173 protein-coding genes and 2 tRNA genes (2 of these 175 only partly in view) are annotated in these 230686 nt (G+C 72.5%); 82 read left to right on the top strand and 93 right to left on the bottom strand.

Annotated features, from left to right (window positions below; all coding sequences use genetic code 11):
- The 4 genes from WME75_RS03755 to WME75_RS03740 all read right to left on the bottom strand — a co-directional run.
- Positions 1-871 carry the 5' portion of a PEGA domain-containing protein gene (locus WME75_RS03755; RefSeq protein WP_437486496.1) on the bottom strand. It extends 194 nt beyond the left edge of the window, so 871 of the gene's 1065 nt are visible here — the first part of the coding sequence; the start codon lies at positions 869-871; the stop codon falls past the left edge of the window.
- Positions 872-933: 62 nt separating this feature from the next.
- A complete protein-coding gene (locus WME75_RS03750; protein WP_437486494.1) occupies positions 934-2094 on the bottom strand; it encodes a hypothetical protein in 1161 nt (386 codons plus the stop codon).
- Positions 2095-2113: 19 nt separating this feature from the next.
- A complete protein-coding gene (locus WME75_RS03745; protein ID WP_437486492.1) occupies positions 2114-4645 on the bottom strand; it encodes a protein kinase domain-containing protein in 2532 nt (843 codons plus the stop codon).
- Complete coding sequence (locus tag WME75_RS03740; protein WP_437486490.1) at positions 4645-5931, bottom strand: serine/threonine-protein kinase; 1287 nt, start codon at positions 5929-5931, stop codon at positions 4645-4647. The genes WME75_RS03745 and WME75_RS03740 overlap by 1 nt, the downstream gene beginning before the upstream one ends.
- A 284-nt stretch (positions 5932-6215) precedes the next feature.
- On the opposite strand from WME75_RS03740, the gene WME75_RS03735 reads away from it, so the two are divergent.
- From WME75_RS03735 to WME75_RS03710, 6 genes are all read left to right on the top strand, one after another.
- Entirely contained in the window at positions 6216-6521 is a 306-nt protein-coding gene (locus WME75_RS03735; RefSeq protein ID WP_437486488.1) for a hypothetical protein, read from the top strand.
- 62 nt (positions 6522-6583) lie between these two features.
- A complete protein-coding gene (locus WME75_RS03730) occupies positions 6584-7207 on the top strand; it encodes a sigma-70 family RNA polymerase sigma factor (RefSeq protein ID WP_437486486.1) in 624 nt (207 codons plus the stop codon).
- Positions 7208-7486: 279 nt separating this feature from the next.
- The gene (locus WME75_RS03725) at positions 7487-8308 is read left to right on the top strand and encodes a hypothetical protein (RefSeq protein WP_437486484.1); all 822 of its coding nucleotides are present in this window, start codon (positions 7487-7489) and stop codon (positions 8306-8308) included.
- A 638-nt stretch (positions 8309-8946) separates the two neighbouring features.
- Entirely contained in the window at positions 8947-9774 is an 828-nt protein-coding gene (locus WME75_RS03720) for an electron transfer flavoprotein subunit beta/FixA family protein (RefSeq protein ID WP_437486482.1), read from the top strand.
- A gap of 78 nt (positions 9775-9852) precedes the next feature.
- Complete coding sequence (locus WME75_RS03715) at positions 9853-10824, top strand: electron transfer flavoprotein subunit alpha/FixB family protein (protein ID WP_437486480.1); 972 nt, start codon at positions 9853-9855, stop codon at positions 10822-10824.
- Positions 10825-11114: 290 nt separating this feature from the next.
- Positions 11115-13862 (top strand): ATP-binding protein, encoded by a 2748-nt coding sequence (locus WME75_RS03710; protein ID WP_437486478.1) that lies wholly within the window; start codon positions 11115-11117, stop codon positions 13860-13862.
- 231 nt (positions 13863-14093) lie between these two features.
- Here the strand turns inward: WME75_RS03710 and WME75_RS03705 are convergent.
- A tRNA-Pro gene (locus WME75_RS03705) sits at positions 14094-14167 on the bottom strand.
- Between the two features lie 476 nt (positions 14168-14643).
- Between WME75_RS03705 and WME75_RS03700 the strand changes: the two genes are divergently transcribed.
- Positions 14644-15252, top strand: a complete 609-nt coding sequence (locus WME75_RS03700; RefSeq protein WP_436625099.1) for a response regulator — start codon at positions 14644-14646, stop codon at positions 15250-15252.
- Between the two features lie 93 nt (positions 15253-15345).
- Here WME75_RS03700 and WME75_RS03695 read toward each other — a convergent pair whose 3' ends face one another.
- Positions 15346-16020: a TlpA family protein disulfide reductase gene (locus WME75_RS03695; RefSeq protein ID WP_437486476.1), complete on the bottom strand. Its 675-nt coding sequence runs from the start codon at positions 16018-16020 to the stop codon at positions 15346-15348.
- A gap of 65 nt (positions 16021-16085) precedes the next feature.
- Between WME75_RS03695 and WME75_RS03690 the strand changes: the two genes are divergently transcribed.
- Positions 16086-17318: a chorismate-binding protein gene (locus tag WME75_RS03690; RefSeq protein ID WP_437486474.1), complete on the top strand. Its 1233-nt coding sequence runs from the start codon at positions 16086-16088 to the stop codon at positions 17316-17318.
- Here WME75_RS03690 and WME75_RS03685 read toward each other — a convergent pair.
- The 3 genes from WME75_RS03685 to WME75_RS03675 form a co-directional block, all read right to left on the bottom strand.
- Entirely contained in the window at positions 17315-18712 is a 1398-nt protein-coding gene (locus WME75_RS03685) for a serine/threonine-protein kinase (protein ID WP_437486472.1), read from the bottom strand. The two genes, WME75_RS03690 and WME75_RS03685, sit on opposite strands and share 4 nt — an antisense overlap.
- A 134-nt stretch (positions 18713-18846) precedes the next feature.
- Complete coding sequence (locus WME75_RS03680; protein WP_437486470.1) at positions 18847-19953, bottom strand: AgmX/PglI C-terminal domain-containing protein; 1107 nt, start codon at positions 19951-19953, stop codon at positions 18847-18849.
- Between the two features lie 66 nt (positions 19954-20019).
- Positions 20020-20985, bottom strand: coding sequence for a DnaJ C-terminal domain-containing protein (locus WME75_RS03675; RefSeq protein ID WP_437486468.1), 966 nt, complete (start codon positions 20983-20985; stop codon positions 20020-20022).
- Between the two features lie 302 nt (positions 20986-21287).
- Here WME75_RS03675 and WME75_RS03670 point away from each other — a divergent pair, with 302 nt between their 5' ends.
- The 5 genes from WME75_RS03670 (at position 21288) to WME75_RS03650 (ending at position 25824) form a co-directional block, all read left to right on the top strand.
- On the top strand, positions 21288-22070 hold the full coding sequence (locus WME75_RS03670; RefSeq protein ID WP_437486466.1) for a rhomboid family intramembrane serine protease: 783 nt from the start codon (positions 21288-21290) through the stop codon (positions 22068-22070).
- An 80-nt stretch (positions 22071-22150) separates the two neighbouring features.
- The gene (locus WME75_RS03665; RefSeq protein WP_437486465.1) at positions 22151-22711 is read left to right on the top strand and encodes a hypothetical protein; all 561 of its coding nucleotides are present in this window, start codon (positions 22151-22153) and stop codon (positions 22709-22711) included.
- Positions 22701-23633: an MlaE family ABC transporter permease gene (locus WME75_RS03660; RefSeq protein WP_437486463.1), complete on the top strand. Its 933-nt coding sequence runs from the start codon at positions 22701-22703 to the stop codon at positions 23631-23633. The genes WME75_RS03665 and WME75_RS03660 overlap by 11 nt, the downstream gene beginning before the upstream one ends.
- A complete protein-coding gene (locus WME75_RS03655) occupies positions 23630-24106 on the top strand; it encodes a hypothetical protein (protein WP_437486461.1) in 477 nt (158 codons plus the stop codon). The genes WME75_RS03660 and WME75_RS03655 overlap by 4 nt, the downstream gene beginning before the upstream one ends.
- 62 nt (positions 24107-24168) lie before the next feature.
- Positions 24169-25824, top strand: coding sequence for a phytoene desaturase family protein (locus WME75_RS03650; protein WP_437486459.1), 1656 nt, complete (start codon positions 24169-24171; stop codon positions 25822-25824).
- A 69-nt stretch (positions 25825-25893) separates the two neighbouring features.
- Here WME75_RS03650 and WME75_RS03645 read toward each other — a convergent pair whose 3' ends face one another.
- From WME75_RS03645 to WME75_RS03625, 5 genes are all read right to left on the bottom strand, one after another.
- Positions 25894-26310 carry a YkgJ family cysteine cluster protein gene (locus WME75_RS03645; protein ID WP_437486457.1) on the bottom strand — a complete coding sequence of 139 codons (417 nt, stop codon included), beginning with the start codon at positions 26308-26310 and terminating at the stop codon, positions 25894-25896.
- Positions 26311-26484: 174 nt separating this feature from the next.
- On the bottom strand, positions 26485-32244 hold the full coding sequence (locus WME75_RS03640; RefSeq protein ID WP_437486455.1) for a hypothetical protein: 5760 nt from the start codon (positions 32242-32244) through the stop codon (positions 26485-26487).
- Positions 32241-37016, bottom strand: a complete 4776-nt coding sequence (locus WME75_RS03635) for a hypothetical protein (RefSeq protein WP_437486453.1) — start codon at positions 37014-37016, stop codon at positions 32241-32243. The genes WME75_RS03640 and WME75_RS03635 overlap by 4 nt, the downstream gene beginning before the upstream one ends.
- Before the next feature lie 217 nt (positions 37017-37233).
- Entirely contained in the window at positions 37234-37530 is a 297-nt protein-coding gene (locus WME75_RS03630; protein WP_437486451.1) for a polyhydroxyalkanoic acid system family protein, read from the bottom strand.
- Positions 37531-37584: 54 nt separating this feature from the next.
- Entirely contained in the window at positions 37585-38187 is a 603-nt protein-coding gene (locus tag WME75_RS03625) for a peptidyl-prolyl cis-trans isomerase (RefSeq protein ID WP_437486449.1), read from the bottom strand.
- A 351-nt stretch (positions 38188-38538) separates the two neighbouring features.
- On the opposite strand from WME75_RS03625, the gene WME75_RS03620 reads away from it, so the two are divergent.
- Together WME75_RS03620 and WME75_RS03615 are read left to right on the top strand one after the other, a co-directional pair.
- Positions 38539-42735, top strand: coding sequence for a tetratricopeptide repeat protein (locus WME75_RS03620; RefSeq protein WP_437486447.1), 4197 nt, complete (start codon positions 38539-38541; stop codon positions 42733-42735).
- A gap of 45 nt (positions 42736-42780) precedes the next feature.
- Positions 42781-43269 (top strand): N-acetyltransferase family protein, encoded by a 489-nt coding sequence (locus WME75_RS03615; protein WP_437486445.1) that lies wholly within the window; start codon positions 42781-42783, stop codon positions 43267-43269.
- A gap of 191 nt (positions 43270-43460) precedes the next feature.
- Here the strand turns inward: WME75_RS03615 and WME75_RS03610 are convergent, their stop codons facing one another.
- Entirely contained in the window at positions 43461-44039 is a 579-nt protein-coding gene (locus WME75_RS03610; RefSeq protein WP_437486443.1) for a GNAT family N-acetyltransferase, read from the bottom strand.
- Positions 44040-44825: 786 nt separating this feature from the next.
- Between WME75_RS03610 and WME75_RS03605 the strand changes: the two genes are divergently transcribed.
- On the top strand, positions 44826-45500 hold the full coding sequence (locus tag WME75_RS03605) for a glutathione S-transferase family protein (RefSeq protein WP_437486441.1): 675 nt from the start codon (positions 44826-44828) through the stop codon (positions 45498-45500).
- Positions 45501-45525: 25 nt separating this feature from the next.
- Positions 45526-46146: a glutathione S-transferase family protein gene (locus WME75_RS03600; RefSeq protein WP_437486439.1), complete on the top strand. Its 621-nt coding sequence runs from the start codon at positions 45526-45528 to the stop codon at positions 46144-46146.
- Between the two features lie 79 nt (positions 46147-46225).
- Here the strand turns inward: WME75_RS03600 and WME75_RS03595 are convergent, their stop codons facing one another.
- From WME75_RS03595 to WME75_RS03575, 5 genes are all read right to left on the bottom strand, one after another.
- Positions 46226-47401: an acyl-CoA dehydrogenase family protein gene (locus WME75_RS03595; protein WP_437486437.1), complete on the bottom strand. Its 1176-nt coding sequence runs from the start codon at positions 47399-47401 to the stop codon at positions 46226-46228.
- Positions 47402-47411: 10 nt separating this feature from the next.
- Entirely contained in the window at positions 47412-48281 is an 870-nt protein-coding gene (locus WME75_RS03590; RefSeq protein ID WP_437486435.1) for an isocitrate lyase/PEP mutase family protein, read from the bottom strand.
- 127 nt (positions 48282-48408) lie between these two features.
- On the bottom strand, positions 48409-49761 hold the full coding sequence (locus tag WME75_RS03585) for an erythromycin esterase family protein (RefSeq protein WP_437486433.1): 1353 nt from the start codon (positions 49759-49761) through the stop codon (positions 48409-48411).
- Positions 49762-50043: 282 nt separating this feature from the next.
- A complete protein-coding gene (locus WME75_RS03580) occupies positions 50044-50283 on the bottom strand; it encodes a DUF378 domain-containing protein (protein WP_437486431.1) in 240 nt (79 codons plus the stop codon).
- 244 nt (positions 50284-50527) lie between these two features.
- Complete coding sequence (locus WME75_RS03575) at positions 50528-51346, bottom strand: SIR2 family NAD-dependent protein deacylase (protein ID WP_437486430.1); 819 nt, start codon at positions 51344-51346, stop codon at positions 50528-50530.
- A 467-nt stretch (positions 51347-51813) separates the two neighbouring features.
- Here WME75_RS03575 and WME75_RS03570 point away from each other — a divergent pair, with 467 nt between their 5' ends.
- The 3 genes from WME75_RS03570 (at position 51814) to WME75_RS03560 (ending at position 56932) form a co-directional block, all read left to right on the top strand.
- A complete protein-coding gene (locus WME75_RS03570; RefSeq protein ID WP_437486428.1) occupies positions 51814-53643 on the top strand; it encodes a vWA domain-containing protein in 1830 nt (609 codons plus the stop codon).
- A gap of 740 nt (positions 53644-54383) precedes the next feature.
- Positions 54384-56015, top strand: coding sequence for a hypothetical protein (locus tag WME75_RS03565; protein WP_437486426.1), 1632 nt, complete (start codon positions 54384-54386; stop codon positions 56013-56015).
- 71 nt (positions 56016-56086) lie between these two features.
- Complete coding sequence (locus WME75_RS03560) at positions 56087-56932, top strand: ribokinase (RefSeq protein WP_437486424.1); 846 nt, start codon at positions 56087-56089, stop codon at positions 56930-56932.
- Positions 56933-56972: 40 nt separating this feature from the next.
- Here WME75_RS03560 and WME75_RS03555 read toward each other — a convergent pair whose 3' ends face one another.
- Positions 56973-57506, bottom strand: a complete 534-nt coding sequence (locus tag WME75_RS03555) for a DUF2505 family protein (protein WP_437486422.1) — start codon at positions 57504-57506, stop codon at positions 56973-56975.
- 218 nt (positions 57507-57724) lie between these two features.
- Here WME75_RS03555 and WME75_RS03550 point away from each other — a divergent pair, with 218 nt between their 5' ends.
- The gene (locus WME75_RS03550) at positions 57725-58780 is read left to right on the top strand and encodes a retropepsin-like aspartic protease (RefSeq protein ID WP_437486420.1); all 1056 of its coding nucleotides are present in this window, start codon (positions 57725-57727) and stop codon (positions 58778-58780) included.
- A 192-nt stretch (positions 58781-58972) separates the two neighbouring features.
- Positions 58973-60430, top strand: coding sequence for a cyclic nucleotide-binding domain-containing protein (locus tag WME75_RS03545; RefSeq protein ID WP_437486419.1), 1458 nt, complete (start codon positions 58973-58975; stop codon positions 60428-60430).
- A 21-nt stretch (positions 60431-60451) separates the two neighbouring features.
- On the opposite strand, the gene WME75_RS03540 is transcribed toward WME75_RS03545, so the two are convergent.
- From WME75_RS03540 to WME75_RS03520, 5 genes are all read right to left on the bottom strand, one after another.
- Positions 60452-60952: a hypothetical protein gene (locus WME75_RS03540; RefSeq protein WP_437486417.1), complete on the bottom strand. Its 501-nt coding sequence runs from the start codon at positions 60950-60952 to the stop codon at positions 60452-60454.
- 259 nt (positions 60953-61211) lie between these two features.
- Positions 61212-63323, bottom strand: a complete 2112-nt coding sequence (locus WME75_RS03535) for an ATP-binding protein (RefSeq protein WP_437486415.1) — start codon at positions 63321-63323, stop codon at positions 61212-61214.
- 108 nt (positions 63324-63431) lie between these two features.
- On the bottom strand, positions 63432-64520 hold the full coding sequence (locus WME75_RS03530; protein ID WP_437486413.1) for a MaoC family dehydratase: 1089 nt from the start codon (positions 64518-64520) through the stop codon (positions 63432-63434).
- A gap of 165 nt (positions 64521-64685) precedes the next feature.
- The gene (locus WME75_RS03525) at positions 64686-66386 is read right to left on the bottom strand and encodes an acyl-CoA dehydrogenase family protein (protein WP_437486411.1); all 1701 of its coding nucleotides are present in this window, start codon (positions 66384-66386) and stop codon (positions 64686-64688) included.
- A 412-nt stretch (positions 66387-66798) separates the two neighbouring features.
- Positions 66799-67710 (bottom strand): polyprenyl synthetase family protein, encoded by a 912-nt coding sequence (locus tag WME75_RS03520; RefSeq protein WP_437486409.1) that lies wholly within the window; start codon positions 67708-67710, stop codon positions 66799-66801.
- Positions 67711-67810: 100 nt separating this feature from the next.
- Between WME75_RS03520 and crtD the strand changes: the two genes are divergently transcribed.
- The 3 genes from crtD to WME75_RS03505 are packed head-to-tail and all read left to right on the top strand — an operon-like array spanning position 67811 to position 70817.
- Positions 67811-69385: a 1-hydroxycarotenoid 3,4-desaturase CrtD gene (gene crtD, locus WME75_RS03515; RefSeq protein ID WP_437486407.1), complete on the top strand. Its 1575-nt coding sequence runs from the start codon at positions 67811-67813 to the stop codon at positions 69383-69385.
- Positions 69382-70275 carry a carotenoid 1,2-hydratase gene (locus WME75_RS03510; RefSeq protein WP_437486405.1) on the top strand — a complete coding sequence of 298 codons (894 nt, stop codon included), beginning with the start codon at positions 69382-69384 and terminating at the stop codon, positions 70273-70275. Before crtD ends, WME75_RS03510 begins: the two co-directional genes overlap by 4 nt.
- Positions 70272-70817, top strand: a complete 546-nt coding sequence (locus WME75_RS03505) for a beta-carotene hydroxylase (protein WP_437486403.1) — start codon at positions 70272-70274, stop codon at positions 70815-70817. Before WME75_RS03510 ends, WME75_RS03505 begins: the two co-directional genes overlap by 4 nt.
- A gap of 168 nt (positions 70818-70985) precedes the next feature.
- Here the strand turns inward: WME75_RS03505 and WME75_RS03500 are convergent, their stop codons facing one another.
- From WME75_RS03500 to crtI, 3 genes are read right to left on the bottom strand one after another with little or no spacing between them, the layout of a single operon-like run.
- Positions 70986-72467, bottom strand: coding sequence for a lycopene cyclase (locus tag WME75_RS03500; protein WP_437486402.1), 1482 nt, complete (start codon positions 72465-72467; stop codon positions 70986-70988).
- The gene (locus tag WME75_RS03495) at positions 72464-73420 is read right to left on the bottom strand and encodes a phytoene/squalene synthase family protein (protein WP_437486400.1); all 957 of its coding nucleotides are present in this window, start codon (positions 73418-73420) and stop codon (positions 72464-72466) included. The genes WME75_RS03500 and WME75_RS03495 overlap by 4 nt, the downstream gene beginning before the upstream one ends.
- Positions 73401-75008, bottom strand: a complete 1608-nt coding sequence (gene crtI / locus WME75_RS03490) for a phytoene desaturase family protein (protein WP_437486398.1) — start codon at positions 75006-75008, stop codon at positions 73401-73403. Before crtI ends, WME75_RS03495 begins: the two co-directional genes overlap by 20 nt.
- Before the next feature lie 13 nt (positions 75009-75021).
- On the opposite strand from crtI, the gene WME75_RS03485 reads away from it, so the two are divergent.
- Complete coding sequence (locus WME75_RS03485; protein ID WP_437494737.1) at positions 75022-76071, top strand: MerR family transcriptional regulator; 1050 nt, start codon at positions 75022-75024, stop codon at positions 76069-76071.
- A gap of 34 nt (positions 76072-76105) precedes the next feature.
- On the opposite strand, the gene WME75_RS03480 is transcribed toward WME75_RS03485, so the two are convergent.
- The gene (locus WME75_RS03480; protein WP_437486396.1) at positions 76106-76687 is read right to left on the bottom strand and encodes a YtfJ family protein; all 582 of its coding nucleotides are present in this window, start codon (positions 76685-76687) and stop codon (positions 76106-76108) included.
- Positions 76688-77032: 345 nt separating this feature from the next.
- Between WME75_RS03480 and WME75_RS03475 the strand changes: the two genes are divergently transcribed.
- From WME75_RS03475 to WME75_RS03465, 3 genes are all read left to right on the top strand, one after another.
- Positions 77033-77497 (top strand): Hsp20/alpha crystallin family protein, encoded by a 465-nt coding sequence (locus WME75_RS03475; protein ID WP_437486394.1) that lies wholly within the window; start codon positions 77033-77035, stop codon positions 77495-77497.
- A gap of 77 nt (positions 77498-77574) precedes the next feature.
- On the top strand, positions 77575-77961 hold the full coding sequence (locus tag WME75_RS03470; protein ID WP_437486392.1) for an Hsp20/alpha crystallin family protein: 387 nt from the start codon (positions 77575-77577) through the stop codon (positions 77959-77961).
- Between the two features lie 189 nt (positions 77962-78150).
- Positions 78151-79809 carry a hypothetical protein gene (locus tag WME75_RS03465; protein WP_437486390.1) on the top strand — a complete coding sequence of 553 codons (1659 nt, stop codon included), beginning with the start codon at positions 78151-78153 and terminating at the stop codon, positions 79807-79809.
- 140 nt (positions 79810-79949) lie between these two features.
- On the opposite strand, the gene WME75_RS03460 is transcribed toward WME75_RS03465, so the two are convergent.
- On the bottom strand, positions 79950-80687 hold the full coding sequence (locus WME75_RS03460) for a hypothetical protein (protein ID WP_437486388.1): 738 nt from the start codon (positions 80685-80687) through the stop codon (positions 79950-79952).
- Between the two features lie 211 nt (positions 80688-80898).
- Here WME75_RS03460 and WME75_RS03455 point away from each other — a divergent pair, with 211 nt between their 5' ends.
- The 3 genes from WME75_RS03455 (at position 80899) to WME75_RS03445 (ending at position 85878) form a co-directional block, all read left to right on the top strand.
- The gene (locus WME75_RS03455) at positions 80899-82875 is read left to right on the top strand and encodes an adenylate/guanylate cyclase domain-containing protein (protein ID WP_437486386.1); all 1977 of its coding nucleotides are present in this window, start codon (positions 80899-80901) and stop codon (positions 82873-82875) included.
- Between the two features lie 140 nt (positions 82876-83015).
- Complete coding sequence (locus WME75_RS03450) at positions 83016-84875, top strand: glutamate--tRNA ligase (protein ID WP_437486384.1); 1860 nt, start codon at positions 83016-83018, stop codon at positions 84873-84875.
- A 76-nt stretch (positions 84876-84951) separates the two neighbouring features.
- Entirely contained in the window at positions 84952-85878 is a 927-nt protein-coding gene (locus WME75_RS03445) for a glutamate--tRNA ligase family protein (protein ID WP_437486383.1), read from the top strand.
- Positions 85879-85890: 12 nt separating this feature from the next.
- Here WME75_RS03445 and WME75_RS03440 read toward each other — a convergent pair whose 3' ends face one another.
- Entirely contained in the window at positions 85891-86106 is a 216-nt protein-coding gene (locus WME75_RS03440) for a hypothetical protein (protein ID WP_437486381.1), read from the bottom strand.
- 87 nt (positions 86107-86193) lie between these two features.
- Here WME75_RS03440 and WME75_RS03435 point away from each other — a divergent pair, with 87 nt between their 5' ends.
- On the top strand, positions 86194-87525 hold the full coding sequence (locus WME75_RS03435; protein WP_437486379.1) for an MFS transporter: 1332 nt from the start codon (positions 86194-86196) through the stop codon (positions 87523-87525).
- Positions 87526-87882: 357 nt separating this feature from the next.
- The gene (locus WME75_RS03430) at positions 87883-88515 is read left to right on the top strand and encodes a hypothetical protein (RefSeq protein ID WP_437486377.1); all 633 of its coding nucleotides are present in this window, start codon (positions 87883-87885) and stop codon (positions 88513-88515) included.
- 139 nt (positions 88516-88654) lie between these two features.
- On the opposite strand, the gene WME75_RS03425 is transcribed toward WME75_RS03430, so the two are convergent.
- From WME75_RS03425 to WME75_RS03410, 4 genes are all read right to left on the bottom strand, one after another.
- Entirely contained in the window at positions 88655-90538 is a 1884-nt protein-coding gene (locus WME75_RS03425; RefSeq protein WP_437486375.1) for a protein kinase domain-containing protein, read from the bottom strand.
- An 85-nt stretch (positions 90539-90623) separates the two neighbouring features.
- Positions 90624-92606 carry a globin family protein gene (locus WME75_RS03420; protein ID WP_437486373.1) on the bottom strand — a complete coding sequence of 661 codons (1983 nt, stop codon included), beginning with the start codon at positions 92604-92606 and terminating at the stop codon, positions 90624-90626.
- A gap of 747 nt (positions 92607-93353) precedes the next feature.
- Positions 93354-93430 (bottom strand) — tRNA-Met (locus tag WME75_RS03415).
- A gap of 382 nt (positions 93431-93812) precedes the next feature.
- Complete coding sequence (locus WME75_RS03410; RefSeq protein WP_437486371.1) at positions 93813-96134, bottom strand: ATP-binding domain-containing protein; 2322 nt, start codon at positions 96132-96134, stop codon at positions 93813-93815.
- Between the two features lie 289 nt (positions 96135-96423).
- Here WME75_RS03410 and WME75_RS03405 point away from each other — a divergent pair, with 289 nt between their 5' ends.
- The gene (locus WME75_RS03405) at positions 96424-96927 is read left to right on the top strand and encodes a hypothetical protein (protein WP_437486369.1); all 504 of its coding nucleotides are present in this window, start codon (positions 96424-96426) and stop codon (positions 96925-96927) included.
- 278 nt (positions 96928-97205) lie between these two features.
- Positions 97206-98303: a GHMP family kinase ATP-binding protein gene (locus WME75_RS03400; protein WP_437486367.1), complete on the top strand. Its 1098-nt coding sequence runs from the start codon at positions 97206-97208 to the stop codon at positions 98301-98303.
- 25 nt (positions 98304-98328) lie between these two features.
- Here WME75_RS03400 and WME75_RS03395 read toward each other — a convergent pair whose 3' ends face one another.
- A complete protein-coding gene (locus WME75_RS03395) occupies positions 98329-99471 on the bottom strand; it encodes a D-alanine--D-alanine ligase family protein (protein ID WP_437486365.1) in 1143 nt (380 codons plus the stop codon).
- A gap of 110 nt (positions 99472-99581) precedes the next feature.
- On the bottom strand, positions 99582-99914 hold the full coding sequence (locus tag WME75_RS03390) for a hypothetical protein (protein WP_437486364.1): 333 nt from the start codon (positions 99912-99914) through the stop codon (positions 99582-99584).
- A 277-nt stretch (positions 99915-100191) separates the two neighbouring features.
- On the opposite strand from WME75_RS03390, the gene WME75_RS03385 reads away from it, so the two are divergent.
- Positions 100192-100455 carry a hypothetical protein gene (locus tag WME75_RS03385; protein WP_437486362.1) on the top strand — a complete coding sequence of 88 codons (264 nt, stop codon included), beginning with the start codon at positions 100192-100194 and terminating at the stop codon, positions 100453-100455.
- Positions 100456-100507: 52 nt separating this feature from the next.
- Here WME75_RS03385 and WME75_RS03380 read toward each other — a convergent pair whose 3' ends face one another.
- Entirely contained in the window at positions 100508-101548 is a 1041-nt protein-coding gene (locus tag WME75_RS03380; protein ID WP_437486360.1) for an MBL fold metallo-hydrolase, read from the bottom strand.
- 222 nt (positions 101549-101770) lie between these two features.
- Positions 101771-102706 carry a hypothetical protein gene (locus WME75_RS03375; RefSeq protein WP_437486358.1) on the bottom strand — a complete coding sequence of 312 codons (936 nt, stop codon included), beginning with the start codon at positions 102704-102706 and terminating at the stop codon, positions 101771-101773.
- Between the two features lie 260 nt (positions 102707-102966).
- Here WME75_RS03375 and WME75_RS03370 point away from each other — a divergent pair, with 260 nt between their 5' ends.
- From WME75_RS03370 to WME75_RS03335, 8 genes are all read left to right on the top strand, one after another.
- On the top strand, positions 102967-103512 hold the full coding sequence (locus tag WME75_RS03370) for an RNA polymerase sigma factor (RefSeq protein WP_437486356.1): 546 nt from the start codon (positions 102967-102969) through the stop codon (positions 103510-103512).
- Positions 103509-104273, top strand: a complete 765-nt coding sequence (locus tag WME75_RS03365; RefSeq protein WP_437486354.1) for a tetratricopeptide repeat protein — start codon at positions 103509-103511, stop codon at positions 104271-104273. The genes WME75_RS03370 and WME75_RS03365 overlap by 4 nt, the downstream gene beginning before the upstream one ends.
- Positions 104270-104977, top strand: coding sequence for a hypothetical protein (locus WME75_RS03360; protein ID WP_437486353.1), 708 nt, complete (start codon positions 104270-104272; stop codon positions 104975-104977). Before WME75_RS03365 ends, WME75_RS03360 begins: the two co-directional genes overlap by 4 nt.
- Before the next feature lie 174 nt (positions 104978-105151).
- Positions 105152-106876: a DUF1592 domain-containing protein gene (locus tag WME75_RS03355; protein WP_437486351.1), complete on the top strand. Its 1725-nt coding sequence runs from the start codon at positions 105152-105154 to the stop codon at positions 106874-106876.
- The gene (locus WME75_RS03350; RefSeq protein WP_437486349.1) at positions 106873-108264 is read left to right on the top strand and encodes a DUF1552 domain-containing protein; all 1392 of its coding nucleotides are present in this window, start codon (positions 106873-106875) and stop codon (positions 108262-108264) included. The genes WME75_RS03355 and WME75_RS03350 overlap by 4 nt, the downstream gene beginning before the upstream one ends.
- A 152-nt stretch (positions 108265-108416) precedes the next feature.
- Entirely contained in the window at positions 108417-110204 is a 1788-nt protein-coding gene (locus WME75_RS03345) for a thiamine pyrophosphate-requiring protein (protein ID WP_437486347.1), read from the top strand.
- A 2-nt stretch (positions 110205-110206) separates the two neighbouring features.
- Positions 110207-111313, top strand: a complete 1107-nt coding sequence (locus WME75_RS03340; protein ID WP_437486345.1) for an enolase C-terminal domain-like protein — start codon at positions 110207-110209, stop codon at positions 111311-111313.
- 9 nt (positions 111314-111322) lie between these two features.
- The gene (locus WME75_RS03335; protein WP_437486343.1) at positions 111323-114652 is read left to right on the top strand and encodes an FAD-binding and (Fe-S)-binding domain-containing protein; all 3330 of its coding nucleotides are present in this window, start codon (positions 111323-111325) and stop codon (positions 114650-114652) included.
- Between the two features lie 193 nt (positions 114653-114845).
- Here the strand turns inward: WME75_RS03335 and WME75_RS03330 are convergent, their stop codons facing one another.
- Together WME75_RS03330 and WME75_RS03325 are read right to left on the bottom strand one after the other, a co-directional pair.
- A complete protein-coding gene (locus WME75_RS03330) occupies positions 114846-115763 on the bottom strand; it encodes a cation diffusion facilitator family transporter (RefSeq protein ID WP_437486341.1) in 918 nt (305 codons plus the stop codon).
- 138 nt (positions 115764-115901) lie between these two features.
- The gene (locus WME75_RS03325; RefSeq protein WP_437486339.1) at positions 115902-116282 is read right to left on the bottom strand and encodes a hypothetical protein; all 381 of its coding nucleotides are present in this window, start codon (positions 116280-116282) and stop codon (positions 115902-115904) included.
- A 453-nt stretch (positions 116283-116735) separates the two neighbouring features.
- On the opposite strand from WME75_RS03325, the gene WME75_RS03320 reads away from it, so the two are divergent.
- Positions 116736-117461: a hypothetical protein gene (locus tag WME75_RS03320; RefSeq protein ID WP_437486337.1), complete on the top strand. Its 726-nt coding sequence runs from the start codon at positions 116736-116738 to the stop codon at positions 117459-117461.
- 64 nt (positions 117462-117525) lie between these two features.
- On the opposite strand, the gene WME75_RS03315 is transcribed toward WME75_RS03320, so the two are convergent.
- A complete protein-coding gene (locus tag WME75_RS03315; protein WP_437486335.1) occupies positions 117526-118155 on the bottom strand; it encodes a LysE family translocator in 630 nt (209 codons plus the stop codon).
- A gap of 188 nt (positions 118156-118343) precedes the next feature.
- Here WME75_RS03315 and WME75_RS03310 point away from each other — a divergent pair, with 188 nt between their 5' ends.
- The gene (locus tag WME75_RS03310) at positions 118344-118649 is read left to right on the top strand and encodes a hypothetical protein (protein ID WP_437486333.1); all 306 of its coding nucleotides are present in this window, start codon (positions 118344-118346) and stop codon (positions 118647-118649) included.
- Between the two features lie 75 nt (positions 118650-118724).
- Here WME75_RS03310 and WME75_RS03305 read toward each other — a convergent pair whose 3' ends face one another.
- Both WME75_RS03305 and WME75_RS03300 read right to left on the bottom strand, forming a co-directional pair.
- Positions 118725-119138, bottom strand: a complete 414-nt coding sequence (locus WME75_RS03305) for a hypothetical protein (RefSeq protein WP_437486331.1) — start codon at positions 119136-119138, stop codon at positions 118725-118727.
- Positions 119139-119325: 187 nt separating this feature from the next.
- Positions 119326-119922, bottom strand: a complete 597-nt coding sequence (locus WME75_RS03300; protein ID WP_437486330.1) for a hypothetical protein — start codon at positions 119920-119922, stop codon at positions 119326-119328.
- Positions 119923-120558: 636 nt separating this feature from the next.
- Here WME75_RS03300 and WME75_RS03295 point away from each other — a divergent pair.
- The 7 genes from WME75_RS03295 (at position 120559) to WME75_RS03265 (ending at position 126235) form a co-directional block, all read left to right on the top strand.
- A complete protein-coding gene (locus WME75_RS03295) occupies positions 120559-120795 on the top strand; it encodes a hypothetical protein (protein ID WP_437486328.1) in 237 nt (78 codons plus the stop codon).
- Positions 120796-121055: 260 nt separating this feature from the next.
- Complete coding sequence (locus WME75_RS03290) at positions 121056-121760, top strand: DUF6968 family protein (protein WP_437486326.1); 705 nt, start codon at positions 121056-121058, stop codon at positions 121758-121760.
- 540 nt (positions 121761-122300) lie between these two features.
- Positions 122301-122678, top strand: a complete 378-nt coding sequence (locus WME75_RS03285) for a hypothetical protein (protein ID WP_437486324.1) — start codon at positions 122301-122303, stop codon at positions 122676-122678.
- A gap of 297 nt (positions 122679-122975) precedes the next feature.
- Positions 122976-123809, top strand: a complete 834-nt coding sequence (locus WME75_RS03280; RefSeq protein ID WP_437486322.1) for a hypothetical protein — start codon at positions 122976-122978, stop codon at positions 123807-123809.
- 192 nt (positions 123810-124001) lie between these two features.
- Positions 124002-124331 carry a hypothetical protein gene (locus WME75_RS03275; protein ID WP_437486320.1) on the top strand — a complete coding sequence of 110 codons (330 nt, stop codon included), beginning with the start codon at positions 124002-124004 and terminating at the stop codon, positions 124329-124331.
- Positions 124328-124867 (top strand): hypothetical protein, encoded by a 540-nt coding sequence (locus WME75_RS03270; RefSeq protein WP_437486318.1) that lies wholly within the window; start codon positions 124328-124330, stop codon positions 124865-124867. The genes WME75_RS03275 and WME75_RS03270 overlap by 4 nt, the downstream gene beginning before the upstream one ends.
- Positions 124868-125218: 351 nt before the next feature.
- Positions 125219-126235: a hypothetical protein gene (locus WME75_RS03265; RefSeq protein WP_437486316.1), complete on the top strand. Its 1017-nt coding sequence runs from the start codon at positions 125219-125221 to the stop codon at positions 126233-126235.
- A 79-nt stretch (positions 126236-126314) separates the two neighbouring features.
- On the opposite strand, the gene WME75_RS03260 is transcribed toward WME75_RS03265, so the two are convergent.
- Genes WME75_RS03260 through WME75_RS03250 form a run of 3 tightly spaced genes read right to left on the bottom strand, consistent with a single transcriptional unit; the run spans position 126315 to position 129450 of the window.
- Entirely contained in the window at positions 126315-127376 is a 1062-nt protein-coding gene (locus WME75_RS03260) for a hypothetical protein (protein ID WP_437486314.1), read from the bottom strand.
- Positions 127373-128464 carry a hypothetical protein gene (locus WME75_RS03255; RefSeq protein ID WP_437486313.1) on the bottom strand — a complete coding sequence of 364 codons (1092 nt, stop codon included), beginning with the start codon at positions 128462-128464 and terminating at the stop codon, positions 127373-127375. The genes WME75_RS03260 and WME75_RS03255 overlap by 4 nt, the downstream gene beginning before the upstream one ends.
- A 26-nt stretch (positions 128465-128490) precedes the next feature.
- On the bottom strand, positions 128491-129450 hold the full coding sequence (locus WME75_RS03250) for a hypothetical protein (protein ID WP_437486311.1): 960 nt from the start codon (positions 129448-129450) through the stop codon (positions 128491-128493).
- 462 nt (positions 129451-129912) lie between these two features.
- Between WME75_RS03250 and WME75_RS03245 the strand changes: the two genes are divergently transcribed.
- The 4 genes from WME75_RS03245 (at position 129913) to WME75_RS03230 (ending at position 135532) form a co-directional block, all read left to right on the top strand.
- Positions 129913-131094: a sigma-70 family RNA polymerase sigma factor gene (locus WME75_RS03245; protein ID WP_437486309.1), complete on the top strand. Its 1182-nt coding sequence runs from the start codon at positions 129913-129915 to the stop codon at positions 131092-131094.
- A 189-nt stretch (positions 131095-131283) separates the two neighbouring features.
- Positions 131284-131883 (top strand): RNA polymerase sigma factor, encoded by a 600-nt coding sequence (locus WME75_RS03240; protein WP_437486307.1) that lies wholly within the window; start codon positions 131284-131286, stop codon positions 131881-131883.
- Between the two features lie 284 nt (positions 131884-132167).
- Positions 132168-134441, top strand: coding sequence for a DEAD/DEAH box helicase (locus WME75_RS03235; protein WP_437486305.1), 2274 nt, complete (start codon positions 132168-132170; stop codon positions 134439-134441).
- Entirely contained in the window at positions 134438-135532 is a 1095-nt protein-coding gene (locus WME75_RS03230; RefSeq protein WP_437486303.1) for a hypothetical protein, read from the top strand. The genes WME75_RS03235 and WME75_RS03230 overlap by 4 nt, the downstream gene beginning before the upstream one ends.
- A 157-nt stretch (positions 135533-135689) precedes the next feature.
- Here WME75_RS03230 and WME75_RS03225 read toward each other — a convergent pair whose 3' ends face one another.
- Positions 135690-137258, bottom strand: coding sequence for a PLP-dependent aminotransferase family protein (locus WME75_RS03225; protein ID WP_437486301.1), 1569 nt, complete (start codon positions 137256-137258; stop codon positions 135690-135692).
- Between the two features lie 64 nt (positions 137259-137322).
- Between WME75_RS03225 and WME75_RS03220 the strand changes: the two genes are divergently transcribed.
- From WME75_RS03220 to WME75_RS03205, 4 genes are all read left to right on the top strand, one after another.
- On the top strand, positions 137323-137820 hold the full coding sequence (locus WME75_RS03220; RefSeq protein WP_437486299.1) for a cupin domain-containing protein: 498 nt from the start codon (positions 137323-137325) through the stop codon (positions 137818-137820).
- A complete protein-coding gene (locus WME75_RS03215; protein WP_437486297.1) occupies positions 137817-138710 on the top strand; it encodes a dihydrodipicolinate synthase family protein in 894 nt (297 codons plus the stop codon). Before WME75_RS03220 ends, WME75_RS03215 begins: the two co-directional genes overlap by 4 nt.
- 296 nt (positions 138711-139006) lie before the next feature.
- Positions 139007-140017: a hypothetical protein gene (locus tag WME75_RS03210; protein ID WP_437486296.1), complete on the top strand. Its 1011-nt coding sequence runs from the start codon at positions 139007-139009 to the stop codon at positions 140015-140017.
- The gene (locus tag WME75_RS03205; protein ID WP_437486294.1) at positions 140004-141470 is read left to right on the top strand and encodes a hypothetical protein; all 1467 of its coding nucleotides are present in this window, start codon (positions 140004-140006) and stop codon (positions 141468-141470) included. Before WME75_RS03210 ends, WME75_RS03205 begins: the two co-directional genes overlap by 14 nt.
- 22 nt (positions 141471-141492) lie before the next feature.
- Here the strand turns inward: WME75_RS03205 and WME75_RS03200 are convergent, their stop codons facing one another.
- From WME75_RS03200 to WME75_RS03095, 22 genes are all read right to left on the bottom strand, one after another.
- Positions 141493-143019, bottom strand: a complete 1527-nt coding sequence (locus WME75_RS03200) for a hypothetical protein (protein WP_437486292.1) — start codon at positions 143017-143019, stop codon at positions 141493-141495.
- A 31-nt stretch (positions 143020-143050) separates the two neighbouring features.
- On the bottom strand, positions 143051-144124 hold the full coding sequence (locus WME75_RS03195) for a hypothetical protein (protein ID WP_437486290.1): 1074 nt from the start codon (positions 144122-144124) through the stop codon (positions 143051-143053).
- Positions 144125-144295: 171 nt separating this feature from the next.
- On the bottom strand, positions 144296-145858 hold the full coding sequence (locus WME75_RS03190) for a serine/threonine protein kinase (protein ID WP_437486288.1): 1563 nt from the start codon (positions 145856-145858) through the stop codon (positions 144296-144298).
- 453 nt (positions 145859-146311) lie between these two features.
- A complete protein-coding gene (locus WME75_RS03185) occupies positions 146312-149701 on the bottom strand; it encodes a GAF domain-containing protein (protein ID WP_437486286.1) in 3390 nt (1129 codons plus the stop codon).
- A 121-nt stretch (positions 149702-149822) separates the two neighbouring features.
- Positions 149823-150674, bottom strand: a complete 852-nt coding sequence (locus tag WME75_RS03180) for a lysophospholipid acyltransferase family protein (RefSeq protein ID WP_437486283.1) — start codon at positions 150672-150674, stop codon at positions 149823-149825.
- A gap of 28 nt (positions 150675-150702) precedes the next feature.
- Positions 150703-152160, bottom strand: a complete 1458-nt coding sequence (gene gatB, locus WME75_RS03175) for an Asp-tRNA(Asn)/Glu-tRNA(Gln) amidotransferase subunit GatB (RefSeq protein WP_437486281.1) — start codon at positions 152158-152160, stop codon at positions 150703-150705.
- A gap of 58 nt (positions 152161-152218) precedes the next feature.
- Positions 152219-152893, bottom strand: coding sequence for a NuoI/complex I 23 kDa subunit family protein (locus tag WME75_RS03170; protein WP_437486279.1), 675 nt, complete (start codon positions 152891-152893; stop codon positions 152219-152221).
- Between the two features lie 11 nt (positions 152894-152904).
- Positions 152905-154671: a complex I subunit 1/NuoH family protein gene (locus tag WME75_RS03165; RefSeq protein ID WP_437486277.1), complete on the bottom strand. Its 1767-nt coding sequence runs from the start codon at positions 154669-154671 to the stop codon at positions 152905-152907.
- Positions 154668-156362: a 2Fe-2S iron-sulfur cluster-binding protein gene (locus WME75_RS03160; RefSeq protein ID WP_437486275.1), complete on the bottom strand. Its 1695-nt coding sequence runs from the start codon at positions 156360-156362 to the stop codon at positions 154668-154670. Before WME75_RS03160 ends, WME75_RS03165 begins: the two co-directional genes overlap by 4 nt.
- A gap of 69 nt (positions 156363-156431) precedes the next feature.
- Entirely contained in the window at positions 156432-157646 is a 1215-nt protein-coding gene (locus WME75_RS03155; RefSeq protein WP_437486273.1) for an NADH-quinone oxidoreductase subunit D, read from the bottom strand.
- A gap of 3 nt (positions 157647-157649) precedes the next feature.
- On the bottom strand, positions 157650-158330 hold the full coding sequence (locus tag WME75_RS03150; RefSeq protein ID WP_437486271.1) for an NADH-quinone oxidoreductase subunit C: 681 nt from the start codon (positions 158328-158330) through the stop codon (positions 157650-157652).
- The gene (locus WME75_RS03145) at positions 158327-158872 is read right to left on the bottom strand and encodes an NADH-quinone oxidoreductase subunit B (protein ID WP_437494735.1); all 546 of its coding nucleotides are present in this window, start codon (positions 158870-158872) and stop codon (positions 158327-158329) included. Before WME75_RS03145 ends, WME75_RS03150 begins: the two co-directional genes overlap by 4 nt.
- A gap of 26 nt (positions 158873-158898) precedes the next feature.
- Entirely contained in the window at positions 158899-159255 is a 357-nt protein-coding gene (locus WME75_RS03140) for an NADH-quinone oxidoreductase subunit A (protein WP_437486269.1), read from the bottom strand.
- A gap of 257 nt (positions 159256-159512) precedes the next feature.
- On the bottom strand, positions 159513-160634 hold the full coding sequence (locus tag WME75_RS03135) for a hypothetical protein (RefSeq protein ID WP_437486267.1): 1122 nt from the start codon (positions 160632-160634) through the stop codon (positions 159513-159515).
- 360 nt (positions 160635-160994) lie between these two features.
- Positions 160995-163526: an MXAN_6577-like cysteine-rich protein gene (locus tag WME75_RS03130; protein ID WP_437486266.1), complete on the bottom strand. Its 2532-nt coding sequence runs from the start codon at positions 163524-163526 to the stop codon at positions 160995-160997.
- A 247-nt stretch (positions 163527-163773) separates the two neighbouring features.
- Positions 163774-166206, bottom strand: a complete 2433-nt coding sequence (locus tag WME75_RS03125; protein ID WP_437486264.1) for an MXAN_6577-like cysteine-rich protein — start codon at positions 166204-166206, stop codon at positions 163774-163776.
- 338 nt (positions 166207-166544) lie between these two features.
- Entirely contained in the window at positions 166545-167744 is a 1200-nt protein-coding gene (locus tag WME75_RS03120) for an alpha/beta fold hydrolase (RefSeq protein WP_437486262.1), read from the bottom strand.
- Positions 167745-168579: 835 nt separating this feature from the next.
- On the bottom strand, positions 168580-169521 hold the full coding sequence (locus WME75_RS03115) for a TIGR02757 family protein (protein ID WP_437486260.1): 942 nt from the start codon (positions 169519-169521) through the stop codon (positions 168580-168582).
- Positions 169518-171200 carry a sensor histidine kinase gene (locus WME75_RS03110; protein ID WP_437486258.1) on the bottom strand — a complete coding sequence of 561 codons (1683 nt, stop codon included), beginning with the start codon at positions 171198-171200 and terminating at the stop codon, positions 169518-169520. The genes WME75_RS03115 and WME75_RS03110 overlap by 4 nt, the downstream gene beginning before the upstream one ends.
- Before the next feature lie 12 nt (positions 171201-171212).
- Positions 171213-172874 carry a GAF domain-containing protein gene (locus WME75_RS03105; RefSeq protein ID WP_437486256.1) on the bottom strand — a complete coding sequence of 554 codons (1662 nt, stop codon included), beginning with the start codon at positions 172872-172874 and terminating at the stop codon, positions 171213-171215.
- A gap of 530 nt (positions 172875-173404) precedes the next feature.
- Positions 173405-176368, bottom strand: coding sequence for a hypothetical protein (locus WME75_RS03100; RefSeq protein ID WP_437486254.1), 2964 nt, complete (start codon positions 176366-176368; stop codon positions 173405-173407).
- A gap of 165 nt (positions 176369-176533) precedes the next feature.
- Positions 176534-177925, bottom strand: a complete 1392-nt coding sequence (locus WME75_RS03095) for an SBBP repeat-containing protein (RefSeq protein ID WP_437486252.1) — start codon at positions 177923-177925, stop codon at positions 176534-176536.
- A 783-nt stretch (positions 177926-178708) separates the two neighbouring features.
- On the opposite strand from WME75_RS03095, the gene WME75_RS03090 reads away from it, so the two are divergent.
- The 8 genes from WME75_RS03090 (at position 178709) to WME75_RS03055 (ending at position 190503) form a co-directional block, all read left to right on the top strand.
- Positions 178709-181057 (top strand): hypothetical protein, encoded by a 2349-nt coding sequence (locus WME75_RS03090; RefSeq protein WP_437486251.1) that lies wholly within the window; start codon positions 178709-178711, stop codon positions 181055-181057.
- A gap of 1 nt (position 181058) precedes the next feature.
- Positions 181059-183449 carry a hypothetical protein gene (locus tag WME75_RS03085; protein ID WP_437486249.1) on the top strand — a complete coding sequence of 797 codons (2391 nt, stop codon included), beginning with the start codon at positions 181059-181061 and terminating at the stop codon, positions 183447-183449.
- A 134-nt stretch (positions 183450-183583) separates the two neighbouring features.
- Complete coding sequence (locus WME75_RS03080; RefSeq protein ID WP_434045391.1) at positions 183584-183928, top strand: HU family DNA-binding protein; 345 nt, start codon at positions 183584-183586, stop codon at positions 183926-183928.
- A 120-nt stretch (positions 183929-184048) separates the two neighbouring features.
- On the top strand, positions 184049-185278 hold the full coding sequence (gene tyrS / locus WME75_RS03075; protein ID WP_437486247.1) for a tyrosine--tRNA ligase: 1230 nt from the start codon (positions 184049-184051) through the stop codon (positions 185276-185278).
- Positions 185271-186311, top strand: a complete 1041-nt coding sequence (locus WME75_RS03070; protein WP_437486245.1) for a hypothetical protein — start codon at positions 185271-185273, stop codon at positions 186309-186311. Before tyrS ends, WME75_RS03070 begins: the two co-directional genes overlap by 8 nt.
- Positions 186312-186349: 38 nt before the next feature.
- Positions 186350-188431, top strand: a complete 2082-nt coding sequence (locus WME75_RS03065) for an alpha/beta hydrolase (RefSeq protein WP_437486243.1) — start codon at positions 186350-186352, stop codon at positions 188429-188431.
- A gap of 86 nt (positions 188432-188517) precedes the next feature.
- Positions 188518-189855, top strand: coding sequence for a metallophosphoesterase (locus WME75_RS03060; RefSeq protein ID WP_437486241.1), 1338 nt, complete (start codon positions 188518-188520; stop codon positions 189853-189855).
- Between the two features lie 42 nt (positions 189856-189897).
- Entirely contained in the window at positions 189898-190503 is a 606-nt protein-coding gene (locus WME75_RS03055) for a Uma2 family endonuclease (RefSeq protein ID WP_437486239.1), read from the top strand.
- A gap of 30 nt (positions 190504-190533) precedes the next feature.
- Here the strand turns inward: WME75_RS03055 and WME75_RS03050 are convergent, their stop codons facing one another.
- The 5 genes from WME75_RS03050 to WME75_RS03030 form a co-directional block, all read right to left on the bottom strand.
- A complete protein-coding gene (locus WME75_RS03050) occupies positions 190534-191130 on the bottom strand; it encodes a DUF2914 domain-containing protein (RefSeq protein ID WP_437486237.1) in 597 nt (198 codons plus the stop codon).
- Between the two features lie 175 nt (positions 191131-191305).
- Entirely contained in the window at positions 191306-192649 is a 1344-nt protein-coding gene (locus WME75_RS03045) for a multicopper oxidase family protein (RefSeq protein ID WP_437486236.1), read from the bottom strand.
- A 1-nt stretch (position 192650) separates the two neighbouring features.
- Positions 192651-194126: a TolC family protein gene (locus WME75_RS03040; protein WP_437486234.1), complete on the bottom strand. Its 1476-nt coding sequence runs from the start codon at positions 194124-194126 to the stop codon at positions 192651-192653.
- On the bottom strand, positions 194116-194520 hold the full coding sequence (locus WME75_RS03035; protein WP_437486232.1) for a hypothetical protein: 405 nt from the start codon (positions 194518-194520) through the stop codon (positions 194116-194118). Before WME75_RS03035 ends, WME75_RS03040 begins: the two co-directional genes overlap by 11 nt.
- A gap of 362 nt (positions 194521-194882) precedes the next feature.
- Entirely contained in the window at positions 194883-196460 is a 1578-nt protein-coding gene (locus tag WME75_RS03030; RefSeq protein ID WP_437486230.1) for a L,D-transpeptidase, read from the bottom strand.
- A 374-nt stretch (positions 196461-196834) separates the two neighbouring features.
- On the opposite strand from WME75_RS03030, the gene WME75_RS03025 reads away from it, so the two are divergent.
- The 3 genes from WME75_RS03025 to WME75_RS03015 are packed head-to-tail and all read left to right on the top strand — an operon-like array spanning position 196835 to position 197474.
- The gene (locus WME75_RS03025; RefSeq protein ID WP_437486228.1) at positions 196835-197083 is read left to right on the top strand and encodes a hypothetical protein; all 249 of its coding nucleotides are present in this window, start codon (positions 196835-196837) and stop codon (positions 197081-197083) included.
- A complete protein-coding gene (locus WME75_RS03020) occupies positions 197080-197286 on the top strand; it encodes a hypothetical protein (protein ID WP_437486227.1) in 207 nt (68 codons plus the stop codon). Before WME75_RS03025 ends, WME75_RS03020 begins: the two co-directional genes overlap by 4 nt.
- Positions 197283-197474: a type II toxin-antitoxin system VapC family toxin gene (locus WME75_RS03015; RefSeq protein ID WP_437486225.1), complete on the top strand. Its 192-nt coding sequence runs from the start codon at positions 197283-197285 to the stop codon at positions 197472-197474. Before WME75_RS03020 ends, WME75_RS03015 begins: the two co-directional genes overlap by 4 nt.
- Positions 197475-197966: 492 nt before the next feature.
- On the opposite strand, the gene WME75_RS03010 is transcribed toward WME75_RS03015, so the two are convergent.
- The 3 genes from WME75_RS03010 to WME75_RS03000 all read right to left on the bottom strand — a co-directional run bounded on the left by WME75_RS03010 (position 197967) and on the right by WME75_RS03000 (position 201262).
- Positions 197967-198911 (bottom strand): hypothetical protein, encoded by a 945-nt coding sequence (locus WME75_RS03010; protein ID WP_437486223.1) that lies wholly within the window; start codon positions 198909-198911, stop codon positions 197967-197969.
- A gap of 80 nt (positions 198912-198991) precedes the next feature.
- A complete protein-coding gene (locus WME75_RS03005; RefSeq protein ID WP_437486221.1) occupies positions 198992-200527 on the bottom strand; it encodes a S53 family peptidase in 1536 nt (511 codons plus the stop codon).
- A 117-nt stretch (positions 200528-200644) separates the two neighbouring features.
- Positions 200645-201262, bottom strand: a complete 618-nt coding sequence (locus WME75_RS03000) for a hypothetical protein (protein WP_437486219.1) — start codon at positions 201260-201262, stop codon at positions 200645-200647.
- A 410-nt stretch (positions 201263-201672) separates the two neighbouring features.
- Here WME75_RS03000 and WME75_RS02995 point away from each other — a divergent pair, with 410 nt between their 5' ends.
- From WME75_RS02995 to WME75_RS02985, 3 genes are all read left to right on the top strand, one after another.
- Positions 201673-202530, top strand: a complete 858-nt coding sequence (locus WME75_RS02995; RefSeq protein ID WP_437486217.1) for a homocysteine S-methyltransferase family protein — start codon at positions 201673-201675, stop codon at positions 202528-202530.
- A 159-nt stretch (positions 202531-202689) separates the two neighbouring features.
- Positions 202690-203382 carry a glutathione S-transferase N-terminal domain-containing protein gene (locus tag WME75_RS02990; RefSeq protein ID WP_437486215.1) on the top strand — a complete coding sequence of 231 codons (693 nt, stop codon included), beginning with the start codon at positions 202690-202692 and terminating at the stop codon, positions 203380-203382.
- Positions 203383-203808: 426 nt separating this feature from the next.
- Entirely contained in the window at positions 203809-204378 is a 570-nt protein-coding gene (locus tag WME75_RS02985) for a hypothetical protein (RefSeq protein ID WP_437486213.1), read from the top strand.
- A 59-nt stretch (positions 204379-204437) separates the two neighbouring features.
- Here the strand turns inward: WME75_RS02985 and purU are convergent, their stop codons facing one another.
- The 3 genes from purU to WME75_RS02970 form a co-directional block, all read right to left on the bottom strand.
- On the bottom strand, positions 204438-205331 hold the full coding sequence (gene purU / locus WME75_RS02980) for a formyltetrahydrofolate deformylase (protein ID WP_437494733.1): 894 nt from the start codon (positions 205329-205331) through the stop codon (positions 204438-204440).
- A gap of 92 nt (positions 205332-205423) precedes the next feature.
- On the bottom strand, positions 205424-206161 hold the full coding sequence (locus WME75_RS02975; protein WP_437486211.1) for a histidine phosphatase family protein: 738 nt from the start codon (positions 206159-206161) through the stop codon (positions 205424-205426).
- A 122-nt stretch (positions 206162-206283) separates the two neighbouring features.
- Complete coding sequence (locus WME75_RS02970) at positions 206284-206580, bottom strand: hypothetical protein (RefSeq protein WP_437486209.1); 297 nt, start codon at positions 206578-206580, stop codon at positions 206284-206286.
- A gap of 275 nt (positions 206581-206855) precedes the next feature.
- Here WME75_RS02970 and WME75_RS02965 point away from each other — a divergent pair, with 275 nt between their 5' ends.
- Positions 206856-207461, top strand: coding sequence for a hypothetical protein (locus WME75_RS02965; protein WP_437486207.1), 606 nt, complete (start codon positions 206856-206858; stop codon positions 207459-207461).
- A 125-nt stretch (positions 207462-207586) separates the two neighbouring features.
- On the opposite strand, the gene mgtE is transcribed toward WME75_RS02965, so the two are convergent.
- The gene (gene mgtE / locus WME75_RS02960; protein ID WP_437486205.1) at positions 207587-208921 is read right to left on the bottom strand and encodes a magnesium transporter; all 1335 of its coding nucleotides are present in this window, start codon (positions 208919-208921) and stop codon (positions 207587-207589) included.
- A gap of 372 nt (positions 208922-209293) precedes the next feature.
- Between mgtE and WME75_RS02955 the strand changes: the two genes are divergently transcribed.
- The gene (locus WME75_RS02955) at positions 209294-210301 is read left to right on the top strand and encodes a LacI family DNA-binding transcriptional regulator (RefSeq protein ID WP_437486203.1); all 1008 of its coding nucleotides are present in this window, start codon (positions 209294-209296) and stop codon (positions 210299-210301) included.
- Positions 210302-210311: 10 nt separating this feature from the next.
- Here WME75_RS02955 and WME75_RS02950 read toward each other — a convergent pair whose 3' ends face one another.
- A complete protein-coding gene (locus WME75_RS02950) occupies positions 210312-210929 on the bottom strand; it encodes a Maf family protein (protein WP_437486201.1) in 618 nt (205 codons plus the stop codon).
- A 489-nt stretch (positions 210930-211418) separates the two neighbouring features.
- Here WME75_RS02950 and WME75_RS02945 point away from each other — a divergent pair, with 489 nt between their 5' ends.
- On the top strand, positions 211419-213098 hold the full coding sequence (locus WME75_RS02945) for a right-handed parallel beta-helix repeat-containing protein (RefSeq protein ID WP_437486199.1): 1680 nt from the start codon (positions 211419-211421) through the stop codon (positions 213096-213098).
- A 16-nt stretch (positions 213099-213114) separates the two neighbouring features.
- On the opposite strand, the gene WME75_RS02940 is transcribed toward WME75_RS02945, so the two are convergent.
- Both WME75_RS02940 and WME75_RS02935 read right to left on the bottom strand, forming a co-directional pair.
- A complete protein-coding gene (locus tag WME75_RS02940; protein WP_437486197.1) occupies positions 213115-215304 on the bottom strand; it encodes a bifunctional alpha,alpha-trehalose-phosphate synthase (UDP-forming)/trehalose-phosphatase in 2190 nt (729 codons plus the stop codon).
- A gap of 98 nt (positions 215305-215402) precedes the next feature.
- Positions 215403-217088, bottom strand: a complete 1686-nt coding sequence (locus WME75_RS02935) for a protein kinase domain-containing protein (protein ID WP_437486195.1) — start codon at positions 217086-217088, stop codon at positions 215403-215405.
- Positions 217089-217555: 467 nt separating this feature from the next.
- On the opposite strand from WME75_RS02935, the gene WME75_RS02930 reads away from it, so the two are divergent.
- Positions 217556-218545 (top strand): tetratricopeptide repeat protein, encoded by a 990-nt coding sequence (locus WME75_RS02930; RefSeq protein ID WP_437486193.1) that lies wholly within the window; start codon positions 217556-217558, stop codon positions 218543-218545.
- 51 nt (positions 218546-218596) lie between these two features.
- Here the strand turns inward: WME75_RS02930 and WME75_RS02925 are convergent, their stop codons facing one another.
- Positions 218597-220066 (bottom strand): hypothetical protein, encoded by a 1470-nt coding sequence (locus WME75_RS02925; RefSeq protein WP_437486191.1) that lies wholly within the window; start codon positions 220064-220066, stop codon positions 218597-218599.
- A 302-nt stretch (positions 220067-220368) separates the two neighbouring features.
- Between WME75_RS02925 and WME75_RS02920 the strand changes: the two genes are divergently transcribed.
- Positions 220369-221322, top strand: a complete 954-nt coding sequence (locus WME75_RS02920) for a hypothetical protein (RefSeq protein ID WP_437486189.1) — start codon at positions 220369-220371, stop codon at positions 221320-221322.
- Positions 221323-221359: 37 nt separating this feature from the next.
- On the opposite strand, the gene WME75_RS02915 is transcribed toward WME75_RS02920, so the two are convergent.
- Positions 221360-222133, bottom strand: coding sequence for a hypothetical protein (locus WME75_RS02915; RefSeq protein ID WP_437486187.1), 774 nt, complete (start codon positions 222131-222133; stop codon positions 221360-221362).
- A gap of 47 nt (positions 222134-222180) precedes the next feature.
- Positions 222181-224889, bottom strand: a complete 2709-nt coding sequence (locus WME75_RS02910; RefSeq protein ID WP_437486185.1) for a hypothetical protein — start codon at positions 224887-224889, stop codon at positions 222181-222183.
- Between the two features lie 107 nt (positions 224890-224996).
- On the opposite strand from WME75_RS02910, the gene WME75_RS02905 reads away from it, so the two are divergent.
- Positions 224997-226448, top strand: a complete 1452-nt coding sequence (locus WME75_RS02905) for a WD40/YVTN/BNR-like repeat-containing protein (RefSeq protein WP_437486183.1) — start codon at positions 224997-224999, stop codon at positions 226446-226448.
- 4 nt (positions 226449-226452) lie between these two features.
- Here WME75_RS02905 and WME75_RS02900 read toward each other — a convergent pair whose 3' ends face one another.
- The 4 genes from WME75_RS02900 to WME75_RS02885 form a co-directional block, all read right to left on the bottom strand.
- Positions 226453-227160 (bottom strand): YsnF/AvaK domain-containing protein, encoded by a 708-nt coding sequence (locus WME75_RS02900; protein WP_437486181.1) that lies wholly within the window; start codon positions 227158-227160, stop codon positions 226453-226455.
- Positions 227161-227634: 474 nt separating this feature from the next.
- Positions 227635-228534: a hypothetical protein gene (locus tag WME75_RS02895; protein WP_437486179.1), complete on the bottom strand. Its 900-nt coding sequence runs from the start codon at positions 228532-228534 to the stop codon at positions 227635-227637.
- Between the two features lie 12 nt (positions 228535-228546).
- Entirely contained in the window at positions 228547-229410 is an 864-nt protein-coding gene (locus WME75_RS02890) for a hypothetical protein (protein ID WP_437486178.1), read from the bottom strand.
- Between the two features lie 263 nt (positions 229411-229673).
- On the bottom strand, positions 229674-230686 hold the 3' portion of the coding sequence (locus tag WME75_RS02885) for a vWA domain-containing protein (protein ID WP_437486176.1). It continues 553 nt past the right edge of the window; 1013 of the gene's 1566 nt are visible here — the last part of the coding sequence; its start codon lies beyond the right edge, outside the window; its stop codon occupies positions 229674-229676.

The following is a 230686-nucleotide window of genomic DNA, read 5'->3' as shown; positions in this document are numbered from 1 at the left end:
GCTCGCATGGCCCAACCCACGCTGACGCCGGCTTCACGCACTGTCCGCGGCCCTGAATGATCGCAGCGCTCTGCTTGTGGGCGTCATCGCTCGCAGCGTTCGACGCAACCGTCGTCCCGATACCCACGCCGAGCCCGACCACGCTCGCGGCCCCCAGCGCGATCACCGGTACCCAGCTCCGCTTTTGCGGCTCTGGCCCCGGATACGCAGGCTCCGCCGGCGGCATCCCCGCCACGGGCGCCCCCGCAGCAGCGCCCGGCGCGCTCCCCTCCTCCGCCGCCCTCGCCCCCGGCGCCGCCTCCTGCGCCTCGCTCTTCACCGGCACCAGCGCCAGCGCCGCTGCCGCCGTCCCTCCCTTGGCGACCTTCACCGTCTCGCTTGCCGGCGCATACCCCTCCAAGCGCGCCTCCACCCGGTGCTCGCCCGGCTCGACAAACACCTCTCCTTCCAGCGGCGCCTTCCCCACGGCCTTGCCGTCCACCACCACCTCCGCCCCCACCACACCCGCTGTCACCACGAGCGCTCCCACCTGCGCTCGCGACTCCGCCAGCCGCTTCTCCGCCGTCGGCTTCAGCTTCGCCGCCGCTTTCATCAGCGGCCAGTGCCTCAACGCATGCGACAGGTACTGCGCGGCTTCCCTGTGCTTCTTCAGCTGGTACTTCGTGTTCCCGAGGTTGTACGCCACGTCGAACGTCGGGCTCAGCTCCCACGCCGACTGAAGCTCCGCCTCCGCCTCCATGTATTTTCCGTCCGAGTACAGGCGCAGGCCGCGCCGATACGATGCATCGGCGCGCGCCGCCGCATCGGCGCTGGCAGCGGCTTCCCGCGGCGCCGCAGGCTGCGCGGCGGCGATGTCAGGGGCGGCGATCACGGTCGCCGCAGTGAGCAACAGAGCAAGGGGTCGGCAGTTCATCGTCATGGCTCCACGCGGTTTCACTCCATCACGTCATCAGCGAGCGGGTTCTCGGCCGGCACCGGCGCGACCGGCGCCTGCGGCGGACGCGGCGCCGCTGGCGCAGGCCGCGCAGGCGCGTGCGGCGCAGGCGGGTCGCTCTCGGGCGCGACATCGTCAAGGCTTGGCTCGACCGCCTCCGGCGGCGCCGGCGGCTCGCCGTCGGCCACCTCCGGCGCTGCCGCCGGCGGCCGCTCCGAGGCCACCGGCGGCGCCACCGCGCTCCGCGCCGGCGCCCCGCTCGACCGCGACGCTGGCTCCTTCTCTTCCGGCGGCGTCTGTCGTCGCGCGATCGCCAGCGTCACGAACGGCATGCTCAGCGCCAGCAACGCGAGCGCCACGACCCACCACCGCCTCCGCCACCGGCCCCCCGCACTCGCCGGCGCGCCGGCCGGCGGCTTCGGTGTCGCGACCGGCAGCGGCGTCACTGGCAGCAACGACGACGGCAGCAGCGCCCTGTCGATCGGCGGCAGCCCCCGGTCCGCCCACTGGCTCGGCGCCATCGCTCCGTGCGACGCCGGCGCGCCCTGCTGCACCGCTGCGCTCGGCCCAACCACGGCACCACGCGGCACCGCCGCTCCATGCACCGCCGCCGCACCGCCGTACACCGGCGCCGCCGCACCGCCGTACAGCGGCACCGGCGCACCGGACGGCGCCGACGCGCGCTGCTGCGGCGCTCCGCCCGGCGGCATCACCCCGACGTGCTGCGGCATCACCCCGCCCTGCTGCGTCACCGCTCCCTGCGGCATCATCGGTCCGTGCTGAGGCGCTGCGCCCTGCCGCGTCACCGAGCGCTGCGTCTCCATCACCGGCAGCGGCGGCATCACCGAGCGCTGCGTCTCCATCACCGGCAGCGGCGGCGGCACCGCTCGCTGCGGCGGCCCTGCCCCTTGCGGCTGCCCTGCCCCCTGCGGCGCCGCCTGCCCCTTGGGAAGTGCCGGCACCACCGGGAACTGGAACAGCGGCTGCCCTGCCGCCTTCTGGTGCTGCATCTCGGACAGCGCTCGGTCCAGCTCCGGGTTATCGAGGGCCTGCTGCAGCTTCCGCTCTGCCACCGCCGGATCCGCCTCGCGCTGGATGCTCTCCAGGTCCGGCAGGTACTGCCGGATGTCGTCGCTGTCCTTGTTGCTGCCCATATCCAAGACCTCTCTCCCTCAGCGACTAGAACGGCCTGCACCCGACGGACGGGCACGGGCGCGCTGGCTTCGCGCCCCCCTGGTTCGCCGGCGCCGCCTTCGGTGCCGGCGCCTTCTTCTTCTCTTCCGCCAGCACCCGCAGAAACGACGGCTTCTGCCGCTTCGGCATCTCGTAGATGTCCTCGTCGTCCTCTGTCTCCGCCGGCGCGGTCCTCACCGGCAACGGCCTCGCCGGCTGCTCCTTCGGAGATGCCTCCGCTTCCGCGGCCGCCTCGGCCTTCGCAGGGGCGGCTTCCGCAGCCGCCTCGGCCGGGCTCACCGCCGCCGCGCTCGCCGTCGCCTCCGGCGCGGGCGCCGCGGATACAGCCGTGGCCGGCGCCGCGGGCGCGACCTTCGCCGACGCCGTGCTCGCCGTCGCGCTCTCGGCCGGCGCCGCGGTGGCCGCCGGCTCTCCTGTCGCCGGCTCCGACGCCGCGCCGCTCATCGCTCGGAGCCCCAGCGCAGCCCCCACGCCCACCACCGTGATCCCCAGCGCCACAAGCGGCGCCAGCACGTACGCGTGCATCACCCGCCGCGGCGGTGCGATCATCACCGTCGGCAAGCTCGGCGTCTCGCTCTGCAACGGCTTCGGCCGTCGAGCGTTCGATGCCGTCAACGAACTCGGCGCCGTCGGCGGCCCGGCGACCGGCAGCGGCGCCGATGCCGCTCGCTGCGCCTCCGTCACCGACAATGGGAACGGCGGCGGTACGTACTGCGCCGCAACCTCGCGCTGCTGCGGCGCCACGTACGGCGACGCAACCTCCGGCGGCGGCGCCCCTCGCTGCGTCACCGGCAACGGCGGCGTCACGTACTGCGCTGCAACCTCCCGCAGCGGCGGCGTCACGTACTGCGCCGCAACCTCGCGCTGCTGCGGCGCCACGTACGGCGACGCAACCTCCGGCGGCGGCGCCCCTCGCTGCGTCACCGGCAACGGCGGCGTCACGTACTGCGCCGCAACCTCGCGCTGCTGCGGCGCCACGTACTGCGCCGCAACCTCCGGCGGCGGCGCCCCTCGCCAGGGCGACTGCGGCGGCGCTGCGTGCTGCGTCTCCATCACGGGCGGCGGCGACCCCGCGTACGCCTGCGCCCTCACCTCCGGCGGCGGCAGCGGCGGCGGCCCCGCGTACGACTGCGCCCTCACCTCCGGCGGCGGCAGCCCTCCTCGCTGTGCCGTCCCCTCCGCCCACGCCCCCCCCAGCACCGCGGTCCGCTCCCGCGTCGTCCTCGCCGGCCCCGCGCCCTCCCGCAGCCTCAACCCCGGCAGCGTCGACGGCAGCGGCTCCGTGTACCCCACCCCGCGCCCGCGCTGCGCCTTCGCCAGCCCGCGCGACGCCGGCCCGAACGGCAGCGGGCTCGCCGGCGCCATGAAATGCGCCAGCGGCACCGTCTCCCCGTGCGCCACCCGCCGCCCCCGCTTCGCTCCCTCTTCTTCCTCGCTCACCTGCGCCATCCCGCCCCCCTCGCTCTCGCCGCGCGCCCGCGCCTCCTCCGTCTCCTCCTCCCCCGCCTCTCCGCTCCCGCTCACCGGCGCGCTGTCCTCCAGCTCCACCCCCGCGAACGCCGCCTCCCGCTCCGCCTTGATCCGCTCCTGCGCCAGCCGTCGCGCCAGCACATGTCCTGCCGGCACCGTGTCTCTCAGCAGCGACCGCAGATCTCGCGCCACCTCGTCGAACTTCGCGTACCGCTCCTCCACGTCGATCGCTATGCACCGCGACACCACGGGCCACACGAACTCCGGGCAATCCGGCACGATCTCGTGCACCGGCTCCGGCGCAGCCACAAGGTGCCCCGTCAGCGTCTCCTCGGCCGTCGCCGGCTCGCTGTCGTCCAGGAACAGGTGCTTGCCCGTCAGCACCTCGTAGAAGATCGCTCCGAACGCGTAGATGTCCGTGCGCCCGTCCGGCTTCGCCCGCTCCGCCTTCTTCGACGCCCCGTACAGCAGCTTCACCTGCTCGGGCGAGATGTACCTCACCGTCCCCACGTCCGGCAGGTCGTCCGTGTTCATCCCCCCGTCCGCGAACTTCGCTATCCCGAAGTCCAAGAGCCACACGTGACCTTTCGCGTCCGCCTTCGTCCCCACCATGATGTTCTCGGGCTTCAGATCACGGTGCCATATCCCCTTCGAGTGCACGAACGTCATCGCGTCCGCCACCTGCAGCATCACGTGCATCGCGCTCAAAAAATCGAGCCGGTACGCCTTGGTCAGCAGCTTCCTCAGCGTCCTCCCCTCGAGGTAATCCATCACGATGTACGCCACGTGCTCCGGCGACACCCCGGCCTTCCTCATCCGCACGATGTTCGGGTGCTTCAGCTTCGGGTAGAACTTGCACTCCTGCCGGAACCGCCTCGCGAAATCCTCTCTCCTCACGTGCCGTGGCGACATGCACTTGATCGCCACGACATCCTCCGAGTAGTCCTCCACCGCTCGGTACACCTCCCCCATCCCCCCCGCGTCGATCAGCTCCGTGATCCGGTAGTCCAGGAACACGTCCCCGGCCTGCAGCGGTCCCCGCCCCATCACCACGCCCCCAGCCCGCGCAGCGCCAGCGCCGCCAGCGCCGAGAACACCACCGTGCTCGCCAGCGTCAGCGCCGCGAACAGCCGCGCGTCCACCGGCGCCGCTCCCTCCCCCGCGCCCGCCGCCACCCGCCCCCCAGCTCCCGCCCCGCTGCTGCCCGACGGCATCGCTTCGAACCACGCCCTGATCTCCGGCTCCCACGCGGCCTCCCCTCCCCCGCCCGTCGCTCCCGCCATTCGCCCGGCCCCCCCGGTTCCCGCCGCCCCCGCCCCCGTCCACGGCCCTGCCGCCCTCCGTGCTGCATCCGACAGCTCGCCCCCGATCCGCCCGAGCTCCTCCGCGAACGCCTCGGCGCTCTGGAAGCGCTCCTCCGGCAGCTTCGCCAGCGCCTTCAGCACCGCACCGTCCACCGCCGCCGGGATCACCTGCGCCGCATGCCGCGACGGCGGCGACGGCGCTTCCCTCACGTGCGCCCGCAGCACCTCCAGCGCGTCCTCGACATGAGCGAACGGACCGTGCCCCACAAGGAGCGTATACATCAGCAACCCGACGGCATACACGTCGGTCCGCGCGTCGACCGGCTGACATCGCGCCTGCTCCGGCGAGGCCGTCCTGGGGGTCCCGACGAGCAATCCCGCCTCGGTCGGATACGCCGGCCCGACCAGGAACCGCGGCGGCGCTGCCCCCGGCCCCGTCCGGGCAACGCCGGCGTCGAGCACCTTCGCGACCCCGAAGTCGAGCACCTTCACGACGCGCGCCGCCCCAGGCACCGCCGCCCCAGGCGCCACCGCCCCCGGCGCCGCCGCCCCCGGCGCGCACAGGAACACGTTGTCGAGCTTCACGTCGCGGTGCACGATCCCGACCCGGTGCGCCGCCGACAGCCCGGCCAGCACCTGCCGCGTGACCTCGATCGCCTCGGCCACCGGCAGCGGGCCGCGCCGCTCGAGCTCCTCCCGCAGCGTCCCCCCTTCGAGCCGCTCCATCACGAGATACGCGCGGCCTCCCGGCGTCGTTCCGAGATCCATCACCGCCACCACGTGCGGCGACACGATCACCGCGAGCGCCTGCGCCTCGACCCGCAGCCGGTCCGCGAACCGTGGATCCCCCGCGAGCGCGCGGCGGACCAGCTTCACCACCACCCGCTTCCCGAGGGCGCGGTGCTCCGCCTCGATGACCTCCCCCATGCCCCCGCGCCCGAGCACCCGGAGCGCCCGGTACGGTGTCCCCTCCAGCGCATCCACGGTGTCGCCGGCGGGCCCGGAGCTGTCTGACGTGAGGCGTGCCACCAGCAGGGTCTCCTGAGAAGGAAATCACGAGCACCGGGGCGGCTCGGACAAAGAAAGCGCACCGGCGCTGTCGATTGTCGAAATGCATTGTCGCTTCAAGGAGTTGCCAGCCGCCGAGCGCGCGGGCGCAAGGCCCCGGCCCGCGCCCGACGCCGGAGCGCCTCCGGGTGGCGCGACAAACCATCCTGTCACGTCGCTTTCCTTGTCCGAACCGGCCCGCCGGGGGTGATTTCGAGATAGAAGGGGCGCCGCACCGCACCCGGGCTCCCCTGCGCGAGGTCACCATGACGCACGACGCTGCCGACCACGACGACCTGGACCTGACAGGCGACGCGGATCCCCTCCTGGAGGTCGTCCTCGCCGACGCGCTCGGCCCGTACCTCCGGGCGCTCTCCCCCGAGGAGATCGAGGACTATCGCAGGTTCCTCACGGTCTTCATCACGACGCACCCGGCGGCGGCGGCGCTCGACGATCGCTTGCGGGCGAGGCACCCCGTCCTGTCCGAGAGCGGCACGGTGGCCCGTGAGGGAGCGGGCGAGGGCGAGGCGGCGCCGGAGCCCGCCGACGGGACCTTCGGTGGGCGGCGGTGACAGGCAGCCAGCGTCCGTCTCCATCGCCTCCGGATCATGAGCGCGTGCTGGAGGCGCTGCCCATGGCCCGCCACGTCGCGCGAACGACCGCGCGGGTCTATGGCGTGCGGACGCGACAGGGCCTGGAGGACTGCGAGCAGACGGCCTATCAGGCGCTCCTCGAAGCGAGCCCCGGATACGACGCCGCGCGCGGCGTCCCGTTCGGCGTCTACGCATGGAAGAGGGTCGCCGGCGCCGTCCTCCGGCTGCTCACCCGCGAGGCGTCTTTCCGGCGCGCCGGCCTCGACGCCGCGCTCGCCGCGGCCGAGTCGATGCGCGACGCGGGCGATCCGTTCGGTGACGACGACACCGACGTATTGAACCAGCTCAAGGACCAGTGTCGCGCGCTCGTCTTCGCGCGCTTCGTCGCGGATGCCGGCGAGCGGCTCAGGGCGCACCCCGAGGACGCGATGGCGCGCACCCAGGCCCTCGAGGCGCTCAGGACGGCGCTCCGCGGCCTCGACGAGCGCGAGGCGCGCCTCATCGAGCTCCGGTACTGGCAGGACCTCTCCTGGGCCAAGGTCGCCGCGGCGCTCGGCGTGCACGAGAAGTACGCGCTGCGCATGGACGAGCAGCTGCGAAGGCGGCTCCGGGGCGATCTGCGGGCGAGCGACGTCGATGCGCCGCCGCCCAGCGAACCGCCGTAGAGCGGCCACCGCGTTCAACCGTCACCGAGCTCACCAGCTCCAGGGTCGAAAAGCTGCTTGTCGTGTCCTCGCCTTCGAGGCGGCCCGCGAGGTGGGACGACGGCTGGAGGGCGGCGCCGGGCGGCCGCGGTTCAGGCCGGCCGAAAACCTGCCGCAGAGCTGGTGGCGAGGGCACGTTTGCGTCGCGCGAACGGCCTTCACGGACAGCGCCCGATCTGAAAGCCTCACCGAGGGTGCGTTCCCCGGCGATCGTCGCCGGAGGAAGACCAAGGAGGCACCATGGCGCTCAAAGACCTCTCTCCTCGTCAGATGGTCCAGATCACGGCGGCTTGGCTCGACCCGGAGCGCGAAAGGCCGCGCCTCGTGTCGCTGAAGCGGTGCGCTCCGCTCATCGACGATATCGAGGCCGCGCACGACGGTATCTTGAAGTCGCACCGCCGGCAGAAGAAGGCGAATGACGAGCTCACCGGCATCCAGCAAAAGCAGGTCACGTTCGATCAGATCCATGATCGCAAGGCCCGCGGCGCCCACGCGGTGCTCACCGGCTTCGCCGATCTGGCCGACGATCCCGAGGACGCCGCGATCTACCTCGATCTCCGCGATCAGCTCTTCGCCGATGGGCTCAAGTTCATCTCGGCGAGCTACAGCGATGAGGCGGGCGAGGTGAAGCTCGCGCGCGACCGGCTGACGCCGGAGTCGAAGGCGGCGCTCAAGGCGCTGCCGACGCCGGGGGGCCACCTGCTCAAGGCGGTGCAGGCATGGTTCGCCGCGGGCGACGAGCTCGGCAAGCTGGACGCGCAGCGCATCCACCTGGAGGCGCAGGATCAGCCGGGAGCGACCGAGTCGCGCGGCGGTCAGCTCAGGGCACGCAACCGCTGGATCAAGGTGGTGCGCACCGTGCTTCAGATGCTGGAGCTCGAGGAGGCCGACACGGAGACGACGCGCCGGCTGCTCGCGCCGCTGCAGCGGGAGGCGGGCAAGGCCGAGCGCCGGCGCTCGGGCGGCAAGGAGACCGACGCGGCCGACGGCGCCCCGCCGGCAGACGGCGGCGCGGGCGAGCCCGCGATCGACGAGGAAGCGCCCGTGGCCGGGGTGGATTGACCTGACAGCCCCCGCCGCCAGCCCCTCCTGACGGACTCGATCCGTCACGACCCCCCGCCGCCAGCCCCTCCTGACGGACTCGATCCGTCGCGACCCCCCGCCGCCAGCCCCTCCTGACGGACTCGATCCGTCGCGATCCCCCGCCACCAGCCCCCTCTCAACGGTTCGCATCCGTCGCGCCCCCCGCCGCCAGCCCCCTCTCAACGGTTCGCATCCGTCACGACCCCCCGCCGCCAGCCCCCTCTCAACGGTTCGCATCCGTCACGACCCCCCGCCGCCAGCCCCCTCTCAACGGTTCGCATCCGTCACGCCCCCCGCCGCCAGCCCCCTCTCAACGGTTCGCATCCGTCACGACCCCCTGCCGCCAGCCCCCTCTCAACGGTTCGCATCCGTCACGCCCCTCGCCGCCGCGAGGCGCCTCACAACGGCTCGCCTCCAGGCCCACAGAACCACCACGCCTGCTTGACGCACCACGGCGGCGCTGCCATGACCGGTTTCCTCCGCCTCGGGCGCGTTTTTTCAGTCGGGCTCGCCGGATCCACGCTCGGGTCCGCCGGCCCGTCTGTCGTGTGTGGCGCGCCCCTGCCCGGGCGGACTACGCTCTGCGTTACCCCACAGCAACAGGAGCCAATCGAGCCGTGAAGATCCTCGTTCCGCTCAAGCGCGTCGCCGATCCGGATAACGCGAACAAGGTGAAAATCCCTGCTTCAGGGGACAAAATCGAGACGACCGGGCTCGAGTGGAAACCGAACCCGTTCGACGAGTACGCCCTGGAAGCGGCGCTGCGCCTGACCGAGGACGGCAAGGCGCCGAAGGTGCGCGCGGGCGAGGTCGTCGTCGTCACCTTCGGGCCCAAGGAGACCGAGCAGACCCTCCGCGCCGCCCTCGCGACCGGCGCCGATAAGGCCTTCCGCGTCGACGTCACCGACGACAAGCTCGACGGCGACCTCGTGGCCCGCGCCCTCAAGACGCTCGTCGAGCGCGAGAAGCCGGACGTCGTGGTCATGGGCAAGCAGGCCGTCGACGGCGACTCGAACCAGGTCGGCCAGATCCTCGCCGAGCTGCTCGGCTGGCCGCTCGCCACCTTCGCCGCGACCCTCAAGGAAGAAAAGGGCGCGCTGCTCGTCGGCCGCGAGGTCGACGGCGGCGTCGCCACGCTCCGCGTGCGCCTGCCGGCCGTGGTCACGGTCGACCTCCGCATCGTCGCGCCGACAAGCGTCTACTCGATGAAGACCGCGCCCACGTTCAAGTACAACGACGGCGTGCGCTTCGCGGCGCTCCCCGCGATCATGGCCGCCAAGAAGAAGCCCCTCGTCGAGGTGAAGCTCGCCGACCTCGCCGCCGACCCGACGCTCAAGGTCCAGTACCAGGCGTTCCAGGCGCCCCCGGCGCGCAAGGCAGGCATCAAGGTGAAAGACGTCGGTGAGCTCGTCACGCGCCTCAAGGACGAGGCGAAGGTCCTCTGACGGACGGCGAAAACAGGTCGCGGCCCCCGCGCGCGCGGGGATGAACCGACACAGGTCGACGAGGTGCAGGAGGGATTCATGGCTGACGTTCTCGTGGTGGCCGAGGCCGCCGATGGAAAGCTGAAGAAGACGACGCACTCCGCGGTCACGTTCGCCAGGCAAGCGGCCGCGGCGCTCGGCGGGACGTACGCGATCCTCGTGATCGGCGACGCCCTCGGCGAGGCGGCCGCGGAAGCGGCGACGCTCGGCGCGGCCAAGGTGCTCGTCGCCGAGTCGAGCGCGCTCAAGGACCACGTCGCGGAGCGCTACGTGCCGACCATCGCGGCGGCCGCCAAGGGATACGCGGTCGTCGTGGGCACCGCGAGCGCCTACGGCAAGGACCTGCTCCCGCGCGTGGCAGCGCGGCTCTCGGCAGGCTTCGCGAGCGACATCTCCGAGCTCCTCGCCGAGGGCTCGACGCTCAAGTACAAGCGCCCCATGTACGCCGGCAACGCGTACGGGATCTGCACCGTCACGACCCAGGTCCAGGTCGTGAGCGTCCGGCAGAGCGCGTTCGCCGCCGCGGAGCCCGCCGGGTCGAGATCGCCGATCGAGCAGGTCGCGGTCGTCCCGCCGAGCGCCGCCGCGGAGCGCGTGGAGTTCGTCTCCTTCGACCAGGTGAAGAGCGAGCGCCCCGAGCTCGCCGAGGCCAAGGTCGTCGTCTCCGGCGGCCGCGCCCTGAAGGAGCGCTTCAACGAGATCCTCGACCCGCTCGCCGACGTCCTCGGCGCCGCCGTCGGCGCGAGCCGCGCCGCATGCGACGCCGGCTACGCCGCCAGCGACCTGCAGGTCGGACAGACGGGCAAGGTCGTCGCGCCGTCGCTCTACTTCGCCATCGGCATCTCGGGCGCCATCCAGCACCTCGCCGGAATGAAGGGGTCGAAGGTCATCGTGGCGATCAACAAGGACGCCGACGCGCCGATCTTCCAGGTGGCCGACTACGGCCTGGTCGCCGACCTCTTCGCGACCGTGCCCGAGCTCGTGAAGCAGATCCAGGCGGCGCGCAGCTGACCGACCCCGCCGGGGTGCGCCCGCGCCGCCCTCCAGGGCCGCAGCCGTACCCCGGCACCCCCAAGAGCCCGCAGCCGTACCCCGGCCTCCCCAAGAGCCCGCAGCCGTACCCCCGGCCTCCCCAAGAGCCCGCAGCCGTACCCCGGCCCCCCAAGAAGCCCGCGACCGTACCCCGGCACACCGGAAGAGTCCGTCCAGCAAGAAGTCCGCGTCCGGCAACGTAGTTTCCGTGTCAGGTCGCCCGCCTAGCATCTTGTTCGCGACCGGCGGCCGTGGGATCCCTTGACGCTATGCCCGAACGTTCGGACATCCCGATCGTCACGGCGCTCGCTCAGGCCAGGGCATTGCTTTACGAAGCGGCCTCGACCGCCGAGCAGCGACGGCTCCTCGGCCCGGCGGTCGTCGAGATCGATCGCGCGATCGCGAGCCTCGACCCGACCGCGAGCGCCTCGTTCGAGCTCACGCCCCTCGCCGCGTCGGTGCCGCCGATCGACACCGAGCTCGAGGCGCTGCGCCGCGAGGTCGAGCGGCTCCGCGCGATCACGCAGCACGAGCGCGGGCTGCTCGACGCGCTCCTCAGCGAGAGCCCGCACGGCATCATCGTCTCCGACAACCAGGGCAAGCTGACCCTCCAGAACCGCGCCTCGGAGCGGATCTGGGCCGGCAGCGCCACCGCCGAGAACGTCGAGGGCTGGGGGCGCTACCGCGCGTTCCACCCCGACGGCCGGCCGTTCGCCGCCGAGGACTGGTCGATGGCGCGGTGCCTCACGCTCAGGGAGACCGTCCCCGCCGAGGAGGTCCACTTCCAGCGCTTCGACGGCACGCACGGGATGCTGCTCGGCAGCTGCGCGCCGCTCTTCTCGCCGGACGGCGACATGCTCGGCGCGGTCTCCATCTTCGCCGACATCACCCAGTTCAAGCAGCTCGAGGCGGACCTGCGCGTCAGCAGGACCAAGTTCTCGACGACGCTGAAGAGCATCGGCGACGCGGTGATCTCGACCGACGGCTCGGGCCGGATCGACTTCATGAACGCCGTGGCCGAGACGCTGACGGGTTGGACGCTCGACGAGGCGAGGGATCGCCGGCTGTCCGAGGTCTTCCGGGTCATCTCCGAGCAGACGCGCGACGATCTCGACAACCCGGTCACCGAGGTGCTGCGGCACGGCGGCATCATCGGGCTCGACGACACGACGCTGCTCCTGCGCAGGGACGGCTCGGAGCTCGCGATCGACTCGAACGGCGCGCCGATCCGGAGCGACGAGGGCGAGCTCGTCGGGCTGGTGCTGGTCTTCCGCGACGTGACCGAGAAGCGGCTCGCCGACAAGCGGCGCTACTTCATCGGCGAGGCGAGCCGGCAGCTCGCGCTGTCGGGCCTCGAGTACGACACGACCCTGTCCAACGTCGCGCGCCTCGCGGTGCCGCACATCGCCGAGGCCACGGTGGTGGACATCGTCGAGCCGGACGGCTCGCTGAGCCGGCTCGCGGCCGTGCACGCGAGCAGCGCGAAGCTCTCGCTGGGGAAGGACCTGTCGGCCCGCTACCCGACCGATCACGAGGTGCCGCGCGCGGTGCACGCGGTGCTCCGGTGCGGCGAGTCGATGCTGCTCCCGGACGTCGACGGCGCGGCGTGGCAGCGGGCCTCGTCGCTCCAGCCCGACAACGAGGCCTGGTCCGGCGCGCACGATCCGGTCTACCTCGCGCTGCTCCGGGAGCTCGGCGTCCGCTCGGCGATGATCGTCCCGCTGCGCGCCCGCGGCCGGACGCGCGGCGCGATCACGCTGCTCTCGACCGAGTCGAGCCGGCGCTACGGCGTCGACGATCTCGCGCTCGCCGAGGAGCTCTGCAACTTCGCGGCGCTCGCGCTCGACAACGCCCAGCTCTACCGCGAGTCGCAGCAGGTCAACCGCGCCAAGGACGAGTTCCTCGCCACGCTCTCCCACGAGCTCAGGACCCCGCTCACCGCGATCCTCGGCTGGGCGCGCATGCTCCGGCAGGGCTCGCTGAAGCCGGACACGCACGTCCGCGCGCTCGAGGCGATCGAGCGCAACGGCACGCTCCAGGCGCAGCTCGTCGAGGACCTCCTCGACGCCTCCCGCATCATCACGGGCAAGCTGCGGCTCGACGTGATGCTCGTGGATCTGCCGCCGATCATCAACGCGGCCATGGACGCGGTCCGCCACGGCGCGGACGCCAAGGGGATCGAGCTCGTCGTGCAGCTCGACCCGAACGCGGGGCCGATCTCGGGCGACCAGACCCGGCTGCAGCAGGTGGTGTGGAACCTCCTGTCGAACGCGATCAAGTTCACCCCGCGCGGCGGCAAGGTCTCGATCCAGCTCGGCAAGGCCGAGGGTCTGGCGCGCATCCAGGTGAGCGACACAGGCCAGGGCATCGTGCCGGAGTTCCTGCCGTACGTGTTCGATCGCTTCCGGCAGGCCGACAGCACGAGCACGCGGCCGCACAGCGGGCTCGGGCTCGGCCTGGCGATCGCCCGGCACCTGATCGAGCTCCACGGCGGCACCGTGAAGGCGGAGAGCGGGGGCGAGGGCAAGGGCGCGACGTTCGTGGTGGACATCCCGCTGGCGCCGCGGGGCGCCATCGCGGCGCTCCGGAGGGCCGACGGGCTGAGCCACCTGGCCGCCGATACGGAGCCGACGCTCCAGGGCGTCCGCGTGCTGATGGTCGACGACGAGCCGGACGCGCGGGAGCTCGTGACGACGGTGCTGGAGCGCAAGGGAGCGACCATCACGGCGGTGGCGACGGTCGAGGAGGCGCTGTCGGCGATCGCGCGCGAGAAGCCGGACGTGATCCTGAGCGATCTCGGGATGCCCGGCGAGGACGGCTACAGCCTGATCCGGCGGCTGCGCGCGCAGAGCCCCGAGCAGGGCGGCCGCATCCCGGCCGCGGCGCTGACCGCGTACGCGAGCGCCCAGGACCGGACGCGGGCGCTCCTGGCCGGATTCCAGTCGCATGTTCCCAAGCCGATCGAGGCGTCGGAGCTCGCGGCGGTGATCGCCAACCTGGCCGGGCGCACGGGATAGCGGCGGGGCTCCAGGTCGTCCGAGGCGGAGGGCCTCCTCGGGCCTACCGCCTACCGAACGAGCGCCTCGGACCGGCGTTCTCGCGGCGAGCAGGGACCTCCGTGGTCCTTGCGCACTCCGAGCGAACGCCCCGGCGAGGGGCTCCTGTCGGGCATCCACGACAGGGACGCCAGCGAGGACGGCAAGGGCCGTCCCGCGGCGATTCTACCTGTCAACATCCGAAGAAATGAGTCGGGGCGAGAGGATTTGAACCTCCGACTCCTCGGTCCCGAACCGAGTGCGCTACCAGGCTGCGCTACGCCCCGTACGCTGCCGCGAAGCAACGCCCGCTGAACAGCGGGCGCGCAACATCGCCAAGAGCGAGCCTCCTGTCAAGACGAATTAAATCAGGACCCCACCGGCGCAGCCCCCGCTCCCCCGAACGACGGCACACCACAGCCCGGACAAATGGCGGGAAATGGCCGGAAACACGGCCCTTTGGCGCCTATCCGGCGCCCCGGACGTTTCACGAAGCCAAGAATCGGTGGAGCGCAAGAAAAAACTCCCGTCTCCACCTTGCTCAGGTCGTGTTAAAGTGTCACTGGAATCCCGATGTTGCCGATAGGAAGCAGAGAGCGAGGTGCCTGGGGCGCCGGTCAGGGCCTCGCCCCTGCTCGGGCAACGTGGAGTCAGGGACCGCCTGTGCGGCCCCTTCCAGAACGGACAAGAGCGACCGGCTTCCGCGGTCGCACGTGAGACAAGAGCGACCGACTTCGGCGGTCGTACGTGAGAGGAGGAACAGGTGGCAATTGAGCTTCCCGCTGTACGCATTCTGATCGTCGACGACGACCGGGCGATCTGTGACTACATGCAGACGCTGCTCGAGCGCGACGGCTATCAGGTCAAGACGCTGGGCGATCCGACGACCGTGGAAGACGAGGTCCGCGCGGGCGGCTACCACCTCATCATCCTCGACCTGATGATGCCGAAGCTCGATGGCATCGAGGTGCTCAAGCGCATCCGCAAGGTCGACAACGACATCGCCGTCGTCATCTTCACCGGCTTCCCCAACCTCGAGAGCGCCGTCGCGTCCATGAAGCTCGACGCGGTCGACTACATCAAGAAGCCGTTCAACGTGGACGAGTTCCGCGAGGTGCTCGCCCGCGTCATGCGCAAGAAGGGCCTCGCGCGGACGCCCGAAGAGCAGCTCCACCGCGTCATCGGCGACACGATCAGGAACCTCCGCAAGGACAAGGACCTGACGCTCAAGCAGATGGCGCGCCGCACAGGGCTCAGCGTGTCGCTGCTCTCGCAGATCGAGCGCGCCGAGTCGTCGGCGTCCATCTCGTCGCTCTACAAGATCGCCGTCGCGCTCGAGTCGCGAATCCAGGACCTCTTCGGCCACTACTGATCTGCGAGGGGCGATGCCGGAGCCGCCACGCGCGGCTCTCCGCCCTCCGCCGACCCGCCGCACGCCCGGGCAGGCGCCGAGATCCACGCCGCGTCAACGCCGCGCGCCGCGCTCGATCGCCGCGTCGAGCCTGTCGATCTCGAGGCCCACGAACGCGTCCACCTGCGCGCCGGTCGGGTCGTAGACGATCACGTAAGGCAGCTTCGAGACCTGCTTCAGGTAGCGCCGGGCGAGCGGGGTGTCCCAGTCGACGATGTCGAGCTTGCGGTAGGCGACGTCCCGGCGAGCCTCGAGCACCTCGGCCATGTGCGCGTCCAGCTTGCGGCAGGGCAGGCACCAGCTCGCCGCGAAGTCGATGACCGTGACCTTGCCCGGAGCGATGTGGACGCCGAGATCGGGGACGTCCGCGCCACCGTCGGCGATCGTCCGGGCGTCCGCCCCCTCGGGGAACGTCGCCCAGCCGAGGTACTGCCCCTTGCCGCCGCCGATCACCGCCTCGAACCCCTCGTCGGCGGCGAGCCGCTTCACGGCGCCGGCGACGTCGAACGAGCTCGACGCCGTCACGGCGATCTCGGCGCGGCGCTTGTCGAAGGTGGCCGTGTACACGCCGGGGCGCTCGCGGAGATCCGCGACGAGCTCGGCGCCGCACGCCTCACAGTCGATCTTCCGCAGCGAGACGACGGTGGTGCGCGCGTCCGCCGCGGCGGGCTGAGCGCCGCCGCAAGCGGCCAGGCAGAGGACAGAGGAGAGGGCGATCGCGCTTCGCACCGTGTTCCTCCGGGTACCTTGCCCTCCTTCGCCGGGCGGCGCAACGTCGTGTAGGCTCGGCCGCGATGAGCTCCGTCGTGACCCGCACCCTCCCGGCCGATCACATCACACCGGTCCGCGCCTACGCCGCGCTCCGCGCCCAGTCGCCGGGCCGATCATCGTTCCTGCTCGAGTCCGCCGTCTCCGGTGAACGCTGGGGCCGCTACGCGATCCTCGGATACCGGGCGCGCACCGAGAGCCTCCTCCCGAGCGGGTTCGACCCGTTCGCGACGCTGGCCGAGGGGCTCGGCCAGCCGGCAGCGTCGGGCCCGCCGAGCGATCTGGCAGCCCGCGTCTGCCAGGCATGGGTCGGCTTCCTCTCGTACGACACCGTGCACCAGCTCATGGGCATCGAGCCGTGGCCCGAGGAGATGTACCTCGGACGGGTGCTGAAGGACGCGACCGTTGTCGTGTTCGACAGCGTGACGCAGACGATGACCCTCGCCGGCCAATCGCAGGGCGCGGTGAACCGCTGCGCGTGGGAGATGGCGCACGGGCCCGAGCAGCAGAGCCTGCCCGCGCTCGATCCGGAGGCCCTGCCGGAGCACCTCGAGACGCCGGTGAGCGACGAGCGCTACGCGGCGCAGGTGACCGCCGCGCGCCAGCGCATCACGGCCGGCGAGGCGACGGAGGTCGTGCTCGCCCGCAGGTTCCGGGCGCCGCTCCGGGGCGCAGATCCCTTCGACGTGTACCGCGCGCTGCGGGTGCTCGCGCCGTCGACGCACCTCTACTTCGTCGACTTCGCCGAGTCGCCGTTCGCGCCGGGGCTCACCATCGCGGGGACCTCGGGGGAGACGCTCGTCCGCGTCGAGCGCGATCCGTCGGCCGGGCCGCGCCCCGGCGAGGCGTCGCCCGTCGAGGCGCTGCGCGCCGCCCTCGCGGGCGGCAGCGCTGTCGGCCAGCCGGCAGCGCGCGCGAGCGCCATCAGCCGCAGCCTCGAGGCCGGGCCACGGTGGGTCTACGGCGGCGCGATCGGGTACTTCGGGCCGGAGGGCGCGGAGGTCGCGCACACGCTCGGCGCCGTCTGGAGCGAGTCCGGGTACTTCGAGGTGATGACCGGCGCGCGCATCGCGAACGGGAGCGAGCCCCGAGCGGAAGCCGAACGGACGCACCACGACGCGCGCGGCCCGCTGTCGGCCATCCGCGCGGCGCAGGAGGCGCGCAAGGCGCGCGACCTCGCCGAGGAAAAGAAGGCCGCCGCCGAGAAGGCCGCCGCCGAGAAGGCCGCAGCCGAGGACGACGCGTCCCGGAGCGCCTAGCGCGGCCCGCCGGGGGCGGCCGCCGCAGAGGAGCGCGGCCGCGCAGGACGCGGCGGCGCGGCGCTCGGCGGGACGTGGGCGCTGCGCTGGGGAGCGGCGAGCGGCGCGCGACGGAAGAGCGCGGAGGAGGCCACCTCGGGGGCGGCGGGCAGCGCCTCGACGCGGCGGGCGAGGGAGGCCGAGAGCACAGCCGTCGCGGCGCCGGTCGCAGCCGTCGTCAGCCTGGGCGGATCCAGCCGAGCGGTCGTCGCGAACACCGCCACGCCGAGCAGCGCGATGAGGCCGGCCGGGATGACCCACCCCGCGCGCGCAGACAGCCCGTCGAGCCCGCGCACGACCTCGGCGGCCTCCGCGCTGAGCTGGGTGACCGGGGCCGCCCTCCGGCCCGCGCTCGGTGGCTCGGAACCAGGCTCCGCCCGCGCTGCAGCGCCGGACGCCGCCACCTCCGCGGACAGCGCGGCCAGCGGCCGCGCCGAGGGGACCCAGGGGACGCGCACCGGCGGGGGCGGGCGCAGCACGCCGGACGAGGGAGGCGGCGCGAGATCGGCGATCCGGACGAGCGACTCCACCATCTCCTCGATCGACCGGAAGCGCCGCGCGAGGTCGCGCGCGAACGCCTTCTCGAAGAAGCCGTCCAGCGCAGCAGGCAGGCTCGGCACGAGCTGCGTCGCCGCGGGCGGCGGCGCGAGCAGGATCTTCGAGGCCACAACGCTGGCGAGGTCGCCGGGGAACGGGAGCTGGCCGGTCACCGCGCGGAACAGGACAGCCGCCAGCGACCAGAGATCGGTCTGCGCATCGAGGGAACGTTCCGACCGGATCTGCTCGGGGCTGAGGTAGTGCAGCGCGCTCGCGCTCACGTCGGCCGCGACCTCGCCGACGAGCCGCGGCGCAGCCCTCGGGAGCCCGAGATCGAGCACCTTCACGACCTCCTCGCCGCCGTCCAGCGCGAAGAAGAGGCTCTCCGGCCGGAGGCCCTGGTGAAGGAAATCCGCCGCGTGCGCGCGCTGGAGGGCCTCGCCGGCCTGCGCGGCGAGGCGCGCAGCCTCCTGGAGCGAGAGCCGGCTGCGCCGGAGCAGGCGGGTCGCGAGATCCTCGCCGGTGAGCAGGTCCATGGCCAGGTAGACCACCGCGCCCTCGACGCCATGGTCGTGCACGCGCACCACGTGCCGCGACGAGAGCCCGGCGGCTGCGCGGACCCAGCGATCGATCCGGAGGAGATCTCCCGTCGCGCCGGCCTCGGGGTGGAAGAGCTTCAGGGCGACGCGCGCGCCCAGCTGCAGCTCGCGCGCGACCCAGACCGAACCTCGGTCGCGCGCGACCCGCGCGCCCGGACGCACGAGCTGCCGCTCCAGCAGATACTTCCCCCCAACGATGGTGCCCGGTGAGCTGTGCATGTACCTGAGCCTCCTCCCCCACGGTAAAGTTGCACATCGACCCCGGGGCGCAATTTGTTGCGGCGCGTTTCGCTTGCGAGACCGCCTTGGCCGTGCATGCGCTGTGAGCGTTCGCACCGCGGGGAGCGCGGGAGCTATCGCGGCGGGCTTTGCGGGTCGGGCGAAAGACGAAGCGGCACCACAAAGCGCAGGTCGCCGCCCTCCGGCGCCGGGAACGTGAGGGCGCGCGCGCGCCGGAGCACGCAGCGGGTGAGCCGTTCGTCCGGGAAGCGCGACTCGGCCTCGAAGGCCTCGTCGACGGCGCCGCTGTCGGTCACATGAAAGCGGATCGCGAGGCGGCCCCAGAGCGCCGGCGCGCCGGCAAGGGCCGCTTCGTAGCAGCTCCGCCACGCGGGCAAGGCGTCGGCCACGGCGGCCGAGATCGCGTCGGGCCGGAGCTCGCCGGGACCGGGAGCGAGGACGGACGGCGGAGGCTCGACCGGCTCGTCGCCCGGATAGACCTCCATCGTGGCGACGACGGTCGAGCCCGCCCTGGCCCTGGGCAGCGAGAGCGACCTCGCGCGCTGCGCGAGGCACGAGACGACGTCCGGCGCGGAGAGCGTGGACGAGGTCGCGCGCGCGCCCGTCACCTTGCCGGCGCGGCTCACCGTGAGCCGCACGGTGGTCTTGCCGTGGAGCGACGGGTCCCTGTACGCGCGCAGCCGGTAGCACGAGTACACGTGGATCCAGAGGTGCCGCCGGGCGATGCGCTCGACCTCGCGCGCCTTGAGCGGGCCATTCACCTTGCCGATGTCCACGATGATCCGCGGCAGCGGGTGCCCCTCGGCCGGAGGCGGCGGCGCGGGAGGATCCCCCCTGCCCCCGGCGTTCCAGCGATCCCGCTCCGCCGCCTCGGCCTGACCGCGAGGCACAAGGTGCTGACCGAGCTTGTAGGGCGGATCGATCGTGATCGAGGGCGCCTGGAGCGCGCCGGCCTCACCGGCCGCGTCCCCGGAGGCGGCGCTCGGCGCCGCCGGCGGGACCGCCGAGGAGGCGGGCGGCGAGGGCGACGCGGCGGGGGGAGCGACGGCAGGCGCCGGCGTGGCCGCCCGCCGCAGCGGAGGCGCAGGCCGGACGGCGGCGGGCGCAGGCACGCCGGCAGCGCGCGGCGCCGGGCGCGGCGGCGCCGGCGCGGCGCACGCGGCGAGCGCGATGGCGGCCGCGAGGAGGGGCCGGGGATCGATCGCGAGAGGCCGCTTCATGCCAGGTCTACCCGAGCGCTGCGCTCGCCCGAGCCGACGCGCGGCCGCGCCGACCCGCGACCGCGCTCAGAACCGGAGCTCGCCGCGAGGCGCCTCCACCGTGCCGTCGAGCAGATCGATCGCCTTCGCCACCTCGGGGTCGTCGACGGTCGGGACGTGCACGACGAACTTCACGTAGAGATCCCCCGGCTCCTTCGCCTTGCGGGCGATGCCCTTGCCGCGCAGCCGGATCATCTGGCCGGTCTGGGTGCGCGCCGGGATCTTGAGCGTGACCTCGCCGTCGGGCGTGGGGACGCGGATCTTCTCGCCGCGGTAGGCCTCGCCCAGGGTGACGGGGACATCGAGGTGGAGATCGTCGCCCTCGCGCTTGAAGAACGGGTGCGGCGTGACGTGGATGTTCAGCAGCAGATCGCCCGGCTCGCCGCCGCCCACGCCGGGGGAGCCCTGGCCGCGGATGCGCAGGCGGCTCCCCTCGGCTGCCCCGGGCGGGACGCGCACGGTCACCGGCTGCGGGTCGTCGGCGCGCTGGATCTGGAGCGTCGTGCCCCGCACCGCCGAGACGAAATCGATGGTGAGGTCCTGCTCGACATCGCCGCCGCGGCTGCGCGCGGGCTGCGCGCGCCGGCCCGCGCCGCCGCGGCCTCCTCGGCCGAAGAGGTCGCCGAGGATGTCGCTGAGATCGCCCTGGCCGCCGCCGGCGTTGCCGAAGATCTCCTGCACGTCGAAGTTGCCGGGGCCGCCGCGGCCCCCACCCGCAGCCCGGGCGTTCGCGTAGCGACGGTAGACGCGGGCGCGCTCGGGATCGAAGTTCTGCGAGAGGCTCTCCTCGCCGAACTCGTCGTAGAGCGCGCGCCTCGTCTTGTCGCTCAGCACCTCGTGCGCCTGGTTGATCTCCTTGAACTTCTGCTCGTTGGCCTTCCCCGGGCTCTTGTCCGGGTGGTACTTCATCGCGAGCTTGCGGAACGCCTTCTTGATGGTGTCCTCGTCCGCATCGCGCGAGACGCCGAGCACGGAGTAGAGATCACGAGCCATGGTCGTCCGTCATCATTCTGGGCTGCAGGAGAGGCAGGCGACGCGGGCCGCCGGGGGCCCTCATCGGGCGGAAACCTAGATCTGCCAGGAGTTCTCGTCCACTGGTGCAGAGGACGGCGGCGGCCGGTCGTGCCGAGGAGCCGCTCCTGGGCAGCAGGACATGCGGACCTCGCCGGGTCGCCACAGGACGAGCAGGGCAGGCCCCTGGGCCAGCGTGTCGCGGAGCCGCACCTCGAGCATGGGCCCCGGGTCTATCAAGCCCGACGGATGCTGTCACGGGCCCACGTGCTTAAGTAAATCCGATGCTGCCCCTCCGAGACCAACTGCCCACCCGCAAGGTGCCGATCGTCAACTACCTGCTGATCGCGCTCAACCTCGCCGGCTTCTTCTGGATGCGGTCGATGATCTCGGCCGGGTTCCCGCCCGACCGGCTGCTCTCCGTGTGGGGCCTCGTCCCGGTGCAGCTGCTGGAGGAGCCAACCGACGCCTGGTGGACCGTCTTCAGCAGCATGTTCATGCACGACCCGACCGGGTGGGCCCACCTCGGGGGGAACATGCTGTTCCTCTGGATCTTCGGCGACAACGTCGAGGATGCGCTGGGCAGCCTCCGCTACGCGGCGTTCTATGCGCTGTCCGGGATCGCCGCCGCGGGCGCCCAGATCGTGATCGATCCAGGATCGATGATCCCCATGGTGGGCGCCTCGGGCGCCATCTCGGGCGTGCTGGCCGCGTACGCGTCGCTCTACCCGCGCTCGCCGATCACGGTGCTGAACCCGATCTTTCTCCTGTGGTTCATCTTCGGCCTGTTCCTGGAGCTGCCGGCGTGGCTCGTCATCCTCCAGTACTTCGTTGTGAACCTGCTGAACGGGCTCGGCTCGATCGGCATGCGCAGCGGCGGCGTCGCGTTCTTCGCGCACCTCGGGGGGTTCGTCGCCGGGCTCTTCCTCGTCCGCCTCTTCATGGTGGGGCGCTCCCCGCGCGAGCACGAGCGCTGGCAGCACTGGCACGCGTCGCCCCGGCGCCCGGCAGCCCGCCGATCCGCGCCGTGGGACGCGCCGCGGCGGCGCGACCGCTGGGACTGGTAACGGGTAAACGGCTAGGAGAGATCGCGCGACCGCCGGCGTTCGCCCAGGATGCAAAAGCGTGATAGCGTCGGCCCGCAGCGATGCGACGACCCCTTCGAAGGCGCCCCACCGCCGCCGGTTCTGCGGCCAAGGCAGCGAACCCCCGGGCCAGGCTCCTCGCGATCGCGATCGCGCTCGCCGGCTGCGGAGGCGCGTCGTTCGATGGAACGGTCTACCGCGGCTCGGAGGTCGCCTTCCGCGTGCCCCCGGCGCCGGCGAGCTGGAAGCCGATCTCGGTGTCGGACGCGGCGGTGGCATACCGCGACGAGACGAACGGGGCCACCATCGCCCTGAACGGACGCTGCCGGAACGAAGAGGACGTCCCGCTCGTCTCGCTGACCCACCACCTCTTCTTGCACTTCACCGAGCGCGAGGTGCTGAAGCAGGAGGTCGTCCCGTTCGACGGCCGCGAGGCGATGCACACGGTCGTCTCGGCCAAGCTCGACGGGGTGCCGAAGGTGTTCGATATCTGGGTGCTCAAGAAGAACGGCTGCGTGTACGACATGCTCCTCATCGCAGATCCCGCCCGCTACGCCGCCAGCGAGCCGGCGTTCACACAGATGGTCCGCGGCTTCTCGACCCTGCCGGCCCATGACGACTGAGCGCAAACGGCCCCCGGAGGCGCCGCCGTCCTCCTCGAACAGCCCGGCTTCCACAGGCCCGGGCCCGAGCAGCTTGCCCCCGAACAGCGTGGCGCCCGCCAGCCGGGGCCCGAACAGCCTGCCGCCGCCGCCGCTCCCCCCGCTGCTCGCCAGGATCAACGAGTCGGCGGTCGGGTTCGTCGAGCACCTCGGGCAGTTCGGGCGGATGACCTGGGGGGCGATGAGGGCCATCTTCGATCGGCCGCTCGAGCTGCGCTCGACCATCTACCAGATGGAGTCGCTCGGCGTGCGCTCGGCCGCCATCGCGTCCGTGACGGCGCTGTTCGTCGGGATGGTCATGGCGGTGCAGTTCGCCATCGGCCTGCAGAAGTTCGGCGGCATGGAGTACACGGGCCGCATCATCGGCCTGTCGTTCTCGCGCGAGCTCGCGCCGACGCTGACGGCGGTCATCGTGGGCGGCCGCATCGGCGCCGGCATCGCGGCGGAGGTCGGGTCGATGGCCGTCACCGAGCAGATCGACGCGATCCGCGCCCTCGGCGCCAACCCGGTGAAGAAGCTCGTCCTGCCGCGGCTGCTCGCGAGCATCGTGGTGATGCCGGTGCTCGGCGCGTTCGCGCTCGTGCTGGGCTTCGGGGGGGCGATGCTGATCTGCGCGACCGAGTTCGGCATCCCGGCCGGCTTCTTTCTGAGGACGGCGCTCAGCTCGGTCACGTTCATGGATTACTTCAGCGGGATGTACAAGACGCCCTTCTTCGGGGCGATCATCGCGCTCGTCGGGTGCCACTTCGGGCTGATCACGCGCGGCGGAACCGAGGGCGTCGGTCACGCGACCACGCGCACCGTGGTGGTGACGTCGATCACGATCCTCATCGCCGACTTCTTCCTGACGAAGATGTCCATCATGTTCTTCCCGAGCCGGTGATCGCGGCCGGTCCGGAGAGGGCCCAGAGGCCGCCGCCGACGTCGCAGCGCCGACTGGCCAGGCTCCTCGTCCGGGTCCTGCCCGCGCTCCTCCCCGGGATCGCGGCGTGCCAGGGCGACGCCGGGAAGGAGGGCGCGGGGGCGCCGGCGCTCGACGGCGGCGCGGCGCTGGCGGCCGAGGGCACGCCGGCGCCGCGGCGCCCGACGCGGCACTACCATCTGCGGCGGACGGACGATGGCTGCGAGCTCTTCTGGATCGACGGGGACCTCGTCTCCGCATCCCAGCCGCTCGTGTGCCCACCCGACCTCCAGGTGGGCGAGCGCCTACGCCTGACCGGCAAGACCTGCATGCGCGAGTCGGCGCAGACACCGAGCCGGGCCGTGCCGGTCGTCTGTCCGCTGCCGCTCACGAACATGGAGAAGGCAGACAGGGCGCCGCCCGACGCCGGGGCGCCGCCCGACGGCGGCAGGTGACCGAAAGGTAGAATCGCGCAGCCAGGCTCCTCCTCGGAGCATCGGAGTCCGAGGGGGGACGTATGAAGCACGCGGATACCGTCGTGATCGGATCAGGCTCCGGCGGGCTCACGGCCGCGCTCGCGCTCGCGCGCTCGGGACAGAAGGTGATCGTCGTCGAGCAACACTACCTCCCCGGCGGGTGGACCCACAGCTTCTCGCTGGATGGCTATCTGTTCAGCCCGGGAGTCCACTACATCGGCGGGCTCGGCCCCGGAGGCCCCGTGAGGCGGCTCTACGAGGGGCTCGGCCTCGCGGGAGATCTCGAGTTCTGCGAGCTCAACCCGGACGGGCTCGATCACCTGATCGTGGGCGACGATCGGCTCGACGTGCCCAAGGGCCTCGAGCGGCTCATCGCCCGGCTCACGGCGCGGTTCCCGCACGAGGCCGCGGGCATAGCGCGGTACTTCCGCGTCCTGCGCGGGCTCAACGACGACCTCGTCCGCCTCGACACGATGCTCGAGTTCCCGAAGGTGCTGCTCGTGCCGTTCAAGGCGCCGGACCTCGTGCGCTGGGGGTTTCGCACCCAGGAAGACCTGCTGGACGCGACGATCCGCGACCCCCTGCTGCGCGCGTTCCTGGCCGCGCAGGGGGGCGATCACGGCCTCTCGCCGTCGCGCGTGGCGCTGCCGATCCACGCGAGCATCGTCTGCCATTATCTCGACGGCGGGTATTACCCGCGCGGCGGCGCCAGGCGCATCCCGCTCGCGATGATCCGGGCGCTGCGGCGGCTCGGAGGGCAGGTCCGGATGCGCGCGCGGGTGAGGCGCATCCTCGTCGAGCGCGGGCGCGCGGCCGGCGTCGAGCTGGAAGGGGGAGAGATCCTGCGCGCGGCGAGCGTGGTCTCGAACGCGGACCCGGCGATCACCTATGGCGAGCTGCTGCCGCCCGAGCTGACCGCCCGCGAGCGCCGGAAAGTCCAGCGGATGGAGTATTCGGTCAGCCTGCTCAGCGTGTTCTGCGCCGTGGACATGGACCTGCGGTCGATGGGATATGATTCAGGCAATTACTGGTGGTATCGCGGGAGGGACGTGGGGCGCATCTACGAGCGCGCGGAGCGCCAGCTGCCGCGCGGCGCGGTGGACGGGCTGTTCCTGACCATCACGACGCTGAAGGATCCGGGCCACCCGACCCGGGGCGATCACCACACGATCGAGATGTTCACGTTCGTGCCCCACGGGCCCTTCGCGCGCTGGGACAAGACCCGCACGGGCGAGCGAGGGGCAGAGTACGAGAAGCTCAAGGAGTCGCTCGGGGATCAGATGATCGCCGCGGCGGAGCACGTCATTCCCGGCATCTCCCGCGCGCTCGCGTTTCGCTCGGTGGCGACGCCGCTGACCAACGACTTCTACTGCGCCTCGCACCGGGGCGCCGCCTACGGCACCGCCAAGACACCCTGGCAGCTCGGACCGCTGTCGTTCTCCATCGGGACGAGGATCCCGGGGCTGTACCAGTGCGGCGCGAGCACGCTGAGCCACGGGGTGGCCGGCGCCGCGATGTCGGGCCTCATGGCGGCGCAGCGCATCACCGGCGTGGCGCGCGTCGAGGATCTGCTCGGACCGGCAGACGGCTCGCTGCGGGTCTACCCCGCCGACCGGCCGGAGGAGTGGCTGCACGAGAAGACCAAGGCCAGCGCCGGGGCGCAGGCCGACGCGGACGAGCGCAACGAGACGGCGTGAGCGCGGCGGAACCGGCGGAACCGGCGGAACCGGAGCAACAGAGCGACCGGAGCGCCCCCCGCGGCGGAGCTACCCCGCGGGCGTCCTCGACCGGAACGTGATCTGCACGAGCGGCATCACGTTGGGATCGTCCTGCGTCTCCCGCTCGAACTGGAGCACGTCGTAGTAGCCGCACCGCGGCTTGCCAGGATAGTCGCGGCAGACCTCGGGCCGCGCGTCGTAGATGGTGCAGCCGCGCGTCGTGAGATCGAGGAAGCGGCAGACCCGGCCGAGCACCGGATCCGACTGCCGCCGGAGGATGCGCTCGCCGCTGTAGCGCTTCGTGAAACGCTCCTCGGCGGCCTCGAGCGTGAGACCGAAATGGCGGGCGAGCCGGCGCATGTCGCGCGGCGTCACCTCGACCCGCTCGTAGATGGAGCAGCAGTAGGCCGGGCACTTCGAGCAGTCGTAAGAGACGCGGCGCTTGGCCTTGAGGGTCGTCGTCATGGGTCGTGAGGGACGTGCAGCCGATGCGGTAGGAAGAGGCGGAACGCTCGCTGGCAGGCAGGCAGCGGAGCATACGCGGCCGCGCAAGCCTCCGCGACGGCGAAGTACCCGCGACGGCGCGCGCTCAACATAGCGCGACGGCGCGCCGCGACGAGCGCGCGAGCGCGCGCACCCTCACTCGTTGAACCCGAGCTGCTCCCGGGCCTCGGCCAGGCCGTCGCTCACGGCGAAGACGATGAGGTCGCGCGCCTCCGCGTTGCGTCCGATCCAGGTGACGCGGTCCTTGCCCGCAGCGGGCGGCGCGTTCGTGTGGCCGCCCGACCAGGCGATGCCCGTGAGGGCAATGTTGAGGTCGCCGACCGCGAGGAACGCAGCCCGGTTCCCCCAGCCGTTGATCGCCGTGTTGAGCGTCGACGCCCGGTTGCCGATCGAGCCGATGACGTCGGCGGCGAGCACGCTGAGCTTCGGATCCACGCCGCCCGTCATCACCCGATCGATGCGGCCCTGGTACTCGCGAAGACGACCGGCCTCGGCGCCCTGCGGCGCCCACGAGGGGGTGAACGCCTTCAGGTAGGCCGCGAGCAGCGGCCAGAGGTCGATCGGCGCCGTCCGCGAGAAGGCCGAGCCGTTGGTCTGGAGGATCTTGACGGCGCGGTGGATAAGGAAGAGCCGGACGTCCTCGCGCGGCGAGGCGACAAGGGACTGCCCGAGGACGATCTTGGGCGGGCTCGAGGAGGCGGGGACGCAGACGGTGCCGAGCGCGCCCGTCACGTAGACCTGCAGGTTGGGGAGGCCGTACGCCGCCCCGATGCCGCGGGCCAGGTCCGTGATGTCGGCGTGCTGCGGCGGCAGCGGGGTCGCGCGGATCGAGTCGAGATCGAACGGCACCGCGGCGTCGAGCAGCGGGCCCGTCTTGAGCAGGAGCTCGCGGAACGCCGCGGTCATGAGGTCCGGGGCGAGGTGGACGTCGAGGCGGGCCGCGCCGGCGGCGTTGCCGGCGCCGCCCATCGCCGCCTCGCGGCCGTCGAGCGCGGCGACCGTCGCGCGCGCGATCCTCGAGGCGCCGGCGCGGCCGCGGAGCTCCGCGACCGTGGCGACCGTCGCGAACAGGTACGGCTCGAAGCGGCCGGTGGTGAGCGCGCGGCGGGCGTCGGCGAGGGCGCGATCGAGCAGGACGTTGGCCGCAGAGACCTGCTCGGTGCGCTGGTAGTAGCCCGCCAGCGCGCCGAGCGCGAAGTCGTCCTTGGGCCACGTCTTGCGGGCCGTGAGCAGCGTGGCCTCGGCCTTCTTCAGGTCCCCGATCGACTCGTAGATCTCGGCGAGCTCCGCGGTGCGGCGGCACTTCTGCTCGGGCGCCTCCGCGGCGTTGATGAGGAGGTTCTGCTGCTCCAGCGCATGGACGCCGTCGCCCTCGCGCTTGTAGAGCGCGACGAGCCGCTCGCGCGCGCTCACGTCGCCCGGCGCGCGCTTCAGGATCTCCTGGTAGGCGAGCTCGGCGCGCTCCGCGTTCGGGAGGTGCTCGTCGTAGAGCTCGCCGAGGCGGAGGTAGATCGCGACCTGCTTCGCGGGATCGGGCACGAGGCGCGCGAGGCGGATCCAGGCCTGCTCGGCGCCGGTCCAGTCGCCCTCGCCGGCGCAGACGTCCGCGAACGCGGACAGGGCCTCGACGTGGTCGGGGTTCGCGTCGAGCGCGGCGGCGAGCGCCCGCTTCGCCGCCGCGGCGTCGCCGACGTCGGCGAGCGCGCGGCCGCGGAGGACCTCCATCTCGACCCGCTCCGCCGGATCCGTCACCGCGTCGAGGCGGCGCTCGAGGAGGGCGGCCAGCTCGGCGCGCGCGCCCTCGGCGACGTAGATCGCCTTGAGCCGCGAGAAGACGTCGGCGTACGACGGGTCGACCGTGGCGACCGCCTCGAGGACGTCGCGGGCCCGCGCGGCGTTCTGGACCTTGTCCTGCCAGAGCACCGCCGCGGCATAGAGCGAGTGCGCGCGCCCCTCGGAGCCGACGCTGGCGCCCGCCGCGGACTCGAGCGCCGCCGCGGCGGTGGCCACCTCGCCGCCGCGCTCGAGCGCGTCGGCGAGGTCGAGGTGCGCGACGAGGTAGTGCGGGACGAGCGTGATCGCGTGCCGGAAGAAGGCGACCGCGTCCTCGATCGAGCCGGCGAGGAGGGCGTCCTTGGCGGCGCGCACCGAGAGGGCAGCGGCCTCGGACGGGCGATCGGTGCGCTCGATGAGCTGACGATCCGCCTCGATCGCGAGGGCGTGCTCCGCCTTCGCGCGGGCGTGGGCGGCCATCTGGCGCAGCGACCAGATGCCCCGGGGCTCGTTCCTGTACGCGATCTGGACCGGCTCGAACGTCTCCTCCCACGGGAGCAGGCGCAGGCGCAGGCGCGCCGACAGGAGCGCGTGCGCGATCGCCTCGGGGCCGTCGAGGACGCGCGCGATCTCGAGGGCGATCGGCTCGAGCTCCTCGTCGCGCCCCTCACCGATGAGGAAGGAGGCGACGCGGCGGAGCGTGGGCAGGTGGTGCGGCGTCTCCTCCAGGACGGAGCGGCGCCAGAGCAGGGCGCTGCCGGCGTCGCTGCGCCCGAGCTCGTCGAGCTCCGCGAGGCGCTCGTAGATCTCGAGGCGCTCGGTCGCGTCCGCCGCCTCGCGGGCGCGCGGGATCAGGGCGTCGACGAGCTCGCCGGCGCCGTGGCCGGCGACGGCGGCGCGGTAGAGGGCGATCGGCGCGAGCGCCTCGTCGCCCGCGGCGATGGCCTGGCCGGCGCACGCGGCGGCCTGCGCGAGATCGCCGGTGCGCTCGTACTCGAGGGCGGCCTCGAGCGCGAGGCGCGCGGCCTCGATGCCCGTCGCGGCGCGGTCGTCGGCGTCACCCGCGGCGCCGCCGTCGCCGCCCGGGTGGAGGACGCGCATCAGCTCGGTGGCGCGCTCGGCGCGCCAGGCGGCGCGGTCGGCCGGAGGCTCCGGCGCGAGCCGCTCGAAGAGCTCGCGCAGGCCGATGTCCTGCGGGCGCGAGCGGTGCGCCGTCTCGAGGAGCGACGCGGCCGACGCGGGATCGGCCTCGGCGACGAGGAGCGCCTCGCGGACGAGGTCGTGGGCCCGCTCCAGCGGGTCGGTCGCGCTCTCGCGGCGGGTCCTGAGCCACTCGAGGAGGCCGTCGCGATCCACGCGGGCGCGCGCGCTGCGCTCGCCGAGGTGGAGCGCGACGGGGAGCTTCGGATCGATCTGCGCGGCGCGCGAGAGCAGGCGCTCGCCCTCGTCGTTGTCGCCGCCGTCGAGCAGGCGGATCGCCGCCTCGGTGACGAGCACCGCGGCGCGCGGCCCCTCCTCGAGCGTGAGCGCGTGCTCCGCGAGGATGCGGGCCGCGCCGACGCCGCTCTCCTGCGCGGCGCGGGCGCGCGCGGCGCCCTCGTGCTGCGGATCCGCGGCGCGGGCGCGATCGAGGTCGCTCATGGCCGCCCGCTGATCCCCCGCGACCTCCGCGATCACGGCGGCGGCGAGCGCGCTGTCGCGCTCGGACGCGACCTCGCGGAGCGCCCCGATGGCCCTGGCGACGCGGGCGCCGCGATCGCCGTCGAGATCGAGCTCGAGCGAGAGGGCCCGGAAGAGCGGGCTCTCGGGCGCGCCGTCGCCGTAGGCGAGCACCGCGCGGGAGAAGGCGTCGCTCGCGTCGATGCCGCCCTCGGCCGGGACAGCCTCGCGGGAGAGCGCGCGGCCGAGGACCGCTGCGGCGCGGGCGCCGGGGCCGCCGAGGGCGCGAACGCCCCGCGGCGCGGACGCCCCGTCGGCCGCCGCGCCGTCGCCCGCGCCGCCGGCGTCGCTGAGGGCGGCGCTCGTCGCGGCGCAGAGCGGCGCGAACTCCGGATCGTCGGCGAGGGCGGTGAGCCACGGCTCGATCTCGCCCGCGGAGCCGCCGGCGAGCGCGGAGAGGACGATGCGATCGGCCGGCGAGAACGCGTCGCCGTCGTCGAGCGTCGCCTCGCGCGCGGCGGCGGCGTCGCCGAGCTCGATCGCCTGCGCCGCGAGGGCGCGGCGCGCCTGGCCGCCGTGCGAGCCGGAGGCGACGGTGCGGAGCGCGCCGAGCGCCGCCGGGCGGGTCTCCTTGCGCGCGGCGCTCAGGGCGGCGGTGAGCCACGCGACCCCGGGCGCGAGCGAGGTGCTGCGCAGGGGATCGAGGCTCGCGAGGCCCTCGGCCAGGTCGCCGGCGCGGAGCAGGGCGCGGGCGCGGAGCAGCGCCTCGTACGGCGTGGCCGGCGCGGAGCGGCCGCGCCGCGAGGCGCCGCGGTGCGCGGCGACCTGCGCGCACGCCGCGGCGAGCGGCGCGAGCTCGGGCGCGTCGGGGAGGCGGAGCTTCGCGATCGTGGCGGAGGCCGCCGCGTCGGTGTCGGGCGCGGCGAGCGCGTCGCAGAAGCGCTGGACGTGCGCGCGCGGATCGGCGGGGTGCATCCGGGACGCGAGCTCCAGGCGCTTGTGCGCGCCCTCGGGGTCCGCGAGCGAGATGCGCGAGAGCTCGGCGCCGAGCGCCAGGTTGTGGCAGCGCGCGGCGGGCGTCCCGAGGATGCGGGTCTCGCTCTCCAGCGCCTCGAGCACGGCGGGCAGATCCCCCTCGCGCATCAGGAGCCCGCGGAGCTGCCGGTGCGCGAAGATCAGGCCCGGCGAGAGCTCGCGCGCCTCGGCCGCGATGGCGCTGGCGGTGGCGTCCTCTCCGGCCATCACGAAGAGCTCGGCGACGGGGAGCAGCGCGCGCGCCCGGGCCGCCGGGTCCTCGATGAGCTCCGCCTCGGCGCGGAGCCAGGCGGCGCGCGCCGCCCAGACGTCGCGCTGCTGCGACTGGACGAGGATCGCGCTCGCGTCCTGCTCGCCGTCGAACACGGACGCGGGCGGCGGGATCGACGGCAGCGGCGGGAGGCTCTCGGGCGCGCGGGCAGGCCCGGACGAGCGCGGCGGAGCGAACGTCGGGCCGACCTCCGGCCTCCGGCTCGCGACGCGCGTCTGGGCGAGATCGTCCTCCATGTCGGCCGACCCGTCGAGCAGGCTGGACTCGTCCACGAGCTCGCCGGGATCGCTCTCGATCGTGGGGTGATCCCAGTGGCTCGGGGGGGCGGACGGCACGCCGGCGTACGGTCGGGTCGTGGGCCCGGGCTCGTCGAGGGCGTTCGTCTCCTCGTCGTCGAAGCCCGTCGTGTCCTCGTCGTCGAAGCCCGGCGCCTTCGCGAGCCGGCTGCTCTTGACGACGCTGGGCGGCGCAAACTCGAACGGGGAGTCGCCGCCGTCGGGGATGGGCGTCGCGCGGTCACCCGGCTCGGCGGTGTCCTCGTCCTGCACCTCGCCCGGGCGCCCGGTCTGCGGCAGCGGGGGCGGGGCGGCGGCCGGCGGCGGGCGCGGCACCGGAGACCTCGCGGACGCGGCCCGCGCCGGGATCTTCGGCGTCCGATCGCTGTGCGCGAGCTCGGCGCCGAGCGAGGCCTTCGCGTCGCCCGGCCTGCCCGAGCGGGGCGTGGCCGCGGGGCGGGGCAGCGACGGAGGCCGCGGCGGCGGCGGCACGGGGGGCGTCGCCCGGCGCGGCCCGGTCAGCGCGGGCGCCGAGGTCACGACCCCGTCGTCGGGGTCGTCGCCGCGCGGGTCCTCGAAGAGCATGTCGAGCAGCGCGTCGCTCTCTCCGGCGCTCTGCGCCGGCCTCGCGGGCACGGGGACCGGCTCGCGCGAGAACAGCTGCTTCAGGCCGCCCTCGCCGGCGCGCTCCCCCTCCTCGGCGCGGATCGACTGGATGAGCTCGTCGGGGATCTTGGCGAGGAGCGTGGCCTCCTCGACGTCGTCGTCCGAGACCGCCGCGCCGTACATCGCCGGCGGCGGGACCGTGATCTTCTCCTGCGACGGGGTGCCCTCGTCGCCGCCGCCAGAGGAGCTCTTGGACTGCGGATTCTTGCTGCTCACCGGACCCCCATCCCGAGCTTCTTCCGAAGCTCGAGGTAGCTCTGCGAAAGGACGAACGCGACCAGCTGGCGCGCCCGCTCGCTCTCGGCGACGACACCGCCGAGCTGCTCGCGCGGGGTACTGAGGATATCCGAGAGGACCAGCGAGACGTCGCCGGCGGCGACGACGGCCATGCGGTCGATGCTCCTGCGCGCGGCCTGCGCCCAGTGGTGCGGGTCCTGCTGGCTCGAGACGATGCGCTGGCACACCTCGGCGATGGACTTCCGGGTGGCGCGCGACATCTCCTTGTGGATGGCGCGCGAGACCTCGCCGAAGACGGCGTAGGGCGGCTGCGGCACCGCGAAGCCCGCCTCGATGCACGCCGCCGCGACGAGCGAGGCGACGGTGTTGTCGTCCCGGGTCCGGAGCGACGTGATGCCCCGGCGCAGGGCGAACGCCTCGCGCGCGATCGCCGAGCGGGAGGCGGCGTCGAGCGGCGTCGTGACCTCGGGGCCGAGCACGAGCGCCGGCAGCTGGCCGTAGACGCCCGTGGCGCCGTGCGGGCTGGGGCCGCCGACGTAGAGCTCGAAGTCCGTCTCGAAGCTGAGCGCGCCCATCCACTCGGCGACCGCGACGCGCAGCGGGTGGCCGCCGCGCGAGTCGATGCGGTCCTTCTTGCCGACGCCGAGCGACACGAGCGAGGGGCCGAGCGTCACGGAGAGGGTCTCGGCCATCTTCGCGAAGAGCTCGCCGACCGGCCCGCTGTCGAGCGGATCGGCGATCTCGGCCATGGCCTTGGCGTCGAGGGCGATCTGCGGCCGCGCGGGGACGCGGGCGTCGATCTTCCTGAGCTCCGCGGAGATGCCGTCGTCGCTCCGGCCGAGCGCGACGAGCGCGCCGAGCGTGGCCTGCCGGAGCGCCGCGTCCTGCCCGGCGCCGGCGATCTTCGCGAGGAGCGCGACGCGGTCCGCGTCGATCGGGTCCGACGCGAGCGCCTGGATCAGCGTCGCCTTGGCGCGGCCGAGCACGCGGGTGCGGAACGCCGGGTCATAGTCCGTCGTGAGGACGAGGTCGATCGCCTCCCCGTCGTCCGGGGCCTCGTCGAGGAGCTTCGCCGCCGCCCGCTCGGCGCGGCGAGGCGCGCCGAGCTGGTCCCGGTAGATGGCCATCGCGAGCCGCGCCGCCTCGATCCGCCCCGCGGGGGTGTCGCGCTCGACCATGAGCTCCTCGAGCAGGCGCGTGGCCTCGTCCCAGGAGCCGACCCGCGCGGCGACCCGGACGAGGCGCTCGCGGACGGGGAGCGTCGACAGCCCGGCCCGGTGCAGGCTGACCAGCACCTCGAGCGCCTTGTCGTGCTCGCCCAGCTTCTCGTACGCGTCGACCGCGGTGATCCCGGACATGAGGCGCTGCTCCCCGGGCGCCTTCGCGACGCGCGAGAGCTCGGCGTAGAAGGCCGCCGCCTGGCCGAGGTCGCCCTGCGCCTTCGAGATGTCGGCCGAGAGCGCCAGCGCGCCGATGTGGTCCGGCTCGAGCAGCGTCACGTTCTCGAGCGCGGCGAGCGCCTCGTCCAGCTTGCCCTTCTTGCGGAGCACGCGCGCGCGCTCCCAGAACAGCTTGCAGATCTCGAGGTCGTTGTCGGCCACGCCGAGCCGCCGCTCGACGATGTCGAGCAGCCGCTCGTCCTCGTTGCGCGCGCGCACCCGGCGGAACAGCCGGTCGAAGGCGACGCCACGCCGCGGGTCGCGCGAGAAGGCGCGGTCGAAGGCGATCTCCGCGTCGTCGTGGGCCTCGGTGTGCTGGAGGAGCAGGAGCCCCGCGCTCTCCCAGAACCCCGCGCCGCGCGCGTCGTCCTTGCAGAGCGACCCGAGCTGCGCCGAGGCGAGCGCCGTCGACACCGGGTCGCGCAGCGCCTCGGACGTCGCGCGGACGCCCTCCCAGGCGGCGACGTCGTCGGGCCTCCGCTCGACGACCGTGCGGAACGCGGCGAGCGCCCGCTCGTGATCGCCGGCCGCGAAGTCCGACCAGCCGGCGAGGCCGAGCGCGGTGAGCTGCGCGTCCTCGCCGAGCGCGTCGCCGAGCCCGTGCAGCGCCGCGGCGCGGCGCCGCGGATCGCAGCCGGGGAGCGCGAGCTCCAGGTTGGCGAGCTGCGCGGGCGCGTGCTCGCCCGTCAGGAACGGGCGCGGGAGGTTCGGCTGGTCGAGCGCGCCGACGATCGCGGCCGAGGCCTCCATCGCCGCGCGGGCCTCGCCGGCCATGTGCCGCGCGAGGGCGCTCCGGGCGGCGACCTCGGCGTCGCGGTCCTCGGCGCCGAGCGCCGCGCCGAGCCACTCGAGCTCGGCGTGCGGGCTCGGGTCGGCCTCGGCCCACGCCGCGGCGCGCGCCGCCGTGCGCGCGCGATCGTGATCCAGGGTGCGCGCGAGGCGGAAGCGCTCGGCGTGCGCGATGGACGCGGCGCCGTCGCCCCGCTCCTCGACATAGTCGAGCGCGCGCTCGACGGCGCTCCGCTGCTCGAGCGCCGGCTGCCAGAGGAGCCGCCCGAGCGCGGCGGCCAGGGCGAGATCGTCGCTCGCCTGCGACTCCAGCGCCTCGAGCGTCGCGAGCGCCTCGTCGGCGTCGCCTCCCTCGGCCGCGCCGATCTCGAGGCCGAACCGCGCCAGCGCGAGCGCCGCCGGGTCCTCGCCCGCCTCGCCGGCCACCTCGAGGGCGCGGCGCCGGCTGTCGAGGTCGCTGGCCTCGTGGCCGCGGAGCGCCCAGGTGAGGACCGTCGCGCCCGCCCGCGGCGCCTTGCCGCGCGCCGCCTCGAGCTCCTCGACGGCGCGCCCGCGCTCGCCGGCGCGCCAGAGCAGGATGGCCGCCTCGATGTGCAGCGCCGCCGAGAGATCGGCGTCGTCGATCGCCGCGGCGCAGGTCGAGAGCGTGGCGGCCGCGGAGGTGGGGCTCCCGGCGCGCCGCTCCAGCTCGGCCAGGAACACCGCGATGACCTCGTCGTCCGCGGATTGCTCGAAGAGCGCGCGGAGCCGGCTCCGCGCGCGATCGAGCTCGCCGCTGCGCGCGCTGCGCAGGGCGGCGACGAGCCACAGCCCGCGCGCGGTCTCCGGGCCCTCGACCTCCGCGAGCGCCTCGATCACCATCGGCGAGCGCCGCGGGCCGGGGGCGCCGGGCTCGTCGCCGCGCTCGCGCCGGCTGCGGACGAGATCGACCGCGAAGGCGCCGAGCGCCCTCCCGAGCCACGCGTTCGGCGCGGGGCCACCGTCGTCGGCGCCGGCGGCGGCGAGCTCGACGAAGGCCCCCTCGGCGCCGCCCGCGTCGCCCCGGAGCAGGCGGCTCCTGCCGATCTCGAACCAGAGGCTCGCCTTCTCGGCGGGGTCGACGCCGGTCGAGAGCAGCCGCTTCGTCGACTCCTCGTACCAGGCCGCGTCGCCGCGGAGCGCCGCGAACGACCGCCCGAAGCGCGCGAGCACGCCCGGATGCACGCCGGCCATGCCGGCCTGCGACAGGGCCGCCTTCGCCGCGCCGACGTCGTCCGTCCGCACCGCCCAGACGTAGGCCGCGAGGAGCAGCGCGCGTCCCCTCGCCTCGTCGCTGCCGTACGACGCCGCCGTCGTCTCGAGCGAGGCCGCGAACGCGGACGGGTCCTGGCCGTCGCCGAGCAGATCGATCTCGAGCGCGCGCGCCGGGATGCACTGCGGGTCGGCCGTGAGCGCGCTCCGGAGCGCCGCGAGCGCGGCCTCGCGGTCGCTCGCCAGCGCCGCCGCCTCGGCGATGCGGAGCCACAGCGCCGCGGCGCCGGGCCCGCTCGCGCCGCGCGCGATCTCCTGCTTGGCCAGGCCGGCGGCGGCCTCGGCCTCGCCGGCGGCCTCGAGGGCGGCGATGCGCGCCCGCCCGAGCAGCGCCGACTGGGGCAGCCGCTCCGCGGCCCGCTCCAGGAGCGACGCGAAGCCGCCCGTCCCCGTGCGCTGCGTCAGCTCGGCGGCGCGGAGCCACGCGTCGGCCGCGTACTCCGGCTTGCGCATGTACCGCGGGACGCCGTTGGCCTCGCCGCTCGCCTCGTCATCGAGCGCGTCGGCGATGAGCTCGGCCTGCCCCTCGAGGGCGCGCGCGAGCGCGCCGAGGTCCTCCTCGCGCCGCGCGATGGCCTCGAGCGCGAGCTGCGACCGGAAGCGGGCCCGCCCCTCCAGCGCGGCGGCCGCGTCGAGCAGCTCGTAGGCGCGCTCCACGTTTTCGGCCCCCGACGCGAGGTCGGCGAGCTCGATGAAGAGCAGCCCCTTCCACGTCGCGTCGGTCGCGAGCTCGGCGCGGGCCTCGATCGCGCGCATGCGGCCGGCGATGTCCCCTTCCTTGGCCGCGATGAGCTCGAGCTCGAGCCACGGGGTCGCGTCCTCCGGGTTGCTGAGCGCCGCCTCCTCGAGCGCCTCCTTGGCCGCCGAGAGGTTCTGCTCGTGGTCCTGGAGGTACGCCGCGCGCTCCCAGAACGCGCGCGCTCGCTCCTCGGGCGTGGCCGCGGCGCGCGTGAGCGCGTCGAGCAGCTTGCCGAGGTTCTTGATCGACTTGCGTCGGGTGAGGATGCGGACCAGCGCCTCGAGCGGCTCGCGGAACTGGGGATCGGCGTTGAACGCGGCGAGGTAGTCGCGCGCGGCCGTGGGCTCCTCGCCGAGCGCCTCCTCGAGCGCGCCGAGCTCGTGCAACAGCAGCGCCTGGAGCTGTCGCTCCGGTTGGTCGCCTTGCTCCGCGCGAAGCCGCGCGATCAGGGCCGTCATGCTCTCCACCTGCCCTTCGGGTGCCTGAACCGTCATCTCGCTTGCGACGCCTCCGAAGGGGGTCTCATCTCTGCGCAACGCATGACGATGGCGGAGAGTAGCGAACCGAACGTCGCGGAGTAAAGCGCGCTGGGCGGGGGGCGGGCTCGATCTGCGCCGCGCGCGTGGAGGCGCGCGGCCCTGGAAAGCGCGGAGCTGCGGGCGCTGTCGCGCGCAGGTCTGCGCGGCGCTTCCTTGAGCCCGGCCGCCGCGGCTAGGCCTTGGAGAGCACGGCCTCGAGCTTCTCGTTGACCTTCGACTCGATCGTGCCCTTCATCGCCTTCAGCAGGAACGGGAGATCGATCTCCACCTGGACGGCGGACGCCTCGACGCGCACGAGGCCCTTCGTCCCCTTCGCTGCGCCGCCCGGGGCCTCGAACCGGATGAGATCGCCTTCCCACCGCCAGCGGATACCGAGCTTGTCCTCCATGCCCCGCGCGAGGTCCTCCGCGCGTTGCCTGGCATCCTCCTTGGTGAGCGCGTGCTGCCGGCGGATGTCGATCGTCGCCATACGGTATCTCCACTCGTTCGAGCGCGCGGCGACGCGCCGCGCGGTAGGCCATCCTTACTCGATCCGGCGCGCGATCCAAAAGCCGCGCGGCGTGTCGACCGGGCCGCTCACGCCCCCCTTGGGGAGGCTGAAGAGCTCATACTCCGGCGCGGGCTCGAGCACGCCGCGCGGGAGGTAGCCGAGATCGTCGGTCGATCCCTTGTCCCCCTTGCCGATGGCGGCCTTGAAGTCCGTCTTGGCGACCTCGGCGAGCTCCCTGGCGAGCGCCAGCGCGGCGTCCTTGGAGCGCGCGTTCTGCGTCGCGCCCTGCGCTCCACGGTACTGGATGAGCACCACGCCGAAGCGCACCTTCTTCGGCGCCTCGGCCGGCAGCCCGGGCGGCGCCTCGCCCGAGAGGAGCGTGATGCCCGCGTCGGATCGCGCCGCTTGCTCCGGGCCGCTCTCCTGGAGGAGGCCGTCACCGCCGGCGTCGCTCCCGGCGTCGCCGTCGCTCGCCGCTGACGCCGCCGCAGGCGAGCCGGCGTCGGCGTCGGCGTCGGCGCCCGCGTCGGCGGGCGCGCTGGCCACGCCGCTCCCCTTCGGGCCGCCGTTCGCGATGACGAACGCCAGCGCGCCCGCAAAGAAGAGCGTGTAGATGACCGCCGTCGATCGCTGCATGGGCGGCAGCGCGTTAGCACAGGTGGAGGACGCTTGGCGAGGCCGCGATGGCGGCGCGCTCCGCCGGCCGGACGTCGCCAACCCGCGCCCGCCGCGCCTCGCTCGGCCGCCGGCCGCGTTTGCTCCGGCTTCACCCCGGCGCGGCTCCGGCGCCACGCCGGAGACAAGCACGCGACATGCCCGGGGAAATCGCCGATTTGAGGACGGCCCGTAGAAGAGGCGATCCAAGGACCACAAGCCCTGCTAGTAAGGAGAGCGGATGTCGGGGCATCCCGGCCTTTCACAGGCCGAACGAGCGTGTAGGCGCGCGCCTGCAGAGGCACTCGCAGCGCCGGCATCGGGTCGGGGAGCATGATCAAGGTCGAGTGCGACGGATGCAAATCGCCGTACCAGGTCGACGAGAAGCGCATTCCCCCTGCGGGGCTCAGGATGCGCTGTCCGAAGTGCGGTACGAGCCTGCTTGTGACCAAGGGGGGCGCGGGTGCAGCACCTGCGCCGACGCCCGTGCCCACGCCCACGCCCGCGCCGCGGGCTGGAGCGGGAGGCTTGCAGCTCTCGGAGCGGAGCGCGCCGGCGACGCACGACGACGCCGATCTGCCCGTGGCGGCCCCGGAGGACGTCGCGTTCCCCGCGGTCGCGCCTCCTCGTCGTCCGGGGCCGGCGCCCGTGGCGACGCCGCCGCGCCGCGCGGCGCCCACGGCCCCCGCAGCGCCCGCGCCGCTCCCTGAGCCGTCGGGCCCCGAGGTCTTCGGCGAGATCGGCCTGCCCGACGTCCCCGATCGCCCGGCCCCGTCCGATCGGCGCAACGCCAAGACCGTGCCGCAGCGCCGCGGCTTCGGCGAGATCGATCTCATGGTCGAGCTCCCGAGCCCGACGGACGCCGAGGTGCAGGGGCTCGATCCCGACGACCTGCCGGTCGTCTACGGCAATATGCCCGCCGCGTCGGCCCCGTTCGGGGCGCGCTCGCGCGCGGAGTCCCGCACCGCTCCGGCGACGCCCACCGCGTTCGCCGAGTCCGACCTGCCGGCGCCGTCCGATCCGCTTCCTCCCAGCAGCCGGCGCACCCTCGGGTTCGGCATACGGGACTCGCGGCCGAGCGCCCCCTCGGGGTTCGGCGCGCGCGATTCCGGGGCCGCCTCGCAGCCGCTCAGCCGCGGGCGCACCCGCGGGATGGGGGACGTCGCTCCGCCCCGCGTGGCCCCGGAATACGACTTCGGAGACCTGGACGACGACGCGCCCCCGGCTCCGCCGGCGCGTTCCAGCAGCGGGTCCATGTCGTTCGGCTTCGGCGAGCTCGAGTTGCCGCTCGAGGGCGACGGTGAGGCCGAGCTGCCCTCGCCCTCGGGCGACCTGCCCATCATCGCCAGCGATCTGCCGAGCTCGGTCCCGGGCGTGATCGGCATGCCCTCCCCGTTCTCGAACGCGGGCCTTCCCGCGCCGGCCTCCGCACCGCTCCCCTCGCCGGTGCGCGCCGGGCTCCCGACCTCGGCGTCCGCTGGCTACCCTGCCGCGGCGTCCGCCGGCTACCCTGCCGCGGCGTCCGCGGGCTACCCTGCCGCGGCGTCCGCGGGCTTTCCCACGAAGGCCACCGGCACCGCCCTTCCCACGAAGGCCACCGGCACCGCCCTTCCCACGCGGGCCACCGGCACCGGCTTGCCCGCCGGACCGGGCACCATCGTCGGCGCCGAGCTGTTCGACGAGGCCCCGCCGGACTACGACGACTCGCGCGTCGGCGCCGCGTTCCAGGCGCCCGGGCCGCGCCCGATCCCGCAGGCGGCGCCCGAGCCCCCCCCGAGCAGCGGCGCGATGCCGCCGGCCGACTTCGGCGGCGCGATGCCGCCGGCCGACTTCGGCGATGAGATCGCGCTCGGCGAGAGCGTGACGCACCTCGCCGCCAGCGCCGGGCCCACCGCCTACGATCCGTCCGATCGCTCCGGGAACTTCACGCAGACGCCGCCGGACGACGACGATCGGGGCATCGAGCTCAGCGTGCCGAACCCCAGCGTCGGCGACGAGGTCGATCTCACCGGCGCGGGCACCGAGATCGGCGACCTGAGCGCCGGGCCGGAGGCGCAGGTCGCGAAGCCCGCGCCTGCCCAGGAAGCCCCGGCGCAGAAGTCGAAGATCAAGCGCTACGTCGTCGCGGTGCTCGCCGTCGCCGCCGTCGGCGGCGGCGCGCTCGCGCTCGTTCCGGACGTCGGCGCCTTCGGCGTGAACCTCATCAGCGACCGGCTCAACGTCTTCGCGTACGAGGCGGCGCTCGCCGATCTCCGGCAGCGGACCCAGACGGCCCTCGCCCAGGACACCGCCTCGGCCGCGAACGGCGCGCTGAACGACGCGAAGGCCACACGCACGAGCGCGCCCCGCCACCGGCCGACGATGGCTTACGCCGCGTACGTCGCCTTCGCGCGCAGCGTCCGCTTCGGGCACCGGACCATCGACGACGCCTTCGGGAGGGAGATGGTCACGCTCGCGAGCTCCCATCCGGGCGACCTGCTCACCCTGGCCGTCGCGGCGCAGGACGCGACCACGGGCCAGCTCCCGCGCGCGCGCCAGGCCGCGCAGGCGCTCGGCGCCCAGCTCAAGGACGACATCGACGTCGCCGTCCTCGCCGCCGAGATCGAGCTCCTCGCCAGGGACGCTCCCAAGGCGACCGCGGCGTGGCAGCGCGCGACCGAGCTCCAGAAGAGCGCGCGCACGCTGTTCGGTCTGGCCCGGGCGCAGCGGCTCGCCGGCGATGCGCCCGGCGCCGAGGCGAGCGCCAGGAGCGCGCTCGAGGCCTCGCCGGACCACGTCGGGGCCCGCACCCTGATCGCGTCGCTGCTCTGGCAGACGCAGGGCCGCGAGCAGGAGGCGCTCGACCTGCTCGGCAAGGTCACCGGCGACGGTCCGGTCCGCGCCGCCGCGAGCGACCCCGAGATCGTCGAGGCGTACACGCTGCTCGGCACCATCCACCTCACCAAGTCCCGCATGAGCGCGGCCGAGCAGGCCTTCGCCGCCGCGGCGAAGATCGATCCGCAGGCGGTGCGCGCGCTGATCGGCAACGGCGAGGTCCTGTACCGGTCCGGCCGCTACTCCGAGGCGCAGGCGCGCTTCGAGGCCGCGGCCCGCGCCGACGCGCAGAACCTGGCCGCGCACATCGGCAAGGCGAAGACCTGGCTCGCGCAGGAGCGCATGAAGGAGGCGAAGGACCTCCTGAAGGGCCTGCAGAAGACCCACGCGGCGGATCCGCAGGTCGCCTACTGGATCGGGCGCACCGAGCTCGCGCTCGGCAACAAGAAGGAGGCGGAGCAGGCGTACCTCGACGCGGCGAAGTCGAGCGAGAACCGCCCGGAGGTCGTCGACGCCTACGTGGCGCTCGCCTCGCTGCTGTCGAGCCTGGGCCGCAACGAGGCGGCGGCGGCGAAGCTGTCGGAGGCGACGGCGAAGTTCCCGGAGCTGCCGGCCCTCCACAAGGCCAAGGCCGAGGTCGCGCTCCAGACCGGGAAGTACGAGGAGGCCCGGCTGGAGCTCGAGCTCGCGCTCGCCAAGGAGGAGGACCTCGGCAGCGAGTTCAAGCTGGGGGAGGCTTACCGCCGCCTGCGCCGGTTCGAGGACGCGGCGCGGGTCTTCGACAAGGTCATGGCGGCGGACAAGGACTACCCGGGCCTGGCGCTGGAGCGAGGGCTCCTGTTCGAGGAGACCGGGCAGAGCGAGCGCGCGCTGGAGATGTACGCCGACGCGCTCCGCAAGGCGCCGAACGACGTCGATCTGAAGCTGCGCGTCGGCTCGACCCAGGTGATGGCGGGGCACGCGAGCCAGGCCGAGCCCATCCTGCGCGAGGTGCTCAAGGACAAGGCGAACTCCGCCGAGGCGAACCATTTCCTCGGCCGCGCGCTCCTGGTGCGTGGCACGAACATGGCCGAGGCGCTGCGCTTCCTGGAGCGCGCCTCGGAGATCGACCCGAACCGCGCCGAGTACCACCTCTACGTCGGCTGGGGCGCCAACGAGACGGGCCAGACCGCGCGCGCCGAGATGGCGCTGAGGCGGGCGCTGGAGCTCGACGCGGAGCTCGGCGACGCGTACTGGCAGCGCGGCGTCCTGCTGCAGAAGCAGGGGGCGAGCCGCGACGCGCTGGCGGATCTGCAGATCGCGCTCGAGAAGCGGCCGTCTCGCTACGAGGCGTACGCCACGATGGCGCTCTGCTACCAGGATCAGGGCAACTGGCCGGCGGCGGAGGAGGCCTGGCGCAAGGCGATCGCGTCCAACGACAAGGTCCCCGAGTGGCACTACCGCCTCGGCAAGATCTACGCGTCGCGCGGCAACCGGGCCGGGGCCGCGACCGAGATGGCGCAGGCGGTCGCCCTGGGCGAGTCGCCGGAGCGCTCGACCCCGCCGTGGCTGTTCGACGCGCACTTCCTCCTCGCCGAGGCGCTCCGCTCGACGAACGACCGCGAGAAGGCCATCCGCCACTACCAGCGCTTCCTGGAGACGGCGCCGACCGACAACGCCTACCGGCGCGACGCGGAGCAGGCGCTGGCGAGCCTGGGGGCGGGCAAAGCACGCTGAGCGGTGAGCGCCGGGCGAGCGGTCGTCGCTCGGCTATCCTGGTAGATGACCTCCTCCATCACGGTCCGCGGGGCGGTGCGCGCGGACATGCCCGAGGTGGCGCGCTTCGCGGCGCAGCTCGTCCGCCTCCACCATACCCTGGATCCGCACCGCTTCCTGTGCCTGGAGCCGATCGAGCCGGGCTACGAGCGATGGCTCACCAGCGAGCTCGAAAGCCCTGACGCCTCGATCGTCGTCGCCGAGCGAGGTGGCGCCGAGCCGGTGCTGGTCGGCTACGCCTACGGCCGCCGGGAGCCGCGCGACTGGAACAGCCTCCTCGACGCCTGCGGCGTGGTCCACGACCTTTATGTCGCCGAACCCGTGCGCCGGCTCGGCGCGGGCGCCATCCTGCTGGAGGCCATGCTCGCACGGCTCCGCGCCCTGGGTGCGCCACGCGTCGTGCTCCACACCGCGACGCAGAACGCCGCTGCGCAGCGCCTGTTCGAGCGGTTCGGCTTCCGTCGCACGATGATCGAGATGACGCTCGATCTCTGATCGCTGCCAGCGCGCACCGAGCACCTCTCTCCGAATTCGATGGTGCTCGCGGGGCGCCGGCCGAGCGCGGTGGTCTCACGAACGTCGCCTTCTCGGCGCAACGGTGCTGTCACTCGCCCGGAGAGAGCTCACATGGAGGTGGCAAGATCATTCGATATTCTTCCTGACTCACGACTTCATGTGCAGGTGACTTACTCCCGCCTTGGCCCCGCGAGCTCCGCGGCCGTCTGCGCCCACACCATGGTGTCGCGCGGCTCGCCCGCGGGCGTCAGGGCATTGGCCTCGAGCGTGGTCACGTGTCGATACCCGAGCCGTCGAGGCACGGCGGCGCTCGCCGTGTTCCGCGGGTCGCAACGGATCTCGACGCGGCTCACCCCGAGCTCCTCGAGCGCGACCCGGGTCAAGCGCGCCACGGCCTCGCTCGCGTAACCGCGGCGCGTCGCGGTCTCCCGGAGCCAGTACCCGATCTCGATCGCGTCCGGACCGATCCGCGGGTGCAGCCCCGTCCCCCCGAGCACCTCGCGCTCGTCGCGCGTGAAGATGCCGTAATGGAAGTCGCGTCCTGCCGCGAAGTCGTCCCGGAACCTCTCCAGGAGCACAGTGGTGGCGTCCATGGAGGAAGGCTCGTGCACGGCCCACGGCATCCAGGGCCGCAGGTGCGCAAGGCTTCCGTCGATCGCCTCCCTGATCAAAGGAGCATCCTCGGGCCGCCACGCTCGCAGCGCCAGCCGAGCGGTCAGGATACGAGACGGCGGGCGCTCACCCGCCATCGCCCCGCTCCACGCCCGCCGCGATCGTGCACCTGACGACGAGGACGCTGCCCCGTCGAGCGCCGCGGCCCGCGCGAGGGCCATGTCCCGAGCCGCAGAGCGCTCCAGCGTGGAGACGAACCGTCGTCATGCCGCGGAGCTTACAACGAAGACCTCCCTGGCACATCCCCGCCAACGCCTCCCGGTGCGGCTTGACACTTCCGCTATAACGGATTAACATCCGCCACGAAAGAGTAACGCGAACAACAGCAGCTCTCCCTCCCGGTGCGTTGAGAGGAGCTCCGCGTCCACGCCCGCGCGTGGATGACCTGCTCGACCAGAGGCGCCACGCGATGACGTGGCGCCGACTGCGCCGCTCTCTGTCGCATCCGCGACCAACAAGCCACGAGGAGGAAGGATGAAGATCTGAACATGCGCCCGCCCGAGAGGCGCGACGCCTCCCCGGCGTTTGACGTCGTTCGACCCTCCCACCGGCAGCGGCCCACCCCAGCGCCCCGCGCGGCATCACAGGACGCCGGCCGACCGGGGCACCGCCTCACGACGTCCTCACGACGGATTGCTGCCGCAGCAACACATCACCAGCAATCCTTGCTCCTGTCGCAGCAAGTCCATGTCCACCATGACGGATTGCGATCCGTTCCTGCGACAACGATCTGGCACGCTACCTGCTCTATCGATATAGCCATCGATATCGATAGTTCGTGAGATGGCAGCTCGGGAGATGACGCGAACGCGATCGACTGCAGGAGAGCTTTTCGCGTGGCGGACGCCACGAAGGAGAACAGGATGACGACGCTGCGACTTTTCAGCGCGAAGGCGTGCCCCTTCGCCCACCGTACCCGGCTCGTGCTTCAGGAGAAGGCGATCGACGCCGAGCTGATCGAGGTCGATCTGCAGAACAAGCCGCGGGCGTTCGTCGACGCCTCGCTCTACGGCAAGGTCCCGGCGATCGAGCACGAGGGCAACCGCATCTGGGAGTCGGCGATCATCAACGAGTACCTCGAGGAGGCCTTCCCCGATCCGGCGCTCCTGCCGAGGGAGCCGGGCAAGCGCGCCCTGGCGCGGATCTGGATAGACTACGCGAACACGCGCCTCGTGCCGGCGTTCGCCCAGCTGCTCAGGGCCGAGACGCCGGAGCGCGAAGCGGAGGGGCGCAAGGCGCTCGGCGAGGTGCTCGCGTTCATCGAGCGAGAGGCGCTGGCGGGGTCGTCGGGCCGCGGGCCCTACTGGCTCGGCGCCGACGTCAGCCTCGTCGATCTCTCGTTCTATCCGTGGTTCGAGCGGCTGCCCGCGGTCGATCGCCTCCGCGGGTTCTCCATCCCGGCAGAGCTCACGCGGCTCCGGGCGTGGATCGAGGCGGTGCAGGCGCGCGACGCGGTCCGCGCCACCTCGAATCCGGTCGATTTCTACGTGGAGCGTTACGCGAAGTTCGTGAAACCGGCGGCGGCGACGGCCGCCTGAGCGGCACCGAGGGACAGGAGACATCATGCTGAGACTCTGGGGTCACAAGAACTCTTCGAACGTGCAGAAGGTCCTCTGGGCGCTCGACGAGCTCAGGCTCGATTTCGAGCGCGTCGACGCCGGCGGGCCGTTCGGCCGCGTGAAGGACGCCGACTATCTCACCCTCAACCCCAACGGCCTGGTCCCGACGCTCGAGGACGGGTCCCTGGCGCTCTGGGAGTCGCACGCGATCGTGCGGTATCTGTTCGCGCGCTACGGCTCGCCGCCGCTCCAGCCGGGCGATCTCGCGGAAAGGGCGCGCGCCGACGCCTGGACGGACTGGCAGCTCGGGACCCTGTGGCCCCCGGTCCGGACGCTCCTGGTCCAGCTCCTGCGCACGCCGGAGGAGCGCCGCGATCGGGGCGCGATCGACGGTGCGCGCAAGGCGGCCCTCGCCGCCCTGGGGATCCTCGACAGGCAGCTGTCACGGCACCCGTGGGTCGCAGGAGAGTACTTCACCTTCGCCGATATCCCCCTCGGGGTGGCGGCGCAGCGGTGGTACAACCTGCCGGTCGACCGGCCGGCGCTCCAGCACGTCGACGCGTGGTACGAACGCATCAAGCGCCGGCCGGGCTTCGAGCGCTGGGTGGACCTCCCGCTCACGTGAGGCGCGCGCCCCCCGCGGGCGCAGGACGCCTCGCCTGCTTCGCCCGCTCGTCTCCGTCTCTCCTCTCGCGGACGGCCCTTCAAAACATCGGCAGCTCGGTGTCCAGCCCGAGGAGCACGCGACCCTGGACCTCGCGCGTGTGCGGGGCGACGAGGGCGTGCTGCGTGACGGCGTGGACGTCGCGGAAGCAGCGCTGAAGAGGGCTGTCCGCGTAGAGCGCCGTGGCGCCGCCCGCCGTGAAGGCGAGATCGACGACGCGGGCCGCGCCGAGAGCGGCATTCGTCGCGGCGAGCCGGACGCGAGCTCGCTCCCGTAGCGTGATCGACCCGCCAGAGGCCGCGGCATCCCAGACCGCGCCGACCGAATCGAAGAGGTACGCCCTGGCCGCGCCCAGCGTGGCCTCGGCCTCGGCCACGACGAGCGCCGTCGACGGCCGCGCCGCGAGCGACGCCATCATGCCAGACGGCCTCTTGACCGCCGCGAGCCGGACCAGCTCATCGAGGGCTTCGCGCGCCACCCCGAGCGCGGTCGACGCGACCGCGCTCGCGAGGAAGCCGAAGAGGGGGAACAAGGAGAGCGGCCCCGGATGGATCGGCGCCGCCATCGGGAGACGGATGCACCGGCCGCTCGGCACGAAGACGTCCACGACCTCGAAATCGTGGCTCCCGGTGCCGGCGAGGCCGGAGACGGTCCACGTATCCAGGATCTTGCACTCGGAGGCGCGGAACATCGGCACGATGGCCTCGGGCATGCCCGCCGGCAGCATGCGCGGGGCCGCCCCGTCGAAGACCACCGCGGTGCCGCCCAGCCAGTCGCAATGCTGACAGGCGCTCGCCATCGCCCACCTCCCGGTGACGCGAACGCCTCCCTCGACCTCGACGGCGCGCCCGCTCGGCGCGAAGACCCCGGCGGTCACGACATCCGGGTTCGCGTACATCTCTCTGCCCCCCTCCACCGGGAGGTGCGCTTCGAACGCGCCGGTCGTGCCGCAGATCATCGCGCACCATCCCGCCGCGCCGTCGGCCCGCGAGAGCTCCTCGATGACCTGCATCGCCGTGATGGGGTCGGTCCCGAGACCACCGAGCGCTCGCGGACGACACATGCGGAAGATCCCCGACTCCCTGAGCGCCCTCGCGACAGGATCGGGCAGACGGCGCTCGCGCTCGCCCTGCTGCGCGTGCTCCTTGATGAGCGGAACGAGGCTGCGCGCCGCGTCGAGGAGCGCCGCGGGCTCGGCGGAGGACCTGGTGGACATGGTTCCCGACTCAACCCTTCCTGGGAGGCAGCGCATAGCGCTCCTCTTCAGCATAGTACTCAGGGAAGCCGACGATTTCCTGGAGCGCACCGAAGCTCGTCCGGGGGTCCGGGTGCCGGCCGGCGCGCAGGGCCGCGAGGGCCTCGCGCATGGCGGCGGCGGCGACCGAGAGCAGGGTGAGCGGATAGGCCGCGATCTTGTAGCCGATCGCCGCGAGCTCGGCCGGCGGCAGCACCGGAGTCCTGCCGTGATCCACCATGTTCGCCATGGCCGGCGCGCGCACTTCCCGGCAGAACGTGCGCATCTCCTCCACGCTCTCGGGCGCCTCCAGGAACACGATGTCGGCCCCGAGATCGGCGAACGCCCTGGCCCGGGCCAGCGCCTCGTCGAAGCCGTGCGTCTGCCGTGCGTCGGTGCGCGCCATGATGAGCACGCCGGCGCCCTCGTCGCGCGCGTCCACGGCGGCCTGGACGCGCGTGAACGCCTCGTCGCGCGGCACGACCTGCTTGCCGCGCGTGTGGCCGCAGCGCTTCGGCGCCACCTGGTCCTCGATCATGACGCACGCGAGCCCGGCCTGCGCATAGCCGCGCACCGTGCGCTTCACGTTCATCGCATTGCCGTAGCCCGTGTCGCCGTCGCCGAGCACCGGGATCGACACCGCAGCGCAGATCGCCCGCGCCTGGTCGACCATCTCGCCATACGAGATGAGCCCCGTGTCCGGAGCGCCGAGGCGCGCGGCGGAGACCGCGAAGCCGCTCATGAAGGTCAGCGAGAAGCCGGCCTGCTCGATCAGGCGCGCCGACAGCGCATCGAAGCAGCACGGCATGACGAGGAGGCCGGGCGTCGCGAGGAGCTCGCGGAGCTTGTGAGCGGAGGACACGACCGGGACGATACCTCGACCGGCCGCCCTCCGGGCAAGCGCGAAAGCCCGAGACGCGCCGCGCGGCGGCGGCGCGCGGGCGGGGGCGGCGCGACCCTCCCCTCGCCAGAGCGCCTGTTCCCGGCGCTCACATCCCTGTCGGGTACGTCTCCGCCTCCGGCTCGCGCCGCTCGGCCGTCCATTCCAGCGGCCGCACCGCGCTCGTCTCGTCGACGTGGAGGACCGCGTCGAACTGCTCGCTGAGCCTCGCGTGGAAGTAGTGGCTCGCCCGCTCGGTCTCCGGGAGATAGAGCACGCCGATCGCGCGCTCGAGGCAGCGCTCGCGCAGCGCCTCGACCAGCTCCCGGCGCGCGCCCGCCTCGGGCCGCAGGTCGAGCCAGAAGCGCGGCAGATCCGTGTCGTGGAAGAGCCGCTCGTAGCTGCCCGGCAGCGACGGCCGGACGCGCTTGATCTCCGCGGGATCGCCCCACGCGGAGGCGGCCATCACGGTGCCGGTGTGCGTCGAGAAGCCGACGAGGAACGTGTCGTCGCCGAAGCGCTCGCGCAGGAGCTGGCCGACGTTCCACTCGCCTGCTTCGCCCATCTGCGTCGCGCGCGCGTCGCCCAGGTGCGAGTTGTGCGCCCAGAGGACGGCCCGGGTGGGCGCGTGGAACCGGTCGAGGTGCGCGACAAGCGCCTCGACGGTACCGGCCATGTACCTGTCGCGGAGGTTCCACGACGACACGGGGCCACGAAACATGGTGCGGTAATACTCCTCGGCGCTCTGCACGAGCCGCGCGTTCTGCTCGACCTGGAAGTACTCGTCCTCGGCGACGCGCCCATCGAGCTTGGCATACTCGGCCTGCTTCTTCGTCAGCTCCATCAGCTGCTCGACGACCTCGCGCTCGCACGACCCGCTCAGCTCGAAGCCGGCCGCGTACCCGTAGACCTGCGGGTCCTCGCTGAACCGGTCGAAACACCCGTAGCGGCGCCGCGCCCGCCTGGCGGCCTCCGGATCGACGCGGTCGAGGTAGTCGAGGACAGCCTCCATGGAGGCGTGCAAGCTGTAGAGGTCCATGCCGTAGAAGCCCGCCTTCGGCTGCCCGCGCGGGACGCCGGCGTTGTGGTCGCGGAGCCAGCGGACGAGCCCGAGGACCTCCTGGTTGCGCCACATCCACCGAGGAAACCGCTCGAAGCCGCCGAGCGCCTCCTCGGCGCTGCCGTCGTCGTCCGTCCCGCGGACATAGCGGTTCACGCGGTAGGCGTCCGGCCAGTCGGCCTCGACGATGACGGCGGTGAAGCCCCTCTCGGCGATCAGCCGCCGCGTGATCTGCGCGCGCGCCTGGTAGAACTCGTGTGTGCCGTGCGTCGCCTCGCCGAGCAGGACGAAGCGGCGATCGCCGATCGCGTCGAGCAGGGCATCGTGGTCCCGCGCGCGGCCGCTCATCGGCCGGGCGGCGTCGCGGACGAGGGCGGTCACGGGTTCTCGAGAGCTGGGCATGGTGTCACTCCTGGGTCCGTCGCGGCTGCGGCCTCGTCGGGACACGACTGCACCTCTCCAGTCCGCCTGATCGACCCTTCTGACGAACGACAAGGGCCCCTGGGAGTTGCCGCCGAGCTCGCTGTTCCATGGTTCCGGACCGGTGTCTGGACAGGCGTCATGAGTTGCAAGACCCGCGCCGACACAGACCACGACTTCGGGAGCCACCCGACTCCCAGGTACTCCGGATCGAGCCCACGGCGCGCCTGCTTCGCGCCGGTGCGCCCGGTCGAGCGATGCCGCTCACGGCGTCGTTGTGACGCGCGTGCGCTTACCGAGCTGGGTTGCGGCGTAGAGGAGGTAGAGGCCAGCGAGCCCGACGAGCACGTAGACGATGCGGCTGATCGCGCTGAGCCTGCCGAAGAGGGCGGCGACCAGGTCGAACTCGAACAGCCCAACAAGCCCCCAGTTGACGGCGCCGATCACGACGAGCGCGATCGCAGCCCACGTTAGCCCTGAAATCCCACGGTTGACCTGTTCCATACCCCGGGAGAAGCACGAGCCGCGCCGCGCGCGACGTGCACCGCGCGCGCGCTGCGACGTGCTGCGCAACCCGCTGGTATCGCCCGCTCGTCGTCGTCACGCTTCGCCGCTGTCGCGCTGACGCCGCCGGCCTGCCGTCGAGGAGGCCGCCCGCCGGGTTCGGCGCGGGCGCCCGGGGGCGATCGCATCGCCGGAGAGAAGTCGAGATCATCGCGTCGGCTGCGCGCCGGTCAGACCGCGATCGTCACGGCGCGAGCGCCGGTGCGAGGTCGAGCAGCGAGGGCAGGATCTCTCCCGCGCCGCCGGTAAACACGAAATCGCAGAGGCTGGTGACCGCGCTGGGCTCCACGTTGATTTCGGCGATGAGGGCGCCATGGCGCTTGGCCAGGGGGACGAAGCCTGCCGCCGGATAGACAACGGCCGAGGTGCCGACCACGAGCAGGAGATCGCAGCCGTCGACCCCGGCGGCCGCCGCGGCGAGATCGCTCTCCTTCAGGGCCTCGCCGAACCAGACGACGTGCGGACGCTGCACGCCGCCGCAGCTGCAATGAGGCAGCTCCGCGGCGGTGAAGCGGCGGGCGCGGGTCTCCGGATCGGGGGAGCCGCTGCCCGCGAAGGCGGGTGTGATGGGCACGCCGCGGTTCTCGGTCACGCTCCCGCACGAGAGACAGCGCACCTGCCACAGCGAGCCGTGGAGCCGCACCAGGTCCCGCGCGCCCGCCTGCTCGTGCAGGCCGTCGATGTTCTGGGTGATCAGGGTGAAGACGCCGCCGGCCTCCCGAAAGCGCGCCTCCAGCCGCGCCAGCGCGTGGTGGCCCGGGTTCGGGCGGCAGCCGAGCGCGCGCTCGCGGCGGTGGTTGTAGAACTCCCACACGAGCCCCGGATCGCGCTGCCACGCCTCGGGCGAGGCGAGGCTCGTCGCCTGGTAGCGCCGCCACAGCCCGCCGGCGCCGCGGAACGTGGGGATGCCCGACTCCGCCGAGACGCCGGCGCCGGTCAGGACGGCGATCTTCCTGGCGCGGCGCAGGCTGGACTGGAAGCGCTCGCGGCTCGTTGCGCTCATCGCGGAACCTCCTGAGGAGAATCAAGCAGGGAGATGGGGAGACAGGAGAACGGTTGTCGCTGCCCCCGGCTTCCCGCGTTCCAGCGCAATCTAGCGCGCGGCGGCGCCTGTCGCACCGTCGCCGCGCCACCCGGTCCCGGGCACGGAGCACGCGCGGCCGGCGCGCCCTCGATTTTCGGTGTAAGCCGGCGGAGGCGACCGCGTTTCCCTGACACCCGGACGCGCCGGGGGCCCGCCGCCGCGAGCCCCGGCCGCGAGGGTCCCTCCGTCGGCTCGCCGGACAACCGGCGACACGCGGCTTTCGCCCAGCGAGAGCGGCGGGGGGATCCGTCTCGCCCCTGGACGATGCCAAAGGGGGGTCGCGCGTGCGGCCCTCGCAAGGACCTGTGTCGGGGTCGGCGATGACCGCCCCACGAGAACGTACTGCGGGGATCCGCGCTCGCGATCCCCTTCAAGGAGGACACCTCATGCGCACCCGACCCCTCGATCTCGTCGCCCCTTCTCTCCTCGCCGCGCTCCTCGTGGGCTGCGGCGCTGCGCCTGCCCTGGAGCCGGCGGCGGCGGCATCGGCGGCCGTGCCGACGGGCACCGCCGCCGGGCAGTCGATGCAGCCGGAGTACGACGCTCCGCAAGAAGAGGACCGCGCGTCCGCCGCTCGGGACGAGAAGGCCGAGGTGGCCGCCCCCGGGGCCCCGCCCGCGGTGGCCGCCCCGCCCGTGGCGGCTGCTCCTGCCTCGCCTTCGCCGGTGCGGGTGGCCCAGTCGGCCACCGCGACGTCGGCCGCCAAGCCGGAGGCGCGCGGCCGCGCGACCGGCGCCGCGCCCGCGCCCAAGAAGGTCTCCGCCCCGGCGCAGGCTGCCCCGCCCGCGGCGGTCGCCATCACGGCGCCCGAGCCCCAGGGCAGCGAGTCGTACCGCGACTATGGCGTCAACCCGGTCGAGGACCCCGCGAAGGACCGGCTCTCGACGTTCGCGATCGACGTGGACACGGCCTCTTACGCGATCGCGCGCCGCAAGATCCTGGACGGAGCGCTGCCCCCTTATCAGGCCGTGCGCGCCGAGGAGTTCCTCAACTACTTCGATTACGGCTATGCGGCGCCCACGACGGGCCCGTTCGCGGTGCACCTCGCGGCCGCGCCCTCGCCGTTCACGGTGGGCCACCACCTCGTGCGCGTGGCGGTCCAGGGCAAGCGCGTGCCGGTCAAGGATCGGACGCCGGTGCACCTCGTGTACCTCGTCGACACAAGCGGATCGATGCACGCGCCGGACCGGATCGAGCTCGCGAAGAAGAGCCTGAAGATGCTCACGGAGTCGCTCAAGCCGGGGGATACGGTCGCGCTCTGCACCTATGCGGGCAGCGTGCGGGAGGTGCTGGCGCCGACAGGCATCGAGAGCAAGGGGAAGATCCTCGCTGCCATCGCGGACCTCAGCGCGGGCGGCTCCACCGCCATGGCGAGCGGGATCGACCTCGCCTACAGGCTGGCGGAGCGGACGCTCGTGAAGGGGCACATCCACCGCGTCGTCGTGCTCTCCGACGGCGACGCGAACGTCGGCCCGACCTCCCACGACGAGATCCTGAAGACGATCAAGCGCGCGCGGGACAAGGGGATCACGCTGTCCACCATCGGCTTCGGCCAGGGCAACTACAAGGATCTCATGATGGAGCAGCTCGCCAACCAGGGCGACGGCAATTACTCCTATATCGACAGCGAGGCACAGGCGCGGCGGGTCTTCTCCGAGCAGGTCGGCGGGATGCTCCAGGTCATCGCGCGCGACGTGAAGATCCAGGTCGACTTCGATCCGAGCTTCGTCAAGAGCTACCGGCTCATCGGCTACGAGAACCGCGACGTGGCCGACCGGGATTTCCGGAACGACAAGGTGGATGCGGGCGAGATCGGCGCCGGGCACAGCGTGACGGCCATCTACGACGTCGAGCTCAAGGCCTCGGCGCAGCGGGGCGAGGGCGCGGCGCCGGTCGTCGTGCGCCTCCGCCACAAGGCGCCTCTCGGTTCGGACGTGGCCGCGGAGACGCTGGTCAAGATGGCTCCTGGCGCCATCGCCCCCAGCTTCGACGCGGCGCCGGCCGATCTCCGCTTCGCGTCCGCGGTGGCCGGCTTCTCCGAGATCCTGCGCCACAGCCCGCATGCGCGCTCCTGGAGGCTCTCCGACATCGAGAAGATCGCGAGGGCAGCGGCGTCCAGCAAGGGCGATCAGCAGGAGTTCCTCGGCGTCGTCCGCCGCGCCGGCGCGCTCGCGGCCGGCAAGACGGACGCCGTGGCCGCGAGGCTCGCCGACTGACCGGCGAGCCGGGGGGCGAGGGATGCTGCGGCGCTCGCGGGGGGGGTCGGCATCGCTGAAGCGGGGATCGCTCGAAGAGCAGGCCACCTGGACGCAAAGAGAGAAGGAGAGAAGAATTCAACGCCAAGGCGCAAAGACGCTAAGGCGCAAGAAAAAGAGAGATATAGATAGAGAGAAGAGCCTACCCACTCTTCTCTTTCTCTTTTTTGCGTCTTTGCGTCTTTGCGCCTTGGCGTTGAATCCTCTCTTTATCCACCCACCTCCAGAGCGCCCAGGCACGCCGTGAGAGCCCGGCGGCGCCCCGTCGACCCGCTCCAGCGCATCGCAGAGCGAGCGTCACGCCGCCTTCGAGCCGGCCCGGACATGCACGCCGGCACATCGAGCAGGGGCAGGAAACGACACGCCGGAGCCCGGCCGCACCTCCGAAACGCACTCTGTTGTACAGATGCTTACCACGGATCACCGCGCCGGCTCCCCTCAACGGCCACCCTCGCGGTCCCGCAACCGCAGTATCGCGCACCTGCTCCGTGTGGATGCGCAAGGGCGCCATCGACGACGATAACCCACCGACGAGAGCAACCGGCAGACTGGATTCCAGCGCGGCGCAGCTTCCATTGCAGTTCCGCCCAACTCAGGTTCGCGGAACTGTGACTTGACATCTCGTCTCCGATGTCGCTTTTATCATTCACCGTCCTCGGGCGTGGCGCGCGGGACGAAGGCCGAGAAGCGAGGACGCTGCCGTGGATGCGCTGTGCGTAACGATGCGGGGGCGATGCCAGTATTGCCAGGCGACGCTGCCCATCAACCGGGTCGACACGAAGATCTTCTGCTCCGTGTGCGGCACGTTCACCGAGATCGCAAACCGCGTGTGGCATCGCATGCTACGCGAACCGCTCTACCGCGCTGCGCGCCTGCTGCCGGGCGAGGTGCAGCGCGTGCAGGAGATGTCACTGTCACTCGAATTTTCTCGGTCGAAGCCCGCGTGTCGCGCTTGCCGGGCGCCGCTCTCGCTGGATTCGGGCGCGCTCACACCCCTCTCGTGCTCGAGCTGCGGGACGCAGCACGCGCGACGCCGCTGGCCGGCGGCCATCCCGATCGCCGGCCTCGATCCCGAGGCGCTCCTCCTTGGAGAGGAGGCCGAGATCAGCGCCGCGGCCGAGCGCCCCGACACCGCGGCCCCGCACGTCCCCGAAACCTCCTCGCAACGCGTCCGTGACCGCGCTCCGATACCATGGCTCATCGCGTCGGAGCGGTTCGCCCCCGTCAGCGGGCGCGCCGCCCCGGTGCAAGAGGGGCTCTTCGACTGGAGAGAGGCGCCCAGGGTCGCACCGCTCGACGACGGAGGGTTCGTCCTGCTCTCGCTCTCCAGCGGAGAGTGGACCGAGCCGCGGCGGAGCCACGACGAGGCGCATGAGCGCGTCGTCGTGGCGCTCGGCCCGGATCTCCGGGTGCGGTGGCTCCGGCGCGAGCGCATGCCCGGGAAGATCGGGAAGCAGGCGCTCGGCCTCGCGTCGGACGGCGAGCGCATCCTCCTCTACTCCCGAGACGGACACGAGGTGCTCCACAGCGCCACCGGCGCCTCCCTCGGGAAACAGGCGACCAGCGATTCTTCGATGCTCGCGTCGCTCCACGGGCGGGAGGCGCGCGCGCTCGGCCTTCATCTGCGGGTCGACAGGGGACGCATCGCCGTGGTGCAAGGCGACGCCGCCGTGCTCCCCGGAGCGGTCCTCGGCCGACGCGGCGTGAAGGTCGTCCGGCGCCTGCCCGGCGGCGGGCTCGGCGTCCTCTCCCGCCACCGCGGGGTGAGGCTCGATGTCGTCGATCCGCGCGGCGCGCTCAGGACGTTCCTTGTCAATCCGAAGGACGGCTCGCTCGACAGGCTCGCGTTCTCGGTCAGCCCGAGCGGGCTTGTCGGGGTGCTCAACCATCGTCGCCTCTGGGTGGCCCGACCGGAGGACCAGGAGCTCCGCCCCTGCCTCGAAGGCCCGGCCGGCCGCGTGTGGCGCGACTCCGTGCTCCTCGCCGTCGACGACGGCGTCTGGCTCTTCGAGAACAGCTCGGGAGCGCGGCGCTACGCCCCAGACGGCGCATTGCTCTTCGACGCCGAGATCTGCCCGCGGCCGGCGACGCGCTCGCCGGCCCAGGTCGCCAGCGAGTCGGCGCAGAAGAGGAGGGACAGGGCGCGGAGACACAGGCCCTCGCGGGCCGGCAAAGGGGAGCACGAGCTGGCCGAGGGGACGCGGAGCGAGGCGGCGCGCCAGGAGAAATGGCCGCTGCGCGCGCTCGCATGGCTGTTCGGTCGCACGACGCTGCTCGTCCTCCTCTTCTTCACGCTGGGGTCCCGCCCCATGGACGGCGCGCTCGGCGGCTGAGCCTGGAGCAGGCCGACGCATTGGCGCCGTCCAGCGGCTCGGCGCCGCCGCGTTCGTGGTATGCGGCGGACATGGGGTTGCTCGCGATCTGCGGCTCGATCACCGCCGATCTCTTCGGTTACGGCCCGCGGCTGCCGCGCCCGGGCGAGTCGGTGCTGGGCCGCCGCTTCCTCGTGGCGCCGGGCGGCAAGGGAGCGAACCAGGCGGTCGCGGCGGCGCGCTCCGGCGCCCGCGTGCGGCTCGCGGGCGCGCGCGGCGACGACGCCCACGGCGAGCTCTGCGCCGCCGCGCTCGCCGAATGCGGCGTGGACCAGTCCACCGTGGCAGTCCACCGCGGCGCGACGACGGGCGTGGCCCTGATCTGCGTCGACGACGCCGGAGAGAACCAGATCCTCGCGATCCCCGGCGCCAACGCGCTCGTCGCGCCGCCCTCGCCGTGCGGGGCCTCGGTCTGGCTCTGTCAAGGCGAGATCCCGGCCGAGGCGATCGACGGCGTGCTGTCGGCCGCGCGGGCCGACGGCGCGCTGTCGATCTGCAATCCATCGCCCGTCAACGCCATCGACCCTGCGCTCGTCCGCCGGTTCGATCTCGCCGTGGTCAACGAGCTCGAGCACGAGGCGCTGCGCGGTCACCTGCCGGAGCGCGTGGTGCTCACGCGCGGCGCCCGCGGCGCGGTGCTGCTGCCCTCGGGCGAGGAGCTCCCGGCCCTGCCCGCCCGCGCCGTCGACACGACCGGCGCGGGGGACGCGCTCGCGGGCGTGCTCGCCGGCGGGCTCGCCTCCGGGATGGCGATCGAGGCCGCGCTGCGGCTCGCGATCGCGGCAGCGGGCCTCTCGGTCGAGCGCGAGGGGTGCCAGCCCTCCTATCCGACCCGCGCCGAGGTGGAGCGCCGCCTCGGCGCCGCCCTGGCTCCGTGATGGCCTCTCGGCCTGGTCGGCCGCGCACAACGCGCCCCCTTCACGCCGGCTGAACGCTCGCCGCCGCCCGGGCGGGGTGCTCCGCGATCCATCGATTCAGGAACGCCGCGCTGTCGTCCCAGCCGGCGCGCATCTCCTTTTCCATGATGCCCTCGAGCACCCTGCCCAGGCCGAAGATCTTCGCCTCGATGGTCGCGCTCGCCACGCGCGTCACCTGGCCGGGGCCCGACGGCTCGACCCGCAGGGTGCCCGAATTGCGCAGCCGATCGGGGAGCAGGCTCGGCGCCATCGTCCAGCTCCAGGTCCGCGCGGTCTTGTCGAAGACGCTCTCCTCGATGTAACGAAAGTTCGGCCCGAGCATCGATTGAAGGGCGGCCGGGAGCGCATGGATACGGGGCTGCCCGGTCGCCTTGCGCACCCTCGTGCGCTCGTCCTCCCGCTGCTCCAGCACCTCGAACGAGGGGAACTTGAGGACGTCGCGGTACATCCGTTCATTGACCTCACCGCTGAAGAACAGCGCCCAGAAGGGGTCCTCGTCGCAGTGAATCACGTGCCTCGCCTCGATGTGGATCATGCGTTTGCCTTCTCCTGCGCAAACCTTGAAGCCGGACGAGCCGGCTGACAACCGGCGCTCCGGGGTCACCGGCAGAGCCCGCTTGACCGAGGGCGAGCGCCGGCCAAGGATGGCTTGATGACGATGCGCGAGAGACTCTCCACCTCTCCGGAGAGAGGCGAGCGCGGCGAGACCCGGCGCCGGGGCCGTCCCTCACCGCGGCAGGCCGAGCGCGGGTGATGCGGGTGCAGCGCGCTCGTGGGAGGGCGGCCCTCGCGCTCTCGATCCCCCTCGCGGCCGTCGCGCTCGCGGGGGCCGGCTGCGCCGAGCCCGCCGCGGTCCGCGCGGCGCCGGCCTCGCCGCACGGCGCGGCGCCGGCCGTCGACGCCGCCCCCGGACCTCCGCCCGCGGAGCCGGCGAGCGCGGGGCCGGCGGCGCCGGCGAGCGCCGCGGGGCGCCGGGCGAGCCTCCAGTTCGAGCTCAACGACCGCCCGTTCCCCTCGCCGCTCATCGATGCCGTCGTCGCCGGCCAGCCGACCGCGCTGATCGTCGACACCGGCGCCTCCCACCACGTGATCGCCCGCTGGCTCGCCGACGAGATCGGGCTGCCGCTCTCGGCCGCCGGCGACGTCGCGGTCGACCACGCGGGCCGGCCCGTGCCGGTCTCCCGGATCGAGCGCGCGACCCTCGCGCTCGCCGGGTGGGGCGCGGTGGACGCCCCCGCGCTGCTCGTCGTCCCCGTCCCCGACGCTCTGCAGCGCCTCGGGATCGGCGGCGTCCTCGCGCCGCAGGCGCTGGCCGCGCCGGGCCGCGCGGTCGTGCTCGACCTGCGCGAGGGACGGATGACCGAGGCGCCGCTCGACGAGGCCGCCCGCGCGCTCCGGGCGCGGTTCGGCGAGGCCGCGATCGCGGAGCTCGGCCACTGCGGCGGCCCGAACCAGGGCCGCGAGCTCACCGTCAAGGCGACCGTCGAGGGGATCGCCGTCACGCTGAAGGTCGACTCGGGCGCGTCACAGAGCTCGCTCTTCGCCGCCGCGCCGGCGGGGAAGCGGCTGTCGCACCGGGCGACCGGCGGCAGGAGCGCCTACGCCGCCTCTGGCAAGCACACCGTTCCGGTGCTGTCAGGCGCTCGCCTCCACCTGGCGGGGTTCGACGCCGCCGCGGAACTCGATCTCTTGCCCGGCCAGCGGAGGGGGACCTGCCCGTCGGACGGATTTGCCGGAATGGATGTGCTCCGCAACTGTGTGCTGGTGCTCGCCGAGGACGGCGGCCTCGCGGCCTGCGCCCCGCCGTGAGCGGCGCGCGCGCGTTATCGCGTTGAGCGCCGCGGCGCGGATCGGGGCTGGGCCTCGAGAGGCGCGCCATGCCCCAGCGAGGTCGCGATGCGTCGTGGTAGAAGGGGCGCACGCGTGGACGTCCTGTCGCCGCGGCGGGGAGGGATCCGGCTCGCCGCGACGCCGAGGCGCCCACGGTGGTCGGGAGGCATCATGACGACAGGTTTCGAGTTCTTGACCCAGGATGACGAGCGGCTGCTGCTGGAGAAGTCGACCTGCGTCACCTACCGACCGGGCGAGCAGATCCTCGAGGAGGGCTCGCGCAGGCAGGGCATCTTCATCGTGCGCAGCGGCCTGGTCGGGGTCGAGGTCGCCCACCTCGGGCGCGGCGTGGCCCTCCGCCAGCTCGGCCCCGGCGCCATCTTCGGCGAGATGTCGTTCCTCGAGAGCGCCGCCGCGAGCGCCTCCGTCGTCGCCCGCGAGGAGTGCACCCTCGACGTCATCGAGGGCCCGTATGTCCACTCGCTGCTTGCCTCCGTCCCCGGCCTCGCCGCGCGCTTCTACCAGTCCCTCGCGATCATGCTCGCCCAGCGCCTCCGCGAGAACACCGCGATGCTCCCGCCGCTCCTCGTCGAGGACGTGCCCCAGGTCAACCGCTTTCACGCGGCGAGGACGGGCCAGGCCGGCACCAACAACATCCCTCCGAAGCTCATCGACACGGTCGAACAGTTCAAGTTCGAGATGATGATCGCCGACAGGATGGTCAAGGAGGCCAAGCACCCCGACGCGGAGATCCAGGAGAAGGTGAGCGCCGCGTGCCAGACCATCGTGTCCGCGCTGCGCGAGCACATCGAGCGCGAGCGCCACCTCGAGAAGGGCATCGGCGCCTACGTCTTCCGCGAGACCTTCTCGCTCTTCATGCTGAGCCGCACGGTCGACCGGTGCTACACGAAGCCGCGCGGCTACGCGGGCGATTTTTACACGATCGAGATGATGTACAACGACGAGCCCGCCGGCGACGGCCGCCTCGGCCGCTTCATCGACCAGTGGGGGCTCGCGATCGAGGCCTGCCGCGCCGTCAAGAACAGGCGGGGCGTGCTGAGCCGCGCGCTCCGGGAGGCCTTCCACGTGCACGGGTCCGGCCCGGTCCTCGTGACCAGCCTGGCGAGCGGGCCCGCCCGCGAGCTGTTCGACCTCTTCGCGGATGGGGGCGAGCCGCCCGACATCAAGGCGACGTGCATCGATATCGACAACCAGGCCCTCGCCTACGCCGCCGGCATCGCCGAGGATCTCGGCGTCATGGACCGCTTCAGCTTCGCCCAGGACAACGTGGTGCGGCTCGCCCACGGCCGCGGCAGGACGGTGCTCAAGCCCCAGCACATGATCTACAGCATCGGGCTCACCGACTATCTGCGCGACGACCTCGTCGTGAGCCTCCTCAACTGCATGCATGACAAGCTGCTCCCCGGGGGCATCGCGGTCGTGGGCAACTTCGGGGTGAACAACCCGAGCAAGGCCTTCATGGATCACGTCCTCGAGTGGGAGTTGATCCACCGCAGCTCGGATGATCTCAGGACGCTGTTCTCCCGCTCGAAGTTCGGGACCACCTCCGTCGAGGTGCGCGCCGAGGAGGCGCAGGTCAACCTGTTCGCGTTCTGCACAAAGACCTGACGCGCCCGCGCCGCCGCGGCCTCAGCGGAGCCAGCGCACCTCGTACTCGCAGGTCGGGTGTCCCTCGAAGCGGCACTTCGAGTGGAGGCTCTGCCCGCCTCGCGCGCCCGCGAGCCGGAGCGCGTTCTCCTGCCACGCCGGCACGGCGTCCCTGCAGGTCTGGCGCCCCGGGTCGGACTGCGGATCGACTCCGAGATAGAGGATCAGGCGGAAGAACCGCTCGCCCTCCGCGAGCGGGGCGAGCCGGCCGCCGTTGAAATACATGCCCCACATCACGCCGGCCTGCCGCATGACGAGCGCGGGCGTGCCGAGCTTGAGGAGCACCTTGTGCGCCAGCGTCAGGTCCTGCTCGGCCACGTAGGCCGCGAGATCGCGGACGACACCGGCCTTGTTCGGCCATCTCGTGATCTCGTCCGCGATGGCGTTCCAGACCGAGACAGGGTACCAGCTGTGCGCCACGAGGTCGGGCGAGGAGAAGACCACGCGGGCGGCGGCGGGCAGCTTCGCGTCGAGGGTCGACATGGCCTGGCTCCCCCACCGCGTCTGCAGGTAGGTCCTCGCGTGCATGAGCGCTGAGCCCCGGATCTTCATCGAGACAGCCGCCTGCCCAGGATAGAGGCTCCCCGGCCGCTCGGGCCAGCGCGGAGCGCGCGTGTGCCCGGGCGCGCGGGCACACGCGCGCACGCGCCCACACGCGCGCACGCGCCCACACGCGCGCACGCGCCGCTCGCTCCGGCACCGCCGCCTCTGCGCGCGTGCCTCCGGGCGCGCACAGGCGCGCTCACTGCAGGCGCTCGGCGGTCGAGGCCGGCGGCGGAGCGTCGCCCGAGCCCTTCGCCCGTCGCGCCTGCGCGGACGCGTCGAGCACCGCGCGCACCGCCCTGGCGAGCTGCGTCGGCGTGTACGGCTTGGCGAGGAAGTGGACGGACCCGTCGAGCAGGTCGCCCGGGAAGAGGGAGTCCTCCGTGTAGCCCGAGGCGTAGAGGACGGGCAGCGGGGGGCGCGCGCGGGCGAGCGCCGCCGCGAGCGCGGGGCCGCGCGCGTCCGGGAGGACCACGTCGCTCACGAGCAGGTGGATCGCGCCGGGGTGGGTGGCCGCGAGCGCGACCGCCTCCTTGCCGTTCCGCGCCGCGAGGACCGAGTAGCCGAACGAGCGCAGCGCGGCGACGCTGAGGTCGCGCACCTGCGCCTCGTCCTCCACGACGAGCACCGTCTCCCCGCCCCCCGCGACGGCGGAGGGCGCCCTCGCGGGCTGCTCGGAAGGCGCGCCGCGCACGCGCGGGAAGCAGATCGTGAAGCGCGTCCCCTGGCCGGCGGCGCTCGAGAACCAGATGTGGCCGCCGTGCTGCTTCACGATGCCGTGGCACGTCGCGAGCCCGAGCCCCGATCCCTTCCCCGGCTCCTTGGTCGTGAAGAACGGCTCGAACACGTACTGCCGGATGGCGTCCTCGATGCCCTGCCCGGTGTCCGTGACCGTGAGCTCCACGTAGTCGCCTGGATCGAGCTCCGGCGTCCGCTCCGCGTCGCCCGCGCCGATCGTCGTGTTCGCGGTCTCGATGGTCAGGCGGCCCCCGGCGGGCATCGCGTCGCGCGCGTTCACGGCGAGGTTCATGAGCAGCTGCTCGAACTGGCCCCGATCGATGTGGATGGGCCAGATCTGGCTCCCCGGCAGCACGGCGAGCTCCACGTCCTCGCCGACGAGCGGGCGGAGGAGCGGCTCGACGCCGAGGATGAGCGCGTTCGGGTCGACCACGGTCGGCTGGATGAGCTGCTTGCGCGCGAAGGTGAGCAGCTGCCGCGTGAGCGCCGCGGCGCGCTCCGCGGCGGTGCCGATCTGCGTGAGGTGATCGAGGACGGGCGACGACGTCGGCACCTTGCGCACCGCGAGCTCCCTGTGCCCGAAGATCGCGGTGAGCATGTTGTTGAAGTCGTGCGCGACCCCGCCGGCGAGGCGCCCGATCGCCTCGAGCTTCTGGCTGTGCAGGAGCTGCTCCTCGAGGCGCCGGCGCTCGGTGATGTCGAGGCTCGTGCCGACGAGCCCGGTGATCGCCCCTGTGTCGTCGGTGAGCAGCTGCGCCGCCATCTGCATGTGCCGCAGCTCCCCGGTCGACGGGCGCACGACGCGGCACTCGACGGGGCCCGCGATGCCGAGCGGCGAGGCGCTCTCCGCGCCGCCGAAGACGCGGTGGCGGTCCTCCGGGTGGATGAGGCCCGCGAAGAGCTCGAACGTCGGGAGCACGGACGGGTCGACGCCGAGGAGCTGGTAGAGCTCCTCGGACCAGCGGATGGTCCGCGACTCGAGGTCGTAGGACCAGCTGCCCACGAGGGCGATGCGCTGCGCCTCCTTCAGCATGCGCTCGCTGCGGCGGAGCTCCTGCTCGGCGCGGCGGCGCTCGGTGAGATCGACGATCGCGCCGAAGAAGCGGGTGGGAGGGCCCGCCCCCTCGATGACGGGCAGGCTGCTCAGGAGGCACTCCCGCACCGCGCCATCCCGGTGGCGCACGCGGAACGCGCTCGCGCCCGATCCCTCTCCGGTCTCGATCGCCAGCCGCAGGCCGGCGTGCATCCGCTCCCTGTCGTCGGGGTGGATGGCCGCGAGGAACGCCTCCGGCGACGGCGTGTCCGTCGCGGGGTCGTAGCCCAGGATCCGGAAGAGCTGCCGCGACCAGGTGACGTGGTTCGAGCCGAGCTCCCAGAGCCAGTTGCCCATCTGCGCCGCGCGCTCGGCCTCGTCGAGCTGCGCCTCCCACCCGATGGAGGCGGGGCCCCGCGCGCCGCTCGGATCCGCGGCGGAGGCGCGCTGGCGTGACGCGTGGGCGTCGGACAGCGCCTGCTCCAGCTCGGCGACGCGCGCGCGGAGCGAGTCGAGCTCACGGCTCGCAGCCGCGCTCATGGCCGTCCTGCTCCTCGTCGCGGCGGGGCGGTGCTCATGGCCGCGCATTGTATGCCGCGGCGCGCCCCGCGGGGGATCCCTCTTCTGCGACCCATGCCGCGAGCGCGCCTAGCTCCGTCGGCGCACGAGCAGCGTACGCGTGATCTCCACGACCTTTTCCTTGACCCTGCCGTCGGTCTTTCCGAGCTCGGGGGTGAACAGATCGGCCCCTTGCTCGAGCAGCGCGCGCGGCGGCGTGTTCTTCACGCCGACGATCCGGAAGGTGACGCTCCCGGCGCCTGCGCCGGCCTCTTCACGGGCGATCACCTTCGACGCGGCGAAGAGCGTGTCGCCCGCGAGCACGCCGCTCGGGTGGGCCCCGTCGTCGAGGCCGAGGTCCCAGACGCCGCACCCGGCGGTGTCCCGGCTGGAGAGCGCGAGCACCCACGACAGCACGAGCCCCCCGTGGACGACGCGCGTCTTCGCGAAGGAGCTCGCCCTGCAGTACTGCTCGTCGAGGTGCAGCGGGTGGGAGTTGCGCAGGAGGGTCGCGAGCTGCATGTGCTCGCTGTCGCCGACGGTCCGGCCGACCTCGTGGGTGAGCACGTCGTCCACCTCGAAGTCGTCCCAGAAGCAGGCGAAGCCGCCGTGGCGCGCCGGCGGCGGCAGCGGGCCGTCGAGCTCCTTCGGCAGGCGCGCCGGGGTCCCGTCCGGCTGCACGACCGCGTGCGGCGCGTCGGCGGGGCGCTCCGCGACGCGGCCGGGGGGTATGAGCGCCTTGCGCTCGAACGAGCAGACGAGCAGCCCGTACTGGTTCACCACCTGCGTCCTGACGTGGACGACGCCCTTGTCGCCCGTCGAGACCGGCTTCTTGCCGATGACCATCGAGCTCGCGCGCAGCGTGTCCCCGGGATAGCAGGCCTCCGGGAACCGCACGTCGATGTACGCGAGGTGCGCGATCGCCTGCTCGCTCACGTCGTGAACGCTGAAGGAGATCCCGAGGTTGAGGAGCAGCAGCGGGCTCACCGGCCTGTCCCTGAGCCCCACCGCTCTGGCCGCGACGCGGCTCGAGTAGGTCGGGATCGCGTCCTGGAACGAGGCCGCGAAGAGCGCGAGCATCCCCTCGTCCACGGTGACGTCCCAGGGGTGGGCGTACACCGCGCCCACCGTGAAATCGTCGAGCTTTCGGCCGTAGCGAGGAGAGCGGACGCGGACCATCGGTCCGCGCGATGATGGCACAGGCGCGCACCGCTGACGACGGCGCCGATCGCAACCCCGCCTGCGCACACTCGCCCGGGCCCTCGCCCGCGTGCCCCCGCGCACACGCCCGGCGCGCGCTCGCCCTCGTCCGCGGCGCGCTCCGCCGCGGGGGAGCGGGCCCGTTCAGGGCAGCGATCCCTCGAGCAGGGCGCGCGCGATGCCCTGCGCGAGCACCTCGCGCGTGCCCAGGTGGAAGAAGAGGCTGCGGGCGTCGAGCAGCAGCCGCGCCGGGACCGACCCCTCGGCGTAGCCGTTCGCCCCGTGGATCTGCATGCAGGCGTCGGCGGCGTCCCAGGCTGCGCGGCTCGAGAACAGCTTGGCCATCGCGGACGTGAGCTCGCACGGCTGTCCCGTGTCCGCGGCCTGCGCGGCGGCGCGCGTGAGCTGGCGCGCGGCCGCGACGCGGGTGATGAGCCCGCCGAGCCGGTGCGCCACGCGCGGGAAGGAGATGAGCTGCGACCCGAACTGCACGCGCGTCTTGGCCCGCTCGAGCGCGAGCTCCAGGGCGGCCTGCGCCACGCCCACGCCGCACGCCGCCGCGTAGACGCGGCCGATCACGAGCGACCGCTGGATCTGGGCGATCCCCTCGCCTTCGCGCTCGCCGAGCAGGGCCTCGCGGCCGACCTGGAGCCCCTCGATCCGGAGCTCGTAGTGCCCCATGCCGCGCTGCCCGAGCGCCCGCACCTCGGCCCCGGCGATCCCTGCGTCCGGGAAGTCGGCGCCCGGCGCGCCGCGCCGCTTGGCGACGGCGAAGAGGCTGGGTCCGAGCGGCTGCTGTCCCTGTCCGCCAGGCGTCGTCGTCCTCGCGAGGGTGAGCACGAGGTCGGCGCGTGACGCTCCGGTGACCCATGCCTTCTTGCCGGTGATGAGGTAGCTGCCGTCGGCCTGGCGCTCGGCGCGCGTGGCGACGCGCGCGAGGTCCGACCCGTAGGCGGGCTCCGAGAACGCGAGGGCGCAGCGCGCCTCGCCGCCGGCGATGCGCGGCAGCCAGGTCCTGCGCTGGAGGTCGGTGCCGGATCGGGCGAGGAGGTCGAGCGCGATGGAGGCGGTCATGGTGAGCACGCCGAAGCCGAGCGAGCCGCGCGCGAGCTCCTCGACGGCGGCGGCCATGGCGGCCGCGCCGAGCCCGTCGCCTCCGTGCTCGGGCGCGGTGGCCAGCCGGAACACCCCGAACTCCCCCATACGGCGGACGATCGACTCCGGGATGAGCCCGTTGCGCCGGTGGATCTCCGGGGCGAGCGGCTCGACGAGGCGCTCGACGAAGTCGCGCATGTTGTGCCGTATCCACCCGACGCGCTCGTCCTCTGCGCCGCCGCAGCCGGGGATCCCGTGCTCCGCGGCCGTGCGCACGAGCGACGCCACGGCGGCGCCCGAGCCGGCGTCGCGCGCCCACGCGGCGACCGCGGGGTGTCCGATCGCCTTGGCGACCTCGTCATCGCGGAGCTCGAGCTCGCCGAGCGGCGCGACCTCTCCGCCCCCCAGATCGACGCCCCCGCGCAGCGACAGGAGCAGCGCCCCTGCGTGCGCCTCGGCGACGGCCCTGGCCTCGCCGCCCGCCTCGCAGGCCCAGCCGGCGAGCGAGCGGCAGGCCTCGATCTCCGCGTAGAGGTGGGCGAGCGCGTGAGCGGCGAGCTGGTGTCGATCGAGCAGCATCCGTGACACGTGCAGCGGCACGGCGGCGCCGCCGGCGCGGGCGAAGCTCGCGCTCCTCGGCGCGCCCCGCAGGCCTGCGTTCGTCGGGCTCCCGACGTCCACCACCCGGTCCCGGAGCCGCCCGCGCGCGACGCGCGCGAGCTGCTCGACGGAGGTGATCGCCTCGCGCATTCCCCCTGGGCTATCGGCCTCGAGTTTGCGAGAAACGATGGTGGCGTGTTGCTCCCGAATCGCCCTCATCCCCAATCCCCCCGATCGCGGACTACGACCCACCCCTTATTTCACGAGACGCAGGGCAACCACCTCTGCGCCGCTCCACGGTCCTACCCACCGCGACAGGCGCGGAAAGGCCCGCCGAGAATGGCATCTCCAACAGTGTTCGTCGAGCCGGCCCGCACGCTCTCTGTCTCGATTCGACAGCGCGCTAAGGCCCTTCCCGAAGCCCCTTTTCCTCTTCCGTCCGGCGACGCGCGACCACTCCTGTTCCTCCGCAAATCCTAAGTCTCGGACGGCGCCCCCCTCCAACAACCCTAGACTCCGCGCGCCCCCTCTCCACGGGGCCGGGCGCCCCGGGCAGAGGCCGCTACATGGAGCTCACGCTCGGGAGCGCCGCGTCCCGGATCGTGCAAGCCCGGAGGAGCCTGTCGCCCAGCTCGGCCGCCCACGACCGCACGGCGTCGGCCCGCGGGCACTGCGGCACCGACGCGACGGCGTCCTGGATGAGCCGCTGCAGCAGCCGGGTCGTCCCGGAGAGCCCGAGCTCCAGCGCCGTGTTCGGCCGCCCGAGCGCCCCGTCCCGCCCCGCCGGCTTGCCCATGTCCTCCGGCTGGCCGATCAGGTCGAGCACGTCGTCTGCGACCTGGTACGCCTCGCCGATGCGCTGCCCGAGGTCGCCCCAGGCGGCCCCGTCCTGGCCCGCCGAGAGCGCGCCCAGGGCCGCCGCCGCCTCGAACAGCGCCCCCGTCTTCGCGCGCCGGTAGGCCGACAGCGGGACCTTCGCCTCCGACTCCCACGCCTGCCCGGCGATGATCCCCTGGGGCATCCCGACGCCGCCCGCGAGCACCTCGAAGAACCGGACCCCCCTCCGCGCGTCGGACACGCCGCTCGCCACCGCGTGGAAGGCGCCGCGCGCGAGCGCCTCGAAGGCGAGCACGATCAGCTGATCGCCGGCGAGCACCGCGATCGGCTCGCCGAAGGCCCGGTGGACCGAGGGCTGGCCGCGCCGGATCGGCGCGTCGTCGAAGCAGGGGAGATCGTCGTGGACCAGCGACGCGCAATGGATGAGCTCGACCGCCGCCGCCGCCGCGTCGGCGGCCTCCGGCGCAGGATCGCCGTAGGCCGAGGCCACGGCCAGGCACAGCCGTGGCCGGACGCGGGCGCCCCCGGGGAAGACGGCGTGGTGCGTCGCCGCCAGCAGAGCGGGCGGCGACGCGGGCGAGGAGAGCGACTCGATGGCGACGCGGAGGACGCGCTCGATCCGGCGATCGAAATCCATGACGGGCGATTTTTGACGAGGTTCAGACCATTGTCAATGGTTTGAACAACGTTTACACAAAGTATAGACAAACCGCCCGCGACGGGTAAACTCCGGCTCCATGGCGGACAAGGGAGATCGCGTCGTGGTGATCGGCGGGGGCATCGGCGGGCTGACCGCGGCCGCGCTCCTGGCATCGAACGGGCTCGACGTCGTGCTACTCGAGCGGGCGGCGCGCGTCGGCGGAAAGATGCGCGAGGTGGCCCTCGGGGGTCGCCGCCTCGACGCCGGCCCGACGGCGCTCACGATGCGGTGGGTCTTCGACGAGATCTTCGCGTCGCTCGGGCTCTGCTTCGGGGACCACGTGCCGCTCCGCCCTGCCGGGACGCTCGCGCGCCACGTCTGGCCGGACGGGTCGACGCTCGATCTCTTCGCCGACGTCGAGCGCACCGCGGACGCGATCGGCGCGCTCGCGGGGGCGCGGGAGGCGGACGGGTACCGCCGGTTCTGCCGGTACGCGCGCGAGATCTTCGACGTGGTGGAGGCGCCGTTCCTGCGCGCGGAGCGGCCCACGCTCAAGACGATCCTGAGCACGGCGGGCAGCCTGGGCCTCGGCGGGATGATGAAGATCGACGGGCACCGCACCCTCCACCGCGCGCTCGGCGACTTCTTCGCGGACGGGCGCCTCTTGCAGCTGTTCGGGCGCTACGCCACCTACTGCGGCTCGTCGCCGTACCTCGCGCCGGCGACGCTGAGCGTGATCGCGCACGTGGAGCGCGAGGGCCTCTGGTTCCCCGAGGGCGGGATGTACCGGGTGGCCGAGGCGCTCGCCGCGGCCGCGACCCGCGCCGGGGCGACCCTGCGCTGCGGCGCGCACGTCGCCGCCATCGAGGAGGGCCGCGGCCGCGCGCGGGGCGTCGTGCTCGAGGGCGGCGAGCGCATCGAGGCCGACGCGATCGTGATGAACGCCGACCCGGCGGCGCTGCGGAACGGCCTGTTCGGCCAGCGCGTCGCCGGCAAGGCGCCGGCGAGCGCGCCGCGGTCGCTCTCGGCGGTCACCTGGGCGCTCGTGGCCGAGGTGAGCGGCTTTCCCCTCCTCCGGCACAACGTCTTCTTCTCCGGGGACTACGAGGCCGAGTTCCGCGACCTCTTCGAGCGCGCCGCGGTCCCGCGCGACGCCACGGTCTATGTCTGCGCCGAGGACCGCTGGGATGAGCCGTCGCCGGGGCCCGGCGGGGCCGCGGCCGGCGCGCCCCCGGAGGCGCACGCCGGAGAGCGTCTGTTCTTCCTCCTCAACGCCCCCGCGACAGGTGATATGCACACCCCCTCATCCACGGAGATCCAAGAATGCGAGCAGCGTGTGTTCCATCGACTGCAGAGGTCCGGCCTCTCGCTGAAGAGCGCGGGCCCCTCCCCGGTGGTGACGACGCCGGCGGACTTCGAGCGCATGTTCCCGGCGACGGGGGGCGCGCTGTACGGGCCGGTGTCTCACGGGTGGAGCTCGACCTTCGCGCGCCCGGCCTCGCGCTCGAAGCTCCAGGGCCTGTACTTCGCGGGCGGGAGCGCGCACCCGGGGGCGGGCGTGCCGATGGCGGCGCTGAGCGGCCGGCTCGCGGCGCGGAGCGTGATGGAGGACCTCGCTTCGACCTCGAGATCCCGAGCGGCGGCTACGCGTGGTGGTACCTGGACGCGGTGAGCGACGACCGCCGGAGCGCGCTCACGATCATCGCGATGCTCGGGAGCGTCTTCTCGCCGTACTACGCGAGGGCCCGCGCGCGCGGCGCCGCGGACCCGCTCATGCATTGCGCGATGAACGTCGCGCTGTACGGCCCGCGCGCCGATCGCTGGGCGCTGACCGAGCGGCCGCGGCGCGCCGTCTTCAGGTCGCCGCGGTCGCTCGCCATCGGCCCGAGCCTGATGGAGTGGGCCGGGGGCGAGCTCCGCGTCGCCTTCGACGAGATCACGGCGCCTGTGCCCTCGCGGCTCTCCGGGACGGTGCGCCTCCGCCCGTCGGCGCCCGGGCCCGCGGCGCCGGGCGCGGGCGGCGCGCAGCCCGGGGTCGCGCTGGACGGCCGGGGGCGCCATCGCTGGGCGCCCATCGCGCCGATCGCGCGCGCCGAGGTCGAGCTCACGCACCCGTCGCTGCGCTTCTCCGGCAGCGCCTACCTCGACACGAACTCCGGCGATGAGCCGCTCGAGCACGCCTTCGAGCGCTGGACCTGGTCGCGCGCGCTCGGGGCGGACGGGATCGCCCTCACCTACGACGTCCGGCGCCGGGACGGCACGCGCATGCTCCTCTCGCCCGCGTTCGACGCGGGAGGCGGCGCGCGCGAGCTCCCGCCGCTCGCCCCCCGGCCGCTCGGCGGCACGCGCTGGGGCATGGCGCGGGACATCGCCGCCGACCCCGGCTCCGCGCCGCGGCTCCTCCGCACCTACGAGGACACGCCGTTCTACGCGCGCTCTCTCGCGACGGCGACGTTCGGCGGCAAGCCGGCGGCGGTCGTCCACGAGGCCCTCTCGCTCGACCGCTTCGCCAGCCCCTGGGTGCAGCTCCTCCTGCCCTTCCGCATGCGGAGGGCGTCGTGACGCTCTCGCTCGCGATCTGGATCGTCACGGCGCTCGCCGCCTTCGCGACCATGGAGGTGTGGGCCGCGCTCCTCCACGGCAGGGTCTGGCACCACGCCCTCTGGAGCATCCACCGCTCGCATCACACGAAGCGGCGCGGCGCCTTCGAGCAGAACGACGCGCTCGCGTTCCTCCACGCCCCGATCGCCGCCGGGCTCATCATCTACGGCTGCGATGGCGCGCCGGGCCCGCTACGCGAGGCTGCGTTCGGCTTTGGCCTCGGCATGACCGCCTTCGGCCTCGCCTACCTCCTCGTCCACGACGGCCTCGTCCACCGGCGGCTCCCGGTCTCGGGCCTCGCGCGCATCCCCTACCTCGCGCGCGTCCGCGACGCGCACCGCGTCCACCACAGCACCGGGGGCCCGCCGTACGGCCTGTTCCTCGGGCCCCTCGTCCTCGCGCGCCGGGCAGCGGCGGGCGGTCATGCGACGGACGGCGCGCGTGCCGCGCGCACCGCAGCCACTACGGCCGCCGAGAGCGATATCCGGGTTCGAAATGCATGAAAGAGGAGAATTCAACGCAAAGGCGCAAAGGCGCAAAGGCGCAGGATGAAAGAAAGAATTTTATTTTCTTTTTGCGTCTTTGCGTCTTTGCGCCTTTGCGTTGAACTCTCCCCTGGATCCACCTGATCGTCGCCCGAGGCGGTCGCAGCCAACGCGCCTGCATCCGGGTCAGCGCGCGCGGTAGAGCTCCCGCGCGAGCCCCGCTCCCCAGCGGCCGAGGGCCCGGAGCGGCAGCGCGCTCACGACCTCGCGGTACACCTCGGGCCGCCGCGCCGCCGTCTCGCGCAAAAATCTAACAAAATCGCCAGGTTGCATCTCATCGCGCAGCAGCGCCGCGTACACGTCGTCGCCCATCGCGTGGAGCACCGCGAACGCCGTGTTGAGGAGCGCGTTCATCTCCCCCGCCCTCGCCCCGCCGGCCGGCCTCGCCATCAGGGCCGCGAGCGCGCCCGTGCCCGAGTGCACCGGCGCGTCGCGCGCCGCGCTGGGCGCGCCCGGATCCCGCGCCGCGCGCGCCAGGTCGGCGGCCGTCGCCGCGAGCTCGCGCACGTTCGCGCCGAAGCCGCAGAACGTCAGCGGCGAGTGCCGCGCCGCCGCGTCCCCCACGAGCCGCACCCGCCGCCCCGGCGCGCGCGGCGCGGCCGACAGCCGCGACCAGCCGGGGATGAACCCGAACGTCGGCCGGACGAGCCGCGCGTCGCCCTCCTTGTACCGCGAGAGCAGCCGGAAGAACCGCGCGTAGAGCGACAGCAGCGCGCCCGGCCCGACGTCCCCGGAGCGCGCGTAATAGAAGAGGTAGACGGTCGTCTCGCCCGGCCGCCCCGGGAACGCCTCCCAGAGGTGCTGTCGGCCCTCCTCGACGTCCTCCGTCGTGGCGAGGATCTCGCCGACATCCGGCCGGATCCGCCGCTCCCCGTCGCCCTCCGCGAGCCCCGCGAGCACGCCGCCCACGGTCGGGCAGACAAGGTCCGCGGTCGCGTAGGGGCTCGCCGCGCCGCGCGCGTCGACGAGGAGCCGCGCCGACAGGTCGCGCGGCGCGGCGCCCGCCCGCGCCTCGGCCACGGCGAGCGCGACGGCGTCCGGCCCCTCCGCGTGCCCGAGGAGCGCGTGCCCGTCGAGCAACGTCACCCCGAGCGCCTCGGCCCGGGCGCGCGCCGCGGCGAGCAGCCCCCCCGCGTCGATCGCGTGGTCGAGCACGCCGCGCACCGGGTACGTCCCGCCGCCGTGCCAGCGGCACAGCCCCTCGACGTAGCGGGCGACGACGAGCCGCTCCACCTCGCCCTGCGCGAAGATCCCCGACGCCGACAGCGCCTCGACCTCGGCCGTCCCGGCGTTCCACTCGCGGTGCGCCGCGCCGATCCGCGCCCTGTCGAGCACCGCGACCCGCAGCCCGGCCGCCGCGAGCATCGGCGCGAGCAGGAGCGACAGCCCGCCGCCGGCGATCACCACGTCGTAGTCGGCCGCCGCCCCCCGGTCCGGCGGCCGCGGCGCGCGCCCGAGGCCCGTCCGCGGCGCCGGCGCGACCCGCGCCGCGTCGAGGTGCTCCAGGCGCGCGAGCAGCGCCTCGCCGCCCGCCTCGCGCACGCGCCCGCGCGCCGCGTCGAGCTCCCGCGCCGCCGCGCCCGCCGCGCCGCCTGCTCCGGCCCTCATCGCGCCGCCTCCAGGAGGAAGCGGACCTCGTCGAGCGGCGGCGCCGCGCCGTGCTCGCGCGCCTCCTCCGGCGCGACCGGACTGCGGACGAGCGCCTGCAGCACGAGCCACGCCTTGCGGCCGGGCGACACAACGGCGCGCGCCGACACCGAGTCGAAGCCGCGGCGCGCGATGACGCGCCCGATGTCGGCGTAGATGAGCCGCGCCGCCTGGATCGCCGCGCGGCAATCGCGCGGCAGCATCGGGATGCCGGCGCCCGCGCGGCGGTAGAGCACCTCCGCCTCGGCGAGCAGCCGCGCCACGACGCGCCCCAGCCGGTCGTCGAACGCGGGCCGCGCGAGCCAGGCGTCCGGCTCGATCCCGGCCTCTCGCAGCCACGCGAGCGGCAGGTAGATCCGCCCGCGCTGGGCGTCCTCCCCGATGTCGCGCGCGATGTTCGTGAGCTGCATGGCGACGCCCAGGTCGCACGCCCGCGCGAGCGCGTCGGGCCCCCGCGCCCCCATGAGCGTCGACATCGTCGCGCCCACGGTGCCCGCCACGCGCGCCGCGTAGGCGTTCAGCTCCGAGAGCGTCTCGTAGCGGCGCCCCTCCGCGTCCCACGCGAGCCCCTCGAGCAGCCCCTCGACGAACGCGCGCGGCAGCTTGTGCTCCGCCATCACGTGGGCGAGCGCCCGGTCGACGGGGCTGTCGTCCGGCGCGCCCGCCGCGGCGCGCGCCAGCCGCTCGCGCAGCGCCGCGACCGCCGCCGCGGCCGCCGACGGCGGGGCGTGCTCCCCGAGCTCGTCGACCGCGTCGTCGGCCACCCGGCAGAACGCGTAGAACGCCGCCGCCGGCTCCCTCACGCGCGGCGGCAGCAGCAGCGCCGCGGCGGCGAAGCTCTTCGATCCCTTGCGGAGGAGCGCCCTGCACGCGGCGAAGTCCGCCGCCGACGCCTCAACGGAACTTCGATGCATCCGGCACCACCCGATCCAGCACGCGCGCCGACGAGAGCACCCCGGGCAGACCGGCCCCTGGGTGCGTCCCTGCCCCGACGAGATAGAGATGCTCGATGTCCTCGCTCGCGTTGTGGGGCCGGAAGAAGGCGCTCTGCGTGAGCACCGGCTCCGGCCCGAACGCCGCGCCGCGGAACGACAGCAGCCGGTCCTGGAAGTCCTGCGGCGTGAGGAGCCGCGAGCTCGCGAGCGCGCCCTCGAGCCCCGGCAGGACGGTCGCCTCGAGCAGCGCCGCGATGGAGCGCCTGTAGCGCTCCTGGGTCGCGGGCCAGTCCGTGCCGCTGAGCAGGTTCGGCACCGGCGACAGCACGTAGAACGCGTCGCAGCCGGGCGGCGCGAGGGCCGGATCCGTGGCGGTCGGCCGGTGCAGGTAGAGGCTGAAGTCGTCTGCGAGCACGTGCTTCTCGAAGATGTCCTCGAGCAGCCGCTTGTACCGCGGCCCGAGGAGGATCGTGTGGTGCGCGACGTCCGGGTACTGCCGGCGCGTGCCGAAGTACCACACGAAGAGGCTCATCGAGTAGCGCTGCCGCTCGATGCGCCGGTCGGTCCAGCGCTTCCGCGCCTCGGGCGCCACGAGGTGCCTGTAGGTCCACGCCGAGTCCGCGTTCGAGACGACGACGTCGGCCGAGAGCCGCTCCCCCGACGCGAGCTCGACGCCCCGGGCGCGGCCGCCCTCCACGGCGATGCGCCGCACCTCGGCCCCGCACCGCACCGATCCGCCGAGCCCCTCGATGAGCGACACGAGCCCGCGCACCAGCGCGCCCGTGCCGCCGATGGGGAAGTGCACGCCCCAGTTGCGCTCGAGGAACGCGATCAGGCTGTAGATCGAGGTGGTCGAGAACGGGTTCCCGCCGACGAGCAGCGGGTGGAAGCTCAGCACCTGGCGCAGGCGGTCGTCCTTCACGTGCTTCGCGACGAGCCCGTACACCGTGCGGTAGCTCTCGAGCCGCATCATGTCGGGCACGATTCGCGCCATGTCCGTCCACGACCCGAACGGCACGTGGGCGAGCTCCTCGAACCCCACGCGGAAGATCGCCTCGCTCGTCTTGACGAAGCGCTCGTAGCCCGCGACGTCCCCGGGTGACAGGCGCGCGACCTCGGCGCGCATCGCGGCGGCGTCGCCCGTGTAGTCGAAGGTCACGCCGTCGTGGAAGCGGATCCGGTAGAACGGCGCCACCGGCCGCAGATCGACGTCGTCGGCCAGGTTCCGGCCGCAGAGCTGCCAGAGCTCCTCGAAGAGGAACGGCGCCGTGATCACGGTCGGCCCCGCGTCGAAGGTGAAGCCGTCCTGGCGGTGCACGTACGCGCGCCCGCCCGGCTCGTCGAGCTTCTCGACGACGGTGACCTCGTAGCCCCGCACCCCGAGCCGCACGGCCGCCGCGAGGCCCCCGAACCCGCTGCCGATCACGACGGCGCGCGGCGCGCGCGACGCCCCGCGGGCGCCCGCCCCGCGCGGCGCGCGCGACGCCTGCCGCGAGGCGGCCCCGTCGTCGCCCGGCGACGGGCCGGGCCGCTCGTCCTGCGCCGCAGAAGCGCTGGTGTTTTGCATGGTGCCTAGTATAATGTTTGTCCCAGCCTTTGACAAAGACGAAAACATCTGCGCAAGCTGGCCTTCCTGGGGCCTCGCCGCCCGCCGGCTCGGTGCTTCGAGCCGGCGCTGGCGTCCGCGGCTCGGCGGGTCCACCTGGGTCGTTCACTTGAGCCGCTACAGAATCCATGCCGTCTCGACGATGTGTGGCGTGTCCTCGGCGACCCTGCGCGCGTGGGAGCGTCGTTACGGCGTGCCGTCCCCTGCGCGCACGGCGTCGGCGTATCGCCTGTACAGCGATGACGATGTCGCGTTGATCAAGAAGATGCGCGACCACGTGAACGGCGGGATGGCCGCGGCCGAGGCGGCGCGCATGGTGCGCGAGGCGGAGGTGCCCCGCGCGCCGGCGCACATGAACGGCGGCGACGCGTTCGCGGGCGCGAGCGAGCGCATCGTCGACGCCGCGATCCGGTTCGATCCGGACGGCCTCGAGGCCGAGGTGAACCGGGCCCTCTCGCTCGGCCCTTCGGTGACGATCTTCGAGCGCGCGCTCGGCCCGGCGCTCGAGCGCATCGGCGACCTCTGGCACGAGGGGAAGATCACGGTCGCGCAGGAGCACCTCGCCTCGCAGGTCCTCGGCGCGACGTTGATGCACCTCCTGCGGCTGGCGCAGCCGGGCGAGAGCGGGCGGCGCGTGCTGCTCGCCGCCTTTGCCGACGAGGATCACGTGCTCGGGCTGTTCGGCGTCGGCCTGCGCTTCTGCGCCTGGGGTTTCCGTTCCATCGTGCTCGGCCCGAGGACGCCGCCTGCCGCGATCGCGCGCGCGGTCGAGTCGCTCGCGCCGGACATCATCGCGCTGACGGTCGCGATCCCGCCGCCGCCTCCGGCCGCGCGCGAGCTCATCGACGCCTACGCCGACGCCTGCCGGGACGCCCCGTGGATCGTGGGCGGCGCGGGCTCCGGGGCGCTCCGGCCGTTCATCGAGGCGCGCGGCGGCCTCGTGGCGGCCCCGGAGATGGCGGAGATCCGCGCGCAGGTCGAGTCCGCGCTGCTCTCGCGCCGGCGCCGCAAGGACGCGAGCTGAGCGCGCGCCGCGCCGGCCGGCGCGCGCGCCGCGGTCAACCGTCGACCTCTTTGCGGAGCAGGTCGAGGACCCTTGTCTGCGCCTCGGGCTTGAGCTTGCCCTCGGCCGCGAAGAGCACCTGGCCGTTCTTGCCGACGAGGATGACGTTGCTGATGCCGCGGCGGAGCCGGTAGGCCTCGCGGAAGGTGCCGTCCCAGTCGCAGTAGATGGTCGCGCCGACCTTCCGCGACTCGTCGCGGATGGCGTCCTTCACGAACCCTTTCGCCGGCCAGAAGTCGTAGGAGCTCACGTCGGCGATGGCCGTGACGGCGATGGAGCGCTTGTAGCGGTCGCCCTTCGCGAGCTTCGCCAGCGCGTCCTTGAGCGCCTGGTTCTGCGCCGTCGAGTCCTTGTCCTCGTAGACGATGAGGATCGGCTTGCCCCGCAGCGCCTTGAGCTGGAGCTCGCGGCCGTCGGCGTCCTCGACGCGGGCGTCCGGCGCCCGATCGCCCACAGTCGGCAGCGCGAGCGCGGCGCCCGAGACCAGCGCGACGGCCAGCGCCGCGGCGGATGCGGCCGAGCTGAGGCGGGCGGGCCGCGGGCGGCGGGGAGCGGGCGGGCGGATCAGCATGTCCATGGTTTGTACCACTACCTCGAACCTGACTCCAGGGTTGTTCAACGCCGGTCGATCCACCGGGCTGTCGCTGCTGGAGGCGTCCCTGGGTGTCCTGGAGGTTCTTCTGGGGAGGGTGGCGATGCCCGGTCGAGCTCGCCTTCCTTCCGGTCCGGCGCGGTGAGCGGGAGGGCTGGCGCGGCTCTTGACACCCCCGGCGCCGTGCAAAGATTGGGCGGTGCGAGGAGACCGGCTCTCGGAGCCAAGGTCCCGTAACACTACAACAAAGCGGCCGTCGCGAGCAGGGCTGACGGCGCCGCGGGCGAGGCCCCGGCGCGCGCCGCGCGCGGGGGTCATGGAGGAGTCGTCATGCTGAACCGAGCCACGGATTTCGATCGCACGTTTGCCCTGATGGATGAGCTTCGCCGGCGGATGGATCGGGCGTTCGAGGAGTACGACGCGCCCCGGTCGTCGCTCCGCGGCGATTTCGACCCGTCGTCGCGGTACACGCCTGGTCCGCGCATTCACCTGTTCGACACGGGCAGCGCGCTTGTCGTGAAGGCCGATCTTCCGGGTCTGACGGAGAAGGACGTCCAGATCTCGCTCAACCAGGACGTCCTGACCGTGAGCGGAGAGCGCAAGTCGGATGCGCCGGAGGGCTATCTCGTCCACCGCAAGGAGCGGGGCGGGGTGCGTTTCAGCCGGAGCTTCACGCTGCCGAGCAAGGTCGACCCCGAGAAGACCTCCGCGGTCCTCAGGAACGGCGTGCTGACGCTGACGCTGAACAAGGCCGCCGAGGCGCAGCCGCGGCAGATCACGGTGACGGCGCGCTGAGGGGCAGACGGGAGCAGACCGAGAGGAGAGAGACGATCCGGCGAGCAACGGATCTGGAATCTACCGAGGAAGGAGTGATGAAGATGAGCACCGATCGCAACTTGACCCACCGTGCTGAGAGCAACCCTGAGAAGATCCAGCAGCGCCCTGCGGTGCCCCCGGCGGTGGACATCTACGAGAACGCCGACGAGCTCCTGGTCGTGGCGGATCTCCCGGGTGTGACGCGGGACAAGCTGGCCATTCGCCTGGAGAAGGGGGAGCTGACGTTCGAGGGCCGGCGCGCCGAGGCGGCCGAGCGCGAGCAGAGCGCGGTCGACCTGCCGGATTTCCGTCGCAGCTTCGTGGTCCCGCAGGGCATCGATTCGGACAAGATCGCCGCGGAGCTCCAGTCGGGCGTCCTGCGGATTCACCTGCCGAAGAGCGCGTCGCTCAAGCCCCGTCAGATCCCGATCAGCGCGGGCTGATGTGCCGTGTGAAGGGATGAGGCACCGCGTTGCCGGCGACCGGCGGCCCCCTCGGGGCGGCGTCGGGGCGGCGCGGTGCCTTTCGCACGATCGGGGTGCCCTCTGTCGAGGTGCCCCTGTCCTGGAGGGGTTGGCTTCGGCTACTGTTCCCGCGTGCCTCTCCTGCGCCATACTCTGCCCTCGTTCGCCTTGACCGCGCTGCTCATCACCGGCTGCGGCGCGCTGCTCGGACTCGACGAGTTCACCGACTCCCCGGCCGCCGGCGCCGGGGGCACCGGGGGCGCCGACGCGGCGCCTTGCGAGCGGGGCGACACACGGCCGTGCTACGAGGGCGCGAGCGAGACCGAGGGGGTCGGCCTCTGCGCGGCTGGCGAGCAGACCTGCGGCGCGGATGGGAGCTGGGGGGCCTGCGAGGAGCAGGTGCTGCCAGGCGAGGAGGACTGCAACGAGAGGGGCGATGAGGACTGCGACGGCGTGGGGTGCAGCGATGTCGTGTGGGCGAGGATGTCCAGCGCGGGGCCCGACCGGTATGCAACGTCGGTGGCGGTCAGCCCGAGGGGGGATCGTATCGCGCTCGCCGGTATCTATCGAGGCGAGATCAACTTCGGCCCCAATGCCACGACGATCCTGCCGGAGCATTCTCGCGGTGGCGCCTTCCTCGCCATCTTCGACGGTGAGGGCAATCATTTGCGCAGCTTAGGGCTGCCACTCGGGGGGGATGGTTTTGCTGTGGTGACACTGGACGCGGAGAGCAATGTGCTGTTCGCGACCAAGTACACGGGGACCGTGAACCTCGGCGGCGGTGATCTTCCGGCCAGCGGGACGAGCGACATGCTGGTCGTCAAGCTCGACGCGGACGGCGGGCACGTGTGGAGCAAGCAGTTCGGCGGCCCGGAAGGCCAGATCTCACCGGTCGACATGGCTGTGTCGCCGGACGGCGACGCCGTGATGACAGGGATCTTCAGCGGGGCCGTGACCTTCGGCGACCGGGCGCTCGAGACCGCAGAGACATCGGACACGGACAGCTTTCTGCTGCGGTTGAGCGGAGAGGACGGCGGCCACGTCTACAGCGTCCAGATCGGCGACAGCGAGGGCTACCCCCCGGGCGCCCAGTACGGCAAAGGCGTCGGGGTAGATGGGATGGGACGTGCTGTTGTCGCCGGCACGTTCGTGACGTCGGTCGACTTCGGCTCCGGCCACACCCGTGATTCCGCCAGCATGGGAGCGTCCGGCTGGGTGGCTCAGTACGCCCCGAAGGGAACGCTGCTCTGGAATACGATCTTCGACCATGGTGACGGCAGCAATGTCGAGATCAGCGGGGTCGGCGTCGACCCTGCGGGCAACGCTGGTATTGTCGGGCTCTTCTCAGGCAAGGTCAGGTTTCAGGGCACGAGCAATTCGGTGGAAGTGACACGCGAGACGACCGGCGCGGATGATGACGATCTGTTTGTCGTCCGCCTGTCAGCGACCGGCACCCACTCATGGTCGAAACAGCTCGGCGACGCGACCAAGCAGAACTGGGCCGTACCCATCCACGGTGCGGCGCTCGATAGCGAGGGCGACCTCGTCTTCGCCGGCAGTTTTCTCGGGAAGGTGGATTTCGGCGGCGGGGAACTGACCGCCAACGACTCCGACTGGTTCGTTGCGAAGTTCGATGCTTCGGGAAATCATCGGTGGAGCCATCGCTACGGCAGCGGCGCGGCGGGCCAGGCGGCAACCTCCGCGGCGATTGTTCCGGAGACGCGCGAGATCGTCGTGGCGGGCACGAGCGACGGCGCGCTCGATCTCATCGACCCGCCCCTGATGATGGATAATTTCAGCGTGGTGATGGCGCGGATGTCACCCTGAGCGCGGCTCCAAGGAGGAGCGCTGCTCCGCACAAAGCAAGGTCGAGGCGAGCGGGCTCTCGGCGCCGTGTCGCTGGCGATCGGCCCGTGCAGAGCGGTGCGACATTTCGTGCTGCATTGCTGTGCGTGCAGGCTCAAGGGTCAAGGCGGCTTCCTACCTTCGACCGTCAGCGTCCACTTCGCCTCCTCGCCGCACGCGGTGCCATCCACGTGACGCACCTCGAGGATGAACCAGAGGTGATCGTCCGGCCCAATACGGTCATTCCAGGTTGTCGTGAATGACTCAGGCGTTCCTTGCCCCCGCACGCCGGACACGAAGCAATCCGGCGCATTCACCTCGATTTCCCCTTGGTAGACAATCAGATCGAAATTCATCCCCGGCGGGGAGGTGAGCGTCGCTTTGAAGCGCTCGGAGGTGGGCCAGTTCTCCTCATCGATGACACGGACCTTGAACCACCTCGACGTGGTTCCTGTCGCTGTCTCCATCGCCCAATCGGCGCCATCATCGCCCGGAATCTCACCTAGGTCTTCTGCCCCAACGCACGTGTTCGGCGAGCCATAGTCGCATTCGCCCGCCACTCCCTCATCGCCGCCCTCAGCCCCGCCGCCCTCGCTGCTCCCGCCCTCGCTGCCCTCGCCCCCGCCGCCACCGACCCCGGCGGAGCTCGAGCTGGAGCTCGAGCTCGCCCTTGAACTTGAGCTCGCCGACGCGTCCCCCGCTCCGGCGCCCCCTTCGTCTCCTCCGCCGCTTCCGCCTCCGCCGGCCTGCTCCTCGTAGTACCCGGGCATTAACTCGTCGGTGCCGTTGGCGCACGCAGCGAGGGTGAGGAGGAGCGCAGGAGCGACGAGCAGCCGGCAGGGCGTGAGCATCGAGAGCATTCTATCTGCTCTCGCGAGAGCGGTCCAAGGAAGCACCGCGGGGAATTGAGATACCGTGACGATGCGCACCATGGCCCCGTAACACCGAGGACCTGCCGAGTTGTTTTCATTACTATAAACCTGTATTTCCGAGGAGGACACGAAGGCGCAGCGCAGTACGGGCGGCCGTCGGAAACGTCCTTGAGCCACGTCTGGAACTCAGTGCCTTGCCTTGCGCGCTGCGTGGGATGAGAGGACGTCGCGCCTCCCACCCCCTCCAGCAGACCCATCCAGACGACCGCCGAACCCCGCCGGCCCCCCTCCCGCGCCGCGCACCGTCCCCGCCCCACCGGCGCGCTTCCGCTCCGGCCGCACCTCGCGCCGGCGCACTTCCACGCCGGCGCGCATTTCGATACTCTCGCCGTCGCTGACGCTGAAACCCGCCCTCGACGCTCTTCTCTCGCTGCGCGCAAAGACGCTGCTGGCGATCGCCGCCACGCTGCTCGGGCTCAGCTTTGCCCTGTACGGCGTCTCGTCGAGGGCGCTCCTCGCCAACTCGATGGCCGCCGAGGCGCAGGACACGCGCCGCACCGCCCAGGTGGCCCTCAACCTGTTCAACCAGGCCATCCGCGACTTCAACGCGCGCTGGACCGACTGGAGCCAGTGGGACGACGCATACGCGTTCGTGCAGGACGGTAATCAAGAGTTCGTCCGCTCGAACCTCGTCGCCGAGCTCTTCGACATCACCCGGATCGATCTCGCCGTCTTCGCCGACGCGGACGGAATCCCCGTGTACAGCACCGGCTACGATCACGCCACGAAGCGCTGGGCCCCGCTCCCGCGGGGCATCGCCGAGCGGCTCCGCGTCGGCGATCTCCTGTTCGGGCAGGACGCGCCGGCCAGCGCGGTCCGGGGCGGCATCGTCCTCCTGCCGGACGGGCCGATGCTCGTCTGCTCCCAGCCGAGCGTCGGCAGCTCGGGCCGCGGGCCGGTCGCCGGCTCCGTCACGTTCGGGCGCTTCTTGACGGACGCCGAGATCAAGCGCCTCACCGAGCCCGCCGGCCTCTCGCTCGCCGTGCGCCGCCTCGACGACCCCGACCTGCCCGCCGACTTCCTCGAGGCGCGCGCCGCCATGACAGGCCGCGAGGCGATCCTCGTCCACCCGCTCGGCGAGGACCGGATCGCCGGGTACACCGTCCTCGATGACCTCGACGGCCGGCCCGCGCTGCTCCTGCGCGTCGACAACGACCGGGTGATCCTCAGGATGGGCCACGACACGCTGCGCTACCTCGTTCTTGTGACGGTGCTCGTCGGGCTTGTCTTCGGGGGCGTCACCCTGCTGCTCCTGGAGAAGCTCGTCCTCTACCGGCTCGCCCGCCTCAGCAGGGAGGTCACCGAGATCGGCGGCGTCGGCGATCTCTCGGCGCGGATCGCGATGCCGGGCACCGACGAGCTGTCGCGCCTCACCGGCTCGATCAACGGCATGCTCTCGGCCCTCGAGACGAACGCCCGGCGGCAGAGCCAGCAGAAGGCCGCGCTCGAGCAGGCGAAGGCGGCGGCGGAGCGGGCCCACGAGCGCTCGGACCGGCTCCTCCTCAACATCCTGCCGAGCTCCATCGCCGAGCAGCTGAAGGAGAACGAGCAGCTCATCGCCGAGCACTTCGAGGAGGTGACCATCCTCTTCGCGGACATCGCCGGCTTCACCTCCCTCGCCACACGGCAGACCCCGGCGGAGCTCGTCGGCCTGCTCAACCGCATGTTCTCGTCGTTCGATCAGCTCGCCGAGCAGCACGGCCTGGAGAAGATCAAGACCATAGGAGACGCCTACATGGTCGTCGGCGGGCTGCCGGCGCAGCGCCCCGATCACGCGAGGGCGATAGCGCGGATGGCCCTCGCGATGACCCACGCCATGGGCCAGTTCCTGGCCGACGACGGCGAGCCGTTCCGGCTGAGGATCGGCATCAACACCGGGCCTGTCATCGCCGGGGTGATCGGCAAGAAGAAGTTCAGCTACGACCTCTGGGGCGACGCGGTGAACGTGGCGAGCCGCATGGAGTCGAGCGGAGAGCCCGGGAGGATCCAGGTGAGCGAGGCGAGCTATGCCCGGCTCGTGGGGGACTTCCTCCTCGAGGAGCGGGGCCTCGTGCCGATCAAGGGCAAGGGCGCGATGAAGACGTATTGGCTCGTCGGCGAGACGACACCGCAGTAGCGCCGCGGGACGCCCAAGCGCGCGGGCCACGCGGCGCCCACGCGGCCCGCCGAGGCCACGATTGACAAGGCCTGGCGGGCGTGCAAAGGCTGCCTCCCTCCCCTCCCCGCCCGATGTCAGACCAGGAGCGACGCGCCCTCATGGACAAGCAGGCCTCGAACGAGACGACGCTTCCCGTCACCGTCCGCGAACCGGGCCCCGGAGAGGACCGCGACGAGCTCGTGCGCCTCCTGTTCGGCGAGGCCGCGGCGTCGGCCAGGCGGCCCGAGGAGTACGAGGCGCGCTATCCCCGGCGCGCGCTGCCCAAAGGCGCGATGGTCACCCGCTTCGCGCCGAGCCCCACCGGGTTCATGCACATCGGCGGCGTCTTCGTGTCGCTCATCAACAAGCGGCTCGCCCTCCAGAGCGAGGGTGTCTTCTTCCTCCGCCTCGAGGACACCGACGTGAAGCGCGCCATCCCCGGCGCGATCGACACCATCGTCGACTCGCTGGCACGCTTCGATCTCTCCCCTCACGAAGGCGTGCTCCGCGCGCCGGCCAAGGAGGGAGGAGCGTCGCGCGGCGAGCTCGTTCAGCAGGGCGACTACGGCCCTTATATCCAGACAGAGCGGGCCGAGATCTACCGGGATCACGCGATCGACCTCCTCCGCCGCGGCTTCGCCTACCCCTGCTTCTGCACGGTCGAGGAGCTCGACGCCATCCGGCAGGAGCAGGAGACGCTCCAGAAGAAGGCGGTCCAGGAGCAGAAGGCGCTCCAGGAGAAGGGGGTCCAGGACCAGAAGCCCGTCGCGCTCAAGACCGGCTATCACGGCCGGTGGGCGAAGTGGCGCGACGCGCCGCTCGCCCGGGTGAAGGAGGCGCTCGCGAGCGGCACCCCGTTCGTGCTCCGGCTGCGCGCCCCGGACGACGTCTCCGGCCGGGTCGAGTGGAAGGACGGCGTGAAGGGCGTCATCTCGATGCCCGTCAACGATCTCGACACCATCCTCCTCAAGTCGGACGGCATCCCCACCTACCACTTCGCCCACGCCGTCGACGATCACCTGATGCGGACGACGCACGTGATCCGCGGCGACGAGTGGATCTCGTCGATGCCGCTCCACCTGCAGCTCTTCCGCGTGCTCGGGTTCAGGCCGGTCGAGTACGCCCACGTCCCGCCGATCCAGAAGCTCGACCGCGTGGAGGAGACGGACCCGGAGACGGGCGAGCCCAAGGTCTCGGACGCGCGGCGCAAGCTGAGCAAGCGCAAGGACCCCGAGGCGAACATCGAGTATTACCGGGAGATCGGCGTCCCGGAGACGGCCACGATCGAGTACCTGCTCAACATCGCCAACTCCGCGTTCGAGGACTGGCGCAAGGCGAACCCCGACAAGCCCTATTCCGCCTTCCCCCTCAAGCTGAACAAGCTCGCCCCCGGCGGCGCCCTGAGCGACCTGATCAAGCTGAAGAGCGTCAGCCAGGCGGTCGTGAGCCGGATGAACGCCGACGACGTCTACGCTCAGGGCCTCGACTGGGCGAGGACGTACGACACGGAGCTCGCCGCGCTGATGGAGCGAGATCCGGAGTACACGAAGCGCGCGCTCGGCATCGAGCGCGGCGGCAAGAAGTCGAACAAGCGCATCGTCACCTGGCCCGACCTGCGCTCCCAGCTCTTCTTCTTCTACGACGAGCTCTACAGCGGCCTGGAGTCGTTCGATTTCCCCGAGAACGTCCCGGAGGCGGATCGCAGGCCGCTGCTCCGGCAGATGCTCGAGGTCTTCGAGCCGGCCGACTCGAAGGAGGCGTGGTTCGAGAAGATCCGGCAGATCGCGGTGGCCTCGGGCTACGCCGGCGAGGTGAAGCAGTACAAGGCCTCTCCCGAGTCGTGGAAGGGCCATGTCGGCGACGTCTCGATGCTGCTCCGGGTCGCCGTCTGCGGGACGCGCAACAGCCCCGATCTCACCGAGGTGATGGCGGTGCTGGGCGAGCCGCGCGTGCGGGCGCGCATCGCCCGCTTCCTCTGAGGCGCGGCGTGACACGGGCCGCGCGCCCGGAGCACGGGCGGCCCGAGCGCCGCGGCCCGCGCCGGCAGGAGGAACGATGAGCGAGGTGTGCCGGTTCGCCCCGTCGACCACCGGGCCCGCCCACCTCGGCACGCTCGCCGCGGCGCTGCTCTGCTGGCTGGACGCGCGGTCGCGTGGCGCGCGGCTGCTCCTCCGGCTGGAGGACCTCGATCCCGACCGCTGCCGGCCCGAGCTCGCGCGCGCCCTGGAAGCGGATTTCGCGTGGCTGGGGCTCGATTTCGACGAGCGCCTCGAGCAGCACACCCGGCGGGCGCACCACGAGGCGGCGATGGACCGGCTGGAGGCGCTCGGCGCGCTGTATCCCTGCTCCGCGACCCGCGAGGAGGTGCGCGCGATCGGCCGGCGCGCGCCCGACGGCGGCTGGGCGTACGACAACCGCGCGCGCGGCCGCGCGCTGCCGCCCGGCGGGTGGCGCGCGAGCGTCGAGCCGATCCGGGCGCGCCTGCCGGACGGGGTGTTCCGGCCCGTCGACGAGGGCGGGCTCGACCTGTCGCAGGAGCCAGCGCTGGCGATGGGCGACCCGGTGGTGCGCCGGCGCGACGGCGCGTTCTCGTACCAGCTCGCGGTGGTGGTCGACGACGGCGCGGCGGGCGTCACGCGCGTCGTCCGGGGGCGCGACATCGCGCCGAGCACCGCGACGCAGGCGGCGCTGCAGGCGCTGCTCGGGCTGCCGGCGCCTGTCTACCGCCACCACCTGCTCCTCCTGGAGGAGCGCGGCGGCAAGCTGGCCAAGACGCACGGCGCGGCGCGCGGCGCGGCGCTCGCCCGGAGCGCGCCCGCGCTCTGCGGCGCGCTCGCCTGCTGCGTCGGCCTGCGGGATCGCCCCGAGCCGTGCACGCCGGCGGAGCTGCTCCGGGAGTTCAGCTGGTCGCGCGTCGCGACCGAGGACCGCGTCGTGAGCGCCGGCGACGGGGCGCTCCGGGTGACGACGCCGGGCGCCTGAGGGGCGCGCCGCTCAGGCGGTCCGCGGCGACGAGCCAGCGAGGCTCAGCCACGGAAGCAGCGTGGCGATCGCGTTCGGGCGCGGCAGGTCGTCGTCGTCGTCGTCGTCGCGGCGATCGTCGTCACGCTCGCGGCGGGCGTGACCTCCGAGCAGCGTCCAGGCGCGCCACGCCTGCTCGGCGAGGTCGCGCGTTCGTCTTGGTGAGGCGTCGTTTCCTAGGGGTGTCATGTCGGGCCGCCGCATACCATGGCTCCGGGTCGGCGCGCCAGCATTCCGCGCCGGCGCAGCGCGACCGGCGCGACGCTCGCTGCCTCGATGGCAGCGCTCGCAGGGATGCGCCATGAACGTCCCCCGGACCCGTTCATGGCCGTCGACCTCACCGCCCTGAAGCCCGCGTCGCCGTTCGCCGCCTTCGAGTCACGGGATTTTCGCGCATACGCGGCGGCGCGTCTGCTCGCCACCCTGGCGTACCAGATGCAGTCGGTCGCCGTGGGGTTTCAAATTTACGACCTCACGCGCGATCCTCTCGCGCTCGGCTATGTGGGGCTCGCCCAGTTCCTCCCCATCGCGGGGCTGTCGCTCGCCTCCGGGCACGCGGCGGATCGCTTCGATCGGCGGGGGATCCTCGTCCTTTGCTACCTCACCTCGTCCCTCGCGGCGCTCGCGCTCTTCTTCCTCGCGCGCTCGCCGAGCCCGAACGTGCCGGCCATCTATGCCGTCCTCGTGCTGCTCGGCACGGTGCGCGCCTTCCAGGGGCCGGCGGGCGCGTCGCTCCTGCCCTCCCTCGTGCCCGCGGCGCACTTCCAGAACGCGGCGACGTGGCAGTCGACGCTCTGGCAGGTCGGGGCCATCGGCGGACCGAGCCTGGGCGGGGTGATCTACGCCCTCTGGAAGGCGCCGGCGCCTGTTTACCTGAGCGCGAGCCTCGCGCTCGCCGCGGCGTGCGCCGGCCTCCTGGCCGTGCGGGCGCGCACCGGCCGCCTGGAGAGGAAGCCGCCGTCGCTCGCCACGGCGCTCGCCGGGCTGCGCTACGTCTTCAGGACGCGGGTCCTCCTCGCGTCCATCTCGCTCGACTTCGCGGCCGTCTTCCTGGGCGGCGCGGTCGCGCTGCTGCCGATCTTCGCGACCGACGTGCTCCACGTCGGCCCGCAGGGGTTCGGCGTGCTGCGCGCCGCGCCCGCGGTGGGGGCCGGGCTGATGGCGGTGCTCCTCGCGTTCCGGCCCATCGGGCGCCACGCCGGGACGAAGATGCTCCTCTGCGTGGGCCTGTTCGGCCTGGCGACGGTCGTGTTCGGCCTGTCGCACAGCTTCCTCCTCTCGCTCGCCGCGCTCACCGTGATCGGCGCCGCCGACATGGTGAGCGTCGTCGTGCGGATGACCCTGGAGCAGCTCGCCACGCCGCCCGAGATGCGCGGCCGCGTGAGCGCGGTCAACATGGTGTTCGTCGGTGCCTCGAACGAGCTCGGAGAGCTCGAGTCGGGCACCCTCGCGCGGCTCATCGGCACCGTCCCGACCGTGATAGTCGGCGGCCTCGGGACGATCGCCGTCGTGGCGCTCTGGGGATGGCTGTTCCCCGAGCTGCGCGCGGTGGATCGGCTCGAGGACACGCGCGCGACCTCCGGAGAAGACGCCGCCGAGAGGGCGTGATGCGCGCCGCGCCGGGGTGGCTCGCCCGCCCCGGAGAGCGCGGCACCGTCGCTCCCGTCCTCGCTCCGATCCTCGCGCGGCCTCGATGAGGGCGAGTCGTTCTCCCGGGGATCGGAGGCAGCCAATCCACGCTCAATCCACGCTTCATGCCCGCGACAAACGTCGCGAGATCACGCGGGTGCGAAGCGGGTGCGAAATCAATTGCGCACTGCGTACCTCCGTCCGCACGATTGGCAATTCGACGAGGGCGTTATAATGCGCGCTGAGCGGCACGCGATCATACAATGCATGGCGATAATCCCAGCCAGGCTGTTCTAAATGCTTGACGCAGAGGGAGACCAGGACCTTACATATGTCATGGAGTCGATTATCGCGTGGGCGGTCAGCATCATGATCACATGGGCTCCGCCCGGGACGAGTCACATCAAGGACGCGATCGAGACGCCCGAGGACGGCCGCGCGCGCTACCACGAGATCGCGCGCGCGGCGGCGAAGGTGGCGTATGATCCCGAGTTGAAGCCGGTCTTCGGCGGCCCGCGCGCGCGGGCCGAGACGATGGCGCTGCTCCTGTCGATCGCCTATTTCGAGAGCGGCTACCGTCGCGACGTGGACCTCGGCCTCGGGAAGCTCGCGCGCGGCTCCGGGGTCGACTCCTGCCTGCTCCAGATCCGCGTCGGCGCCGGCAAGACGCGGGAGGGGTGGTCGCATGACGACCTCGTCTCGGACCGCGAGAAGTGCTTTCGCGCGGGGTTCGCGCTGATCAGGAGATCCTTCGGCGCGTGCCGCAAGCAGGACGCGCGCGACCGGCTCAGCGCCTACACGCGCGGCAGGTGCATCGTCAATGACAAGCACTCGAGAGCACGGTTGGGACGCGCGCAGAACGTGCCGCGCGCTCCGATGACGGACGAGGCGGTGCTCGCCTCCATGCCGGGGGGCAAGGCCAAACCACCGCCGCAGGCGGCGCCGCCAGCGGTCGGAAACGATAGCTAGAACAGGGTCGGGCTCAACCCCGGGCCCAATGCCCTTTGGCTCGGGAAGCCGGGTTGCTGTAGAGTGCTCCGCGCCCCTCGGAGGACGAGAATGAGCCCACGGCCAGACCGGCAGAGGTGATGGCAGCGGGGCGCGCGGCTCAGCCGCGGAGCAGGGCCACGGCCGCCTCGGCGGTGAGGTAGCTCTTGCTCTTCATGCCGAGGCGGATGGACGACAGGCTCACCTCGGGCTCGCCCTGGAGCGCCGCGAGCGTCAGCGCGTTATGGCAGTAGATGTTGATGAGCTTCGGGCTGCCGCCGCTCCTCGCGTGCAGCAGCTGCTGTGACGCGAGGTTCAGGTTGAGCCCCCGCCCGCTCCCTCCGACCGACCGCATCCTGAAATCGATGTACTCGATCATCTCCTGCTGCGTCATGCCAGGGAGCAGGAGCGATTGCGCGCCGGAGTAGAGCTCGCGCGGCACGCCGTTCGACGCGAGGGTCGGGGGCAGATCGGGGGCGCCCACCAGGATCATCGACAGCCTGCCCGGGGGGGCGCAGCGGAGGATGTCGTGGAGCTCCATCAGGAGGTCGTGATCCTCCGGATCGACGCCGTCGACGACCAGGACCGCGATCGCGTCCGACCCGGTGCGGAGGAGCGCCTGCCCGAGGAACGCGTCGACGAGCTGCTGCTGGCTCAGGGTGGGTGAGACGGCGGACGCCCCCACCTGCCTGCACAGCGACACGAGGGGCCGCGTCCCGAAGAGCAGCTGCGGCTCGATCGAGAAGACCTGGATGCGAGGGACCTTGTTCTTGATCATCTCGCACACGAACGTCCGGCCGCTCCCCGGCTCGCCCACGAGGATCGCCGGGCGCTGCCCGGCGACGATCTGCGACGCCAGGGTCCTCAGGATCCAGGCATACGGGCCCGCATCCCAGAAGGAGCTCGGCTGCCGGATGTCGCTGAACGGATACCCGGTCAGCCCGAAGTGGTCACGGTAGCTGTACTGGCCGGTGAAATGCCCGCTCGTGCTCGAGGTGTTCACCAGGATCGTGCCCGTCGGCGTCGCGGGCGTGCCCCTCGTCGGCAGCGGGAGCTGGCTTATCCGCGTATCGGCGAGATCCACCCCGGAGCCCATCGCGGAGCCCTTCGGCTCCGGCAGCTCCCGCGGCCGCACGCTGCTGCGCCGGAGCATCAGCATGTCCTCGAGGAACGCCACGATGTGCCCGGCGGACGGCCGCTCCTGGGCCCGCTTCGACATGCAGCGGCGCAGGAGCTCCGCGAGGAGCGGATCGATGTCGGGCATCGACAGCTTCGGATCCGGGACGGGCGCCTGGCAGTGCGCCTGGAAGCAGCCGGCGAGGTCCCGCGCCGAGTACGGCGTCCGGCCGACGAGCAGGTGGTAGAAGGTGCAGCCGAGGCTGTAGATGTCGGACGGGGGCGCGATCTCCTGCCCGGTCCACTGCTCCGGGCTCATGTAGAACGGCGTGCCCTCCAGCGTGCGGGAGGTGCCGGTGCTGCCGAGCGGGCCGCTCTCCGGGTGGGACGCCAGGCCGAAGTCGGCGATCTTGAGCGTCCCCGACGCGGTGAGCAGGAGGTTCGCGGGCTTGATGTCGCGGTGGGAGATGCCGTACGACGCCGCGAGCTCGAGCGCCGCCGCGGCCTCGCGCATCTTCTCGATCCCGAACTGCTCCGGCAGGCGGCCGCCGTGCTGCTTCGCCGCCTGCGCCATGGTCAGGCCGTGGACGTACTCCATGGCGATGTAGCGGACGTCCTCGTCCTCACCGACCTGGAAGATCTGCACCACGTTCGGGTGGAGGAGGCGCGCCGCCGCGCGCGCCTCGCGCAGGAAGCGGTCGCGCCGGTCGAGATCCGTGTCCGCGCTCCCCTTCGCGATGAGCTTCACCGCCACGTCGCGCTGGAGGACGCTGTCCCTGGCCAGGTACACGGCGCCCATCGCGCCGATGCCGAGCAGCTGGATCAACTGGAAGGGCCCCAGCCATTGTCCTACCAGGTGGGTCAGCGTCATCGCCGGATCCGCGATCATCGGAAGCGTATTCCCATATTGACATCAAACCCCTGCGCTCGCCCAGCGCATGCGTCGGCCCGAGGTCACAACCCGCGCGCACCGCTCACAGCCGCCCCGCGTCGCTCCGCACCCGGCCCCGGCCCAGGACGTGGCCCATGGTGAACGCCGAGAGGACGAGGACCGTGACGATGATCGGCACGGCGTAGGTCGCGAGGGACGCGATGCTGGGCGACGCCCTGTCCGCCGCGGCGCCCGCCGCGGCCGCAGCCTTGTCGGGCCCGCCCACCGTGAGCAGGATGGCCGTGGCCATCGAGGCGGAGATCGCGAGCAGGCCGATCGCGAGCCCGGCGACGAGGCCGCTCGGCCCGGTCGGCTCCAGCACGACCGGCGCCGCGGGGGCCACCTGCGCCGCGGCGGGGACCGTCACGAGCGGGCCGTCCAGCTTGAGGTGGACGTTGAGGACCATGTCCTGCCCCGACCACGGGAGGACGAGTGCTTGCGGGCTCGCCGGGCTCGCCTTCGCGCCGGCGGCGGGCGTCGGGGCCCGCCGCTCCTCGCGGTCGAGGCCGCTGGCCGCCAGGGCCTCGTGGGCCGGGTTCGTCTGGTAGTGCAGCGTGTCGGCGTCCTCGTCGAGGGGGCCCGGGCGCCTCTTCCGCGGCATCACCTCCGTGACGCTCTGCGCGGCCGGCTCCCGCGGCTCCGACAGGGGCGGTCGCTGCGGGCGCTCGCGCGGCGCCGGCGCCGCCTCGGCCTTGCCCGGGGCCCCGCCGCCGGCGTGCTCGGCGGCCGCCTTCTTCATCACGTCGGCGATGAGGCCATAGACCTCTTTCCACGCCGACTCGGCATCGCTCGTCAAGCCGTCGCCCAGCCCCTCGCGCAGCGTCCAGAGCAGCGCCTCGCCCACCAGGTCGTAGTGGCGATCGACGACCATGTAGCCGTGGTGCCGGGCGCCGAGCGATTTGAGCACGGGCACGAGCTTGGGCAGGTTGTTCAGCCCATCGACGGCCACCGCGAGCGTCTGCATGAGCTTCTTCTTCTGCTCGGTGATGTCGTTCTTGAAGAACGGCCGCACCGACGGATCGAGCTCGAAGAGACGGTCATAGAAGAGCGCCGCCGCGGCGTCCGAGATGGGCATCACCTTCGCCCACGAGCGCTGCACGAGCTCGATGGTGCGCGGGCTGATCGACGTGACAGCGCTCGCGCTCGCGCCCGCCGCCGCGGTCCCGGCGGCCGGCGGCTCGCCCTGCTGCCAGGGGGGGACGACCCCGACGAGGGTCCGCGCGGCCATCTTGGCCGACGAGGGCGGCGGCACCGAGTTGGGCCGCTGCGCCGGCTCCGCGGCCCCCGGGCGCCCCGCGGGGCCCGGCGCCGGCGGCGGGGCGTTCAGCCGGGAGCCATCCCTCGCGCCCGGCGCCGGCGTCGGCGGGAGCACCTGCGTGGTGCCCACCGCCACGTGCGTGGCGGCGGCCTTCTTCATCACGTCGGAGACGACGCCGTAGACCTCTTTCCACGCCGACTCGACGTCGCTCGAGAAGGCGTCGCCGAGCCCCTCGCGCAGCGTCCAGAGCAGCGCCTCGCCCACCAGGTCGTAATGGCGCTCGGCCACCATATAGCCCTGGTGCCGGACGCCGAGCCCCTGGAGCACGGGCACGAGCTTCGGCAGGTTGTTCAGCCCATCGACGGCCACCGCGAGCGTCTGCATGAGCTTCTTTTTCTGCTCGGCGATATCGTTCTTGAAGAGCGGCCGCACCGACGGATCCAGCGTGAACAGCCGCTCATAGAACAGCGCCGCCGCGGCGTCCGAGATGGGCATCACCTTCGCCCAGGACCACTGCACGAGCTCGATGGTGCGCTGGCTCAGGAGCTCGGCCGGAGGCGCTGTGCGCGCGGCCTTGCTCAGGAAATCGGGCGCGCCGTAGGCTCCCGGCCCGCGCTGGGTGGCGGGTCCGGCCGATGCCGCGGCGGGCAGCGCGCGCGCCGCGGGAGCAGGCACGCTGATGCTGCGTTGCGGCTTGGCGGCATCCCCCGGCGTCGCCGAGCCGCGCGTGTTGGTCGGGGGTGCGAAGGGATCGTTCGGTTTGGCCATCGTGGGTTGTCCGCTGGAGGTTACCGGGATTGCATCGGTGAGTTGCGCGCCGCGGCGCGCGCGTTCAGAGTACAGAGCCGCCGCAATCGCCATCCTACATCACGGAGCCGGCGCCTGCCTACGGCGTGGCAAGAGGGCCCGCCCAGGGCACGGCGAGACGGCTGCGCCGCCGGCACGGGCGCCCCGCGGAAGGGCGCTCGCCGCGGGGAGCAGGCCGGGGGCGCGGCGCTGTGGAGAGCAGGCCGGGCGCTCGCGAGCCACGTCCGATGAAGCGGGCAGGCCACCTCTCCGGGCTCTCGTGCGCTTCGCGCGGCTCTGCCGGGGCGCGCAGCAGGCCACGAGGCCGCCTTCGGCGCGGCATTGCGCGAGGACAACGGCAGAAGCGAGGGAGTTCGCGCCACGGACGCTCGGGGCTCCGTGGGAGAAGCGACCCGTTACCGTCCCTGACCGCCCCGTGCCGGACGCGCTCCGGTGCTGGTGGAGCGGCGGGGGGCCAGGGCGCGAGTTGCGGCCGGGGAACCCGGGACGCCTTGCGCGAGGGTCGCACTGGACGAGCAGGCGACGCGCAGGACGACAGGGCTCACCGGAAAGGCGGCTCGTCGGAGCCCCTCAGATCGCCGCTCCGCCGGCGTTCCTTGTGTTGCGATGTCGACCCAGAAAACGAAAAACGCGAGGTGGCCTGTGATGGCCAATCCTCGCGTCCTCTTGCTGCTTTGATGCTTTGCTACTTTGATGCTTCTTGGGTCGTGGTTGCGCGGGCGGGATTTGAACCCACGACCTTCGGGTTATGAGCCCGACGAGCTACCAGGCTGCTCCACCGCGCGAGGTGGAATCTACTCACAGACCCGCCCTGGTCAAGGATTCTCTCTCGGCACCCTGTCGATTGTGTCCACCGCGCGTGCCGAGCGAGGCAACCGCGGCTGAGCCCCTCCGATCAGACGAGCGAGCCGAGACGGCAATGGGCTCCGCGCCTCCGACCGACGGCGTCCTCGCAGGCGGTCCACGCCAGCGTTCGCGCGCGCGAACGGGCCTGCGGAGGGCGAGCGAGGCTGTGCGGGAGGCAGCGGCCGCGCCGCGCCGGCCGCGCCGCTCCCGCGCGCAGCAGCGGAGTCGCCTGTCCGGGCGCGCGGCGCTCGCTCCGGAGCCGCCGCAGCCGGAGCCGCCGTAGCGCCGCAATCCCCGGGACGGTGGCCCCCTACCCGTCCCTCAGCCCAGCCAGTCCGGCACGAGCGGCGACGGCGCCGCCGTCGAGATCACCCAGAGCTGGTGCGCCGCGCGCGTCGCCCCGATATGGAGCAGGTGCCGCGACTCGGCGTCCGCCGAGTAGGTCGACGCGTTCACGTCGACAAGCACCACGTAGTCGTACTCCAGGCCCTTCACCTGCCGGATCTCCGTCACCTCGACGCCGGGGCGGAACGCGAACTCGTAGGCGCGCACGCGCCGGAGGTTCGGGACCTCCGCCATCTTGAGGGCGTCGTAGTAGACGTCCGCCTGCTCGGGGTGGCGCGCCAGGATCGCCAGCGTGGCGCGGGGCTCGCGGGCGAACAGCGGGCGGATCGCGTCCGCCAGGAACGCGACGGCGGCGCCGGCGCTCGGGAAATGGTGGTGCTCGACCGGCGCGCCGCTGCGCGGCGCGAGGGGCGGCGTCGGATCCGCCAGCGGGCCCAGCACCGCGCGGGCGAACGCGAGCACCTCGCGCGTCGAGCGGTACGCGATGCGCAGCGGCTCGACGTCGACCCGCGACAGGCCCAGGTCGTCGAGCGTCGCGCGCCAGTCGCGGAAGCCGGAGTCCATGAAGAGCCGCTGCGCCGTGTCGCCCGCCAGGGTCACGCTGCGCGGCTCGGCCACCACGCCGAGCAGCACCGCGAGGTCGATCGGCGCCAGATCCTGCGCCTCGTCCACGAAGAGGTGCTCGTAGACGAGCACGTTCTTCCCCTTGCGGAGCTCGCCCCGGAGGAGCTGGTACGCCCGCAGGAGGAGCGCGTCGTCCTCCGGATCGAGCACCGCGCGGTCGTCGCTCGAGACCTCGGCCCTGTCGGCGCCGCGATCGTCGTCGTCGTCGTCCGCGGGCTCGTCGGCCATCGCCGCCTTGCGCTCGGCGCGATCGCCGGGGTCGAGGTCGAGCACCGCAGGGCAGCGGTCCGCGCACCAGCGCCACGCGCGCTTCACCTGCTCGGGGCCGAACTCGGGGTCGTTCGCCGCCGCGAAGGCGGCCGTCACCCGGTCGAGATCGGTGAGCACGTCGGCCCAGAACGCGAGGGTCCCGCGCGAGTCGCGCCGCGCCCGCGCGTCGTCCTTGAGCTCCGAGGCGCGCTGCTCGAGGAGGTGGAGCATCGCCGGGTGGGTCTTGTAGCGGGTCACCACCGAGGGCGTGTTCTCCTCGATCGGCGCCTCGAGCCACGGGAACGCGCGCTTCCTGGCCGCGCGCGCCCACTCGCCGAAGGTCTCCACCGCGATGCCGCCCAGGCCGAGCGCGGGGAGCGCCTCGCCGATGTACGCGCGGAGCGCGGGGCTGCCGACGATGACGAGCATCTTGTCGGCGGTGAAGCGGCGGCCGCCGTTGTAGGCGAGGAAGGCGAGCCGGTGGACGCCGATCGTCGTCTTGCCGCTGCCGGCGCCGCCCTGGATGACCACGATGCCGGCGTCCGGCTTCGAGATGAGCTCGAACTGCCGCGGGTCGAGGAGCGCGGCGATCTCCGGCAGGTGCCGGTCCTCGCGCGCGTGGAACGTCGCCCCGGTCCCGAGCCCGCCGCGCGCGCCGCCCGTCGCCGCGCGCGCGATGTCGCGCATGTCCTCCGGGCGCACCGCGCTGCCCTGGCCGCCGGCGAGCTCGGCCGCCCGCGTCGCGATCTCGCGGAAGCCCGAGGGCGCCCGCACGAACGTCCCCTGCGGCGCCGAGATGCGGCAGAGCTCGCCGTCGTCGATGGTCACCGTGCGCCGCACGAGCACAGTGCCCTCGACCTCGCGCTCGCCGAAGGTCTCCTCGTAGTCCGCGCCCTCCTCGTAACGGTAGTAGATCTGGCTGACCGGGGCGTGGCGCCAGTCGACGATCCGCACGCCCGCGCTCGCGTCGACGAGCGTCGTGCGCCCGATGAGCACGTCGCGCTCGGGACGGCCCTTCTCCCGCAGGCGCAGGTGGCCGAAGTACGGCGCCTTCGGATCGACGGGCTCGACGACGTTCTCGCTCCGCCGCGCGGCGATCCCTTGCAGGCGCTCCATCTGCTGCACGAGCGCCGGGATGTCCTCCAGCCGCGCCGCCGCGATCTGATCGCGGAGCGAGAGGAGCTGCTCCTCGTGGTTCTCGATAGGCGGCGGCCGCGACGGCTTTGTCGCGACCGAGGCGAGGTGCGTGGTCACGCGGGCGAGCAGGGCCTCTTCCTCGCTCACGATCGCCTCGCCCTGCGCGCTCATCCCGGCGCCGGGCGCGCCGTCGGCGGGCTGGGTGGGCGAGGTGATGCCGGTGGCCGAGGTCGGCTCGGTGGACTGCTCTTCGGTGTGCGTGGGGCTCGTAGAACGATTCGCGGTCACGGGAATGCCGATACGATGAGGATCAGGTGACAGGCTGAGCAGCAGCGTCAGTACGCCGGACATCTGTCGCTGCCCGTTGACGCAGGAGGGTCGGACCTATTGACCGATCCGGCGCAGCTCCGCAACTGCCGCGTGGGGCCCCCCACCTCGACCCCGCGCTGGCAGCACATCGGCGCGAGCCGCCCCAGCGCCCGCGCGCCGTAACGCGCCCTGCGTCCGCCGTTGGATCCGCCGCGGGCGGTGGCGTTCGGGATTGAGGTCGCGGGGGCGAACACCGTACAAGGCAGCGATGCAAAACTGCGCGACCCGGTCTGACCGGCTCCTCGAGCTGATCCTCTACTCGCTGCGCGATCGCGGGGCGCTCTGCGCGCTCGTGCTCGCCGCCTACCGGGCCGAGCTGACGTGCCTGCTCGACCGCGTCTCCGCCGGCTCGCTCGGGGACGACGGCGCTCGCGAGGTCGCGCCGTACGTCCACAGGGGTCGCGCAGGCGGAGCCCCGGCGCGCGCGCGCGCCGGCGTGCGCCGCGCCGAGCCGCGGATCAGCGAGGAGGACGCGTTCCTCGTCTACGATCTCGCCGGGTGCATCGCCGAGGCGGCCGCCGCGGCCCGCCTCCCGGTCGTCCGCCGCGACGCGCTCACCCTGCGCGAGAAGGCGGCCGAGGTGCACGCCGGGGGCGAGCGCGCTGAGCGGGACATGTTTGCGGCCGGGCTCAGGGTCATCGACCGGATCCTCGACGCGGCGCGCGCGCAGCCCGCGCCCCGGGACGAGCCGGCGAGCAAGGACCTGAACTGAGCGCCGCCGGCGGGCGACGCGGCGCACCGCGCGCCGGGCCGCTCCCGTGATCTCCGTCCACGACCCAACCACAACGAAGACCGCGCGGCGCGCATGCATCACCGGAGGACGGCGCTGGAAGCCGCGGCTCGATCCCTCCGCGGGCGCGGGCGTGCGTGCACGCCGGGCGCTCCATCGCTGGCTCGCTCCCTGCACAGGGTGCCGCCGCGGGGCGCCCCGCCTCGGTCCCCTGGGGCCCTCTCGCCTCGAGGTGGATCGCGCCTGCAATGAAGGACAGCATGAGCACCCCTTGCGCCGGCTCCCTCTCCGCGCCGCGAACGCTGCGAAGCCCGCTGTGGCGCGCGGCCGCGAGCGCGCCGATGCGCGTCTCCTTCGCCGGAGGAGGCAGCGACCTGCCGGGGGTCGCCCGGCAGGACGGCGGGCGCGTCGTGGGCGCGGCGATCGATCTGCGCGTGCGCGTGGCCGTGGAGCCGTTCGATCGGGGCTGGGTGCGGATCGAGCTCGCCGCGCGCGGCCAGGGGCAGCGGCCGGCGGAGGGCGCCGGCGCGGGGGGCGCGGGGGCCGACGCGGCGCTCGTCCTCACGCGGCGCCGCGGGGATCCTCCGCGCGACGACCTCGCGTTCCGTTTGATCGAGGCGACGCTCTCCGCGACGGGCGTGGGCGACGGGGTCGCCCTCCGGGTCGAGAGCGAGATGTCGCCCGGCGCTGGCCTGGGCGGCAGCGCGTCGGTGGCGGTGGCGGCGCTGTTCGCGCTGCGCGCCTCGGTCGGAGAGGGCGCCGCGGCGGAGGAGCTGGCGCGCGAGGCGGTCGCGATCGAGCGCGAGCGCCTGGGCAACGCGTGCGGCGCGCAGGATCAGGTGTTCGCGGCGTTCGGCGGGCTGCTCGATCTCGCCTTCGACGCGCGCGGCTGCTCCGGGGTGCGCCCGCTCGCGATCGGCTGCCCGGAGCTCGTGCCCGCGCTCTCGGCCGGGCTGCTGCTCGTCGACACGGCGGTGCGCCGCGTGTCCGGCGACGTGCTGGCTCGGATGGACGCCGCCGCGGCGAGCGAGGCGAAGGGCGAGCTCGTCGCCGCGGCCGGCGAGGTCGCTCGCGGCTTCGAGCTCGGGTCGCTCGCGCTTGTGCTCTCGGGGATGCGCCGCGGGGCCGCCGCGAAGGTGCGCCTCTCGGAGGCGGCGAGCGCGATCGCGCTCTCCCTGCAGCGGAAGCTCGACGGCCTCGGGGTCGAGGTGCTGCGGATGTGCGGCGCGGGCGGCGGCGGGCACCTCCTCGTGTGGGCGCCGCCCGAGCGCCACGCGCGCCTCCTGGACGCGCTCGGGCCGTGCCTCGTGCGGCGGCCTGCGATCGGGGCGGCCGGCGTGCGGCTCGATCCGGCGTGAGGGGGAGCGGAGCCGGGGCGCGGCGCTAGGCGCTCGTGCGGAGGCGGGCCTTGCGCGCGCCCCGCTCCAGCGCGAGCGCGATGAGGCGCTCGATCAGCGCGTGGGGGGGGATGCCGCTCGCCTCCCAGAGCTTCGGGTACATCGAGATCGCCGTGAAGCCGGGGAGGGTGTTGATCTCGTTCACGTACAGCTCGCGATCGGGCGAGAGGAACAGGTCGACGCGCGCCATCCCCGACGCCTCCAGCGCGCCGAACGCGCGGAGCGCGAGCAGCTGCACGGCGTTCGCCTCGGCCGGGGAGAGGTCGGCCGGGATCCTGATCGTGGCGCCCTCCGCGTCGATGTACTTCGCGGCGTAGGAGTAGAATCCATCGGCGTGCCCGACCACGATCTCGCCGGGCACCGAGGCGATGGGATCGTCGTCGCCGAGCACGGAGCACTCGATCTCGCGCACGCCCTCGATGCCCTGCTCGCAGACGATCTTCAGGTCGAACTCGAAGGCGTGCTCGACCGCCGCCTCGAGCTCGGAGCGCGCCGTCACGCGCCGGACCCCGACGGACGATCCGAGGTTCGCGGGCTTGACGAAGATCGGCCCGAAGCGGCCCGCCGCGGCGGCGGACAGGCCGGCGATCTGCTCGAGGCACGCGCCGCGATCGCGCTCCCACGCGGCCCGGCGGAGCGTGACATGAGGGACGATCGGGAGCTCCGCTTCACGGAGCAGCCGCTTCATCACGTCCTTGTCCATGCCCACGGCGGAGCCGAGGACACCGGAGCCGACGTACGGGACGCCGGCCAGCTCGAGGAGGCCCTGGACACACCCGTCCTCGCCTGTCGGCCCGTGCAGGACGGGGAAGACAACGTCGATCGGGGAGCGCGCGCCGCCCGGCACGGCCAGCGTGGCCTCGCCGGCAGGGCCCGGGTGGGCGTCGAGCGCGATCTCCGGCATCGCGTCGTTCAGCCGGGCGAGGCGGGGGTCGCGCGCGCCGCCGAGGAGCAGCGCCTCGTCCTGGAGCAGCCAGCGGCCGGATTTGTCGATGCCGATGAGCACCGGCTCGAAGCGATCGCGGTCGAGCGCCTCGACGACGAAGCGGGCAGAGAGGAGGGAGATCTCGTGCTCGGCCGATCGACCGCCGAACAGGACGGCGACGCGCACCTTGGCGGGGTTCCGCATGGCGGCACCCTAGCCGCGATCGCGCGCGGGGGCGAAGAAGGCGCGGCCGGGCAGGCGCGGTGGGGAGCAGGAGGCGCGGCCCGGCAGGGGCGCGGCGGGGAGAGGGCGCGCTACTCGGAGAGGACGCGGAACGACGCGCGGACCGTCGCCATCGCCACGCGCGCGACGTGGCCGTCCGCGAGCTCCACGTCGAGGGCGGTGAGCCGGCCCTGACGCTCGATCAGCCGGGCCACGCTCACCCTGGAGCCCCGGGCGACCTCGGCGCGGGCGACCTTGACGTCCGCGAGGGCCTCCAGCTGGACGCCGACGGCGATGCCGCTCGCCCCCTTCGCCGGCGCCTCCTCGGCCGCGCCCGCCGCTCCGCCGGGGACGACCACGGCGAGCGCCGCGACGACCGCAACGATGAGGCTGGCCGCCGTGCTCCTTCGACTGCGGATGAGCATCGGGGCTGATTCTACGCGGAAGGTCGGCGATGTCACCTGCGATGTCGCCGGATCCGGCGCTCCGTCCAGGGAGCCCTCCGCGGCGACATCGAGCGCGCCTGTCGGCGCAGAACACAGCGGCGCATCCCCCACCTGGAGCGCGGCACCGGAGCATGCTCCGGCGCGGGGAGCTCCGCGCGCCGCGGCCGCGCGGGCGTGCTCCGCGGCGCGACATCGAGCCCGGCAAAAAGGGTCCCAATGCGCGGTCCTCGCTCGTGTCCGATGAGGGCGAGGAGGCATGATGAAGTCACGATCGCTCTTTTCGGTCCAAGCCGCGCTGCTGGTTCTCTGCGTCTCGATCCCCGAGGCCGCCGCACAGGACAGGACCCCGACCCGGCAAGAGAACTACAGCTACATCTTCACGGACGACCTCCTCGACGCGGCGAACGGCGCCGCGTCCGGCGCCGTGCTCCAGGTCCGGCAGCTCGGGCGCCGCGACAGGCTGCTCCGGCCGCGACTCCACTTCATCCCGGAGATGCTCAAATCGGTCGAATCGATGTGACGGGGCTCTCCTCGAGGAGCCCATCGAGGTCCGTCGACGATCCCCTCCACCGTCACCGAGGGCCGGCGACGGCTCGCCACCACGGGGCCGGAGCGTCGATGTGCTCGGGCTCGAAGGCGGCGCCGATCCGGGGCGTCACGATGCGCGCGCGGCGCTCGGTCGCCAGGGAGAGCAGCGTCTCGGCCGGCTCGTCCCAGTCGTGGAGGGCGAGGTTGAAGGTGCCCCAGTGAACAGGCAGGAGCGTGCCGCCGCCGAGCATCTCGAATGCGGTCAGCGCGTTCTCCGGGCCGAGGTGGATCGTCCCCCACGCGGGGTGATACGCGCCGACCTCGAGCATCACCAGGTCGAAGGGGCCGTGGCTCCGGCCGATGTCCGCGAACTCGGGGGTCAGCCCGGTGTCGCCGGAAAAGAAGACCTTGCGCCGCTCTGCCTCGATGACCCATGAGGCCCACAGCGTCGTGTTGCCGCTGGTCGGCCCGCGACCCGAGAAGTGCTGGGAGGGCGTCGCGGTGAAGCGAACGCCGCCGACCTCCGCGCGCTCATGCCAGTCGAGCTCGGTGATCCGTGCGGGGTCCACGCCGAGCGCTTCGAGGTGCGCCCCCACGCCGAGGGGCGCGACGATGGGGACGCGCGTGCGGGCCAGCGCCTCGATGGTGGGAGCACAGAGGTGATCGAAGTGGTCGTGCGAGAGCAGGACCGCGTCGAGCGGCGGCAGCTCGTCGAGCGCGGCCGGAACGGGGTGGAAGCGCATCGGCCCCAAAAAAGAGACGGGTGAGGCGCGGTCGCCGAACACCGGATCGGTGAGGACGCGGCGGCCGTCGAGCTCGAGGAGCACGGTGCTGTGGCCAAGCCACGTGACCCGCAGGCCGGTGGCGCTCCGTCGAGCCCAGGTCTCGTGGGGCCGCGCGAGCGGCAGCGGCCCAGGCGGCTCCCGCCGGCCGCGGCGAAAGAAGAACTCGCCGAGCACGGGCAACGTCGAGCCGTTCATGCCGGGGCCGGCGCCCGACGGGTTCTGGAACTTGCCGTCTTTGAACTGGGCTGAAGCGCGCGCCCTTTCAAGCCGGAGCCCCTTGCGACGCCGAGAATCATTCATGACAAGACGACCTCATGCCTGGAGCGGCGCTGCACGAGCCAGAGCACCACGGGGCCTGGCTGGCGCGCCCGACGAGCTTTACGATCGTGGTACACTTTGTCAAGTGCGGCCTGGACAACACAAACCGCGCTCCGTCGTCAGGAGCCGACGGGAATCCACCCCTGGAAGGAGCGTTGCCGCAAGCGCGCCCGCGGCTCCAGGCCGCATCGGAGACATGCCACTCTAGAGCGCCCAGATGCCGACGGCGCGGAGCGATACAAGCGCGCCGACCGGCAGCGAGCGGTACACGACGCCCACGCCATCCACCGAGAAATCGTTGCGCCGGAGCGGCACCAGCGCGGCGGCGCCGACGTCGAATCCGAGCGGACCTGCCAGGCTCGCCAGCGACAGCTCCAGCGGCACCGCCAGCCACGCCGTCTCCGCGACGTCGTTCCGCGTGTAGCCGCTCGCCACCACCTTCAGCCGGCCGGCATGAAGGCCGGAGCACACCTCGAAGCGCAGCGCCTCCGTGCCGGCAGCGGCGAAGCAGGCGCGCACGGCGCCGCCGAGCAGCGTTTCGCGGAGCTCGCCCGGTCCGTGCTTCAGCGTCTGAGGAACGAGCCATAGGGCGCCAAGCGTCGTTCGGAATCGCGCGCCGCCGATGCCGAGCTCCGCGGAGAGCGCGGGCGCCACGGGGCGCACCACGCCGAACAGGCCGGCGGCGCCGGCCGCCAGCGTGAGCCGCGTGACGCCGCGCTCCGAGCTCGGCGCCTCGCCCTCCTGCGCGCCGCCGTCGCCTCCCGCGGGCCCGGCCGGCGCGAGCGGCGTCTCCACCGCAGCTCCGGGCGAAGGCGCCGGCGCTTCGGGGGCAGGCGAAGGCGCGTCGCGCGCGCCGGCGTCGGGCTCCGGCAGGGACGACGGCCGCGCGTCGGAGTCGAGCAGCAGGGCGAGCGTCACCGCCGTCGCCTGCTCGAGCGCGGCGCAGCTGGGACCGCGATCGCGCAGCACACGCGCGCCGCCTCCGCTGCGGATGGCCGCACCGAAGCCGCCGGCGCCGCGGGTGAAGTCGACGTGGTAGGCGCCGCTCGCACCCGCTTCGGGTCGACCGCGCAGCTGCTCGACGCGCTCGATGAGGCGCGCCGCGTCCGGACAGCTCTCGGCGCCGTCGCCGCGCGTCACGCTCAGATACGGCTCGTCTTGCGCGCTGGCAGCGCCCGAGGTGGCCAGAGCCGCGCAGCAACCGGCGAGGAGAGCGCGACTGCTCCGCATGGGGACGGCGCGAGCGTAGCCGCAGCCCGGTGCACGCGCATTTTTTTGTGATCGCTCCGGGCCGGCGTCCCCACTAGGGGGCCGAGTGGTATCGTATCTGCACAAATCCGCGCCCGCGCTTGCGGCTTTCGTTCCTCTCGCTCGCTAGCAGGTCCCCCGGACGCACGGGCATGAGCACACCGGACCCGAAGTTTCGAGCCCTCTATGACGCGCATTTCAACTTCGTCTGGTGCTCGCTCAGGCGTCTTGGCGTGCGCGAGGCGGACGTGCTCGACCTGGCGCAGAAGGTGTTCTTGACCGCGCACTTGAAGCTCGCCGAGTTCGAAGGTCGATCGCTCATCACGACCTGGCTCTTCGGCATCTGCCATCGGGTGGCGAGCGACTACCGGCGCTCCGCGCGGTTCCGGCGCGAGGTCACGACCGACGCCGCGGAGATGGACCTTTATGGCGCCGCGCCCGAGGATCTTGCGCTGAGCGCGGAGTCGCGACAGCGCGCGCAGGCGGCGGAGGTCCTCTTGAACAAGCTGCCGGAGCCGCAGCGCCTCGTGTTCGTCCTGTTCGAGCTCGAGGAGATGTCCGGTCAGGACATCGCGGACCTGCTGGGCATTTCCGTGGGTACCGTGCGCTCACGCCTTCGCCTGGCGCGCGAGGCCTTCTCGCGCGAGGTCAAGCGTCTCGCCCTGGCGCAAGGCACGGACCGAAAGGAGGCCGTGTGACGGGGGATCCGGAACGACTGCTGAGCGCCAGGAGCGGAGCGGACCCGCTCGAGCGCGAGCTCCTGGGGAGCGTGCGCCACGTGGGGCCGCCCGAGGGCGCCAAGGAGCGCGCGTGGCGCGGTATCGCGAGCCAGCTGGCGGCGGGGGCGGCCGTCGGCGTCACGGCCGGCTCCGGCGCGGCCGCCGCCGCGAGAGCGGGAGTCGGTTCGCTGGGGTCGCCGGCGCTCGCGGCCAAGGCAGCGGCGGTGCTCGTGAGCGGCGGCCTGGTGCTCGGCGGCGCCTACTGGGCGCTCTCCTCTCCGGCCGAGGCGCCCGCGTCGCACCGCGCGGCGGGCGAGGAGCCGGCGCCGGCGGTGGTGCCGCAGGCCCCGGTGATGTCGGCGCCGGAGCCCAGGGCGCTCCCCGAGCCGTCGGTGGAGGGTCCGCCCGCGGGGGAGCCGGGCCGGAGGCCGAGCGGGCCGAAGCCGGCCGACAGCGGGCCGAAGCCGACCGACCTGCTGCGCGCCGAGAGCGCGTTGCTCATGGAGGCGCGCGCCGAGCTGCGCTCCGGAGATGCGGCGGCGGCTGCGGCGACCCTCGAGCGCCTGCGCGCGCAGTTCCCGAAGGGCGTGCTCCGGCAGGAGCGCGAGGTGCTGGCCATCGACGTGCTGGCCGCGCGCGGCAACGCGCAGGAGGCGAAGCGGCGCGCTCAGGCCTTCGTCAAGCAGTATCCCGGGAGCCCCCACAGCGCGAAGCTGAAGCGGTTCCTGGATCCGCCGTGAAGCGCTGGCCGGCCGCGTGCATCGCGGCGCTCGGCGGCCTCGCGGCCTCCGGGTGTGATGCGGAGATCACCTCGGTTGGCGCGTTCACGCCGGTCGTGTCCGGTGCGTCGTACGTCGAGGCGGAGCTCGGAGAGCTGACAGAAGGCTTCACCGTGGGCGAGGACAGCCGCGCTTCCGGAGGCCGTTTCATCGTACCCCCCGGCGGGATGAGCTCGGGCGAGGCGCCGGGGCTCGCGCGCGCTCGCTACCGCTTCGAGGCGCCGAGCGGCGCAGAGTACGTGATCTGGGGGCGGATTCACGCTCCGAACGCCATCAACAACCGTCTCTGGTTCCAGGTGGACGGCGGCCCCTGGACCCTCTGGCGCATCAGCGCCGGCGAGATCTGGTTCTGGGACGATCTCCACGACGACACGCGCTACGGCGAGCCGCTCCGCTTCTCCCTCGCGGCGGGAGCTCACGAGCTCGTCCTCGCGAATGCCGTCGACGGCGTGGGTCTCGATCGGCTGTATTTCACGCCGGAGGGCGACGAGCCTCCGGGCAACGACACGCCCTGCGATCCGCCGCACTCGATCGAGATCGGCGGTGAATGCCTCCCGAGCTGCGGCGCCTTGAAGGGAACCGAATGCGGCCCCGTCGCGTGCGCCGGGCGCGAGGCGCTCGATGCCTACGATTGCTCGGTGTGCTGTCACGTCGAAGGGCCATGAGCCGAGCCGCTCCCGCTATCGAGTCGGAGCTCGTCGCCCGGAGACACACCCTTTCGTACCCAATCAAAGCTTCTCCGCGGTTCGCCGGCGATAAAATGTGATCGCGCGAGAGCCCGCCCGCCACCTACCCGGAGGTGCCGGTAGCCCCGAGCGGAGCCCTGAATGAAACCATCCTTGATTGATCAATCCACCGCTCACGGAAGCGTGGGTCTGCTCGCCGTGGCGTTCACGCTGTCGGCGTGTATCGGCAACCTGGGCGGCGGCGGCGGCGATGGCTCGTCGCCCGGGGACGACACGGGCGGCAGCTCGAGCAGCGGTGGCACGGGGTCGATGGGCCCCGGTGAGGCGCTGGCGTGCGACGCGAACGTCGTCGATCCGGGGCCCTCGCCGATGCGCCTGCTCTCGCGGGAGCAGTACCTGAACACCGTGCGCGACCTCGCCGGGGACGTACCCGGCCTGGAGGCGGCGCTCGGTTCCGCGAACGAGGCGTCGGCGTTCGGTCTCTTGCAGCCGGACGTGACGCAGGTCGAGCTCGAGCATTTCCAGGCTGCGGCGGACGCCATCGCCGCGGCGATCGTCGGCGATCCGACGGCGCTCGGCGAGGTGGCGCCTTGCGAGGGCGGCGCCGAGCCGCGCGAGTGCGCGCGCCAGCTCGTCGTGACCTTCGGCGCCCGCGCCTACCGCGCGCCGATCACGGACGCGGCAGACATCGAGCGACACCTGCAGCTCTTCAGCGCCGGCGCCGAGACGAGCTACGAGCACGGGATCGAGCTCCTGCTCCGCGGCATGCTGCAATCGCCGCGCTTCCTGTACCGCGTCGAGATCGGCACCTCGGAGAAGGTGGGCGATCGGGCCGTGAAGCTCTCTCCGTACGAGGTGGCCGCTCGCCTCTCCTACACGCTGTGGGGCACCCTGCCGGACGCCCGGCTGAACGAGGCGATCGAAGGCGGCAGCCTGACCAGCAAGGAGGGCGTCGCGGCGCAGCTCGGCTGGATGCTCGAGGACGAGCGCGGCAAGAAGCTTGTCCATCGCTTCCTCGGCAGCTGGACCCACCTGAACGCCGTGACCGGCGTGGTGAAGGACGAGAACGCCTTCCCTGAGTGGCAATCGCGGTCGTTCCGCGAGTCGCTGCGCGGGCAGGCCGACGCCTTCTTCGAGCACGTGCTCCGGAACGAAGGCGGCAAGCTGAGCGCGCTCTTCACCTCGACGACGGTCTTCTACAACAAGGACCTGGGCGGGTACTACGGCGTCACCGGCGACGATTCTTTCCAGGCGCTCGAGCGCACGGACGGCACCGCGTCGGGCCTCCTGACGCTCCCGGCGCTGCTCGCCGTGCAGGCGAAGCCCGCCGAGAGCTCGCCGATCTACCGGGGGAAGTTCGTGCGCGAGGCCCTGCTCTGCCAGCAGCTGCCGGCCCCGCCGGCGAATATCCCCAAGCCGCCCGAGGTCGACCAGAGCAGCTCGACCCGCGAGCGGCTCTCGCAGCACGAGGTGGACCCGGGCTGCGTCGCCTGTCACCAGCTGATGGACCCGATCGGCTTCGGCTTCGAGAGCTACGACGCGCTCGGCCGCTACCGCGAGCTCGACGGCGGCAAGCCGGTCGACGCGAGCGGCAGGGTGATCGCCACCCGCGACATGAACGGTGAGTTCGTGGGCGTGGCGGAGCTCGGGGCCATGCTCTCGGGCAGCGCCGAGGTGGAAGAGTGCGTGGCGCGCCAGTGGTTCCGCTTCGCGATCGCCCGCTTCGAACAGGACATGGATGGTTGCTCGATGAAGAGCTTGCTCGAGACCTTCCGGGCCGCCGGTCAGGATCTGAACGCGCTGCCCCGCGCCGTCGTGGCGACGGACGCCTTCCTCTACCGTCGCGTCATCGATACGCACACGCAGGAGATGCCATGAAGCGAAGAGGCCCGATCGATCTCCGGACCCAGATCAGCCGCCGCAAGCTGCTCGGCGGGCTCGGCGCCCTGACCGTCGCGCTCACGAGCCCCATCTGGCGGAGCGCCACGGTGTTCGGACAGGACGCCAGGCAGCCGGGCGCCCGGCGCTTCATCGGCATCTTCTCGGCGAACGGCACGGTGCCGTCGTCGTTCTTCCAGCCGGGGGACGCGCACGAAGCGCCGCTCTCGCTCGGCCCGATCCTGGCGCCGCTCGAGGAGCACAAGCAGAGGATGCTTGTGCTCAAGGGCGTGCACATGAACTCGACGATCGAGGACGAGCTCGGCGTCCCGAGCGCGAACAAGCCAGGCGGCCCGCACATGAAGGGCCCCGGCGCGATGCTGACGGGCGGCTCGCTGCTCGCCGGCAGCTTCACCGGCGCGGGCGGCCCTGCCGGCTGGGCGGACCGCATCTCGGTCGATCAGGCCATCGCCCATCGCATCGGCGGCGACAGCGCGTTCCCGTCGCTCGAGTTCGGCGTGCGCATCGAGGGGCAGGAGCCGCTGCGCGTCATCTCGTACCGCGGCCCGAACCAGCCGAACATTGCTGTCGACGACCCGTTCCAGATGTACGCGCGCATCTTCGCCAACGCGGATCTCTCCGACACGGAGCTGCAGCGGCTGATCGCCGAGCGCCGGAGCGTGCTGGACTTCCTCAAGGACGATATCGGCCGGCTGCAGGCGCGCGTCGGCTCCGAGGACAGGAATCGGCTCGAGGCCCACCTCGGCGGCATCCGCAACATCGAGCAGCGGCTGCAGAGCGCGGCGGTCTCGTGCACGCCGCTCGCGATGCCGGAGAAGTTCGACACGCGCGCGATGGAGGACTATCCGAAGGTCGGCCGGCTGCAGACCGATCTGATGCTGCTCGCGCACATCTGCGGCATGACCCGCGTCTCCACGTTCATGTGGGCCAACGCCGATAGCTGGCAATACTACCCCTGGATCGGCGTGAACGAGGAGCACCACGAGCTCTCCCACGCCGGCGATGACGACGCGGTCGCCGGCGAGAAGCTCGTGAAGATCAACCGCTGGCACAGCGAGCAGGTGCAGTATGTGCTGGATCAGCTGGCGCTCGCCAGGGAAGTGGACGGCAGCTCGATGCTCGACAGCACCCTGCTGCTCTGGGGGAACGAGCTCGGCGCCGGCAACACGCACTCGTACAGGGACATCCCCTGGGTGCTCGCGGGCGGCGCGGGCGGGTACTTCAAGATGGGCCGCGCCATGAGCTACGCCGACCTGCCGCACAACAACCTGCTCGTGTCGGTGTGCAACGCCATGGGCCTCGACGACGTGACCACGTTTGGCATTCCCGGGGTGTGCACCGGGCCGCTGCCGGGCCTCCTGGCCTGATGGCCTGAGCCGGGGGGGCGGGCCACGTGCCGGCCGCCGCCCCCGCCCGCACGCGCAGCCGCGGCACGCAGCGCGCAGCGCGGCGAGGCGGCACGGATGTCGCACACCTCGCAGGGTCGAGCTCACGTTCCGAGCTCGCGGGGGGAAGACTCATGGCCCAGACCGTCGGCGAGTTCCTGCTGAGGCGCCTCGTCGCGTGGGGTGTCCGGCGTGTGTACGCCTACCCAGGCGACGGCATCAACGGCATCGTGGGCGCGTTCCACCGTGTTCCGGACCTCCGGTTCATCCAGGTGCGGCACGAGGAGATGGGCGCGTTCATGGCGTGCGCTCACGCGAAGTTCGCCGGCGAGGTGGGCGTGTGCATGGCGACCTCGGGGCCCGGCGCGATCCACCTGCTGAACGGGCTCTACGACGCGAAGCTGGACCACCAGCCGGTCGTGGCCATCGTCGGCCAGCAGGACCGCGCCGCGCTCGGCGGGCACTACCAGCAGGAGGTCGATCTCGTCACGCTCTTCAAGGACGTCGCGCACGAGTACGTGCAGATGGCGTCCTCGCCCGCGCAGATCCGGCACCTCATCGACCGCGCGATGCGCATCGCCAGGGCGGAGCGCACCGTCACGTGCGTCATCGTCCCGAAGGACGTCCAGGAGATGGACGCCGTCGAGGAGCCGCCGCACACGCACGGCACCGTGCACACCGGCCTCGGCTACTGCTCGCCGCGCGTGGTGCCGAAAGAGGAGGATCTGCGGCGCGCGGCCGGCGTGCTCAACGCCGGCAAGCGCGTCGCCATGCTGATCGGCCAGGGCGCTCTCGGGGCCGCGCCGGAGGTCGCGCGCGTCGCCGAGATCCTCGGGTGCGGGGTGGCCAAGGCGCTGCTCGGCAAGGCGGCGCTCCCGGACGATCTGCCCTGGGTCACCGGCTCGATCGGCCTGCTCGGCACCAAGCCGAGCTGGGAGATGATGGCCAACTGCGACACGCTCTTCGTGGTCGGCTCGAGCTTCCCCTACCCGGAGTTCCTGCCGGAGGAGGGCCAGGCGCGCGGCGTCCAGATCGACATCGACGGCCGGATGCTCGGCCTGCGCTACCCGATGGAGGTCAACCTGATCGGCGACAGCGCCGAGACGCTGCGGGCGCTCATCCCCTACCTCAAGCTCAAGACCGACCGCTCGTGGCGGCGCCGGCTGGAGGAGAGCGTCGCCGACTGGTGGAAGGTGCTCGAGGCGCGGGCGATGAACGACGCCGACCCGCTGAACCCGCAGCGGGTCTACTGGGAGCTGTCGTCGCGGCTGCCCGACCGCTGCATCCTGACCGCCGACTCCGGTTCGTCGGCGAACTGGTTCGCGCGCGACATCAAGATCCGCGAGGGGATGATGGCGTCGCTCTCCGGGACGCTGGCGACGATGGGCCCCGGGATGCCGTACGCGGTCGCGGCCAAGTTCGCCTACCCCGACCGCCCGGTCGTCGCGCTGGTCGGCGACGGCGCGATGCAGATGAACGGCATCAACGTGCTCGTCACCGTGGCGAAGTACTGGCGCGAGTGGAAGGACCCGCGCCTCGTGGTGCTGGTGCTCAACAACCGCGACCTGAACCAGGTCACCTGGGAGCTGCGCGTGATGAGCGGCGACCCCAAGCTCGAGGCATCCCAGACGCTGCCGGACTTCCCGTACGCGGCCTACGCCGAGGCGATCGGGCTCTGCGGCGTGCGGATCGACCGCCCGGACCAGGTCGCGCGCACCTGGGACGAGGCCTTCCGGGTCGACCGGCCGGTGGTGGTGGAGGCGGTCACCGACCCGGAGGTCCCGCCGCTGCCGCCGCACATCACGCTGAATCAGGCCAGGATGCTCACGTCGGCGCTCCTCCGGGGCGACCCGGGCGCGCGCGGGATCATCCGCCAGACGTACCGCGACATGATCGAGAGCTGGATCCCGCACCGGGGCTGACGATGGCCGGCGAGCTGCAGCGCACGGCGATCCCGGTCGAGCAGATCGAGGTGGCCGCATACACCATCCCGACCGACAGGCCGGAGTCGGACGGCACGCTCGAGTGGCGCGAGACGACGCTGGTCGTCGTGCACGCGTCCGCCGGGGGCGAGCGAGGGCTCGGCTACACGTACGCCGGCGTCGCGGCGGCGCGGCTCGTGGCCGACAAGCTCGCCGGCGTCGTGCGCGGGCGCGACGCGATGGCGGTCCCCGGCGCGTGGGCCGCGATGGTGCGCAGCATCCGCAACCTCGGCCGGCCCGGGATCGCGCAGATGGCGATCGCCGCGGTCGACGCGGCGCTATGGGATCTGAAGGCCCGCCTGCTCGCGTTGCCGCTCGCGGCGCTGCTCGGCATGGCGCGTGAAAGCGTGCCTATCTACGGCAGCGGCGGGTTCACCTCGTACACCGAGGTCGAGCTCGCGGAGCAGCTCGGCGGCTGGGTCGCCGCGGGCATCCCGCGCGTGAAGATGAAGGTGGGGCGCGACCCCGCGGCGGACCTCGCGCGCGTGCGCGCGGCGCGCCGCGCAATCGGCCCGGACGCCGCGCTCTTCGTCGACGCCAACGGGGCCTACTCGCGCAAGCAGGCGCTCGCCTTCGCCGAGCAGTTCGCCGGCGAGGGCGTCCGCTGGTTCGAGGAGCCCGTGACCTCGGACGACCTCGACGGGCTGCGGCTCCTGCGCGACCGGGCGCCCGCCGGCATGGACGTCGCGGCGGGCGAGTACGGCTACGATCTCGTCTATTTCCGCCGCATGCTCGACGCCGGCGCCGTCGACGTCCTGCAGGCGGACGCGAGCCGCTGCGGGATCACCGGCTTCCTCGCCGCCGCGGCGCTGTGCGAGGCGCGCTCGCTCGACCTGTCGGGCCACTGCGCCCCGTCATTGCACCTGCACCCCGCGTGCGCGGTCCAGCGGCTCGCGCACCTCGAGCTCTTTCACGACCACGTCCGCATCGAGCAGATGCTCTTCGAGGGCGCCGTGGCGCCCGCGGGAGGCGCGCTCGCGCCGGATCTCGATCGCCCCGGGATGGGGCTCTCGCTCCGGCGCGCCGACGCCGAGCGCTTCGCAGTGTGAGGGGGAATCATGCAGCACACCGAGCAGCAGAGAGAGGGGAGCGCGGCGGCGGAGGACAGGCCCTCCGAGCCCGTCCAGCGCGAGATCGATCGCGGCGTGATCCGCCTGCCCGGCGAGCGGCGCGTGCGGCTCGCGCCCGCGGCCGGAGCCGAGGTGGAGGCGCTCGCTGGCGAGCTCTCGCGCGCGGTCGAGGGCGAGGTCCGCTTCACCGCGGGCGACCGCGCGCTCTACGCGACCGATGGGTCGAACTACCGGCAGCTGCCCATCGGCGTCGTCGTGCCGCGCCACAAGGACGACGTGATCGCCGCGGTCGCCGCGTGCCGCCGCCACGGCGCGCCCATCCTCGCGCGCGGGGGCGGCACGAGCCTCGCCGGGCAGACGTGCAATGTCGCCGTCGTCCTCGATTTCTCGAAGTACATGCGCGGCGTGCTGGAGCTCGACCATGCGCACAAGCGCGCGCGGGTGCTGCCGGGCACGGTGCTCGACACCCTGCGCGACGCCGCGAACGAGCTCGACCTGACGTTCGCGCCGGATCCCTCGACCCACGAGTACTGCACGCTCGGCGGGATGATCGGCAACAACTCCTGCGGCACGCACTCGGTCCTCGGGGGGCGCACCGCCGACAACGTGCACGAGCTCGAGGTGCTGACCTACGACGGCTTGCGGATGCGCGTGGGGCCGACGAGCGAGGGAGAGCTCGACGCCATCGTCCGCGAGGGCGGCCGGCGCGGTCGCCTCTACGCCGAGCTGCGCGCCATCCGCGACCGGTACGCGGACCTCATCCGCGCCCGCTACCCGCGCATCCCGCGCCGCGTGTCCGGCTACAACCTCGACGAGCTGCTGCCGGAGAACGGCTTTCATGTGGCGCGCGCCCTGGTCGGCACCGAGGGGACATGCGTCACGGTGCTCGAGGCCACCCTGCGCCTCGTCGACTGGCCCAGGTTCCGATCGCTCCTCGTGCTCGGCTACCCGGACGTGTTCTCCGCGGGCGATCACGTCCCCGAGGTGATGCGCTTCCGGCCGATCGCGCTCGAGGGGATCGACGACCGGCTCATCGAGGACATGCACAAGAAGGGGCTCCACGAGCGCTACCTGCGCTACCTCCCGGAGGGCCGCGGTTTCTTGCTCGTCGAGTTCGGGGGCGACACCCAGGAGGAGTCCGACGCGGGGGCGCTCGACGCCATGCGCGCCCTCGCGCGCGGGCCGAACCCGCCGACGATGAAGCTGTACGACGACCCCGAGCAGGAGCGCGCGCTCTGGGACGTACGCAAATCCGGGCTCGGCGCGACCTCGCGCGTCCCAGGGGAGCCCGACACGTGGCCCGGCTGGGAGGACTCCGCCGTGCACCCGGACAACCTGGGCGGCTACCTCCGCGACCTGCGCGCGCTCTTCGATCGCCACGGCTATCAGCCCGCGCTCTACGGCCACTTCGGGCAGGCGTGCGTGCACTGCCGCGTGGACTTCGACGTGGTGACGGCCGAGGGCATCCGCAACTGGAAGCGCTTCCTCGATGAGGCGACCGACCTCGTGGTCCGCTACGGCGGCTCGTTCTCCGGCGAGCACGGCGACGGCCAGGCGCGCGCGCAGTTCTTGCCGAAGATGTACGGCGAGGAGCTCATCGAGGCGTTCCGCCGCTTCAAGGCCGCCTGGGACCCTTCGTTCCGCATGAACCCCGGCAAGGTCGTCGACCCGTACCGCGTCGACGAGAACCTCCGCCTCGGCGCCGGCTTCCGCTCCGCCGCGGTGGAGACGCACTTCCGCTTCCCGGACGACGACGGCGACTTCACGCGCGCGACCCTGCGCTGCGTGGGCGTCGGCAGGTGCCGGCGCCACGACGGCGGCACGATGTGCCCGAGCTACAGGGTGACGCACGAGGAGGAGCACACCACGCGCGGGCGGGCGCGCCTGCTCTTCGAGATGCTGGAGGGCGACGAGCTCCGCGGCTTCCGCGACCACGAGGTGCGCGAGTCGCTCGACCTGTGCCTCGCCTGCAAGGGGTGCAAGGGCGAGTGCCCGGTCCAAGTCGATATGGCCACCTACAAGGCGGAGTTCCTGTCGCACTACTACGCGGGTCGGCTCCGGCCGCGCGCCGCGTATTCGATGGGGCTCATCCACTGGTGGGCGCGCCTCGGGCAGCGCGTGCCGGGGCTCGCGAACCTCGTCACGCAGACGCCCCTGCTCGCGGCCGTGGCGAAGAAGATCGCCGGCATCGCGCCCGAGCGGAGCATCCCGCCGTTCGCGCGGCAGTCGTTCCGGCAGTGGTTCCACGGCCGGCCGCGGCGCAATGCCGGCGCCCCGCAGGTGCTGCTCTGGCCGGACACGTTCAACGACCACTTCTTCCCGGACACCGCGATCGCCGCGACCGAGGTGCTCGAGTGGGCGGGCTACGAGGTGATCGTCCCCGAGCAGAAGCTCTGCTGCGGCCGGCCGCTCTACGACTTCGGCTTCCTGAAGACGGCCCGGCGCCTCCTGCGCGAGGTGATGAGCGCGCTGCGCGACCCGATCGAGCGCGGCGTGCCGGTGGTCGGCCTGGAGCCGAGCTGCGTCTCGGTCTTCCGCGACGAGCTGCGCGGGCTCTTCCCCGACGACCCGGTGGCGTCGAAGCTCGAGCGGCAGACGCACCTGTTCGGCGATTTCCTGAAGGGGGCGCTGGACGGCGATCCCCGCCGGTCTCCCGCCGGCGCGCGCGGGATCGAGCTGCCGAGGCTCGACCGGCGCGCCGTGGTGCACGGGCACTGCCACCACAAGGCGATCCTGGGCATGGACGGCGAGCGCGACGTGCTCAGCGGCATGGGCCTCGACGTCGAACTGCTCGACTCGGGCTGCTGCGGGATGGCGGGCGCGTTCGGCTTCGAGGAGGGCGAAAAGTACGACGTCTCGATCCGGTGCGGCGAGCGCGTGCTCCTGCCGGCGGTCCGGTCGGCGCCGAAGGACGCGCTGATCGTGACCGACGGCTTCAGCTGCCGCGAGCAGATCCAGCAGACGACCGACCGGCAGGCGCTGCACGTGGCCCAGGTCGTGCGCATGGCGGCGCTGCACGGCCCCGAGGGGCCGGCGGGCGACTACCCCGAGCGCGCCTACCTGCCTGGGGCCGAGGAGGTGTACATGATGCCGCGCGCGAAGGCGGCGGCGCTCGCCGCGACGCCGGCCGGCGTGGCGCTCCTCTGGACGGGCAGTCGGCGGCTCGCGCGGCTCGCGCGGCTCGCAGCCGAGCGGCGGCGGGCGCGGCGCGGCCGGTGGCTCCAGGCGGCGGGCGTGGCCGCCGTGGCGCTCGCGGCGGTGGGGTTGCTCGGGCGGCTCGCGCGGGCGCGCGGCGGCGGGCGTTCGCGCGGCGCGTGACGGGGCGCCGTCTGGAGTGCAGAAGCGGCGCCGGCGCAGGTCCCGCGGCGCCCGCGGGCCCGGTCGAGCAGATCGAACACAGCCTTCAGCTCCAGCAGCCGCAGGGGGAGCTCGACCCAGGGATTGCTTGCCTACCGCGCTCGCGCGGTGAAGCGGAAGAAGAGGGTGTCCATGACATCCCGGATCGGACGCATCACGCCCCCGCGCGCCGGCAGATCGACCTGGCCTCGATGTAGATGTGCTTCACATCGGGTCGCTGGCTCCGTACCCGCGCCTCGATGCGCTCGATCGCCTCCGCCACCCCGGAGGCGGTGAGCGCGGGGTCGAACTCGATGCGCAGCACGACCAGGACATCGTGCGGACCGAAGTGCATCGTCATGGGCCGCCCCACCGCCGACACGCCACGATCCGCCTCGGCGAGCGCGAGGATCGAGGCGATGAGCTCCCTGTCCGCGCTCTCACCCATGAGGAGCCCATGGCTTTGCCGGGCGAGGAAGACAGCGACCGCCGCGAGCACGAGACCGATGCCGATCGACGCCGCACCGTCGAGGTAGGGGTTTCCCAGGCTGTGCCCAAGCCAGACGCCGAGGAAGGCGATGGCGAGCCCGGCGAGCGCCGCGGAATCCTCCAGGACGATCGTGAACGTCGTCGGGTCCTTGCTGGACCGCATCGCCGCGAGGTAGCCCTGTCCGGCTTTCTTCTTGAACTCGTGGACCGAGATGGCGAGCGACGTTCCCTCGAAGACGGCCGCCGCGCCGAGGACAACGTAGTTCCACGTCGGATCCTCGATCGGGCGCGGGCGCAAGAGGTGCAAGATCCCTTCGTAGATCGAGACGCCGCCGCCCGCGGCGAAGATCATGATGGCGACGATCAGCGTCCAGAAGTAGAGCTCCTTGCCGTGGCCGAACGGATGTTCGGCGTCGGGCGGGCGAGCGCTCCGGTGCTTGCCGAGCAGGAGGAGGAGCCCGTCTGCGGTGTCGACGAGAGAGTGCACGCCTTCGGAGACCATCGCCGAGCTGCCGGTCACGGCGGCGGCGACGAATTTGACCGCCGCGATCGCCATGTTGGCGCCGATGGCGCCGTAGATCGCGATCCTCGATTCTTTCTCCATGTGTCTGGCGTCGTTCTGGCGGAGCAAGCGCGCCGAGGGGAAAGCGCGGGGGCGAAGCCCCCCGAGGAGCCCGCGAGGAGCGCGGCTCGGGTCGCGGTGTTCCTGCCTCGAGCGACGCCACGTCCGCCGGGCGCGACGCTACCCGACAGACGTCGGCCCGATGACGGCGGCAGACGATGGGGAATGAGGGCTGCTCTGCACCTCGGCGGTGATGAGCAGCTCGAAGCCGGCATACGGCACGGTCGTCTCGGCCAGCTTGCCGTTTCGGCTGTCAGGACTGTAGTCGAGCACTCCGACCCGCCGCCACGGGGTCTCGGAGTTCGGGCGCTGCCAGGCGACGAAGTGCTTGCTGCCGGCCTCGATCCGCTCGGGCGGCGCGAGGTGAGCGACGTCCACCGCCAGCCGCGTGGTCGCGGCGTCGGAGTCGATGTCGGCAGCGATGCGCGCATCGGCACCGGGAGCGAGCTGCGTGCCGTGGACGATTTGCTCGCTCGGGCCGGCACAGCCGGCGAGCGCCATGCTCGCGAGAAGACCGAGCGCGAGCCCTATCCGGCGGCCGACCCGTCGTCCCGTATCACCGTGTTTCATATCGCCACCTCGATCGCCTTCCTGGCGTCACGACGGACCCACTGCCCATCTCGGGCATCAAGTCCGGGCTGGCCGGTACCCACCCGCCGCCCGGCTGCGCCGTCGTCGCTCGAGCAAGCCTCATACCGAGGCCGGCGAGCGCCGCGACCACGACGGCTGCCCGCTCGGCGAGGTGTGTCCGGCAGGTCGGCAGGTTCAGCTTCGCCGGACAACCCCGACGTCATTGCGCCTGCGCCCGGACGCGATCATGACGATCGCCATTCCGGAACCCGTCCCAGCAGGCCGCGCCGGCGTGGGCGCCGCGCGAGATGGTGAGCCCGGCGCAGCACGTGCAGGCCGGAGGGAGCGTGAGCGCGACAGGGCTCATGACAGGACGTGAGAATCATGCCGACACTGAAGCCTGAAGAACGTGAACATTTTACACAGCAGGAGAACCCCAATCCGCCGCTGTCAGGCGCGCGATACAGATCAGAGGAGGAGAAGGAGGCGCCGAAGATCGTGCTCGGCGGCTCGCTCGCCGAGGTGGTCTGCGGCGCGGCGGCGATCGTTCTCGCCATCCTCGGGCTGACGGGGACCATGCCAGGAGAGCTCACCTCGATTGCCACGATCGTCTTCGGCGCCGCGCTGATCGCGCACGGCGGCGCGATCGCCTCGCGCCTCGGCGCGCTGACCCGCGCCACGCCGCCCCTCGAGTGGGACACGCGCGCCGAGCTCGGCGGCGGGCTGGGCGCGGAGCTCGTCGGCGGCGTGGCCGGCGTCGTGCTCGGCGTCCTCGCGCTCCTCGGCCTCGTCCCCGCGACGTTGACCTCGATCGCGGTGATCGTCTTCGGCGGAGCGACCCTGCTCGGCGGCGGCGCAACGGCGGACCTCGGCGGGCTCGACACGCGCGGCGCGGAGCCGCACCTCGCCCACGTCGCTCGTCAGGCGTCGATGGCCGCGGCCGGCCTGCAGTCGCTCGTCGGCGCCGGCGCGGTGGTGCTCGGCATCCTCGCGCTGGTCGGCATCTATCCCACGGTGCTCACGCTGGTCGCCTTCCTCGCGCTGGGGTCGGCCGTCGTCGTGAGCGGGACCGCCGTCTCGGGGCGCGCAGCCGCCGCGCTCCGCCGCTGAGCCAGGGCGATACCTCACCCCACCCCACGGACGCGTGGCGGCGTCGATGGAGCGGCCGCGCTCCTCAGGGACGCTCCAGGACCATGCGCACGCCGAGCGCGACGAGGATCACGCCGGAGACCGCCTCGAGCGTCCGGCGCACGCGACCGCCGGCCATGGCCGCCTGGAGCCGGCCGAGGAGCAGGACGAGCGCCAGGTACCAGGCGGTGTCCACGGCGACCCACACCAGCGAGAGGAGGAGCAGCGCCGGCAGCGCCGGCGCATCGGTCGGCACGAACTGCGGCAGGAAGGAGGCGGCGAACACGGCCGCCTTGGGGTTCGCCAGGATGGTGAGGAGGCCGATACGGAAGGCGCTCCACCCTCCGGCAGCGGGTTCCGGGGCTCCCGACTCCGCGCCGCCGGCGCCGGCCCGACGCCGCCCCAGGAGGGATTGAACGCCGAGCACCACGAGGACGGCCGCGCCGGCGAGGCGGAGCGCGTCGTAGGCGACCTCGGAGGCCTCGACGAGCGCCGTGGCCCCGAGCGCCGCGACGAGGGCCCAGAAGAGGAGGCCCACCTCGTTCGCCGCGATGGTCGCGAGCGCGGCGCGGCGCCCGCCGCGCAGGGCCTGCCGCACGATGACGGCGGTGCTCGGCCCCGGGATCATGGCCAGCACCAGCGCGGCGCCACAGAAGGCAAGGAGGGTCGAGCTCATGAAGAGCCTGTGTACCCGCTCAACGTTCCGCCGGCCAGGCCTCGCCGCGCGGGCTCGGGGCCGGAGGGTCGAGCGGGCGGAGCCTCGCTCCAGGTCCCCTTTCGCCGGATTGCTCTGGCGGCCGGAGAAAGATCCCTGCTTCGAAGCCAACGACACGACAGGGAACAGCGATTGCAAATGTGGGAGACATGGAACGATCCAGCGCAATCCTGTTCGATACGGAAAGGGTCGCCCGTCCCCTCAGCGAGCGAGGTCACGTCGACACCGGCGCAGGTCCCGCGGGACCCGTCGAGCCGGTCGCGCACAGCACGGAGCGGCGCGCGCGTGATCTTGTCGCGGTGAAGTCGAGGTGGGGCGGCGCCAAGGGCGAGGCAGGGCACACGGCCCGGAGCATCAGCATCGCCCTCGCCGCCGCCGCCGTGCTCGCCGTGGGGATCGTGGCGGCGGCGGCGGCGGTGCGCTCACGCCGCGAGCGCTGGCGCATCTGGTGGTGACGCCGCGTCGCTCCCGAGGCGCTCGTCCTTCCGCTCCAGCAGCCGCAGGGGGAGCTCGACCCAGGGAGCGCTTGCCTACCGCGCTCGCGTGGTGAACAAGGAGGTGACGGTGTCCAGGATATCCTGGATCGACATGTCAGGAGGTGGCTTATCCGGGTTGTCGAGGGCTCTATCCACGTAGTGCCCGATATACTCGGTCATGGCGAACGCCGTGATCGCGTTCGTGACCGCGCCGGCCAGCGGGATCAGCCCCAAGGTCAGGTTGAGCATGAGGCGAATGGCGCCGCCGCCCCAGATGATCTGGTGGATCTGGGACCACGCCGCCTTCGAGAGGTGCGCGCCTCGCTCCTTCGCGAGCGAGGCCGTGAGCAGGTACTGGATCGGAATGACGAACAGCTGGTCCGAACCCGGGATCGGCTGGACGATGAAGCTGATGCTGGCGGCGCCAGCCGAGAATGCGTGCGTGGTGAGCCGTGCCCCGAGCTTCATGAAGGAAGCTTAATGCGCGCGCGGCCGTCGAGAAGCGGCTCGCGCCGCTCGCCCGGGCGCGGGGCGCGGGGGCGGGGGCGATGTCCCGTGTCTCCTGCTTCGTACGGAGCGCCGCTCGGTCCATGCTCCTCCACCGCGGAGGAGGCGAGGAACGCGCGGCGGGGCCCCCCGCCCTCTCCGCCGAGGCTTACGCCTCGTCTGCGACGGGCAGCGGGCTCGTCGCCGGCGCCGGCTTGCGGCTCTTCTTCGCCGCGGTCCCGGGGGCGACGTTCTTCCGCATGAAGTCGATGACCGGCGCCAGGACGTCCATCACCTTGCGATCGGTCTGCGCGTGCGTCTTGGCGATCCGGTAGGCTGCGTAGAGCGTCTCGCGGAACTTGATGGCCGCGTAGAACGTCGAGTCGCCGATCTCTCCCCCGATCGGCGAGAGGCTCTCCGCGACCTCGCTGAAGAGCACGTGCTTCTCGATGCGGTCCCGGAGCAGCGCGGTCTCGAAGCGGTTCGGGTCCATCCCTTCGTCCTGATCCGCCAGCGACTCGAACAGGGCGGGCTTCATGTCCACCACGTCGAGCACCTTGTTCAGCATCACGTGCTCGCCATCACGCAGCCGCGGCGCCGTCTGCCGCTGCTCCTTCGTCAGCGTCACGAGCCCCGGGAACAGGCTGTCGAGCTTCTCCCCGAGCTCGGCGGCCAGCGCCTTGGCCTTGTCGGCGCGCGCCCGGAACTCGTCGATCGGCATGTCTTCCCACGTGGTCCAATTCGAATCCTTCTTCTTCGAAGCCATTGGTCTCTCCTCCCGTGCTTCAGTTGCAAGCGGGTACCGTAAGATGGCGTGTCCGGTCTCGCAAGCATGCCTGCCTGCCAGAGCACGAATTCCACGCCAGGAGGAACACGGAGGCGGCCTCTGTTGACGGCGGCCGTGACCGCCGCCGTAGCTCGACCGCAGAGGGAGCAGAGCCACTGCATCTCTTCAGCTTCGACGGTACGCTCGGCCTCCGGAAGCGCCTCGGGTGTCGCAGTGTCTCTGCGCGCTCGCCCACGCGCCGAAAGCGCGCGGATGGAGGTCGAGCGCTCCGAGACGAGCATGCTGACCGCGCCTCGGTCGCCCCGAACCGCCTCGCCGCTGCCCCGAACCGCCCCTCGGTCGCCCCGAACCGCCTCGCCGCTGCCCCGAACCGCCCCTCGGTCGCCCCGAACCGCCTCGCCGCTGCCCCGAACCGCCCCTCGGTCGCCCCGAACCGCCTCGCCGCTGCCCCGAACCGCCCCTCGGTTGCCCCGAACCGCCTCGCCGCTGCCCCGAACCGCCTCGCACCCCGGGGGCCCCCCCGGGGCATCCCGGGGCCCCCCCCACGCGGGAGCCCCGAGCCCAGCTCGACCCGGCGGGGGAGTGTCGCAACGCCTAGGAGAGGACCCGCTCCTCGTGACCTCGCACTCGCCGTTCTTCGTGTCCGACCTCAAACCCGAGGAGCTCCGCGTGCTCTACCGCGACGAGCACGGCGACACGCAGGCGCGCCGCGTGGCGGACATGGCCCGGGCCCTCGCGATGTACGAGGCTGGCGGCAACCTCGGTCACCTCTGGATGGAGGGGTACTTCGACGTCGGCGATCCGCTGGTCCGCGCCGGCGGCCCCGTCGCGCCCCATGCTCCGCTTCGCTAAAGCGTTCCCCGATCGGCGAATCGTCTCGGCGCTGCTGAGAGAATCGTCCGGTTCCTCCGGAGGATCGATGGGTGTACGCTCCGCTGCCAGCGAACCCGGCGCCAGGACCTGAAGGATACACGCATGGCGTTTCGTCGCGCGTGCGACCGAGCACGGCGCGTGGGTTCGGTCACCCTCGGATGAGGCAGAGAACCTCGCCTGAGTCCGAGCGGATGCATCTCCCGCTTGAACGGGCGCCAAGAGCGTGTATCGGACGGCGCATGAATAGAATTCTCGGAGAGCGGAAGCTTGTGTTCAAGCCTTCCGACGGCTCACCGACTCAGACGGTAGTCGCGCGATTCGGCCATCCAGAACCAGGAAGCGACGGCATTTGGTGCGTGGACGTCCATGTGAAAGAAACAGGAAAATCCGGCACGACAGACCGGGCCCACGGCATGGACCAGGCTCAGGCTATGTTGCACGCATTCCTGCTCCTCGATGCTCAGCTCGATGACATGGCAGCGCGTGGATCCATCGAGCTATCCGAAAGCAACGAACCCGTGGAGCAAGAGCCCACAGAGAAACCGGAAGCTTGGCGTTTCGTGCCGCGAATCGCGTCAAAATTCGATTCCAGCATCGGCAACGGGCCGATGCTCGCCAAAGTGGACGTCCTCGGCGAGCGGGAGCTGGCGCTGAAGGGGAAGGATGGCAACGAGGAGAACGTGATCATACGCCTCGGACATCCAACTATGTCCAGTGACCATTGGCGCGCGCCTTGCGAGATCATCGGTCCAGGAGACGCGATACAGCATCGCTCTGGCCCGGGCGAAGACCCGATCCAAGCGCTGACGCATCTGCTCTATCTCATCCCGGTCCTCCTGGACAGCCTCGCAGAAGGTGGGGAATTTTCTACACGGGAAGGCGCGGCGGGACATGGGTTCCCGCGGATCCTGATCGAGGAACGACCGGGCACAGCAACGAAATGAAGCACAGCCCCGGCGCCGGGGTGCGGGAACTTCAAGGAGCTCGGAGATCAAGGATGCGCCGTTCGACGAGATCAATGCTGCGAAGATAATGAAATCCAACATGCGCGTGCCACAGGGGATCTACTGCTTCAAATTCACTGAAAAAAATGAAGATGAGGATGCCCGAGGCCGTGAGCGGTGCCAGGGTCACGAAGCCATGAAGCACTCGAACGAAGAATTGTTCGACATAGTATACCGATATTACCCACGTGGGGTCTCGCGTGAGGACCCGCGCTACAACCGAACAGATGAATATGGACGTCTGGTGGACGCCCGTCGCCGAGCCGGAGCCGATCGCGACCGCTGGCTAGGCATGCTGAATCGGATCGATAGCAAGTTTCCGGGTCGTATGTCAATTGACCTTTCTATTCATCTTCCCACGGGAAACTACGATGCCTGCTACTCCGGTCACCTCTCTATCGGAACAAGTGCCCCGGGCGAGCATAGTCATATGATAGGGTTCATGGTGAGCCTCTTGTCCCCTATTACATCGTTTACGGCTTGCGCACTGTCGACGATCTCGAAGAGATGGAGAGGAGGAAGGCACTCAATGCGACGCCGTCTCGCCACGCAAGCATCTTCGTCCACGACACGCATTACGTCCTACCTGCCTGGGTGAGCACGCTGGTCAGGCTGGTCAGGCCCAAACTTCTTGAGCCACCACTGCCGCTAGTAGCTACACGTCAGGATATCAGCTTCGATCTGTCGCCGGATGAGCAGCCGTACGCGACTTGGATCGCACAGGACATCGAACAAACGTGGGGATACGAACGCATGCCGCCACTCGTCGGGAAGCTCATCGTACCGGACGTGGCAACCGACGGCCGCCTCGTGGGAGAGGCCACGCTTTACGATTGTCTGTTTTCGGACAGCTGGTAGGAACACCGTCGAAGCGTTCGGCGTGGCGCTCTCAAGCTCAGTGCGCGTCGCCGCTGACGTTCCGCGCCACCATGATGCCACCGCCGGCTGCACCGGGCGCCGGCGCCAGCGGCGGCGGCGGCGGCGGCGGCGGCAGCAGCTCCCGACGCGCGGGGCCGCCGCTTGCGCGTCACCTGCGCCGGTTGGAGCGCCCGGGTGCCGGCGGAACGGGTGGCCGAGTCGAGCGGAATACGCATACATGGGAGGCGCTCGAGGCTGCGATCCAGAAGGCAGGGCACTTCCTGGGCGGTATTCCCGTTGGTCAGCCGAAGCCTCGGGGCGTGGGTCGTGCGGCTCCGCGACGAGCACGCGCCCGACGGGATCGCCGCCGTGCTCGTGTACCCGATGAACGCGCTGGCCGAGGACCAGCTCGGCCGGCTCCGCTCGCTCCTCACAGGCACCGGGATCCCCTTCGGGATGTACGTCGGCAAGACGCCGGAGAAGGCCGCCGACGTGGTGGGCGAGCGGCTCGGGGCCGGGGCCTCGCGCGGCGACTACGAGGCCGCGGTGCGGCGGCTGCGCGCCGAGAAGCGGCCCGTGGCGGCCATTCCGCCCGAGGAGCGCCCCTCGCGCGACGAGATGGTCGCCCCGGGTAAGCGGCCGCGCATCCTGCTCACCAACGTGAAGCAGCTCGAGCTGCTCCTGACGCGGCAGCGCGACATCGAACTCTTCGCGGGGGCGACGCTCGACTTCCTCGTGTTCGACGAGGCGCACACCTCCAGCGGCGCCGCGGGCGCCGAGACGGCGTGCCTCACCCGGCGGCTCCGCAGCTTGTGCGGCAAGCGACCCGACGAGACGGTGTGCATCGCGACCTCGGCCACCATCGCCGATCCCGCGCGCGGGCCGGAGGCCGGGCGGCGGTGGCGTGGTCGTCCGCGGGAATCGACGTGCGAGGCCGCTCCACGCGGCCGTCGATCAAGAGAGGCACTTGCTCTACGTGGCGTGCACGCGGGCGCGGGAGCGGCTGGTGGTGACGTACGCGGGGACGCCGAGCCGGTGGGTCGGGGCGCCGGGCGGCTAGGCGGCTGCATCGCGTCGGCCAGGCGGGATGGTCGACGCGCGCGCTCGGGCGGCTCGCGGGGTCGATCATGAGATCGGGCGAGCGGCTGGCCGGTGCCGCGACATGCTCGGTCGCGTGACGTGGAACGCTGCCGACTGCGGCCGGACTCCGAGCCGGGCACACCGCTGGGAGAGGGACGACGCCGCGGGCGCACGCTTGCTCCACGCCCGCCCGCGCGACCACGTCGCGGTTGTCGGGACCACCCTTGAGAGGTATGATCGAGCATGACCTCGAAGGATCAGGTAGCGCGGGAGCTCATCGCGGAACACTTTGAGCTCGAGCCGCATCTTCAAGCTGTCTATCGCATCGTCGCCGAGAACGAAGCCAGCGCGACGGAGCCTATCAAGCTGCTGGAGGTCAACGCCGCGACCGTGGCCACCGGAGGCGTCACGCCGTTCGAGTTCGCGCCGACCCAAGACGTTCCGTTCCCGACGGTGATCGCCGAAGTGACGCCCACGGAATTCGAGGCGATTCAGGCGGGCGATTCGAAGCTCCCGAAGGGTTGGAGGCTCGACTGCGCGCAGCGGTTTACGCGCGATGGGCTGGCAGCGTGATGGACGCCGGAGCGAGACGTCAAGCCTTTGCCGTCGCGTTCGCGGCTCAAGGACGGTCGGATTGGGACGTCTACAAGCATCTCTCGGCGCTCACGAAACCCAGCTTTCCGCAATGTCACACGCTGCACTACCTTCAAATGGCGACCGAGAAGATCGCCAAGGCGTATCGCATCCGCGACACCGCCGCTGACGTGGACGAGCTGGTGAGGCATCACACCGGGTTCGTCGAGTTCATCAATCAGTTCTTTCGCTGCGAGATGATTCGCGACGAATATCGAGGGCAAGATGCAGCTCTACAGACTCTCCAGCGGAATGCGACAGCCCTCGCTCGGGAGATCGAGAAGCTCGCGCCGGCTACCGATCGATTGGCGTCACCTGAGAACGCCGAGTACCCCTGGGAGCGCGACGAAACAATCCTGATTCCGTGCACCTTTGATTTTCCGAACCTCACCATGCTGCGGCGGCCAGGCGGTCGGTCGGTGATGAACCTCGTCGAGCGGGCCTTCAACGACTTCGAACGGTTGCGCATCCAGTAGACAAGCTGTCGGGTACAGGCCGTAAAATCATGCGGCATGGGCTGACCGGTATCGCTCAAGGAGCGCCGCTGCCGGCGTGGGGTGTTACAGCGTACGACCCTGCGGCCCCCTGGGTCGTGGAGGATGGCCCCTCCGGGCAGCGCCTCCAGCGGCTCGGAGAGCTCGCCACGCAAGACGCGAAATGATTCGTCGAGGTGCGCCGTAAGCATCGCGTCGACGTCCACCCCGGACGCTCGCGCCTTTCACTCATTTCATTGCATTTTTAATAAAAATCCGAGATTTGATCTTCCCATCACCTGGATGCATTTGACACCAGCGCCTGCGCTCGGCGCGGCCTGGAAGTAGGAGCTCATGGCAAGGCCCGCTGAACCCAGCGAGCGCGCGGCGCTCGTCGCGCTCGGAGACGAGCTCGCCCGCAGTCACGCAGCGCACGTCCTGAGCGATGCGCTGCAGGGGAGGCTCTCCCTCGACAGGCGCGAAGCGTTGCCCGGGCTCATCCGGCAGAGCGAGCGTCACGAGGCCAGCGGGCCGATCTGCGACGCCGGACGCTTCGCCACGGCGCTGGTCGGGAAGCTGCGCGTCGACGGACAAGCAGAGCTCGCGGACGCGATCGTGTCGTTGCTGGGCGGCGGCCCTGTCGACGCCGACCCGATGCTCTGGCTCGACGAGGTCCAGGGGAAGATCGCCACGAGGCGCCACGAAGCCGCGACGCTTCGCGCCCAAGGGCGTCACGAGCTCGCGAGCCGGGTCGAGAATACCCTGTCGCTCGACCTCGGGGTGGCGTTGAGAGAGCGGCTCTGCGCCGACGGTCACCACGAGCTCGCCGATGCCATCGCGAGGGCAATCCACGCCCACGAAGAACGGGAGCGCCGCGAGGCAGAGACGCCGTCGCCGTCGCCGGCCCAGCCGCCAGCGGCCGCCAGAAAGCACGAGTCCCCGCCCGATGGCGCCGCGCTCCGGGCCCTGGCCGACACGCTGGGGGGCAGCTACCCCGCGGACGTCCTGGCCTGTGCGCTCGTCACCAGGCTCCGCGCCGAGGGCCGCGACACGCTCGCGGGCTCAATCATGATGTTCTGGGCGCGCGACGTCGCCGGGCCGATCGTGGACCCCGCACGCCTCGCGGCCGACCTCTGCGCACAGCTCCGCGCCGAGGGACGCGGGGAGCTCGCCGACACCCTCGCGTCGCTGCTCCGCGGCGCCGCCATCGGCCGCGATCCGGGCGAGATCCTGGCGGCCTGGCTGAACGAGCTCGCCGGGCCGATCGTGGCCCCAGGACCGCTCGCGACCGCGCTCGTCTCCGTCCTCCGCAGGCAGCGGCAGGACAGCCTCGCGGACGGGATCCAGGCATTGCTGAGCGCGAGCCGATGAGCTCTCCCGCCTGACCGGCGCATCGTTATCGTTCGCGCACCCGCGGGGGTGAACCGCCGCCAGGCGCCCGGGGCTCGTGTCACCGCGGCGCCTTGCAGCAGAAGCTCACCAGGCCTTCCGGCTCGAGCTCGCCCTCCTGCTCACCGCCGACGGCCTCGCAGGCGGATACCCTCTCGACGGTCAGCGTCGCGGTGACGCTCCGCGGAAGAGAGCCGGGTGGCACGTTAAAGCATTTATCGTAGATGTTTGTGGTGGGAAGGGGCTGCGTACACTGCTCGTCTGCGTAGAAGGTGAGTGTCGCCGTCGTCTCCCGCCATTTCCCGTCGTCCAACGGGTCCTCGGCCCCGCACGCGGAGCACCCCTTCACGCCGGTGTAGGCCTGCACCAGCTCGGGATGAGAGGGGGGGCACTCCGGGAGCTCTTCGTCACCGTCGTACTTGAGACAGTGACGGAACTCCGGCGCCAGATCCGGCACACACTGGCTGGCAAGATTCCAGCAAACCTCGTCATACTCCCAGTAGCGCTGACACACCCGGACGAGGCTTCCCCAGGTGGCCTCCACGTCCGCCCGCGAGAGCGAGGCCGCGCAGGAGGGCCCCCCGTTGCCCCAGCTCCGTCCTACGCCGACGTCGGCGTCCTGCGCGGCGGGATCCAGGGCCACCACCTCGGAGATGCAGCTCCCGTCCCACTCGACCGGAATCATGAACGCGCGGGTGACCGTCCCGCCGATGTCCTCGCCCGAGACACACTGGGCACCTTTCCTGAGCTCGACGCTATGATACCTGCTTTCCCTCACCGGCTCGGCGACGCAGCGTGGACAGCGGTCGAGGGACTTCGGATCTCGATAGAAGTCTCCCTCATGGTAGGCGTTGGCCGACGTGCAGTCCGGCGCATCACGTGGGTTCCCTGTCCAGACGAAGTACGGGAGGAAGGTATTGAAGTCGGGGAAGAGGGCGCTGTCCCAGACAGCCGGCGAGCAGTTCCAGGGGCACGTGTGGTCATTGGTGATCCGGCACTCCTCCCCGCGGCAGCCCGAGTCGAGACGGATGCACGACGCCCCGGCGAGCGCTGCGCCCGCGCCGAGCGAGAGGAGCGCCGCCGCCATCGCTATCGCCCTCGTCCTCCCTCTCGCGTGCATCATTGTTCCTCCGGCATGCAGCACAGCGTCCTCCTCTCAATGGCCAGCTCGCCCGCGAGCTCCCCGCCGCTCGGCACGCAGCTCCCGGGCACGTTGACCCGCCATTCCGCCCGCATGCTCCCGAGCGCCGACCCGGGCTCGGCGGCGTGGCAGACGCCGTTCTCGGCGACCGCGGCAGCGTCGACCAGGTGGGCGCACGCGTCGTCCTCGAACGTCGACACGATCGCCTCGCACGCGCTCGGCGCGATCTCGGTGCACGCGCACGGCGTGCAGCGGCGCTCGTCCTCGCTCACCTTCCAGAAGGTGAACCGCTCCGAGAACGCACGGCCGGGGGCGCCGCCATCGGAGGGGCACATCGCGTAGTCGCCCTCCATCTTCGAGACGACGCAGCGGCGGGATCCCGGCGGGAGCTGCGACGCGGCGGGCATGCAAAAGGTGTTTTTGCCCGGGCACAGCGTCGGCTCGCTGCCCCCGCTGCACACGACAGCGCTCTGCCCTCCGCCCGGCAGATCGCCGTCGCGCGGCACCGGGGCCAGCGCGACGTCGCAGGGGCGCGTGGTGACCGGAGCGATCTCGAACGAGCCGAACGCCTCGGGAGCCACCGCGCCGGGCGCGACGCACGCCCCGTCCCAGGCGGGCGGCGCGCGGAACGGGGTCACCGTCTCGCCGGGACCGTCGTCGCACATCCAGCCGGTGGTCACGGTGAGGCCGACCGGCAACACGCACGCGGGCTCGGTGCACGCGCACGGACCGCAGCGGACAGCGCGATCCGGCTCGGCGACGAGCCGCTCGTACTCCCTCAGGCCCGCGCTGCCGCCGTCCGCCAGCATGACCCCCTCGCAGGACGGCTGCTCCGGAGCGGGGCCCATCCAGACGATGAAAGGCTGCTCCTCGAAATCAGAGGAATTGACCTCGACGCAGGTCCCATAGCAGGCGCCGTTGTTGGTGCCGTCCTCGTTGATGATGTCGCACGTCAGGAACTCGTGGCAGTCGTAGCCGTCGACGGCCCCGCAGCCGCTCGCCATCACGACCGCCGCAGCCCCCAGGCCGACCAGCGCCGCCAGGATCCGCCCCGCCGTCCACCACCTCATCGCCGCATCTCCTCGACGCCGGGCCATCACCACGCCCCCTCGATCCGGACGCCGCCGCCGCGCGCCGCCGCCTGCGGGACCACGCGGACACCGCCGTGGTCCGGCGAGGGCGCCCACAAGAACGACGAGAGCGCCGCCGCGCCGACCACGCCGCTCGCCACGAAGCTGGCGAGCGCGATCAGGCCCAGGGCGTCGCGGGAATCGACCGCATCCCCGAGCTGGAGGCACCCCGCATCCAGGTCCGGCCGCCTGGGGCTGCACGCCGTATCCGCCCGGTCGTCGAGCGCGCTGCGCAGCTCGTCGCGCAGCGTCTCGGCCTCGGTGTCCTTGACCGCCGACGCGAGCGCGAACCCCGCGCCGACCACGACGCCCGCCGTCGCGAGCGCGAGCCCCCCGACCCGGATCGCCGGGCCGATCGCCACCTCCGCGGCCGCGGGCCGCAGCGCCGCCGGCCCCGGAGCGACCGCCGCGGCACGGGGCCGCGGAGGTGGCGCGACCGCCGCTGGCCCCGGCGGCTTCTCCTTGAGGGCCAGGCCGATCGCCGGCGTGTCCCCGCGCTGCGCCTCGAAGCGCCCCACGCCGTCCTCGTGGCCTCCGAGCGTCGCCCGCGCCTCGTGGCTGCCGGGCTCGACATAGACCACGTACGTGGCGAGCCCCTGGCCGACGCGCCGGCCGTCCATGAACACCTCGGCCTCGGGCTCGCCCACCACGATCGCGACCGCGGCGACCTCCTGCGCGGCCCGCTGGAGCCCTCGCTGGAGCTTTGCCCTGACGCCCGGCGCGAGCGCATCCCCCGCCTCGAGCGCCCGACGCAGGTACTCCGCGGCGTCCCGGTAGCGGCGCAGCGAGAGCTCCGCCAGCCCGAGCTCCCCGGCCCAGCGAGGGTCGCCCGTCGACTCCCACGCCGTTCGACACGCCGCCGCTGCCTCCTCCCATCGCCCGGCGCGCCGCTCCTGCTCCGCCCGGCGGAGCGTCGCCGCAATCACTGCGGGCGAGGCGTCCGGGGGCGAGACGCCCGGGGGCGAAGCCGCCGATCGAGAGGCTCCTGACGGCGAGACCGCCGAGGGCGAGCCCCCCGCCCCCGTACCGCCCGCCCTCGTACCGGGCGATTGCGGCACCTCGGCCATCGCACCGCCGCTCCAGCCTGAAGCGCACAACAGCAGCGCAGGCGCCACGCACCTCGTCAAGCGCATGGGCGGCGACGCTAGTCGGCCCGAAGATCGCCCGCAAGCACGCGTTCAGGCGCCGAACGAGCGAGGGATCGAATGACAAATCAGAAGACGTCCGCGTAAAGCATCAAGGACCCGGCCTGCGCTCACCCCTCGCCACGGCGGCTCAGCGCTTGCCGGGGATCCGGAATCCGCCAAGAGCGCAATATCGGCAGCCCGGGCGGGGGACCGGGAACGATTTCGAGCGCCATCGGGTAACCGGCGGATAATGGATCGGGCATGGATGCAAAGGATCCGCGCGGTACGCCCGCCGGAGCGCCGCCGCCCACCTGGGAGACCGTCGTCCGCGAACACCTCCGCTACCTGCGCGGTTGCGTGGCGTCGGAGAGGATCCCGGAGGCCGACAGGGAGGATGTGCTTCAGGAGGTGCTGCACAGCATCTCGCGGGCCCTGGCCACCTTCGATCCGGCCCGGGGCGAGCTGCGCGCCTGGCTGAAGGCCATCGTCCACAACCATGCATCCAACCACCGGCGCCGCGCCTACCGGCGCCGCGAGGCGCCGTGGCCGGACGAGCCGCTGGAGGTCGCCGACAAGGCGCCGAGCTCCGAGGAGCGCCGGATGGAGCACGAGCGGCGGCAGCTCCTGTCGACGCTGCTGCTCGAGCTGCCGCCGGAGCGGCGCGAGGCGCTGATTGCCCACGAGCTGGACGAGGAGGGCATCGGGCAGGTTGCGGAGCTGCTCTCGATCCCCGCCACCACCGCGAAGAGCCGAGTCCGCCACGGGCGCGAGGAGCTCAAGGCAGCGGCGCGCCGCTGGCAGGCGCGCCATCGCCGTCGCCTCGCCGCGCTGCTCCCGATGCGCGCGGCCGGTGGCGCGGGGGAGCGTCCCCGGCGCGCCGCATGGCGGGAGCGCCTGGCTCACCGCGTGCGGCGCGCGCTCCGAGATGCAGTGTCCGGCGCAAGGGCACCGCGCCTGCGAACAGCCGCTCACGGCGGCGCCTCGCTCGCGGTGAGCGCCTTTGGCGTCGTCCTGACAGCAGGGCTCCTGCTGGCCGGGCACAGCGGCCTTCTCGTTCCCGGAGGCGCGGCGCCGCCGGGCGCTTCTCTCACGGCGCGTGCTCGCGCCTCGTCGACCGCGGCGCCGGCGGGGGGAGCGAGCGAGCTCTCGTACTCAGCCGCGAGCGACAAGCATCCTTCACCAGGAGCGACGGTGGCCTCGCACGACCAGGGCAGCGCGGCTCTTCGTCCTCGAGGCATGTCCCGCCCGGCGCAGCGCTGGCCCATCGCGCAGGGCGATGAGCAGGAGCGCCTGAGGATGGCCGCCGCCGCCCGCGCCATCGGGAAGGAAGCGCTGGCGCGTGCGCTGCTGGAGCGCCGCCGCCGCGACCTGCCAGGCGCCGCGCCCTCGCAGGGCCGCGATGTGTCCCTGGCGCTCTCGACGCCCGCAGCGCGCGTTCGCTGAATTCGCTGGCTGAAGAACAGCGCCTCCGCGACGAGGAATCACGAGCATCGGCGCCCGAGGTGCTCGACGTGGGCCGACTCGACCGGCGAGCTGCGATGTCGGCCTGCGCGCGCGGCCGGCGCGCGGCCGTCACGGGCGCGCGATGGTGCTGAGGGCTTCTCGACAGACACCCTCTTGCCGAGGTCCGGTATGCAGACTCGACGCCGCACGACAACCGCTGTCCACGAGCGCAGCGCGCCCCGGCGCCGCCGTCCATCGATCGCGAAGCACCCGGCGATCCGCATTCCCGCGGAGCGCATCGTCGCCGAGCGCCGCTGGATCGCCGCGCTCGTGCGCGCCGGCGGCGTATCGCCCCGCGACCGTGAGGATGTGGTGCAAGCAGTGATCCTGGCTGCGTGGATGGCTGTCGAGGAGGGCAGGTACCACCCGGACGCGTCCGTCGATCCGCGGCGAGCGCTCCGCGGCTGGCTCTACGGCATCGTCTGGCGCACGGTGGGGCGCCACCGCAAGCGCGCCTCGGTCCGCCGGGAGATCCCGGTGGCGGATCCGTGGAGCGTGCAGCCGGCGCCGCCGCGGGACGACGATGTCCTCGTCGAGGCGCGCGAGCACCTTCTCAGCGTGCGTCTCGCCGTATCCAGGCTGCCGCGGCGCGACGGCGAGATGCTCGCCCTCGCCGCGATCGGTCACGGCATCCGCGAGATCGCGCGCGGGGTCGGCATACCGAGCTCGACGGCGGTACGGCGGCTCGACCGAGCGCGAAGGAGGCTTCGAGGGCTCCTCGCTCGTTAGCTCCGCTGCGGGAGGATCGTCACGGCACGGGAGGTTCATCGCGGAAAGAGAGGAACCGCCAAGAGTGCCAGTTCCATGGGAAAAGAACCACGGGCCGCAGATTGGCGGTGCCCGGACGCATGTGCCTTCTCCATCGATGCCAGCCTCCCGGCCGCGCGACGCGGAGAGCAACGCATTCCGATCAGGAGCGTCAATTTTCCAAAAATAATCGTCTCATTCTCCGCCGCCCGCCTGCTCATGGCACCTCGACAGCCCGGTGACGGCGGGATACAGGCGGCGAAGGTATGCAGGTCTCCACGACGCCCATCACGTCCATCACCGCGAGCGACGTGAGAGGGCTGCTCGCCGCGGGCGCCGGCGGCGGGCTGCTCTCCGGCGCGGATCTCTTCACCTTGGCATTCGCGCTCTCGGGCCGGTCGCGCCAGCTGCCGATGACGCTCGATGAGGCGCATGAGCTGCTGTTGGCGAACGGCCTTCCGCCGGCGCTCGCGGGGGGCGGGCTCATCGAGCGAATGCGCGAAGCGACGAGCGCGGATCCGGCGTTCCTGGCCTACAACGCGAGCACGTTCTGCCTCGACCGCAACGTCGGTCTATCGCGCCGGCTCGTCCAGCTCGTTGATCGGCGCGACGTCCAGCAGCTCATCCACGCGCTTCGCGCCGAGCGGCAGCCGCCCCCCGCACGCCCTGCCGCCCCCCTTCGAGCCCGGCCTGCCACGCCGGCTCGGCGGACCGAAGCGCCCGCTGCGCCGCCTCGACGCCCTCCCGCCGCCCCGCCCCAGGAGCGCCCGCCCGAGCCCGCTCCGCCTCTGCCGGCCCCGCCGCCCAGGAAGCCGGCGCCGCTCCTGATGGCCGGCCTCGACCGGTCCGAGCTGCTCCAGCGGCTCCAGGGCCCGCCGGCCTCGCTCGCGGCGGTGAGCCACGCGCTGCGCGCCCATCTGCTCGCCTCGGCCGAGCAGTTCGAGGAGCTGCTCGCGCTCGCCGCCCTCACCGGCGTCGAGCCGCACCGCTACCAGACCGAGACCGCCCGCCGCGTGCTCCGCGGGTTCCGCGGGCGCGCGCTGCTCGCCGACGAGGTCGGGCTCGGCAAGACCGTCGAGGCGCTCATGATCCTGCGCGAGTACCAGCTCCGCGGGATGGTCCGGCGGGCGCTCATCCTCGTCCCCCCGGCGCTCGTCGGCCAGTGGACGGGCGAGCTCGCGGAGAAGGCCGGGATCGCGGCGCGCACCACCGACGACGCCGCGCGCACGGCCGACCCCGAGGCCTTCTGGCGCGACGAGGGCGTGGTCGTCGCGTCGCTCGCCCTCGCGAGGAGCGCGAAGCACGCGCCGCTCGTCCAGGCCGGCTCGTGGGACCTCGTGATCGTCGACGAGGCCCACCACGTCAAGAGCCGCACGACCGCCGGCTTCAGGCTTGTCGACGGCCTGCACAGCCGGTTCCTCCTGATGCTCACGGCGACGCCGATCGAGACCGACCTCGAGGAGCTCTACAACCTCGTGACGCTGCTCAAGCCCGGTCAGTTCGCGACCCCGGCCGCCTTCCGCGCCCAGTTCGTCGACCCGAAGGACCCGCTGTCGCCGAAGAACCGGGAGCGGCTGCGCGCCCTGCTCGCCGAGGTGATGGTCCGCAACACCCGCGCCGACAGCGGCCTCGCGCTGCCGCCCCGTTACGTGAGCACAACGCTTGTCGACCCGCTGCCGGAGGAGCGCGAGCTCTACGAGCGCGTCCTCGCGCTCGTGCGCGCGCACGGGGCCGACGCCGGCACCCGGCTTGTCACGTCGACGCTCCTGCTCGGCGCCGGATCGAGCCCGGCCGCCGTGCGCGGGAGCCTCGAGCGCATGAGCGCGAGCGACAGGCGCGCGCCCGCGCTGCGCGCCGCGCTGGCCGCCCTCGCGAAGCAGGCGGCCTCGGTCCGCGCGTCCCGGAAGGGCGGCGCGCTCGTCGAGCTCGCGCGCGCGCACGACGAGCAGATCCTCGTCTTCACCCGGTTCCGCGACACGCTGTCGTACATCGAGGCCGTGCTCCGCGACGCGGGCGTCGAGCCCGCGGCGTTCCACGGCGGCCTCTCCGCCGCGGACAAGCGCGCGGCCCTCTCGGCGTTTCGCGAGGGCCGCGCGCGCGTGCTCGTCTCGACCGACGCCGGCGGCGAGGGGCACAACCTCCATCACTGCCATGTCCTCGTGAACTTCGATCTCCCCTACAATCCCATGCTCATCGAGCAGCGGATCGGGCGGCTGCACCGGATGGGCCAGCGGGAGGAGGTGCGCGTCTACAACCTCTGCGCGCGCGGCACCGCCGAGGAGCGCGTCCTCGATCTGCTGGATCGCCGCCTGCACCTGTTCGAGCTGGTCGTCGGGGAGATGGACATGGTCCTCGGCAACCTGGCCGACGAGCGCGACCTGGAGGAGCGGATCGTCGCGCTCTACGCGACGTCGCGCTCGGAGGAGGAGCTCGCGAGCGGCTTCGACGCCATCGCCGAGGAGCTCGCCGCGGCGCGCGGGCGTTACGAGCAGGTGAAGCGCCTCGACGCGAGGCTCTTCGGGAAGGACTACGAGGCATGACCGCGTCGCCGGGGACGGCCTCGCCTGCGGGGGGCGCGCTGCCCGCTCCGCTCGATTTCGTTGTCGAGGCGCTCGCGGAGGCCGGAGCGCTCGCCGAGCGGGAGGACGCGCGGGCGGTGGCGCTGTTGCCGCCGCGGCTCGCGGCCGAGATCGAGATCCCGGAGGAGTGCGCCCTCGCGCTCTACCCCGATCGGGACGGGGACGTCGCGTGCGGCCTCGGCTCGACGCTGCTCGAGCGGCTGATCGCGAGGGCGCGCGGGCGGCCGGTGTCCACGTCGGTGCGTCTCGCCGCGGATCCGCCGCGGCCGGCGCATGTGAGGGCCGCCGCGGACCGCTTCGCGCTGCGCAACGGGCTCTGCGAGCCCGGGCAGATCTCGATGGGTACGGCGGTGTACGTCGCGGCCAGCGTCGCGCATGTCGTCGAGGCCGACGATCGGCGCGAGGGGCTCGTCCGGGTGGTGGTGAGCGCGCACGACGGCGGCGAGCCGGACGCCGCGGTGGGCGCGCACCTGGACCTCGCCTGGCCGAGCGCGCTCGTGCAGCCGAGCGCCGCGCCGCTCGCGGCGGACGGCCGCGCGGCGGACTGGATCGCGCTCCGCGCGGAGCGGGCGGTGCGGGCGGCGGTGCAGCCGCTGCTCGACGAGGTCGAGCGAAGGCACGCGCGGGATCACGATCGCATCGTGTCGTATTTCGCGGACCTGATCGCGGAGGCGCGGGCGCCGCGGCGGCGCGCGGAGCCGAAGGCGGTCGAGGCCAAGGTGGCGCACCTCGTGGCGGAGCGGAACGCGAAGCTGGAGGCCCTGCCCGCGCGGTTCGCGGCGAGGGTGACGTGCTCGGTCGCGGCGCTGGTGATCGCCGAGGTCCCGGCGGCGCTCGTGAGCCTGCGTCTCCGGCGTCGCAAGGAGTCGCGGGAGCTCGTCGCGCGGCTCCCGGCGGGCGCGTCGAGCCTGGACAGGCTCACGTGCGAGGCGTGCGCCGCGGCGACGTCGAGGCCGGCGGCCTGCGACGATCGGATGCACCTGCTCTGCGAGGCGTGCGCGCCGAACGCGCAGGGCAGGATCGCGTGCCCGGCGTGCGCGAAGCGGCGGTGAGCGCCAGTCGGCCGCCGTGCCCCGAACCGCCTCACGGTTGCCCCGAACCGCTTCCCGGCTGCCCCGAACCGCTTCGCGGCTGCCCCGAACCGCTTCACGGTTGCCCCGAACCGCCTCACGGCTGCCCCGAACCGCCTCACCGCTGCCCCGAACCGCTTCACGGTTGCCTTTTTCGCCTCGGACCCCCGGTGACCCCCCGGTCTGGCGCCCTTTTCGCCTCGGACCCCCGGTGGCCCCCGGGTCTGGCGCCCTTGTCGGAGTCGGGCTGGAGACACGCCTCCAGCGCGTCGCAGATCCTCGACAGCTCCTCGCTCGTGTGCGCCGCGAAGCCGAAGCGAAATGCGGGGACGGACCCAGCCGCGACGTGAGCAGACCCCGGCGTGAGGGCCAGGCCGCGCGCGTGCGCGCGTCTGACGAGCTCTTCCGAAGTCAAGCTGCGCAAGCGCATCCAGAGCGCCAGTCCCCCGCCAGGCGGGTCGCACACGATCGCGGAGCGCAAGGGCGACCTCGACTCGATCTGTTGCAGCAGGTAATCACGGCGCTGCCGGTAGAGCTGCCGGGCGCGCCGCGCGTGACGCTGAACCTCGCCGTCCTCGATGAGCTCGGCCACGGCGCGCTCGAGGACGACGTCTCCCTGACGATCGAGCAGCTCGCGGACCGCCCTCAGGCGCGCGACGACGGACCTGTCCGCGATGATGTATCCGAGCCGCAGGGCGGGGGCGATGAGCTTCGAGAGCGATGCGATGTAGATGCAGCGCGACGAGAGGTCCTTTGTCGCAGAGAGGGGCAAGAGCGGCGCGCCCTCGAAGTGGTACTCGTAGTCGTAGTCGTCCTCCACGATGTAGAGCCGGAAAGATTCACAGATTCGTCGCAGGTGCATTCGACGCTCAGCGGACATCGCGACGGTCGTGGGGTACTGATGGTGCGGCGTCACGTACACGGCCTTGAGGCGCCCCTTGAGCCTCTTCGCGTGCACCTCCAGCTCATCCGTTCGAAGGCCCTCCGCGTCGACGGGCACATGGACGACGTCGGCACGAGCGAGCTGGAAGGCGCGCCATGCCGGCGCGTAACCGGGGTGCTCGACGGCGATGACATCCCCAGGCTCCAGCATCGCCAGCGCGAACAGGCTCAGCGCGCCCTGGCTGCCACGCGTCAAGACGACCTCCTCCGAGGAGCACGAAAGCCCGCGAGCGTGGTTGACGAAGCCCGCGAGGACCTCCCTGAGCACGGGATCGCCTGCAGCATCTCCGTAGCCGAGGCCCGTCCGAGCCAGCGCTCGGAGGGCGCGCCGCTGGGCGCGCGCGAGCTCGTCCAGGGGCGCGATCCGGGCGTCTGGAACCCCGTCGTTCACCGCGATCACGGCGGCGCGTCGCCGGTCGAGCGCCGTCTCGACGGAGCGGCGGCCCTCGGCGTCGGCGACAGCGAGCGTCGGAAGGTTGAGCGCAACCCGGGTGCCGCGGGCGGGTAACGCCTCGAGCCACCCCTGGGCCACAAGCTCGTCCACGGCGGCAACGACGACCTTCCTGTTGACCTTGAGCTGGGCTGCGAGCGTCCGGCTGCCCGGAAGCGTCGAGCCCGGCAGGAGTCGTCCGCGCTGGATCTCCTGGACGATCGCGCGGCTCAGCTGGGTTTGCCGCGGCACGGACGCACCGCCGTCGAGCACCAGGTCGAAGCGCCAGGGCCGACCAGCTGGACCCGTCGACATGTTCGTTCTGGAGCCTGTCATGGGTCCAGCTTCGCGCTACTCCTGGTCCTGCGCAAGACGCTCTTCGCGCGGACAAGGAGCAGAAATGAGCGAACGGTTCCATTCAGCAGACTTCGACAAGACGCCGCCGCGGCCGCGCGTGGTGATGCCAGAGAAGCTCGCGCACCCCGCGGTCGAGTCCGCCGGGCGTCACGGCGACTACTCGAAAGCAAGGAAACACCCGGTCTTCTTCGTGGACCTCCCGTCCCACGCGATCAGCATGACCATCGGCTGGCTCGATCCGGGGCAATCCTCGAATCGGCATCGGCACACGTACGAGACCCTCCTCTACGTCCTGGAAGGAGAGGGCTACTCGTACGTGGGCGGGAAGCGCGTCGACTGGAAGCAGGGGGACGCGGTCTACGTCCCTGTGTGGGCCTGGCACAACCACGTCAACACAGGAGAGGGGCAGGCACGCTACCTGGCCTGCGAGAACGCGCCGATGCTGCAGAACATGGGAGGCGTCGCGCTGCGCGAGGAGGTGCCCGATCGGGGTGACCAGCTCCTCGACAAGGACCACGAGGCGGAAGGAGGCGCGCGATGACCTCCTCTCTCCGTGGAATCGTCGCTTACCCCATCACGCCGTTCACGGAAGCCGGACGCGTCGATGAACGACTCCTCGGGCGCATCGTCGACGACATGCTCGCCGCGGGCGTCCATGCGATCGCGCCGCTGGGCAGCACCGGGGTGTTGCCGTACCTCTCGGACGAGGAGCGCGAGGCCGTCACCGACCTCGTCGTCAAGCGCGTGGCGGGCCGGGCTCCGACCCTGGTCGGCGTGTCGAGCCTCACCACGGAGCGGACCGTGCACCACGCGAAGTACGCGGAGAGGGCCGGCGCCACCGCGGTGATGATCCTCCCGATGAGCTACTGGAAGCTCTCGGACAAGGAGATCGTGACGCATTTCGAGACGGTCGCGAAGGCCATCTCCCTCCCCATCGCCGTGTACAACAACCCGGCGACGGGCGGCCTCGACCTGAGTCCCGACACGATCGCGCGGCTGCTGCGCATCCCGAATGTCACGATGGTGAAGGAGAGCACCGGGGACGTGAACCGGATGCAGCGGCTCGTGCAGCTCTGTGGCGACCAGGTTGCCTTCTACAACGGGAGCAATCCGCTCGCGCTCGCCGCATTCGTGGCCGGGGCCCGCGGCTGGTGCACGGCGGCCCCGCACGTCATCCCTCGCCTCACCGTCGAGCTCTACGACGCGGTGACTCGCGGCGACCTCGACGCCGCCCGGCGCTCCTTCTACCGCCAGCTGCCTTTCCTTCAGTTCATCGTCGCGCATGGCCTGCCGCGAGCCATCTCGGCGGCCCTGGAGCTGATGGGCCATCGGGTCGGGCCGCTTCGGGCCCCGCTGCAGCCCCTCGAGAAGGAGCGGGTCGAGGAGCTTCGACGGATCCTCGTCGATCTCGCCGTGCTGCCGTCCGCATGACGTACGCTTCGCCGCGATCCTCCTGAGCCCCGCGCTCCGCAGGCGCCGCCGTGACGGCCCGCCGCGCTCGCCCTTCGCCGGACGCCGACGTGGACAAGGCGACATCGCCGTGCGCGGAGCGGCGCGCGACGCCCCGGACACGGCGGCTCGGACTGGCAGCGACGCCGGGACTCGGCTGGTCGTCGAGGCACACTGTGATAGCACTTGAGCCCATGGGCGCCGCCGCGGCCCGCGGACCGTCCGCCGGGAACGGCGCGACGCAGGCCGCCCAGTCGGCGGGGGTGAGGTGCGTGGATATGACCGTAGATTTTTCGATCCTCTTCGGGCTCGGCGCGCTCGGCTGTGGCGCTGGCATGACCTGTCTCGCGGCCCGGACGGCCTCGTTGAAGGGACAGCTGCGCGAGGCCGCACGGAACGCGGAGGCCCTCCGTCAATCCAAGGTGCAGCTCGAACAGCTGCGCTCCGAGCACGCCCAGGACCGAGAGACGCTCGAGCGCGCCCGGAGCGAGGATCGACAGAAGATCGAATGGCTCGACGCGCAGCAACGAGAGATCGAGTGGTTACGGAGGGAGCTGGACGCTCGGCCCAAGATCACGCAGAAACGGTACAAGATCCTGACGCTCGGCATCAAAGGGACCGGGAAGACCTCGCTCACGTTGAAGTGGGCCAATCCCCTCGTTGACCTCGGCAAGCTGCAAGGGACGAAGATCGAGCGCTACGAGCGGACCGTGAGCAACGTGTCCACCAAGGAAGAGCTGACCGAGCACATCTTCGAGATCGGCGACTGGGGCGGAGAGCATCTCGTCGAGGCCCAGCACGAGCTCGTCGTGGAAGAGGTCCACGGCCTGCTCCTCGTGGTCGATCTCGCGTCCAAGGATGGACGGCATGTGGATCCGGCCCGGGTAGAGGAGCAGATCCGGGAATTTCAGCCGCAGTCGCTGCGCTACTTCTTCGGCTCGAAGACGCTGACCGCCTGCAAGGCGGTCGTCCTGTTCATCAACAAGTCGGACGTCCTCTCCGGGACGCCGGCCGAGATCGAGCTGGAGGCGCACAGGCACTACCGGCCGCTGATCGACGGGATCGAGCGGCTCAAGAACCACGTCAGCACGCGGGTGCTCGTGGGCTCGGCGAGCTACGGCCACAGCACGCACCACCTGTTCTCGCACTTCGTCGAGCGCATCCTGCCGAAGCACGCCTACGACGGTCAGCTCCTCCAGCGCATCAAGCAGGAGGTCCTCGCGCCGACGGCCATTTCCCAGACAGCGCGGCTCTCGGCTCAGCAGGTCGGGCCCCATGCGCAGAAATGAAGCCAGCGCCGCGGGGTACGAGCCTCCGCGCTACCGCGCCGCGGACGACGCGCCGTGGTACCACGTGCTCCACGGGAACGTCCCGGAGCACCAGATCGATTTCATGTATGGCCCGGAGGTCCCCCAGGGACCGCTCACGCCGACGCATTTCAGCCACCTCGCGCGCCTGATGAAGTACATCGAGCCGCAGACGAACGGCACACACGCGTTCGCCATCGGCAATCTCTCGCGCGACGACACCCAGCACGAGGCAGGGCACGGCGCGATCTGCCTGATCTTCGCGTTCCGGATCGGCGGCGCGACGGATCACGCGGGCAGGGGGCACCCGCCGTTCGCGCACGGGATCGCGGCGGTCGATCGCGAGGTGCGCCCTGCGTCGCTGCTCGAAGCGGCGATCACGTTCCACCGCCACACGATGAACGCAGGAGAGTCCGACTCTCCCGCGAGCGCCTTCTACCGCGCGTACGTGCGCGCGGTCCTGGAGCGGCCGGACGGCGTGTCCCGCGTGCTGGCGCGCTATGTGGAGGCGTTCGACGATCTCCCGAGGTTGCCGCGCAGCGACCTGTCCTGGGCGTGGGTCGCCGATGCGGCCGCGCAGCCGAGGCGGGTGGTCATCGTGCACGGCGACGACGAGCCGTTCGAGGCGGTCGCGAGCGTCGCTTCGAGGCTCGCGGCGGTGCTGTTCCGCTCGAACATCAAGTGGACGGCGATCACCACCGGTCGAGAGGCCGGTATCCCGGGCGGGCTGTCGGTGCGGCTCGTGACCGAGCGCGATGTCGCGACGGAGGAGCGCCAGGGCCGGCTCCTGCGCCTCGAGGAGGTGCCCGGGGACGAGGCGGAGATCGCCCGGACGGTGTTCAGCGCGAGGCCGTATGGCGCAGAGCCGGAGAGGTCGAAGCCGGTGGGCTGGCGGGAGCGCTACGCGGCGCAGGGCGCGCTGGCGGCGGGCGCGCCCGAGGGCGCCGCGCGCAGGGGACCCGAGGCCCAGACGGTGCGGCGCGAGGAGGCCGCGGCCGCTGCGACGCCCGCCGGCGCGCGCGCCGCGGCCGCGGAGGTCGAGCAGGAGGAGAGAGCGCCCGTCGTGGAGAGGCCGCCCGCGCGACGCTGGCTCCGGAGGGCGGTCGTCGGCGCGAGCGCGGCGGTGGCCGCGGCATCGGTGCTCGGCGTCCTGTCGGATCCCGCGCGCGAGGAGAGGAGAGGGGAGGTCGCGGCGCCGCCGGCAGCGGTGATGGAAGACGAGCCGGACATCGAGCCGACGGCGCCTCCGCCGGCGCGGGTGGACACGAGCTCACCGGAGGCGCCGCCGGCGGCCACGGGAGGCGCCCGGGCGCCGCGCCGGGGGACGCAGCGAGGTCCGGCGAGGTGGACTCAACGCAGGACACCGCCTCCGGCCGCAGCGACCTCGGAGACCGCAGGTCCGACGGTGTTCGACAGCCCGCCCGTGTTCGAGTAGTCCGTTGGTGACACGCCGCGGCTCACCGCCTGCATTCCGCCTTCGTCTGGAAGTTCCAGCACATGGCGCCGTTACCAGGGTGGCCCGCGTAGGTCGAAGGGCCGCGTCCGCCCTGGCCGCCGCCACCCGGCTGTCCGGCGACGAACTCCTTCAACGACGGCGCGTCCACAGCGGCAGCCTTGTATGCAATGCCGATCGCATGCCCGCCGCGCCCGCCAGCCCCCGGACCTCCTGCTCCGCCGAGGCCACCATTTCCACCAGCCCCCGAGAGAGGCCCAGTTTGGTCGCCCAGAACGTTCTTGCCACCTGCCGCACCTTTCCCCCCTGGTCCGCCCTCTTGCCCGCCCGCTCCGCTTCCTCCTCTGCCGCCCTTTCCCACGGTGACGGCCACATCGACCAGGACCAGCTGCGTCCCGAGGCTCACGATGCCGATGCTGGACCCTCCGGCTTTCCCGCCGGCGCCGCCCTTCCCGCCGCATCCGCCCGCGCCTCCGCCCCCACCGCTGGCGCCAGCACCATTCACATACACTCTTCCCTGTTCGCAATAAGCTATCATGTAGCTCCCTGCTCCCCCTCCACCTCCCTGGCCGGGCGTTCCGGGCCCGCCGGGCGCACCGTCGCCGCCCGTAATCCCACCGAGGGTAAGTCCTTCGTCAGAGCCGACCTCGCCCGGGGTCCCGGCAGGGCCGCCGACACCGTTCTCGCCGGGTTGGCGTGTTCCGTCGGTGTCGACCGTGCCTCCCCTGCCTTTCGCCATTGTTTCCGGTATACCATTGTTACCTGATGCCCCGGGGATGGATCCCAGCGTCCCCCCAGGCCCGCCCGCACCACCGTTGGTGCTCGCGATACCGCACGTCATCTGTCCGGGCTCACCGCCTTTCGGGGTAGCCACGCAGGCGTCTGTCGGCGCGCCCACCGCGTCCTCCGCGCCCTCCGCCGGCGCATCACGCCCAGCCGCCGCCATGCCCCCCCCCGCCTCACCGTCCTGGCCGGGCATCCCGTCGCCGGCCACCACCTTCATCTGCCTCAGCTCCGCCGCGATGCCCGCCACGGCAACAGCGATGGACGAGCCGCCAGGTTCGATCGCGCTCGCCCGGATCTCGAATCCCTGCACCTTCACCCCGCCCGCCTCACCCGTCAGCGTCAGCGCGACCTGCCCCGCTGGCCCCACGATCGTGCTCTTCCTGTCCGCGCTCTTCTCCCACTCCCCGTTGCACGTGTAACCCCCGTGCACCTCGATCCCCGCGCGCAGCGTCACCGCCTCGGCGAACGCCTTGTCGGCGCACGCGCACACCTTCCTTCCCTCCGCGTGGTCGATCGCGTCTTGCAAGCGCGTGTAAGGGTCGTCGCTCTTCCCGGCGCCTCCAGCGTCCTCGCCCGCTCTCGCAAACACGCCGCACCCGTCCACCGGAACCGGACGTGGATCCCCCTCCCCATCATGACAGTGCCGGCAATCCGGTACCTGCTGACACGCGGTCGCGTGCAACGCCGCGGCGAGCACGGCGGTGCACCGGAATCGACGAACCTCCTCCAACAGACGAACTCGCATGGTGTCACTCCCCAGGGTCACATCCTCGATGTCACCATCGTGCGCTCAGCGAAACTCCTGCCCCGGGCGCCAGCGCCACGGGAACGACCGTCACCGCGGGTCCTCCATCGGCCCGCAACGATCCGTACAGCGCATAGCCCACGATCGCCGCGCCGAGCACGCCCGCTGCGGCGAAGACCCCGGTGGAGACATTGTACAGGCGCGCGGCCTCGGTCCGGCGCTTGTGCACCTCGAGGCACCTCGCGTCGTCGGGCGTCTCCGGCGTCGCAGGTCCGCTCGCATAGCAGGAGTCCGCGCCGGGCACCGCGGCGTTGCCGCCGGCTCGCGCGCTCTTATGCGCGAGGATCCTCAGGACGACCGCCGTTCCCGCCGCGAGCCCCGTGGCCGCGCCGCCGGCTGCGACGAGCGCCATGCTCGGCCCGGCGGCGCCGCGATCCGGAGCCGTGGGCGGGCGACGCTGCGGCGTCCGGGGCTGAATCGCCGCCGCCGCAGCGGCGCGCCCCACGAAACGGAGCTCTATCTCCTGCGACGCTCCCGGCGCCAGCGCCACCGAGGTCATCGCCGGGGTCTCGCCCTGGAGCCGCGCCTCGATCCTCCTCTCCCCCGGCTCGACGTACACTTCTCGCCCGAGCGGGGATGTCCCCACGGAGACGCCATCGACGAGCACCGTGGCCTGCGCTCGGCTCACGATCAGCGTGAGCGTTCCGATGCTCGCCTTTGCCTCGTCGAGCATCTGCCGAGCCCGCGCACGATCGAGCTCGCTCACGCCCTCTGCCTCGCGCAGGAAGAACGAGATGTGCTCCGCGGCATCACGGTGCTTTCCGAGCTTGAGCTCCGCCCGCGCGAGGTTCGCCGCGATCTGGAAATGCTGCTTGAGCTTCCATGCCTCGATGTAGGCCGTGTAGGCCTCCTGCCAGCGGCCTTCCCTGGCCGCCGAGACCCCCGCGCGGTAGATGCGTGCTGCGCGCGCGCCGTCGTCGCGTGGCGCCCCTGGCGCATCACGGGTCTGCGCCAGGGCGACCGCCTCCACGGTCACCGCGCAGAGGAACGCGCCCAGCATCACTCCGGCCGCACGCCGGCCAGAAGTCGTCAAGACACCCGCCATGGTGGTCCTCCTGCGCGTCGATGACATGGATTCATGAGGGGGCTCGGGAGGCGCAGGAGCACCGCCGTCTCGGCCATCGCGCCGCGGCGCCGACCCCTGCAGTGCGACAGGCCCAGGAGGCCCGCCAGAGCGCTTCCGCCTGGAGCTCACCGCTTCCCATCACTGCGGCTCCTAGGGGCTGCGCCCTCGCTTTTCGTTGTCCAGACAGAGGACCCGCAGGAATCCCTTCTTCCCCGCGCAAGGCTCGGCCTTCGGCTGTCTATTCGAAGGCTGGCGGGGCGAAAGCGGCTTCTGGGTGCTCGTGCCAGCAGACGGTGCGTCCACGCGCTGCTTGGATGTCGGGACAGGCGCAGGCGGTTCAGGCTTGAGGCTCGCTCCATCCGCCGACATCCGCCCTGTGCTTCCGTCGGCGCGCGCCGGGCCCGGCGAGGCCAGCGCCGGTGGGCTCGATGCCGTGACGCCAGGCTCGGACACCAACGCGCGAAGCTCAGGAGGGCGATGCGCACGTCTCCCCGGTAAGGCCAGCGCCACCGCGAGGAGCCCGGTCAACGCAACCGCCGCGGCTGCGGCCGCAACCCTTGTATTCCACCTCGGGCTCACGTCCTGTCGTGGCGGCTCAGGCGCTCCGGGCGGGATGGCCCTGACGGCGAGGTTCACCTGGGACGAGCTCGTGACCAGCGGTGTTGTCGAGCTCTCAGGGTCCCGCCGGTGGCTCGGAGTGGCCTTGTCGGTGTCCGTGGCGCTCGCGGTACCGTCGGCGCCCGAGGTCCGCGAGGAGGGCGGCGTCGAGAGCGGACTTCGCGCGATGCTCTGCGGCGGCGCCGCCTCTGGCGCATCGCGCGTCCTCCCTGGCGCCGAGGGGAGCGCTCCTCGTGCCGTCGCGATCCGGTCGAGCAGCTCTGCCACTTCCGCCGCGGTCCCGAACCGCTCCTCGCGGTTTCTCCGCATGCAGCGGGCGACGATGTCGACGAGCCGCCGGTCCACGCGCCACAGGGTCCGCGCCAGGGTGGGGATCTCACCGCTCAGGATCCCCGCGAAGACCTCCGCGGCGTCCCCGCGGAATGGCGGCTCCCCGGTGAGCATCTCGAACAGCACGACGCCGAGCGTCCAGATATCGGTGCGATGATCGATGGTCCTGTCCGCCTTGACCTGCTCCGGGCTCATGTACAGCGGAGATCCGACCATCCCACCTGGAATGGTGTGGAGTCCGTCGTTGATCGACAGGTTCTTGGCGACACCGAAGTCCAGCACCTTGACGACCCACCCCTCCACGCCGGTCTCCCGGTGCAAGAAGATGTTCGAGGGCTTCAGATCCCGATGGACGATGTGGAGCTCGTGCGCCGCCGCGAGGCCCCTCGCGACGTCTCTGCCGATAGCCGCGCCGATCTCCGGCTCGACACGACGCCTGCGCAGCAACAGCTCGGCCAGCGTCTCGCCCGAGAGCAGCTGCATCACAAGGAACGGATCGCCGGCGTCCGTCTCGGCCATGTCATAGACATCCACGATGTTCCGGTGCTGGAGCGCTCCGCAGCTTCGCGCCTCCCGCTCGAGCCGGACCCGGAGCTCCGGCTCCGCGCGGATCATCCGCTTGAGCGCCACCTCGCGCCCTGTGGCGAGGTTGACCGCCGACCAGACGGAGCCCATGGCGCCCTCGCCGATCTTCTCGACGAGCTTGTACTTGCCATTGATCGCCACACCAGCGCCGGCGGGTGTGTGCGCCTCCAGCTTTGACATAAGACTCTCTCGCGCCCTTTCGCACCGGAACCAGTGCGCCAGGAACAGACCGCGCCGCGTCAGCCGCGCTGAACTCAGGTCGATTCTCGGCGGCGTTGCGCCCCTTCCAGGCGCCCTGCGATCGATCGCGGTCCGGTCACACGCTCGCCATGGAGCAAACACGACACGTGCCACGGGCAGGCGTGCAGCGTCATCGCACCTCCGTGGAGGTTCAAGGCGTCCATGCTCCGTCGCATGACCAGCGCCCGCGGCGGCGCCGAGCGGGCTCCACGTCTCAGGCGTGCCTCCTGTGGCGCGCAACGAGACGTCCCAGGAGGCATGGCCCGAAGTGAGACATGCCGGGCGGTGTTCTCAGCGTAAGCTCCCCCGCCCCCGTCCTGGCGGATGGCCGAGCGCCCCCCGGCGCGCTGCCGCGCACACCCCGACCCCGACGCGCGACCCCTGGAGCCCCCGTCACTCGTCCCGCGACCAGGGCAAGAGCCCCGTCGCAAGGCTCTTCACCGCCGCCGCCAGCTCGATCGGCTCGATCGGCTTGGGCACGTGCATCTGGTAGCCGGCCACGAGCGCCCGCACCCGGTCCTCGGTCCGCGCGTACGCCGTCAGCGCCAGCGCCGGCGTCCGACCCACCTTGCGCGGCAGCAGATCCCGCACCTTCCGGATCAACGAGTACCCGTCCTCGCCAGGCATCCCGATGTCGACGACGAGCAGCGCCGGCTCCGACGTCTCCAGCAGCCTGAGCGCCTCGGCGCTCGAGGTCGCCGTGCTGACCTCGGCCCCGCAGCGCCGGAGCACCGCCGAGAGCATCGCGAGCGTGTCGGGATCGTCGTCCGCGATGAGCACGCGCACGCCGGTCAGCCGCGGGAACGGGTTGCGCGGATCGGGCGCGATGCCCGCGCTCGTCAGCGCCGTCGCCGTGGCGCCCGTCGACAGCGGCAGCTGCATCGCGCACGTCGTCCCGCGGCCAGGGCCGGGGCTCGTCATGCGCACCGTGCCGCCGTGCAGCCCCACGAGGTGCCGCACGATCGACAGCCCGAGGCCGAGGCCGCCGTGCCGGCGCCCGATGCCGCCGTCCTCGTGCCGGAAACGCTCGAAGACGTGCGGGAGCACGTCCGCCGAGATCCCCTCCCCGTCGTCGGTCACCCGGATCTCGGCGAAGCGCTCGTCCTGCGAGAGCTGCACCTGCACCAGACCCCCGGGGCGCGCGAACTTCACCGCGTTCGACAGCAGGTGCCACACGACCTGCTGGAGCCGCGCCGGATCGCCCTCCACGAACACGCCCTCCGGGTCGAGCTTCGTCTCGATCGCCACGCCCTTGCCGGCGGCAGAGGGGAGGATCGACTCGACCGCCGTCTGCACCGGCAACGTCAGCTCCACCGCGAGCCGCTCGATCTTGAGCGTGCCCGTCACGACCTGCGACGCGTCGAGCAGCTCGTCGATGAGCGTCACCTGGTGCTCGGCGTTGCGCTCGATCGCCGACAGCGCGCGCGTCTCCGCGACCCGATCGAGCGAGCCCGCCTGCATCATCCGCGCCCAGCCGAGGATCGCGTTGAGCGGCGTGCGCAGCTCGTGCGACACCGTCCCGAGGAACTCGTCCTTCAGCCGGTTGGCGTCCTGCACCTCGCGGTACAGACGCGCGTTGTCGAGCGCGAGCGCGGCGCGGTGCGCGACCTCCTCGGCGAAGGCGACGTCGGGCCGCTCGAAGAACCGGCCGGACTCCGACGAGACGAGCGAGATCGCGCCGAGGATCCGCCCGCGCGCCCGGAGCGCCACGACGAGGTAGGAGAGCGGCGCGAGCGCCCGGTTGGCCGCCGCCTCCTCGCTCGTCATCGCGTCGTGCAGGAGCACGTCCCCGCGCACGTCGGCGTAGAGCTCCGACCGGCCCGTGCGCAGCACGCGCGCCACCGGGCCCGGCTCGCCGTCGACGCGGCTCGGGTGGAAGTACCGGAGGAGCGGCTCCTTCAGCGGGCTCACGTGCGCGACCGCGACGTGGCGCAGGCCGAGGCCGTCGTCGATGTCCACAAGGCAGAAATCGGCGAGCACCGGGAGCGCGAGCCGCGCGAGCGACTGGAGCGTGGCCGTGAAGTCGAGCGACGCGGCGAGCGCCGTGCTGAGCTCGGCCAGGAAGGCGAAGCGCCGCGCCGCCTCCTCGGCCTCGGCGCGCGCCGCCTGCACCCGGATCAGGCGCGCGCGCTCCTCCTCGGCCCGCTTGCGATCCGTGATGTCGCGGTGGATGCCGACGAGGAACAGCGGGCGCCCCTCCTGGTCGTGCACCGCGTACGCCGTCACCTCGATCGGCACCTCGGAGCCGTCGCGCCGCACGCACGGGACATCGCCGACGAAGGTGCGCGCGTCCTCGATCTGCTGGAGGATCCGGCGCGTGGTCTCCTCGCGGACGTCGTCGCGGTGCAGGAGCGCCATGCTCTTGCCGACGATCTCCTCGGAGAGGTAGCCGAAGATCGACTCGGCCTCGCCCATCCAGTACCGGATGTTGCCCTCGACGTCCGTGACGAGGATCGCCTCGGGCATCTGCTTGAGCACCTCGTGCGAGAGGTGCATCGCCTCCTCCGTCTGCAACGCGGAGAGGCGCGCCCGCTCGAGCGCCTGCGCGCTCTGCTGGACCAGCGCGAGCATGAACGCCCGATCGTCCTCGGAGAACGACTGCGGCGCCGAGAAGCCGAAGCCCACGGCCCCGAGCACGCGCCCCTCGAGGAAGAGCGGGATCGCGGCGTACGCGCGCTCGCCCGTCGCGTCGCAGCAGGACGCGAAGCCCGGCTCGAACTCGCGGAAGCGCCCGTCCGACTCGAGGAAGATCGGCTGCCGCTCGCGGACCGCGCGCGCGAGCGGCAGCTCCGCGCTGAGATCGAACATCTTGAAGCGCGCGATCTGCGCCTCGAGGTACCCCGTCGAGCGCACCGTCTCGAGCTCGCCGCCGAGCCCGGCGCGCAGCGCCACCATGCCCGTCATCGCGCCGGCGGCCGCGACGACGTCGCTCGCGAGCACGCGGAGCACCGCGGGCGGCGTGATCGCGTCGGACAGCGCGGCCGTGACCGCGAAGAGCCAGGCGGCGCGATCCGCGCTCCGCTCCGCCGACTGGCGCGCCTCCTCCGCCTTCCGGTAGAGATAGGCGTTGTCGAGCGCCAGCGCGACGCGGTGCGCGAGCTCGGCCGCGAGCACGAGGTCGTCCGCGGAGTAGATGCGGTTCGACTCGGAGACGCCGAACGAGAGCACGCCGAGCTTGCGGCCGCGCGCGATGAGCGGCACCGCCATGGCCGAGCGCGTGCCGAGCTGCTCCAGCGCGGCGGCGCGCTCGACGGCCCCCTCGCCCTGATCGCCGTCGAGCTCGTGCAGGAGCTCGGACTCGCCGCTGTGCAGCACCTTGGCGATGCCGAGGCGCTCCTCGGCGTCGGGCGAGATCGCGCGCAGGAGCCCCTCGCGCTCGGGGTTCACGTGCCTCGCCGCGACCCGGCAGAACCGGGGCTTCGGCGCGCCCGCAGGCTCCGCGCGCTCGGAGCCCGCCGCCTCGGCCGCGGCGCGCTGGCGCCGCTGCGCGTGGATCCCCGGCGCGGGCGTGACGTCGAGCGCGCTCACCCCGGGCGCGAACGGCGGGCCGCCGGCTTCGGACGGCGACGGCGGCGGCGGCGGCACGGAGCCGATGAGGCCCATGGCGTCGGCGGTGCCGCGCTCGATCAGGTCGACCGTGCACCAGTCCGCGAGGTAGGGCACCGACAGGCGCGCGAGCCGCTCGAGGATCGTGTGCGGATCAAGCGATCCGGTGAGCTGCTCGCTCGCGTCCGCCAGGAACATCAGCTCATTATGGATCGCCCCACCGCGGGGATGATTCACGACCTGCCATGCCATGGCGGTCTCGCTGGGATGGCCTTCACGCTCCATGATGGTCGCCGGCGGCCGCATCGTAGCGAGGGCCGATCACAGAAGCCAGCGGCGTAGGAACAGAGAGCGACGCCTAACCGTCGGCGCTGAGCCGCGCGCGGGCGCGGTGGACAAGCGTCTGGACGGCCCGATGCGACTCGTCACGGACCGCGCCGACGTCCTGGCCTGCCGTGGCGATGGGCGCGCCGACCTCGATCGCCGCGGGGATACGTCGCGCACGGCTCACCCGGGCCATGTGCGCCACGAGCGACTCGTCCGCGTAGGAGGAACCGTCGCCGCCGTACGCGAGCCCGACAGGGACGATCTCCGCCCCGACGCGGCACGCCGCGGTGAAGCCGCCCGCGCGGAACGGCCGCACCTCATCTCCGGAGAAGGTGGTCCCCTCGGGGTAGACCATCACACCACGGCCGCGCCTGAGCGCGGTGGACATCGCCTGCACGACCGCGGAGCCGCTCCGCTTGCTCGATCGGTCGACGAAGAGCGTTCCGACGCGGCGCGCCGCCATGCCGATGACCGGCCAGGCGGCGAGGTCGGCGCGGCTCACGACGGTCGCCTCGAAGAAGGCGAGCGTGACCATGATGTCGAGCGCGGAGCGGTGATTCATCACGAACAGCCGCCCGAGGCCCGCTGGATCGCGGCCGGGGTAGTACGTCCCGCTCGCCATGGCGGGGTCGACCGCGCCTCCGGTGGGACCTTGCGCCGGCTCCGCCTGGACGAGGCCGCCGGCGCGCACGTCGAGGCCGTACAGCTTCAGGAGCGCGCGCCCGTAGCGGCGCATCCATGTGTGGAGGACCACCTCGCGATCGGGCGCGCTGGAGAGCGCGGTGTCGATCTCGAGCAGGCCGTACATGCCGAAGGTGAGGCCGACGAAGCCGGCGGCCCGGAGGGGGAAGCGGAGGGCGTCGAGGGGAAGAGCGCTGGCCATGCCTCGGATCTCCAGGTCGCCGGGCGGATCAGGCGCCGGCGACGGGGGCGCCCTCGAGCAGGCGCTTGAGGACATCGTTCACGACGGCCGGGTTCGCGCTGCCCCCCGTCTTCTTCATGATCTGCCCGACGAAGAAGCCGAGCAGCGCGGTCTTGCCGGCGCGGTACGCCGCCGCCTGCTTCTCGTTCGCGGCGATGATCGACGCGGCGATCGCCTCGATCGCGCCGGCGTCGCTCATCACGGCCATCCCCTTGTCGCGGACGATGTCGCCGGGCGCCCGGTCGGTGCCGGCCATCTCCGTGTACACCTCCTTGGCCTGCTTGCCGCTGATCGCCCCCTCGTCGACGAGGCGGAGCAGCGCGGCCACCTGCGCCGGGGAGACCGGGAACGCGGCGGACAGGCCCGTGGTGCGGGTGTCGCGCAGCACCTCGCCCTGGACGAAGTTCGCGACCTTCACCGCGTCGCCGTGGAGGCGCGCCGCCTCCTCGAAGAACGCCGCGATCTGCGGGTGGCCGCTCAGGACCGACGCCGCGTACGGGGTGAGCCCGAGCGCCTCGGCGAAGCGGCGGCGCTTGTCGGCCGGCGGCTCCGGGAGCGCGGCGCGCACCTCGGCGAGGAACGCCTCGTCCACGACGAGCGGCGGCAGGTCCGGCTCGGGGAAGTAGCGGTAGCCGGACTCGTTCTCCTTGTCGCGGAGGAGGTACGTCTCCTTCTTCTCCGCGTTGTACCCGCGGGTCTGCTGCCGCACCCGGCCGCCCTGCTCGATGAGCGCGATCTGCCGGCGGATCTCGAGGTCGATCGCCTCGACGACGAAGCGGAACGAGTTGATGTTCTTGAGCTCGGTGCGCGTGCCGAGCTTCGTCTCCCCGACCTTGCGGACCGAGACGTTGGCGTCGCAGCGGAAGCTGCCCTGCTCGAGGTTGCCGTCGTTCACGCCGATGAACATCAGGATCTCGCGCAGCCGCTTCAGGTACTCGGCCGCCTCGACGCCCGAGCGGAGGTCGGGCTCGCCGACGATCTCGATGAGCGGCGTGCCGGCGCGGTTGAGATCGACGACCGACAGGCCCCCGAGGCCGTGGAGGTTCTTGCCGGCGTCCTCCTCCATGTGGACGCGCGTGATCCCGGCCCGCCGCTTCCCCGCCTCGGTCTCGATCTCGAGCACGCCGCGCAGCGCGAGCGGCCGGTCGTACTGGCTGAGCTGGAAGCCCTTGGGGAGGTCCGGGTAGAAGTAGTTCTTCCTCGCGAAGATGCTGCTCTCCTGGACGGCGCAGCCGAGCGCGAGCGCGGCGCTCACCGCCATCCGGACCGCCTCGCGGTTCAGCACCGGGAGCGCGCCCGGCAGGCCGAGGCAGACAGGGCAGGTGTGCGTGTTCGGCGGGTCGCCGAAGCTTGTCGCGCAGCCGCAGAACGCCTTGGTGCGGGTGAGGAGCTGCGCGTGGACCTCGAGCCCGATGACCGCCTCGAAGGAGCCGTACGTCGTCGCCATGGCCCGCTCTTCTAGCAGAACCACGCCCCGGCGAGAGGCCCCCCCGGGCGAGGCTGGCTCAGTGATCCGCGGCTTCGCGCGACAGGCCGGGGTGCGTCGGGTCGCCCGGCTCGTGGCGCCTGTTCGCCGTCAGGCGCGAGCCCTCGCGATCGGACAGGCTCATGAGGAGATCGCGCCGGTAGATGAACTGCTCGCGCGAGTCGTAGGGCACCGCGTGGAGCCCCGTGTCCATGCGGATGGCGTCGACGGGGCACGCCTCGACGCAGTAGCCGCAGAAGATGCAGCGGAGCTCGTCGATGACGAAGCTGCTCGGGTACCGCTCGTAGCCTTGCCGCCGATCGCCCTCGGGGTACTCGGCCGGCTCGATCGCGATGCACTGCGCCGGACACGCGGTCGAGCAGCAGAGGCACGCGACGCAGCGGGGCGAGTTGTCGTCGCGCAGCGTGAGCCGGTGGATGCCCCGGAAGCGCTCCGGGTAGGGGCGCTTCTCCTCGGGGTAGCTGATCGTCGTCACCCCCGGCTCGAGCGAGTGGAGCACCGGGTCGGGCTTCTGGCCGAGCACCATCTCCTTCGTGTTCTTGAAGAAGTGCCGCATCGTGATCCCCAGCCCCTTGACGATCTCGGGGATGTAGGCCTGCACGTCGGCGCTCCGGACAGGACGCGGCACCGGCTTGCCGACGACGGGCCGGCCGGCCGGCTTCGTCCAGGGGTTGCTCGGGGTAGCTTTCGCCATGGGATCCTCCTCTACGCCTGCTGCGGCGACGCCTTGGTGCCCCCCGCCGCGGCGGCGAACCGGGCAGAGGTTGAAGCGAGGGTGCGCTGGCGATCGATCGGCTCGAGGAGACCGGCGATCAGCGCCACGACCGCCGCGAACCCGCCGACGGCGACGACCGCGTGGGAGACGTCCGCGGCGACCTGGAGGCCGCTGCGGAGCCCCTCGGGCGCCGAGTCGACGGCCAGCACCACGATGCCCGTCACCATCATGTTGACGAGCGTGAGCGGCAGGAGCTTCGTCCACCCGAGCCGCATCACCTGGTCGTAACGGAAGCGCGGCAGCGTCCAGCGGAAGAAGACCTGCACCCACGTCATGAGGATCGTCTTGCCGAAGAACGCGAGGGCGTACGTCAGGCTCACGGCGAGGTGGGTCATCTTGTACTGGAACAGCACCGTCTCGCCGAAGACGACGTTGATGCCGTCGCGGTCCAGGAACGGCAGGTGGTAGCCGCCGAAGAAGAGCGTCACGAGGAGCGCGCTCGACGTGATGAGCTCCACGTACTCGCCCGTCATGAACATGCCGAACTTCATCCCGGAGTACTCGACGAAGTAGCCGGAGACGATCTCGCTCTCGCCCTCGGGCTGGTCGAACGGGATGCGCTTCGTCTCGGCCGCGAGGGCCGCGAGGAACAGGAAGAACGCGAACGGCTGGACGAAGATCCCCCACGCGTGCTCGGCCTGCCACTGCACCATGTCGCCGAGCCGGACGCTGCTGTAGATCATGAACAGCCCGACGACGCTGAGGCCCATCGCGACCTCGTAGCTGACCATCTGGCTCGCGGCGCGCAGGCCGCCGAGCAGCGAGAACTTGTTGTCGCTCGCCCAACCGGCGAGCGCCGCGCCGATGATGCCGGTGCCCGCCATCGCGAAGATGTAGAGGATGCCGACGTTGAGGTCGGCGACCTGGAGGCTCGCGACGTGGCCGCCGCACGTGAACGCCTGGTCGACCGTCCGCTTGAGGAGCGGCAGGTCGGCGAAGCCGAAGACCCCGTCGCCGTTGTCCTCGAAGCAGAGCTTGTCGCCGAAGGGGATGACCGCGAACGTCACGAGCGCCGGGAACATCGCGAGCAGCGGCGCGAGCGAGTGGAGGAGCCGATCGCCCTTCGGCGGGATGAAGTCCTCCTTCCAGATCATCTTGATCGCGTCGGCCGCGGCGTGGAGCGTGCCGAGCAGGCGCAGCGCCACCTTGCCCTCGGGCACGCGCAGCGCGGTGTACGCGCCCGTCACGACGAGCAGCGCGCCGAGCAGCACGCACACGACCCGCGCGGCGGTGGGCGCCGCCGAGAGCGGGACCGCCTGCGTGACGAAGAAGGCCAGCACGTGCGCCATGACGCCCGCGTAGAAGATGCTGCGGGGGTCGAAGCGGGCGAGCGCCTCCTCGGCCGCGTTGATCGGGCCGCCCCGGCGGGCCGCCGCGCAGAACACGAGCAGGCCGAGCCAGGTCACGAAGACCGCGAACTGCGCGCCGATCACCAGCGCCTCGACGGCGACCGGCGCGGGCATCGCGCGCGTCGCCGTGAACACGGCGAGCGCCCCGAGCAGCGCCGGCGGGAAGAACACGACGCCGCGCACGATCATGGACGGCAGGTAGACGACCGCCCGGTTCGGACCGACGCGGTCCTGCACCATCGCGCCCTGGCGCCGGTCGGCCCAGGTGGCGATCGCCGCCATGTTCAGCAGGAACATGACGACGATGAGAATCTTCACGATCGCGAGAGCGAGCTCGACGACAGTCATGCCGTGGCCTCCGTCTTCTTCGGCTCGACGCGCGACCCGTCGGCGACAGCGGTCGCCGCCGCGGTGTGCGCGGGGGGCGCGGCGCCGAGCACCGCGGCCGGCGCGCCCGCCCCCGCGACCGCGCCGGGCGGCATCGCGCGGCGCAGCTCGGCGAGGGTCTTCCACCCGGTCTCGTACCCGAGCGTGCGCCCGAGCCGGCCGATGAGCTCCCAGGCCGGCCGCGCGTCGCCGTGCGGGAGCAACGCCCGCTCGCTCCGCTGCGCCAGGCCCTTCCTGTTCACGTACGTCCCCTCGGCCTCGGCCCAGGAGCACGCCGGCAGCGCGACGCGCGCCGCCTTCGCCAGCGGCCCCTCGTGGGCGGCGATCGTCACCACCCCCTTGAGCCGCGAGAGCGCCCGCTGCGCCTCGCCCGCGTCGACCTCGAGGTCCGACCCGAGGGCGACGACGTACGCGTACTGCCCCGACGCGATCCCCTGGAGCAGCTCCGCGACAGGGCGCGGCGGGGTCACCGCCGCGATCTGCACGGCGCCGCGGGTGTTCGGGTTCTTGTCCTCGCTGATCAGGATGTCGTCGCCCTGGCCGAGCGGCCTGCCCGACACGAAGAAGTCGGTCGCGCCGAGGTACGTCGTGGCGAGGTGGTAGAGCGCGAAGTTGTCCTCGTTCGAGTGCTGGGCCGACAGGACGATCGCGACCCGCGACGGGTCGTCGGCGTGGCCGCCGAGCTGCTCCTTGGCCGCGGCGAGGGCGTCCTCGATGCTCGCGTCGTCGTTGCCGACGAGCGCCGTGAGCAGCCGCCCGTCGACCGCGTGCCGGTACGACAGCATGCCGTCGTCGCACATCCAGTACGTGTTGACCGCCATGTTCTCGCGCGGGCGGTGGCGGTACGGCGTGTTGTTGCGCGGATCGTAGTCGAGGTAGGCGTTGCAGCCCGTCGCGCAGCCCTGGCAGATGGTCCGGGCGCTGCGGAGGAACCAGACCCGCGCCTTGAACCGGAAGTCGCGCGACGTGAGCGCGCCGACCGGGCAGACGTGCTCGGTCATCAGCGTGTAGTTGTGGTCGAGCTCGCGCCCCGGCGAGACCGTGATCTCCCCGAGGTTGCCGCGCTCGCGGACCGAGAGCACCGGATCCTGCGCGAGCTCGTTGCAGACGCGGATGCACCGCGTGCAGACGATGCAGCGCTCGGCGTCGTAGACGATGGTCGGGCCGAAGGTGACCGCCTTCGGCTTGTGGACCGGCTCCTGGTGCATCCGCTTGCCCTTGCGCTGATGCTCGAGCCAGTAGTCCTGGAGGCGGCACTCGCCGGCCTGGTCGCAGATCGGGCAGTCGACCGGGTGGTTCAGGAGCAAGAGCTCCTGCACCGCCGAGCGCGCCTCGGACACGTGATCGCTGCCGTCGGACAGCACCTCCATGCCGTTCGCGCAGGCCATCTGGCAGGCCGGCTGGAGCTTCGGCTTGGCCGCCGGCACGTAGTCCTGCTTCGCCGCGTCCCACCGGAGGATGTCGAGGCTCATCGCCGGCCTCCCGGGCGGCGGCAGCACCTCGACCAGGCACATCCGGCAGTTGGCGGCGACGCTGAGGCCCGGGTGCCAGCAGTAATGGGGGATGTCGATCCCGGCGCGGTGCGCCGCCCGGATGATCGTGTCACCGCTCTCGAAGGGGATCTCCCTTCCGTCGATCTTGATCGTAGGCATCGTGCTCTCGATTCCCGGCGGGGCCGCGGGCGCCCCAGCTTCCTTAGGTCGATGACGGGAGCGCCGTCGCTAGTGGTCGCACTCCCCGCCGATCATGTTGAGGGAGCCGAAGGTCGGCACGACGTCGGGGATCATCAGCCCGGTGATGAGCTGGGAGAGCCCCTGCGTCGTGGCGAAGCACGGCGGGCGGATGCGGACGCGGTAGGGCGTGCCGCTGCCGTCGGACACGAGGTAGAAGCCGAGCTCGCCGTTGCCGGCCTCGGTGTACGAGTAGCACTCGCCGGCGGGCACCTTGATGCCCTCCATCACGATCTTGAAGTGCTGGATGGTCGCCTCGATGGTGGTGTAGACCTCCTCCTTCGGCGGCAGCACGATGCGCGGATCGTCGATGTTGATCGGGCCCTCGTCGGGCATCTGATCGAGCGCCTGCTCGATGATCCTCGCCGCCTGGCGGATCTCCTCCTGGCGGCACATGAACCGGTCGTAGTTGTCGCCCCGCGTGCCGACCGGCACGTCGAACTCGAAGCGGTCGTAGACCATGTACGGGTTCGCGCGGCGCACGTCGTACGGCACGCCGGTCGCCCGGAGCACGACGCCGGTCCAGCCGAGCGCGAGGGCGTCCTCCTGCGACATCCGCCCGATGCCGTCGAGGCGATCGAGGAAGATGCGGTTCTTCAGGATGAGCTTCTCGGCGTCGCTGATGAGCGTGAGCACGCGCGCGAGGCCCACCCGCACCATCGCCTTGAAGTCGGGCGTGGGCGGCCGCGCCATGCCGCCGACGCGGCCGAAGCTGTGCGTCAGGCGCGCCCCCGTCTCCTCCTCGAAGATCTCCCAGAAGATCTCGCGCGCGCGGCACAGGTAGAGGAACGGCGTGAAGGCGCCGAGCTCCATGGCCATGGCGCCGCTGCAGATCATGTGATCGCAGATGCGCGCCAGCTCGCCGAGGATCACGCGGTAGTACTGGCAACGCTCGGGGACCGTGACGCCGAGCATCTTCTCGACCGCCAGCGCGAAGCCGACGTTGTTGAGCATCGGCGAGACGTAGTTGAGCCGGTCGACGTACGGGAAGACCTGCGTCCACGTGCCGCGCTCGCACATCTTCTCGAAGCCGCGGTGCAGGTAGCCGATCTGCACGTCGGCCTTGTTGATCGTCTCGCCCGACAGCTCGAGCACGATCCGCACCGTGCCGTGCATCGCCGGGTGGGACGGCCCCATGTTGAGGAGCATCGGCTCGCTCGGCAGATCGAGCGAGGCCTCGTCCAGATCGCGATCCAGGGGTTCCATCGGTCAGCTCCGCTCCTGCAGCGCACCCACGCCGATGCCCTGCGGTTTGCCGTTGTTCGCGGCATCATCCCCGCCGGTCGACTCGAGCGACGGCCCCGTCCCGGGGTCGAGCCGCGCGAAGTCGTGCGTCTGGCGGCCGAAGGCCATGCCCTCGTCCGGGCCGAACGGCGGCAGCTTGCCGATGTTCGGCACCTCCCGGAACGGGATGAGCGGCTGGATGCGGTCGGCGGGGTAATCCTTGCGCAGCGGGTGCCCCACGAACTCCGGGTACATCAGGATGCGCCGGAGGTCCGGGTGCCCACGGAAGACGATGCCGAGCAGGTCGTAACACTCGCGCTCGAACCAGTCCGCGCCCTTCCACACCGACACGACGGAGTCGATCTCGGCGCCGTTGCCCTCCTCGTCGCCCACGCGCGCCTTGATCCGGACGCGGTGGTTCTTCTCGAGCGAGCGCAGGTGGCAGACCACCTCGAAGCGGGGCACGTCGCCGCGCCAGAGGTAGTCGACCGCCGTGAGGTCGACGAACATGTTCATCCGGGTCCGCGGGTCGTTGCGGAGGAAGAGCGCGGCGTCGCGCCACACCGCCGGGTCGAGCACGGCCGTGTCGTCGCCGAACTGCGAGTGCGTCTCCAGGACGGCGCCGGGGAACTGCGCCGTGAGGATCTCGAGGACCTTCTTGCTCATGGCTGGCTCCGCTCCTTGCGCTGGAGGGTGACGAGGCGCTCGGCGGTCTGCGCCGGGTCCTCGCGCGGCTTGACGATCGCCGGCGCGCGGTCGCCGCGCGCGATCTTGTCCTGGAGCAGCAAGAGGCCGTCGAGCACCGCCTCGGGGCGCGGCGGGCACCCCGGCACGTAGACGTCGCAGGGGATGATCTTGTCGATGCCGGCGACGGTCGTGTAGTTGTCGTAGAAGCCGCCGCACGAGGCGCACGTGCCGAAGGCGAGCACCCACTTCGGGTCCGCCATCTGCTCGTAGATGCGCCGGAGCGCGGGCGCCTGGCGCTGGCTGATGGTCCCCACCACCCAGAGCAGGTCGGCCTGGCGCGGCGAGAAGCGCGGCACCTCGGCGCCGAACCGCGCCATGTCGTAGCGCGGGCTCGCCATGGCCATGTATTCCATGCCGCAGCAGGCCGTCACGAACGGGTACTGGAACAGGGAGTACTTCTTCGCCCAGTTGAGCAACGCGTCCAGGCGCGTGGTCGCGAACCCGTGCTCGGAGCCCTCCATCACCCGCGTCGAGGGGCCTCCGCCCTTCACTTCTCCCATTCCAGAGCTCCCTTCTTCCACACGTACACGAGCACGACGGCGAGCATCGCGACGAACGAGCTCATCGTCGCGAGGCCCGTCCACCCCAGGGAGCGGAACTGGACCGTCCACGGGTAGATGAGCACCGCCTCGATGTCGAACACGACGAAGAGGATCGCCGTCAGGTAGAACTTCACGCTCGGCTTGACGAATCGCCCGCCCGTCGAGTCGCTGCCGCACTCGTACGGCATCATCTTCTCGGGCGTCGGGTTCCTCGGACCGAGGAGCGACGTCAGCGTGAACATCGCGAGCGCGATGACCGCGGCGACGAGAAACAGCAGGAACAAGGGGATGTAGGTGGCCATCGAGAGAGCACTCCTACGGGTCGGCCCCGGGGAGGGTCGACCGCCTCGCCGCGGCGCGCGGCGTCTCGGGCGAGACCTCAGGGCCCGCGGCCCCGAACCATGCAGTCCAACAAGGTGAGAGCGACGCGGCGATTGCTGCCTGAAACAGCAAAAATCCGAGCGATCCCGGCTTAATCCGCGCCGGATCTAGTCGGCCGCCGCGGGGGTGTCAATGGAGGCGCTCAGTCAACCGGCGGTCAACCGGCGGGGCCGCACTCCTAGGAGCGGTTCGCCACGAGGACCAGCCCTCTCCACGCGGTGAGCGCCGTACCCAGGCTGTCCTCGATCTCCCGGATTTCCTCGACCATCTCGGCGTCCGGCACCCCGACGCTCCGCGCCTCGCGGACGCAGGCGAGCGCGGCCACGTACTTCTTGCGGTGCACGAACGCCCGCGCGAGGAGCGGCCAGATGTGCTTCGGCGGGGCGCCGAGGTTCGCGGCGCGCCGGAGGGGGCCGATGGCCTCGCCCGCCCGGCCGTCTTCGAGCATGGCCTCGCCCAGCCGGCGGAAGATGTCGCCGGCCGCGGCCCCGTCGTGCGCGTACTGGACCGCGAGGCGCATGACCTCCTCGCCCTGGTGCTCCTCGCCGAGCTTGACGCACGCGGTGCCGAGCAGGCCGAGCCCCTTGGCGATGAGGCTGCGGGCGTCCGGGGTGAGCATCTGCCCCTCGGGGGTGCGCAGGAAGATCGCGAGCGGCGCCGGCCAGGTGCCGAGCAGCTGGATCACCTTCGGGAAGTCGCCGCGCTGCGAGGCGACCTCGGCCTCCGCGACCTTGGTGAGGTCGATGGCGGAGCGCGCGCCGGCCGAGGCGCGCTCGAGCTCGTCGCGCACGTGCGAGCGGATGCGGGCGCGGAACTCGTTGAGCTCGTGCGTCTCCTCGATGCCGTCGCGCAGCAGGAGGAGGCGCGAGGTCTTCCCCTCGACGGAGAGCTTGCGGAGGCTGTAGCCGTAGAGCGGGGCGAGCAGCAGGTAGCGGACGCCGATGTGGAGCTGGATGCCCTCGAGGTCGGTGTCGCGCTCGGGGGCCTGCGGCGTCGTGTCCTCCGTGAGGAGGGCGCCGACGAGGCGGTGGCGGAAGTCGGCGAGCGTGAGCCGCTGGACGTCGCCGTCGATCTCCTCCTCGCCCGGCGGCGCGATAACGAAGTCGACGAGCGTGTTGTCCGGGTTGCGGCGGTCGACGGTGAGCGCCGTGATGCGGGCGCCGGTAATCATCGAGAAGGCAAAGAACGCCTCGCCCACGATCTCACAGAGCGCCTGGAAGCTGCCGATGCCGTCGCCTATGCGCTCGAACCAGCCGTCGGTCCGGACGGCATCGAGGGAGAACACGCGTTCCTTTGGCATGATTCGACCCGGATCACAGGGGGCGCGTCCCGGATGACGGACGCGTGTCCCAGGGGGCGAGACTCGCACGGGCGCGCGCTGCTCTCAAGAAAACTCCTAGGGAACGCCCGTCGCGTGTCGCGCATCGGGAGCGCGCGCGCCACCGCCATCCGTCATCCATCGCGCCACGCCGGTCCACCTGCCCCCACCGCGCCTCGAGCTTCGCCCTCCTCCGCTCGCCCCTCGGCCGAGGAGGCGCAGCGGGCGGCCTCAACCACCAAGACGCCAAGGACGCCAAGAAGAGATTTTTTTAACCCTCTTGTCCCTTGGCGTCCTTTGCGCCTCCTCCTCCGGGTCGATGCACGACCGGCCAGGCCTGGTCTAGGGCTCGGGCTCGGGCTCGGGCTCGGGCTCGGGCTCGGGCTCGGGCTCGGCGTTGATGTGCAGCACGAGGTTGCCGGACGAAGACGACCGGCTGTCGCCGATGATCGTGATCACCTGGCCCGCGGTGAGGGTCACGCTCACCCGCGAGGCGAGCCCGCTCGCGTTGTCGTTGCATGCGAGCTCGGTGCCGGTGCATCCGTCGCCGTCGTGCACGTGGAGGACGGTGTCGAAGGTCGAGGACACCGTGTCGATGAGGTAGGCCCCGTCCGCCGGCGCGGTGAAGCGGTAGACCCGGTCGTTGCCGCTCGACGTCGTGCAGCTCGGCGCGGCCGAGTTCGGCTGGAGCAACGTCGAGCCCGACACGGTCTGCGGGACCGTCGAGCCGAGGTCGATGGGCTTCGCGCAGGTGGCTTCGGCGTCGAACAGGTTGATGTTGAGCGTGAACGTGCCCGAAGCAGCCGGCCCGGAGCCGTCGACCACGACGACGGTCTCCTGCCCCGCGACGAGCGGCACCGCCACCCGCGACAGGTGGCTCGGTGGGCTCGTGGTGTTGTCGTTGCAGCCGAGCGACGGGCCGCCGCACGCGCCGTCGTGCACGTGAACGACCGTGTCGAAGCTCGAACCGAACGTCTCGAAGAGATAGACTCCATCGACCGGGGCGACGAACCTGTAGGTCGCCTCGGCGCCGCCGGGCACGCCGCAGGGCGCGTTCGCGAAGTCGCCGAGGCCGCCGGTCGTCCCCGGCACGACCAGCGGGACGGCCGACTCGAGCTCGTTCGCCGGGCACAGGGGCGCGGGGATGCCGCTCACGTTGAGCTTGTAGGCGCCCGAGTTCTCGAGCTCGCCGTCCACGACCACAACCACTGTCTGTCCCGCCGAGAGCGGCGTGGACACCACCGCATGGGACGAGTCCATCCCATTGTCATTGCAGCCGAGGGAGGGGCCCGTGCAGCTGCCGTCGTGAACGTGGAGCACCGTGTCGAAGCTCGACCCGATCGTGTCGAATGTATACCGGCCGTCGACGGGCGCCGTGAAGCTGTAGCTGACCTCGGGGCCCTCGCCCGTGGAGCAGGGCGACAGGAGGTGGTTGTCGAGGCCCGACGTGTTGCCCGCCACCGACTGTGGGTAAGTCGAGCCGAGATCCAGCATGGGGCACGGGGGCGGCTCCCACTCGGCGATGTTCAGCGCATAGCGCCCACCCTCGGCCTCGAATCCATCGACGACCGCCACGATCGTCTGACCGGCGCGGAGCTCCACCGCGGCGCGCGAGCGCGACCCGACTCCCGAGTCGTCGTTGCAGGCGAGCACCTTGCCGCCGCACGCGCCGTCTCGCAGCTCCAGGACGGTGTTGAACTCGGAGCCGGAGGTATCGAATACGTATTTCCCGTCTGCCGGCGCCGTGAAGGTATAGCTCACGTCGGGGCCGCCCGCGTAGCCGCAGCTCGGCGTGATGGCGTCGCCGTGCAGCTCGGTGTCGCCGTGGAAGCTCTTCGGGAACGTGGCGCCGACATCCCCCGACCCCGAAGGGCAGACCGGCGGCCCGGCCTTCGACAGGTGGAGCGTGAAGTCGCCCTCCGCTCCGTCGAAGCCGGTCACGACGATCAAGACCGGCTCACCCGCCTCGATGACCGCGCGGACCTTGGACTGGAGCCTCCCGCTGTCATCGTTGCAGGCGAGCTGAGCGCAGGTGGTCGCCCCCACCACGCCAAGGGCCGTATCGAAGCTGGATCCGAAGGTGTCCAGCGTGTATCTCCCCGTCTCGGCGGGCGTGAAGAGGTAGACCCGCTCCGACGAGCCGGCCGCCACGCACGCGAGCCCGTAGCTCGACTCTCCCGCGACGGTGGTCCCCATCACCGACTGCGGGGACGTGCCGCCGATCGCTTCTGGCGTGCCGATGACGCAGGAGCAGGCGCCTTCCTGGCAGACCGCCCCTCGCTCGCACGCGGCCTCGCAGGTGCCACAGTGCTGCTCGCTCGTCTGCAGGTTGGCGCACGAGCCGCCGCAGGCCGCGAGACCTTCGGAGCAGGCGCAGGCGCCCTCGACGCACAGCTGGGCGGGCGAGCAGCTGGACTCGCAGGTACCGCAGTGGGTCCTGTCGCTCAGCACATCCACGCAGGCGCCGTCGCACTCCGTGAGGCCGCCGGCGCAGGCGCAGGCGCCGTCGGCGCAGACCTGCTCCGTCGCGCACTGGACCTCGCAATCGCCGCAGTTCCGCGGATCGGCCTCGAGGTCCACGCAGCGGCCGCCGCATTCGGCCTGGTCTTCGCTGCACGCGTCGGTCCCGCCGTCCTCGACGCAGCGGCCCTCCGCGCAGCGATGCTCCGCCTCGCAGGCGTTGCCGCACGCGCCGCAATGCTCATCGCTCGCCTGGAGTTCGACGCACACGCCGTCGCACTGCGACTGCCCGTCCGTGCACGGGTTCGGCGCGTTGGAGCTCTCGGCGCAGGACGCCGCGAGGACAACCCCTGCGACCACGAGCAACGCGGCGGACGGTAGGGCGGGCCTGGGGCGCAATCCGGATCTGTTCATATCCATCCTTGGGGGTACCTGGCCGTTCGAGGCGGAGCGGATAGCGAGTCGCATGCCAGAATACGCCCATGGCCGAGATATCCGCAACGGGCGGGGGCGCTGGACGTCTGCGAGGTTCGCCTGACACAACGCGGATCGAGCCGCGGCCTGGGTCGCGCTCGCCGCGCGTCGCGCAGGCGCCGCGGCGAACACAGCACGGTGGATTGCAGCGCCGCCAGACCGGCTTCAGGACGCGCGCGGCGCATCCTCACGGATCGGCGGGGGAGATGTGCAGCGTGAAGTCGCCCGACGCGTCGCCGTATCCGTCGACGACCACGGTGATGACCTGACCGGCGTTGAACCTTCGAATGAGCCGCGACGGTCCGGAGCCGCCCGAGCTGTCGTCGCAGCCGAGCTCGAGGCCCTTGCAGCCGCTCGTGTGCACGTGAAGGATGGTATCGAACGACGAGCCGTTCGTGTCAATGACGTACCTGCCGCTGACCGGGGCAGTGTAGGTGAACACCATTTCCGGAGCGTTCGATTGGCCCCCGCAGGTCGGCGCCACCAGGTTGGGGTGGCTCGACGTCGTGCCGGTCCTTGTGAGCGGCAGCTCCGATCCGAGGTCGATCGCCGTCGAGCAGGTCCCCTGGCCGAGGAACCGGTCCACGTGGAGCACGTAGTCGCCGGCGCTCGTGTCGACGCCGTCGATGCCGTCGACGCCGATGATGACGGTCTGTCCGGCGGTCAGCTCGGCGAAGACACGCGACTGCAGGCCGCCCGAGTCGTCGTTGCACCCGAGCGACGTCCCCCTGCAGCTCCCATTCAAGATCTGGAGGACCGTATCAAAGCTCGAGCCGAACGTGTCGAAGAGGTACGTGCCGGCCACTGGCGCGGTGAAGCTGTAGGTCGCATCGCGGCCGCCGGCGTCGCCGCAGGTCGAGCGCAGGATGTCTATCGCCTCCGCGGTCGTCCCGGTCACCGTCTGAGGCGCCGCCGACCCGAGATCGATCTGCGGGCACGGAGGGGCCATGGTCTGGCTCACGTTGAGCGTGAAGGCGCCGGAGGCCCACCTGCTGGAACCGTCCACGACAACGACGATCGTCTGCCCCTCCTCGAGCAGCGCCTTCACCTGCGATTGCACATAGGACGAGTCGTCGTTGCACCCGAGGCTCGGCCCGCTGCACGTGCCGTCGTGGAGGTGGAGGAGCGTGTCGAAGGCGGAGCCGAAGGTGTCGAAGGTGTAGAGCGCGTACGCCGGCGCGGTGAACGCATAGGTGGCCTCGGGGCCCGCGCCGTCGGCGCAGGGCGCCGAGAGGTCGCTCTCGCGATCCATGATCGCGGTGGTGCCCGTCACCCGCTGCGGGAACGTGGTGCCGAGGACGAGCTCCGGGCACGGCGCCGGCACGTACTCGGTGACATTGAGCGTGAATGGCCCCGACTCGCCGGCGATTCCATCGACGATCGCGACCACCGTCTGGCGCGCGGAGAGGCTCGCGACGATGCGCGACGTCGTGCCCGCCCAGGTGTTGTCGTTGTTGCAGGAGATCACCGGGCCGGCGCAGGTCCCGTTGCGCAGCTCGAGGACGGTATCGTACGAGGAGCCGGCCGTGTCGAAGACGTACCTGCCGGTGTACGGCGCGGTGAACGTGTAGCTCGCGTCGGGGGTGTCGAGCGAGCCGCAGGTCGGCACGAGGGCATCGCCGAGCGTCCAGGTGTCGCCGTTGACCGCCTGCGGGAGAGTCGAATCGATGTTGCCCACCGGGCAGACCGGCGGCGCCGCCCGGTCGATGCTCAAAACGAAGTCGCCTTGCGCGCCGTTGTAGCCCGACACGACGACGAGGACCCCCTCCCCTTCATCGAGGGCCACCGAGGCGCCCGCCTCGGCCCTCCCGCGATCGTCGTTGCACGCGAGCTCGTCGCAGGCGGCGAAGCCGAGGACGGCGATGGCGGTGTCGTAGCTCGACCCGGCGGTATCGAACGTGTAGGTACCGACCTCGCCCGCCGTGAACCTGTAGACGACCTCGGTCGAGCCGGCGGCCACGCAGGCGAGCCCGAAATAGGTGTCTGCGTCGAGCGTCGTGCCCCTCACGACCTGCGGGACCGTCGAGCCGAGGTCCTCGTGCTCGCCGATGACGCAGGTGCACGTGCCCGCCTGGCAGACCAGCCCCGCGTCGCACGCCGCGCCGCACGCGCCGCAGTGCGCCGGGTCGCTCGCCAGAACGACACACCTGCCGCCGCAGTCCGTGAGGCCCTCGTCGCAGAGGCACGCCCCGTCCATGCACGTCTGGTTGAAGGCGCACCGGATCTCGCAGCTCCCGCAATGCAGCGGATCATTCGACAGGTCCGCGCAGCCGCCGTCGCACGCCGCGAGGCCGGCGTCGCAGCGGCAGGCGCCGTCCTCGCACGGCTGCCCGATCGGGCACGCCTGGCCGCAGCCCCCGCAATGATGCGGGTGGATGTCGAGGTCGACGCAGCCCTCGCTGCACAGCGCGAGGCCGGGTGCGCACAGCGCCCCGCCGGTCCCGCTCGAACCGAGGTCATCGCCGCTCCCGCCGGCGCCCTTGTCCTCGCCGACGCACTCCCCCGCCTCGCACCGCTGCCCGCTCGCGCAGACGCTGTCGCAGTCGCCGCAGTTGTCGCGATCGGCCTGCGTGTCGGTGCACGCGCCGCCGCACAGCGCGAGGCCGTCATCGCACGGCACGCTCGAGCGGCTTCGGTGCGCGCAGGACACAGAGCAGGCGAGGAGGGCAGCTGCCGTCAGCCAGAGCGCAGTGGACGACCGCTCGAGCCTGGAGCGCGATCCGGGTTGACTCATGAACTTCCTTTGGCGGATCCGCGGTCCGCCTTGCGGCTTCGAGGCATTCCGAGGGTACGCCGCTTCGCTTTCGCTCTGCAATCAGGGATCCCCGCGCATGGGCGCGCGCTCGTTCGACCTCCACCTCCACGCGCGCGAACGGGGCTCGGTGAGATGGAGCGCTCGGGCCGCGCACGAGGAGCGGCCCGGCGGAACCCGTGAGGCGACCACGCGGGACACAGGCGTCACGCGGCCGGGACATCCGGCAGCGGATCGGCCTCGTCGGAGGTCGGTTGACGCGCCTGGATGGCCTCGAGCGCCGGAGCGCCCGTCTCGGGCCCCGGGGCGTCTTCGGGCTGCCGCTCCGGGCCGAGGAAGCGGGCGATCGGCTCGAAGAGCTCGACGCCGGTATAGGCGCCCACAGCCAGGTCGCCGTGTCCGTAATCTTCCCGCGCCCCGAAATCGCGCCCGAGCACGAGAAACCGCTTCGGCGTCTCCGGGTGATCGCGCCCCCACGCGTCGAACGCGGCGCGCACCGACGAGACGGGGGCTATCCTGTCGGCGCTGCCCGCGATGAACAGGGCCGGCGCCGCGACGGACGCGAGGCCGTCGAGGACCCTCTCGCCGTCCACGCGGATCTCTCCGTCGCTCGCCAGCCAGGCGGCGAAGTCGGCGTTCAGCGCAGCGGGGATGTCTTCGATGCAGTTGACGAGCGCGATCCGCGTGACGCCGGGGGGCACGTTGCGCGGATTGGCCACGGCGTGGTGAATCGGCGTCGGCAGCCACTCCGAGGCGAACGCGACGCTGCGTGCCATGAAGCGGAGCGGCACGCCCGGGAGCAGCCGGCCCGGCAGAAAGCGCATGAGGCGCGTCGGCATGGTGAAGCGGCCCGGAGATCCGACGACGACGACGCGGCGCACCCGACCCTCCGGCACGCTCCGGCCCAGCGCGGCATAGAGGAGCATGCCGCCCATCGAGAAGCCGACATAGTCGAGCGAACGGGCGCCGGTGCGCTTCAGGATGGCGTCGAAGGCGCAGGGCAGATCGTACCGGACCATGGCCGAGAAGCGGACGCTGCGGCGCTCAAGGCGGGTGAGGAGGCGGCCGCTCCGCAAGGTCAGCAGCCACACGTCGCGTCCGAGCGTGGCGAGGTGTCGGGCCAGCGAGTAGTCGGGGTGGATGTCCTGGTTTCTGTGGTTCGCGGCGATCCCGTGGACCAGGAGGATCGGCGGCAGGTCCGGCTGCACCGCCGCACCGGGCGGGACCGGGACGCGGCGGATCTCGATCGGCGCGCCGTCCTCGGTCCGCAGGACCTCTTCCACGCTGTACTCGAGCGGGAAGGTCAGCCGCTTGACCCAGTAAAAGAGGTGCGCCCACAGCCCGATCGCCCCCAGCACCACGAGCGCCAGCGCGACCAGGAGGTAAGCCCCGAATGTCCAGACCATACGCCCAATCTACCCGCTGCCGCCGTCCTCGCATGCGAGCAATCTCGACAAATTTGGCGCAAGGACGGAGCGCAGGCCAGCCGCTGGCTGAGCCCGCTTACCGCTCGCGGGTCCGGATGATCATGAATCCATGTGAACAGCCTGTTTCACGATCATCGCTCTCAACGCGCGAGAAAGTCACACCTGGCGCTCGACTCGACTCCGTCGCTTCGATCGCGTAACGGGCCTCGACGAGTGCTGTTGACGGAAGCGCAGGTCGGCGGCGGCTTGTTTTGCCCCGTCTCGCATCGCGCGGAGGCATGGCCGTGTGTCCAGAACCGAGCGGCGAGCCGCGTGAAACCTTCAGCCCAGGCGTGCACAAAGGTTCCAGCCCGGCCGGCCCGGGGCGTGGCATGCGCGTCGCATCGGACGGAGAAGAGCAGGGAGAAGACCCGGGGGAAGAGAGAAGTGGACAGGGTCCCGTAAGCGCCCCGGGGCGAGGGGGGCAAGCAGAGCGCTGCAGCGGAGCTCGGGGGGGCTCCGCTGCGGCGCTCTGCTTGCCGCGCCGGTGGCCGCGACCAGCGGAAGCGCCCTGGCGCCCGCTGGAAACAAAATGAAAAAAGCGCCTCGCGGACCTGGGGGGGGAAGGTCTCCGCGACGGCGCTCGTCCACCCTTAGAGCAGATTCCGTGCCGACCTGTCGGACGCCAGGTTTCAGGTATTTACCGCGCAAGGATCTCGCCGAGATTTCATTTTTGAAAATCAAAACTGAAATCGGATGCGATTCCGAAGGATTCCGCGGCTTTATCTCACAGCGTCGCCGGTTGTCCCGGACGAAACGACTGTGCACGGCGTGCTCACTCGTCCCAGTGGCGGCAGACGGGCTTCACGCCGCACCCCTGACAGCGGACCGGATCGCGCCGCGACGGGCACTGCTGGAGCATGCCGAGATGGCAGAGGGCGAAATCGTACTTGACCGGGTCGGCCGGATCGAAGGCGCGTAGGGAGGCGGTGATCTCCTCGGCCGTCTTCCAGGTGGCTCCCCTGCGGTCGGTGAGGCCGATGTTGTAGCCGAGCTTCTGGATGTGGGTGTCGACGGGGATCAGGAGGGCGGACGGGGGCACCGGCCACAGACCGAGGTCCACGCCGTCGGCGGGGCGGATCATCCACCGCAGCAGGAGCATGAGCCGCTTTGTGGCGCTGCCCTTCTCGGGGTCGGGGAGGATGTGCGCCGCTCCGCGGTCGTCGAGGCGCCGGTCGAGGCCGCCCGCGCGCCGGATCGCGCGCACCCATGCGCCGAGGGCCTGGCGCAGGTCGCGGCCGCGCGAGAGCTCGGCCGCGAAGGCGGCGCCGAGCGAGCCCGAGGCGCGCTGCACCCGCCGCGCGCCGACGAGGAGCTCCGCGAGATCGCGGTCGCGGTAGACGCGGTGCCGGAAGCCGCGCAGGCGCGCCGAGACGGCCCGGGCGTCGTCCGCGATGAGGGCGATCTGCGGCCCGAGCCGCTCGAGCGCCTCGCCGATCTTGGCGCGCAGCGCCTTCACGTTGCCGAAGGCGAGCGACGCGGCGATGAGCGCCACGAGCTCCTGATCGGCCGGATCCGTGTAGCGGTGAACGAAGGAGACCGGGTCCTGCGCGCGGCGCTCCTCGACGGCGCACCGCGCGCGCACCTCGTCGAGCGCCGCGTGCAGGGCGGCGCTCCGCGCGGCGTCCCGCCGGGGGGCCGTCTCGCTCCGCCGGGGGGCCGTCTCGCTCCGCCGGGAGGCCGCCTCGCCGCTCCCGCCACGCCCGCGCGCCCTCACGTCGCCCCCGCGCCCGGCGCGGCTTCGGCCGCGAGCGGCTCGGCCCGCTCCGGCGCCTCGCGGTCGTGCTCCAGCGCGGGGAGCGACACAACGAAGGCGCTGCCGCGCCCGTCCTCCGTGAGCGGGCTCTCGACCCGCACGGCGCCGCCGTGGCTCTCGGCGATGTGCTTCACGAGCGCGAGCCCGATCCCGCTGCCGCGCACCTGCCGCTCGCTCGCCCGCCGCCCGCGCGCGAAGCGCTCGAAGATGTGCTTCTGCTCGTCCGGATCGATGCCAGGCCCCCGGTCGCTCACCCGGATGGCGACGCGCCTCGCCTGGCGCGTCAGCGCGGCGAGGCGCCCGCCGCCCCCGCCCTCGACCTCGACCGCGACGGCGACGCTGCCGCCGTCCTTCGCGTACTTGAGCGCGTTGTCGAGCAGGTTCACGACGGCGAGCTCGAGCGCGCGCGCGTCGATGAGCGCCTCGGGCAGCCCTTCGGCGATCGTCAGCTCCACGGTCATCTCCTCGCGCTCGGCGCGGTAGCGGTACATGTCGACGACGCGCGCCGCCACCTCGGCGACGCTCCCGCGCGCGAACTCGTAGGCGGCCTTGCCCCGCTCGACCCGCGCGAAATCGAGGACGTTCTCGATGAGCGCGGTGAGCCGCTCGCTCTCGCTCACGATGATCTGCAGGTACTGGCGGCGCTTCTCGTCGTTGGGGACGCGGTCGCCGAGGAGGAGCTCGCCGAACATGCGGACCAACGAGAGCGGCGTCTTGAGCTCGTGGGACACGTTCGCGACGAAGTCGCTCTTCAGCGCCGCGAGCCGCCGCTCGTTCACGGAGGCGAGCACAACGATCGCGAGCCCGGCCAGGGCGACAAGGGCGGAGAAGCCGACCATCAGGATCTCGATCAGGCGCTGCCGCTCCACCTTCTCGCCGAGCTCCTCGGCCGTGGTGAGCGCCATCTGGAGGCGCCAGTTGTAGAGCGTGGTGGGGAACGGGCGCCCGACCGTGAACTCGCCGCCGATGATGGGCGGGCCGAACACGATGCGGCCCTCCTCGTCGATGACGTTCATCCGGCTCTTCTCTCGATCGAGGTCGCGGAAGAGCCGGGGCATCACCTCGTGGACGAGGCGCGGCACCTCGTGCCAGGCGACCACGAGATACCGGCGCCCGAGGTGCTCGCGCTGCCAGTAGCTCACGAGCAAGCTCTGCTGGTCGATGACGTGGTGGAGGTGGCGCAGCTCGGTCGCGTCGCCGGAGAAGTTCATCTGGGGCACGAGGCGCGCGAGCAGGAGCTTGCGGAAGGCGTCGTCCTCCCGGCCGGACGCGCCGCGCGAGGCGAACGCGAGCACGTCGTGGGCCTCGTGGTCCATGTCGAGGACCAGGATGGCGCGCACGGTCGGCGTCTCGCGGGCCGCGGTGGGGAGCCACCTCCGCGCGATGACCGAGAGGTTCGCCACGTCGACGTGCGCGGCGACGACGTTGTCCTGGGCGATGATCAGCTTGTCGAGCCGGTCGACGCGCTCGTCGGCGAGGGTGAGCGTCGCGTCGAAGACGGTCTGCTGGCGGGCCTTCTCGATCTGCAGCGTGGTGCGCAGGGCGATCCCGCCGAGGACGAGCACGGCGACGACGATGGCGGGGACGAGGGCGAAGTACGGGACGCGATGGCGCTGCCCGGCCGAGGGGAGGAGGTCCATCGCTGAGCTCCGCTAGCGGGCGGCCTTCTTCGCCCCCGCGGTCACGAGGCCGGGGTCGAGGACCACGCCGCGCGCCCCGACGAACTCGGCGAACTGCTGGCCGATGTAGGTGAGCGCGTTGCCGTCGCTCTCGGAGAACGGCTTGCCGTCGAGCGGGTTGCCGATCTCGAGGAGGCCGAGGTAGCGGCCCGCGATCTCCACCGGCGCGCAGATGACGCTCCGGGGCTCGACGCCGATCGCCTTCCACCGGTCGTCCATGACGCGCTCGTCCTTGGACGCGTCGGGCACCACGACGGCGCGCCTGGACCGCATGGCGGCCAGCGCGAGCGGCGACCGCTCGGACACCCTGGCGAGGAGCGCGTTCTTGCCGCCGTACTGCCGGACGACGACGAACTCGCGCCGGTTGATGTCGAACATGGACACGAGCCCGAGGGCGCACGGGATCTTGTCGAGCGTGAGCGCGAGGATGAAGTCGGCGCCGGCGAGCGTGTCCTGGAGGAAGTGCAGGTCGCTGCACGCCTCGAACAGCTCGGCGATGAGGTCGTCGCCGGAGAGGCGCCCGCTCCTGGGCGGGAAGGAGGAGCGCCTCCGCGGCGGCTGGCTCGGCGCGGGGACGGGGATCGCGGCCGACGCCGGAGCGGCCTCGGGACGAGGCAGCCCGCTCGGCTCCTCGGGCGGCGCGGCGGGGGGAGGCGAGGCGTCGGCCGGAGGCGCGGCGGCCGGAGGCGCGACGACAGAAGGCGACGCGTCGGCCGGAGGCGCCGCCGCCGGCGTGGCGACCGGCGGCGCGACGACAGAAGGCGACGCGTCGGCCGGAGGCGCCGCCGCCGGCGTGGCGACCGGCGGCGCGACGGCAGAAGGCGACGCGTCGGCCGGAGGCGCGGCGGGGGGAGGCGAGGCGTCGGCCGGAGGCGCCGCCGCCGGCGGCGGTGTGGTGGCGCCGGTGCGCGGGCGGAACTGGATCACGGGCTCCGCCGAGCTCCAGTCCTTCCAGGCGAGCGTCGCGAGCGGGCTGCGCTGAGGCCGGCCGCGGAAGGCGTGATCGAACACGGCGATATGGATGAACTTGCCCGGGCGCGCGTCGTCGATGAGCTCCCGTGCCTTCTCGAGCTGGTCGAGCAGCAGCGCGTTCACGAGATCGCGCGGAGTACCCGTCGGGACCGCATAGACGAGCTCTCGGTACGTGAGCGGTGAGCGCTCGGACGGGTTCTCCTCGCGCTGCGACACGAGCTCGAACGGAGGCAGCGCGCTCGGGGCCGGCTCCGGCGCGGCGTCCCGCTCCGGCGCGGCGTCCCGCTCCGGCGCGGCCTCTCCGCCTTTCGCCGCCTGCGCCGCCGCGCCCGCCGGCTCCGGCACGAGGAGCGCGGTCCCCATCGAGATGTACGGGACCGTGGCTGCCGCCGGACGCTTCCACGGCGGACGCGCCCCCGGATCGGCGGGCGTGGGAGACGCTGCCCCGGCCGGAGGCGCGCCCGCCGGGGCGTCCAGCCCGTCCGTCAGCGCCTCGTCGTCCGGCGCGCGCTGCACGACGTACCGCACGCGCGTCGCCGGGTCGATCGCTCGGTAGCCGCTCTCCAGCAGGTCCACGGAGAAATCGTTGAGCGGCCCGCCATCGCCGCGGAACGCCCGGGCCTTCTGCAGCGCGGGCTGCCACTGCGGGGCCTCGACGCACACCTTCCTGGTCGGCGGTGCGTTCTGCCCTAGTGACGAGATCTCGACGAACCAACGCATCGTTTGCGGTTCCCATCCGCGCTGGCGCCGACCGGGTCGCGCGCTGTGGCGCGACGATCTTTCTACTAGACGCCCACGAGATGGGTCAACGCGCTGGCCACCCTCGGGAGCGAGGGCGGCCTTTGGAGGCAGCGCCGAAATATTCTCCAACCTCGGCGGGAACGAAGAATCCGGCCTATCCTGAGATCGCGCCGCCGCGCGGCCAGGCGCCACAGACGGACCCGCGCGGTCACTGAACGGCCGCCGGGGTTCCCGTCGAGCCCGACGGGCGCCCACGGCCCTGCGGTCGAAGGGTCCGCGCAGCCTCGGGGATCGTCACCTCATCAGGTCATCCGCTGCGAAGGACGGCGATTCCAGCCCGGCCGACAACGTGCGAGGTTCGACTCTGCATATCCACTCGCCCTCTGATCCACCCCTGTGGCGGGGCGACGAGGGCGCGTCCCTCGGCGAGGGTCTGCCGCCCGAACGGGCGTTCAGTGAGCAAACTTCGCGAGGAAGCCTTCGGCCCACCCCACGCTGCCGACAGGCCCACTCCCCAGGCCCAGGCGGCCAGAGAAGGTCCCGCCTGCGATGAGGTTGCCGTCGGGGTCGCCGGCGCAGCTCACGCGCCATGGCTGCTCCTGGCCGCCGAACGTGTGGCTCCAGAGGTAATTGCCTGCCGCGTCGAGCTTCGCGACGTACAGGTCTCGATCGCAACGGACAGCGACGTCGCCGAGGATCATGCTGTCGAAACAACTGCCACTCATGAAAATCTCGCCGCCAGCGCCGATGTACATGGTCGAGGCGCGGTGCTCGCTGCTCGTGGGCTTGCTCCACAGGAGGTTGCCCGCGGCGTCGAGCTTCACGAGCGCGTTGCCCGCGGGGAGCGGGCCGGCGCCGAAGTCCGCGGTCCCGTCCAGCTTGCACAGCATCACCATGCCTCCAGCGCCGTCGAGGCCGGCCAGGCTGCACTTGGCGCCTCGAACGAGCCGGCTGCTCAGGTGACCGCCCGCTGGATCGAGCTTCACGAGGTACATGTCGCCGCTGGACGAGCCTGGCAGCGATCCTCCACCGAAATCGAGCGGGCCGCTGAAGGTGCCGGTGAGGATCACGTTGCCCGCCGGATCCAGCGCGACGTGGACCGATTCCTGGGTCCGTCCGTTGGCGAAGCGCCGGCGCCACGCGGCGTTACCGGACGCGTCGAACTTCATGACGACGATGTCCATGGTGTCCGGGTAGGAATAGCCCGTGAGCCCCGCGATCGCGGAGTTACCCGCGAGATCGACGGCGAGCTCATAGCGGGCCACCCCGTTGAACACCGTGCCCCATACGTGATTCCCGGAGGCGTCGAGCTTGATGAGGACGCCGTCCCCCGTGTTGTAATGGTTGGTGAAGAGCACGTTCTCCGACGCGTCCGTCGCGAGCGTGCCCCCGATGGCGGAGGCGTTGTAGATCCTGTGCCAGAGGAGATTCCCGGCGTCATCGTATTTGGCCACGAAGCTCGCGTAATCGTTGCCTCTGGCGGAGACGATCCCCTCGCCGAGGTCGGCGAGCCCGCGGAACGCCCCCGTTGCGAGCACGTTGCCTGAGGGGTCGGCCGCCACGCGGGACAGCCCATGGCTCTGGAGATGATCTCCGAACGTGGAGAGCTCACCCACTTCGCCTCTTCTGACATCGAAGGATTGAATGAAGGCGTCGTGGCCAGGCCCGAGGGGCGCGCCGCAGCCCGGCTCGGCGCCGCTGCACTGCGAGCCGGCGATGTAGGCCAAGATGGAAGGCGGCACATCGATCGCGATGTCCATCACCACGTCGTCATCCTCCGTCCCGAATCGCCGGCTCCACTGGTGCGCGCCGGACGCGTCGAACCTCGCCACGAACGTGTCGAGTCCGCCCGCGCTGACCAGCTGCTCGCCGCCGAAGCTCACCGTGCCGCGGAACGAGCCGGTCACGAGCGCGTCGCCTCCCTCCTCCAGGACGACGGCGACGCCGCTCTGGTCGTCGGCGTCGCCGAAGCCGCGGCCCCACTGGAGGTTGCCGGCGCCGTCCAGCCTCGCCACGAAGGCGTCCTTGCCGCCCGCGCTGGCCAGCGGCTCGCTCCCGAGATCGATCGATCCCTCGAACCAGCCGGTGAGCAGCACGTGCCCGGCGAAGCCGACCGTCGCGACCCCCAGCCCCTCCTGGTCGGAAGGCCCGCCGTAGCGGCGGCTGAACACGTGCTCGCCGGCGTCGCTGAGCTTCGCCACGAACACGTCCTTGCCCCCGGCGCTCGCCAGCGGGCCGCCCCCGAAGTCGATCGTCTGCTCGAACGAGCCGGTGAAGACGAGGTTGCCGCCCACGTTGCGGGGCGAACGCGCGACGCGCTGCTCGCCTGGCCCGCCGAAGCTGCGGCTCCAGAGCAGGTCGCCGGCGGCGCTCCACTTCGCCGCGAAGATGTCCTTGCCGCCGCCGCTCACCAGGGGCCCGCCCCCGAAGTCGACGATCCCCTCGAAGTCGCCGACGACGAAGACGTTGCCGAGATCGTCGAGCGTGGCGGAGATCGCCTCCTGATCGCCCGCGCCGCCGAAGCGCTTGCTCCAGAGGTGCTGGCCGCCGCTGAGCTTGACGAGGAAGATGTCCTTGCCGCCGGCGTTCGCGAGGCGCCCGCCCCCGAAATCGAGCGCTCCGTCGAAGGAGCCGGTCATGAAGATGTTGCGGCGGGCGTCCACCGCGACGCTGTTGCAGAGCTGATCGCCCGCGCCGCCATAGCGCTGCGTCTCGGTGCCCACTCCGAGGAAGATATCGTAGCCTCCCTGGCTCGTCTTCAGGCCGAAGGTCGCGGGCTCATTGCGATCGTCGGAGATCTTGATGTCGCCTTGGAAATGGCCGGCCACCACGCGACCTGCATTGGCCGCGCCGAAGCTCGTGATCCGCTGAGGGAGGTCCAGCGCGCCGAGCGTCCTGCTCCAGAGGAGGGCGCCGTCGCAGGCGGCGGGGCTTCCGTCGCAGTCTTCGTCCTCCGGGGTGGCGCAGTCGTCGGCGGACGGGAGCACCTCGCCCTCGCACGGGCCGAACGCCGTGCCCCCGGCGTTGCACGCCGCCACGCCGGCCCGGCACACCCCGACGCCCTCTGTGCCAGCGGGCCCGGCGTAGCAGCGCGCCGTGGTCTCCGGCGCGCACACCGCGGCGCCGCCGCCCGCACCTGAGCCGCCCGTTCCGCCTGTGCCGCCCGCGCCGCCTGTGCCGCCTGTGCCGCCTGTGCCCGCGCCGCCTGTGCCGTCCGCGCCGCCTGTGCCCGCGCCGCCTATGCCGTCCGCGCCGCCTGAGCCGCCTGAGCCGCCTGTGCCGCCTGTGCCGCCTGTGCCGCCTGAACCGCCTGTGCCGCCTGAGCCGCCTGTGCCGGTCGCGTCTGCGCCCGCGTTCACGGTGCTTCCACCGCCGCCCGCCGGGTCTGTGCACGCGGCCAGGGTCACGATTGCCAACGCGAACCCACCTGATCTTTGAAACCGGGATGTCATATCCATCCTCCAAGAGAGATTGATGAACCCGGCGCGCATGTGGAGGATGCCATTGCCCTCCAGCACCGTTTGCTCGCGGCGCCGCGCGCCTGTCAGGCCGTTGCCACGTTCCTGGTCATCCCCGTCCGGCTAGCGCGCGAGCTTGACGAGGAAGAGGCTCTGTGCGCTGCCGCCGAGCATCGAGGCGCCGCCAAAGTCGAACGCGGTCGAGTAGCTGCCCGCCAGGAGCGCGCTCCCGGCCCCGAAGGCGGCCGCAAGCGCGGAGTCATCGCCTTCCGCACCGAACCGCTCGCCACGAAGGAGGTTTCCCCCCTGATCGAGCCGCGCGACGAAGATGTCGCTACCCCCGGCGCTCGTGAGCGGACCGCTGCCGAAGTCCACCGTGCCATCCGACGGCAACGTGACGAGCACCCCTCCGTCGTCGTCGACGGCCGAGCGCTCAAACCACCTGTCGCTCGAATCCGTGAAGCTCCTGCTCCAGAGGTGGTTGCCCGCAGGATCGAGCTTCACGACGAAGACCTCGTTCGCCCCGCCGCCGAGCGGACCGCCGCCGAGGTCCGCGGTGCCCTGGATCCGCCCGGAGATGACGAGGTTATCCACCCTGTCGACCCCGAGGGTCAACGAAGGGATCAGCCTCATCTCCGCCTCGAAGCGCTTGCTCCAGAGGTGACCGCCGAGCCTGTCGAGCTTCGCCGCGAAGGGCTCCTTCGGCATGGTGCTCACGAGCAGCGGGCCGCCAAGGCTCAGGACGCCGCTGAAGGCGCCGATCACGATCGGGTGGCCCGCGCTGTCGAACGCCGCGCCCAGACCTTCTTGCTCTCCCGCGGAGCCGAAGCCCCTGCTGAAGATGTGATTGCCTGCCGGGTCGAGCATCGCCACGTAGATGTCCGTACTCCCGGCGCTCGTGATAGAATCGCCCCCGAGATCGGTGGTCCCGGTGAATCGTCCTGTGATGAGGATGTTCCCCTCTTCATCGATCGCGATCCCGGAGCAGGTATCGTAGCCCGCGCCTCCGAACCTCCTGGCGAAGGCAAGGTTTCCGGTCGGATCGAAGCTCGCGACAAAGATGTCCGAACTGCCGCTGCCGTTGACGAGCCGGACGCCGTCGATGACCATCTCGGACTGGTAGGAGCCTGCGACGGTCACCATGCCGGCATGGTTCATGGCGATCACGGGGCCGCTCGTGGGGAGACTGAATCCCTTGCTCCAGAGGTGGGTGCCGGCTCCGTCGAACTTCGCGATGACCCCCCCTCGAAGCGTACCGCCGCCCAGGTCCACGCCGGTGCTGGAATAGCCGAGGAGGCCGATGTCTCCCGTGCTGTTGCTCGCCACATCCCAGGCCATCGAACCGCCGAAGCTCCTGGCCCACGCAGCCCTGAGTCCGCAGGAAGGCTGACCGTCGCAGTCCTCGTCCTCCGGTGTCGCGCAGTCCTCGGCGCGAGGCACGACCTGCCCGGCGCAGGGCCCGTAACCCTGACCGCCCGGCTCACAGACGGCGATGCCCGCCGCACAGATCCCCACATCTTGCGTCCCCTCTGAACCGGTGTAGCAGGCAACTGTCGCTCCCGGAGTACACACACACGGCTCGCCTCCGGTGCAGCCGGACTCGGTCCCCCCAGCGCCGCCAGCGCCCTCTGGACCGCTGCCGCCGGCTCCACCGACCCCGGGCCCGCTACCGCCGGCTCCACCGCCCCCGGGCCCGCTACCGCCGGCTCCGCCGACCCCGGGCCCGCTACCGCCGAGCCCGCCGCCCCCGGGGCCGCTACCGCCGAGCTCGCCGCCCCCGGGCCCGCTACCGCCGGCTCCGCCGACCCCGAGCCCGCTGCCGCCGAGCTCGCCGCCCCCTGGCCCGCTGCCGCCGGCTCCGCCGCCCCCCGATCCGCTGCCCGAGTTGCTCCCACACCCGACGAACGAGAGAAGCAAGGCGAAGTGGACGGCCGAGACAGCACCCGCAGCGCAGGTGCTGCGTCGAGAACCCCTCATGTTTGTCTCCTCGCTCATGTCCATCGGGATTGGTTGCGCGTAGGGCCTGGAAATTCACGAAGGTAGCGCAGCCAATCTCGAAAGGTGGCGCGGCCATCCTTGGGGATGGCCAGGCCACCCAGGGATGCTGATCCCGTCATCATGGAATGATGACCGGACCATCATTCCATCGTCGCCGGACGCACAGGGGAGGACCGACCGCCAACCCCGGACATGGGCGGCAGGCTCTTCCTCGCTGGATCCGGCTCCTCCCCCGCGCGGCTTTCCCCGGGGAGGGGCACCGCGGGCTCGGGCCGCGCGAAAGTCGTGTAAAAGAGCCGCGTGTCACCGTCCAGCGCCGATCCCGTGCCCTCCGCGCCGCCCGGAGGAGCTGCGCCTCCGTCCCGGCCGAGCAGCGACTCCCCCGGCGAAATGGAGGCCGCGGCCTCGCAGGGCGCCGGCCCGGCAACGCTCCCCGGCCGGCTCGATCGCTTGGTCGCCGCCTGGCCGCGCATCGATCCGATCCTGTTCGCCGTCTATGCGGGCGCATGCGTGCTCTACGCCGCCGTCGCGTTCTACAGCGCGATGCACCAGCAGACGGGCGGCATGTGGTCGGCGCCGCTCGACGACGTCTTCATCCACTTCGATTACGCCCGCGCCACGGCGCGCGGGTACCCGTTCGAGTGGTCCGAGGGCAACGGCTTCTCGAGCGGGAACACGAGCCTGAGCTATCCGTTCGTCCTCGCGTTCGGCTACTTCATCGGCTTCCGCGGCCTCCTGCTCATGCAATGGGCGGCGATCGTCGCGTGCGTCTCGACCCTCGGCTTCCTGCTCGTCGGCGCGCGGCTCCTGGAGCCGATCGGGCGCTGGGCGAAGTACCTGCTGCCGCCCGTGGCGCTCTCCATCGGCGCGCTCGACTGGTCGCTGTTCAGCGGGATGGAGAACGCCTTCCACCTCGGCGTCTGGGCCCTCGCCACCCTCGCCGCGCTCTCGGTCGCCCGCGCGGCCGGCGCGCCGCGCGGGCCGGCCGGCGCTGGAGAGCGGGTCGCGGCGCCGCCGGCGCGCCTCGCCCACCTCGGCTGGGCCGCGGGCCTCGCCGGCGCGCTCCTCTACGCCACCCGGCCGGAGTCGGTCGTCTGCGTCGCGGCCCTGGGCGTTTACGCGGCCGTGGCCGTGGGGCGGGCCCACGGCGCGCGCGCCGCGATCGCGACCCTGCTCCGGACGTCGGTGCCCGGCGCGATCGTGTGCGTCGCCCAGGCGGTCGCCAACCGCGTGTTCACCGGCGAGTGGGCGGCGAGCGGCGCCATCGCCAAGCTCGCGCTGAACAACCCGTACATGACGTCGCAGGAGAAGTGGGACACGTACACTTCCCTCGTCAGCTACGTCATCGGCCGCAACACAAACCACCACTTCTCGGACGCCCTGCCCTGGGGGTGGCTCGTCCCCGCCCTCGCGCTCGTCCCCCTCGCCTCGCGCAGGACGCGCGGGATCGCGGCGTTGCTCTGGGTCCAGGTCGCCGGCTGGCTCGCGCTGGTGGCCCTGAACGGCCAGGTGCGCTGGCAGAACGAGCGCTACACCATGCCCTCGGTCGCCTGGCTGCTCGTGCTCGCGGCGATGGGGCTCGCGCTGCTCGTCGCGCGGGCCGCATGGACCGCGCCGGGCGGCGAAACGGGCGGCGAAACGGGCGGCGAAAAGGGCGAAACGAGCCGCCCGGCCCGCGGCCTCTGGGGCGCGCGCGTCGCGCTCGCCCTCGCCCTCGCCGCGCTCTTCTGGGTCCACCAGCTGCCCAGGATGCGCGACCAGATCTGGTTCTTCGGCCGCGCCAGCCGCAACATCCGCGATCAGCACCTCGTCGCCGGCAAGGTCCTCGCCCAGCTCGACGTGCGCCGCGTCCTCGTCGGCGACGCGGGCGCGCTCCTCTACGCGTCGGACCGGCCCGGGCTCGACCTCATCGGGCTCGGCGGCTACCACGACCTCCCGTTCGCGCGCGCGGGCGTCCACGGCCTCGGCGCGTCGCTGGAGCTCATCGAGCGCATCCCCGCCGAGGACCGCCCCGACGCGCTGGCCATCTATCCGACCTGGTGGGGCGAGCTCCCGGCCATCTTCGGCAAGCGGATCGTCGGGATCCCCGTCTTCGGGAACGTCATCTGCGGCGGCGCCGAGAAGGTCATCTACCAGGCCGACTGGAGCCCGCTGGCGCACGGTGAGCCGCCCGCGTCGATGCGCGCGGGCGAGCAGGTCCTCGACGAGCTCGACGTCGCCGACCTCGTGAGCGAGCGCGCGCACGGCTACACCTTCCCGCAGCCGCAGGCCGGCTTCGTCGGCTTCAGCGTCCTGCCGGATCCGCACGGATCCGGGCGCGATCGCTTCGACGCGGGGCGCGTCATCCCGGGCGGCAGGAGCGAGACGGCCCGCCTGCGCGCCCCGCGCGTGGGCCCGGGCAGGCTCGTAATCCGCACCGCCGCGCCCCGCCCCGCCGTGATCCGCGCGACCGCGGACGGCCGGGAGCTCGGCCAGCTCGCCATCCGCGAGAGCGAGGGCTGGACCGAGGCGTCGCTCGACCTGCCCGAAGGGCTGCCCGAGACGTTCACGCTCACGCTCACGCCGGTCGAGGGCGAGTGGATCGATCACCACCTCTGGGTCCTCGAGCGCGCCGCGCGCTCCGAGCCGCGCTCGCTCGCCGGGCCGTGACGTGCGCGCCGGCCTGCCCCGCGACCCCGCGCAGTGGATCGCGCTCGCGCTCTCGGTCGCCGCGCTGCTCGCCGGCGCCTGGCTCCTCCGCCGCGGCCGCTCGCCCGCCGTCGCGCGCTCCGGCCAGGCGTCCGTGCGCCCCGGCGTCGCGGTCGCCGCAGCCCTCGCGCTCGTCGCTGCGCTGATCTCGGCCGCGTACATCGCGGTCTACCTGCGGGGCGGCCCCCGCATCATCGACGCGACGAGCTACTGGCTCGAGGCGCGCGCCATGGCGGCCGGGTACCTCGCGTGGCCGCTCGATGAGCCGGAGGCCTCCGTGCTCGGCCGCTTCCTCGTCCGCAGCGGCGCGGCGGCTCAGCAAGGCGCGGGCGAGGTCGCGGCGATCTTCCCGCCGGGCTACCCCGCCCTCCTCTCGCTGGGCTTCCTCGCGGGCGCGCCGCTCGCGGTCGGGCCCCTGCTCGCCGCCGCGCTGACGGTCGCCACGTACGACCTCGCCGCGCGGTTCGCGCCGGAGGCCCCGGCCCCTGCCGGGAGCGCCGCGCGGATCCCCCTCGTGCCGCTCCTCGCCGCGCTCTTCTCGGCGCTCTGCGCCGCGCTCCGCTACCACACGGCCGACACGATGTCGCACGGGCTCGCGGCCCTCTGCTTCACGGTCGCGCTCGCGTCGGCGCGGCGCGCGCTCGACCACGCCCGCGCCATCCCCCCGGCGGGGGCCCCGAGGAGGCGGCTCGATCCGGCCGTCGGCGCCGCCGCGCTCGCCGGCCTCGCGGCCGGCTGGCTCGCGGCGACGCGCCCGCCGAGCGCGCTGGCCCTCGCCGCGGCGCTGCTCTTCGTGTTGCTGCCGGGCAGCGCGCCGGGCCGCGCCGCGGCCGGCCCTCGCGGCGGCGAGCTTCCCGCGCCGCGCCCGTCGCCGCGGCTCGGGAGGCTCGCCGCCGCGCTCGCGATCGGCGCCCTCCCCGGCCTCGCGCTGCTCGCCATGCACCAGCGCGCCGCGACGGGCGCCTTCGCCTCGTCGCAGAGCGCCTACTACGCCCTCTCCGACGGCCCGCTCGGCTGCTTTCGCTACGGCTTCGGCGCCGGCGTCGGCTGCCTCGGCGAGCACGGCGACTTCGTCCGTCATAACCTATCGGAAGGATACGGTTTTCTTGCCGCCGCCGGCACGACGCTGCGCCGCCTGAAGCTCCACCTCGTCGACGCGCTCAACGCCGAGCCGCTGGCGCTGCTCGTGATCGCCGGCGCCGCGCTCGCCCTCCGGCGGCCGCGCTCGCGCGCCCTGGCGGTCGCCCCGCTCCTCCAGATCGCCGCCTACGCGCCCTTCTATTTCGACGGCAATTACCCCGGCGGCGGCGCTCGCTTCTTCGCCGACGTGCTGCCGGTCGAGCACGTCCTCGCCGCCATGGCCTGCGCCGCGCTCGCGGAGCGCGCGGGGTCGCCGGCCTCGCGCGGCGGCCTCGCGCGACGACTGCGCGCGCTCTTCCCGGGGTCGCTCGTCCCGACCGCGCTCTTCGCGGCGGCGCTCCCCCTCGCCGGCTTCGCCTTCCGCGCGGGCTTCGACCACGCCGCGCTCCGCGATCGCGAGGGCGGCCTGCCCATGTTCGACCCCGCCGCGGTCGCGCGCGCGGGCGTCGCGCGCGGCCTCGTGTTCGTCGACACGGACCATGGCTTCAACCTCGGCTTCGACCCCGCCCCGAGCGACGTCGCGGTGCTGCGCTACCGCGGCGACGCGATCGACCGGATGGCCTGGGAGGCCCGCGGCCGCCCCCCCGCCTACCGCTACGGCTTCGCGATCCCGGACGGCGGCGGCCTCGCGTCGGTCTCGATCGCGCCGCTCGCCTTCGACGCCGCGCCGCCCCGCGAGCACCTCATCGAGGGCGAGTCGCTGTGGCCGCCGCGCGCCCAGCGCGGCGCCTGGGCGCTGCCCGAGCACGCCGGCGGCACGTGCGCGTCCGGAGGGCGGCTCCTCGCGGTGCACGCGGCGGCGAGCGGCGAGGCCGTCGTCCGCGTCGGCCTGCCCGCCCCGTGGCTCCGCGGCGCCCGGATCAGCCCGCGCGTGGCGGTCTCGGGCGACGGCGCGGGCGAGGTGCGCCTCGTCGTCGACGGCGCCCTGCTCCACGTCTGGCAGGTCGAGCCCGCCACAGCGGACGCCCCCGGCGCGCCGCTCGCCTGCGCCGAGCTCCCGCCCCACCCGATCCCCGAGGACGCCGTCGGAATCGAGCTCTCCCTCTCGCGCAGGGACGCGCGCGAGGACGGAGACCTGCACGACGCGCGCGGGAAGGCCGCCGCCGCCGCCGCCGCCGAGCGCGCTCCGGGGGGCCCGGACCGCCCCGCGACCGGAGGCCTTTTCGCGCTCGATGCGGTCTCGGTCGCGGGCGGGAATTCGGTTGACCGCTAGTCCCGTAACATGCGAGCTTTTCATAGGATTCTGTTGTCATGCGGCTCCTGGACCGGCGCAGCCCCTGGAGCTTTGCAGTGGAAGGCGGCAAGCCGCGCGCCGGCGGCGGTCCGCTCGGGTGGGGGAGGTGGACCATGACGAAAAGCGAGCTCATCGACGCGATCGCGGGACGGGGCGAGCTCACCAAAGCTCGAGCCGAGCTCGTGGTGAACTGCGTCTTCGACGCGATGACGCAGGCGCTCCAGCGCAACGAAGGCATCGAGATCCGCGGGTTCGGTAGCTTCACGGTCAGGCCGTACAAGCCGTACAGCGGCAGGAACCCGCGCACCGGCCAGCCGGTGCCCGTGCCCGCCAAGCGGCTCCCGTTCTTCAAGGTCGGCAAGGAGCTCAAGGAGCTCGTCAACGCGAGCCGCGCGTACGCCATCTCGGGCGACGACGACGACGACGATGACGACGACGAGGACACCGACGACGAATGAGGCGACGCGCCCGGGCGCGCGCAGGACATCGAGGACGTCGACGACGAATGAGGCGGCGCGCTCCGGCGCGCGCTCGCCCCCCTGGCGGGCCGTTCCGCTGCGCGGTAGAAGCGGGGCCCCATGGTCCCCGCCGAACGTCAGCTCGAGATCCTCTGCAAGGGTGCCGTCGACCTCCACGTCCGCGCCGAGCTCGAAGCGCGGCTCCGCGAGGGCAAGCCGCTGCGCGTCAAGGCCGGCTTCGACCCGACCCGCCCCGACCTCCACCTCGGCCACACGGTGGTCATGCAGAAGATGCGGGAGTTCCAGGACTTCGGGCACACGGTCATCTTCGTGGTCGGCGACTTCACGGCGATGGTCGGCGATCCGACCGGCAAGAACGAGCTGCGCCCGCGGCTCTCGCGCGAGGAGGTCGTCGCCGCGGCCGAGACCTACCAGGCGCAGGCGTTCAAGGTCCTCGACCGGGACAAGACCGAGGTCCGCTACAACTCCGAGTGGCTGAACAAGCTCGATCCGACGCAGATGATCGAGCTCTGCGCGAAGTACACCGTGGCCCGCATGCTCGAGCGCGACGACTTCAGGAAGCGCTACGAGGAGGCGCGGCCCATCTACGTGCACGAGTTCATGTACCCGCTCCTCCAGGCCTACGACTCGGTCGAGCTCGAGGCCGACATCGAGCTCGGCGGCACCGATCAGCTCTTCAACCTGCTCGTGGCGCGCGATCTGATGCCCCGCTACGGCAAGCGCGCCCAGATGGTGATGACGATGCCGCTCCTCGAGGGCACGAACGCGCGCGTGGAGGACGGCAAGGTCGTCGGCGCCAAGATGTCGAAGAGCGCCGACAACTACGTCGGCATCACCGAGCCGCCGTTCGACATGCTGCAGAAGCTGCTGCTCGTCGATGACGGGGTCCTCTGGCGGTACATGGAGCTCCTGTCGTCGCGCCCGCCCGAGGAGGTCGCCCGCCTGCGGGACGCGGTGCGGCGCGGCGAGCAGAGCGTCATCGAGGTGAAGGAGCTCTTCGCGCAGGAGGTCGTCACCCGCTTCCACTCGGCCGAGGACGCGCGCGCGGCCCTGGAGCGGCGCCGCAGCGTCGCGGCCGGCGGCCTGCCCGAGGTCGTCGAGGAGCTCCACGTGGCGAGCGACCGCGACACGATCCCCATCGGCAACGCGCTCGCGCTGGCGGGGCTCGCCGAGTCGACCTCCGCGGCGCGGCGCCTCGTGAAGGGCGGCGCGGTGCACCTCGACGGCGAGGTGGTGAAGGACGAGCAGCTCAAGCTCGAGCGTGGGAAGCGATACCTGGTCCGCGTCGGCTCGAAGAACCGCCGCTTCGCCTACCTCGTCGTTGGCTGACGCGCCCGGGCGGGGGCTCCACCGTCGCGGCGCGCTCGGCGGCGTCCTGGGCTGCGTCCTCGGCCTCGCGCTGCCGTCGTGCGGCGGCGCGCCGCGGCCGCCCGCCCGGACGAGCCCGCCGCTGACGCCGCTCGGCACGGCGGACCTCGCGCGGCTCCTGCCGCAGGCGGGGCTCCGGTGGTTGATCCTCGTCCGGCCCCGCGAGCTCGCGGCGGTGCCGTGGCTCATCCCCTCGATCGCGCTCGTGGCGCCGGAGGAGAACCTGGCCCGGCACGCCCGCGCGACCGGCGTCGACCTGCGGCAGGTGCGCGAGGCCGCGATCGCGTCGTACGCGGGGGCGGCGGGCGAGGCCAGGCTCTACGTGGCGCGTCACAGCGGCGATCCGCGGACGATCGAGCGCCGCTTCCGGCGGCGGCTCACGGGCAAGGAGCGGCGCGCGCTCGATCGGGCGGACGTCGTGCGCGTGATGGGCGACCTCGGGACGGCGCCGCACGCGCTGGCGCTCCTCGGCGAGGACGTGGTCTGTGTGCAGGAGGGCGGCAGCCCGCAGCGCGGGCCGGCGCGGGTCGCGTCGCTGTACGCGCTCGGCCGCCTCAAGCGCTCGCCGACGGCGCTCTCGGACGGGCCGCTGCGCGCGCTGGCGGCCCGCTTCGGCCCGGCGCCCGCGCGCGCGTTCGCGCCGGGGCCGTTCGACGGGGAGCTCGCCCGCGGCGCGCGCGGCCTGCTCGCGGCGGCGACGGCCGTGGGCGCGGCCGCGCGGCCGAGCGCGCGCGAGGGGATCGCGCTCGCGCTCGCGGTGGCGGGCGATTTCTCGACGAGCGGAGCGGCGGCCTCGGAGGAGCTGCTCGCGGCGTGGGACGAGCTGGCGCACGGCTCGTTCGGCCACCTGCTCGGGCTCGACGCCCCGGTGGAGCCGCCGCTCGCCACGCACGCGCCGGACGCGGTGGCCCTCGCGGTCGAGCTGAACCCGCGCGCGCTCGCCCGGGGGCTCGCCGCGGCGACCGGGGAGCGGGTCGACGAGATGCTGCGGTAGGCGCGGCGGCGCCTCGCCGGTAAAATCTCCTCAGCGCCATGCCCACCACGACCAGCGGCTTCTTCCTGCAATGCGCCTCGCGCGGCACGCTCGAGCTCGTCCTGCCCGCCGCCGGGGCGCCGTTCGGCGTCGAGCACCACCGCCGCGAGGAGGCCGCCGGGCCGTGGCGCCACGCGGCGACGTTCGCCGGAGATCTCGGCCCGGTCGGCGCGGTGGCGCTCATCCAGAGCAACTTCGGCGATCCGGGCCACCTCGAGGCGGTGGTGCGCGCCGGGGATCGGCTGGCCGCGCTCTGGTGCGCGCGCGAGCCGCCGCGGAGCGAGCCGTCGTGGAGCGAGCCGCGCTTCTTCGCGGAGGGCGCGGCCGGCGACCCCGCCCTGATCCAGGGCGGCTTCGGGGGCAGGGGCAACTTCGAGCTCGTGGTGCCGCACGCGAGCGGCGGGATCGCGCACTACCACCGCGACAACGACACCGCGGAGCTCGGCTGGCGCGGCCCGGCGATCTTCGGCGCGGAGCTCGGGCGGTTCGATGCGGTCGCGATGATCCAGCGCGGAGCCGGCGCGCCCGGGGTGCCGGGCGACATCGAGGTGGTCGCGCGCATCGGGGATCGGCTGCTGATGTTCCGGCGCTCTCCCGGGGCCGGCGCTGCGTGGCAGGGCCCGGAGGAGGTGGTCTCCGGGATCCGGGGGACGCCGGCGCTCTTCCGGGGCACGTCCGGCGGAGAGGGCACGCTCGAGCTGTTCTCGCCGCTCGCGGGCGTGGGGCTCGCGCGGTGGTGTCGCGGCGACGGAGGCCGCGGCGCGCGCTTCCGCGGGCCGGCGGTGTTCGCCACCGATCTGGGCCGGTGTGAGGCGGTATCCGTCATCGAGAGCCGTCCGCTCGGGCGGATCGAGCTCGCCGTGCGCGCCGAAGGGCGGATCGTCCACCTGGTGCGCGACGGCGAGCACTTGTCGCAGCGGGAGGTGCCCCGCGGCGGGTCCCCTTCCCCGGCGGAGGCTCCCTCGCCGGCGACGCCGCAGCCGCCTGCATCCACGACGCCGCCAGCATCCACGGCGCCGCCTGCATCCACGGCGCCGCCTGCATCCACGGCGCCGCCTGCATCCACGACGCCGCGGCCGCCCGAGCCCACGACGCCGCCTGCGCCGCGCCCCACCGGCGCTGCGCCGCAGCTCCGCGCAGGACCGCACCGGGCTGGGTTCCGGCGCATCGACGAGCTCTCGCTGTCGGCGGACGCCAGCTACCCCGACACCTGGCCGTTCCAGGGCGCCATCTACCGCTGTCCCGCGCGGGGCGCCGCGCTGCTCTACTACCCCGCGTCGGCGGACGGCGAGGAGGCGCCGCTCTCGCCGGGAGGCCCGTTCCCGGTCATCGCGATCGCCCACGAGCGCCGCCTCCCCACGAGCGCGGTCACCTCGGGGTCGCCTGCCGGTATCGAGCAGGACTACCGCCAGCTCGCCGGTGTCATGGCGCACCTCGCGCGCTGGGGCTTCGCCGTCATCGCGCCCGATCTCTCGTGGCTCACCCCGGACGACGCGCCGCTGCGCCGCGCCGCGGTCCTCCGGGACGCGCTCTCGCATCTCAGGGCCGGCTCGCGGGGCCCGCTCCTCGCCGACTTCGATCGTGTCGGCCTGCTCGGCCACGGGCTCGGCGCGCAGGCCGCCCTCGCGCTGGCGCTCGACGCCGCTTGCCCGTTCCAGGTCCGCGCCCTCGCGCTCCTCGCGCCGGCGGGCGAGCTCGATCGAGCCCCGCCCATCGACGGGCTCGCGCCTCGACCGGTGCTCCTCCTTCACGGCACCGCGGACCCGATCGTCGCCTCCGTCCCGGCGACGCTCTACGACCGCGCGCGCGCGCCGAAGCACCTCGTGACCCTGCCCGGCGCGAACCACTTCGGCTACACGACGTCGCTCGGCCTCGCCGAGCCGGTCGACGGCCCTGCCGAGCTCTCGCGCCGCGAGCAGCAGGCCATCGCGATGGGCTACGTCGCCGCGTTCTTCAACGGCTACCTCCGGGACGCGCGCAGGTGCCTCGGCGCGCTCTCGGGCAAGGAGTCGCTCGAGGGGCTCGAAGCGAGGGAGATCCCGGTGAGCGCGGAGATGCCTGGCGGCGGCGCTGGACTCTAGCGCTGGCCGCGCGGCGCCGACGCGGCGCGCGGCCGTCCGGCGCCGGCGGCCGGACGAACGAGCGGCGCGATGCTACTTTCGATCGCGTGTTCCAGCTCGGCGGCCTCGTCGTCACGCTCGTCAACGCGCTCCTCGGCCTGATCGTCTGGCGGCGGCTCCGCGCCGCGTTCCCGCGGCACGGCGCGCTGATCAACGGGCTGTGCGCCGCGGGTCTGCTGCTGCTCACGCACCCGGCGGTGCTCATGGCCGTGGCGAGCTGGTCGGGGCTGCGAGCGCTCCAGCGCCACCTTCCCGAGCCGGTGTCGCTGATCGCCCTGGGCGCTCAGGTGGCCCTGCTCCTCTACGGCCTGCTCCTCGGGATCGCCGCGATTGTGCGCGTGGCCTTCGGGGCGCTTCGCCGGGGCCGGCCCGCGCCGAGCGCCCGGGCTGTCACGGTCGCCGAGGCCGACGCGAACGCGCGATCGGGTGCAGGCGCTCAGGCCGGCTCAGCCGCCCAGCCCGCCAGCGCTCCAGAGGACGTCAAGACCGAGCCGGAGACCATCGACGAGCCCCGCCGCCGGCTCCTCGTGGGCGCGACCTGGGCGCTGCCCGCAGCGGCGATCGCTGTGTCGATGGGCGGCGTGCTCGCCTCGCGGCAGCGTCCGGTCGTGGTGAGGGTCGCGCTGCCCGTGCGGCGCGAGCTGACGAGCCTGCACGGCGTCACCCTCGCGCAGCTCAGCGATGTGCACGTCGGCAGCTTCATGGACGCGGAACGCCTCGACGAGCTCCGCGACGCCATGAACGCCCTCCGTGCCGACATCCACGTGATCACCGGCGACCTGCTCGATCACCACGTCTCTCAGCTCGAGCTGTCCGCGCGGCTGCTCCGGGGCCTGCGCCCCGCCCGGGGACAGCTCTTCTTCTGCATGGGCAACCACGAGTACATCGCCGCGCGGTCGGCCAGCATCCCGACGATCGTCAAGGGCCTCGAGGAAGCGGGCGCCCAGGTGCTCGTCGACGAGGCGCGGGAGGTCCGCCTCGGCGGCGATCGCCTGTGGATGAGCGCCATCGACTATCCCAGCCGCGCGCGCCCGGGAGAGCCCGCCCGGCGCCCGACGGCCGACGGGCTGGCCCGCGCGCTCGGACAGATGCGGGACGACGGCGCGCCGCGCGTCCTGCTCAGCCACCACCCGGGCACCTTCCGCGCCGCGCGCGAGCTGCCCTTCGATCTGATGCTCTCCGGCCACACGCACGGCGGGCAGATCTCGCTGGGCCGGATCGGCGATTACGCCCTCACGCCGATGCTGCCCGCCGGGCTCTATCACAACGGGCTCTACGAGCACCGCGGCCGGCGCCTCCACGTCAACGCCGGCGCCGGCGGCTGGCTGCCGGTCCGCATCAACTGCCCGCCGGAGATCACGCTCGTCGAGCTCGTGTCCGCCTGACGCGCGTGGACGCGCTCCGTCTCCTGGGCGAAACTGTGGACCATGGCACGAGCCGCGGCGCGCACCGGTCTCTCGCCGCAGGACTACCTGGCGCTCGAGCGCTCGTCGCCGCTTCGCCACGAGTATGCGGACGGCGAGATCTTCGCCATGGCGGGCGGCACGCTGGAGCACAGCGCCGTCGCCGCGAACGTCCTCGGTGAGCTGCGGAGCGCGCTCCGGGGTCGAGGGTGCCGGGTGCTCACCTCGGACATGCGCATCCAGATCGCCGCCGCGCGCCGCTACGTGTACCCCGACGGCGCCGTCGTCTGCTCGCGCCCCGAGTTCGAAGACGACAAGCGCGACACGCTCCTGAACCCGCGCGTCGTCGTGGAGGTGCTCTCCGACTCGAGCGAGGCCTACGATCGCGGGGACAAATTCGCCCAGTACCGGAGCCTGCCGTCGCTCGAGGAGTACGTGCTCGCATCGCAGAAGGCGCCGCGGATCGAGGTGTTCACGCGGCAGGAGGACGGGAGCTGGCTGCTCCGGATCCACGGGCCGGGCGAGCGCGCCGAGCTCTCGTCGCTCGGCTGCACGCTCGACGTCGACCGGGTGTACCAGGACGTCTTCGAACAGGGCGCGACGGGCGAGGCGCCGCCGGCCGCGCCCTGACGCGCGAAGAGCACGCCTGGGCCGCCCCGGCTACAGCGTCACCTCGAACGGCGCGCGCGCGAGCTCCTCGCCCGTCTCCGACCGCACGATCGCCGTCCACTCCCCCACCGTGCGCGCCCCGCGCGTGAAGGCCCACGTCCGCCACCGCGGCGACGGCCCGACCCCGAGCGTCACGTTCCCGACCGGCGCCCCGCCGCCCGGCGGCACGAACGCCACCGTCACCTCGCCCTCCACGTCGCCCGGATTCTCGATCTCCAGGAACGCATAGAGCCGCTCCGTCTCCGGCGCGCGGAACATCGTCCCCGGCGCCACCGGCTCGCGGTCCTTCACGCCCTCCGCGAGCACCAGCCGCTTCACCTTCAGCTCCGCCGCGCCCCTCCCCTTCTCGCTGCCCGCCTTGCCCGCCTTGCCCACCGCGACGCTCGCGTCCGGCGCCGTCACCGCCGCAGCCGGCGGGCTCGCGGGCGGCGCCGCCACGGCGACCGCCGGCTCGGGGCACTGCGTCGCCGCGGGGCTCGCGGCGGCGGCCGCCGCCGGAGGCCGCGCGTCGTGGCGCTCACCGCAGCCAGCGAGCGAAGCCGCGCAGAGCGCCAGAAACATCCACCGTCGAGCCATCGTCGTCGTCATCGAAGCACTCCTCCGTGTTCCGGGGCGTCCCCGTCTCACCGCTGGAGTCAGCAAGGCGCGGACCGCTTCTGGACCAGCGAAATCATTGAGGATTCTTCGCGCGCCTGTGGTCGCAGGGCCGCGCCCTGTGTGCCCGGCGCGACGGCCAGGCCCGCGCCGCCGGCGCGATGACCCGCTATGAGCCGCCGCTGCGCTTGTGCGTCCCCGGAGCCGGGTCGATCCCGTCCGCGCGCATCCGCTCGGCGGTCGCCGGCCCCGCCACGGTGCCGGCCGGGTGCGCGTACCAGCCGGAAGGGTCCGCCCTGTCCGGCGCGTCGCGGACCTTGAGGATCGTGAACATCCCGCCCATGTCGATGTACGAGAACGGCCCGGCCCCGCCGCGCATCGGCAGGCTGTTCGCCGGCACCGGCATGGGCATCTCGCCCATACCGCCCATCCCCGTGGTCCCCATCGTCATGTAGTCGGGCATCACGCGGCTCATCCGGCGATCGAGCGCGCCGGTGTCGGCGCCGACCATGTTCGGCAGGCCGTGGCCCATCTGCATCATCGTGTGATGGGTCATGTGGCAGTGCACTGCCCAGTCGCCCGGCTCCTCGGGGACGAACTCGATGACCCGCGTGCTGCCGACCGCGACGAGGACCGTGGTCTCCGGGTACTGGGCGGACTCGGGGACATACCCGCCGTCGGTCGCCGTGACCTGGAACGACAGGCCGTGCAGGTGGATCGGGTGGTGATCCATCGGGCCGAGGTTGCCGAGGCGGATGCGCACGCGCTCGCCGCGGCCGACGAGGAGCGGCGCCGTCGCGGGGAACGCCTTGCCATTGAACGTGAGGACGTTGAAGTCGCTCATCGCGTTCGGGTCGGGCCGGCGCGCCCCCGCGTTGATCTTCCACTCGTGCGCCATCAGCACGAAATCCCTGTCCACGCGCGGGCCGCGGGGCCTCTTCGGGTGCACGACGAACATCCCCACCGCGCCCAGCGCGATCTGGGTCATCTCGTCGAAATGCGAGTGATACATGTACGTCCCCGGATACCGCACGACGAACTCGTAAACATACGTCTCGCCGGGCGGGATCGGGCGCTGGTTGAGCCCGGCGACTCCATCCATGCCATTCGGCAGCACGAGCCCGTGCCAGTGGACCGTGGTGGCCTCGGGCAGCGCGTTCGTCACGTAGATGCGCAGGCGATCGCCCTCGACCGCCTCGAGGGTCGGGCCCGGCGTGCTGCCGTTGTAGCCCCACACCTCGCTCTTCAGGCCGGGGGCGAACTCGTGCTCGAGGGGACCCGCGACGAGGTGGCCGACCTTCACGCCGTCCACCACGCGCAGCGGGAGCGTGCTGCCGTTCGGCGTCACCACGGCGGGCTGCCCCCCGGGCGCCGCGACCCGGCGAGGCGGCGGCGTCGCGGCGCCCGCGCCGGGCGGCGCGTCCGGGCGCTCTTGCGCGTGCGCGAGCCCCCGCGTGAGCAAGGCGGCGCCGGCGGCCAGGCCGCCTGCGTGAATGAAAGAACGTCGGTCCATGTCAGTGCCCTCCTTCGCCGGAGCCCGTGGCTCCCGGCATCGCGGCGGGCGCCTCCGCCCCCGCCGCCTCGACGCGGCGCCCCGCCAGGAGCGCATCGAACGCAGCCTTCGCCGTCCAGTGCTCGCGCAGCGCCTCGACCGCCGCGAGCTCGGCGTCGAGCTGCGCGCGGCGCGCCGAGAGCAGCTGGAAGACGCCGACCTGCATCGCGTTGTACTGCAGCAACGTCTGCTCCACGACCCGCCTGCGCGCGGGCAGGAGGACGCGCTCGTAATGCCGCGCCCGCGCGTGCGTGGACAGGAGCCGGTTGCGCGCCTCGCGGACCGCCGAGCGGACGTCGACGGCGCGGCCGTGGTAGCGCTCGAGCAGGCTGTCGAACTCCGCCGTCTGCGCGGCCTGGGCGCCGCTCCGCCGATCGAAGACCGGGAGCGAGAGGCGGAGCCCGGCGCCGAGGACCCACGGGCTGTCGTCCACCTCGCCGCGCGCACCGAGCTCCCGCTCGCCGTGCACGCCGACCGACATGTCCGGCACCCAGCCCTCGGCGCGCAAGGCGCCGGCCCGGCCGGCCGCCGCCTCGATCCGGCTGCGCAGCTCTGCGAGCTCGAGGCTCGCCCGCAAGGCCTGCGTCTCGGCGCGCGGCGGCGTCGCGAGCGCCTCGGGCGCCTGCGGGATCGCGCCGGCCATCGTCCAGGTGGTCGCCGCGCCGGAGAGGCCGAGCAGCCGGTGGAGCCGCTCGCGGCGCGTGAGCAGCTCCAGCTCGAGCTGCGCGGCCGTGATGCGCGCCTCCTCGTAGCCGGCCTCCTGGGTCGCCACGTCGAGCTCCGGGACGTTGCCCGCCGCGAAGAGGGCGCGCGCGGCGTCGCGGGCGGCGGCGAACGCGTCGAGCGCGCGGTTCGCGAGGCCGAGGCGCTGCTCGGCCGCCTGCGCGGCGTGGAACGCGGCGCGCACCTGGTAGCCGAGCTCGACGACGGCGCCGGCCGCGCGGTAGCGCGCCGCCTCGTGGTCCGAGCGCGCCGCCCGCGCGCGGAGCGGCGACAGGAGCGCCGAGGTCAGGTCGATCTCGACCGCGAGCTCGACGCGCGTGTGATCGAGCCCCTCCTGCCGCGGCGTCACCTCGACCTCGATCTCCGGGTTCGGCAGCGCGCCCGCCTGCTCGAGGTGGCCCCGGGCGACGCCGACCTCCCTGAGCGCGGCGCGCAGCGCGCGGTTGTTGGCCAGCGCGAGGCGCACCGCGGCGTCCGCGGTGAGCGGCCGTCGCGGCACCTGGCCGAGGGCGCGCGCGTCGGCGGCCGGCTCCGGGTCGACCGCATCCGATGTCGCGCCCGTCGGGAGCTCCACGCCGGAGAGCTCGCGGATCCGCGCGATGTCGGCGGTCGACGAGGGGGCGGCGCAGCCGGCCGCGGAGAGGAGCGCGAGGCCCGCCGCGAGCGGCGTGAAGCGCGCGGCGAGCGCGCGCGTTCGACGGGGTTCAGTGCGCATGGGCAGGCTCCTTGGGCCTGGGCGGTGCGTCGCCGCTCGGCGGCGGCTGGGCCGGCGCGGCGCCGCTCGGCGGCGTCTGGACCGGCGCCGGACCGCTCGGCGGCGTCTGGGCCGGCGCGTGGCCGTGGTGATGGTGGTGATGCTTGTGAGGATCGGCGCCGCCGCCAGGCGCCGGCGCCGGATCGAGCCCGACCCAGCCTGCGGTGGGCTCTCCGGGCAGAGGTGGGTCCTCCGAGAGGGCGACGCCGATCCGCGGCGAGGGAGCCTCCCCGGCTTGCGGCGAGGCGGCAGACGACGCGGGGAAGCTCGCGGGAAGGCTGCGCGGCGCGCAGCCGGCGAGCGCAGCGACGAGCATCAGCAGGGCGTTCGGTCCGGCGAGGTGAGGTGGTTTCATGGAAGCCGCTCCAGCAGGGGCGAGTGCGATCACTTGCGGGGTTCGACGACGATCGCGCCCCGCAGCAGGTTCATGCCGCGTTCGAGCTCGACGAGGCGAGCAGCGAGGGGGCAACGAGCGAGGCGGCCAATGGACCAGATGACGACGGAGAGGCGCGTGACGCCCCTCGGACGCCTTCCGTTCCGGGTTGCGCATGGCCGACGCGCGCGGTCCGGCGGTATTACACGACCTCGCGCGCCGCCCCGCGAAAGGATTGGATCAGCTCGCCGGTCGGCTTGCCGGCCACCGCGGAGTCGGTCGCCGCCTGGCGCTGCCGCCTCGAGGTGCGCTGGCGAGCGCGCCTTCGTGAGCAAGCGGGCTGGTCAAGCGTGGATGTACACGAGCGTCCCGCCCTTGTCGTTGAACGCGGCGTGCCAGCCCTCGGGGACGGGGGGATGGGTCCACTCGAACAGCCACGCGGCGTCGGTGGGCGCGAGGTTCACGCAGCCGCTGCTCCGCACCTTGCCGAACGCGTCGTGCCAGTAGACGCCGTGCAGCGCATAGCTGTTGTGGAAGTACTGGACGTAGGGCACGTCGCGCAGGTCGACGGACGTCTCGCTGAGATCGTCGCCGTCCATCGTCGCGGTCACGTGCTTCTCGCGGATGAAGAACGTGCCTTGCACGGTGGCGCTCGTGGTCGCCGGATCGCCGAGCTCGCCCTTGCCCGTCGAGACGAGGGTCGCGAAGACGGGGCGCTCGCCCTCGTAGGCGACAAGCGTCTGGAGCTCGATCGAGATGTCGATCCACCTCCGGCCGCGCTTCGCGTGCCCCCAGAAGTCGCGGCCCAGCCGCGCGACCCGCAGCGCGGACGCGGCGATCCACGCGCCCGCGTCGGTCTCGGCATAGGCGCCGCCGGCGGCCGTCTTGCCGGTGAGCACCCAGCCCGAGCGGTACGGCGCCCACCCGTCCGGCCTGAGCTCGCCCGAGGCGTCCGGCTTCAGCGTGCGGACCCCGTGGTGCATGACGAACGCGGGGGTCCCCTCGGTCTTCACCTCCACGCCGCGCATCGCCGTGGGGACGACGGCCGAGGTGCGGTCGACCGGGATGAGATCGAGCTCGGTCGTCAGACCGAAGCGCCGCCCGGTCCAGTCGAACGTCGAGATCAGGCCGAAGGCCGAGTCGGCCCGCGCGCGCCCGCGGTGCGCGGGGAAGCGGAGCTTCTCGGCGGCGCCGAACGGCTTCGGCAGGTCGCGGCGGGTCGCGAAGAAGGGCGTGAGCGGCTCCGGCTCGCCGAGGAGCGCCTCGTCGCGGCGGGACCACGCCGGCGTGCCCTGGCTGCGCGAGCGCCCCTCGACGCGCCGCTGCTCCGCCTCGCTCGGCAGGTGGACATAGAGGTGCGGCGGCGGCTTCCGCGAGACGACGTAGCGGTAGGGATACGGCTGCCCCCGGCGCGGTCCGGCCGGCGTGGCGGCGACGATCTCGTTGTCCAGATCGAGCGAGGCGCCTTTGCCGACGCACACGAAGCCGCGGGGGTGCACGGCGTACCACCCGCCGGGGCACCCCGCGTCGCCCGACGGCGCCGCGGCGCGCTCGACGACCGCGCCGGCCCGCAGGTAGCCCAGCTTGGCGGCGCGGCGCTCGGGCGCGGCGTACACGAACGTGCGCATCGCGATGCTCGCGAGCCTGTCGCCGCGCCCGGGCCGCAACGCCTCCCGGGTCGCCGCGGGCTCGCCCTCGCCGCCGGCGCCCGCGTCGAGCGCGGCGCGCACCTCGCCCGGCCCCGCGCCGGCCGGCGGCTGCTCGATGGCAGCCGGCTGCGCGGCCGCCGACCTCCCCGGCGGCTCCTCCCCCGGGCCGCAGGCCGCCGCGAGCGCGGACGCCGCGAGCGCCGCGGCGCGGAGGGACCGACCCGGACCACCGCGACGCCACGCGCGCACTTCCGGAAAAGAGCAAGCCATCATCGACGACGGGCCTCGTCTAGCTCAGAGGCCGCCCGCCGGCCAGAGGGCGCCGACACGCGCGCGGCGCGCCGCCGAGCTGCGCGTGATCCGAGCGGACCGAGCAGCGCAAGGAGGACGAGGCTGGGCAGGTCGCGCTGCTGGAGCGCATCGCCAAGTTCGCGCTGCGCAAGCATCCCCCGGAGCCTGTCCGGTGAGCGGCGCGCTCGGAGGTTCTGCGCTCATGCGGCTCGTGGCCGGCCTCCTCCATCGGCAGACTCCGCCCGTGCGCGAGGCCGCCCGGGGCGGGGTCTGCCAGGACTCCGTTCATGGTCATGGTGGCTGCACCCTTCGAGTACGGGTTGGCGAAGACGACGGCCGCGAGTAGCCTGGGATCGATGCACGCGTACAAGCTCAACATCTCCATTCCCGAGGACCGGCTCGTGAGGTTGCCGGAGGAGCTGCCGGTGGGCCCTGCAGAGCTCATCGTCCTCGTGAGCTCCACGCCGGCGGCAGAGCCTTCCAATGCGGACGCGTTGCTGCGCGTTCTCGGGGAGCTCCGGGCCCGTCACCGGCCGACGCGCTCGAAGGAGGAGATCGATCGCGAGCTGCAAGCCGAACGTGATAGCTGGGGCGATGGCCCGTGAAGATCTACCTCGATAGCTGCATTGTCATCTACTGGGTGGAGATGCCGGATCCGTTTTACGAGCCGGTGGCGCGCGCGATGAGATCCATGGGATCCGCGCTCTACTGCATCTCCGATCTCGTCCGCCTCGAATCGCGCGTGGGGCCCTTGCGGCGCGCTCAGGCCGATGTGCTGGCCAACTTCGACCAGGTGTTCTCCGTATGACGGTGCTTCCGCTGAGCGCCGCAGTCTTCGACCATGCGGCCGAGCTGCGTGCTCGCTACGGGCTGAAGACACCTGATGCCCTTCACGCTGCAGCCGCCATCGTGAACGGCTGTGACGAGCTCTGGACGAACGACCGGCGCCTCGCCGCCATCGAGGGGCACGTTTCTATACGCGTTGTGACGTCCTAGGGGACATCGTGCTTCGATAGGAGTGTGCTCGGTCGGTCCGATCTGCTCGCGAGAGCCGCGGTTCTAGGAGGAGCGGGCTGAACGGCTGCTGCGGCTCGCGGCGCCGGCCGCGCTGGTACAGCCGGGGCTGCTGCGCGCGAGCGATGCGGCGGCTCCTGCCGACGTGGCAGGCGGACGCCGCGACCGAGGCCGACGCGTGGAGCCATGCGGACGTACGCGCGGCGGACGCTGGATCACGCTCCGGAGCCCGCGTTGGAGCCGAATCGCCCGGCCCCACGGGAGGCCTGGCGTCCAGGAACCGGGAGCCGCCGTCCAGGAACCGGGAGCCGCCGTCCAGGAACCGGGAGCCGTCGTCCAGGAACCGGGAGCCGCCGTCCAGGAACCGGGAGCCGCCGTCCAGGAACCGGGAGCCGCCGTCCAGGAACCGGGAGCCGCCGTCCAGGAACCGGGAGCCGTCGTCCAGGAACGCTTGCTCCGCTCGCCTTCGCTCGCTCAGCGCGAGTTCCACCGCGCGTCGCCATCGAGCGCCCAGCCGAGCGCGCGCCGGGTCTCCTCGGCGACCGGCCCGTCGTACCGGTGGCCGGCCTCCTTGCCCCGCACCACGCGCGTGAGCACGCCCGCCTTCTCGAGGCGCGCGGCCGCCGCCTTCGCCGCGGCGCCGCACCCGGCCTGCGCGCAGACGAAGAGGACGCGCTGCCCGCCGCCGTCCGCGAACGCCCGGGCCGTCGCCTGGGTCCACTTGTCGTGTCCGCCCTCGACCAGCACGAGGCGCGGGAAGAGCGCCGCCCGGCGCGCGGCGATCGCGGAGCCCATGATCGCGCCCAGCGAGAAGCCGGTGTAGAGCACCGCGCCGGCGTCCACGTGCTCGGGAAAGCGCGCCCGGAGCGCCGCGAGCCCCGCGTCGATCTCCTGCTCCAGGCGGGCGTTGCTCTCGTACGTGAAGCGGACGTCGCTCGCCGACGGCGAGTCGGACCGCGCGACGCCGCGCGGGCACAGGATGAAGGCGTCGCCTCCCGCGATGTCGCGCCACACCTGGCACTGCCACTCGGGCCGGTCGTAGTTGCCGTGCGAGGCGATGAGCACCGGGCGCCGCGCCGTGGCGCCGATCGGCACCGACACCACAGCGCTCGGGAACCCGTCGACCGAGAGCTCCACGAACGGCGCGTCCGCGCGCAGCGGCGCGATCCCCGCAGCAGGAGCCGCGCCGCCCGCGGCGTGCGCCGCCGGCGTCGCCCCGCCTTCCGCGGCCTGCGCCGCCGGCGTCGCCCCGCCGTCCGCGGCCTGCTCCGCGCCCTCGGACGCCGGGGCCTGCGCGGCGCTGGGCGGGGCCGGCGCCGGCCCCGCGGCGCGGCCCGTGCGGTCGCAGCCGAGGGTCGCCGCCGCGAGGAGCGCGAGGCATGCGAGCGGGCGGGAGAGCATGGAGGCGGGGAGCGTCATCCGGCCCAGGATGACGCATCGGCGCCCCGGACACGACGGACTGCGAGCTGGCCGGTGCCTGCTCGCGGGGAGGAGGCGGCCTACGGCAGCGCCTCGGCGAGCTTGTCCGCGAGCGGAGCGCCCCAGCCGGTCGGATAGTCCCAGCCGGGCCCCGCGCTGAACCCCTCGGGGGTCTTGCCCCCCGTGATGTCGCGGAAGGTCGCCTGCACCTTCGCGTCGGTGTAGAGCGTCCGGTTCAGCCAGCCCACGACGGGCTTGCCCTGCGCGAGCCTCTGGCTGTTCACCGACGCGATCAGCCCGGCGAACACAGGGGCGGCGAACGACGTGCCGCTGCGCCGCTCCCACTCGCCCAGGTAGTAGAGCCAGTACCTGGAGTCCCCCGAGGCGTTCAGCGCGACGTCGGAGACGGCGCGCTGACCCTGCGCGTCCAGGACGACACCCTCCTGCCACCACGGGGTCTTGAAGGCGCGCGAGCGCCCCGACCCCGAGCCGCTCCACGCCACCTCGCGCGCGACCTCGCCGTCGTCGCCGAGCTCGAGCATCGTCCCGCCGACGCACGTCACGTACGGGCTCGACGACGGCACGTCCGGCCGGCTCGAGTCGCCGCTCGCGACGACGATCGTCATCCCGAGCGCCGCGCCCATCCGCGACGCCTCGTGGTACTGCTCCCGGATCGGCTGCGCCTCCGTCTCCTCGCGGTGCGCGAACGACGTCGAGAGCACCGACACCTCGCCGGCCGCGATCGCCTCGTTCCACGCATAGAGGATGGAGAGGGTGCGCGCGTCCGGCCCCTGGTACGCGATGAGCTCCGCGTCGGGCGCCATCACGCCCGACCACTGCATGTCCAGCGTCGTCTCGATGTAGCGGGTCGAGATCGGATCCGCCGTGAGCACTTCCTTCGGGTTGTCGCGCGGCATCACGCCGAACGATCGCCAGAACGACTGGAGATCCCTGGTCTTGAACGTCGCCCCGACCACGACGCCGAGCTTCACGCCCTGCCCGCGGTGGCCGCCGTCGTGGAGCGTGTCGACCGCGTAGGCGCGCGCGATCTGCGCCGGCGCGAGCCCCTGCGCCAGCTCCGCCGGGAGCTCGGTCTCGATCGAGCCCCCCTCGCCGGGCAGCGGCTCGGTGTCCGCCGGGACGTCGACCGCGATGACGCCCGACGTGAGGTCGATGATGTTCTGCGGCGGCCTGAGCGGCTCCAGCGCGCCGAACGTGCGGAGCGGATTGCCGCCCTTCGAGGGGTTCTCGCGCTCGAAGTCGCGGAGCTCGGTGTCGAAGGCGGTGTTGAACTGCTCGACCGTGCCCGCGAACTCGAGCAGGAGCCGGTTCTTCGACCGGCGCCGGATCTCCATCTTGTGCTGGGTGAGCCAGGCCTCGACGGCCGCGATATCGCTCTCGAGCGGGGCGTAACGCTCCATCCAGGTGTCGACCGACATGTACTTCCGGAACGTCTCCGGCTTCCCGGGATCGTACATGTCCTCGATCGCGCTCTCGAGCCCGGAGACGTCCCGGGTCGGGAACCCGATCAGCGCGCGGAAGCGCTCCTCCTCCGGCGCCGGGCCGAAGTCGAGGTAGACCCCCGCGAGCGGCCGCGGGAGGCCGCTCGGGAGCACCGGTCCATCATCTCCGCACCCCGCGGCCGCGAGGGCGAGCGACGCAACGCACCAAACCGAGAGCGGACGCATCAACGAGGCCTCGCCGGCGAGGGGGTGGAGATCGTCAGGCGAGGCTCAGCACCACACGTGCTCGATGAGGTAGCAGGTGTACGACCCGGGCAGCCAGGTCTCGGGCCACCCGCCGGTGCTGTTGTCGACACAGACCTCGCAGTACGCGTGGATGCACTCGGGGTCGGTGCTCTGCGGGCCCGCGTTCGGGGACGTCACGGGCTTCTCCGAGTAGAAGAACCCGTCGGTCTTCAGCTGGTTGAGCTCGGTGTCCGACAGCTTGCCGAAGGAGGCCGCGTCCGACGAGATGCTGAACCTCTGATCCGAAGCCTCCGTCAGGACGGGCGGCGGGTAATCGCCGTAGTCGGCGTTCTGCACCGCGGCCATCTGCTCCGCGAGCAGGATCTCCTTGCCGTCGCTGGCGGAGAGCTTGATGCGCGCGTAGTCGATCGGCGACGCCGAGTAGTCGAGGGCGTAGACCGTCTTCGGGTCCATGTCGAGGCGCAGGAACTCCCCCGCCGGGAGGGCGGACAGCTCGGCCTGCGTGATCCGCTCGTGCTCTACCGCGTCATCGACGATCGGCTCGTCCGACGCGATGCATCCGGTGAGACCGGCCGCCGCGATGACGCCGAGCGCAACACTGAGAACGAGCGACTTGGAAGAACGGATGGGCTGACGAATCATGATGGGCATTCCTTTCGTTTGGCTCACTGACGGAGGTCACCTGGCCTCGGGCTGGCCAGAGGGAGCTCCACCCCTGTCGGTCCTTCGAGCGATGGCTGCTTGTTGGACCCCACGACTCCCGCGAGTTGAGTGGAATGAGGGGAAGATGATTTCATTTCAAACGGTGCCGCAGCCCCCCCATACCTGGCAAGTAAATTCCCGGGGTGAAAGAGAATTCCATCGTTCTTCCTGCGGCATAGTGGTCGGGACGGTGCGCTGTGCGGGTCCCGCATACCTGCAACAGTACAGCGGGTCCACGGCAGGAATCGGGGGTTGCCTTGAACGCCGGTCGCGGACATACCGGAGCCTACATGGTGGACGGGTCCGGAGAGCCGTTCAGGCCAGTCGTCACAACGGCTGAGGCCGCACTCGTGGTGCTTGACGGCCCGCTCGGGACCGAGCTCGCCGCGAGGGGGGTCGAGACGCCGGCGCCGCTCTGGAGCGCCGCGGCCCTGCTCGACGCGCGCGGCTGCGACGTCGTGCGCGCGATCCACCGGGACTACGCCCGCGCGGGGGCCACGGTGCACACGGCGAACACGTTCCGCACGAAGCGGAGGCAGGCGGGCGCCGCGTGGGCCGAGCTCCTGGCGCGGGCGGTCTCGCTCGCGCGCGAGGCCGTGCGCGACGTGGACCCGCGGCACCGGGTCGCCGGGAGCATCGCGCCGCTCGAGGACTGCTACCGGCCGGACCTCAGCCCGGCCGGCGCGCGGCAGGAGCACCGCGAGCTCGCCGAGGCGCTCGCGGCGGCGGGCGTCGACCTCCTCCTCTGCGAGACGTTCCCGCACGTCGGCGAGGCGCTCGTGGCGCTCGAGGAGGCGGTCGCCACGGGCATCGAAGCGTGGGTGTCGTTCACGGCGGGTCCGGACGCGGATCTCCTGTCGCCCGAGGACATCGGCGTCGCCGCGCGGGAGGCGGCCGCCCGCGGCGCGCGGGCCGTGCTGGTCAACTGCACCCCCGCGACCCGCACCCTCGCGCACGTCGAGCGGCTCGCGGCGTGCGGCGTCCCGTTCGGGGCCTACGCGAACGCCGGCGCGGCGACCGAGGGGCTCGGCTGGCGCGAGGGGCAGGACCGCTCGGCGGCCGCGCGCTACGCGGAGCTCGCGCGCGGCTGGATCGAGGCGGGCGCCACGATCGTGGGCGGGTGCTGCGGGACCGGGCCCGCGCACGTCGCGGCGCTGCGCGCGCTCGTCGACGGAGCGACGCGCCGCCCGGCGGGGTCGCCGCGCTGAGGCGCCGATCCCCGGTTGCTCCCCCGGGGTCGACGTGCCACCGATGCCCGAGGCGCAGGGTGACGCCGACGCGCTGCGACGCGGCGCCCTGCAGACGATCCAGATCCCGAGACAGCACGCTGTCGCGATCGGCGACACACCACGGAGACGGAGCGCACGATGATCGATCTCTATTACTGGCCCACCCCGAACGGCTGGAAGATCAGCATAATGCTCGAGGAGACGGGCCTCCCGTACAAGCTCATCCCGGTCAACATCGGGCGAGGCGAGCAGTTCAAGCCGGAGTTCCTCGCGATCAGCCCCAACAACCGGATGCCCGCGATCGTCGATCACGATCCGCCGGGCGGCGGGGCGCCGATCTCCGTGTTCGAGTCGGGCGCGATCCTGCTCTATCTCGCGGAGAAGACTGGCCAGCTCATGCCCTCGGACCTGCGCGGCCGCTACGAGGTGACCCAGTGGCTCATGTGGCAGATGGGCGGCCTCGGCCCGATGAGCGGCCAGGCGGGGCACTTCGGTCAGTACGCTCCGGAGAAGATCCCGTATGCGATCGAGCGCTACACGAACGAGGTTCGCCGGCTCTACGGCGTGATGGACAAGCGGCTCGCGGACCGGCCCTACCTGGCGGGCGAGTACTCGATCGCTGACATCGCGAGCTTCCCCTGGGCGATTCTGTTCGACCGATTCGGGCTCTCGGCCGACGAGCTCGCGAATTTGAAGCGGTGGCTCGACGCGGTGCGCGCGCGGCCTGCCGTCGAGCGGGGGCTCGCGGCCGGCAGCGAGCTGCGGAACCAGAGCCAGCCGGTCGACGAGGAGGCGAAGCGCTGGCTGTTCGGGAAGAAGCCCCAGGCGTGAACCGTCCGTCCGGGGGCGCATGAGGCGCGCCTCGGCGCCCCGCGGCGGCGCGCTCGTGCGTCGTGGGCGCGCGGCGCTTCGCTGACAGGGCTGCGACCGGGGCGGATGGGTCGGCTTCGGACGAACCGTCCCGTTCCGGCGACCCGGCAATGCACACGCGGTTCGACGCGGCGTGTCCCGCGCAGGGGGGATCGCCGCGCCGGCGCGCCCTGCGGGCGAGGCTTCGCCCGGCGCCTCCGGTCCCCGGTGCGCCCTGGTTGGACCTGGCGCCCATCGCTCGAGCGCGCTGCATCCGCCGCGGCGCGAACGTCAAGCATGCCGGGAGCGGAAACGTCTGCACACGTCTGCCAGGCACACACTCTGCTCTGCGGTGAGCCGAGATGTCTGGGCCTGCTGGGCCCTCGCGGACATCGGGGGGAACCGACCATGTCAATGCATAGCAAGATGCTGGTGCCTGCAATTCTTTTCGCAGCTCTGTCCGCCGGTTGCGCGGCGAGCACGGACGAGGCCGATCTCGAGTCGATCGAGCTCGATGACGCGTCGATCGCGTCGGCCGATCAGGCGCTCGAGGGGGCGAGGGGCGGATACGTGGGGATGGGCACGGCCCAGCTCGTGCCTGGCAAGTCCGAGCTCGGCCCCAGCCAGGTTGGACTCGTCCCGAGCCAGGGCGTGATGTTCCCCGGCAAGGGCGGTTTCGGGCCGAGCAAGGGCGTGAGCCCCGGCAAGGGCGGTTTCGGGCCGGGCAAGGGCGTGAGCCCCGGCAAGGGCCAGATCCCGTCCAAGGCTGGGTTCGGCTACGGCGGCCAGCAATCCGGCCAGGCGCTGCAGGGCCAGGCCGGGTATGGCCAGTCGGCCATCGGCCAGAGCGCCGCCCTCGGCCAGTCGGCCGTCGGTCAATCGGGCGCTTATGGCCCGTCGGGCGTCGGCCAGCAATCGGGCTACGGGCCCGGCGCCACGGGCCAGAGCACCTGGTCTGGCCAGCAGCGCAATCCCTGACCTCCCCGCGCGAGCTCTCCGCCCGCTCACGAGGGCCATGATCGACCGCGCCTCGGCGGTCAGAAGACGACGGTCCGGCGGCCCTCGACGATGACCCGCCGCTCCAGGTGCGCCCGGACGGCGCGAGAGAGGACGAGTCGCTCCACGTCGCGCCCCACCCGCGTCATCTCCTCCGGGCCCAGCTGGTGATTCACGCGCGCGACGTCCTGCTCGATGATCGGCCCCTGGTCCAGGTCGCGGGTGGCGTAGTGCGCCGTCGCGCCGATGAGCTTCACGCCGCGCGCGTACGCCTGATGATAGGGCTTCGCGCCCTGGAACGCGGGCAAGAACCCGTGGTGGATGTTGATGACGGGCGGCCCTTCATCGAGCATCTGCTCGGACAGGATCTGCATGTACCGCGCGAGCACGACAATGTCGACATGGTGCCTCTTCAGCAGGTGCAGCACCTGGCGCTCCTGCTCGCGCTTGGTCTCCTGCGTGATCGGGAGGCAGAAGAAAGGGATCCTGAAGCTCTCTGCCACCGCCTCGAGCGTGGGGTGATTGGAGATGACGAGCGGGATCTCGCAGCGGAGCTCGCCCGCGCGCTGCCGGAGCACGAGATCGTAGAGACACGCAGGGTCCTTGGTCACCAGGACCGCCATCTTGGGGATGTGGTCTGTGTAATCGACCGACCAGCGCGCCGAGAGCGCCGTGGCGAGCTCGCGAAAGGCGGCCTCGATCGCGCTGCGGGTGGCCGAGCCGCCCAGGGCGGTGACCGCCGCCGGCGAGGAGAGGCCGGACAGATCGACGACGAGGCGCATGAAGAAGCGCGGTCCCTCGTCCATGAACGCGTCCGTGTGATTGCTCGCGTCGATGATGTTCAGGCCGATGTTGTAGAAGAACCCCGCGAGTCGCGCGACGAGACCGGGCTGGTCGGGAGCGGCGATGAGGAAGGTTGCGTGGACAGGACCCATCATGCGGGTCATGTAGCTCGCCCCGAGGCAGCGGCGCAAGCGCGGGGGCGCCGAGGGGCGCGGAGGGGTCGAGGGGGCGCGCGCGGCGAGCGCTAGCGCCCTTCGCCGCTCTCCGAGGACGGCGGCCCAGACGGATCCTCCGCCATCCTGGGCGCCAGCGTGGAGAGCTCCGCCCAGGGGATGCGCACGGTGCGCTCGACGTCGCGCAGGTGGGCGCTGTCGTTGTAATAGACGAGGTGCCACGCCTCGGCTCGACCCCAGCGCCGCCGGCGCTGCCAGTGGGTGAGCGAGGTGTGGCGGGTGGCGAAGTGCGCCACCGGAAACGCGAGCGCGTTCATCTTGAAGAAATGGAGGAACGCGACGTCGATGAAGCCGCCATGCGTGACGACGACGATCGTCCGCCCCTCGTGCTCGCGGGTGATGCGATCGAGGGCGACAGAGACCCGCAGCATGAACTGAGCCCAGCTCTCCCCGCCGGGGCTCGCCGGGCGGTACGGCTCGCGCTCGAAATCGATCGCATAGCGCACCATCGCCTCCCCGACCGGCATCCCGTCCGCCTCGCCGGGGCGGAGCTCCTGGACGTCGTCGTCGAGCGTGAGGGGCAGCCCCAGGGCGGGGGCGATGATCTCGGCGGTCTGCTGCGCCCGGCGATAGGAGCTCGCGACCACGACATCGGCGCTGATCTCGCGCGTCGCGGCCAGACGATCGCGCAGCCGCTCCGCCTGGAGGACCCCGAGCGACGTCAGCCCGGTGTCCCCGCGCATCCCGCCCACGATATGGTTCACGTTGACGAGCGCTTCTCCGTGCCGGATGAGATAGAGGTTCGTCACGTTCTGAGCCTCCGAGGCGCGCGACCTGGCGGGGGGGAGGGCCGCGCGGGGGGTCCGCGCCCGCTAGGAAGAGCAAGGCCCCCCTCGGATGTCAAGCGTTTGTGCCGCGACCGCCCGGACGCTCAGGGACATCCGTGGAGCAGCGCGAAGAGGGCCGCGCTCTCGGAGCAGACCTGCTCGTCGCGCAGGGCGCTGCAGAAATCGTCGACCGTGCCGAAGGTCTTCTTTCCCGTGCTGCCCTCGATGCAGGAAATCGAATAGACGTACCGCGGAGCGCTCTCGCCGGGGCTCCCCGGCTCGGGCGCCCCGACCTCCTGCGAGCCGCTGTCGCCCGCGTCCTCCGGCGGGTCGACGCCGAACGCCGGGAATAACACGAGGGGCCAGAGGCCCAAGAGGCCTGCTATGAAATTCGAGACCATGAGCTCACCTCCAACGTCGATGAAAATGCCTCCTCGTACGAGGTAGCGATTGCATCGGCCGCATCGGTCGCATCGAGATGCATTCAACAGGCCAGCTCGGGTCATGTCCGCCCATTGCACATGGGCGCGCGGTCCGGGGCCTCGCGCGCGCCCGAGCGAGGGAGCTGCCCCGTCCGGGCCGGAGGAGGCGCCGGCCGCGGATCGCGCCGCCGGCGTGCGGGGGGCGGGGCCGCGCTTGCCAGCGCGCTCGGACATGGCCTACAAGGCGGGCCCCTATGCACCGTCGCAGCTTCATCGCGGCCGCGCTGCTCGGCTGCGCGGCCCTCGCCGGGTGCGCGCCGAGATGGCGCGTCGTGACCCAGGCGAGCCCCGATCCGTTCGTGGGCCAGCGGTATTTCGCCCTGATGCCCATCGACTACGTGGGCCTCCTGATCATCGACAAACCCGAGGACCGGTACCTCGCCAGCAAGGACGGGGACGACTACCAGCGCCACATGGCGGACAAGGAGTCGGTCAACGAGGAGTTCACGAAGGCGCTGGTCGAACGCGCCAAGGAGGAGGGCATCGAGGTCGCGCCGACCACCGGCACGACGTCGGCGCAGTTCGTGATCAGGCCCTATATCGGCTACATGAACCCCGGCTTCTACGCGGTCGCCTCCTCGGCCCCGAGCCAGATCAGGATGACGCTCCGGCTCACGACGCCGGACGGCAAGGTGCTCGATGAGGTCCACCTCTCGAGCCGCACGGCGTCGCCCATCCCGAACACGACCCTGAGCGCCGCCGACGCGGACAAGCTGTCGATCGGCGGCCGCTGGCGCGAGGACGCGCGCGTGATCGGCGCCTACGCGGCCCGCTACCTCGAGTCGCGCGTCAACCCGTAGCGCGCGAGCGCACCCCGCAGAGCGCGCCCTCCCCTCCCCCGGGCGCCGAGAGGCGCGCGCGGCCGCGCCGGCGCGGCGCCGCGATCACCGCCGCGCATCGGCGCCGCGGCGGGCGCTCGGCCGCTTCACAGGAGGACCCCGCGGAGCAGGAGCTCGGCCATGCTGAAGTAGATCACGAGGCCGGAGACGTCGACGAGGGTCGCGACGAACGGGGCCGAGGCGCTCGCCGGGTCGAAGCGGAGCGCCCGGAGCACGAACGGCAGGAGCGCGCCCGCCAGGGTGCCCCACGTCACGACGCCGACCAGGCTGATCGCGACGGTCAGCCCGAGCAGCACGTAGTGCCGGCCGTAGGCCCCGAAGAGGTGCTCCCAGGCGATGACGCGCACGAAGCCGATCGTGCCGAGGATCCCGCCGAGCGCGAGGCCCGAAGCGAGCTCCCGGCGGCTGACGCGGAAGAAATCGCCGAGCCGGATCTCGCCGAGCGCCATCGCCCGGATGACCAGCGTCGTCGCCTGAGATCCGGAGTTGCCCCCGCTCGAGATGATGAGCGGCACGAAGAGGGCCAGCACCACGGCGCGGGCGATCTCGTCCTCGTAGTGCCCCATCGCGGTGGCGGTGAGGAGCTCGCCCACGAACAGCGCGGAGAGCCAGCCCGCGCGCTTGCCGAGCATCCTGAAGAGCGGCGTCCGGAGGTACGGCGCGTCGAGCGCCTGCATGCCGCCGAGCTTCTGGATGTCCTCGGTCGCCTCCTCTTCCACGACGTCCACGATGTCGTCGGCGGTGACGATCCCCTTCATGCGGCCCTCGCCGTCGACGACGGGTATCGCCACGAGATCGTGCTCGGCGAAGCGCCGCGCGACCGCCTCCTGGTCGGCGTCCTCGTTGACCGACACGACGTCGGTCTTCATGATGTCGCTGACGCGCCGGTAGCCGGGCGAGATCATGAGCTGTCGCAGCGACACAACGCCGCGCAGCCGCTGCTCGGCGTCGAGCACATAACCGTAGTAAACGGTCTCCAGGTGATCTCTGGCCTGTCGCTTGAGGTAGTTGATCGCCTCGTCGACCGTCGCCTCCGGCCGCACGCGCGCGAACCACGGGCTCATGAGCCCGCCGGCCTCGTCCTCCGCGTAGGCGAGGAGCGCGCTCACTTCCCGCCGTGTCGGCTCGTCGAGCAGCGAGAGGAGCTCTTCGTGCTCAGCCGGGGACACCTCGAGGAGGATGTCCGCCACGTCGTCGGGCGCGAGCAGGCGGAGCCACAGCCTGCGCTCGCCCTTCGAGAGGGCGGCCAGGAGCGCGACCTGGTCGGCGGTGGAGAGGCCCTGGAAGAAATCCTCCGCCTCCTCGCGCCGCAGGCGGCGATAGGCCTGCACCCGCTCCTCGTTCTCCAGGGCGGGCCACGACATGGACAGCTCGGCGGCCGTGAGCGTCTCGGCCGCCTTGATGGGCGGGCGTTCCATCATCGCCTCACCTCGTCGAGCGCCTGGCCCGCCCCGTCGGCGTCGCCCGGCAGAAGGTGCTCAGTCGGAGGGGCCCAGCGGCAGGCTTGGCCCTCGACCGACGGTTAGCAAAGGGCGCGCCACGGCCGCGCTCCCCGGAAGCAGCGGCGCGCCCGCGGCGCCGCGCGCCGCCCACCTGCGCCGGCCGCCAGCGCTGCGCCTGGGGCGGTCAGATCAGCCCGCAGCGCGCGCTTGTGTCTTGGAATTTTTCCTTGAGAGTCAAACTGCGCCGGTGTGCGGAGTACGGTTTGACAGGAACCCGCCATGCCTCCTAGGATGCAAGCGCTTTCCTTTGCCTTGTTTGCCCACATGAAATCTTCGCCTCAGGCGGTCACAATGAGCTCCGGCGTCCGGCCGTCGGTCCGCATGGAGGAGGTGGCCCGGCACGCCGGGGTGTCTCCTGCGACGGTCAGCAGGGTCCTGAACGACAGGGGCAAGTGCAGCGCGAAGACCCGCGAACGCGTGCTCGCTGCGATACGCGATCTCGGCTACGTGGCGAACGCTGCCGCGAGGAGCCTCGCGCAGGGCCGGACTGGGTCCCTCGGCTTTCTCCTGCCCACGGTCGGCACCGATTTCATGTCGAGCTTCCTCCAGGTCGTCGCGAGCGCGGCCACGCAGGAGGGGTATGATCTCTTGATTGCATTGCGATCGGAGAGCTCGCTGCACCGGATGCTCGGCCGGCACAACACCGATGGTGTCCTGATCTTCGGCGCCGCGATGGGGGAGGCGAGCCTGAGGCGGATCGCGGCCGAGGGGTTCCCGGCGCTCCTCGTCTATCGTTCGTCGCCGCCGGGCCTCTCCTTGCCCAGCATCGTCATCGACAACGAGGCGGGCGTGCGGGAGGCGATCGATCATCTGGTCCAGGTGCACGGCCGGCATCGGATCGCGTTCCTGCGGGGCCCCGCGGGGAACGAGGACGCGGGGCGGCGCGAGGAGGCTTACCGGGGCGCGCTCCTGCGCCATGGCCTCCCGTTCGATCCGCGCCTCTGCCGCGGCGGGCTCGGCGCGGAGGAGGCGCGCGCCTCGACGATCGCGCTGCTCCGCGACCAGGCGGCGTTCGACGCGGTCGTCGGCTGGTGCGACGCCGCCTCGATCGGCGCGATGGATGCGCTGCGGAGCGAGGGGCGGCGCGTCCCCGCCGATGTGTCGGTGGTGGGGTTCGACGACATCGGGCCCGCGCGGCACCTCGATCCGGCGCTCACCACCGTCCGCCCGCCGACGGAGCTCGTCGGGCGCCTCGCCGTCCTGGAGCTCGTGCGGCGGATCCAGGGCGTCGCCACGGAGCCGCAGGCGCGGCTCCCTGTCGAGCTCATCGTCCGCCGCTCCTGCGGCTGCTCGGGCTGACGCGGCCCGCTCACGCGCGCGCGGGCACGCCGAGCGGATCGACCCCGAAGCGGCGCAGGAGGCGGCAGAGCGGGACGAGCGGCAGCCCCACGATGGCCGTCTCGTCGGCGTGGCGCACGTCGTCGAACAGCCACGGTCCGTGCTTCTCGAAGAGGTACCCTCCCGCGCTGCCGATCGGCCGATCCAGCTCGACGTAGCGCCGGATCTGCGCGCGCCCGAGCGGCCGGACGCGGAGCTCCACCGTGACGGTCTCGGCCAGCGTCCGCGGCTCACCCGGCGCGAGCGGCAGCCCCGGGGGCGCGTGCACCGCGACCGCCGTATGGAGCGCGTGGACGCGCCCGGCGAGCCGCCCGAGCTGGTCCGCCGCCTCGTCGAGCGACGCCGGCTTGCGCAGGAGCTCGCCGTCGAGATCGAGCGCCTGATCGGCGCCGATGATCAGGGCGTCGTCGCGCGCGCGCCCCAGGCTCAGCGCCTTGCCCTCCGCGAAGAGGCGGGCGCAGGCGGCGGGCGACAGCCCCTCGGGCGCGATCTCGTCGAACGCCGGCGCGACGGCCTCGTACGCGAGCCCGAGGCGGTCGAGGAGCGCCCTCCGGAAGGGAGACGTGGAGGCGAGGACAATCCGGGACATGGCCGGATCCATGGCACGGAAAGACGCCGGTGCCGAGGGGGACCACCTCCCCCGCCGCGCGCGCGGCGGCAGACGAGAGAGAGGGAGAGAAAAGCCGGCAAGACGCAAAGAACGCCAAGAGGAGAGATCGGGATCCTCCTGTGCCCGTCGATCGATTTCTTCACCTCAAATCTTCTTGTTCTCCTGGCATCCCTCGCGCATTGGCATATTTATTTAATTTTATTGGATTTATATTTCATGTCAATTCCTGTGCCAGACGCGTTCAGACACCGCTCGAATCTCGCTGATTCCCTCCGCGCGGATTCGGCTCCTACATTCATTCCCTCGATCCCGCTCGACGACGCGGAGAGTCAGCAATGGGCATAACCCCGGAGAACCACGAAGGAAAGGCACGTATTACCCGCCGTCAGGTGTCGCCTGAATTACCCATCATGCATTTCATTAAAAAGCAGCTTGCAACAGGGCTCCTCAGCACGCGAGATTGGGGCGATGCAGCAACTCAACACAAGGCACCTCGTCACGCTCTCTCTCGTCGCGCCGGGCATCGGGCTCTCCGTGCTGCTCGCGGCCTCGTCGGCGAGCGCAGCGACGTACGAGGTGGGCCGAGGCAAGCCGTATTCGAGCCTCGCCGAGGTCGCCCCTCGCCTCGCTGCCGGAGATGTGGTCGAGGTCCAGGGCGACGCGACCTATCCAGGGGATCTGATCTTCAAAAAATCCGGCACCGAAGCGCAGAAGATCACCATCCGCGGCGTCCGCGTGAACGGCCGCCGTCCTGTGCTGTCCGGAGGGACGAACACGGTGGTCTTCGGTGGCAATCATTACACCTTCGAGGGCTTCGAGATCACCCGGGGCGCGAACCGCTGCGTGTTCAACCGCGCGCACGACGTCACCATCCGCGACGCGGTGGTGCACGATTGCCCAGGGCACGGCATCCTGGGCGCCGACTCCGAGTCGGGCTCGTTCACGCTGGAGTACGTCGAGGTCTACGCCTGCGGCTCGGGCGACACAAGGCACCCCATCTACATCGCGACCGACGAGGAGACGCGCCTCGGCTCGGTGTTCCGCATGCGGCATTGCTATGTGCACGACAGCAACGGCGGCAACAACGTGAAGAGCCGCGCGGAGCGGAACGAGATCTATTACAACTGGATCGAGGGCGCGAAGTACCACGAGATCGAGCTCATCGGGCCGGACGGCCAGGACGAGGGGCTCGCGCGCGAGGACTCCGACGTTGTCGGCAATGTCTTCCGCCAGACCGGAAAGCACTTCGCCGCGCGCGTCGGGGGCGACGGCACCGGGCAGACGTTCGGCCGCTTCCGGTTCGTCAACAACACGTTCCTGCTCGCCCCCGGGTCGAGGCCGGCGATCCGGATGTTCGACGGCATCGAGAGCGTCGAGATGAGCAACAACGTGTTCTACCGGCTCGGCGGCGGCGGCGTGGAGGTCTACGTCGACAGGTCGGCGAGCTGGGTGACGGGAGCGGCGCTGCTCGCGGGCGCGAACAACTGGGTTCCAACCGGCTCTTCGGCCATCCCCGCGGCGTGGACTGGCACGCTGCAGGGCGCCGATCCCGGGTTCGCCGATGTCGGCTCGATGGACCTCCGCCCGGCGGCGGGCAGCCCGCTCATCGACGCCGGCGCCCGGTGGACGCCGAGCCCGTCCGGCCACCCGTTCCCGAGCCCGCTCGCCGCGCCGCGGTTCACGCCCGCGAAGAGCGTGCGCGCGGTCAGCGGAGCGCCCCAGCGGCCGACCACAGGCGCGATCGACATCGGGGCCTACGAGTTCGGAGCCGGCCTCTCGTTCACCGCGAACGCCATGAGAGCCGTCGGGAGCAATGAAGACGCCGCCGGGAGCGATGAAGACGCCGCCGGGAGCGATGAAGACGCCGCCGGAAACGACAGCGACGCCGCCACCAGCGACAGCGACAGCAACACCGCCGCCGGCGCGGACGGCGACACCGCCGCCGGCGCGGACGCCGCCGACTGCGCCGCGGCCGGAGACGAGGCCGCAGAGGGCACCGATGCCCGCTGCGCCGGCCACGCCGGCTCGTGCAGCGCCGCCGGGGCGCTCGCGGGCGGCCCGCTCGCCGGATCGAGCGCGGCCCTCGCGGGGATGACGGCGCTCCTCGGGGCCGCCCTCCGGCGCCGCGGCCGCCGCTCCAGGGCGTGAGCCGCAGCGCGGGCGCTCACGCGACGAGCGCGCGCAAGAAGCGCCGCGCCGCGGCCGGATCGGGCAGCTGAAACGCCGCGCTGCTCGCCCCGCCGCCCACGTGGACGGTGAGGGCCGTGGGGGGGAGCGCCGCGAACAGATCCTCGTCCGTCCTGTCGTCGCCGAGCGCGACAACCATCGCTTCGGGCGTCACCGTCGCCAGCACCCGCGGCACGATCACCCCCTTGTTGACGCCCCGCAGCCGCACCTCCAGCACCTTCCGGCCGGGGATCAGCTCGAGATCGCGCTCGCGCAGCACCTCGTCGAGCTTCGCCGGCACCTCGCGGGCCATGTGGCTGGCGAGCTCCGGGTCGGCAGACCGGTAGTGCCACGCGATCGACACAACCTTCTCCTCGATGAAGCTGCCCGCCGTGCGATCGACGAAGCCCTGGAGGATCTCGCGGACCCGCGGCTTCCAGTCGAGCGACGCCTCGCGGAGCGCGACCCAGGGCTCGCCGGGGCCGGCGCGGGAGAAGAACCCGTGCTCCGCGTGCAGGCTGATGGGCAGCTCGCCCAGCCACCGCTCGAGGTCCTCGCGCGGCCGGCCGCTCACCACGTGCACCTGCGTCCGCGGGCGCGCCGCGAGCGCGCGCAGGTCAGCGATGAGCTCCTCGTCCGGCGGCGCGAGCTCGGGCATCGCCGCGAGCGGGACGAGCGTGCCGTCGTAGTCGAGCATCACGACGAGCGACGGCGCGCTGCGCGCGCTCGCGATCGTGTTGAGCTGCGGCGCGTCGGCGCGCCGACGGACCGCCCCCACCGCGGGCGCCGCGCTGCGCGCGCGCTCGAGATCGCTCAGGAAGCCGTGCGACCAGCGGTGCACGTCGTGCGTGATGACGCGGCGCCGGAGCGCCTGCATCCGGACGCGCTGCTCGGACGGCGGCATGACGAGCGCCCGCTTGATCGTGGCGGCCACCGAGTCGATGTCGTACGGGTTGACCGGGAGCGCCTCGATCAGCTCGGCGGCCGCGCCCGCGAACTCGCTCAGCACCAGGGCGCCGGTGTCGTCGATCCGCGAGGCCACGTACTCCTTGCAGACCAGGTTCATCCCGTCGCGCAGCGGCGTCACCATCATCACGTCGGCGGCGAGGTAGAGCGCGACGACCTCGGACATGGGCATCGACCGGTGCAGGAAGTGGATCGGGACGTCGTCGAGCGTCGCGTAGCTGCCGTTGATGCGGCCGACGAGCTCGTTCACGACGCGCCGGAAGTCGGCGTAGGCGTCCACCTTCTCGCGCGTCGGCACCGCGAGCTGGACGAACCGGACCCGGCTCCGGAGCTCGGGCTCGCGCTCCAGGAAGCGCTCGATGGCGAGCAGGCGCCGCGGGATCCCCTTCGTGTAGTCGAGCCGGTCGATGCCGAGCACGATCTTCCGTCCCTGGGCGCGCTCGCGGATGCGCCGCGCCTCGGCGCGCACCTCCTCGTCCCGGGCGAGCCGCGCGAACTCGTCGACGTCGATGCTGACCGGATAGGCGCCGAGCCGCACCTTCCGCCCCTCGTACGCGAGCGTCTCGAGGTCGGGATCGAGGCCGAGCACGCGCGCGGCGGAGTAGACGAAGTGGTACCGATAGGACGTCGTGTGAAACCCGACGACGTCGGCGCCGAGCATGCCGCGCAGCACCTGCTCCCGCCACGGCAGGCTCCGGAAGATCTCGGCCGCCGGAAACGGGATGTGCAGGAAGAAGCCGATCCGCGCGTCCGGGATGCGCCGGCGCAGCATCGCCGGCACGAGCATGAGCTGGTAGTCGTGGACCCAGACCCGATCGCCCGGCCTGTACCGGGCGACGATCGCCTCGGTGAAGCGCTCGTTCACCTCGCTGTAGCTCTCCCAGTCGCGCCGGGCGTCGAGGTGCACCTTCTCGGTCAGGTAGTGGAACAGCGGCCAGAGGACGCCGTTCGAGAAGCCGTCGTAATAGCGGCTCACCTCGTCCGGGGTGAGGTGCACCGGGACGGCGCCGAGCTGCTCGAGCTGCTCCTCGAGCGAATGGCGCTGCTCCGCGCCGAGGCGCGAGACGTCGCCCGGCCAGCCCAGCCAGAGGCCGCCGTGGCGCTCGTGAGGGCCCCGGAGCGCGGTGACCAGCCCGCCCGCCGACGGGACGACGGAGACGTCGCCCTCATCGACGTGGACGGTCACGGGGAGGCGGTTCGAGACGATGAGCAGGCGGGACATGCGCGGCGAAGAAGCTAGCGCATGGCGCATGCACCACGCCCACGCGGCGCGGCAAAATCAGGGACGAGCCGAGCGGCTCGTCAGGCGCATCCTGAACGTTACCGGTCGATCCGGATCGGGGGCGCGGTGTTCTCTGGGGCGGGGGGCTTCGTCGCGGGCGGAGGCGGGACCACGCGAGCGGGCCGGCCCCAGGTCCTCCGGCTGGGCGAGCTGGAAGGCGGATCCTCCGGCTTCGCCGGCGCCTCCGCCTGCGCGAGCCTCGCGACGGTCTGCACCGACATCTCCGACGGCCCCTGGATGATGGAGTAGGGCTGGAAGCCTTCCTTCTGCACGGTCAGCCGGCGCGGCGTCGCGCGCACCAGCTCGTTCTCGATCGAGAGCTGCAGCGGCGTGTACCCGAGCGACTTCCCGTCCTCGAGGATCTCGGCGCCCGGCGGGATCGACTCGATGATGAGCATGAACGAGGCCGCGCCCTTGGGATCGCTGGGCGCGCTTGTCGGCGCGGGGCCAGCCGCGGGCGGGGGCGCGGTCGTCGCCTCGCTCGACGCGGGGTTGCGGGTCAGCACGAACGCGACCGCCGCCACGATGACGGCGCCGATGGCGGCCAGGATCACCGCCTTGCGCCCGGCGGGTCGCGCGTCCTGCGCGCCTGCTGCGCCCTTCGACGCGTCCGCCGTGGTCGCCGCGGAGACCCCCGTCCCGACGCCGGAGGTGCGGCCGCTCGCCTCGTCGTCCGTCGACGGCGCCGGGAGCGTCACCGCCTCCTTGAGCGCCTGCACCGTGGACGAACGCGACGAGATCTGCACGCCGGGCAGCGACTCGAACGACGTGATCTGCGTGCCGCCGAAGGCGGTCGTCACGCCCATGCCGCGGGCGCACTCGCCGAGGCCCTGGATGAGGGCGTCCATCGTCGCGGGCCGTCCGTCCGGATCCTTCGCGAGGCAGCGCATCACGAGCGCCTCGAGCGGCTCCGGGATGTCGACGTCCGGGTTCCGATCCTTCATGCGCGGCACCGGCTGCTGGAGGTGCGCCATCAGGATCTGGATCGACTTCTCGGACTCGAACGGGACCTTGCCGCAGAGCATCTGGTAGAGGATCACGCCCAGCGAGTAGATGTCGGTCCTGAGATCGACCTTGCCGTGCGAGATCTGCTCGGGCGACATGAACCGGGGCGAGCCGAGGAACGCGCCCTGCTGCGTGAGCTCCTCCGAGTCGTCGCCGAGCTGCTTCACCAGGCCGAAGTCGAGGATCTTGACCGCCTCCTCCGAGTCCTCGTTGTGGACGAGCATGACGTTCGACGGCTTGAGGTCGCGGTGGACGACGCCGTGCTTGTGCGCCTCGCGCAGCCCGCGCGCGATCTGCCGGGCGATGCGCATGGCCTCGGGCGGCGGGAGGCGCCCCTGCCGGCGCACGCGCCGGAAGAGCGTCTCGCCCTCGAGGAACTCCATCGCCATGAAGAACCGGTCCTGATCGTCGGCCTCGATGCGGCCGTAGTCGAACACGGTGACGATGTTCGGGTGCTGGAGGCGCGCGAGGATGCTCGCTTCGAGGAAGAAGCGCTTGTGGAAGTTCGGGTCGAGCTGCCGCGAGGCCTGGTTCGGGATCAGGACCTTGATCGCCACCGCGCGCCCGAGCGGGAGCTGCTCGCCGCGATAGATCGTGCCCATGCCGCCGGTCGCGAGCATGGACAGGATCTTGAACTTGCTGTTGAGCACCTTCCCGAGCAACGGATCGATCGGCTCGCTGCGCGCTACTTCATCGATGACGTTTTCGTTGGCACTCATATGAACTCCGTCGCCTTCCCCGTGCGGGCGCGGGCGAGCCCTCCCCTCGGTGTCGATGCCTCGCGATGCGTGAGCTTTGACCTCATGATCGTGGGGAGCTTCGGTGCGTGGGGCCGTCGGGGCAGTCTAAACGGAAGAAAAGTCCTTGGCGACCTTTCCTCGATCGCCCCGTTCGCGAGGCCGATGGTCCCCTGTCGGAGGCCCTGCCGGGAGCCCTGCCGGAGGCCGTGCGGGGGGCGCTGCACCATGCGTCGAGCGCCATAGCCCCGATTGACGGGAACCGCCAGTTGCTGGCATCGAGCGTCCGCATCCGACCTTCGCACCACGAGATCCTGCCAGGAGATTACACCGCTCCGCGCCCGCGCGATGCTCTTCCGATCGTCCTTGCCTCGCCTCGCCGCCGCGGGCGCCGGACGTCCCCGCCGGCCCTCTCGCCCTGGCGGGCGGGGACGAGGTAGTAGAGGAGGATGCGACCCGATCGCGCCCTGCGGCGCTGGTGGAGGGGAAGAGAGTACCGGCGCCTACTCGACGAGGCGGCGTCCGAGCTGGCCGGCTCCCGCCACGCCGAGGCGGAGGCGACGTGCGCGCGGGCGATCGCCGTCGCCGAGGAGATCTTCGGCCCCGGGGACGCCGAGCTGACGGGGCCGCTGTACGCGCTGAGCTCGGCGCAGCTCGCGCAAGGGCGGCTGGACGAGGCGCGCGCGAGCTCGGCGAGGGCGATCGCCATCGCCGAGGCGGCGGGGGCGGGCACGGACCCCCCGCTGCCGAGGCTGCTCGAGCAGCTCGCCGCGATCCTAGAGCGCCGGGGGGCGGCCGAGGACGTCGAGGCGCTGTTCCGCCGGATGCTCGCGGGCTACGACCGGATGCGCGAGCCCGATCCGGTCGAGCTGTCCGCGCTGCTGAACCGGCTCGGCCTGCTGCTCGGCCGGAGGGGGGCGCGCGCCGAGGCGGCGCCGCTCTTCCAGCGGGCGATCGCGCTGCGCGAAGGGGTCGCGCTGCGCGAGGGGGCGACCTCCGCCCGCCATCCGCTCGTGGCGGAGGCGCTTTACAACGCGGCCACGTTCCTCGAGGAGGACCGCCCGGTGGCCGAGCGGGAGGCGATGCTCCGGAGAGCGCTGGAGATCGCCGAGACGGACCCGTCCGTGGAGGGGGCGCTGCTCGCGTCGATCCTCCACAACCTGGCGGTCGCGCGGGAGGCGCTCGGGGATGCGGCCGAGGCGGCGGGGCTGTACGAGCGCGCGCTCACCGCGCGGGAGGCGCTCGTCGGAGCCGCCCACCCGTCGCTCCGGCCGACCCTTGTCCGGCTCGCCCAGGTCCACCACGCCGCGGGGCGGCCCTCCGCGGCGCTGCCGCTCTACGAGCGGGCGTTCGCGCTGGCCGCGGCGGAGCTCGGGTCGGATCACCCGGTGGCCGCAGCGATCACGGCCTGGATGGACGAGGCGCGGAGCCGGAGCTGACGCGCCGCTCGGCCGGCGGCGGGCGGCGGGCCCCACCCGCCCGGCGGGCGCTCAGCGCTCGGACGGCGGGCGATCGCCGCCCTCGCGCCAGCGATCGACGAGCTCGGGGAGGACGGTCGAGGCCATCTGGAGCAGGTGCGCCATGTGGTGCTCCGGCGTGTTGCCCCGGAACCCGCGGACGCGGAGCTCGCCCACGCTCGCCTCGGTGGTCGGGGTCAGCTGCTTCTCGAGCTTCCTCGAGACAGCGCCCTCGGCCGCGCGCAGCCGCAGGTGCGGGGGAGCGTCGAACGCAGGCGCCCGCTCGACGGGGTGCCCGGCCGCCGCGCCGAGCAGGTAGTCGGCCGTCGCGCTGGAGCTGGCGTACGCGATCGGGTCGATCTCGGAGTGCGTGATCGTGAACAGCAGCTGACCCGAGGCGGCGAGCTGCGCCGCGCGCGCGAACGACGCGAGCTGCAGGTGGTTGAGCCCGCTCGGGTGCCCGGGGACGAAGCCGCAGTGGATGCCGTCCGTGACGAGGACCGCGTCGAGCCGCTCGATGCCGCGGCGGAGCTCGAGGATCTTCGCGATCGCGCCGTAGCCCGCGCTCCACGAGGAGAGCGCGACGCGGCGGAGCCGCGGGGTCGGCAGCCCGCGCTGCGCGAGCGCCCGGTCGATGTCCGCGAGCAGGCTCTCGTACATGCCCGGCTGCGCGTAGTGGTCCTCGTAGGCCCCCGAGCCGATGCCCAGGTTGATGACGGCGACCGCGGCGTTGAGCCCGGCGACCTCGGCGCTCTCGCGGACGAGCTGGGTGCTGCCGTGGAAGTGGAGCACGAGATCGTAGCTCGACCCGGTGGGCGTGAACGTCTCGGGCGTGAAGAGCACGCCGCCGCGGATCGACGCGTACCCGTCGTGCCGGATCTCGGGCGGCGGCGTCGCCCCTTGCCAGCGCGCGAACACCTCGGGCGCGACGAGCACCTTCGCCGCGGCGTCCTCGCGCGCGGAGCGCGACGCGAGGAGCAGCGCGCGGCTGACGGGCGTCATGGCGCGGAAGGCCTCGGCGTTGACCGGCATCCGCGCGGCGATCCCGCGGGCGGCCACGACGACGACGACGAACACGGTCGCCGCGGCCAGGACGAACGCCCCGAGAGCGCTCCACCTGCGGGCGCGGCGCTCGTCCGGTGAGGGAGCCGACCAGGAGCCGTACGGCCCGGCCCCGGCCAGGTGCAGCGGCGCCCCCTGCAGCGCCGGATCGCCGAGGCCGGGAGCGAACCCCTGCTCGAGCGGGCCGGGCGCCGAGCCAAGGGGCGGCGGATCGAAGAGAGACCCTTGCTCCAGCGAACCGGGCAGCGGGTCGAGGGGGAGACCGCGATCCGGGGAACCCTGGACCACGGTGACGGGCGGCGGCGTGGGCGTCAGCGAGAGGTCCACAGGCGACCTGTCAGCGCGCACGTTTCCCTTCATTCGATGCGCCTCCTCAACGGGGACGTAGCGCTCGGCCTTCGCTGCCAGGCGCTGCTTCGTCTCGGTGAGCGCGTTGCACATGCGGCGCCGCGCTGCGTTTCTGCTCCTGCCATGAGCCCGGAAGGCGCCGTGGCAGCGGGAGGATCGACCAGCACGGCACGAAGCTCAAGCGGCAACCGTGCCGTACGCGCATATTTGAACGTGACGGTAATACTGTGTGTCCTGCTGGAACACGCATGGGTGAGCCCGTCGGGCGGCGAAGCGAGGGGGCGAGAGGGAAGTGCTCGCGGCGGCGCGGGTGAGGTGCGCGCGGTGAACAGAGCACGGCGGCGATGCAACGCGCACTTGCACCGCTCTCCCCCACCCAGCAAGGTGCTCCGCGCTTGTTCCCCCGTGAGGCCCGCTTCCTGCTCGCAGCGACGCTGCTCCACGCTGCCATCCCGTGGCTCTCGCGGATCGCTGGCAGCCCCGCGCCGGCGCTCATGGCCCGCTCGAGCGGCGCGTACCGCGAGGTGGAGATCGAGGTGCAGCCCGTCGCGCCGCTCGTTCCGCAGCGGGACGAGCCGCGCGCTCCGGACGAGGCGCGGCCGCGCGAGGAGACGGAGCCGGTCCTCGGACGGACGGCGCGCCGGGAGCGGCGGCGCGCGCTGGAGGCGCCGGCGCCGCCGGAGGCTCCGGTCGAGCCGCGGGGAGGCCCTGTCGCGCCCCCGGCGCCGGCGGCCGAGTACGGCGGGCCGCCGAGCGCCGAGGGGCCGCCGGGCGTGGCAGGGCTCGGCGGCGTGCCGGTGTGGCAGCTGCCCGGCGTGCTGCCCGACCGCGCGCCTCCGCCGCCGGCGCCGACCGCGCCGACCGCGCCGCGCGAGGTCTCGATGGACAGGGCCGGCGAGGTGCTGCGCGACGTGATGCGCGATCGGGACAAGACGCTGGGGCTGGATCTTCCCGCCGCCGGGACGGTCGCGTCGGTGGTGGCGGACGCGGTGCGCGCAGCCGAGACGCCCGCGACGGCGCGCGCGGTGTTCGAGGTGCAGCTGAGCGGCGCCGGCGCGGTGCTCGGGGTGCGCGCGCTGTCGTCGACGGCCGGAGCCGCCGCGCTCTGGGCGCGGGTGGCGCGCGAGGCGGCGGCGCAGCTCGCCGGGCGCGTGCTCGCGATGACCGCCGGGTTCGCCAAGGGCGCGAAGGTCTACGTCACGGTGAGCTCGTCGGTGAAGATGCCGAGCGGCGCCGCGTCGGGCGGCATCCACCATCAGGGCGCGGGCTTCGGGTTCGACGTCTCCGACATCGGCGCGAGCCCCAGCCGCCTTGTGCAGTCGAGCTTCCGCGTCGAGGCGATCGACTGAGGCGCGCGGGCGCGCGGCGGCGCCGCGCGCGATGCGATCAGCGGCCCCGTCGCTCGGTCCAGCGCCGGTAACGCGCGGCGCTCGCGGCAAGGCCGATCCCGAGCAGCCCGAGCAGGCTCAGCGCCGCGGGGACGCCGGCGAGCCACACGAGCACCGGCCACGGGGGGCGCGTCGCGCAGCGGCGCCGCGTGGCGAAGCGGCAGGCGTGGCGCTGCTCGAGCGCCTCCGCGGCGGCGCGGACCTCGGGCGCGTCGTCGGGCAGGCCGCGCAAGGCCGCCGAGGCCATCATGTAGGCCGCGGAGGCCGAGCGATCGTGGGCCGGATCCGCCGGCACGCGGTCGCGCACGAGCTCGAGCAGCCGGGCGGCGCGCTGCGCCGGCGCCTGCTCGGCCAGCGCTCCGGCGAGGTGGCGCGCGAGCGCCTCGTCGAACTGCAGGGCGCACGCAACCGCAAGGTCTTCCCCGAGCGTGAGGTAGACCGTCTCGCCCGACGCCGTCTGGCGGGGCTCCGTGCCGGACACCGCGACCGGCCTGCGCAGCGCGACCCGCGCCCCCCGGACACAGCGCGGGACCTTCGGGAGATCGCGCAGGTGCACCGCGGCGTAGCGCTGGTACGCGACGCCGGCGATCGCGCCGAGCGAGAGCGCAAGCGCGAGGAGCGCGGCGATCCAGCGCGCGCTGACGCCGGAGCGCGCGGAGCGGCCGTCGCGCGCTGCCGGCGCGGCGCGCTCCTCGCGCGCTGCCGGCGCGGCGCGCTCCTCGCGCGCTGCCGGCGCGGGAGCGGGCTCGCCGGAGGGCTCTCGGGACGACATGGCCGCGGGTATGGACAGCCGCGACGACGCTGTCAATCGATGCGCTGTCAGGAAGGGGACGCCGCGCCGGCGAGGCGCGCCACCTGCGCCCAGGTGCGGGCCGCCTCCTCGTGCCCGCTCGCGGCCGCGAGCCGCGCCAGGAACTGCGCGCACGCCTGCTCGCCGTGGCGATCCTCGGCCTCGCGAGCGCGCGCGAGGGCGCTCAGCGCCTCGAGCAAGGCGCCCTCCGCGCGGCCCGTGGCGGCCAGCGCGACGCCGTAGGCGAGCAGCGCCCGCGCCCGATGCGAGGGCGACGCGTCGGCCTCCGCCGCGATCCGGAAGCGCCGGAGCGCCTCCTCCTTGGCGCCGCGCCCGAGCGAGATCAGGCCGCTCATGCGCTCCGCCAGCGCCTGGTGCTCGCCGGTGCGGCGGAGCTCGCCCACGAGCCGCTCCAGCGTGCGGACGTCGCCCTGAACCAGCGCCTGCTTGGCCAGCTCGGCGAGGCGGACCGCGATGTCGTTCATCGACAGGACGGGCGACTCCGAGGTCTTCGCGAGCGGATCCCCCGAGGCGTCGTCGAGCGGGAAGTCCTCGTCCAGGGAGGGCACGTCGGGGAAGTCCGCGGGCGTCTCGTCCGGGAACGCCGGCGCGGAGCCGCCCGGCCGCGACGCGCGGAGCCCGCCGGCGCGCGCGCCGCCGCTCTCGGCCGGCATCGTGGAGCCCCGCCGGCGCGCGGAGCTGTCCGCCGCCGCGCGGAGCGCGTCGGCGCCGGCGGGCTCCGAGGCGGCCGTCGCGCGCTGCGGATCCGGCGCGTCGCCGACCACCTCGATGGGCGTGCGGTAGGTCGGCGGCTGGCTCGAGGTGCTGTCCGGAGCCCCGTCCAGCCGGTGCTCCCTCGCGGTCTCCTGCTCGTCGGCGAACGCGAGCAGCTCGGCGGCCGACGACTCGAGCAGCGCGTCGCCGGCGGCGCGCGCGGCGCGCCCGGCGAGATCGGCCGCGGAGCTCCGGTCGCCCGCCTTCGCGGCGTGAAACGCGGCGTCGGCGAGGCCGAGCACGCCGGCGTGATCCTCGACCACGCGCGCCGCGGCGAGGTGCCACGCGGAGCGCTCGCCCGGCGGGACGGCCGCGAGCAGGGCGTCGCGCAGCGTGCGCGAGGAGAGCTTCAGCCAGCCCGGCTCCGGCCGGAAGGCCCAGCCGGCGCCGAGCAGCGCCGCCTGGACCGCGGTGACCTTCGGGGCGCCGGTGCCGTCGCACAGCGCCTCGATCGCCGACTCGGACGCGTCGCCGCCGAGCGTCGCGAGCGCGGTGAGGACGGTGCGATGGCCGATCGGGAGCAGGCGCAGGCGGCCCTCGATCGCGCGGGACGCGTGCGGCGCCGCGAGCTCGGCGCCGGTCATGGTGCGCGCGGGCCTGCCCCGCCCGGCGCTGCGCCGGCGCGGCGCGACGCTCCTGCCGATCCAGCGCAGCGCGCCGCTCTCCAGCGCCTCGCAGATCAGCTCGCGCAGGGCCAGCGGGGAGGGCGGCGCGCGCGCGGCCCACCGGCGCGCGCCCGCCTCGTCGATGCAGCCGTCGAGGAAGCGGCGGACGAGGTCCTGGGCGCCCGCGGCGGAGAGCGGCCCCAGCGCGACCGTCGCGGCGGGCGTGAGCGCGGTGAGGGGCGCGGGGAGCGGCTCCGCGCGCCCGAGCCGGACGACGGCGCGCAGGCCGCCCATCTCCAGCGCGATCGCGATCGCCTCGAGGCTCGCGGCGTCGACCTCGACGGCGTCGTCGACGGCGATCAGGCCGGAGCGGGCGCCCTCCGGGGCGAGCCACGCGGCGATCACCTCGGCGGCGCTCCACGGCTCGACGCCCTCGCCGGCGATGAGCCGCGCGAGCGGGGGCGTCAGGCGATCCGGGAGCGCCGGCGCGCGGCCCTTCTCGGTGCGGGGCGCCGCGCGCACGAGGGCGCGCCGGAGCGCGCCGAACGGCTCGCGCGAGGCGCCGATCGGCGCGACGAAGAGGCTCCGCGACGGGGCGAGGGCCCTGAGCAGCTCCAGGAGCAGCCGCGAGCCGCCGGCGCCGGGCTCGGCGCGGACGAGCGCGAGGGAGCCGGGGGGCACGGCGAGCGCGGCGAGCTCGCCGTCGCGGCCGCTCAGCGGCGGCTTGCAGAGGCGCGCCACGCTCTCGGCGACCTGCCGGCGCAGCGGCTGCTGCGCGTCGAGGCGCAGGCCGCGCACCCGGCGCGCGCCGTCGACGCCGCGGTGGATGCCGAGGGTCATGAGCTCGCCCGAGAGCACGGCCTGGAGCGCGGGATCGAGGAGCACGTCGCCCGGGAGGGCGATGCGGGCGAGCATGACGGCGACGAGCAGCGGCTGCCCCCACGAGAGCGCGGTGAAGCGCCCCGCCTCGCCGACGTAGGTCATCTCCCCCTGCGCGATGCCGACCGCGAAGCGCGCGTCGGGGTGCACGGACGCGTCCTCCGCGGCGAGCGCCGCGAGCAGCACGGCCTCCTCGATGTCCTCGGGGCTGAACTCGAAGGAGAAGGTCTGCGCGCTCCAGGCGCACAGGGTGGCGCCGAGCGCCTCGGCGCGCTTCTTCAGCGCGAGCGCCCGCGCGAGGTAGCTCTCCTCGCCGCGCGCCTCGCGGCGAGGAGCGCGCGGCGCGCCCCGGTGGCGCGACGGCGGCCCCGGCGCGCGCGTGGCGCCGCGGCGGCCGGGCCATGGCACGACCGCGTCCGTGCTGTCCGGCTGCGAGAGGGCCGCAGTACCTCGAAAGGACACGACGATGCGCTCCGGCATTGCGGCGAGTGTAGCGGGGCGCCGGATGCGCGTGGGTGGTTCTTGGCGTGCGCGCGCGCACGCGCGGTTACGATGGATCCTGGATGCGATCGTCTCCCCTGCGTGTCGTGAGGCCGCGATCTCGCCCGGCGCGCGCCGCGGCGCTCGTCGCCGCGGCGCTCGCGGCGGCGCCCTCCCCTGCCGCTGCGAACGGCGTCTTTCCCTCGGCGGACCAGATCGTGTTCGACCCGGAAGACCCGGCGCGCGCCGTGGCCCGGATGACGTACGGCCTGCTGGCCACGCGGGACGGGGGCGCGAGCTGGCGCTGGATCTGCGAGGGCGCCGTCGGGTACGACGACACGGGCGGCGTGGCTCCGCCCATCGCGGCGGCGGAGGGCGGCAGGGTGCTCGCCGCGCTGAGCGACGGGATCGCGGTCGGCGCCGAGGGCGGCTGCGCCTGGACGCGCGCCGCGGAGCTCGCGGGGAAGGCGGTGCTCGATCTCTCGGTGCGGCAGGGCGACCCGTCGCACGTCGTCGCGGTGGCCGCGGGGACCCGGCACGGCCTCTGGGCGTCGCGCGACGGCGGCGCGAGCTGGGCCAGCGCGGGGACGCCGCTCCCGGCGGGCTTTCAGGCGCGGACGGTCGACGTCGCGCCCTCGGATCCACAGCGGGTCTACGTGAGCGGCCTCGCGACCGGAAGCGGCCCGGTCCAGGGGATGATCGCGCGCTCGGCCGACGGCGGAGCGACGTGGGAGACCGCGGTGGTGCCGGGGAGCACGACGTCGCGCGAGCCCTACATCGCGGGGGTCGATCCGCTCGACGCCGACGTGCTGTACGTGCGGGTCGCGAGCGCGCCGGGGCGCCTGTTCGTCTCGACGGACGGCGGGGCGGCGTTCGAGCCGGTGTTCGAGACGCAGGGCTTCGTGCGCGCGTTCGCCATCTCGCCGGACGGCGCGACGGTGGCGGTGGGCAGCGACATCGACGGCGTCTTCCGCGCGCCCTCGTCGACGCTCGCCTTCGAGCGCGTCTCGAGCGTCGCGCCGCGCTGCTTCGCCTGGACGGAGGCGGGCCTCTACGCGTGCGCGAGCGAGTTCCTGGACGACTTCACGATCGGCCGCTCGCTCGACGGCGGCGCGACGTTCGAGCCGCTGCTCCGGCAGGCGTGCATCCGTGGCCCGCTCGGCTGCGCGGCGACCACGGCGGTCGGGGCGCTCTGCCCGACGGACTGGCCGCGCGTCGCGCTGATGACGGACCACCGCGACTGCACGCCGGACGCCGGCTCCCCCGCGGCCGGCAGCGGAACGAGCGCCGGCGCGACCGGCGCGACCGGCGTCGGCGGAGCGACGGCGGCGAGCGGCGGCGGAGGCGCGGCGAGCGCCGGGGGCACGGGCGGAGCGCCCGATGCGCCCGGCGGCGGGGCGCGGCCCGCCGGCGGCGCGCGGCCGGGCGACGGAGGCTGCGGCTGCCACACCGGCAGCGCTGGCGGGGGCTGGGCCGGCGCCCTCGCCGCCGCGTGCATGGCGGCGGCCGCGGCGGCGCGGCGGCCGCGGCAGCGCCGCGACGGCGTGAGGAGAGCGTGAGCGCTCAGCGCCGCCTGCCGCCCGTCCCGGTGGCCCGCTCCGGCGGCATCGGCTCGGGCAGGGTGGACGGTGTCTCGTCCAGCGTGTCCTCGCGCCGCACCTGCCCTTCGGTCCGGACCTCGGCCTCCTCGCGGCGGACCGTCGCCCGCGCCTGCGCCTCCCCCTGAACGACGTCCTTGCTGATCCGGAGCTCTTCCTTCACCACGGGCCGCTTCGAGATCTCCACCTGCTCCTCGCGGACGGGGACGCTGATCGACCCCTCTTCGACCGTCGTGCCGGACGCGACCGGACGCTCTCCGCTCGCGGGGACGCGCTCGACGCGCACGACCTCGCGCGCCACGGGCACGGAGATCTGCTTCTCCTCGGTCACGACCTCTTTCGTGACCTGGACCCGACCGACCTCCTCCACCGTCTTTCCGGCCGTGATCTCCTCCTCCACGAGCGGCACGCGGATCTCGCCGCCCGCCGAGATCCCCTCGGCCCCGCGCCCCGGGTCGCGGCCCCCGACGAGCTGGTCGCGGGCATGGGTCAGGAGGATGTCCCCGTCCCGGATGCCGGCCACCTCGTCGTAACGCACGGCGTACTCTGTCGGGAAGAAGAAGCCCTTTTCGATCTCGAACGTGTCCACGTCGAGCCGCGTCACCTTGCCCAGCTTCTCGCCGTCCGAGCTCCGGACGACCATTCCACGCGTGATCTCCTGTTGCTTCACCATGATCTACCCCCAGCCCGGAATCCTCCGGCCCTGCATCGTGAGGGGCGCCGGCGGCACGGGCCGCTCGGCCCCCGCTGTGCTGCGCTCTCTCGGCCAACCGATCTCGGGGCGAGCTCTCTCTCGCCTCGTCTCGGGTCGCGGCCCCCTCCGGTGTCCCTCCCCGCCATGCAATCGTCATGCAATCCGAACGTCGGTCCTTCTGACGTCGCCGTTGCTCCGGGCACCGACTTTGCTGAAAGCGCGCCGCCGCGCCCGTTTTGCCGAAAGCGCGCCGCCGCGCCCGTTCGGCCCCGTGCGTCGCGGTTACAGCGGCGCGAGGCTCGGTCCGCTGCTCCAGCAAGCGTGCCTGCGCGGCGGGCCCGGGCGCGCGGCCGGTAGGCGGTGCGCCCTCTGCCCGTCGGGTCGTGCTTCACCGAGAGCTCGACGAGGCTCGGCCCGAGGTTCGGCCCCGGGGCTCCGTCGCTCGAAGAGGTGTCAGGGAGCGATGACGACCCGCCGCGCAGCGGTCGCGAGGTCGCCGTTCGGGTCCTCCAGGGCGATCTCGACGTCGAGCGCTCGGCCCCGGATGGCCTCGACAAGGAGGCCTCGATCCACCTGGAAGCGAATGCCGTAGATCTCGCAGCGGCCTTCCCCTGCCCTGCGCAGCGTGACCTGCGCGGTGAAGGGAAGCAGCTCGAACGCAAGCTCGGGGAAGTAGCCCCCCACCCTGAGGCGGGAGCCCATCTGCCGGAGGCCGGTCACGCGCAGCGCGAGCCACACGTGGTGCCCGCCTTGAGGGCCGGCCTCGATCGGCACCGCCTCGCCCTCGTCGAGGGGGGCAAACGCGCGCTCCCCCTGCCCGATCACGACCTCTGGGTCGCCCGAAGAGGGCGTCTTGCACGCATCGGGTGCCGACGCGATCCACCTCGGATCGTGGTCATCGAGCGCCGACGGGGCGATGAAGGGATCGACGCACGCCCCCGCCGCGCAGGTCGCGCCGGCCGGGCACGCGATCGCGGAGCACGCCTCGTCGAGCGAGACAGGCAGGAGCAGCCTCCGCCCGCCGGCCGCGCGGGTCGCGGCCGTCCGCGTCACGAGGGGCGAGGCCTCGCCGTCGCGAAACGCCGCGAAGGACACCTCGACCGCTGCGCCGTCGTGCGCCGGATCGAGCAGGAGCTCCGCAGGGAGCGACAGATCGCCCTTCCGGTACGAGAGACGCTCGGCGCGCGTGATGACGCCATCCACCTTCGTGGTGCGCTCGATCTGATCGACGTCGAAGCCGATCGCCAGATCCGTCGTCAGGCCGACCACCACGAGCGCGTCGGCGTCCTCGCCCCCGCAGCCCGAGGCGCAGAGGGCGAGCAGCGCGAGCAGTGCCTCAAGGGTCGGCCGCACGATCCCCTGCGATCAGCGCGACACGTGCGAGGACCGCTTGCGCCGCCGCGCGAGCCAGCCTGCCGCCGCGGCGAGCGCCGCGAACGGCGCGGCGAGGGAGGCCTTGCGCCCCGGGCTGGCGGCGCACATGCCGGCGGACAGATCGCCGCTCACGCCGTCTGTACCGAGGGTGACCTCCGCCTCGGCCTTCACGGAGACGCCCTGCGCGAGCAGCGCTTTCACGCACGCCGGGACCTGCGATCCGGAGATGACGTACGTCCCATCGCAGAAGAGCGCGCCGTCTCCGCTGCAGGAAGCATCGCAGTCTGCGCGGAATTCGTGCTCGCAGTCCTCGAATTCCTTGTCCTGGCAGGTGGTCTGGCAGTCCATGTTCGCGTCGGCCGTGCACGAGCCGCCGCAGCACTCGACGCAGTGCTGATAGCAGTCGCCATCCACCGTCACGCACTGGGCGTCGCACTCGCTGTCGCAGTTCGCGTCCCACGTCGCGGCGCACTGCGCGGCGTCGACGTCGGCGTTGACGGAGCACTCGGCGTCCCGCGTGGCGGTGCACTCGACGAAGCAGTTGTGGGAACAGATGACGTTGATGCCCCTCTTGCAGCCATCACTGCACTGCGTGGTGCAGCTGTCCGTGCAGGTCGCCTCCGCCGAGAGGGAGCACTCCGTCTTGCAGACCGGCACGAGCCTCGTGGCGCACGCCGTCTTGTAAATCCCGAGCTCGCTGCAGCCCGCCGAGCACTCGGCCTTGACGCGCAGTTCACAGTTCGACAGCTCGTCGAAGCGAATGTTGCCGCATTCCTCGACGCCGGCGCTCGCGGGGAGAGCGGCCGTCAGACATACGATGATACTCGCCAACCCGAGAACGCTGGATGTTCGCACGATCAATTCTCCTTCTCGAACGGCCGCAAACACAGGATCCTACACAGGACAATCACCTTCAGGGAAGCGCTATTTGCGCGGTGCACGCTCGCGGCGCGCGGGGAGCGTGCCGGCACGCTCCCCGCGCGCGCCGAGACAGTCCGTTCACGCCTGTGAACGCCTGTTGATACGGTCCATGTGAATACCGGGCGACAGCATCGCCCGGCGCGCGCTGGCCGCCGCGGCGGATCACGGCCGCGGCGGCCTCGCGGGGACCGCGTGATTCAATCGGCGGGCCAGGGGTTCGGCGGCTCCGCGGGCGTGTAGGGCTGCACGTCCGCTTCCGCCGTGATGAGGTTCTCGATGAACAGGTTGACGTAGCGCAGGTCGTCCTCGACGTCCGGGTCCGGGTGCTCCTCGAGCCACGCCTCGACGTTCGGGCGCAGCGCCTCGAGCGTGCGCCGCGCGGTGCGGGGATCGGCGTCGGCGGCGAGCTGGGCGGCGAGCTTGAACCCGGCGTAGAGGTTCAGCATCACGAAGCCCTTCTCGACGGTATCGCCGGAGAAATAGCCACCCTCGGGCGGCGCGTCGGGCGTGCTCGGCGCCTCGATGTCCACCTGCTGCGCGTGGGTCTCGCCCGTCAGCGGGTGCTTCCACGACAGCGCGAGGGAGCCCACGGCGTGGGGATCGCCGACGCCCTGCTGATCGGGCTTCGGCACGAGCTCGAGGACGATGGCGCCGCCGCCGCCGCGCCGGCCGGAGCCGACGGGCTCCGAGGCGCTGGTCCGGCCGGCGAGGAAGAGGCTCGGGATGTGCACGGCCCCGCCGCGCTCGCCGCCCTGCCAGCCGTTCGTGCCGTAGGCGCCGCGCACGACGTAGCCGTCGCCCACGGCGACGTCGAGCTCGACGTCGAGCGCCAAGGGCACGAGGAACGTCTTCACCTCCTCCGTGAAGACCTCCTCCACGGCCTTCGGGTCCTCGAGGAAGTAGAAGTTGCCCGCGCCGACCTCGCTGATCCCGCGCATCGCGCCGACGTCGAACTCCGCGCCGACGCCGACGGCCGTGACGCCGATCCCCTTCTCCGCGTAGCCCCGCGCGAGCGACACGAGCCGCTCCGGCGAGGTGAGCCCGGCGGTGGCCACGCCGTCGGACAGGAAGATCACGCGGTTCTGCCAGGCCGGATCGAGGTGCCGCTCCGCGACCGCGAACGCGGTGAAGAGCCCCTCGTAGAGGTTTGTCGACCCGGCGGCGACGAGGCCCTCGAACGCCTCGGTGAGCGCCTCCCGGTCCGAGCCCT

It is taken from the genome of Sorangium sp. So ce1014, from assembly GCF_051521505.1.
Taxonomy (GTDB): Bacteria; Myxococcota_A; Polyangia; order Polyangiales; family Polyangiaceae; genus Sorangium.
The sequence above is the reverse complement of the archived record's forward strand: the minus strand, read 5'-3'. Positions and strand labels throughout refer to the sequence as shown.

Bases quoted from the DNA above. Each gene is read 5' to 3' on its own strand.
- WME75_RS03745 (WP_437486492.1), bottom strand. From the start codon at position 4,645: ATGGGGCGGGGACCGCTGCAGGCCGGGGACGTGTTCCTGGACTACCGG.
- WME75_RS03735 (WP_437486488.1), top strand. From the start codon at position 6,216: ATGACGCACGACGCTGCCGACCACGACGACCTGGACCTGACAGGCGAC.
- WME75_RS03730 (WP_437486486.1), top strand. From the start codon at position 6,584: ATGGCCCGCCACGTCGCGCGAACGACCGCGCGGGTCTATGGCGTGCGG.
- WME75_RS03725 (WP_437486484.1), top strand. From the start codon at position 7,487: ATGGCGCTCAAAGACCTCTCTCCTCGTCAGATGGTCCAGATCACGGCG.
- WME75_RS03715 (WP_437486480.1), top strand. From the start codon at position 9,853: ATGGCTGACGTTCTCGTGGTGGCCGAGGCCGCCGATGGAAAGCTGAAG.
- WME75_RS03710 (WP_437486478.1), top strand. From the start codon at position 11,115: ATGCCCGAACGTTCGGACATCCCGATCGTCACGGCGCTCGCTCAGGCC.
- WME75_RS03690 (WP_437486474.1), top strand. From the start codon at position 16,086: ATGAGCTCCGTCGTGACCCGCACCCTCCCGGCCGATCACATCACACCG.
- WME75_RS03685 (WP_437486472.1), bottom strand. From the start codon at position 18,712: ATGCACAGCTCACCGGGCACCATCGTTGGGGGGAAGTATCTGCTGGAG.
- WME75_RS03680 (WP_437486470.1), bottom strand. From the start codon at position 19,953: ATGAAGCGGCCTCTCGCGATCGATCCCCGGCCCCTCCTCGCGGCCGCC.
- WME75_RS03675 (WP_437486468.1), bottom strand. From the start codon at position 20,985: ATGGCTCGTGATCTCTACTCCGTGCTCGGCGTCTCGCGCGATGCGGAC.
- WME75_RS03670 (WP_437486466.1), top strand. From the start codon at position 21,288: ATGCTGCCCCTCCGAGACCAACTGCCCACCCGCAAGGTGCCGATCGTC.
- WME75_RS03665 (WP_437486465.1), top strand. From the start codon at position 22,151: ATGCGACGACCCCTTCGAAGGCGCCCCACCGCCGCCGGTTCTGCGGCC.
- WME75_RS03660 (WP_437486463.1), top strand. From the start codon at position 22,701: ATGACGACTGAGCGCAAACGGCCCCCGGAGGCGCCGCCGTCCTCCTCG.
- WME75_RS03650 (WP_437486459.1), top strand. From the start codon at position 24,169: ATGAAGCACGCGGATACCGTCGTGATCGGATCAGGCTCCGGCGGGCTC.
- WME75_RS03645 (WP_437486457.1), bottom strand. From the start codon at position 26,310: ATGACGACGACCCTCAAGGCCAAGCGCCGCGTCTCTTACGACTGCTCG.
- WME75_RS03635 (WP_437486453.1), bottom strand. From the start codon at position 37,016: ATGACGGTTCAGGCACCCGAAGGGCAGGTGGAGAGCATGACGGCCCTG.
- WME75_RS03630 (WP_437486451.1), bottom strand. From the start codon at position 37,530: ATGGCGACGATCGACATCCGCCGGCAGCACGCGCTCACCAAGGAGGAT.
- WME75_RS03625 (WP_437486449.1), bottom strand. From the start codon at position 38,187: ATGCAGCGATCGACGGCGGTCATCTACACGCTCTTCTTTGCGGGCGCG.
- WME75_RS03620 (WP_437486447.1), top strand. From the start codon at position 38,539: ATGATCAAGGTCGAGTGCGACGGATGCAAATCGCCGTACCAGGTCGAC.
- WME75_RS03615 (WP_437486445.1), top strand. From the start codon at position 42,781: ATGACCTCCTCCATCACGGTCCGCGGGGCGGTGCGCGCGGACATGCCC.
- WME75_RS03610 (WP_437486443.1), bottom strand. From the start codon at position 44,039: ATGGCGGGTGAGCGCCCGCCGTCTCGTATCCTGACCGCTCGGCTGGCG.
- WME75_RS03605 (WP_437486441.1), top strand. From the start codon at position 44,826: ATGACGACGCTGCGACTTTTCAGCGCGAAGGCGTGCCCCTTCGCCCAC.
- WME75_RS03600 (WP_437486439.1), top strand. From the start codon at position 45,526: ATGCTGAGACTCTGGGGTCACAAGAACTCTTCGAACGTGCAGAAGGTC.
- WME75_RS03595 (WP_437486437.1), bottom strand. From the start codon at position 47,401: ATGTCCACCAGGTCCTCCGCCGAGCCCGCGGCGCTCCTCGACGCGGCG.
- WME75_RS03585 (WP_437486433.1), bottom strand. From the start codon at position 49,761: ATGCCCAGCTCTCGAGAACCCGTGACCGCCCTCGTCCGCGACGCCGCC.
- WME75_RS03580 (WP_437486431.1), bottom strand. From the start codon at position 50,283: ATGGAACAGGTCAACCGTGGGATTTCAGGGCTAACGTGGGCTGCGATC.
- WME75_RS03575 (WP_437486430.1), bottom strand. From the start codon at position 51,346: ATGAGCGCAACGAGCCGCGAGCGCTTCCAGTCCAGCCTGCGCCGCGCC.
- WME75_RS03570 (WP_437486428.1), top strand. From the start codon at position 51,814: ATGCGCACCCGACCCCTCGATCTCGTCGCCCCTTCTCTCCTCGCCGCG.
- WME75_RS03560 (WP_437486424.1), top strand. From the start codon at position 56,087: ATGGGGTTGCTCGCGATCTGCGGCTCGATCACCGCCGATCTCTTCGGT.
- WME75_RS03555 (WP_437486422.1), bottom strand. From the start codon at position 57,506: ATGATCCACATCGAGGCGAGGCACGTGATTCACTGCGACGAGGACCCC.
- WME75_RS03550 (WP_437486420.1), top strand. From the start codon at position 57,725: ATGCGGGTGCAGCGCGCTCGTGGGAGGGCGGCCCTCGCGCTCTCGATC.
- WME75_RS03545 (WP_437486419.1), top strand. From the start codon at position 58,973: ATGACGACAGGTTTCGAGTTCTTGACCCAGGATGACGAGCGGCTGCTG.
- WME75_RS03540 (WP_437486417.1), bottom strand. From the start codon at position 60,952: ATGTCGACCCTCGACGCGAAGCTGCCCGCCGCCGCCCGCGTGGTCTTC.
- WME75_RS03535 (WP_437486415.1), bottom strand. From the start codon at position 63,323: ATGAGCGCGGCTGCGAGCCGTGAGCTCGACTCGCTCCGCGCGCGCGTC.
- WME75_RS03530 (WP_437486413.1), bottom strand. From the start codon at position 64,520: ATGGTCCGCGTCCGCTCTCCTCGCTACGGCCGAAAGCTCGACGATTTC.
- WME75_RS03525 (WP_437486411.1), bottom strand. From the start codon at position 66,386: ATGCGCGAGGCGATCACCTCCGTCGAGCAGCTCGCGCGCGTCGCGCGC.
- WME75_RS03520 (WP_437486409.1), bottom strand. From the start codon at position 67,710: ATGGATTTCGATCGCCGGATCGAGCGCGTCCTCCGCGTCGCCATCGAG.
- crtD (WP_437486407.1), top strand. From the start codon at position 67,811: ATGGCGGACAAGGGAGATCGCGTCGTGGTGATCGGCGGGGGCATCGGC.
- WME75_RS03500 (WP_437486402.1), bottom strand. From the start codon at position 72,467: ATGAGGGCCGGAGCAGGCGGCGCGGCGGGCGCGGCGGCGCGGGAGCTC.
- WME75_RS03495 (WP_437486400.1), bottom strand. From the start codon at position 73,420: ATGCATCGAAGTTCCGTTGAGGCGTCGGCGGCGGACTTCGCCGCGTGC.
- crtI (WP_437486398.1), bottom strand. From the start codon at position 75,008: ATGCAAAACACCAGCGCTTCTGCGGCGCAGGACGAGCGGCCCGGCCCG.
- WME75_RS03485 (WP_437494737.1), top strand. From the start codon at position 75,022: ATGTTTGTCCCAGCCTTTGACAAAGACGAAAACATCTGCGCAAGCTGG.
- WME75_RS03480 (WP_437486396.1), bottom strand. From the start codon at position 76,687: ATGGACATGCTGATCCGCCCGCCCGCTCCCCGCCGCCCGCGGCCCGCC.
- WME75_RS03475 (WP_437486394.1), top strand. From the start codon at position 77,033: ATGCTGAACCGAGCCACGGATTTCGATCGCACGTTTGCCCTGATGGAT.
- WME75_RS03470 (WP_437486392.1), top strand. From the start codon at position 77,575: ATGAAGATGAGCACCGATCGCAACTTGACCCACCGTGCTGAGAGCAAC.
- WME75_RS03460 (WP_437486388.1), bottom strand. From the start codon at position 80,687: ATGCTCTCGATGCTCACGCCCTGCCGGCTGCTCGTCGCTCCTGCGCTC.
- WME75_RS03450 (WP_437486384.1), top strand. From the start codon at position 83,016: ATGGACAAGCAGGCCTCGAACGAGACGACGCTTCCCGTCACCGTCCGC.
- WME75_RS03445 (WP_437486383.1), top strand. From the start codon at position 84,952: ATGAGCGAGGTGTGCCGGTTCGCCCCGTCGACCACCGGGCCCGCCCAC.
- WME75_RS03440 (WP_437486381.1), bottom strand. From the start codon at position 86,106: ATGACACCCCTAGGAAACGACGCCTCACCAAGACGAACGCGCGACCTC.
- WME75_RS03435 (WP_437486379.1), top strand. From the start codon at position 86,194: ATGGCAGCGCTCGCAGGGATGCGCCATGAACGTCCCCCGGACCCGTTC.
- WME75_RS03430 (WP_437486377.1), top strand. From the start codon at position 87,883: ATGGAGTCGATTATCGCGTGGGCGGTCAGCATCATGATCACATGGGCT.
- WME75_RS03425 (WP_437486375.1), bottom strand. From the start codon at position 90,538: ATGATCGCGGATCCGGCGATGACGCTGACCCACCTGGTAGGACAATGG.
- WME75_RS03420 (WP_437486373.1), bottom strand. From the start codon at position 92,606: ATGGCCAAACCGAACGATCCCTTCGCACCCCCGACCAACACGCGCGGC.
- WME75_RS03405 (WP_437486369.1), top strand. From the start codon at position 96,424: ATGCAAAACTGCGCGACCCGGTCTGACCGGCTCCTCGAGCTGATCCTC.
- WME75_RS03400 (WP_437486367.1), top strand. From the start codon at position 97,206: ATGAGCACCCCTTGCGCCGGCTCCCTCTCCGCGCCGCGAACGCTGCGA.
- WME75_RS03395 (WP_437486365.1), bottom strand. From the start codon at position 99,471: ATGCGGAACCCCGCCAAGGTGCGCGTCGCCGTCCTGTTCGGCGGTCGA.
- WME75_RS03390 (WP_437486364.1), bottom strand. From the start codon at position 99,914: ATGCTCATCCGCAGTCGAAGGAGCACGGCGGCCAGCCTCATCGTTGCG.
- WME75_RS03385 (WP_437486362.1), top strand. From the start codon at position 100,192: ATGATGAAGTCACGATCGCTCTTTTCGGTCCAAGCCGCGCTGCTGGTT.
- WME75_RS03380 (WP_437486360.1), bottom strand. From the start codon at position 101,548: ATGAATGATTCTCGGCGTCGCAAGGGGCTCCGGCTTGAAAGGGCGCGC.
- WME75_RS03370 (WP_437486356.1), top strand. From the start codon at position 102,967: ATGAGCACACCGGACCCGAAGTTTCGAGCCCTCTATGACGCGCATTTC.
- WME75_RS03350 (WP_437486349.1), top strand. From the start codon at position 106,873: ATGAAGCGAAGAGGCCCGATCGATCTCCGGACCCAGATCAGCCGCCGC.
- WME75_RS03345 (WP_437486347.1), top strand. From the start codon at position 108,417: ATGGCCCAGACCGTCGGCGAGTTCCTGCTGAGGCGCCTCGTCGCGTGG.
- WME75_RS03340 (WP_437486345.1), top strand. From the start codon at position 110,207: ATGGCCGGCGAGCTGCAGCGCACGGCGATCCCGGTCGAGCAGATCGAG.
- WME75_RS03335 (WP_437486343.1), top strand. From the start codon at position 111,323: ATGCAGCACACCGAGCAGCAGAGAGAGGGGAGCGCGGCGGCGGAGGAC.
- WME75_RS03330 (WP_437486341.1), bottom strand. From the start codon at position 115,763: ATGGAGAAAGAATCGAGGATCGCGATCTACGGCGCCATCGGCGCCAAC.
- WME75_RS03325 (WP_437486339.1), bottom strand. From the start codon at position 116,282: ATGGCGCTCGCCGGCTGTGCCGGCCCGAGCGAGCAAATCGTCCACGGC.
- WME75_RS03320 (WP_437486337.1), top strand. From the start codon at position 116,736: ATGCCGACACTGAAGCCTGAAGAACGTGAACATTTTACACAGCAGGAG.
- WME75_RS03315 (WP_437486335.1), bottom strand. From the start codon at position 118,155: ATGAGCTCGACCCTCCTTGCCTTCTGTGGCGCCGCGCTGGTGCTGGCC.
- WME75_RS03310 (WP_437486333.1), top strand. From the start codon at position 118,344: ATGGAACGATCCAGCGCAATCCTGTTCGATACGGAAAGGGTCGCCCGT.
- WME75_RS03305 (WP_437486331.1), bottom strand. From the start codon at position 119,138: ATGAAGCTCGGGGCACGGCTCACCACGCACGCATTCTCGGCTGGCGCC.
- WME75_RS03300 (WP_437486330.1), bottom strand. From the start codon at position 119,922: ATGGCTTCGAAGAAGAAGGATTCGAATTGGACCACGTGGGAAGACATG.
- WME75_RS03290 (WP_437486326.1), top strand. From the start codon at position 121,056: ATGAATAGAATTCTCGGAGAGCGGAAGCTTGTGTTCAAGCCTTCCGAC.
- WME75_RS03275 (WP_437486320.1), top strand. From the start codon at position 124,002: ATGACCTCGAAGGATCAGGTAGCGCGGGAGCTCATCGCGGAACACTTT.
- WME75_RS03265 (WP_437486316.1), top strand. From the start codon at position 125,219: ATGGCAAGGCCCGCTGAACCCAGCGAGCGCGCGGCGCTCGTCGCGCTC.
- WME75_RS03260 (WP_437486314.1), bottom strand. From the start codon at position 127,376: ATGATGCACGCGAGAGGGAGGACGAGGGCGATAGCGATGGCGGCGGCG.
- WME75_RS03255 (WP_437486313.1), bottom strand. From the start codon at position 128,464: ATGAGGTGGTGGACGGCGGGGCGGATCCTGGCGGCGCTGGTCGGCCTG.
- WME75_RS03245 (WP_437486309.1), top strand. From the start codon at position 129,913: ATGGATGCAAAGGATCCGCGCGGTACGCCCGCCGGAGCGCCGCCGCCC.
- WME75_RS03240 (WP_437486307.1), top strand. From the start codon at position 131,284: ATGCAGACTCGACGCCGCACGACAACCGCTGTCCACGAGCGCAGCGCG.
- WME75_RS03235 (WP_437486305.1), top strand. From the start codon at position 132,168: ATGCAGGTCTCCACGACGCCCATCACGTCCATCACCGCGAGCGACGTG.
- WME75_RS03230 (WP_437486303.1), top strand. From the start codon at position 134,438: ATGACCGCGTCGCCGGGGACGGCCTCGCCTGCGGGGGGCGCGCTGCCC.
- WME75_RS03225 (WP_437486301.1), bottom strand. From the start codon at position 137,258: ATGACAGGCTCCAGAACGAACATGTCGACGGGTCCAGCTGGTCGGCCC.
- WME75_RS03220 (WP_437486299.1), top strand. From the start codon at position 137,323: ATGAGCGAACGGTTCCATTCAGCAGACTTCGACAAGACGCCGCCGCGG.
- WME75_RS03215 (WP_437486297.1), top strand. From the start codon at position 137,817: ATGACCTCCTCTCTCCGTGGAATCGTCGCTTACCCCATCACGCCGTTC.
- WME75_RS03210 (WP_437486296.1), top strand. From the start codon at position 139,007: ATGACCGTAGATTTTTCGATCCTCTTCGGGCTCGGCGCGCTCGGCTGT.
- WME75_RS03205 (WP_437486294.1), top strand. From the start codon at position 140,004: ATGCGCAGAAATGAAGCCAGCGCCGCGGGGTACGAGCCTCCGCGCTAC.
- WME75_RS03200 (WP_437486292.1), bottom strand. From the start codon at position 143,019: ATGCGAGTTCGTCTGTTGGAGGAGGTTCGTCGATTCCGGTGCACCGCC.
- WME75_RS03195 (WP_437486290.1), bottom strand. From the start codon at position 144,124: ATGGCGGGTGTCTTGACGACTTCTGGCCGGCGTGCGGCCGGAGTGATG.
- WME75_RS03190 (WP_437486288.1), bottom strand. From the start codon at position 145,858: ATGTCAAAGCTGGAGGCGCACACACCCGCCGGCGCTGGTGTGGCGATC.
- WME75_RS03180 (WP_437486283.1), bottom strand. From the start codon at position 150,674: ATGGCCAGCGCTCTTCCCCTCGACGCCCTCCGCTTCCCCCTCCGGGCC.
- gatB (WP_437486281.1), bottom strand. From the start codon at position 152,160: ATGGCGACGACGTACGGCTCCTTCGAGGCGGTCATCGGGCTCGAGGTC.
- WME75_RS03170 (WP_437486279.1), bottom strand. From the start codon at position 152,893: ATGGCGAAAGCTACCCCGAGCAACCCCTGGACGAAGCCGGCCGGCCGG.
- WME75_RS03165 (WP_437486277.1), bottom strand. From the start codon at position 154,671: ATGACTGTCGTCGAGCTCGCTCTCGCGATCGTGAAGATTCTCATCGTC.
- WME75_RS03160 (WP_437486275.1), bottom strand. From the start codon at position 156,362: ATGCCTACGATCAAGATCGACGGAAGGGAGATCCCCTTCGAGAGCGGT.
- WME75_RS03155 (WP_437486273.1), bottom strand. From the start codon at position 157,646: ATGGAACCCCTGGATCGCGATCTGGACGAGGCCTCGCTCGATCTGCCG.
- WME75_RS03150 (WP_437486271.1), bottom strand. From the start codon at position 158,330: ATGAGCAAGAAGGTCCTCGAGATCCTCACGGCGCAGTTCCCCGGCGCC.
- WME75_RS03145 (WP_437494735.1), bottom strand. From the start codon at position 158,872: ATGGAGGGCTCCGAGCACGGGTTCGCGACCACGCGCCTGGACGCGTTG.
- WME75_RS03140 (WP_437486269.1), bottom strand. From the start codon at position 159,255: ATGGCCACCTACATCCCCTTGTTCCTGCTGTTTCTCGTCGCCGCGGTC.
- WME75_RS03135 (WP_437486267.1), bottom strand. From the start codon at position 160,634: ATGCCAAAGGAACGCGTGTTCTCCCTCGATGCCGTCCGGACCGACGGC.
- WME75_RS03130 (WP_437486266.1), bottom strand. From the start codon at position 163,526: ATGAACAGATCCGGATTGCGCCCCAGGCCCGCCCTACCGTCCGCCGCG.
- WME75_RS03120 (WP_437486262.1), bottom strand. From the start codon at position 167,744: ATGGTCTGGACATTCGGGGCTTACCTCCTGGTCGCGCTGGCGCTCGTG.
- WME75_RS03110 (WP_437486258.1), bottom strand. From the start codon at position 171,200: ATGGACCTCCTCCCCTCGGCCGGGCAGCGCCATCGCGTCCCGTACTTC.
- WME75_RS03080 (WP_434045391.1), top strand. From the start codon at position 183,584: ATGACGAAAAGCGAGCTCATCGACGCGATCGCGGGACGGGGCGAGCTC.
- tyrS (WP_437486247.1), top strand. From the start codon at position 184,049: ATGGTCCCCGCCGAACGTCAGCTCGAGATCCTCTGCAAGGGTGCCGTC.
- WME75_RS03065 (WP_437486243.1), top strand. From the start codon at position 186,350: ATGCCCACCACGACCAGCGGCTTCTTCCTGCAATGCGCCTCGCGCGGC.
- WME75_RS03055 (WP_437486239.1), top strand. From the start codon at position 189,898: ATGGCACGAGCCGCGGCGCGCACCGGTCTCTCGCCGCAGGACTACCTG.
- WME75_RS03050 (WP_437486237.1), bottom strand. From the start codon at position 191,130: ATGACGACGACGATGGCTCGACGGTGGATGTTTCTGGCGCTCTGCGCG.
- WME75_RS03045 (WP_437486236.1), bottom strand. From the start codon at position 192,649: ATGGACCGACGTTCTTTCATTCACGCAGGCGGCCTGGCCGCCGGCGCC.
- WME75_RS03040 (WP_437486234.1), bottom strand. From the start codon at position 194,126: ATGCGCACTGAACCCCGTCGAACGCGCGCGCTCGCCGCGCGCTTCACG.
- WME75_RS03035 (WP_437486232.1), bottom strand. From the start codon at position 194,520: ATGAAACCACCTCACCTCGCCGGACCGAACGCCCTGCTGATGCTCGTC.
- WME75_RS03030 (WP_437486230.1), bottom strand. From the start codon at position 196,460: ATGATGGCTTGCTCTTTTCCGGAAGTGCGCGCGTGGCGTCGCGGTGGT.
- WME75_RS03025 (WP_437486228.1), top strand. From the start codon at position 196,835: ATGCACGCGTACAAGCTCAACATCTCCATTCCCGAGGACCGGCTCGTG.
- WME75_RS03015 (WP_437486225.1), top strand. From the start codon at position 197,283: ATGACGGTGCTTCCGCTGAGCGCCGCAGTCTTCGACCATGCGGCCGAG.
- WME75_RS03010 (WP_437486223.1), bottom strand. From the start codon at position 198,911: ATGACGCTCCCCGCCTCCATGCTCTCCCGCCCGCTCGCATGCCTCGCG.
- WME75_RS03000 (WP_437486219.1), bottom strand. From the start codon at position 201,262: ATGATTCGTCAGCCCATCCGTTCTTCCAAGTCGCTCGTTCTCAGTGTT.
- WME75_RS02990 (WP_437486215.1), top strand. From the start codon at position 202,690: ATGATCGATCTCTATTACTGGCCCACCCCGAACGGCTGGAAGATCAGC.
- WME75_RS02985 (WP_437486213.1), top strand. From the start codon at position 203,809: ATGTCAATGCATAGCAAGATGCTGGTGCCTGCAATTCTTTTCGCAGCT.
- purU (WP_437494733.1), bottom strand. From the start codon at position 205,331: ATGGGTCCTGTCCACGCAACCTTCCTCATCGCCGCTCCCGACCAGCCC.
- WME75_RS02970 (WP_437486209.1), bottom strand. From the start codon at position 206,580: ATGGTCTCGAATTTCATAGCAGGCCTCTTGGGCCTCTGGCCCCTCGTG.
- WME75_RS02965 (WP_437486207.1), top strand. From the start codon at position 206,856: ATGCACCGTCGCAGCTTCATCGCGGCCGCGCTGCTCGGCTGCGCGGCC.
- mgtE (WP_437486205.1), bottom strand. From the start codon at position 208,921: ATGATGGAACGCCCGCCCATCAAGGCGGCCGAGACGCTCACGGCCGCC.
- WME75_RS02955 (WP_437486203.1), top strand. From the start codon at position 209,294: ATGAGCTCCGGCGTCCGGCCGTCGGTCCGCATGGAGGAGGTGGCCCGG.
- WME75_RS02950 (WP_437486201.1), bottom strand. From the start codon at position 210,929: ATGTCCCGGATTGTCCTCGCCTCCACGTCTCCCTTCCGGAGGGCGCTC.
- WME75_RS02945 (WP_437486199.1), top strand. From the start codon at position 211,419: ATGCAGCAACTCAACACAAGGCACCTCGTCACGCTCTCTCTCGTCGCG.
- WME75_RS02940 (WP_437486197.1), bottom strand. From the start codon at position 215,304: ATGTCCCGCCTGCTCATCGTCTCGAACCGCCTCCCCGTGACCGTCCAC.
- WME75_RS02935 (WP_437486195.1), bottom strand. From the start codon at position 217,088: ATGAGTGCCAACGAAAACGTCATCGATGAAGTAGCGCGCAGCGAGCCG.
- WME75_RS02930 (WP_437486193.1), top strand. From the start codon at position 217,556: ATGCGACCCGATCGCGCCCTGCGGCGCTGGTGGAGGGGAAGAGAGTAC.
- WME75_RS02925 (WP_437486191.1), bottom strand. From the start codon at position 220,066: ATGTGCAACGCGCTCACCGAGACGAAGCAGCGCCTGGCAGCGAAGGCC.
- WME75_RS02915 (WP_437486187.1), bottom strand. From the start codon at position 222,133: ATGTCGTCCCGAGAGCCCTCCGGCGAGCCCGCTCCCGCGCCGGCAGCG.
- WME75_RS02910 (WP_437486185.1), bottom strand. From the start codon at position 224,889: ATGCCGGAGCGCATCGTCGTGTCCTTTCGAGGTACTGCGGCCCTCTCG.
- WME75_RS02900 (WP_437486181.1), bottom strand. From the start codon at position 227,160: ATGGTGAAGCAACAGGAGATCACGCGTGGAATGGTCGTCCGGAGCTCG.